The sequence below is a fragment of the Bacillus sp. N12A5 genome (assembly GCF_026790125.1).
Lineage (GTDB): Bacteria > Bacillota > Bacilli > Bacillales > Bacillaceae > Bacillus.
The window spans coordinates 1-226,806 of the sequence record NZ_JALAMR010000016.1; the positions used below are offsets into that span (position 1 = coordinate 1).

The 226,806-nt window shown below is 42.5% G+C and carries 256 protein-coding genes, 1 tRNA gene, 6 pseudogenes and 1 riboswitch (1 of these 264 only partly in view); of the genes and pseudogenes, 52 read left to right on the forward strand and 211 right to left on the reverse strand.

The window, feature by feature from the left end:
- Positions 1 to 151: 151 nt before the first annotated feature.
- On the reverse strand, positions 152 to 301 hold the full coding sequence (rpmG, locus tag MOC09_RS15625) for a 50S ribosomal protein L33 (protein ID WP_003226511.1): 150 nt from the start codon (positions 299 to 301) through the stop codon (positions 152 to 154).
- Positions 302 to 368: 67 nt separating this feature from the next.
- Complete coding sequence (gene rnz, locus MOC09_RS15630) at positions 369 to 1,307, reverse strand: ribonuclease Z (protein WP_268371053.1); 939 nt, start codon at positions 1,305 to 1,307, stop codon at positions 369 to 371.
- Between the two features lie 225 nt (positions 1,308 to 1,532).
- On the opposite strand from rnz, the gene zwf reads away from it, so the two are divergent.
- A complete protein-coding gene (gene zwf / locus MOC09_RS15635) occupies positions 1,533 to 3,002 on the forward strand; it encodes a glucose-6-phosphate dehydrogenase (protein WP_268371054.1) in 1,470 nt (489 codons plus the stop codon).
- 135 nt (positions 3,003 to 3,137) lie between these two features.
- Here the strand turns inward: zwf and gndA are convergent, their stop codons facing one another.
- Both gndA and MOC09_RS15645 read right to left on the reverse strand, forming a co-directional pair.
- Positions 3,138 to 4,547 (reverse strand): NADP-dependent phosphogluconate dehydrogenase, encoded by a 1,410-nt coding sequence (gene gndA / locus MOC09_RS15640; protein ID WP_268367137.1) that lies wholly within the window; start codon positions 4,545 to 4,547, stop codon positions 3,138 to 3,140.
- 109 nt (positions 4,548 to 4,656) lie between these two features.
- Complete coding sequence (locus tag MOC09_RS15645) at positions 4,657 to 5,901, reverse strand: DNA polymerase IV (protein ID WP_268367138.1); 1,245 nt, start codon at positions 5,899 to 5,901, stop codon at positions 4,657 to 4,659.
- 72 nt (positions 5,902 to 5,973) lie between these two features.
- Between MOC09_RS15645 and mifM the strand changes: the two genes are divergently transcribed.
- The 3 genes from mifM (at position 5,974) to MOC09_RS15660 (ending at position 8,002) form a co-directional block, all read left to right on the forward strand.
- Positions 5,974 to 6,261 (forward strand): membrane protein insertion/folding monitor MifM, encoded by a 288-nt coding sequence (gene mifM, locus MOC09_RS15650; RefSeq protein WP_268367158.1) that lies wholly within the window; start codon positions 5,974 to 5,976, stop codon positions 6,259 to 6,261.
- A gap of 29 nt (positions 6,262 to 6,290) precedes the next feature.
- Positions 6,291 to 7,118: a membrane protein insertase YidC gene (locus MOC09_RS15655; RefSeq protein WP_268367139.1), complete on the forward strand. Its 828-nt coding sequence runs from the start codon at positions 6,291 to 6,293 to the stop codon at positions 7,116 to 7,118.
- 155 nt (positions 7,119 to 7,273) lie between these two features.
- Positions 7,274 to 8,002, forward strand: coding sequence for a DUF2071 domain-containing protein (locus tag MOC09_RS15660; RefSeq protein WP_268371057.1), 729 nt, complete (start codon positions 7,274 to 7,276; stop codon positions 8,000 to 8,002).
- A 50-nt stretch (positions 8,003 to 8,052) separates the two neighbouring features.
- Here the strand turns inward: MOC09_RS15660 and MOC09_RS15665 are convergent, their stop codons facing one another.
- Genes MOC09_RS15665 through mce form a run of 3 tightly spaced genes read right to left on the reverse strand, consistent with a single transcriptional unit; the run spans position 8,053 to position 11,124 of the window.
- On the reverse strand, positions 8,053 to 9,168 hold the full coding sequence (locus MOC09_RS15665) for a tripeptidase T (RefSeq protein ID WP_268371059.1): 1,116 nt from the start codon (positions 9,166 to 9,168) through the stop codon (positions 8,053 to 8,055).
- Positions 9,169 to 9,185: 17 nt separating this feature from the next.
- Positions 9,186 to 10,709, reverse strand: a complete 1,524-nt coding sequence (locus MOC09_RS15670; protein WP_268371236.1) for an acyl-CoA carboxylase subunit beta — start codon at positions 10,707 to 10,709, stop codon at positions 9,186 to 9,188.
- Positions 10,702 to 11,124, reverse strand: a complete 423-nt coding sequence (gene mce / locus MOC09_RS15675) for a methylmalonyl-CoA epimerase (protein WP_268367142.1) — start codon at positions 11,122 to 11,124, stop codon at positions 10,702 to 10,704. Before mce ends, MOC09_RS15670 begins: the two co-directional genes overlap by 8 nt.
- A gap of 89 nt (positions 11,125 to 11,213) precedes the next feature.
- On the opposite strand from mce, the gene prli42 reads away from it, so the two are divergent.
- Entirely contained in the window at positions 11,214 to 11,306 is a 93-nt protein-coding gene (prli42, locus tag MOC09_RS15680) for a stressosome-associated protein Prli42 (RefSeq protein ID WP_151458008.1), read from the forward strand.
- A 20-nt stretch (positions 11,307 to 11,326) separates the two neighbouring features.
- Here prli42 and MOC09_RS15685 read toward each other — a convergent pair whose 3' ends face one another.
- The 6 genes from MOC09_RS15685 to brxB form a co-directional block, all read right to left on the reverse strand.
- A complete protein-coding gene (locus MOC09_RS15685; protein ID WP_268367143.1) occupies positions 11,327 to 11,860 on the reverse strand; it encodes a L,D-transpeptidase in 534 nt (177 codons plus the stop codon).
- A 51-nt stretch (positions 11,861 to 11,911) separates the two neighbouring features.
- Positions 11,912 to 12,880, reverse strand: coding sequence for an FUSC family protein (locus MOC09_RS15690; RefSeq protein ID WP_268367144.1), 969 nt, complete (start codon positions 12,878 to 12,880; stop codon positions 11,912 to 11,914).
- 70 nt (positions 12,881 to 12,950) lie between these two features.
- Positions 12,951 to 13,673, reverse strand: coding sequence for an arginine ABC transporter ATP-binding protein ArtR (gene artR, locus MOC09_RS15695; RefSeq protein ID WP_268367145.1), 723 nt, complete (start codon positions 13,671 to 13,673; stop codon positions 12,951 to 12,953).
- Entirely contained in the window at positions 13,666 to 14,325 is a 660-nt protein-coding gene (gene artQ / locus MOC09_RS15700) for an arginine ABC transporter permease ArtQ (RefSeq protein WP_268362914.1), read from the reverse strand. Before artQ ends, artR begins: the two co-directional genes overlap by 8 nt.
- Before the next feature lie 80 nt (positions 14,326 to 14,405).
- A complete protein-coding gene (gene artP, locus MOC09_RS15705; protein WP_268367146.1) occupies positions 14,406 to 15,173 on the reverse strand; it encodes an arginine ABC transporter substrate-binding protein ArtP in 768 nt (255 codons plus the stop codon).
- Between the two features lie 255 nt (positions 15,174 to 15,428).
- Positions 15,429 to 15,866, reverse strand: coding sequence for a bacilliredoxin BrxB (gene brxB, locus MOC09_RS15710; protein WP_003226477.1), 438 nt, complete (start codon positions 15,864 to 15,866; stop codon positions 15,429 to 15,431).
- A 160-nt stretch (positions 15,867 to 16,026) separates the two neighbouring features.
- Here brxB and MOC09_RS15715 point away from each other — a divergent pair, with 160 nt between their 5' ends.
- The 3 genes from MOC09_RS15715 to bmrR all read left to right on the forward strand — a co-directional run bounded on the left by MOC09_RS15715 (position 16,027) and on the right by bmrR (position 19,105).
- Positions 16,027 to 16,920 carry a YegS/Rv2252/BmrU family lipid kinase gene (locus MOC09_RS15715; protein ID WP_268371061.1) on the forward strand — a complete coding sequence of 298 codons (894 nt, stop codon included), beginning with the start codon at positions 16,027 to 16,029 and terminating at the stop codon, positions 16,918 to 16,920.
- 106 nt (positions 16,921 to 17,026) lie between these two features.
- Positions 17,027 to 18,196 carry a multidrug efflux MFS transporter Bmr gene (bmr, locus tag MOC09_RS15720; RefSeq protein ID WP_268371062.1) on the forward strand — a complete coding sequence of 390 codons (1,170 nt, stop codon included), beginning with the start codon at positions 17,027 to 17,029 and terminating at the stop codon, positions 18,194 to 18,196.
- A gap of 72 nt (positions 18,197 to 18,268) precedes the next feature.
- The gene (bmrR, locus tag MOC09_RS15725) at positions 18,269 to 19,105 is read left to right on the forward strand and encodes a multidrug efflux transcriptional regulator BmrR (RefSeq protein ID WP_268362918.1); all 837 of its coding nucleotides are present in this window, start codon (positions 18,269 to 18,271) and stop codon (positions 19,103 to 19,105) included.
- Positions 19,106 to 19,168: 63 nt separating this feature from the next.
- Here bmrR and bfmBB read toward each other — a convergent pair whose 3' ends face one another.
- The 8 genes from bfmBB to MOC09_RS15765 all read right to left on the reverse strand — a co-directional run bounded on the left by bfmBB (position 19,169) and on the right by MOC09_RS15765 (position 29,233).
- Complete coding sequence (gene bfmBB, locus MOC09_RS15730; protein ID WP_268367147.1) at positions 19,169 to 20,440, reverse strand: branched-chain alpha-keto dehydrogenase complex dihydrolipoyllysine-residue (2-methylpropanoyl)transferase; 1,272 nt, start codon at positions 20,438 to 20,440, stop codon at positions 19,169 to 19,171.
- 21 nt (positions 20,441 to 20,461) lie between these two features.
- Positions 20,462 to 21,445 (reverse strand): 3-methyl-2-oxobutanoate dehydrogenase subunit beta, encoded by a 984-nt coding sequence (gene bfmBAB, locus MOC09_RS15735; protein WP_268371063.1) that lies wholly within the window; start codon positions 21,443 to 21,445, stop codon positions 20,462 to 20,464.
- A 13-nt stretch (positions 21,446 to 21,458) separates the two neighbouring features.
- A complete protein-coding gene (gene bfmBAA / locus MOC09_RS15740) occupies positions 21,459 to 22,451 on the reverse strand; it encodes a 3-methyl-2-oxobutanoate dehydrogenase subunit alpha (RefSeq protein WP_019714902.1) in 993 nt (330 codons plus the stop codon).
- A gap of 21 nt (positions 22,452 to 22,472) precedes the next feature.
- Entirely contained in the window at positions 22,473 to 23,897 is a 1,425-nt protein-coding gene (gene lpdA / locus MOC09_RS15745) for a dihydrolipoyl dehydrogenase (RefSeq protein WP_268371064.1), read from the reverse strand.
- A gap of 20 nt (positions 23,898 to 23,917) precedes the next feature.
- Entirely contained in the window at positions 23,918 to 25,009 is a 1,092-nt protein-coding gene (gene buk, locus MOC09_RS15750) for a butyrate kinase (protein WP_268360597.1), read from the reverse strand.
- Positions 25,010 to 25,027: 18 nt separating this feature from the next.
- Positions 25,028 to 26,122 carry a branched-chain amino acid dehydrogenase gene (bcd, locus tag MOC09_RS15755; RefSeq protein WP_268360596.1) on the reverse strand — a complete coding sequence of 365 codons (1,095 nt, stop codon included), beginning with the start codon at positions 26,120 to 26,122 and terminating at the stop codon, positions 25,028 to 25,030.
- Between the two features lie 11 nt (positions 26,123 to 26,133).
- Positions 26,134 to 27,033 carry a phosphate butyryltransferase gene (gene yqiS, locus MOC09_RS15760; RefSeq protein ID WP_268360594.1) on the reverse strand — a complete coding sequence of 300 codons (900 nt, stop codon included), beginning with the start codon at positions 27,031 to 27,033 and terminating at the stop codon, positions 26,134 to 26,136.
- Positions 27,034 to 27,157: 124 nt separating this feature from the next.
- A complete protein-coding gene (locus MOC09_RS15765; RefSeq protein WP_268371066.1) occupies positions 27,158 to 29,233 on the reverse strand; it encodes a sigma 54-interacting transcriptional regulator in 2,076 nt (691 codons plus the stop codon).
- Between the two features lie 152 nt (positions 29,234 to 29,385).
- Here MOC09_RS15765 and MOC09_RS15770 point away from each other — a divergent pair, with 152 nt between their 5' ends.
- Positions 29,386 to 29,619, forward strand: coding sequence for a DUF2627 domain-containing protein (locus MOC09_RS15770; RefSeq protein WP_268360592.1), 234 nt, complete (start codon positions 29,386 to 29,388; stop codon positions 29,617 to 29,619).
- Positions 29,620 to 29,664: 45 nt separating this feature from the next.
- On the opposite strand, the gene prpB is transcribed toward MOC09_RS15770, so the two are convergent.
- The 9 genes from prpB to MOC09_RS15815 form a co-directional block, all read right to left on the reverse strand.
- On the reverse strand, positions 29,665 to 30,570 hold the full coding sequence (gene prpB / locus MOC09_RS15775) for a methylisocitrate lyase (protein ID WP_268360591.1): 906 nt from the start codon (positions 30,568 to 30,570) through the stop codon (positions 29,665 to 29,667).
- 16 nt (positions 30,571 to 30,586) lie between these two features.
- A complete protein-coding gene (locus MOC09_RS15780) occupies positions 30,587 to 32,005 on the reverse strand; it encodes a bifunctional 2-methylcitrate dehydratase/aconitate hydratase (RefSeq protein WP_268360589.1) in 1,419 nt (472 codons plus the stop codon).
- A 21-nt stretch (positions 32,006 to 32,026) separates the two neighbouring features.
- The gene (gene mmgD, locus MOC09_RS15785; RefSeq protein WP_268371068.1) at positions 32,027 to 33,145 is read right to left on the reverse strand and encodes a citrate synthase; all 1,119 of its coding nucleotides are present in this window, start codon (positions 33,143 to 33,145) and stop codon (positions 32,027 to 32,029) included.
- Positions 33,146 to 33,177: 32 nt separating this feature from the next.
- Positions 33,178 to 34,317 carry an acyl-CoA dehydrogenase gene (locus MOC09_RS15790; RefSeq protein ID WP_268371070.1) on the reverse strand — a complete coding sequence of 380 codons (1,140 nt, stop codon included), beginning with the start codon at positions 34,315 to 34,317 and terminating at the stop codon, positions 33,178 to 33,180.
- Between the two features lie 27 nt (positions 34,318 to 34,344).
- Positions 34,345 to 35,208, reverse strand: a complete 864-nt coding sequence (locus MOC09_RS15795; RefSeq protein WP_268360586.1) for a 3-hydroxybutyryl-CoA dehydrogenase — start codon at positions 35,206 to 35,208, stop codon at positions 34,345 to 34,347.
- A gap of 23 nt (positions 35,209 to 35,231) precedes the next feature.
- The gene (locus tag MOC09_RS15800; RefSeq protein ID WP_268371072.1) at positions 35,232 to 36,413 is read right to left on the reverse strand and encodes an acetyl-CoA C-acetyltransferase; all 1,182 of its coding nucleotides are present in this window, start codon (positions 36,411 to 36,413) and stop codon (positions 35,232 to 35,234) included.
- Between the two features lie 133 nt (positions 36,414 to 36,546).
- Entirely contained in the window at positions 36,547 to 37,275 is a 729-nt protein-coding gene (locus MOC09_RS15805) for a glycerophosphodiester phosphodiesterase (protein WP_268371074.1), read from the reverse strand.
- A gap of 77 nt (positions 37,276 to 37,352) precedes the next feature.
- Positions 37,353 to 37,973, reverse strand: a complete 621-nt coding sequence (locus MOC09_RS15810) for an N-acetylmuramoyl-L-alanine amidase (protein WP_268371076.1) — start codon at positions 37,971 to 37,973, stop codon at positions 37,353 to 37,355.
- A gap of 21 nt (positions 37,974 to 37,994) precedes the next feature.
- Positions 37,995 to 38,288, reverse strand: coding sequence for a hypothetical protein (locus MOC09_RS15815; protein WP_268371077.1), 294 nt, complete (start codon positions 38,286 to 38,288; stop codon positions 37,995 to 37,997).
- 326 nt (positions 38,289 to 38,614) lie between these two features.
- Here MOC09_RS15815 and MOC09_RS15820 point away from each other — a divergent pair, with 326 nt between their 5' ends.
- Together MOC09_RS15820 and MOC09_RS15825 are read left to right on the forward strand one after the other, a co-directional pair.
- Positions 38,615 to 38,749: a hypothetical protein gene (locus MOC09_RS15820; RefSeq protein WP_268360579.1), complete on the forward strand. Its 135-nt coding sequence runs from the start codon at positions 38,615 to 38,617 to the stop codon at positions 38,747 to 38,749.
- A gap of 72 nt (positions 38,750 to 38,821) precedes the next feature.
- Entirely contained in the window at positions 38,822 to 39,940 is a 1,119-nt protein-coding gene (locus MOC09_RS15825) for an NADH-dependent flavin oxidoreductase (RefSeq protein ID WP_268371078.1), read from the forward strand.
- A 232-nt stretch (positions 39,941 to 40,172) separates the two neighbouring features.
- Here the strand turns inward: MOC09_RS15825 and MOC09_RS15830 are convergent, their stop codons facing one another.
- The 28 genes from MOC09_RS15830 to MOC09_RS15965 all read right to left on the reverse strand — a co-directional run bounded on the left by MOC09_RS15830 (position 40,173) and on the right by MOC09_RS15965 (position 63,292).
- Positions 40,173 to 40,352, reverse strand: coding sequence for a hypothetical protein (locus tag MOC09_RS15830; protein ID WP_268360576.1), 180 nt, complete (start codon positions 40,350 to 40,352; stop codon positions 40,173 to 40,175).
- A gap of 141 nt (positions 40,353 to 40,493) precedes the next feature.
- Positions 40,494 to 41,297, reverse strand: coding sequence for a sporulation transcription factor Spo0A (gene spo0A, locus MOC09_RS15835; RefSeq protein ID WP_268371079.1), 804 nt, complete (start codon positions 41,295 to 41,297; stop codon positions 40,494 to 40,496).
- A 275-nt stretch (positions 41,298 to 41,572) separates the two neighbouring features.
- A complete protein-coding gene (gene spoIVB / locus MOC09_RS15840; RefSeq protein ID WP_268360575.1) occupies positions 41,573 to 42,853 on the reverse strand; it encodes a SpoIVB peptidase in 1,281 nt (426 codons plus the stop codon).
- A 173-nt stretch (positions 42,854 to 43,026) separates the two neighbouring features.
- Positions 43,027 to 44,757, reverse strand: a complete 1,731-nt coding sequence (recN, locus tag MOC09_RS15845; RefSeq protein WP_268360573.1) for a DNA repair protein RecN — start codon at positions 44,755 to 44,757, stop codon at positions 43,027 to 43,029.
- 36 nt (positions 44,758 to 44,793) lie between these two features.
- Positions 44,794 to 45,243 (reverse strand): arginine repressor ArgR, encoded by a 450-nt coding sequence (gene argR / locus MOC09_RS15850; RefSeq protein WP_003236889.1) that lies wholly within the window; start codon positions 45,241 to 45,243, stop codon positions 44,794 to 44,796.
- A gap of 96 nt (positions 45,244 to 45,339) precedes the next feature.
- Positions 45,340 to 46,185 (reverse strand): TlyA family RNA methyltransferase, encoded by an 846-nt coding sequence (locus MOC09_RS15855; RefSeq protein ID WP_268360572.1) that lies wholly within the window; start codon positions 46,183 to 46,185, stop codon positions 45,340 to 45,342.
- Positions 46,182 to 48,083 carry a 1-deoxy-D-xylulose-5-phosphate synthase gene (dxs, locus tag MOC09_RS15860; RefSeq protein ID WP_268360570.1) on the reverse strand — a complete coding sequence of 634 codons (1,902 nt, stop codon included), beginning with the start codon at positions 48,081 to 48,083 and terminating at the stop codon, positions 46,182 to 46,184. The genes MOC09_RS15855 and dxs overlap by 4 nt, the downstream gene beginning before the upstream one ends.
- A 180-nt stretch (positions 48,084 to 48,263) precedes the next feature.
- Entirely contained in the window at positions 48,264 to 49,154 is an 891-nt protein-coding gene (locus tag MOC09_RS15865) for a polyprenyl synthetase family protein (RefSeq protein WP_268360568.1), read from the reverse strand.
- On the reverse strand, positions 49,144 to 49,398 hold the full coding sequence (locus MOC09_RS15870) for an exodeoxyribonuclease VII small subunit (protein ID WP_003226409.1): 255 nt from the start codon (positions 49,396 to 49,398) through the stop codon (positions 49,144 to 49,146). The genes MOC09_RS15865 and MOC09_RS15870 overlap by 11 nt, the downstream gene beginning before the upstream one ends.
- Complete coding sequence (gene xseA / locus MOC09_RS15875) at positions 49,395 to 50,741, reverse strand: exodeoxyribonuclease VII large subunit (RefSeq protein WP_268371080.1); 1,347 nt, start codon at positions 50,739 to 50,741, stop codon at positions 49,395 to 49,397. Before xseA ends, MOC09_RS15870 begins: the two co-directional genes overlap by 4 nt.
- Positions 50,742 to 50,877: 136 nt before the next feature.
- Positions 50,878 to 51,729: a bifunctional methylenetetrahydrofolate dehydrogenase/methenyltetrahydrofolate cyclohydrolase FolD gene (gene folD / locus MOC09_RS15880; protein WP_222143138.1), complete on the reverse strand. Its 852-nt coding sequence runs from the start codon at positions 51,727 to 51,729 to the stop codon at positions 50,878 to 50,880.
- Positions 51,730 to 51,740: 11 nt separating this feature from the next.
- Positions 51,741 to 52,136 carry a transcription antitermination factor NusB gene (gene nusB / locus MOC09_RS15885; protein ID WP_003226401.1) on the reverse strand — a complete coding sequence of 132 codons (396 nt, stop codon included), beginning with the start codon at positions 52,134 to 52,136 and terminating at the stop codon, positions 51,741 to 51,743.
- A gap of 263 nt (positions 52,137 to 52,399) precedes the next feature.
- Positions 52,400 to 52,807: a fatty acid biosynthesis protein YqhY gene (gene yqhY, locus MOC09_RS15890; protein ID WP_003236896.1), complete on the reverse strand. Its 408-nt coding sequence runs from the start codon at positions 52,805 to 52,807 to the stop codon at positions 52,400 to 52,402.
- A 20-nt stretch (positions 52,808 to 52,827) separates the two neighbouring features.
- The gene (accC, locus tag MOC09_RS15895; protein WP_268360564.1) at positions 52,828 to 54,180 is read right to left on the reverse strand and encodes an acetyl-CoA carboxylase biotin carboxylase subunit; all 1,353 of its coding nucleotides are present in this window, start codon (positions 54,178 to 54,180) and stop codon (positions 52,828 to 52,830) included.
- A gap of 11 nt (positions 54,181 to 54,191) precedes the next feature.
- A complete protein-coding gene (accB, locus tag MOC09_RS15900; protein ID WP_268360562.1) occupies positions 54,192 to 54,674 on the reverse strand; it encodes an acetyl-CoA carboxylase biotin carboxyl carrier protein in 483 nt (160 codons plus the stop codon).
- Positions 54,675 to 54,828: 154 nt separating this feature from the next.
- A complete protein-coding gene (gene spoIIIAH, locus MOC09_RS15905; protein WP_268360560.1) occupies positions 54,829 to 55,479 on the reverse strand; it encodes a stage III sporulation ratchet engulfment protein SpoIIIAH in 651 nt (216 codons plus the stop codon).
- A complete protein-coding gene (spoIIIAG, locus tag MOC09_RS15910) occupies positions 55,480 to 56,166 on the reverse strand; it encodes a stage III sporulation protein AG (RefSeq protein WP_268371081.1) in 687 nt (228 codons plus the stop codon). It lies immediately after the preceding gene.
- Entirely contained in the window at positions 56,159 to 56,779 is a 621-nt protein-coding gene (gene spoIIIAF, locus MOC09_RS15915; protein ID WP_268367149.1) for a stage III sporulation protein AF, read from the reverse strand. The genes spoIIIAG and spoIIIAF overlap by 8 nt, the downstream gene beginning before the upstream one ends.
- 13 nt (positions 56,780 to 56,792) lie before the next feature.
- Positions 56,793 to 57,992 carry a stage III sporulation protein AE gene (gene spoIIIAE / locus MOC09_RS15920; protein ID WP_268367150.1) on the reverse strand — a complete coding sequence of 400 codons (1,200 nt, stop codon included), beginning with the start codon at positions 57,990 to 57,992 and terminating at the stop codon, positions 56,793 to 56,795.
- 18 nt (positions 57,993 to 58,010) lie between these two features.
- A complete protein-coding gene (gene spoIIIAD, locus MOC09_RS15925) occupies positions 58,011 to 58,412 on the reverse strand; it encodes a stage III sporulation protein AD (protein ID WP_003230228.1) in 402 nt (133 codons plus the stop codon).
- Between the two features lie 6 nt (positions 58,413 to 58,418).
- Positions 58,419 to 58,625 carry a stage III sporulation protein AC gene (spoIIIAC, locus tag MOC09_RS15930; protein ID WP_003153142.1) on the reverse strand — a complete coding sequence of 69 codons (207 nt, stop codon included), beginning with the start codon at positions 58,623 to 58,625 and terminating at the stop codon, positions 58,419 to 58,421.
- A gap of 22 nt (positions 58,626 to 58,647) precedes the next feature.
- Positions 58,648 to 59,163: a stage III sporulation protein SpoIIIAB gene (gene spoIIIAB / locus MOC09_RS15935; RefSeq protein WP_268367151.1), complete on the reverse strand. Its 516-nt coding sequence runs from the start codon at positions 59,161 to 59,163 to the stop codon at positions 58,648 to 58,650.
- Positions 59,157 to 60,080 carry a stage III sporulation protein AA gene (spoIIIAA, locus tag MOC09_RS15940; RefSeq protein WP_268367152.1) on the reverse strand — a complete coding sequence of 308 codons (924 nt, stop codon included), beginning with the start codon at positions 60,078 to 60,080 and terminating at the stop codon, positions 59,157 to 59,159. Before spoIIIAA ends, spoIIIAB begins: the two co-directional genes overlap by 7 nt.
- A 75-nt stretch (positions 60,081 to 60,155) precedes the next feature.
- The gene (locus MOC09_RS15945) at positions 60,156 to 60,437 is read right to left on the reverse strand and encodes a YqhV family protein (protein WP_003226379.1); all 282 of its coding nucleotides are present in this window, start codon (positions 60,435 to 60,437) and stop codon (positions 60,156 to 60,158) included.
- A gap of 144 nt (positions 60,438 to 60,581) precedes the next feature.
- Complete coding sequence (gene efp, locus MOC09_RS15950) at positions 60,582 to 61,139, reverse strand: elongation factor P (RefSeq protein WP_268367153.1); 558 nt, start codon at positions 61,137 to 61,139, stop codon at positions 60,582 to 60,584.
- Between the two features lie 24 nt (positions 61,140 to 61,163).
- A complete protein-coding gene (gene papA / locus MOC09_RS15955) occupies positions 61,164 to 62,225 on the reverse strand; it encodes an aminopeptidase PapA (RefSeq protein ID WP_268371082.1) in 1,062 nt (353 codons plus the stop codon).
- A gap of 2 nt (positions 62,226 to 62,227) precedes the next feature.
- Positions 62,228 to 62,668, reverse strand: coding sequence for a type II 3-dehydroquinate dehydratase (aroQ, locus tag MOC09_RS15960; protein WP_268371083.1), 441 nt, complete (start codon positions 62,666 to 62,668; stop codon positions 62,228 to 62,230).
- Positions 62,669 to 62,755: 87 nt separating this feature from the next.
- Positions 62,756 to 63,292 carry a YqhR family membrane protein gene (locus MOC09_RS15965; RefSeq protein ID WP_268360679.1) on the reverse strand — a complete coding sequence of 179 codons (537 nt, stop codon included), beginning with the start codon at positions 63,290 to 63,292 and terminating at the stop codon, positions 62,756 to 62,758.
- Between the two features lie 226 nt (positions 63,293 to 63,518).
- On the opposite strand from MOC09_RS15965, the gene MOC09_RS15970 reads away from it, so the two are divergent.
- Together MOC09_RS15970 and MOC09_RS15975 are read left to right on the forward strand one after the other, a co-directional pair.
- Positions 63,519 to 64,475, forward strand: coding sequence for a DUF1385 domain-containing protein (locus MOC09_RS15970; protein ID WP_268360680.1), 957 nt, complete (start codon positions 63,519 to 63,521; stop codon positions 64,473 to 64,475).
- A gap of 40 nt (positions 64,476 to 64,515) precedes the next feature.
- Positions 64,516 to 64,911 carry an SA1362 family protein gene (locus tag MOC09_RS15975; protein WP_268360682.1) on the forward strand — a complete coding sequence of 132 codons (396 nt, stop codon included), beginning with the start codon at positions 64,516 to 64,518 and terminating at the stop codon, positions 64,909 to 64,911.
- On the opposite strand, the gene MOC09_RS15980 is transcribed toward MOC09_RS15975, so the two are convergent.
- The 3 genes from MOC09_RS15980 to lipM all read right to left on the reverse strand — a co-directional run bounded on the left by MOC09_RS15980 (position 64,908) and on the right by lipM (position 67,274).
- The gene (locus MOC09_RS15980) at positions 64,908 to 65,783 is read right to left on the reverse strand and encodes a patatin-like phospholipase family protein (RefSeq protein WP_268360684.1); all 876 of its coding nucleotides are present in this window, start codon (positions 65,781 to 65,783) and stop codon (positions 64,908 to 64,910) included. The two genes, MOC09_RS15975 and MOC09_RS15980, sit on opposite strands and share 4 nt — an antisense overlap.
- Before the next feature lie 126 nt (positions 65,784 to 65,909).
- Positions 65,910 to 66,338 carry a transcriptional regulator MntR gene (gene mntR, locus MOC09_RS15985; protein WP_003236923.1) on the reverse strand — a complete coding sequence of 143 codons (429 nt, stop codon included), beginning with the start codon at positions 66,336 to 66,338 and terminating at the stop codon, positions 65,910 to 65,912.
- 99 nt (positions 66,339 to 66,437) lie between these two features.
- Positions 66,438 to 67,274 carry an octanoyltransferase LipM gene (gene lipM / locus MOC09_RS15990; protein ID WP_268360686.1) on the reverse strand — a complete coding sequence of 279 codons (837 nt, stop codon included), beginning with the start codon at positions 67,272 to 67,274 and terminating at the stop codon, positions 66,438 to 66,440.
- Positions 67,275 to 67,464: 190 nt separating this feature from the next.
- Between lipM and MOC09_RS15995 the strand changes: the two genes are divergently transcribed.
- Entirely contained in the window at positions 67,465 to 67,845 is a 381-nt protein-coding gene (locus tag MOC09_RS15995; RefSeq protein WP_268367154.1) for a rhodanese-like domain-containing protein, read from the forward strand.
- A 33-nt stretch (positions 67,846 to 67,878) separates the two neighbouring features.
- On the opposite strand, the gene gcvPB is transcribed toward MOC09_RS15995, so the two are convergent.
- The 3 genes from gcvPB to gcvT are packed head-to-tail and all read right to left on the reverse strand — an operon-like array spanning position 67,879 to position 71,802.
- Positions 67,879 to 69,345 carry an aminomethyl-transferring glycine dehydrogenase subunit GcvPB gene (gene gcvPB / locus MOC09_RS16000; RefSeq protein WP_268360688.1) on the reverse strand — a complete coding sequence of 489 codons (1,467 nt, stop codon included), beginning with the start codon at positions 69,343 to 69,345 and terminating at the stop codon, positions 67,879 to 67,881.
- Positions 69,338 to 70,684: an aminomethyl-transferring glycine dehydrogenase subunit GcvPA gene (gene gcvPA / locus MOC09_RS16005; RefSeq protein WP_268371084.1), complete on the reverse strand. Its 1,347-nt coding sequence runs from the start codon at positions 70,682 to 70,684 to the stop codon at positions 69,338 to 69,340. Before gcvPA ends, gcvPB begins: the two co-directional genes overlap by 8 nt.
- Before the next feature lie 29 nt (positions 70,685 to 70,713).
- The gene (gene gcvT / locus MOC09_RS16010) at positions 70,714 to 71,802 is read right to left on the reverse strand and encodes a glycine cleavage system aminomethyltransferase GcvT (RefSeq protein ID WP_268360692.1); all 1,089 of its coding nucleotides are present in this window, start codon (positions 71,800 to 71,802) and stop codon (positions 70,714 to 70,716) included.
- A gap of 172 nt (positions 71,803 to 71,974) precedes the next feature.
- Positions 71,975 to 72,076: riboswitch (glycine riboswitch) on the reverse strand.
- A 168-nt stretch (positions 72,077 to 72,244) separates the two neighbouring features.
- On the opposite strand from gcvT, the gene MOC09_RS16015 reads away from it, so the two are divergent.
- The 4 genes from MOC09_RS16015 to sinR all read left to right on the forward strand — a co-directional run bounded on the left by MOC09_RS16015 (position 72,245) and on the right by sinR (position 75,460).
- On the forward strand, positions 72,245 to 73,918 hold the full coding sequence (locus MOC09_RS16015) for a DEAD/DEAH box helicase (RefSeq protein ID WP_268360694.1): 1,674 nt from the start codon (positions 72,245 to 72,247) through the stop codon (positions 73,916 to 73,918).
- Positions 73,919 to 73,938: 20 nt separating this feature from the next.
- Complete coding sequence (locus MOC09_RS16020; protein ID WP_268360695.1) at positions 73,939 to 74,733, forward strand: YqhG family protein; 795 nt, start codon at positions 73,939 to 73,941, stop codon at positions 74,731 to 74,733.
- A gap of 184 nt (positions 74,734 to 74,917) precedes the next feature.
- Positions 74,918 to 75,091: an anti-repressor SinI gene (gene sinI, locus MOC09_RS16025; RefSeq protein ID WP_003226347.1), complete on the forward strand. Its 174-nt coding sequence runs from the start codon at positions 74,918 to 74,920 to the stop codon at positions 75,089 to 75,091.
- A gap of 33 nt (positions 75,092 to 75,124) precedes the next feature.
- Positions 75,125 to 75,460: a transcriptional regulator SinR gene (gene sinR, locus MOC09_RS16030; protein WP_003226345.1), complete on the forward strand. Its 336-nt coding sequence runs from the start codon at positions 75,125 to 75,127 to the stop codon at positions 75,458 to 75,460.
- Between the two features lie 90 nt (positions 75,461 to 75,550).
- On the opposite strand, the gene tasA is transcribed toward sinR, so the two are convergent.
- From tasA to tapA, 3 genes are all read right to left on the reverse strand, one after another.
- On the reverse strand, positions 75,551 to 76,336 hold the full coding sequence (gene tasA, locus MOC09_RS16035) for a biofilm matrix protein TasA (RefSeq protein ID WP_268360696.1): 786 nt from the start codon (positions 76,334 to 76,336) through the stop codon (positions 75,551 to 75,553).
- Positions 76,337 to 76,399: 63 nt separating this feature from the next.
- Positions 76,400 to 76,972 (reverse strand): signal peptidase I SipW, encoded by a 573-nt coding sequence (sipW, locus tag MOC09_RS16040; RefSeq protein WP_268360697.1) that lies wholly within the window; start codon positions 76,970 to 76,972, stop codon positions 76,400 to 76,402.
- Complete coding sequence (tapA, locus tag MOC09_RS16045; RefSeq protein WP_268371085.1) at positions 76,956 to 77,717, reverse strand: amyloid fiber anchoring/assembly protein TapA; 762 nt, start codon at positions 77,715 to 77,717, stop codon at positions 76,956 to 76,958. The genes sipW and tapA overlap by 17 nt, the downstream gene beginning before the upstream one ends.
- A 260-nt stretch (positions 77,718 to 77,977) precedes the next feature.
- Here tapA and MOC09_RS16050 point away from each other — a divergent pair, with 260 nt between their 5' ends.
- Positions 77,978 to 78,304: a YqzG/YhdC family protein gene (locus tag MOC09_RS16050; RefSeq protein ID WP_268361120.1), complete on the forward strand. Its 327-nt coding sequence runs from the start codon at positions 77,978 to 77,980 to the stop codon at positions 78,302 to 78,304.
- A 42-nt stretch (positions 78,305 to 78,346) separates the two neighbouring features.
- On the opposite strand, the gene MOC09_RS16055 is transcribed toward MOC09_RS16050, so the two are convergent.
- From MOC09_RS16055 to corA, 10 genes and pseudogenes are all read right to left on the reverse strand, one after another.
- Entirely contained in the window at positions 78,347 to 78,526 is a 180-nt protein-coding gene (locus tag MOC09_RS16055; protein ID WP_268361122.1) for a YqzE family protein, read from the reverse strand.
- A 70-nt stretch (positions 78,527 to 78,596) separates the two neighbouring features.
- Positions 78,597 to 78,974 carry a competence type IV pilus minor pilin ComGG gene (comGG, locus tag MOC09_RS16060; RefSeq protein WP_268361123.1) on the reverse strand — a complete coding sequence of 126 codons (378 nt, stop codon included), beginning with the start codon at positions 78,972 to 78,974 and terminating at the stop codon, positions 78,597 to 78,599.
- A complete protein-coding gene (locus tag MOC09_RS16065; RefSeq protein WP_268371086.1) occupies positions 78,975 to 79,358 on the reverse strand; it encodes a competence type IV pilus minor pilin ComGF in 384 nt (127 codons plus the stop codon). It lies immediately after the preceding gene.
- Positions 79,359 to 79,383: 25 nt separating this feature from the next.
- Complete coding sequence (gene comGE, locus MOC09_RS16070) at positions 79,384 to 79,725, reverse strand: competence type IV pilus minor pilin ComGE (protein WP_268361127.1); 342 nt, start codon at positions 79,723 to 79,725, stop codon at positions 79,384 to 79,386.
- Complete coding sequence (comGD, locus tag MOC09_RS16075) at positions 79,709 to 80,140, reverse strand: competence type IV pilus minor pilin ComGD (protein ID WP_268361129.1); 432 nt, start codon at positions 80,138 to 80,140, stop codon at positions 79,709 to 79,711. The genes comGE and comGD overlap by 17 nt, the downstream gene beginning before the upstream one ends.
- Complete coding sequence (gene comGC, locus MOC09_RS16080) at positions 80,130 to 80,426, reverse strand: comG operon protein ComGC (protein WP_268371087.1); 297 nt, start codon at positions 80,424 to 80,426, stop codon at positions 80,130 to 80,132. Before comGC ends, comGD begins: the two co-directional genes overlap by 11 nt.
- 13 nt (positions 80,427 to 80,439) lie before the next feature.
- Complete coding sequence (comGB, locus tag MOC09_RS16085; RefSeq protein WP_268371088.1) at positions 80,440 to 81,477, reverse strand: competence type IV pilus assembly protein ComGB; 1,038 nt, start codon at positions 81,475 to 81,477, stop codon at positions 80,440 to 80,442.
- Complete coding sequence (gene comGA, locus MOC09_RS16090) at positions 81,464 to 82,534, reverse strand: competence protein ComGA (RefSeq protein ID WP_268362680.1); 1,071 nt, start codon at positions 82,532 to 82,534, stop codon at positions 81,464 to 81,466. The genes comGB and comGA overlap by 14 nt, the downstream gene beginning before the upstream one ends.
- Before the next feature lie 214 nt (positions 82,535 to 82,748).
- Positions 82,749 to 83,158 (reverse strand): annotated as a pseudogene (locus tag MOC09_RS20185) (CBS domain-containing protein).
- A 54-nt stretch (positions 83,159 to 83,212) separates the two neighbouring features.
- Positions 83,213 to 84,166, reverse strand: a complete 954-nt coding sequence (corA, locus tag MOC09_RS16100; RefSeq protein ID WP_268362671.1) for a magnesium transporter CorA — start codon at positions 84,164 to 84,166, stop codon at positions 83,213 to 83,215.
- Positions 84,167 to 84,309: 143 nt separating this feature from the next.
- On the opposite strand from corA, the gene MOC09_RS16105 reads away from it, so the two are divergent.
- The gene (locus tag MOC09_RS16105; protein ID WP_268362668.1) at positions 84,310 to 85,638 is read left to right on the forward strand and encodes a hemolysin family protein; all 1,329 of its coding nucleotides are present in this window, start codon (positions 84,310 to 84,312) and stop codon (positions 85,636 to 85,638) included.
- 58 nt (positions 85,639 to 85,696) lie between these two features.
- Here MOC09_RS16105 and MOC09_RS16110 read toward each other — a convergent pair whose 3' ends face one another.
- Positions 85,697 to 86,533 (reverse strand): STAS domain-containing protein, encoded by an 837-nt coding sequence (locus tag MOC09_RS16110; RefSeq protein WP_268371090.1) that lies wholly within the window; start codon positions 86,531 to 86,533, stop codon positions 85,697 to 85,699.
- A gap of 85 nt (positions 86,534 to 86,618) precedes the next feature.
- On the opposite strand from MOC09_RS16110, the gene MOC09_RS16115 reads away from it, so the two are divergent.
- Positions 86,619 to 86,689: transfer RNA gene (locus tag MOC09_RS16115), tRNA-Gln, on the forward strand.
- Positions 86,690 to 86,755: 66 nt separating this feature from the next.
- On the opposite strand, the gene mgsR is transcribed toward MOC09_RS16115, so the two are convergent.
- Entirely contained in the window at positions 86,756 to 87,136 is a 381-nt protein-coding gene (gene mgsR, locus MOC09_RS16120) for a transcriptional regulator MgsR (protein WP_268362663.1), read from the reverse strand.
- A 230-nt stretch (positions 87,137 to 87,366) separates the two neighbouring features.
- On the opposite strand from mgsR, the gene MOC09_RS16125 reads away from it, so the two are divergent.
- Positions 87,367 to 87,612, forward strand: a complete 246-nt coding sequence (locus MOC09_RS16125) for a DUF2626 domain-containing protein (RefSeq protein ID WP_268371092.1) — start codon at positions 87,367 to 87,369, stop codon at positions 87,610 to 87,612.
- A gap of 39 nt (positions 87,613 to 87,651) precedes the next feature.
- Here MOC09_RS16125 and MOC09_RS16130 read toward each other — a convergent pair whose 3' ends face one another.
- Complete coding sequence (locus MOC09_RS16130) at positions 87,652 to 88,287, reverse strand: MBL fold metallo-hydrolase (protein ID WP_268362661.1); 636 nt, start codon at positions 88,285 to 88,287, stop codon at positions 87,652 to 87,654.
- A gap of 156 nt (positions 88,288 to 88,443) precedes the next feature.
- Between MOC09_RS16130 and MOC09_RS16135 the strand changes: the two genes are divergently transcribed.
- Entirely contained in the window at positions 88,444 to 88,617 is a 174-nt protein-coding gene (locus MOC09_RS16135; RefSeq protein ID WP_014114408.1) for a DUF2759 domain-containing protein, read from the forward strand.
- Between the two features lie 31 nt (positions 88,618 to 88,648).
- Here MOC09_RS16135 and MOC09_RS16140 read toward each other — a convergent pair whose 3' ends face one another.
- From MOC09_RS16140 to MOC09_RS16195, 12 genes are all read right to left on the reverse strand, one after another.
- On the reverse strand, positions 88,649 to 88,963 hold the full coding sequence (locus MOC09_RS16140) for an MTH1187 family thiamine-binding protein (RefSeq protein ID WP_268362660.1): 315 nt from the start codon (positions 88,961 to 88,963) through the stop codon (positions 88,649 to 88,651).
- 2 nt (positions 88,964 to 88,965) lie between these two features.
- A complete protein-coding gene (locus MOC09_RS16145) occupies positions 88,966 to 90,021 on the reverse strand; it encodes a hypothetical protein (RefSeq protein ID WP_268371094.1) in 1,056 nt (351 codons plus the stop codon).
- Positions 90,022 to 90,088: 67 nt separating this feature from the next.
- Complete coding sequence (locus tag MOC09_RS16150) at positions 90,089 to 91,219, reverse strand: M14 family metallopeptidase (RefSeq protein ID WP_268371238.1); 1,131 nt, start codon at positions 91,217 to 91,219, stop codon at positions 90,089 to 90,091.
- 81 nt (positions 91,220 to 91,300) lie between these two features.
- On the reverse strand, positions 91,301 to 93,217 hold the full coding sequence (locus MOC09_RS16155; protein ID WP_268371097.1) for an LTA synthase family protein: 1,917 nt from the start codon (positions 93,215 to 93,217) through the stop codon (positions 91,301 to 91,303).
- A gap of 114 nt (positions 93,218 to 93,331) precedes the next feature.
- Entirely contained in the window at positions 93,332 to 94,297 is a 966-nt protein-coding gene (gene glcK, locus MOC09_RS16160; RefSeq protein WP_268362432.1) for a glucose kinase GlcK, read from the reverse strand.
- 17 nt (positions 94,298 to 94,314) lie between these two features.
- Positions 94,315 to 94,524, reverse strand: a complete 210-nt coding sequence (locus tag MOC09_RS16165) for a YqgQ family protein (protein WP_268362434.1) — start codon at positions 94,522 to 94,524, stop codon at positions 94,315 to 94,317.
- Between the two features lie 114 nt (positions 94,525 to 94,638).
- Positions 94,639 to 96,162, reverse strand: a complete 1,524-nt coding sequence (gene yqgP, locus MOC09_RS16170; protein WP_268371099.1) for a rhomboid protease YqgP — start codon at positions 96,160 to 96,162, stop codon at positions 94,639 to 94,641.
- An 89-nt stretch (positions 96,163 to 96,251) separates the two neighbouring features.
- On the reverse strand, positions 96,252 to 96,425 hold the full coding sequence (locus MOC09_RS16175) for a hypothetical protein (RefSeq protein WP_087990719.1): 174 nt from the start codon (positions 96,423 to 96,425) through the stop codon (positions 96,252 to 96,254).
- A gap of 66 nt (positions 96,426 to 96,491) precedes the next feature.
- A complete protein-coding gene (locus tag MOC09_RS16180) occupies positions 96,492 to 97,055 on the reverse strand; it encodes a 5-formyltetrahydrofolate cyclo-ligase (RefSeq protein WP_268371101.1) in 564 nt (187 codons plus the stop codon).
- 84 nt (positions 97,056 to 97,139) lie between these two features.
- Entirely contained in the window at positions 97,140 to 97,289 is a 150-nt protein-coding gene (rpmG, locus tag MOC09_RS16185) for a 50S ribosomal protein L33 (protein WP_003153056.1), read from the reverse strand.
- Between the two features lie 83 nt (positions 97,290 to 97,372).
- Entirely contained in the window at positions 97,373 to 98,452 is a 1,080-nt protein-coding gene (locus tag MOC09_RS16190; RefSeq protein ID WP_268371103.1) for a glycosyltransferase family 4 protein, read from the reverse strand.
- Positions 98,449 to 98,919 (reverse strand): hypothetical protein, encoded by a 471-nt coding sequence (locus tag MOC09_RS16195; protein WP_268371105.1) that lies wholly within the window; start codon positions 98,917 to 98,919, stop codon positions 98,449 to 98,451. Before MOC09_RS16195 ends, MOC09_RS16190 begins: the two co-directional genes overlap by 4 nt.
- Before the next feature lie 179 nt (positions 98,920 to 99,098).
- Between MOC09_RS16195 and MOC09_RS16200 the strand changes: the two genes are divergently transcribed.
- The gene (locus MOC09_RS16200; protein WP_003226272.1) at positions 99,099 to 99,452 is read left to right on the forward strand and encodes a hypothetical protein; all 354 of its coding nucleotides are present in this window, start codon (positions 99,099 to 99,101) and stop codon (positions 99,450 to 99,452) included.
- Positions 99,449 to 99,913: an endolytic transglycosylase MltG gene (locus tag MOC09_RS16205; protein WP_014477349.1), complete on the forward strand. Its 465-nt coding sequence runs from the start codon at positions 99,449 to 99,451 to the stop codon at positions 99,911 to 99,913. Before MOC09_RS16200 ends, MOC09_RS16205 begins: the two co-directional genes overlap by 4 nt.
- A gap of 29 nt (positions 99,914 to 99,942) precedes the next feature.
- Here MOC09_RS16205 and pstB (MOC09_RS16210) read toward each other — a convergent pair whose 3' ends face one another.
- The 9 genes from pstB (MOC09_RS16210) to MOC09_RS16250 form a co-directional block, all read right to left on the reverse strand.
- Entirely contained in the window at positions 99,943 to 100,725 is a 783-nt protein-coding gene (gene pstB / locus MOC09_RS16210) for a phosphate ABC transporter ATP-binding protein PstB (RefSeq protein ID WP_268362449.1), read from the reverse strand.
- Positions 100,726 to 100,735: 10 nt separating this feature from the next.
- Positions 100,736 to 101,545: a phosphate ABC transporter ATP-binding protein PstB gene (gene pstB / locus MOC09_RS16215; protein ID WP_268362451.1), complete on the reverse strand. Its 810-nt coding sequence runs from the start codon at positions 101,543 to 101,545 to the stop codon at positions 100,736 to 100,738.
- 20 nt (positions 101,546 to 101,565) lie between these two features.
- A complete protein-coding gene (gene pstA, locus MOC09_RS16220; protein ID WP_268362454.1) occupies positions 101,566 to 102,450 on the reverse strand; it encodes a phosphate ABC transporter permease PstA in 885 nt (294 codons plus the stop codon).
- Entirely contained in the window at positions 102,450 to 103,379 is a 930-nt protein-coding gene (gene pstC / locus MOC09_RS16225; RefSeq protein WP_013308020.1) for a phosphate ABC transporter permease subunit PstC, read from the reverse strand. Before pstC ends, pstA begins: the two co-directional genes overlap by 1 nt.
- A gap of 68 nt (positions 103,380 to 103,447) precedes the next feature.
- Positions 103,448 to 104,350 carry a phosphate ABC transporter substrate-binding protein gene (locus tag MOC09_RS16230; RefSeq protein WP_268362457.1) on the reverse strand — a complete coding sequence of 301 codons (903 nt, stop codon included), beginning with the start codon at positions 104,348 to 104,350 and terminating at the stop codon, positions 103,448 to 103,450.
- Between the two features lie 154 nt (positions 104,351 to 104,504).
- A complete protein-coding gene (gene pbpA / locus MOC09_RS16235; RefSeq protein WP_268362460.1) occupies positions 104,505 to 106,655 on the reverse strand; it encodes a penicillin-binding protein 2A in 2,151 nt (716 codons plus the stop codon).
- 113 nt (positions 106,656 to 106,768) lie between these two features.
- Positions 106,769 to 108,061: an MFS transporter gene (locus MOC09_RS16240; RefSeq protein ID WP_268362462.1), complete on the reverse strand. Its 1,293-nt coding sequence runs from the start codon at positions 108,059 to 108,061 to the stop codon at positions 106,769 to 106,771.
- A 105-nt stretch (positions 108,062 to 108,166) separates the two neighbouring features.
- Positions 108,167 to 108,775, reverse strand: a complete 609-nt coding sequence (gene sodA, locus MOC09_RS16245; protein ID WP_064814232.1) for a superoxide dismutase SodA — start codon at positions 108,773 to 108,775, stop codon at positions 108,167 to 108,169.
- Positions 108,776 to 108,953: 178 nt separating this feature from the next.
- Positions 108,954 to 109,436, reverse strand: coding sequence for a DUF456 domain-containing protein (locus MOC09_RS16250; RefSeq protein WP_268371109.1), 483 nt, complete (start codon positions 109,434 to 109,436; stop codon positions 108,954 to 108,956).
- A gap of 110 nt (positions 109,437 to 109,546) precedes the next feature.
- On the opposite strand from MOC09_RS16250, the gene MOC09_RS16255 reads away from it, so the two are divergent.
- The 3 genes from MOC09_RS16255 to ispG all read left to right on the forward strand — a co-directional run bounded on the left by MOC09_RS16255 (position 109,547) and on the right by ispG (position 111,957).
- On the forward strand, positions 109,547 to 110,308 hold the full coding sequence (locus MOC09_RS16255) for a DUF1189 domain-containing protein (RefSeq protein WP_268362466.1): 762 nt from the start codon (positions 109,547 to 109,549) through the stop codon (positions 110,306 to 110,308).
- 94 nt (positions 110,309 to 110,402) lie between these two features.
- A complete protein-coding gene (locus MOC09_RS16260) occupies positions 110,403 to 110,702 on the forward strand; it encodes a LysM peptidoglycan-binding domain-containing protein (RefSeq protein ID WP_268362468.1) in 300 nt (99 codons plus the stop codon).
- A gap of 121 nt (positions 110,703 to 110,823) precedes the next feature.
- Positions 110,824 to 111,957 carry a flavodoxin-dependent (E)-4-hydroxy-3-methylbut-2-enyl-diphosphate synthase gene (gene ispG, locus MOC09_RS16265; RefSeq protein WP_081719859.1) on the forward strand — a complete coding sequence of 378 codons (1,134 nt, stop codon included), beginning with the start codon at positions 110,824 to 110,826 and terminating at the stop codon, positions 111,955 to 111,957.
- 25 nt (positions 111,958 to 111,982) lie between these two features.
- On the opposite strand, the gene MOC09_RS16270 is transcribed toward ispG, so the two are convergent.
- The gene (locus MOC09_RS16270; RefSeq protein WP_268362470.1) at positions 111,983 to 112,372 is read right to left on the reverse strand and encodes a DUF308 domain-containing protein; all 390 of its coding nucleotides are present in this window, start codon (positions 112,370 to 112,372) and stop codon (positions 111,983 to 111,985) included.
- 133 nt (positions 112,373 to 112,505) lie between these two features.
- Between MOC09_RS16270 and MOC09_RS16275 the strand changes: the two genes are divergently transcribed.
- Positions 112,506 to 113,087 carry a hypothetical protein gene (locus MOC09_RS16275; RefSeq protein WP_268367269.1) on the forward strand — a complete coding sequence of 194 codons (582 nt, stop codon included), beginning with the start codon at positions 112,506 to 112,508 and terminating at the stop codon, positions 113,085 to 113,087.
- Positions 113,088 to 113,131: 44 nt separating this feature from the next.
- On the opposite strand, the gene zur is transcribed toward MOC09_RS16275, so the two are convergent.
- Complete coding sequence (gene zur, locus MOC09_RS16280; RefSeq protein ID WP_003237031.1) at positions 113,132 to 113,569, reverse strand: zinc uptake transcriptional repressor Zur; 438 nt, start codon at positions 113,567 to 113,569, stop codon at positions 113,132 to 113,134.
- A 134-nt stretch (positions 113,570 to 113,703) separates the two neighbouring features.
- Entirely contained in the window at positions 113,704 to 114,585 is an 882-nt protein-coding gene (locus MOC09_RS16285) for a YitT family protein (RefSeq protein WP_268360270.1), read from the reverse strand.
- 115 nt (positions 114,586 to 114,700) lie between these two features.
- Between MOC09_RS16285 and MOC09_RS16290 the strand changes: the two genes are divergently transcribed.
- Entirely contained in the window at positions 114,701 to 114,955 is a 255-nt protein-coding gene (locus MOC09_RS16290; RefSeq protein ID WP_268360269.1) for a DUF2624 domain-containing protein, read from the forward strand.
- 26 nt (positions 114,956 to 114,981) lie between these two features.
- Here MOC09_RS16290 and MOC09_RS16295 read toward each other — a convergent pair whose 3' ends face one another.
- Positions 114,982 to 115,875 (reverse strand): deoxyribonuclease IV, encoded by an 894-nt coding sequence (locus tag MOC09_RS16295; RefSeq protein ID WP_268371110.1) that lies wholly within the window; start codon positions 115,873 to 115,875, stop codon positions 114,982 to 114,984.
- 9 nt (positions 115,876 to 115,884) lie between these two features.
- Entirely contained in the window at positions 115,885 to 117,201 is a 1,317-nt protein-coding gene (gene cshB / locus MOC09_RS16300) for a DEAD-box ATP-dependent RNA helicase CshB (RefSeq protein ID WP_268371112.1), read from the reverse strand.
- Positions 117,202 to 117,369: 168 nt separating this feature from the next.
- Between cshB and vrrA the strand changes: the two genes are divergently transcribed.
- Together vrrA and MOC09_RS16310 are read left to right on the forward strand one after the other, a co-directional pair.
- A complete protein-coding gene (gene vrrA / locus MOC09_RS16305; RefSeq protein ID WP_268360266.1) occupies positions 117,370 to 118,101 on the forward strand; it encodes a VrrA/YqfQ family protein in 732 nt (243 codons plus the stop codon).
- Positions 118,102 to 118,223: 122 nt separating this feature from the next.
- Positions 118,224 to 119,168: a 4-hydroxy-3-methylbut-2-enyl diphosphate reductase gene (locus tag MOC09_RS16310; RefSeq protein ID WP_268360265.1), complete on the forward strand. Its 945-nt coding sequence runs from the start codon at positions 118,224 to 118,226 to the stop codon at positions 119,166 to 119,168.
- Between the two features lie 21 nt (positions 119,169 to 119,189).
- Here the strand turns inward: MOC09_RS16310 and MOC09_RS16315 are convergent, their stop codons facing one another.
- The 25 genes from MOC09_RS16315 to rpsU form a co-directional block, all read right to left on the reverse strand.
- The gene (locus MOC09_RS16315; RefSeq protein ID WP_268360264.1) at positions 119,190 to 120,311 is read right to left on the reverse strand and encodes a Nif3-like dinuclear metal center hexameric protein; all 1,122 of its coding nucleotides are present in this window, start codon (positions 120,309 to 120,311) and stop codon (positions 119,190 to 119,192) included.
- Positions 120,304 to 120,954 (reverse strand): tRNA (adenine(22)-N(1))-methyltransferase TrmK, encoded by a 651-nt coding sequence (gene trmK / locus MOC09_RS16320; protein WP_268371240.1) that lies wholly within the window; start codon positions 120,952 to 120,954, stop codon positions 120,304 to 120,306. The genes MOC09_RS16315 and trmK overlap by 8 nt, the downstream gene beginning before the upstream one ends.
- A gap of 254 nt (positions 120,955 to 121,208) precedes the next feature.
- A complete protein-coding gene (gene cccA / locus MOC09_RS16325) occupies positions 121,209 to 121,571 on the reverse strand; it encodes a cytochrome c550 (protein ID WP_268360263.1) in 363 nt (120 codons plus the stop codon).
- A gap of 329 nt (positions 121,572 to 121,900) precedes the next feature.
- Positions 121,901 to 123,016: an RNA polymerase sigma factor RpoD gene (rpoD, locus tag MOC09_RS16330; protein ID WP_003226225.1), complete on the reverse strand. Its 1,116-nt coding sequence runs from the start codon at positions 123,014 to 123,016 to the stop codon at positions 121,901 to 121,903.
- Between the two features lie 198 nt (positions 123,017 to 123,214).
- Positions 123,215 to 125,026, reverse strand: a complete 1,812-nt coding sequence (gene dnaG / locus MOC09_RS16335) for a DNA primase (protein WP_268367181.1) — start codon at positions 125,024 to 125,026, stop codon at positions 123,215 to 123,217.
- Between the two features lie 33 nt (positions 125,027 to 125,059).
- Positions 125,060 to 125,554 (reverse strand): YaiI/YqxD family protein, encoded by a 495-nt coding sequence (locus tag MOC09_RS16340; RefSeq protein ID WP_253136821.1) that lies wholly within the window; start codon positions 125,552 to 125,554, stop codon positions 125,060 to 125,062.
- Positions 125,555 to 125,807: 253 nt separating this feature from the next.
- Positions 125,808 to 126,620 (reverse strand): pyruvate, water dikinase regulatory protein, encoded by an 813-nt coding sequence (locus MOC09_RS16345; protein WP_253136820.1) that lies wholly within the window; start codon positions 126,618 to 126,620, stop codon positions 125,808 to 125,810.
- Between the two features lie 25 nt (positions 126,621 to 126,645).
- The gene (gene ccpN, locus MOC09_RS16350; RefSeq protein WP_003237058.1) at positions 126,646 to 127,284 is read right to left on the reverse strand and encodes a transcriptional regulator CcpN; all 639 of its coding nucleotides are present in this window, start codon (positions 127,282 to 127,284) and stop codon (positions 126,646 to 126,648) included.
- Between the two features lie 132 nt (positions 127,285 to 127,416).
- Positions 127,417 to 129,456 carry a glycine--tRNA ligase subunit beta gene (glyS, locus tag MOC09_RS16355; protein ID WP_268359831.1) on the reverse strand — a complete coding sequence of 680 codons (2,040 nt, stop codon included), beginning with the start codon at positions 129,454 to 129,456 and terminating at the stop codon, positions 127,417 to 127,419.
- Positions 129,449 to 130,336 carry a glycine--tRNA ligase subunit alpha gene (gene glyQ / locus MOC09_RS16360; protein ID WP_268359829.1) on the reverse strand — a complete coding sequence of 296 codons (888 nt, stop codon included), beginning with the start codon at positions 130,334 to 130,336 and terminating at the stop codon, positions 129,449 to 129,451. Before glyQ ends, glyS begins: the two co-directional genes overlap by 8 nt.
- Positions 130,337 to 130,633: 297 nt before the next feature.
- Positions 130,634 to 131,401 carry a DNA repair protein RecO gene (gene recO / locus MOC09_RS16365; protein ID WP_268359827.1) on the reverse strand — a complete coding sequence of 256 codons (768 nt, stop codon included), beginning with the start codon at positions 131,399 to 131,401 and terminating at the stop codon, positions 130,634 to 130,636.
- Between the two features lie 36 nt (positions 131,402 to 131,437).
- A complete protein-coding gene (locus MOC09_RS16370; protein ID WP_003230053.1) occupies positions 131,438 to 131,581 on the reverse strand; it encodes a YqzL family protein in 144 nt (47 codons plus the stop codon).
- Between the two features lie 143 nt (positions 131,582 to 131,724).
- Complete coding sequence (era, locus tag MOC09_RS16375; RefSeq protein WP_268359826.1) at positions 131,725 to 132,630, reverse strand: GTPase Era; 906 nt, start codon at positions 132,628 to 132,630, stop codon at positions 131,725 to 131,727.
- A complete protein-coding gene (locus MOC09_RS16380) occupies positions 132,611 to 133,021 on the reverse strand; it encodes a cytidine deaminase (protein ID WP_003230049.1) in 411 nt (136 codons plus the stop codon). The genes era and MOC09_RS16380 overlap by 20 nt, the downstream gene beginning before the upstream one ends.
- Before the next feature lie 118 nt (positions 133,022 to 133,139).
- Complete coding sequence (locus MOC09_RS16385) at positions 133,140 to 133,511, reverse strand: diacylglycerol kinase family protein (protein ID WP_268359825.1); 372 nt, start codon at positions 133,509 to 133,511, stop codon at positions 133,140 to 133,142.
- Positions 133,492 to 133,965 carry an rRNA maturation RNase YbeY gene (gene ybeY, locus MOC09_RS16390; RefSeq protein ID WP_166850678.1) on the reverse strand — a complete coding sequence of 158 codons (474 nt, stop codon included), beginning with the start codon at positions 133,963 to 133,965 and terminating at the stop codon, positions 133,492 to 133,494. Before ybeY ends, MOC09_RS16385 begins: the two co-directional genes overlap by 20 nt.
- Positions 133,966 to 136,101, reverse strand: a complete 2,136-nt coding sequence (gene pgpH / locus MOC09_RS16395; RefSeq protein WP_268371114.1) for a cyclic-di-AMP phosphodiesterase PgpH — start codon at positions 136,099 to 136,101, stop codon at positions 133,966 to 133,968.
- A gap of 78 nt (positions 136,102 to 136,179) precedes the next feature.
- Entirely contained in the window at positions 136,180 to 137,139 is a 960-nt protein-coding gene (locus MOC09_RS16400) for a PhoH family protein (protein ID WP_268359823.1), read from the reverse strand.
- Positions 137,136 to 138,332, reverse strand: a complete 1,197-nt coding sequence (yqfD, locus tag MOC09_RS16405) for a sporulation protein YqfD (protein ID WP_268371116.1) — start codon at positions 138,330 to 138,332, stop codon at positions 137,136 to 137,138. The genes MOC09_RS16400 and yqfD overlap by 4 nt, the downstream gene beginning before the upstream one ends.
- Before the next feature lie 18 nt (positions 138,333 to 138,350).
- The gene (gene yqfC / locus MOC09_RS16410; protein ID WP_003237082.1) at positions 138,351 to 138,632 is read right to left on the reverse strand and encodes a sporulation protein YqfC; all 282 of its coding nucleotides are present in this window, start codon (positions 138,630 to 138,632) and stop codon (positions 138,351 to 138,353) included.
- Positions 138,633 to 138,688: 56 nt separating this feature from the next.
- On the reverse strand, positions 138,689 to 139,105 hold the full coding sequence (locus tag MOC09_RS16415; RefSeq protein WP_268359821.1) for a hypothetical protein: 417 nt from the start codon (positions 139,103 to 139,105) through the stop codon (positions 138,689 to 138,691).
- A 24-nt stretch (positions 139,106 to 139,129) separates the two neighbouring features.
- Entirely contained in the window at positions 139,130 to 140,125 is a 996-nt protein-coding gene (gene floA, locus MOC09_RS16420) for a flotillin-like protein FloA (RefSeq protein ID WP_003230026.1), read from the reverse strand.
- Between the two features lie 21 nt (positions 140,126 to 140,146).
- Positions 140,147 to 141,460 carry an NfeD family protein gene (locus MOC09_RS16425; protein WP_268371118.1) on the reverse strand — a complete coding sequence of 438 codons (1,314 nt, stop codon included), beginning with the start codon at positions 141,458 to 141,460 and terminating at the stop codon, positions 140,147 to 140,149.
- 131 nt (positions 141,461 to 141,591) lie between these two features.
- On the reverse strand, positions 141,592 to 142,038 hold the full coding sequence (locus MOC09_RS16430; protein WP_003226182.1) for a GatB/YqeY domain-containing protein: 447 nt from the start codon (positions 142,036 to 142,038) through the stop codon (positions 141,592 to 141,594).
- A 14-nt stretch (positions 142,039 to 142,052) separates the two neighbouring features.
- Positions 142,053 to 142,226, reverse strand: a complete 174-nt coding sequence (rpsU, locus tag MOC09_RS16435; protein ID WP_003152957.1) for a 30S ribosomal protein S21 — start codon at positions 142,224 to 142,226, stop codon at positions 142,053 to 142,055.
- A gap of 172 nt (positions 142,227 to 142,398) precedes the next feature.
- On the opposite strand from rpsU, the gene MOC09_RS16440 reads away from it, so the two are divergent.
- A complete protein-coding gene (locus MOC09_RS16440; protein ID WP_268359817.1) occupies positions 142,399 to 143,322 on the forward strand; it encodes a Na/Pi symporter in 924 nt (307 codons plus the stop codon).
- Positions 143,323 to 143,357: 35 nt separating this feature from the next.
- On the opposite strand, the gene mtaB is transcribed toward MOC09_RS16440, so the two are convergent.
- The 12 genes from mtaB to gpr all read right to left on the reverse strand — a co-directional run bounded on the left by mtaB (position 143,358) and on the right by gpr (position 157,293).
- Positions 143,358 to 144,713, reverse strand: coding sequence for a tRNA (N(6)-L-threonylcarbamoyladenosine(37)-C(2))-methylthiotransferase MtaB (gene mtaB, locus MOC09_RS16445; protein WP_268359816.1), 1,356 nt, complete (start codon positions 144,711 to 144,713; stop codon positions 143,358 to 143,360).
- Entirely contained in the window at positions 144,713 to 145,483 is a 771-nt protein-coding gene (locus MOC09_RS16450) for a 16S rRNA (uracil(1498)-N(3))-methyltransferase (RefSeq protein ID WP_268359815.1), read from the reverse strand. Before MOC09_RS16450 ends, mtaB begins: the two co-directional genes overlap by 1 nt.
- 22 nt (positions 145,484 to 145,505) lie before the next feature.
- Positions 145,506 to 146,441, reverse strand: coding sequence for a 50S ribosomal protein L11 methyltransferase (gene prmA, locus MOC09_RS16455; RefSeq protein WP_268359814.1), 936 nt, complete (start codon positions 146,439 to 146,441; stop codon positions 145,506 to 145,508).
- A gap of 24 nt (positions 146,442 to 146,465) precedes the next feature.
- Positions 146,466 to 147,593, reverse strand: coding sequence for a molecular chaperone DnaJ (dnaJ, locus tag MOC09_RS16460; RefSeq protein ID WP_268359812.1), 1,128 nt, complete (start codon positions 147,591 to 147,593; stop codon positions 146,466 to 146,468).
- A 199-nt stretch (positions 147,594 to 147,792) separates the two neighbouring features.
- Positions 147,793 to 149,628 carry a molecular chaperone DnaK gene (gene dnaK, locus MOC09_RS16465; RefSeq protein WP_004398786.1) on the reverse strand — a complete coding sequence of 612 codons (1,836 nt, stop codon included), beginning with the start codon at positions 149,626 to 149,628 and terminating at the stop codon, positions 147,793 to 147,795.
- 23 nt (positions 149,629 to 149,651) lie between these two features.
- A complete protein-coding gene (gene grpE, locus MOC09_RS16470; RefSeq protein ID WP_268359810.1) occupies positions 149,652 to 150,215 on the reverse strand; it encodes a nucleotide exchange factor GrpE in 564 nt (187 codons plus the stop codon).
- 72 nt (positions 150,216 to 150,287) lie between these two features.
- A complete protein-coding gene (gene hrcA / locus MOC09_RS16475) occupies positions 150,288 to 151,319 on the reverse strand; it encodes a heat-inducible transcriptional repressor HrcA (RefSeq protein WP_268367180.1) in 1,032 nt (343 codons plus the stop codon).
- An 80-nt stretch (positions 151,320 to 151,399) separates the two neighbouring features.
- The gene (gene hemW / locus MOC09_RS16480) at positions 151,400 to 152,539 is read right to left on the reverse strand and encodes a radical SAM family heme chaperone HemW (protein WP_268367179.1); all 1,140 of its coding nucleotides are present in this window, start codon (positions 152,537 to 152,539) and stop codon (positions 151,400 to 151,402) included.
- 52 nt (positions 152,540 to 152,591) lie between these two features.
- Entirely contained in the window at positions 152,592 to 154,430 is a 1,839-nt protein-coding gene (gene lepA, locus MOC09_RS16485) for a translation elongation factor 4 (protein ID WP_003237100.1), read from the reverse strand.
- A gap of 133 nt (positions 154,431 to 154,563) precedes the next feature.
- Positions 154,564 to 154,902 (reverse strand): YqxA family protein, encoded by a 339-nt coding sequence (locus MOC09_RS16490; protein ID WP_268273889.1) that lies wholly within the window; start codon positions 154,900 to 154,902, stop codon positions 154,564 to 154,566.
- A gap of 16 nt (positions 154,903 to 154,918) precedes the next feature.
- Positions 154,919 to 156,124 carry a spore autolysin SpoIIP gene (spoIIP, locus tag MOC09_RS16495; protein WP_268361212.1) on the reverse strand — a complete coding sequence of 402 codons (1,206 nt, stop codon included), beginning with the start codon at positions 156,122 to 156,124 and terminating at the stop codon, positions 154,919 to 154,921.
- A gap of 62 nt (positions 156,125 to 156,186) precedes the next feature.
- The gene (gene gpr / locus MOC09_RS16500) at positions 156,187 to 157,293 is read right to left on the reverse strand and encodes a GPR endopeptidase (RefSeq protein ID WP_268361213.1); all 1,107 of its coding nucleotides are present in this window, start codon (positions 157,291 to 157,293) and stop codon (positions 156,187 to 156,189) included.
- Positions 157,294 to 157,496: 203 nt separating this feature from the next.
- On the opposite strand from gpr, the gene rpsT reads away from it, so the two are divergent.
- Positions 157,497 to 157,763 (forward strand): 30S ribosomal protein S20, encoded by a 267-nt coding sequence (rpsT, locus tag MOC09_RS16505; protein ID WP_010330723.1) that lies wholly within the window; start codon positions 157,497 to 157,499, stop codon positions 157,761 to 157,763.
- Between the two features lie 14 nt (positions 157,764 to 157,777).
- Here rpsT and holA read toward each other — a convergent pair whose 3' ends face one another.
- Together holA and MOC09_RS16515 are read right to left on the reverse strand one after the other, a co-directional pair.
- Positions 157,778 to 158,821 (reverse strand): DNA polymerase III subunit delta, encoded by a 1,044-nt coding sequence (gene holA, locus MOC09_RS16510; protein WP_268361214.1) that lies wholly within the window; start codon positions 158,819 to 158,821, stop codon positions 157,778 to 157,780.
- A gap of 39 nt (positions 158,822 to 158,860) precedes the next feature.
- The gene (locus tag MOC09_RS16515; protein ID WP_003229985.1) at positions 158,861 to 159,010 is read right to left on the reverse strand and encodes a hypothetical protein; all 150 of its coding nucleotides are present in this window, start codon (positions 159,008 to 159,010) and stop codon (positions 158,861 to 158,863) included.
- A gap of 40 nt (positions 159,011 to 159,050) precedes the next feature.
- Here MOC09_RS16515 and MOC09_RS16520 point away from each other — a divergent pair, with 40 nt between their 5' ends.
- Positions 159,051 to 159,185: a YqzM family protein gene (locus MOC09_RS16520; RefSeq protein WP_003229983.1), complete on the forward strand. Its 135-nt coding sequence runs from the start codon at positions 159,051 to 159,053 to the stop codon at positions 159,183 to 159,185.
- Between the two features lie 39 nt (positions 159,186 to 159,224).
- Here the strand turns inward: MOC09_RS16520 and MOC09_RS16525 are convergent, their stop codons facing one another.
- The 3 genes from MOC09_RS16525 to MOC09_RS16535 all read right to left on the reverse strand — a co-directional run bounded on the left by MOC09_RS16525 (position 159,225) and on the right by MOC09_RS16535 (position 162,812).
- Entirely contained in the window at positions 159,225 to 161,555 is a 2,331-nt protein-coding gene (locus tag MOC09_RS16525; RefSeq protein WP_268371120.1) for a DNA internalization-related competence protein ComEC/Rec2, read from the reverse strand.
- A 3-nt stretch (positions 161,556 to 161,558) separates the two neighbouring features.
- Entirely contained in the window at positions 161,559 to 162,128 is a 570-nt protein-coding gene (locus MOC09_RS16530) for a ComE operon protein 2 (protein ID WP_268361217.1), read from the reverse strand.
- Positions 162,129 to 162,194: 66 nt separating this feature from the next.
- On the reverse strand, positions 162,195 to 162,812 hold the full coding sequence (locus MOC09_RS16535) for a helix-hairpin-helix domain-containing protein (RefSeq protein WP_268361218.1): 618 nt from the start codon (positions 162,810 to 162,812) through the stop codon (positions 162,195 to 162,197).
- Positions 162,813 to 162,894: 82 nt separating this feature from the next.
- On the opposite strand from MOC09_RS16535, the gene comER reads away from it, so the two are divergent.
- Positions 162,895 to 163,716, forward strand: coding sequence for a late competence protein ComER (comER, locus tag MOC09_RS16540; RefSeq protein WP_268361220.1), 822 nt, complete (start codon positions 162,895 to 162,897; stop codon positions 163,714 to 163,716).
- 65 nt (positions 163,717 to 163,781) lie between these two features.
- Here the strand turns inward: comER and MOC09_RS16545 are convergent, their stop codons facing one another.
- The 8 genes from MOC09_RS16545 to MOC09_RS16580 are packed head-to-tail and all read right to left on the reverse strand — an operon-like array spanning position 163,782 to position 168,794.
- Positions 163,782 to 164,525 carry a class I SAM-dependent methyltransferase gene (locus MOC09_RS16545; protein WP_268361221.1) on the reverse strand — a complete coding sequence of 248 codons (744 nt, stop codon included), beginning with the start codon at positions 164,523 to 164,525 and terminating at the stop codon, positions 163,782 to 163,784.
- Positions 164,522 to 164,878 (reverse strand): ribosome silencing factor, encoded by a 357-nt coding sequence (gene rsfS / locus MOC09_RS16550; protein WP_003237112.1) that lies wholly within the window; start codon positions 164,876 to 164,878, stop codon positions 164,522 to 164,524. Before rsfS ends, MOC09_RS16545 begins: the two co-directional genes overlap by 4 nt.
- A 17-nt stretch (positions 164,879 to 164,895) precedes the next feature.
- Entirely contained in the window at positions 164,896 to 165,456 is a 561-nt protein-coding gene (yqeK, locus tag MOC09_RS16555; protein WP_268371123.1) for a bis(5'-nucleosyl)-tetraphosphatase (symmetrical) YqeK, read from the reverse strand.
- Positions 165,446 to 166,015 carry a nicotinate-nucleotide adenylyltransferase gene (locus tag MOC09_RS16560; protein WP_003226135.1) on the reverse strand — a complete coding sequence of 190 codons (570 nt, stop codon included), beginning with the start codon at positions 166,013 to 166,015 and terminating at the stop codon, positions 165,446 to 165,448. Before MOC09_RS16560 ends, yqeK begins: the two co-directional genes overlap by 11 nt.
- 11 nt (positions 166,016 to 166,026) lie before the next feature.
- Positions 166,027 to 166,317, reverse strand: coding sequence for a ribosome assembly RNA-binding protein YhbY (yhbY, locus tag MOC09_RS16565; RefSeq protein WP_268361223.1), 291 nt, complete (start codon positions 166,315 to 166,317; stop codon positions 166,027 to 166,029).
- Positions 166,311 to 167,153 carry a shikimate dehydrogenase gene (aroE, locus tag MOC09_RS16570; protein WP_268371124.1) on the reverse strand — a complete coding sequence of 281 codons (843 nt, stop codon included), beginning with the start codon at positions 167,151 to 167,153 and terminating at the stop codon, positions 166,311 to 166,313. Before aroE ends, yhbY begins: the two co-directional genes overlap by 7 nt.
- Before the next feature lie 18 nt (positions 167,154 to 167,171).
- Positions 167,172 to 168,272, reverse strand: a complete 1,101-nt coding sequence (gene yqeH / locus MOC09_RS16575) for a ribosome biogenesis GTPase YqeH (RefSeq protein ID WP_268361227.1) — start codon at positions 168,270 to 168,272, stop codon at positions 167,172 to 167,174.
- 3 nt (positions 168,273 to 168,275) lie between these two features.
- Positions 168,276 to 168,794, reverse strand: a complete 519-nt coding sequence (locus MOC09_RS16580; protein WP_003226126.1) for a YqeG family HAD IIIA-type phosphatase — start codon at positions 168,792 to 168,794, stop codon at positions 168,276 to 168,278.
- Positions 168,795 to 169,154: 360 nt separating this feature from the next.
- Here MOC09_RS16580 and MOC09_RS16585 point away from each other — a divergent pair, with 360 nt between their 5' ends.
- Entirely contained in the window at positions 169,155 to 169,295 is a 141-nt protein-coding gene (locus MOC09_RS16585; RefSeq protein WP_268361229.1) for a sporulation histidine kinase inhibitor Sda, read from the forward strand.
- Positions 169,296 to 169,432: 137 nt separating this feature from the next.
- Here MOC09_RS16585 and MOC09_RS16590 read toward each other — a convergent pair whose 3' ends face one another.
- The 3 genes from MOC09_RS16590 to MOC09_RS16600 form a co-directional block, all read right to left on the reverse strand.
- A complete protein-coding gene (locus MOC09_RS16590; protein WP_268361231.1) occupies positions 169,433 to 169,567 on the reverse strand; it encodes a hypothetical protein in 135 nt (44 codons plus the stop codon).
- Positions 169,568 to 169,642: 75 nt separating this feature from the next.
- Entirely contained in the window at positions 169,643 to 170,374 is a 732-nt protein-coding gene (locus tag MOC09_RS16595; protein WP_268361233.1) for an SGNH/GDSL hydrolase family protein, read from the reverse strand.
- Positions 170,375 to 170,623: 249 nt separating this feature from the next.
- Positions 170,624 to 171,376: an N-acetylmuramoyl-L-alanine amidase gene (locus tag MOC09_RS16600; RefSeq protein ID WP_268371126.1), complete on the reverse strand. Its 753-nt coding sequence runs from the start codon at positions 171,374 to 171,376 to the stop codon at positions 170,624 to 170,626.
- Between the two features lie 194 nt (positions 171,377 to 171,570).
- On the opposite strand from MOC09_RS16600, the gene MOC09_RS16605 reads away from it, so the two are divergent.
- Complete coding sequence (locus MOC09_RS16605; RefSeq protein ID WP_268361239.1) at positions 171,571 to 172,197, forward strand: TVP38/TMEM64 family protein; 627 nt, start codon at positions 171,571 to 171,573, stop codon at positions 172,195 to 172,197.
- 16 nt (positions 172,198 to 172,213) lie between these two features.
- Here MOC09_RS16605 and gnd read toward each other — a convergent pair whose 3' ends face one another.
- The gene (gene gnd, locus MOC09_RS16610) at positions 172,214 to 173,107 is read right to left on the reverse strand and encodes a phosphogluconate dehydrogenase (NAD(+)-dependent, decarboxylating) (protein WP_268371128.1); all 894 of its coding nucleotides are present in this window, start codon (positions 173,105 to 173,107) and stop codon (positions 172,214 to 172,216) included.
- 275 nt (positions 173,108 to 173,382) lie between these two features.
- Here gnd and MOC09_RS16615 point away from each other — a divergent pair, with 275 nt between their 5' ends.
- Positions 173,383 to 174,105, forward strand: coding sequence for a DUF308 domain-containing protein (locus MOC09_RS16615; protein ID WP_268371130.1), 723 nt, complete (start codon positions 173,383 to 173,385; stop codon positions 174,103 to 174,105).
- Between the two features lie 31 nt (positions 174,106 to 174,136).
- Here the strand turns inward: MOC09_RS16615 and MOC09_RS16620 are convergent, their stop codons facing one another.
- Positions 174,137 to 174,547, reverse strand: coding sequence for a NucA/NucB deoxyribonuclease domain-containing protein (locus MOC09_RS16620; RefSeq protein ID WP_268371132.1), 411 nt, complete (start codon positions 174,545 to 174,547; stop codon positions 174,137 to 174,139).
- Positions 174,548 to 174,730: 183 nt separating this feature from the next.
- Between MOC09_RS16620 and MOC09_RS16625 the strand changes: the two are divergent.
- A pseudogene (locus MOC09_RS16625) lies at positions 174,731 to 175,081 on the forward strand (sigma-70 family RNA polymerase sigma factor); the annotation flags it as partial.
- Positions 175,082 to 175,108: 27 nt separating this feature from the next.
- Here the strand turns inward: MOC09_RS16625 and spoIVCA are convergent.
- Entirely contained in the window at positions 175,109 to 176,569 is a 1,461-nt protein-coding gene (gene spoIVCA / locus MOC09_RS16630; RefSeq protein WP_268371242.1) for a site-specific DNA recombinase SpoIVCA, read from the reverse strand.
- Positions 176,527 to 176,705: pseudogene (locus tag MOC09_RS20190) on the reverse strand (hypothetical protein). Before MOC09_RS20190 ends, spoIVCA begins: the two are co-directional and overlap by 43 nt.
- Positions 176,706 to 177,044: 339 nt before the next feature.
- Here MOC09_RS20190 and MOC09_RS16640 point away from each other — a divergent pair.
- The gene (locus MOC09_RS16640; RefSeq protein ID WP_105953561.1) at positions 177,045 to 177,494 is read left to right on the forward strand and encodes a DUF1569 domain-containing protein; all 450 of its coding nucleotides are present in this window, start codon (positions 177,045 to 177,047) and stop codon (positions 177,492 to 177,494) included.
- Between the two features lie 530 nt (positions 177,495 to 178,024).
- On the opposite strand, the gene MOC09_RS16645 is transcribed toward MOC09_RS16640, so the two are convergent.
- The 3 genes from MOC09_RS16645 to MOC09_RS16655 all read right to left on the reverse strand — a co-directional run bounded on the left by MOC09_RS16645 (position 178,025) and on the right by MOC09_RS16655 (position 180,933).
- Positions 178,025 to 178,984 (reverse strand): nitronate monooxygenase, encoded by a 960-nt coding sequence (locus MOC09_RS16645; RefSeq protein WP_268371136.1) that lies wholly within the window; start codon positions 178,982 to 178,984, stop codon positions 178,025 to 178,027.
- Positions 178,985 to 179,156: 172 nt separating this feature from the next.
- Complete coding sequence (locus tag MOC09_RS16650) at positions 179,157 to 179,582, reverse strand: MarR family winged helix-turn-helix transcriptional regulator (protein ID WP_032732229.1); 426 nt, start codon at positions 179,580 to 179,582, stop codon at positions 179,157 to 179,159.
- A 616-nt stretch (positions 179,583 to 180,198) separates the two neighbouring features.
- On the reverse strand, positions 180,199 to 180,933 hold the full coding sequence (locus MOC09_RS16655; RefSeq protein ID WP_268371137.1) for an NADPH-dependent F420 reductase: 735 nt from the start codon (positions 180,931 to 180,933) through the stop codon (positions 180,199 to 180,201).
- A 227-nt stretch (positions 180,934 to 181,160) separates the two neighbouring features.
- On the opposite strand from MOC09_RS16655, the gene MOC09_RS16660 reads away from it, so the two are divergent.
- The 5 genes from MOC09_RS16660 to nfsA all read left to right on the forward strand — a co-directional run bounded on the left by MOC09_RS16660 (position 181,161) and on the right by nfsA (position 186,992).
- Positions 181,161 to 181,520: a winged helix-turn-helix transcriptional regulator gene (locus tag MOC09_RS16660; RefSeq protein WP_268371138.1), complete on the forward strand. Its 360-nt coding sequence runs from the start codon at positions 181,161 to 181,163 to the stop codon at positions 181,518 to 181,520.
- Between the two features lie 1,020 nt (positions 181,521 to 182,540).
- Complete coding sequence (locus MOC09_RS16665) at positions 182,541 to 183,572, forward strand: LLM class flavin-dependent oxidoreductase (RefSeq protein WP_268371140.1); 1,032 nt, start codon at positions 182,541 to 182,543, stop codon at positions 183,570 to 183,572.
- 86 nt (positions 183,573 to 183,658) lie between these two features.
- Positions 183,659 to 184,801: an NtaA/DmoA family FMN-dependent monooxygenase gene (locus MOC09_RS16670; protein ID WP_268371142.1), complete on the forward strand. Its 1,143-nt coding sequence runs from the start codon at positions 183,659 to 183,661 to the stop codon at positions 184,799 to 184,801.
- A 106-nt stretch (positions 184,802 to 184,907) separates the two neighbouring features.
- Complete coding sequence (locus tag MOC09_RS16675) at positions 184,908 to 185,876, forward strand: nitronate monooxygenase (protein ID WP_326225196.1); 969 nt, start codon at positions 184,908 to 184,910, stop codon at positions 185,874 to 185,876.
- A gap of 375 nt (positions 185,877 to 186,251) precedes the next feature.
- Entirely contained in the window at positions 186,252 to 186,992 is a 741-nt protein-coding gene (gene nfsA / locus MOC09_RS16680) for an oxygen-insensitive NADPH nitroreductase (protein WP_268371146.1), read from the forward strand.
- Between the two features lie 804 nt (positions 186,993 to 187,796).
- Here nfsA and MOC09_RS20270 read toward each other — a convergent pair.
- The 4 genes and pseudogenes from MOC09_RS20270 to MOC09_RS16695 all read right to left on the reverse strand — a co-directional run.
- Positions 187,797 to 187,866, reverse strand: a pseudogene (locus MOC09_RS20270) (hypothetical protein); the annotation flags it as partial.
- 97 nt (positions 187,867 to 187,963) lie between these two features.
- Positions 187,964 to 188,428 (reverse strand): DUF441 domain-containing protein, encoded by a 465-nt coding sequence (locus MOC09_RS16685; protein ID WP_106020939.1) that lies wholly within the window; start codon positions 188,426 to 188,428, stop codon positions 187,964 to 187,966.
- 662 nt (positions 188,429 to 189,090) lie between these two features.
- Entirely contained in the window at positions 189,091 to 189,216 is a 126-nt protein-coding gene (locus MOC09_RS16690) for a hypothetical protein (RefSeq protein ID WP_268371147.1), read from the reverse strand.
- The gene (locus tag MOC09_RS16695) at positions 189,206 to 190,336 is read right to left on the reverse strand and encodes an aspartate phosphatase (protein ID WP_268371149.1); all 1,131 of its coding nucleotides are present in this window, start codon (positions 190,334 to 190,336) and stop codon (positions 189,206 to 189,208) included. The genes MOC09_RS16690 and MOC09_RS16695 overlap by 11 nt, the downstream gene beginning before the upstream one ends.
- 185 nt (positions 190,337 to 190,521) lie before the next feature.
- On the opposite strand from MOC09_RS16695, the gene MOC09_RS16700 reads away from it, so the two are divergent.
- Positions 190,522 to 192,288: a T7SS effector LXG polymorphic toxin gene (locus MOC09_RS16700; RefSeq protein WP_268371151.1), complete on the forward strand. Its 1,767-nt coding sequence runs from the start codon at positions 190,522 to 190,524 to the stop codon at positions 192,286 to 192,288.
- A gap of 13 nt (positions 192,289 to 192,301) precedes the next feature.
- Positions 192,302 to 192,766: an SMI1/KNR4 family protein gene (locus MOC09_RS16705; protein ID WP_268371152.1), complete on the forward strand. Its 465-nt coding sequence runs from the start codon at positions 192,302 to 192,304 to the stop codon at positions 192,764 to 192,766.
- A gap of 661 nt (positions 192,767 to 193,427) precedes the next feature.
- Here MOC09_RS16705 and MOC09_RS16710 read toward each other — a convergent pair.
- The 17 genes and pseudogenes from MOC09_RS16710 to MOC09_RS16790 all read right to left on the reverse strand — a co-directional run bounded on the left by MOC09_RS16710 (position 193,428) and on the right by MOC09_RS16790 (position 207,801).
- Positions 193,428 to 194,150 carry an NPP1 family protein gene (locus MOC09_RS16710; protein ID WP_268371154.1) on the reverse strand — a complete coding sequence of 241 codons (723 nt, stop codon included), beginning with the start codon at positions 194,148 to 194,150 and terminating at the stop codon, positions 193,428 to 193,430.
- A 192-nt stretch (positions 194,151 to 194,342) separates the two neighbouring features.
- Positions 194,343 to 195,158 carry an N-acetylmuramoyl-L-alanine amidase gene (locus MOC09_RS16715; RefSeq protein ID WP_268371156.1) on the reverse strand — a complete coding sequence of 272 codons (816 nt, stop codon included), beginning with the start codon at positions 195,156 to 195,158 and terminating at the stop codon, positions 194,343 to 194,345.
- Positions 195,159 to 195,235: 77 nt separating this feature from the next.
- Positions 195,236 to 195,625 carry a phage holin family protein gene (locus MOC09_RS16720; protein WP_268371158.1) on the reverse strand — a complete coding sequence of 130 codons (390 nt, stop codon included), beginning with the start codon at positions 195,623 to 195,625 and terminating at the stop codon, positions 195,236 to 195,238.
- A 45-nt stretch (positions 195,626 to 195,670) separates the two neighbouring features.
- Positions 195,671 to 196,564, reverse strand: a complete 894-nt coding sequence (xepA, locus tag MOC09_RS16725) for a phage-like element PBSX protein XepA (RefSeq protein WP_268371160.1) — start codon at positions 196,562 to 196,564, stop codon at positions 195,671 to 195,673.
- A gap of 87 nt (positions 196,565 to 196,651) precedes the next feature.
- A pseudogene (locus MOC09_RS16730) lies at positions 196,652 to 196,815 on the reverse strand (XkdX family protein).
- The gene (locus tag MOC09_RS16735; protein ID WP_268371161.1) at positions 196,812 to 197,141 is read right to left on the reverse strand and encodes an XkdW family protein; all 330 of its coding nucleotides are present in this window, start codon (positions 197,139 to 197,141) and stop codon (positions 196,812 to 196,814) included. Before MOC09_RS16735 ends, MOC09_RS16730 begins: the two are co-directional and overlap by 4 nt.
- Before the next feature lie 11 nt (positions 197,142 to 197,152).
- Positions 197,153 to 198,253: a hypothetical protein gene (locus MOC09_RS16740; protein ID WP_268371162.1), complete on the reverse strand. Its 1,101-nt coding sequence runs from the start codon at positions 198,251 to 198,253 to the stop codon at positions 197,153 to 197,155.
- Between the two features lie 2 nt (positions 198,254 to 198,255).
- Entirely contained in the window at positions 198,256 to 198,528 is a 273-nt protein-coding gene (locus MOC09_RS16745) for a hypothetical protein (protein WP_268371164.1), read from the reverse strand.
- A complete protein-coding gene (locus tag MOC09_RS16750; protein ID WP_268371167.1) occupies positions 198,525 to 199,103 on the reverse strand; it encodes a YmfQ family protein in 579 nt (192 codons plus the stop codon). The genes MOC09_RS16745 and MOC09_RS16750 overlap by 4 nt, the downstream gene beginning before the upstream one ends.
- The gene (locus MOC09_RS16755) at positions 199,087 to 200,133 is read right to left on the reverse strand and encodes a baseplate J/gp47 family protein (RefSeq protein ID WP_268371244.1); all 1,047 of its coding nucleotides are present in this window, start codon (positions 200,131 to 200,133) and stop codon (positions 199,087 to 199,089) included. The genes MOC09_RS16750 and MOC09_RS16755 overlap by 17 nt, the downstream gene beginning before the upstream one ends.
- Positions 200,126 to 200,551: a DUF2634 domain-containing protein gene (locus MOC09_RS16760; protein WP_268371168.1), complete on the reverse strand. Its 426-nt coding sequence runs from the start codon at positions 200,549 to 200,551 to the stop codon at positions 200,126 to 200,128. Before MOC09_RS16760 ends, MOC09_RS16755 begins: the two co-directional genes overlap by 8 nt.
- A 12-nt stretch (positions 200,552 to 200,563) precedes the next feature.
- Complete coding sequence (locus tag MOC09_RS16765) at positions 200,564 to 200,830, reverse strand: DUF2577 family protein (RefSeq protein WP_268371170.1); 267 nt, start codon at positions 200,828 to 200,830, stop codon at positions 200,564 to 200,566.
- Positions 200,827 to 201,807, reverse strand: coding sequence for an XkdQ/YqbQ family protein (locus MOC09_RS16770; RefSeq protein ID WP_120028387.1), 981 nt, complete (start codon positions 201,805 to 201,807; stop codon positions 200,827 to 200,829). The genes MOC09_RS16765 and MOC09_RS16770 overlap by 4 nt, the downstream gene beginning before the upstream one ends.
- Before the next feature lie 13 nt (positions 201,808 to 201,820).
- On the reverse strand, positions 201,821 to 202,480 hold the full coding sequence (locus MOC09_RS16775) for a LysM peptidoglycan-binding domain-containing protein (RefSeq protein WP_268371171.1): 660 nt from the start codon (positions 202,478 to 202,480) through the stop codon (positions 201,821 to 201,823).
- Complete coding sequence (locus MOC09_RS16780; protein ID WP_268371173.1) at positions 202,473 to 207,170, reverse strand: phage tail tape measure protein; 4,698 nt, start codon at positions 207,168 to 207,170, stop codon at positions 202,473 to 202,475. Before MOC09_RS16780 ends, MOC09_RS16775 begins: the two co-directional genes overlap by 8 nt.
- A 2-nt stretch (positions 207,171 to 207,172) precedes the next feature.
- Complete coding sequence (locus MOC09_RS16785) at positions 207,173 to 207,310, reverse strand: hypothetical protein (RefSeq protein ID WP_128753615.1); 138 nt, start codon at positions 207,308 to 207,310, stop codon at positions 207,173 to 207,175.
- Positions 207,311 to 207,351: 41 nt separating this feature from the next.
- Positions 207,352 to 207,801 (reverse strand): phage tail assembly chaperone, encoded by a 450-nt coding sequence (locus MOC09_RS16790; protein ID WP_032722171.1) that lies wholly within the window; start codon positions 207,799 to 207,801, stop codon positions 207,352 to 207,354.
- Between the two features lie 145 nt (positions 207,802 to 207,946).
- Here MOC09_RS16790 and txpA point away from each other — a divergent pair, with 145 nt between their 5' ends.
- Together txpA and bsrH are read left to right on the forward strand one after the other, a co-directional pair.
- Positions 207,947 to 208,126, forward strand: a complete 180-nt coding sequence (gene txpA / locus MOC09_RS16795; protein WP_268371176.1) for a type I toxin-antitoxin system toxin TxpA — start codon at positions 207,947 to 207,949, stop codon at positions 208,124 to 208,126.
- A gap of 380 nt (positions 208,127 to 208,506) precedes the next feature.
- Positions 208,507 to 208,596, forward strand: coding sequence for a type I toxin-antitoxin system toxin BsrH (gene bsrH / locus MOC09_RS16800; protein WP_075058862.1), 90 nt, complete (start codon positions 208,507 to 208,509; stop codon positions 208,594 to 208,596).
- 253 nt (positions 208,597 to 208,849) lie between these two features.
- On the opposite strand, the gene MOC09_RS16805 is transcribed toward bsrH, so the two are convergent.
- The 15 genes and pseudogenes from MOC09_RS16805 to terS form a co-directional block, all read right to left on the reverse strand.
- On the reverse strand, positions 208,850 to 209,293 hold the full coding sequence (locus tag MOC09_RS16805) for a phage tail tube protein (RefSeq protein ID WP_003229930.1): 444 nt from the start codon (positions 209,291 to 209,293) through the stop codon (positions 208,850 to 208,852).
- A gap of 2 nt (positions 209,294 to 209,295) precedes the next feature.
- Positions 209,296 to 210,696: a phage tail sheath family protein gene (locus MOC09_RS16810; RefSeq protein ID WP_268371179.1), complete on the reverse strand. Its 1,401-nt coding sequence runs from the start codon at positions 210,694 to 210,696 to the stop codon at positions 209,296 to 209,298.
- Complete coding sequence (locus MOC09_RS16815; protein ID WP_033880532.1) at positions 210,697 to 210,888, reverse strand: hypothetical protein; 192 nt, start codon at positions 210,886 to 210,888, stop codon at positions 210,697 to 210,699. It abuts the gene before it with no gap.
- Positions 210,885 to 211,322, reverse strand: coding sequence for a phage tail terminator family protein (locus tag MOC09_RS16820; RefSeq protein WP_144460488.1), 438 nt, complete (start codon positions 211,320 to 211,322; stop codon positions 210,885 to 210,887). Before MOC09_RS16820 ends, MOC09_RS16815 begins: the two co-directional genes overlap by 4 nt.
- A gap of 12 nt (positions 211,323 to 211,334) precedes the next feature.
- Positions 211,335 to 211,838 (reverse strand): HK97 gp10 family phage protein, encoded by a 504-nt coding sequence (locus MOC09_RS16825; RefSeq protein ID WP_003246050.1) that lies wholly within the window; start codon positions 211,836 to 211,838, stop codon positions 211,335 to 211,337.
- The gene (locus MOC09_RS16830) at positions 211,835 to 212,197 is read right to left on the reverse strand and encodes a YqbH/XkdH family protein (RefSeq protein WP_268371182.1); all 363 of its coding nucleotides are present in this window, start codon (positions 212,195 to 212,197) and stop codon (positions 211,835 to 211,837) included. The genes MOC09_RS16825 and MOC09_RS16830 overlap by 4 nt, the downstream gene beginning before the upstream one ends.
- Positions 212,194 to 212,589 carry a DUF3199 family protein gene (locus MOC09_RS16835; protein ID WP_004398566.1) on the reverse strand — a complete coding sequence of 132 codons (396 nt, stop codon included), beginning with the start codon at positions 212,587 to 212,589 and terminating at the stop codon, positions 212,194 to 212,196. The genes MOC09_RS16830 and MOC09_RS16835 overlap by 4 nt, the downstream gene beginning before the upstream one ends.
- Positions 212,590 to 212,592: 3 nt before the next feature.
- Entirely contained in the window at positions 212,593 to 212,904 is a 312-nt protein-coding gene (locus MOC09_RS16840; protein ID WP_268371184.1) for a YqbF domain-containing protein, read from the reverse strand.
- A 10-nt stretch (positions 212,905 to 212,914) separates the two neighbouring features.
- Positions 212,915 to 213,850 (reverse strand): phage major capsid protein, encoded by a 936-nt coding sequence (locus MOC09_RS16845; RefSeq protein ID WP_003229922.1) that lies wholly within the window; start codon positions 213,848 to 213,850, stop codon positions 212,915 to 212,917.
- Positions 213,851 to 213,868: 18 nt separating this feature from the next.
- A complete protein-coding gene (locus tag MOC09_RS16850) occupies positions 213,869 to 214,840 on the reverse strand; it encodes an XkdF-like putative serine protease domain-containing protein (RefSeq protein ID WP_268371187.1) in 972 nt (323 codons plus the stop codon).
- A gap of 5 nt (positions 214,841 to 214,845) precedes the next feature.
- The gene (locus tag MOC09_RS16855) at positions 214,846 to 215,724 is read right to left on the reverse strand and encodes a hypothetical protein (protein WP_152425540.1); all 879 of its coding nucleotides are present in this window, start codon (positions 215,722 to 215,724) and stop codon (positions 214,846 to 214,848) included.
- Between the two features lie 44 nt (positions 215,725 to 215,768).
- Positions 215,769 to 216,686, reverse strand: coding sequence for a phage head morphogenesis protein (locus tag MOC09_RS16860; RefSeq protein WP_268371192.1), 918 nt, complete (start codon positions 216,684 to 216,686; stop codon positions 215,769 to 215,771).
- Positions 216,683 to 218,215 (reverse strand): phage portal protein, encoded by a 1,533-nt coding sequence (locus MOC09_RS16865; protein WP_268371194.1) that lies wholly within the window; start codon positions 218,213 to 218,215, stop codon positions 216,683 to 216,685. Before MOC09_RS16865 ends, MOC09_RS16860 begins: the two co-directional genes overlap by 4 nt.
- 3 nt (positions 218,216 to 218,218) lie before the next feature.
- A pseudogene (locus tag MOC09_RS16870) lies at positions 218,219 to 219,513 on the reverse strand (PBSX family phage terminase large subunit).
- Positions 219,506 to 220,300 carry a phage terminase small subunit gene (gene terS, locus MOC09_RS16875; protein ID WP_268371196.1) on the reverse strand — a complete coding sequence of 265 codons (795 nt, stop codon included), beginning with the start codon at positions 220,298 to 220,300 and terminating at the stop codon, positions 219,506 to 219,508. Before terS ends, MOC09_RS16870 begins: the two are co-directional and overlap by 8 nt.
- A 179-nt stretch (positions 220,301 to 220,479) precedes the next feature.
- Between terS and MOC09_RS16880 the strand changes: the two genes are divergently transcribed.
- Positions 220,480 to 220,605, forward strand: a complete 126-nt coding sequence (locus MOC09_RS16880; RefSeq protein WP_061669944.1) for a YjcZ family sporulation protein — start codon at positions 220,480 to 220,482, stop codon at positions 220,603 to 220,605.
- A 245-nt stretch (positions 220,606 to 220,850) separates the two neighbouring features.
- On the opposite strand, the gene MOC09_RS16885 is transcribed toward MOC09_RS16880, so the two are convergent.
- The 5 genes from MOC09_RS16885 to MOC09_RS16905 all read right to left on the reverse strand — a co-directional run bounded on the left by MOC09_RS16885 (position 220,851) and on the right by MOC09_RS16905 (position 224,257).
- Entirely contained in the window at positions 220,851 to 221,084 is a 234-nt protein-coding gene (locus MOC09_RS16885; RefSeq protein WP_268371198.1) for a hypothetical protein, read from the reverse strand.
- A 96-nt stretch (positions 221,085 to 221,180) separates the two neighbouring features.
- Positions 221,181 to 221,477, reverse strand: coding sequence for a YjcQ family protein (locus MOC09_RS16890; protein ID WP_268371200.1), 297 nt, complete (start codon positions 221,475 to 221,477; stop codon positions 221,181 to 221,183).
- Positions 221,478 to 221,617: 140 nt separating this feature from the next.
- Complete coding sequence (locus MOC09_RS16895) at positions 221,618 to 222,073, reverse strand: sigma-70 family RNA polymerase sigma factor (RefSeq protein ID WP_268371202.1); 456 nt, start codon at positions 222,071 to 222,073, stop codon at positions 221,618 to 221,620.
- Between the two features lie 115 nt (positions 222,074 to 222,188).
- Positions 222,189 to 222,815: a hypothetical protein gene (locus MOC09_RS16900; protein ID WP_268371204.1), complete on the reverse strand. Its 627-nt coding sequence runs from the start codon at positions 222,813 to 222,815 to the stop codon at positions 222,189 to 222,191.
- A gap of 11 nt (positions 222,816 to 222,826) precedes the next feature.
- Positions 222,827 to 224,257, reverse strand: coding sequence for an AAA family ATPase (locus MOC09_RS16905; RefSeq protein ID WP_268371206.1), 1,431 nt, complete (start codon positions 224,255 to 224,257; stop codon positions 222,827 to 222,829).
- Positions 224,258 to 224,657: 400 nt separating this feature from the next.
- On the opposite strand from MOC09_RS16905, the gene MOC09_RS16910 reads away from it, so the two are divergent.
- Complete coding sequence (locus tag MOC09_RS16910; protein ID WP_105953550.1) at positions 224,658 to 224,924, forward strand: transcriptional regulator; 267 nt, start codon at positions 224,658 to 224,660, stop codon at positions 224,922 to 224,924.
- Positions 224,925 to 225,048: 124 nt separating this feature from the next.
- On the opposite strand, the gene MOC09_RS16915 is transcribed toward MOC09_RS16910, so the two are convergent.
- The 4 genes from MOC09_RS16915 to MOC09_RS16930 all read right to left on the reverse strand — a co-directional run.
- Positions 225,049 to 225,255: an XtrA/YqaO family protein gene (locus MOC09_RS16915; protein ID WP_268371210.1), complete on the reverse strand. Its 207-nt coding sequence runs from the start codon at positions 225,253 to 225,255 to the stop codon at positions 225,049 to 225,051.
- 81 nt (positions 225,256 to 225,336) lie between these two features.
- Positions 225,337 to 225,765: a RusA family crossover junction endodeoxyribonuclease gene (locus tag MOC09_RS16920; RefSeq protein WP_268296641.1), complete on the reverse strand. Its 429-nt coding sequence runs from the start codon at positions 225,763 to 225,765 to the stop codon at positions 225,337 to 225,339.
- A gap of 95 nt (positions 225,766 to 225,860) precedes the next feature.
- Positions 225,861 to 226,010, reverse strand: a complete 150-nt coding sequence (locus tag MOC09_RS16925) for a hypothetical protein (RefSeq protein WP_080332533.1) — start codon at positions 226,008 to 226,010, stop codon at positions 225,861 to 225,863.
- Positions 226,001 to 226,806 carry the 3' portion of an ATP-binding protein gene (locus MOC09_RS16930; RefSeq protein WP_268371213.1) on the reverse strand. It continues 136 nt past the right edge of the window, so the window shows 806 of its 942 coding nt (coding positions 137-942); its start codon lies beyond the right edge, outside the window; its stop codon occupies positions 226,001 to 226,003. Before MOC09_RS16930 ends, MOC09_RS16925 begins: the two co-directional genes overlap by 10 nt.

The window sequence follows — 226,806 nt, forward strand, 5'->3', positions numbered from 1 at the left end:
ATCTTGAATTCTTTGGTATAGTGCTGAAAGTGTTGTCCTTTTCGCGCCATAAAAAATCCCCTCCAAGTATAGTGTAACAGCCACTTTTGAAAAGTGGGCTTTTTACACTGTCTACTTAGAGGGGATAATATCAGACGCCCGGTCTTTTTTGTTATTTCGTTTCTCGATGCAGGGTATATTTCTTTAAACGCGGTGAATATTTTTTCAGTTCTAAACGGTCTGGATTGGTGCGTTTATTTTTTGTTGTGATGTAGTTTCGGTCTCCCGTTTCAGTGCAGGCTAAAGTAACATTGACTCTCATTATAAACATCTCCTTATAAAGCGTAATGATTACGTTTTATTATACAACGTAATCACAGATTGTCAAATCAGAGCTCTTGGCCTCTGATCCGCGGAACATTTATCTCTAAAAAATCATACGCCGCCACGCTGTTTGGGAAAACGTCTGCCGCTTCCTTTTGCAGCTCCAAAGAGGCATCTCCCTGATATCTGGCGCTGATATGGGTTAAAATCAGCTGCTTCGCCCCGGCTTCTTTCGCTGTAACGGCCGCTTGTTCCGTGGTACTGTGAAAATAATCATAAGCAAGTTTCCTGTCTTCCTTTGCAAAGGTTGCTTCATGAACAAGCACATCACAATCCCGTGCAAGCTCTTTTAACTTATCACTTACTCTCGTATCTCCAGAAAACACCACAGCCCTTCCCTTTTTAGGAGCCTCTAAAAAATCAATTCCATTGATGATGCGCCCGTCTTCAAGCGTTACCGTTTCACCTTTTTTGATTTTTTGGTACACAGGCCCAGGCGGGATGTTCATGTCCTTTAGTAAATCCGCCTTTAAGGAACCAGGCACGTCTTTTTCCTGCACGCGGTATCCGAAGGCTTCCACTCCATGAATAACGGATACTGCTGTGACAATAAACTGCTCGTCTTCAAACACGATTCCTTCTTCGATTTCCTGGATCACAAGCGGATATGTCAAATGGGTTTTCGTAACGGCTAGGCTTGTTTCAATAAACGCCTTAATCCCTTTAGGCCCGTACACTGTCAGCTCGTCCTCTCCGCCTTGAAAGGAACGGCTCCCCAGAAGCCCCGGAAGCCCGTATACATGATCGCCGTGCATATGGGTAATGAAGATTTTTTCTATTTTACGAGGTTTAATCGTTGTATGTAAAATTTGATGCTGTGTGGCTTCCCCGCAGTCAAACAGCCATATCGAACGCCTTTCTTCAAGCAATTTTAATGCGACCGACGTTACGTTTCTCGCCTTGGCGGGAATGCCGGCTCCCGTCCCTAAAAAAAGTAATTCCACATTTCCTTCCTCCTACTAGAACCAGATACCTACAAGAATACAGGATCAAGCGCAAAATGTGAATCTTGCCTCTATAAGGAACAATCCTTTCGTTCTAAAAACATTTTTACGGCATTCTGCAAAAAAAGGGCTTAAATGTTTGCTTTCGTTGAATTTTAGATTTAAAATGAAGGAAATATACGGGGTGTACTAAAATAAAGCTTCGAATAAAGTGAGGTACTTTTAGTGAAAACAAACCAACAACCAAAAGCAGTAATTGTCATATTCGGTGCAACGGGAGATTTAGCAAAACGAAAACTGTATCCGTCTATTCACCGTTTATATCAAAACGGACAAATCGGAGAAGAGTTTGCAGTTGTAGGAGTTGGAAGAAGACCTTGGTCTAATGAGGATCTTCGCCAAACCGTTAAAACATCTGTTTCCTCATCTGCAGATAAACATATAGATGATTTCACGTCTCATTTTTACTATCACCCGTTCGACGTGACAAATCCTGGCTCTTATCAAGAGCTAAACGTATTGCTTAACCAGCTGGAAGATACATATCAAATTCCGAACAACAGAATGTTCTACCTGGCAATGGCTCCTGAATTCTTCGGGACAATTGCAAAAACATTAAAATCAGAAGGTGTTACAGCAACAACAGGCTGGTCCCGCCTTGTCATTGAAAAGCCGTTTGGCCATGATCTGCCAAGCGCACAGGCACTGAACAAAGAAATTCGCGAAGCATTTACGGAAGATCAAATTTACCGAATCGACCATTATTTAGGAAAACAAATGGTTCAGAACATTGAAGTCATTCGATTTGCCAATGCGATTTTTGAACCGCTTTGGACAAACCGCTACATTTCAAATATTCAAATCACATCTAGCGAGTCACTAGGCGTTGAAGACCGCGCAAGATATTACGAAAAATCAGGCGCTCTTCGCGACATGGTGCAAAACCATATTATGCAGATGGTTGCCCTTCTTGCAATGGAGCCGCCGATCAAATTGAACACAGAAGAAATCCGAAGCGAAAAAGTGAAGGTGCTGAGAGCGCTTCGTCCTATTGCAAAAGAAGAAGTCGATGAGTACTTTGTTCGCGGACAATATCAAGCCGGTGAAATTGACGGTGTACCGGTTCCTGCTTATACAGATGAAGATAATGTCGCTCCTGATTCCAATACAGAAACCTTTGTTGCAGGCAAGCTCTTGATCGACAACTTCAGATGGGCTGGTGTGCCATTCTATATCCGCACCGGAAAAAGAATGAAAGAAAAGTCCACCAAAATCGTCGTTCAATTTAAAGACATTCCGATGAATCTGTACTACGGCAATGAAAACAACATGAATCCGAACTTACTCGTCATCCATATTCAGCCTGACGAAGGCATTACGCTTTACTTAAACGCTAAAAAGCTTGGCGGAGCGGCACACGCACAGCCTATCAAACTCGATTACTGCAGCAACTGCAATGACGAGTTGAATACCCCTGAAGCGTATGAAAAATTAATTCATGACTGTCTTCTTGGCGATGCAACAAACTTTGCACATTGGGATGAAGTTGCCCTTTCCTGGAGCTTTGTCGATTCCATTTCTGAAACATGGGCAGCTAACAAAACCTTATCTCCTAACTACGAATCAGGCTCAATGGGACCGAAAGAATCAGATGATCTTTTGGCGAAAGACGGCTTGCATTGGTGGAATATCTAATAAGAAAAAAGCCGAAAATGCTTGTAAGCATTTTCGGCTTTTTTCAGCTGTCAACGACATTTGACTGCCAAATCACTCAGGCCTTCTATAATAATAAAACCCCCGAAGCTCTAGAGCTTCGGGGGTTTTTACTGATTACTTCATCCATTCAGTATGGAAAATACCTTCTTTATCAGTACGCTCATAAGTATGGGCGCCAAAGTAGTCACGCTGTGCTTGGATAAGGTTTGCAGGCAGTACAGCTGTACGGTAGCTATCATAGTATGCTAATGCACTAGAGAATGATGGCACCGGCACACCTTGGGCAACTGCAAGTGAAATCACTTGGCGAAGCGCTCCTTGGTAGCTTTCTACAATATTCTTGAAGTAGCTGTCAAGAAGCAGGTTATCAAGCTCAGGTTCACGATCGTAAGCTTCTTTGATCTTCTGAAGGAATGCCGCGCGAATGATGCAGCCGCCGCGGAAGATCATAGCGATTTCGCCATATTTCAGATCCCAGTTATATTCTTCAGAAGCAGCTTTCATTTGGGCAAATCCTTGCGCGTAAGAACAGATTTTACTCATGAACAGCGCTTTTCTGACTGCTTCAATCAGCTCTTCTTTATTTTCCGTAACAGGCTTCACTTCTGGTCCTGATAGAAGGCCGCTTGCTTTCACACGCTCTTCCTTCATAGCTGAAATAAAGCGCGCGAATACAGACTCAGTAATAATCGGAAGCGGAACACCTAAGTCTAGTGCGCTTTGGCTTGTCCATTTTCCTGTTCCTTTTTGGCCTGCTTTATCAAGAATCACATCAACAAGCGGTTTGCCTGTCTCTTCGTCTTTTTTCGTAAAGATGTCAGCTGTAATCTCAATCAGGTAGCTGTCAAGCTCGCCTTTATTCCATTCAGCGAAAACTTCGTGAAGCTCATCAGCTGAAAGGCCCAGCACCTGTTTCAGAATGAAGTAAGATTCAGAGATCAGCTGCATATCTCCGTATTCAATACCATTGTGCACCATTTTTACGTAATGGCCGGCACCGTCTGGACCGATATATGTCGTACAAGGCTCTCCGTCAACTTTTGCAGAAATCGCTTCAAGAATCGGCTTTACTAGCTCATGTGCTTCTTTTTGTCCGCCAGGCATAATTGAAGGCCCTTTAAGCGCTCCTTCTTCTCCGCCGGAAACGCCTGTTCCGATAAAATGAATGCCGCTTTCAGCAAGCTCTTTGTTACGGCGCTGTGTGTCTTTATAGTATGTATTACCGCCGTCAATTAAAATATCATCCTTTTCTAGATGAGGAAGAAGAGATTGAATTGTCGCATCTGTTGCAGTTCCCGCTTTAACCATTAATAAGATTTTGCGCGGTTTTTCCAAGGATTGGACAAACTCTTCAATGCTGTATGTACCAACAACATTTTTGCCTTTTGCCTCCTGCAAAAACTCCTCAGTTTTACTGCTTGATCTGTTGTAAACAGAAACTGAAAATCCACGGCTTTCGATATTTAAAGCCAGATTTTTACCCATGACCGCAAGACCGATAACTCCGATTTGTTGTTTTGACATATTCTAACGTCCCTTCTGCAAACGTTTAATCATTTTAAAATTTAAATTAAAATAAAATGATATTTATAATAAAGAAATTACCATACTTCTCCCCCTTTTTTCAAGTTATTCAGCTTTTCTTTTCATCCTGAAAAAAATCTTTGTTAAAGCTTGTTCCCTTCGTTTTGCTCTCTTCTTTTTTTATCCTTGCCCCTTTTCTGATCAGCTTGGTGCCGTACTTTTCATTCAGCTTTTCCATCATCTGCTGAATGGGCTCCTCCTTTGCATCTTCATTAAAACTGAACAAATCGAGCTGCTTATAGGCCTGCTCTTTCTCTACTAAATCCGTTCCGGTAATGCCAAGCAGCCTGACAGGATTTTTATTCCAATGTTTAAAAAAGAGGTGCTCTGCTTCTTTCATAATTTCATTTTTTTGATCGATCGGATTTTTCAGCGTGATGCTTCTCGTGATGGTTTTCCAATCTGCATATCTAATCATAATAAAAAGCTTCGAAGCCATGACTTCCTTGCGCTGTAAGCGGTCGCTCACGGAAGCGGCAAGCTTTCTGAAAACGCCTAACAGCTCTTCTTCATCACTGGAATCATGTGAAAGTGTCGATGAGTTGCCGACACTTTTAAATTCGTAAATGCGTTCCGGATCAACTGGCGCATGGTGAATGCCATTTGCTTTATTTTTAAGGCGCGGCCCGTTGATGCCAAGTAAACGTTTCAGTGAGTGCTCATCAGCTGCAGCTAACTCTCCAATCGTATGAATGCCGAGTCCCTTTAGCTTTTCCGCTGTCTTTTTGCCTACCCCGTGCATCTCTCCAACAGGAAGCGGCCAAAGGATGTCAGGCACCTGTCTCTTTCTTAAAATCGTGATGCCGAGCGGTTTTTTCATATCAGACGCCATCTTAGCGAGAAATTTATTCGGCGCGATCCCTATGCTTGACGGAAGCAGCAGCTCTTTTTGCAGCCTGCTTTGGATTTCCTTTGCCGTCTCCAGAGCGCGGCTGCTGTATGGTGTATCGGTCATGTCCATATAGCCTTCGTCGATGGAGACAGGCTCCACCAGGTCAGTATATTCACGGAGGATGTTAAACATCGCTCTTGAAGAGCTTCTATAGCGGTCAAAATTCGGCGGAAGAACGATGAGCTCAGGACAATTGCGCTTCGCTTCCCAAACCGGCATCGTTGTTTTGACGCCGCGCGCTCTAGCCTCGTAGCTGCATGTCACCACGATGCCCTTTCGCTCCTTTACGTTTCCGGCAACTGCGACCGGCTTCCCCCGAAGGGCCGGATCATATGCCATTTCCACCGATGCGTAAAAGCTATTCATATCAATATGGAAAATAATTCGGCCCTTTCCCGACATACATAAATCTCCTTTTCGTTCATTAGACAACGGCTTGTACATATAGTAAAATGAAAGTATTGAATGGATGTGATTACAATGTTTGTGGAATCGATAAATGACGTTTTATTCTTAGTCGATTTTTTCACAATTATTCTTCCAGCCCTGACGGCAATCGGGATTGCATTTCTCTTGCGAGAGTGCCGTGCGGGGGAGCAATGGAAATCAAAACGAACAGATGAACATCAAACGGTCTTTCACATTAACCGAACAGACTTTCTTATTATTATATATCATCGCATTACAACTTGGATACGTAAAGTCTTCCGAATGAATTCGCCTGTGAATGATGATGAAGACGCCCGTTCCCTTCTTTTATAAACCCTATTTATAAAAAGGAGGAGAACAAATTGTTAAAAACTTATCAAAAACTATTGGCTTTAGGGATCTTTTTGGTCATATTATGCACGGGCAATGCAGCATTTGCGGCGACTAATCAGGTGGGAGGCCTCAGCAACGTCGGCTTTTTCCACGATTATTTAATCGAACCGTTTTCCGCCCTGCTTAAGGGTGTTGCCGGACTGTTTCACGGAGAATACGGACTATCTATTATTCTCGTCACCCTTATTGTACGTGTGGTTGTACTGCCTTTGTTTGTCAATCAATTCAAAAAACAGCGTATGTTCCAAGAGAAAATGGCCGTTATTAAACCTCAGGTTGACAGCATTCAGGCCAAATTGAAAAAGACGAAGGACCCGGAAAAGCAAAAAGAACTGCAAATGGAAATGATGAAGCTGTATCAGGAGCATAATATCAATCCGCTTGCCATGGGATGTCTCCCCATGCTGATTCAGTTTCCGATTTTGATCGGGTTTTATTACGCGATTCGCTCTACACCTGAAATTGCGTCACACTCGTTTTTATGGTTCAGTTTAGGACAATCTGACATTCTCGTGTCTCTTAGTGCGGGAGTTATGTACTTTGTACAAGCCTATGTCGCTCAAAAACTGAGCGCCAAATATTCCGCTGTCCCGCAAAATCCGGCGGCGCAGCAATCCGCAAAATTGATGGTGTTCATCTTCCCTGTGATGATGACGATTTTCTCGCTTAATGTCCCCGCAGCCCTTCCGCTGTACTGGTTCACAAGCGGACTGTTCCTGACAGTGCAAAACATTGTCCTTCAGATGACGCATCATAAAAGTAAAAAGACAGCCGGTCTTACTGAGCCGGTCAAATAATGAAACAACCCCGAGCAAAAAGCCGGGGTTGTTTTTTGTATCTTACCACTGTCATGGCTGACGCGAAAATGGTCATCCTAAAAAACAGCCGTATCGTTTAAAAAGTAACAAATCGGGAATACCTTTACTCACATCTAAATGAAAGGAGCATAAACGTGACAGATCGGGCTGAGCAAAAAATTATTTCTGTGCCAGAAGGAATTTGGATCATGAGACAAACCTGGAATGATGTCTTATTTGCCCACTGGCCTGTTGATGTTTCTATCCTTCGCGCCTTGGTACCGTCCGTTTTAGAATTAGATACATATAACGGGCAAGCTTGGATCAGCATGCTTCCCTTTATGCTCACGAACCTGAGGGCGCGTTATCTTCCTGCCATTCCCGGTGCGCGTGCATTTCCTGAGCTTAACCTCCGCACTTATGTCACGTATAAAGGCAAGCCCGGCATTTATTTTTTTAGCTTAGATGCCGATCATCGGCTGGCGGTCCTTGGCGCTCGCACATTCTTTCATCTGCCTTATTTTTACGCGGATATGAAAGCCGAAAAAAACGATGATGGCATTAACTATGCCAGCAAGCGGAAAGATGACAAAGAAGCAGCATTCCACGCCGCATACCGGCCCATTTCAGCTCCTTTTACAGCAGAAAAGGAGTCGCTCGATTACTGGCTGACGGAACGATACAGGCTCTACACCACTTATCGCAATAAGCTCTATTACGAAGACATTCATCATCATCCGTGGCTGCTGCAACATGCAGAAGCCGAGTTTTCCGTCAATACGGTGGCTGATGCTCACGGCATTACACTGCCAGAGTCAGACCCCTTGCTTCATTACGCTAAAAAGCAGGACGTGTTATTTTGGCCGCTCAGGCAATGGCGCTGAATGCAAGAAAAAAACCCGAGTCGGGGCTGGCCCGCTCGGGTTTTCTTTTTTTATTTTGCCGCCTCTTCAATAATGGCAACAACCATTTCTGCCGTTTTGACGAGTTCTTCAACCGGCATTTTTTCATTTTTTGTATGAATTTGCTCATAACCGACAGCAAGGTTAACCGTCGGGATGCCATGACCTGCAATAACGTTCGCATCGCTTCCGCCGCCGCTCGTTTGCAGCTCGCTCGGGCGTCCGATTTTAGCTGCGGCTTTTTTCGCGATTTCAACAACTTGGTCGCCGTCTTGATATTTGAATCCAGGATACATGACTTCAATTTCGACTTCTGCGCGTCCGCCCATATCAGCTGCGGCCTCTTCAAAAGCAGCTTTCATTTTTTGAACCTGAGCTTCCATTTTCTCAGGAACTAATGAGCGTGCTTCAGCAAGAATATGGACTTCGTCGCACACAATGTTTGTCTGTGTGCCGCCTTCAAACCGGCCGATGTTTGCTGTTGTTTCTTCATCGATACGGCCCAATGGCATTTTTGAAATGGCTTTGCTTGCGATTGTAATCGCTGAAATGCCTTTTTCAGGTTCAACGCCGGCATGTGCGGTTTTCCCGTAAATTGCCGCTCTTACCTTTGCTTGTGTCGGCGCGGCCACAATGATATTTCCGACTTTTCCATCTGAGTCAAGGGCATAGCCGTAGGATGCCGTGATCATAGAACGGTCAAGCGCCTTTGCTCCGATCAGGCCTGATTCCTCGCCTACTGTAATGATGAATTCAATCGTGCCGTGCTCAATGTTTTCTTCTTTCAGCACTTTAATCGCTTCAAACATTGCAGCCAGTCCCGCTTTATCATCAGCGCCTAAAATCGTCGTGCCGTCTGTTTTGACATAACCATTCTCTACAACCGGTTTTACGCCGTTTCCGGGTACGACTGTATCCATATGGGATGTAAAATAGATCGTATCCGCTTGTTTTGTCCCTTTTAATGTGCAGATCAGGTTTCCGGCACCGTGGCCGGTGATATCCATTGTATCGTCTTCTTTAACGTCTACACCTAAATCAGAAAATTTTTGTTTCAGCACTTTGCAGATTTCTGCTTCGTGTTTTGTTTCTGAGTCAATTTGAACAAGCTCTAAAAATTCTTCCAGCAGGCGTTTTTCATTCACCATGTGTAAGTCCCTCCATGTTAAAGCGGTATGTTACCGTGCTTTTTTTTCGGTCTCTCTTCTGTCTTATGCGCAAGCATGTAAAAAGCTTGGATCAGCCTTTTCCTTGATTCTTCCGGCAAAATGATGTCATCAACCATTCCGCAGGCCGCCGCTTTGTATGGGCCGGCGTTTTGCTTTTTGTATTCAGCTGTTTTTTCGCGTTTTGTCTTTTGCGGGTCGGCTGAAGCTTTTATTTCTTTTTCATACAAAATCGATGCCGCGCCTTCTGAACCCATCACTGCGATTTCAGCATTTGGCCATGCAAACACAAGGTCCGCTCCGATCGCTTTGCTGTTCATAGCGACATAGGCACCGCCGTAGGCTTTTCTGATAATGAGCGTGACTTTTGGGACGGTCGCTTCCGCATAGGCAAACAATAGCTTTGCTCCGTGCCTGATAATTCCGTTATGCTCCTGCTGAACTCCGGGCAGAAATCCCGGAACATCCTCGACAGTTAACAGCGGTATATCAAAAGCATCGCAAAAACGAATGAACCTTGCTGCTTTATCAGCGGCGTCAATCGTCAGGCTTCCCGCCAGATGCTTTGGCTGGCTCGCAACGATGCCGATCGTTTTTTGACCCAGCCTTGCAAACCCAATGACAATGTTTCTCGCAAAATACGGCTGAACCTCAAAAAAAGACTGCGGATCAGCAAGCTCCTTAATCACCGTCCGAACATCATACGGCTTTGTCGTGTCAGCAGGCACGAGACGGTTTAATAACGGTTGGGAGCCCTCTTTCCCTGGCTGCGGCGCTATTGTCTGGCCATTTTGCGGCAAATAAGACAGCAGTTTTTTCACTCCTGTCAGAACCTCCTTCTCCGTATGTCCGGAAAAGTGGGCATTTCCGCTGACGGCATTATGTATCCCCGCTCCACCTAAGCTCTCCGCATCAACCTGTTCGCCTGTCACTTTTTCAATCACCTTCGGACCGGTAATGAACATCCGGCCGGTCTGTTCAGCCATAAATATAAAATCTGTGAGTGCCGGAGAATATACAGCGCCTCCAGCACACGGCCCTAAAATAACCGATATTTGCGGAATGACTCCGGAATATAAGACGTTTCGGTAAAATATGTGACCGTATCCATCTAATGATACCACACCCTCTTGAATTCTCGCACCACCTGAGTCATTCAGCCCGATAATCGGCGCCTTGTTTTTTGCTGCCAGATCCATCAGAACGCAGATTTTTTTGGCATGGGTTTCGCCTAGCGCCCCGCCGAATACTGTGAAGTCTTGGGCAAACACATATACAGAGCGGCCTTGTATTGTGCCATACCCTGTCACGACCCCATCCCCTAACATACGCTGTTCTCTTGTTAACACTTGACTTTCCATGAAGGGATGCAGCTCGATAAAGCTGTCCTGATCAAGAAGAAACTTGATTCTTTCCCGAGCGGTCAGTTTTCCCTTTTGCCGCTGCTGGGCCAGCTTTTCATGTCCTCCGCCTTGTTCCGCCTGCCTGCGTCTCATGTATAAATGATCAATATGCTCATTCATGTTCATCGGTTTGGCCTCCTTTCGGCTCGCACAGCTCTACAAGAACGCCGTTTGTTTCCCGCGGCGAAAGAAAGGCGATCTTTTTCCCGTTTGCTCCCTGTCTCGGATACCTGTCAATCAATTGAACTTGCCGGTCAGACAATGCTTGCAGCTGTTCAGATAAGCCGGTGCACAAAAACGCAACATGATGCAGTCCCTGCCCTTTCTTCTCTAAAAATAAACGGACGGGGCTGTCAGTTGTCAACGGCTCTATCAGCTCCAGCTTGACGCTTCCCGTTTGAAAAAAAGCAACATTCACCTTTTGCTCTTCAACTGTTTCTTGATAGAGAAACGTAAGCCCTAATATATCCTCGTAAAAGCTCCTCGCTTCTTCTATCGAAAAAACAGCTATCCCAATATGGTCAAGCCTGTTCATTTTCATCCCTGCCTTCCGCCAATAGATATCACTTGTCCGCCCATTCAAAACACGCTAAAATATAGACAGATTGCCTAAGGAGTGAAATCATGTCTCAAAAACTGATGAAAAGCGTTTTAATCCTGATTTTGGGAGTTTTTATTCTTTCAACTGTACTTTCAGGAATCGTCATGTTTTTCTAACGATAAAAAAGCAGGCAGCCTTATGGATTGGGAACATCCTGCTTTTTTATCAGAGCTTTATGCTCGATAGCAATCTCTTCAAAAGAGCGGGAGTCGCGTGTAATCAGCACTCTCGTACCCACCGGAATCGTTTGAAACAGATGAACAACCTCATCGTTATGCATACGTATACAGCCGTTAGACACAAATTTCCCTATTGATTCTTCCCGGTTTGTCCCATGGATTCCATAAATCCGTCCGTCTGTTCCTTTTGCATCAAACCCGATCCATCTTGCCCCAAGCGGGTTGTCAGGAGATCCCCCTTCAATATTTTTCTTTCTATAGTACGGATTCGCCGCTTTTACCATTACCGTAAATTCCCCTTCAGGCGTCAGATCACCGGTTTTTCCGGTCGCCACGCTGTAAACGCCTTCTACTTTGTTGTCGAGGATGACAGCCAGTTCGTTTGTTTTCTTGTTGACAATGACATACGGGTCGCCAGGCAGCGGGTTTTCGCCAAGCGGCCAAATCGGTGAAATCATCATCATAAAAATCGAACATAAGAAAAAACGCATAAGCTCCTCCTTTTTCATTAGGTTGACCAATGAAGGAAGGGCTCATGCGAATCAGCCGAGTGATTTTTGCGATTTTATCCCTTTAAAATAACTTTTAATCACTAAATATTGTTCCATTTCGCCGAGAAGATGGAAGAGAGCGGCTCTCGCTTCAAATTCCTCTCTTGTCGCCGGAAGCGGCATCTCCTCAAATTCTTTTCTCATATCAGCAAGTCTTTTCAGAAATTTGTGCGCCGTATTTCCCGGGTGTATCGCTTCCCGCAAATCGTGAATAAATTCAGCGATCATTTTTCCCTGATCTACTGTAATGGAGATAGAAGTCACTTTAGGGAGAAGGCGTTCGATAATTTCAAATTGCTTTTCTCTCATTTTAAAATAATGATAATGCAGATTTTCATAGCGCAGAATATGGTTTTGGACATCTCGGTATGCCAGGTTTTTAGCCTCCGTGATGAGCCGGTGCGTTTCCGGGATTTCTTTTCCAGTCCAATCTTGCTCACCAGTTAACAAATACCGCTCTATTTCTGCAAAAATGACAGCAAAGTTATCCTCTATCTTTTTGCGATAGGCAATCAGTTTCCGGTCAAGGCTCGGCATATACAAGTTCATCAAAAGAGCGACACCGATACCAACCGTGATCAGCTGAACTTCATTCCAAATGAAAGCAAGCGTAATGCCGCCGGACATGTACAAATGAAGGATAATAACGGAACTGGTGACAATGCCCTCGTTAATTTTTAACAGGACTGTTAACGGGATGAATATCAAGAGAAGTGCTCCGATAACAAATGGGTGATATCCAATGAGCTCGAAAAAAAGATAAGAAAAAACAATTGCCAGGCAGCATGCCGCAAAGCGGGCCCACGATGCCTGAAGCGACCGTTTTTGTGTGATTTGAATGCACAAAATGGTGATGATTCCTGCTGATGCGAAGTTTTGCAAATGCAAAAGCTGGCTTATATAAATAGCCAAAGCTGTTCCAAGCGCGGTCTTTATTGTGCGGTAACCAATTTTAAACATGTCGGACTCCATTTCTATTTGTTTCTTCAATAAAAAAGAAGAAGCTTTAGCCTTCTTCTTTTTTTATATTCTATAATATTTTCTCTAAAAAGTCCTGTGCTCTTTTGGATTTCGGCGAAAGAAAAAATTCTTTCGGATTGCCGTCCTCGACAATCATTCCTTGGTCCATAAACAGCACGCGGTCTGCCACTTCTTTGGCAAAGCCCATTTCATGCGTAACGATCACCATGGTCATACCGGTTTCGACCAGTTCTTTCATCACCTGGAGCACTTCTTTCACCATCTCTGGATCAAGTGCAGAGGTCGGTTCGTCAAACAGCATGATTTCCGGATTCATCGCAAGAGCCCGCGCGATGGCGACACGCTGTTTTTGTCCGCCTGATAAGCGGTTTGGATAGTCATTACTCTTTTCAAACAAGCCGACTTTACGCAGGAGCTCTTCCGCTTTTTCCTGTGCAGCCTGTTTTGATTCTTTTTTGACATTGACAGGCGCATACATGATATTTTCGAGAACCGTTTTGTGCGGAAAGAGATGAAAATGCTGAAAAACCATCCCGATGTTTTCCCGGACCTTTAATGTGTTGGTTTTCGGCTTCGTAATCTCTGTGTCTTTTATTGTAATGGTTCCGCCGTTAGGCTTTTCCAACAGGTTTAAACAGCGTAGGAACGTTGATTTGCCTGAGCCTGAAGGACCGATCACGGCAACAACCTCACCTTCGGCGATCGTTGTTGAAATGTTTTTTAATACTTCGTGTTTCCCAAATGATTTTGACAGCTTTTCAACCTTAATCATTGGATTTCAGCTTCCTTTCTACAGCCTTGCCGATAAACGTTAAAATCAGGACAAGCACATAATAAATCAATCCGGCGATAATGAGCGGTTCAAGGTAATTGTAAGTGGCAGCGCCAGCTTGATATGCGCGTCTCATGACATCACCAAGCCCGATGACAGTGACGATCGCCGATTCTTTTGTCAGCGTAATTAACTCATTCACAATTGCAGGTGATATATTTTTGAAGGCCTGCGGCAAAAGCAGATCCTTCATCATTTTACCGTACGGGACACCCAGTGCGACAGCAGCCTCTTTTTGCCCTTTATCAATGGCGTTGATTCCAGCTCTGATAATTTCCGATACATAAGCTGCGGAGTTCAATGACAAGGCAACAACCGCCGCCCAAAACTGGTCAATTTGAAACCCGAGCAGCTGAGGCAGCCCGAAATAGACAATCATAAGCTGCAGCACTAAAGGCGTACCGCGGAACACTGATGTATAAAAATCAGCAATCCAGATCAGCGGGCGGAACGTGCTGATCTTGCATAAGCTTAGCACAATACCGAATATAAGTCCGATAATGGCTGATACGATGACAATTTTCAAAGTAATTGCCAAGCCTTCTAATATAAAAGGAATTTGGGGGATCGTTGCTGAAAAGTCCAAATTCATCGTCTTTGTCTCCTTTTCTTACAGGAAAAAAGATTTCCTATTCAATAAAAGGCTCAACGAAAAAGTTGAGCCGCTTTTTTTTACTTCTCGCCAGTGAACCATTTCTTCTTCAATTTCTCGAGCTCTCCGTTATCTTCCATTTCCTTGAGGGCTTTATTGAATTTGTCTGTCAGTTCACTGTCCTTTCTGAAAGCAATCGCTGAACCGGCTTCCTCTGCTTTCGCATCAGGAATGACAAAGCCTTGCAGGTCGTCATTCGATTTGAAATACCCCTCTGCTACCATGTCTTCGATAATCGCGGCATCAAAGCGGTCAGATTTGATTTCCTGAACCAAATCAGAAATTCTGTTGCGGTCTTCTGTTTTAAAACCATATTCCGGAGAAAGCTCTTTCCCCTTCTCTTCCTGAATAGAACCAAGCTGAACGCCGACTGTTTTCCCTTTCAGGTCTTTCAGAGATGTAATGCCGCTGTCTTTTTTGCTGACTATCATATGGTTCGCTGTGTAGTACACATCGGAAAAATCAACTTGTTTTTTACGCTCAGGCGTCGGTGTCATTCCTGACAGAACCATATCCACCTGTTTTGATTTCAGTGCTGTAATTAAGCTGTTGAAGTCCATATCCTGCACTTCAATGTCGTAGCCAGTCTTCTTCGCAAGCGCTTTTGCCAAATCTACATCAAAGCCGACAATATTATCGCCTTCTTTATATTCAAACGGTTTGTAATCCGCCGAAGTACCCATAATTAATTTTTTCTTTCCGCTTTCTGAACCTGAATTGCTTGAGCCGCACGCAGTCAATGCAAAGGTGATGCAGGCAGCTACAAGTAATAAGAGCCATTTTTTCATGATCCATTTCCCCCGTATTCATTACTTTAGGTTTATTTGAATATTTATTCGTTAATTTGTATTTTAAACAGTTTCTTATTTTTATGCAATACTATTTTTAAAAATTATCTTTAAGCTTATTTTCCCAGCAATCTCTTTTTGATATTACTAGATGAAAATAGATTCATTGTTCAACTGCATTGAATATTTTTTAATATTTATTCGATTTTTATGCACAAAAAAACCGGGGCCGTCTAGGCACCCGGGGTGTTTGTCTTATACTTCTTCACAATATTCTTCAAAGGCTTCCTGCAGCTTTGCCACAACTGCCATCGGCTCATGGCCTTCAATTTCATGGCGTTCCACCATTTTCATAATTTTTCCGTCTTTCAAAATCGCAAAGGACGGAGAAGATGGCGGATATCCTTCAAAATAATCACGTGCTCGCGCTGTCGCTTCTTTATCCTGTCCGGCAAAGACGGTAACGAGCTGATCAGGCCTTTTATCATAGTGAACGGAATGGTATGCGGCCGGTCTTGCAATTCCCCCGGCGCATCCGCAAACAGAGTTTACCATGACAAGCGTCGTTCCTTTTTTCGTGAGTGCCTCATCCACCTCTTCAGCTGTTTTCAGCTCAGTGTATCCGGCAGCTGTAATTTCCTGTCTCGCTTGGCGGACAATATCATTCATAAATAAATTAAAGTCCATATTCAATGAAGACCTCTCCTTTTTCATCATCTGTTCTTATGATAGCAAGGAAACGTCCATATCGGCAAATGACATTGCTTGGCTGTACACTTTTTTTGCTCTCTGTTTACTGCTTACAGAAAAAGGGGATTATATAACCAGATGTAAAATAAAGGAGCAGTTTTGTATGAGCCAACGGAAAGCGTTACTGATTCATAACGGAAATGCCGGCAGCAAAAATATAGAAAAAGCTTTAGGGGCTGTTGTGCCGGTTTTATCACAATCCTTAGATGAGGTGATCATTAAACAGACAAAGAAAAAGGATGATGCGTATCACTTTTGCCAATCCATTGATGATTCTGTCGACACCGTGTTTATTCTCGGCGGCGACGGCACAGTCCATCAATGCATTAACGGCATCAGCGCTTTAGAAAGAAAGCCCGCTGTCGGAATTTTGCCCGGCGGCACGTGCAATGACTTTTCAAGGGTGCTGGGCATTCCCCAAAATCTCGCAAAAGCGGCGGAAGCCCTTGTGTCAGGAAAAAAAACAAGCGTAGATGTATGTCAGATGAATAAGCGTTATTTTTTAAATTTCTGGGGGATTGGCCTGATTACAGAAACGTCAAATCAAATCAATGAAACATCAAAAGCATTATTGGGAAAAGTCAGCTATTTTACAAGTGCATTGCGAACCGTGTCATCTGCTGAAACGTTTCCAATGAGATTAAAAATTGATGGAAAAGAAATTAATGAAGAAGCGGTTATGCTGCTTGTCATGAACGGACAATACATTGGAACGAACCGAATTCCCCTGCCGGATGCCAGTATAGAAGACGGCTTACTCGATATCCTCATTTGCCGCAACACCAACCTCACCGCATTGCGGGAGCTGATGAGCATGGAACAGGGCACAATTGATCGGTTTTCCGGAGAGCTGTCCTATATTCAGGCCTCCCGTATCGAAATCGAAACTGACACGGTTAAAAAGGCTGATACAGATGGAGAAGTCTATACCCATACACCCACGGTCATTCAAGTGCTGCCCCAGCACATTGATATGCTTGTCCCGTGTCATGAATAACAATAAGGATCGAACAGTGTCTGAAAGATGTTGTAAATCCGTTGACTCTCCCCTAAGAGGAGACCTTACAGTATAAGAGATACACTTCAAAAAAGGGGCAGTCATGATGGAGAAACAAAATATCACCTTAACAATATTATTAACCAATTTATTTATTGCTTTTTTGGGGATCGGGCTTGTGATTCCGGTTACGCCTACCATTATGAATGAACTGCATTTATCTGGTACTGCGGTTGGCTATATGGTTGCCTGCTTCGCTGTTACTCAGCTTATTGTCTCACCAATCGGCGGGCGGTGGGTTGACCGCTTCGGACGTAAAATCATGATCGTGATCGGTCTGTTGTTTTTCAGTGTTTCGGAGTTTTTATTCGGCATTGGAAAAACAGTGGAGATGTTATTTATATCCCGTATGCTTGGCGGTATCAGCGCTGCCTTCATTATGCCCGGGGTGACGGCTTTTATCGCAGATATCACAACCATTAAAACTAGGCCAAAAGCGCTCGGTTATATGTCAGCTGCTATTTCAACAGGCTTTATTATCGGTCCCGGCATCGGGGGATTTTTAGCAGAAATCCATTCCCGTCTGCCTTTTTTCTTTGCGGCAGCCTTTGCGTTGTTAGCAGCCATTTTATCAATGCTCACGCTGCGCGAGCCGGAACGGAATCCTGAGAATCAGGACATAAAAGGGCAGAAGTCAGGCTTCAAACGGATTTTTACGCCTATGTATTTCATTGCTTTTCTGATTATCCTGATTTCATCTTTTGGTTTGGCGTCATTTGAATCTTTATTTGCGTTATTCGTTGACCATAAATACGGATTTACGGCCAGCGACATTGCCATTATGATTACAGGAGGAGCGATTGTTGGCGCTATTACACAAGTCGTCTTATTCGACCGTTTTACAAGATGGTTTGGCGAGATTCATCTAATTCGGTATAGTTTAATTCTCTCGACGATTCTTGTATTCTTGATGACAGTCGTAAATTCTTATTTTACGATTTTGCTGGTTACAGTCACCGTATTTGTCGGTTTTGATCTCATGCGGCCGGCGGTAACAACTTACCTTTCAAAAATTGCAGGAAATGAACAAGGGTTTGCTGGCGGTATGAATTCAATGTTTACAAGTATCGGCAATGTATTTGGGCCTATTATCGGCGGAATGCTGTTCGATATCGATGTAAACTACCCTTTCTACTTTGCAACGGCGGCTTTAGCCGTAGGCATTGCACTGACCATAGCTTGGAAAGCGCCGGGACACCTTAATGCCAGCACGTGATCAAAAGCGTATTCTTTGTATACTGCAAAGAATGCGCTTCTTCTTTATACTGGTGGTAGAAGGAGTGATGGCATGAAAGAATCGTATTACTCAATTGGAGAAGTTTCAAAGCTTGCAAACGTGTCAATTAAAGCGCTCCGTTATTATGATAAAATTGATTTATTTAAACCCGCCTACGTTGACTCGGATACCAGCTACCGCTATTATACAGATTCTCAGCTCATTCATCTGGATTTGATCAAATCATTGAAATATATCGGCACACCTTTAGTAGAGATGAAAAAGGCACAGGACTTAGAGATGGAAGAACTGTTTGCTTTTTATACAGAACAGGAGAGGCAAATCAGGGAGAAATTAGACTTTTTATCAGCATTGGAGCAAACCATTTCGTTGGTGAAAAAGCGGATGAAACGGCAGATGGAATATCCTGCGCTCGGCGAGGTGTTTATTTTAGATGAAGAAGAAACGCGAATCATTCAGACAGAGGCAGAGGGAATCGGGCCTGAAAACGTGCTCAACGCCTCCTACAGCAAATTAAAAAAATTTATCGAATCAGCAGATGGATTTACGAACAATAGCTACGGCGCTGCTTTCTCGTTTCAGCCATACACCAGCATTGATGAAATGGTATACCGTCATATCTTTACCCCTGTATTGACGAATAAACAAATATCCGCCATTACGCCGGATATGGAAATCACCACGATCCCCAAAGGCAGATATGTATGTATCGCGTATAATTTTTCACCTGAGCATTATTTTCTCAACTTACAGAAGCTTATGAAGTATATCGAAGACCGCCAATTAACAGTTGCCAGTGATGTTTACGAGTTAATCATACCGATTCATTACTCACCGAAAAAACAAGAAGAATACCGGGTTGAAATGAAAATCCGAATCGCTGAATAATAGTGCTGCATAAAAAAGAGCATTTTTTGAAGTTATGTTTCAAAAAATGCTCTTTTTGCTTATTTAGTAAACAGATGTTTTCTCATCAATCGACTCTAAAATTTGTTTCACTCGTCCCAAGAAACGTCCGCACACAAGGCCGTCAAGCACTCTGTGATCCAAGGACAGGCACAGATTGACCATGTCTCTGACAGCAATCATGCCATTATCCATGACAACCGGGCGTTTGACGATGGATTCTACTTGAAGAATCGCAGCCTGAGGGTAGTTGATGATCCCCATCGACTGAACGGATCCGAACGAACCTGTGTTGTTGACGGTAAACGTGCCTCCCTGCATGTCATCTGCTGAGAGTTTTCCGTCTCTTACTTTTTTGGCAAGGCCGGTAATTTCTTTCGCAATGCCTTTAATTGTTTTTTCATCAGCGTTTTTAATCACTGGAACAAACAAAGAATCCTCTGTGGCAACCGCGATTGAAATATTGATATCCTTTTTCTGAATAATTTTGTCGCCCGCCCACATGCTATTCATTTGCGGGAATTCTTTTAACGCCTGAGCGACCGCTTTTACGAAAAAGGCGAAGAACGTTAAATTAAATCCTTCTGTCTTCTTGAAGGAATCTTTTATACTGTTGCGATATGCCACCATATTTGTGACGTCGACTTCCATCATCGTCCAAGCATGCGGAATTTCTGTTTTGCTGCGTTTCATATTGGAAGCAATTGCTTTTCTTACACCTGTAACAGGAATTTCTTTGTCTCCGGTTGCAGATGCAGGATATGAGATGTCTTCTTTAGGCTCCGGTTTTGGTGCAGACTCAGGTGCAGGAGCTGCTGTTTTCGGCTTCTCATCCCGTTCTTGCACGCCGCCTGTCTCAATGATGCGCTGAATATCTTTTCGCGTAATGCGGCCGCCGGCACCAGTTCCTGTCACTTGATCGAGGTCAATGCCGTGCTCTCCGGCCAAACGGAGAACAGCTGGCGAGTAGCGCTTTTTATTGGGCTGATCGGCTGCTCCGGCACTTTTTGCAGCAGGGTTCTCAGCGGCTTCTGATGCTGCTGGCTGTTCTTGTTTTTGTTCCGCCGGATTGGCGCCTTCTGTTTCAATTTTGCAAATTACTTCTCCGACTTGCAGGGTCTGGCCTTCTTCACCTACAAGCTCTGTTATCGTACCGGTAAAAGAAGATGGAACCTCTGCATTCACCTTATCTGTCATGACTTCAGCTATCGGATCGTATTTGTTCACTTTATCACCGGGGGCGACAAGCCATTTGCTGATCGTCCCCTCCGTCACGCTTTCTCCAAGCTGCGGCATCGTCATTTGTTCAATTGCCATGATTGTATCCTCCTTACGTCTTTAAAACTCCGCTAATTCTCTCATCGCCGCTTCCACTTTATCAGGGTTGACCATAAAGTATTTTTCCATTGTCGGCGCGTAAGGCATAGCCGGAATATCAGGACCTGCAAGCCGTTTGATCGGCGCGTCTAAGTCGAAGAGACAATGTTCGGATATAATCGCGGCCACCTCACTCATGATACTGCCTTCTTTTGTATCTTCAGTGACCAAAAGAACCTTCCCGGTTTTGGAAGCGGCTTCGATGATCGCTTCTTGATCTAGCGGGTAAACCGTTCTTAAATCCACCACATGTACTGAGATGCCATCTTTTTCAAGACGTTCTGCAGCCTGTAACGCGAAGTGGACACACAGGCCATATGTGATCACTGTGATATCGTCGCCTTCCCGTTTGACCTCAGCCTTGCCGATTGGCAGGACATAATCATCTGCAGGAACCTCTCCTTTTATCAGGCGGTACGCGCGCTTGTGCTCCAAAAACAGCACCGGATCTTCATCACGAACTGCAGCTTTTAAGAGACCTTTCGCGTCATATGGCGTTGAAGGCATGACAATTTTCAGTCCGGGCTGGTTGGCGAAAATCGCTTCGACTGATTGAGAATGATAAAGGGCTCCGTGCACGCCTCCGCCGTATGGCGCTCTGACGACAATCGGGCAGCTCCAGTCATTGTTGCTGCGGTAGCGGATTTTAGCTGCTTCAGAAATGATTTGGTTAACCGCCGGCATAATGAAATCAGCAAACTGCATTTCAGCAATTGGTCTCATCCCGTACATAGCTGCTCCGATACCGACTCCGGCGATTGCTGATTCAGCAAGCGGCGTATCCATAACACGTTCTTCTCCAAATTGCTCGTAGAGGCCGGCTGTCGCTTTAAACACACCGCCTTTTCTTCCTACATCTTCCCCGAGGACAAAGACGCGGGAATCTCGTTCCATTTCTTCTTTCATCGCCAAATTGATTGCATCAATATATGACATTACTGACATTTGTTCTTCCTCCCTACTTCGCATACACATAATCAAGCGCTGACTCAGGAGCTGCATAAGGGGCGTTCTCCGCTTCATCTGTCGCTTCATTTACAATTGCCATTATTTCATCCAGCATGGTTTGTTCTGTCTCATCGGACAGCAGGCCTGTTTCCTTTAAGTAAGCTTGATAAGTAAGCAGAGGATCACTTTTTTTCGCTTCCTCTACTTCTTCACGGCCCCTGTAGCTGCTGTCGTCGTCATCACTGGAATGCGGTGTAAGGCGGTAAGAAATTGTTTCAATTAATGTCGGGCCTTCTCCTCTGCGCGCCCGTTCGCGTGCTTCTTTAACCGCTTGATAAACTTCCAGCGGATCATTTCCATTCACAGTTACGCCAGGCATCCCATAGCCTACGGCACGGTCGGAAATGTTCTCACATGCGACTTGCTTATCGTAAGGCACTGAGATTGCGTATTTGTTGTTTTCACACATGAAAATCACAGGCAGCTTATGGACAGCGGCAAAGTTTGCCCCTTCATGGAAATCGCCTTGGTTTGAAGAGCCTTCACCAAATGTAACAAAGGCTGCGATATCCTTTTTCTCCATACGTCCTGCCAGCGCAATGCCGACTGCGTGCGGCACCTGTGTTGTAACCGGAGATGATCCCGTTACAATGCGGTTTTTCTTTTGTCCGAAATGCCCCGGCATCTGGCGGCCTCCTGAGTTCGGATCTGCCGCTTTGGCAAACCCGGACATCATTAAGTCCTTTGCTGTCATGCCAAACGCGAGCACGACACCCATATCTCTGTAGTACGGCAATACATAATCCATTTCACGGTCAAGGGCAAAAGCCGCTCCTACCTGTGCTGCTTCCTGTCCTTGACAAGAGATTACAAATGGAATTTTGCCAGAGCGGTTTAACAGCCACATTCTTTCATCGATTTTTCTTGCTAACAGCATGGTTCTATACATATCAACGGCTTCCTGATCAGTCAGCCCTAGTGCTTGATGTCGGTTTGTACTCATTCAAGCCCCTCCTTTATGCTTTTAAAAATGAATGGCTTTGCCATCTGCGGCAAGCGCTGCTTCTCCAATTGCTTCAGAAAGCGTCGGATGCGGGTGAATCGTTTGCCCGACCTCCCACGGCGTTGCGTCCAGCACTTTGGCAAGACCCGCTTCAGAAATCATGTCGGTGACATGCGGGCCGATCATATGAACACCGAGAATATCATCCGTATCTCGATCCGCCACGATTTTGACAAAACCGTCGCTTTCACCGTAAACAAGCGCTTTTCCGATCGCCATAAATGGAAACTTGCCGATTTTGACATTGTGCCCCTTCGCCTTTGCCTCTTCTTCTGTTAAGCCGACACTGGCAGCTTCCGGGCTGGAGTAGATGCACTTTGGTACAAGCGTTGGCTCAAGCGGATGCGGATTGAGACCTGCAATATGCTCAACGGCAATGATTCCTTCATGTGATGCAACATGAGCTAACTGAAGGCCCCCGATCACGTCTCCGATTGCATAAATATGAGATTCCTTCGTTTGGCAGTTTTCATTGACTGAAATGACGCCTTTTTCGGAAACAATATCGGTGTTTTCTAAGCCGATGCCTTCAATATTTGCCTGTCTGCCGATGGAAACAAGCATTTTTTCGGCAGAGTAGGTGGCGGTTTCTCCGTCTTTTTCTGCTTGTATGCTGACTTCGTCTGACGTCTTTGTCATTGTGTCAGGCAGCACTTTTGCCCCTGTGACGAACTGAATGCCTTTTTTCTTAAGAAGACTTTCCATTTCTTTTGAAATGTCTTGATCTTCGGTCGGCAATATACGTTCGGCATATTCGATAACTGTTACCTTCACGCCAAAATCATGAAGCATAGACGCCCATTCAATACCGATCACGCCTCCGCCCACGATGATGATCGATTTTGGCAGCTCCTCCATTTGGAGAGCCTCATCCGAAGTCAATACAGACTTGCCGTCAGCTTCCAATCCCGGAAGCATTCTCGGTCTTGACCCTGTTGCAATGATGACTTGTTTCGGGATCAGCATGTCATTTTCTTCACCATTTCCCCGCTCAACAGAAATCGTTCCCGGCAGCGGAGAGAAGATTGACGGTCCAAGGATACGGCCATATCCGTTATACACGTCAATTTTTCCTTTTTTCATTAAATGATTCACACCAGCTGCAAGCTTATCAACAACGGCTTGCTTACGCTGCTGCACTTTTTCAAAGTTGAGGGACACGCCTTCCGTTTCCACTCCGAATTGATCGGCTTCACAAGCTGTCCGATATACCTCGGCACTTCTAAGCAGCGCCTTACTCGGGATACAGCCTTTATGAAGACATGTTCCCCCGAGTCTTTCCTTTTCCACAACGGCTGTTTTTAATCCAAGCTGAGCGGCTCTGATCGCCGCAACATAACCGCCGGTACCGCCGCCCAGAATGACTATGTCATACTCAGTTGCCATGGTGACTCACTCCTGTCTGTCTATTCAATACGATATTGTTTGGATGGTTCTTCGCCCAGCAATACCCTCAGCGCCCCTTGGGCCAGAGACTGCAGTTCATTTTCTCCCGGATAGACTAAAACGTCAGAAATCCAATCTATGTATGATCTGATACTGGAAACAAAGCTTTTGCCGTAAGCGAGGCCTCCTGTCAGTACAATCGCTTCCACTTCACCTTTTAATACCGCGCTGGCTGCCCCGATTTCCTTTGCTACCTGATACGCCATGGCATCGTAAATCAAGCGGGCTTTTTCGTCGCCCCCCTGGATCATTTGTTCCACTTTGACTGCGTCATTCGTACCGAGATATCCGGAAAGCCCGCCTGTTCCCACAAGTTTTTTCATGATTTCTTCTTTCGTATACTCACCTGAAAAGCATAAATCGACAAGATCTCCCGCAGGAACTGTTCCTGCGCGTTCAGGGCTGAATGGCCCCTCTCCGTGAAGGCCGTTGTTAACATCCACCACTCGCCCGCGGTCATGGACGCCTATAGTAATACCGCCGCCCATATGGGTAATAATCATTTTCATGTTCTCATATCGTTTGCCGAGAGAGGCTGCCGCCTTACGGGCGACAGCTTTTTGGTTTAACGCATGGAAAATGCTTTTCCGTTCAATCTCTGGCATGCCTGAAATTTTTGCGAGCACTGACATTTCATCTACGACAACAGGATCGACGATATACGACGGGATATTAAGGCCGTCAGCGATTTCTCGTGCGATAATGCCGCCAAGATTGGAAGCATGCTGGCCGGCATATCCGCTTTTCAAGTCTTCAATCATGTCATCATTCACTTCATAAGTTCCGCCTTCAATCGGTCTGAGAAGACCGCCTCTGGCGCAGACTGCATCAAACTTTGAGATATTGATGCCCTGTTCATGAAGCGTCTCGAGAATATGGTTTTTTCGAAATTCATACTGATCAATAATATGGTCAAATCGCTGCAGCTCTTCTATGTTGTGTCTCAATGTTTTTTCAAAAATGCTTCGTTCGTTATGAAAAACACCGATTTTCGTTGAAGTTGAGCCTGGGTTAATTGTGAGAATGCGTTTTTCATCATGTAGCACTTTCATAACCTCCAGATCAATTTCTTAACGTCTGCTTAATACACTGTGCCCGTTTTGCAAAAACTGGCTTCTTGAACGACGCATGCGTTCAATCCGTTCCTCTGCTAAGCGGTCAGCCGCTAAATACGTCGGAATGCCGTCACGTTGAGAAATCTCAAGCACACGCTCAATATTGCCATAAATGCCTTCAACTTTCTTTAACGCGCGTTCTGCGTTATAGCCATATAGCTCATCTGCCACATTGATGACGCCGCCCGCGTTAATGACATAATCCGGTGCATAAACAATGCCCATTTCGTGAATTTGGTCACCATGGCGTGTTTCTTTTAACTGGTTGTTAGCCGCACCCGCAATGACTTTTGCCTTTAGCTGTTTAATGGTGTCATCGTTAATTGTTGCCCCAAGAGCACACGGCGCATAAATATCGCAGTCTTGAGAATAAATCTCTTCCGGATCAACCGCACGGGCGCCGAAATCTTCAACTGCGCGCGCTACTGATTGTTTGTTGATATCCGTTACGATTAAATTTGCTCCTTCTTCATGAAGGTGGCGGCATAGGTTATAGGCTACGTTCCCTACCCCCTGCACAGCGATGGTTTTCCCTTCAAGAGAGTCAGTTCCGAAAGCTGCTTTAGCGGCTGCCTTCATTCCTCTGTACACCCCGTATGCTGTGACTGGAGATGGATTTCCGGAAGATCCGAAAGCAGGGGAAATCCCTGTGACGAAGTCTGTTTCATCATGAATGATATCCATATCTTCAACCGTTGTGCCCACATCTTCAGCTGTGATGTATCTGCCGTTCAGCCCTTGAATATAGCGGCCGAATGCTCGGAACATTTCCTCATTTTTGTCCTTGCGCGGATCGCCGATAATCACTGTTTTTCCGCCGCCCAGGTTTAAGCCTGCCGCCGCGTTTTTATAGGTCATGCCTCTTGCCAGTCTGAGCGCGTCTTCTATCGCCGCTTCTTCATTCTCATATGTCCACATTCTCGTTCCGCCAAGCGCCGGACCGAGTGTTGTATCATGAATCGCGATGATCGCTTTTAAGCCAGATTGTTCATCTTGGCAGAATACCAATTGTTCGTAATCGTATTTCTCCATATATTTAAAAAGTTCCATGTTCGTTCCTCCTAGTGTGTGTATTCTTCAGATGCGCATATTGCCAGCGCAATGGAATACAGTTTATTTTCAGCGGAATCCGCTCTGCTTGTTAAGGCAATCGGCGCTTTGGCTCCCGTAATCACAGCCGCCACACTGGCTTTCGCAAAATAAATCAGTGATTTATATAAAATATTGCCGGCTTCAATTGTTGGGACGAGAAGGATATCAGCGCTGCCCGCTACGTCTCCCGAAATCTTTTTCTGAGCCGCGGCAATTTGCGATACAGCGTTATCCAAAGCAAGCGGTCCATCAACAATGCAGCCTTTGATTTGGCCTCTTTTATACATTTGAGCAAGAGCAGCTGCGTTCACTGTTGCTTCCATTTTCGGGTTTACCGTTTCAACTGCTGCCAGAGCAGCTGCTTTTGGCATATTGTTCCCTACTGCACGAGCCACATGAACGGCATTTTGCAAGATCTGCCGAAGCTCTTCCAGCGAAGGGGCAATATTCATTGCCGAATCTGTCACAAACATCAACCTGTCAAAATCAGGTATATCAAACACAGCTACGTGGGAAAGGACACTGGAAGACCGAAGCCCCTCCTGCCTGTTCAATACCGCTTTAAGCAAAACAGAAGTCGGCACATTGCCTTTCATTAAAACATCCGCTGTTTTGTGATGGACAGCACGAACTGCTAATTTTGCCGATTCCTCAGGCGTATCGGCATGAACGATTTCCACTTGATGCCCTAGCGTAGATGATGTCAGATCGTTCAGTTTTTTGCTGTCGCCCGTTAACAAAAATCGGGCGGATAGGTGCTCGGCTGCCAGCTTTACTGCCCGGATCACTTCCTCATCCTCAGCATGGGCAACTGCAATGGTCTTGTTTTTGTACATCGATGCTTTGCCGATCAAATCTTTCAGCTTCATCTGCTACCACCTTTCTTGTTTCGACTCCGCCTTTTATTATGCAAGTTCCGTGCCAGCTCCTTATCGTGCTGTTATACCGGATATATTGAAAAATTCGTGCAGATGTTTGCGTTTATTCTGCAAATTATTGCATGCCTTCATTTGCAAGGCCGTATTTATCCATTTTGTAATATAAATTCCGTATGCTGACACCGAGGGCTTTCGCTGTTTTTGTCCGGTTATAATGATGCTTTTCGAGCGTTTGCTGGATCAAATGCGCTTCAAATTTTTCTACTGCGACTGATAGCTTTTCGCCTTCAATATCAGGAAAATCAAAACCTGTCCCTTGGTCTGTGTCATTTTCTTTTTGTTCTAGTTCGAATACAGGCAGGTGATCTTTTTCAATCCATTCCATATGCGGATTCAAAAAGATCATGGCTCGTCCAAGAACATTTTCCAGCTCGCGGACATTCCCAGGCCAATGGTAAGCAGATAAGGCACGCAAGGCTTGCTGTGTAAGCCCTTTTACATTCCTGCCGTAATCCCGGTTGATCTTTTGGATAAGCCGGACGCTGAGTGCCTCAATGTCCTCCAGCCGCTGCCGCAAAGGCGGGATGGAGATGGGGTAGCGGTTAATCCGGTAATACAGATCTTCGCGGAACGTTCCATCCGCCATTGCTTTTTCGATATTTACATTTGTTGCAGCAATCACTCTGACGTTGACAGGGATTGCTTTTGTGCCCCCCACTCTGACGATTTCCTTCTCTTGAAGAACGCGGAGCAATTTCGCCTGCATGTTTTGTGTCAGCTCACCGATTTCATCTAAGAAAATACTGCCGTTATTGGCTTCTTCGAACAGGCCCTTTTTACCGCCGCGCTTCGCTCCTGAAAACGCACCATCCTCATAGCCGAACAATTCCGATTCGAGCAGGTTTTCAGAAAGGGCTGCGCAATTCACGCGAATAAATTTATTGTACTTCCGGTCGCTTTCATTATGGATGGCGTGGGCGAACAGTTCTTTTCCTGTTCCTGATTCCCCGCGCAGCAAAATGGTTGCCGGCGTTTTTGCCCCGAGCTTCGCCTGCTCAAGCGCAACCAGCATTTGCTCGCTTTTGCCGATAATGTCGTCGAAGGTGTATTTCGCTTCAAGCGTACGAATGATTTGTCTGGCCCGATTAAGCTCCGCTGTCAGCATTTTAATTTCGGACACGTCGTGAATCACACCGACGCTGCCTTTCAAAATCCCGTCTACAATGACCGGCGCTACATTGACGATGACCTCTTTTTCATTCGGGCCGACCTTCATTCTGACACCGCGGACAGGGCGCCTTGTTTCAAGCACTTTTAAGTGCATGCTTTCGCCTTCAGAAATATCGGTGTTTGCAGGCTTTCCGATGACTTCTTTTTCAGAAAGCCCCGTCATTTTTGTATATGCTTTATTAATCAAAAGGCCTATCCCGTTTTCATCAACGACAGAAATCGCCTCATCTGAGGATTGAATAATCGCCTCCAGCATCGTACGCACCTGTTTGAGATTCGTCACTTCCTCCGCAAGCTCGACCGCATCAGTGATATCTTTAAACACACAAAGCGCCCCGAGCAAACGTCCGCCTTCATCAATAATCGGCAGTCTGGTAGTCACGATTTGAGTCTCGCCCAAAAGCTGCTTTTGGTTGTATTCAGGCTCCCTCGTTTTTAAAATCCGCGGCATCTTTGTGCTCGGAATAACTTCTTTTATCGGCCGCCCGATGACTTCCTCACGTTTTTTCCCGACCATTTTTTCGGCCATATGGTTAAAGAGAATGATTTCTTCATTGATATCAATGAAAATCATTCCGTCATGGGTGGAATTAAAAATTCTGTCGTGTTTGTATGTTTGCTCTTTCAGCATTTGAATCAGCTGCTGCTTTTCTTCCATCAGCTGAAAAACGATGTACGCCATTTTTCCCGGCATGACAATGGTCTTTTCATGCTTTTCCCGAAGGAGCTCGTCAAATACGGCTTGATTGCCCGTAGTATGAATGACAATATCCGGTTTTTGTTGTATGTAAGGTTTCCAATCAGATGAAACGGCAATTCCATACTGTTCTGCTTCTCTCAATCCCGGCGCCTCGGGGTCTTTGTCAACAACGGCAATAATCTCTATGACGGCTGTTTTGATCAGAATATGTAATAACGCCGTTCCCCTTTTGCCGGCACCTACAATCAGTACCTTTTGCATCCCGATACCCCTTTGTATGAAAAAATTTGCACACCTATTTATTCCGTTGCAATAATTTGCACAACCCTATGTTACCACGTTTTCTTCTCTTGACAAAATATTTTTTCCGCTGGACAATAAAGGAAATGAAAAGATAAAGGGGTTTTCTGAGGATGAGCCGACTTCTTGCGCTTTTGATATTAGTCATCCCCGGCGCCATTTCCGCTTTAGGCATAAAACTGATGAGGGATACGCTTTTCGGCCATACGATTAAGCCATTTTCAGCTCTTTGGCTCCAAGGTTTGTCAGGATTCATTTTTTTTGCGTTCGGCCTTTATGTGCTGGCCGGGTTCATTTTTTACAGAGACAGAAAACGCAATCAAGTCAGCCCGCGATTCAGAAAATGACAGCTGCAAAAAAGCCGGAGATCACTCCGGCTTTTTTGATCGAAACTATTCGTCAGGCAAAACGGTTTTGGCAATCGTTTGGTCTAGCGCTTCATAGTCATAATAAGAAATCGTTTCGTACAGTTCTTTCCGTGTCTGCATATGATGAAGCCCTTCTTTTTGTGAGCCGCGCTCCCTTATCAAACCAAACATCCGCTCATAAGCTTTTGCCGCCGCTCGAAGCGATGTAACAGGATATATCACCATGTGAAACCCCATATTTTTGAATTCATCAGCACGATAATACGGCGTTTTCCCAAATTCAGTCATATTCGCAAGGAGCGGAACGGAAATACGCTCAGCAAACTGGCGGAATTCGTCCTCCTCCTGAAGCGCTTCCGGGAATATTGCGTCCGCTCCAGCCTCAATGTAAGCCGCTGCCCGTTTGATTGCGGCATCAAGCCCTTCCTGCGCTCTGGCATCAGTGCGGGCAACAACGATAAGGGTGGGCGCCGCTTGTTTGATTGCTTTTATTTTTTGCGCCATTTCCTTGATCGGTACAAGCTGTTTGCCATTTAAATGCCCGCATTTTTTCGGAAGCTCCTGGTCTTCTATTTGAACGGCAGCTACCCTGGCTTCAAGCATCTCACGAGCGGTTCGGGCGGCATTTAACACACCGCCAAATCCCGTATCGATATCCACAAGCAGAGGCAGATCAGCTGCACGCACAAGATCTTTGGCCCGTTCAGCCATCTCTGCCGATGTAACAATCCCTAAATCAGGCAGCCCCCTGCTGGCTGTGTATGCAGCACCCGACAAATAAATAGCAGAAAAACCAGCTTCTTTCGCAAGCAGGGCGGCCATCCCGTCATGGGCGCCGGGAATTTGCAGGATGTCCGGCGCTGACATCAGCTCGCGAAAACGCCCGGCAAGCTCTTCTTGCGGCGATTGCTTATTAACGATCCACGACATGACCAAGTCCTCCTTTTTACAAACAGAACATATCTACGAATTCATTTACGCGCATCGTTTGTAATGTCTCATAGCTGGTACAGCGCTCATAAATATGTTTGTGCTGTTTATCACCATAATGGGTTTTAAGATTGGCAGAAAACTTCTCAAGCAGTTTCGGCACTGCCTCGTCTCTTCGAAAACGATGGCCGAGCGGAAATTCACATTCCACCATTTCCGTGCTCGTTCCGTCTTTAAAATAAACCTGAACAGCATTTGAAATGGAACGCTTGTCGGGTTTCAAATAATCCTCGGTATACGTTTTATTTTCAGTCACTTCCATTTTATCACGAAGTTTATCTATTCTCGGATCACTCGCTGTTTCAGCCTCATAATGCTGTGCAGTGATATCACCAAACAGCAAACCGATGGCTGTAATGTATTGGAGGCAGTGATCGCGGTCTGCCGGATTGTGGAGCGGGCCTGTTTTATCAATGATTCGGATAGCGGACTCATGCGTTCTGATGACAACACGGTCAATCTCATCAATCCGGCCCTTTACCTGCGGGTGAAGAATGACAGCGCACTCCGCTGCTGTCTGGGCGTGAAATTCCGCAGGGTAAGACACTTTAAATAACACATTTTCCATGACATAAGCATCAAGCGGACGCGCAAGTTTGATCTCTTTCTTATTGAATAGAACGTCTTGGAAGCCCCATCCCGGAGCGCTCAACGCTGTCGGATAACCCATTTCCCCTTTTAACGCCATCAGCGCCAAATGAACACCTCTGCTCGTTGCATCTCCTGCCGCCCATGATTTGCGAGAGCCTGTATTCGGTGAATGCCGGTATGTCCTCAAGGCTGCATTGTCAATCCATGCATTCGTAAGCGCATTTTTGATTTCTTCTCTCCCGCCGCCCAAAAGTTTGGCTGCAACAGCGGTTGTCGCAACTTTTACAAACAGCACATGATCAAGGCCCACTCGGTTTAAGCTGTTTTCTAACGCCAGCACACCTTGAATCTCGTGTGCTTTGATCATCATTTCAAGTACGTCACGTACCGTTAAAGGCTCTTTTCCTTCAGACAGCCTCACTCTCGATACATAATCAGCAGTAGCAAGGATTCCTCCCAGATTATCAGACGGATGCCCCCACTCTGCAGCCAGCCACGTGTCGTTGTAATCGAGCCAGCGGATCATGCACCCGATATTAAACGCCGCTCTCACCGGATCGAGAACATATGACGTTCCCGGTACTTTACTTCCATTCGGCACAATCGTTCCGGGCACAATCGGGCCAAGCAGCTTTGTGCATTCGGGATACCGGAGCGCCAAAATCCCGCAGCCCAGCGTATCCAGCAACACATGCCCCGCTGTTGTATAGGCCTCTGAGCTTGTAATCTCTTTCTCAAGCACATAGTCTGTGATCTCTTCAATGACATGATCCATTTTCAGCATGCTACCAGTTCCTTTCATGGTTTATGATTCGGCCCTGTGACGCGGGCCCATATAGCTGACACGAGGGCGGAAGAGACGGTTATTGGCATGCTGTTCAATGACATGGGCGCATAAACCGGCCGTTCTCGCGCTGAAAAAGACGGGCGTATACAATGGAATCGGTATGCCAAGCATCCAATACACCGGGGCAGCATAGTAATCTAAATTCGGATAAAGGCCTTTTTCCTTCTCCATCAGCCGCTCGCCTGCTTCACACATCTCGTATAAACGATGGTCACCTGCTTTATCGCATAATTGCTGCAGCGCCTCTTTCATCATAAGCGCTCTGGGGTCCATTTTTTTCATATAGACACGGTGGCCGAATCCCATAATTTTTTCTTTTCTATTCAGTTTTGTTTGCAGAAGCTGCTCAAAATCGGATGTTGTTTTCGCCTCCAAAAGCATATACATCACAGCTTCGTTTGCTCCTCCATGAAGATTCCCTTTCAGGGAGGCGACAGCTCCTGTCAGAGCGCCATAAAGATCTGAATGTGTAGAAGCGATGACCCTGGCCGCAAAGGTTGAATTCGGCATCTCATGCTCACTGTACAGGACGAGGGACCGGTCAAAAATCCGTGCTTCCAGTGAGGACGGGATTTTTCCTGTCATCATGTAGAGAAAATTCGCACTGTACGATAGGGTTTGAAGCGGAAGAATCGGCTCTTTCTTATTGATGATCCTGTAGCTGGCAGCAGTAAGCGCAGGCATTTTTCCCAGAAGCTCATAGGCGCGCTCCTTGTTTGCAGAAGGAGACCGATCATCAATTTGCGGATCATAACCGGCAAGTGCAGACAGTCCGGTCCGCAGGCCATCCATCGGATGTGTATGCTTAGGGAGCAGTTCTAGCAGACGGAGAATATCAGTTGGCAGATTTGATGCGCTGTTTATGTTTCTTTCCAGCGTTTTCGTTTCACTTTCTACCGGCAGCCGGCCCTCCAGCAATAAATGGACAAGCTCCAAGTAGCTTTTTGTTTTAGAAAGATCAATTAAGTCATAGCCTCTTATTAAAATCTGGCTGTACTGCGTGTCAAGATAAGAAATACGGGTTTCTGCCGCGATGACACCGTCCAAACCCGGAGAATAATGCTGTTTCTCCTCCATATCCTCAACCTCCGTTTTTGCGTTTTTGTCTATCAAATTGCGCCAAGCAAATGCTTGGAAATAATCAATCTTTGAATCTCGTTCGTCCCTTCATAGATTTGCGTCACCTTTGCATCACGAAGCAGCCGCTCGACCGGATAATCCTTCATATAGCCGTATCCCCCATAAATCTGGACGGCGTCTAATGCCGCCCTTACCGCAGAATCAGAAGCAAATTGTTTAGCCATAGACGCTTCTTTTCCACAAGCTAAGCCGCGGTTATGAAGATCTGCTGCGTGATACACAAGATGCCTTGCTGCTTCTGCCCTAGTCGCCATGTCAGCCAGCTTAAACGATATGCCTTGATTCGCTGCGATAGGCCTTCCAAATTGCATCCGCTGCTTCGCATAAGCAACGGCATGCTCAAGAGCCGCCTCTGCAATACCGAGCGCCTGTGCCGCAATGCCGATGCGGCCGACATTTAAATTCGCCATGGCAATGTTGAAGCCATCACCCTCTTTGCCAAGCATATTTTCTTCAGGCACTTCTGCATTGTCAAAAATCAGCTCCGTTGTATTGGAGCCATAGAGCCCCAGCTTTTTTTCTTTTTTTCCAACAGCAAAACCGGGTGTGTTTTTTTCAACGATAAAAGCTGAAATCCCGTGCCTGCCTTGATCTGGAGCTGTTAAAGCAAACGTGATATAGATATCGGCGGCTCCGCCATTTGTAATGAATATCTTCGACCCGTTTAATACGTATTTGCCGTTCTTTTTGATTGCTGTTGTACGGAGACTTCCGGCATCCGACCCTGAATGAGGCTCAGTCAGCGCAAATGCACCCAAATGGTCTCCTGAAGCGAGCTTCGGTATATATTTCATTTTCTGTTCTTCGTTGCCGAAGTACAGAATCGGATTTGTGCCGACTGAGGTATGAACGGAAAGAATGACACCGACAGCCGCACTGATTTTTGAAATCTCATGAATCGCCAAAATATAAGAAACTGCATCCGCACCAGCACCGCCGTATCGTTCCGGCACCGGTATTCCCATTAAGCCGTGCTTACCCATTTTTTTGATCAGCTGAAGAGGAAATTCGTCCGTTTCCTCCATGATTTTTGCAGCGGGAGCAATTTCTTTTCTGGCAAAATCACGCACCATTTTTCGCATCATGACTTGCTCTTGGGTTACATGCAACTAGGCCACCCCCGGATGGAATTGACTTCAGGAAGTCTTCCCTTCATATTGATAAAAGCCGCGTCCGGTCTTTTTGCCAAGCCAGCCCGCTTTGACGTATTTGCGAAGCAGCGGGCACGGACGATATTTGGAATCGCCAAGGCCGGAATGAAGAACTTCCATAATCGATAAACATGTATCCAGTCCAATAAAATCTGCCAATGTTAGCGGGCCCATCGGATGGTTCATGCCCAGCTTCATCACCTCGTCTATCGCTTCCGGCTTCGCCACCCCCTCATACACGCAATAGATGGCTTCATTAATCATCGGAAGAAGCACACGGTTGGAAACAAACCCCGGAAAATCATTGACTTCGACTGGCGTTTTTCCCATCTTTTCCGCTAATCCCTTAACCTCTAAGGCCGTTTCTTCTGACGTAGCCAAGCCGCGAATCACTTCAACCAGCTTCATCACAGGAACAGGATTCATAAAGTGCATGCCAATGACTCGGTCAGGCCGGTTTGTCACCGCAGCGATTTCTGTAATAGGCAAAGACGACGTATTGCTGGCCAAAATCGTATGAGACGGGCAAATGTGATCAAGTTTGTTAAACATCTCGGTTTTCGCCGTCATGTTTTCTGCGATAGCCTCAATCACAATGTCCGCATGCTTTGCCTCCTCCAGCGTTTGAGAAATCGAAATGCGGCTGATCACACTCTTCACTTCCGCCTCGGTCTTGCTTCCTTTCTCAGCATCACGGGTCAGCCGTTTCTTCAACCGCCTCAATCCCGCCTCCGCAGCCTCCGGGTTCACATCATACATCCTCACATAAAAGCCTGCGCCAGCAGCTGTTTGAGCAATTCCGCTGCCCATCTGTCCTGCGCCAGCTACCATGATTTGTTTCATTTCCATTCAAATCCCCTTTTTCGTCTGTTTTAATGAACCTCCACTAAGACGGCGTCACCCTGAGCTGCACCGCTGCAAATGGCGGCAACACCCAGTCCCCCTCCCCGTCGCTTTAATTCGTAAACAAGTGTCATGAGAATTCTCGCCCCGCTTGCTCCGATCGGGTGGCCGAGTGCAATCGCACCGCCGTTTACATTTACTTTTTCAAGATCGAAACCGACAATTTTTTCGCATGTCAAAACAACAGAAGCAAACGCTTCATTTATTTCAAACAAGTCAATATCCTGGACGGTTAAAGCGTTCTTTTTCAACAGTTTGTTGATTGCAAACCCCGGTGCTGCCGCTAGCTCGTGCGCTTTCATTCCCATCGTTGAAAAACCAAGAATTGTAGCCAAAGGCTGTTTGCCAAGCGCAGCAGCTTTGTCCTCAGACATCAGCACGAACGCACCGGCTCCGTCATTGACCCCAGGCGCATTGCCGGCTGTGATGGAACCGTCACTTGTATAAATCGGTGAAAGTTTTGCAAGCTGATCCAGACTTGTGTCACGGCGAATCGCTTCATCTTTGTCAACAATGTTTGTTTTTCCTTTTCGTCCTATCCAGCTGACGGGAACTATTTCATCCTGAAACTTTCCTTCATCTTCTGCCTGAGCTGCCCGCGCATGGCTTCTTAGCGCCCATTCATCCTGCTCCCCGCGAGAGATTCCATATTCTTTGGCTGCTGTATTTCCGTGAACAGCCATATGCACCGCGTCAAACGCGCACGTTAACCCGTCATAAACCATTAAATCCCTAAGCTCCCCGTCTCCCATTCGTGCTCCCCAGCGCCCGGCGGGAATGGCATACGGAATATTGCTCATGCTTTCCATTCCCCCGGCAACAAGGATGTCTGCATCTTGCGCCCGGATCATTTGATCACATAAGGTGACAGCTCGAAGTCCGGATGCACAGACTTTATTCAGTGTTTCAGATGGCACACTCCAAGGCATTCCAGCGAGCCGGGCAGCTTGTCGGGAAGGGATCTGCCCTGAGCCGGCTTGGACAACCATGCCCATGACAGTTCCTTCCGCCTCGTCTCCAGAGACTCCAGCCCGACGTAACGCCTCTTTCATCGCAATGCCCCCAAGCTCAGCAGCCTTAACCTCTTTCAATGCCCCGCCGAATTTGCCAAATGGAGTTCTTGCGGCACTTACAATGACTGTTTTCCTCATGGTTTCACCTCATTCAGAAGATAGACAGCGCTTACAATTTCTAGTTGTCTTCTATGAATGTATGCTCTGAAACGGGCATGAATGAATGAAAAAAGAAGGCTGCTTTCAACAGCCTCCTTCTAAAAACAACTATTCATTTTTTTAACGTGGCCATAGCCTCTGCAGGAAAATCGGTAAACATTCCGTCTGCCCCCGCTTCAATGAGGCGCTTCATATCCTCCGGCCGATTGACCGTATAAGACCTTACCTTAATCGAATTATTCCTCATTCTCTTCAGTACTTCATCCGTGGTCCCCGGGCTGTTTAGCTTCGGGTGATAGCCAGAAGCCGGAATTGATGCGATATACCGATCAGCCTGATATAGCACATCTGAAGTCAATGCCGCCCGTTCGATATGGGGAGCAAGCCGGGCGCATAGCGCCAGGCTTTCATGATTAAACGTGGACAGGATGACTCTTTCCTCTATATTGAATCGTTTCACTGCCTCCAGCACTTTTTCTTCCATTCCTTCATAACGGATCACGCTGTTTTTTAATTCAATGTTGATGAGAAAATTCTTTTTTACTGCCCACGAGAGCACGTCTTCAAGCAGCGGCACTTTGATATCGCTGTACGTTTGATCGTGGCCAGCAGCAGCATTCGCAGTCATGATCACATCGTACGCTGTATCCTTCACGAATCCTTTGAGCGATGTCGTCCGGTCAAGTCTTTCATCATGGATCACAACAATGCGTCCGTCTTTTGTCAGCTGTACATCAAGCTCTATTCCGTCCGCTCCGGCTTCAATTCCTTTTTCAAATGCAAGCATGGTATTTTCGGGATATTGACCCGATGCCCCCCGATGGGCAAAAATCTTTGTCATCGTTCCACCTCAAGCCCTAATGTTTTCTCCATTATACTGATTTTGGCGTTTTCACTCTAGGATTAAGGCTGAAGCAATCACTGATCATAATAAAAATCAATGCCGTCGACAATCGCATCCGCGGCCTTTTGCTGGTATTGTTCGCTTCCAAGCTTGTCCGCATCAGAGCTGTTTGTAATAAATCCAACCTCCGCCAGCACACTCGGCATTTGTGAATATGTAATGACGTAAAAGTCTGATTCTTTCACGCCTCTGTCTCTCGTCTGTAAGGATGAGACGAGCTTTGACTGAATATCAGCTGCCAGACGCCGGCTGTTTTCCCCTTCATAATCAGACTGAAAATACGTTTCTGTTCCTGAAGCTGAAGCAACCCCGGAATTTACATGAATGCTGACAAAAAGATCGGCGTGATTGGCACTTGCCTTTGCGACTCTGTCCTCCAAGGTCAGAAAATGATCGTCTGATCTGGATGCAACAGGATGGGCCCCCTCCGCTTTGAGCTTGTCCGTTACTTGCTTGGAAACTGCCAAATTAATATCCTTTTCAAAGAGCCCATTCCCGACTGCTCCGCTGTCTTCACCGCCGTGTCCGGCATCAATGTATACTGTTTTCCCTTCTATCGGCTCTGCCGCCTGAGCGCAAGGCGCGAGCGTCAAAGCCAATCCGCATAGCGCCAAGCTCCTCCATAACTTTCTCAACTTTCTCCCTCCGGTCTTTTATCACGAATTCTTCTGCAGCTGAATGTCTTCCAGCTGTAAGGTTCCATTATCCTTTTTTATATATTTCACCTGGACATCTGTGTGATCTGGCAGCGATTCACATTCATCACGTTTATCCTCCGGAACTTGTATCATGGCTTCTTCTCCATTTAGAGAAACCGCGATTGTATGCGGATCAGCCGAGCCAATGTATTTTCCCTCTTCGGTAAACCTTGGAGCTGAGTCATCCGCACTCGCAATACTGCACCCTGAGAGAAGGAGCACAGTACACAGCAAAAGAACCGTTTGTTTCACATGATCACCTCTTCCTGATGTTTGGCTTTTATCTTTGACCAGAATAGCGGATTTGTAAAGACGCTGTGTATACAGGCGATGAAGTTCCATGATTTTCAAAAGGGCTATCCGACCTGATCATTTCCTGTTGTTAGTAAGAAAACAATCATATTTGTCTATGAGGATGGCTCTAAATGAGACGCATATTAGAAAAAATTAACGGAAAGAAGCAACTTTTTATTCATTTTGAAAAATATGAGGAACGAGGTGAGCAAATGGTTTGACGGCTGGATCAGACAGGCGTAACCTTTTAAAGAATATTTCCTTTACAGAAAGAAGTTACAGCCATGAAAAAGTTCGTCCTGCTGCTCGCTGCAACGGTCATCACTTGCTCTATCGGCCATCAAATCAGCGGCGGCTACAAAGCTCCCGAAAAAGAGCGGAGAAAACATCACTCTGTACTCAAGATATTCAGCCGGTAAAGCAGATCAATTGCATTAATTTTTACATATAGGCTAGAATATGTCCGAATCCAAACGAAAGAAGATGATCAAATGAACCCAAAGTATAAACCGCTGTTTGAACCATTTACGTTTAAAAGCGGCGTTACAATTGACAACCGGATCGCAGTAGCACCAATGACTCATTACGCTTCTAACGATGACGGCACGATATCTGATGCAGAGCTTGATTACATCATCCCCCGTTCAAAAGAAATGGGAATGGTGATTACAGCCTGCGCAAATGTCACTCCGGACGGAAAGGCATTTCCCGGGCAGCCGGCCATCCATGAAGACTCCAACATTCCAGGTTTGAAAAAATTAGCACAAGCCATTCAGGCACAAGGCGCTAAAGCCGTTGTGCAAATTCATCACGGCGGCATTGAATGCCCGTCTGAGCTCGTTCCTCAACAAGATGTTGTAGGACCAAGTGACGTGTTTGATAACGGCAAACAAATTGCCCGCGCATTAACAAATGAAGAAGTGGAAAACATCGTGAAGGCATTTGGAGAAGCGACAAGACGCGCCATTGAAGCCGGCTTTGACGGTGTCGAAATTCACGGTGCAAACGGCTACTTGATACAGCAGTTTTATTCTCCGAAAACCAATCAGCGCACAGACCGCTGGGGAGGAAGCGATGAAAAACGATTAGCCTTCCCGCTCGCTATTGTCGATGAAGTGAAAAAAGCCGCTTCAGAACATGCGAAGGGTGCGTTCTTAGTCGGCTACCGTCTGTCTCCGGAAGAACCTGAGACACCAGGATTGACCATGACTGAAACCTTTACGCTCGTTGATGCTTTAGGGGATAAAGAATTGGACTATCTTCATATCTCACTGATGGATGTGAATTCAAAAGCGCGCCGCGGTGCAGATCCGACTCGCACACGTATGGACTTGTTGAATGAACGAGTCGGAAAAAAAGTGCCGCTGATCGCCGTCGGTTCCATTCATTCTGCAGATGACGCGCTGGCCGTCATCGAAAACGGTATTCCGCTAGTCGCTATGGGACGCGAAATTTTAGTTGACCCTGACTGGACGGTAAAAGTAAAAGAAGGCCGTGAAAAGCAAATCGAAACAGTGATCAAAGGCACAGATAAAGAAAAATATCATTTGCCTGAACCGCTATGGCAAGCCATTGTGAACACGCCTGGCTGGGTGCCTTATAAAGATTAATGTGCAAAGACTGCCGAAGTTTATTATAAAAAAAGATCCCTTATATAAGGGATCTTTTTCTCTAGTCAATCAGTTTGTGCAAAACCCTAAACGGCAGGAACAGCAAATGGCCTGCCACTTCAGAAAGCAAATCTAACAAAAGTCCGTCACGCTTTCTTGCTTTTTTCTTGCTCATTCGTACGTCTCCTTTGAATAAAATACACCTTACTTACGATTTTGCAGGGGAAAGGTTTCAATTTGATTCTGATTGTTTGGTTTTGATTCTCCAAGCAGCGAGAACACATGAAACCATGACCATAAATGAGATAAAGTCAATCAGGGTGCCTAGTAAGCGTGAATCTGTGATGATGTTCGAATTGACGCAAAGCGCAAGAATAAATAAGGCAATCAGCAGACCATATTTTTCAAACACATACCTCACTCCTTGCGGAAAATAAATTTTCATATCCATCACCTATGATAACAAATGTCGCCAAAAAAACGCCTCCTATTTATCAGTGTGAACCAATAAATAAAAGACGTTTGATTTAATCATCACATAATATGCACATGTTTAAGAAGCCTTATGTTCTAATCTAAGCTTATCCGCAACCATTGCAATGAATTCGCTGTTGGTAGGTTTAGCTTTTGTCATGCTGACGGTATAGCCGAACAACGAGGAAATGGAATCAATGTTTCCTCTGCTCCATGCCACTTCAATTGCATGGCGGATCGCTCTTTCTACACGGCTTGCGGTTGTGTTGAATTTTTTGGCGATGTCCGGATAGAGGACTTTTGTAATGCTGCCTAGCAATTCGATGTCATTGTATACCATTGAGATTGCTTCGCGCAAATAGAGATAGCCTTTTATATGTGCCGGGACGCCGATTTCATGGATAATGCTTGTGATGCTCGCGTCGAGATTTTTCTTTTTTGGTTCAGGCTGGCTGCTGCGTATAATGCTGCTTTGCGATGATGGTGCACGATGCGTCACGCTGCTGGCATTTCCGCTGACCTGGCGGATATGGCCGACAAGGTTTTCCATATCAAACGGTTTGAGAATAAAGTAGGACGCGCCTAAATCGACGGCCTTTTTCGTGACATCTTCCTGTCCAAAGGCTGTCAGCATAATCACATTCGGTTGTTTTTTCAGATCTGATTCCCTCAGCCGCTCTAAAACCGCAAGTCCGTCTAAATGCGGCATAATAATATCCAATACGAGGACATCGGGATCTTTTTCATTAAACAACGACAGGCACTCCTGTCCGTTATAAGCAACACCGATCACTTCCATGTCTTCCTGTCCTTCTATATATTCACTCAACAGGCTTACCAGCTCTCGATTATCGTCAGCAACACAAACTTTAATTTTCTCCACGTTTCTTCCTCCCCAAATGTAGTTAACAGGATTCACCCTTGCTACATGTTTACATTCGACAAAACCGCTATATACCCTCTAAAAAAATCATAATCACCAATATTAGTGGCATATCTTTGTTATTCTATGTTTTTCTCCGTTTTTCGACTAAAAATGAAATTTGACAAATAAGGAAACGTGAATTTGTCGAAAAATCTTCTTTTGTATATTTTACCGTATGTATTCTGAGAAGTGAAGAGGGATCAAAATAAAAAAACTGCCGGAAACTCCGGCAGTCAGCTTGCTTTTTCTTTTCCGTAAATATCAATTCCCGCTTCGGACAGCATCCATTCAATATGAACACCGTAGCCGCTTGTCGGGTCATTTACAAACACATGAGTGACAGCGCCGATCACTTTTCCATTTTGAATGATCGGGCTTCCGCTCATCCCCTGTACGATGCCTCCTGTTTCTTTCAACAGCCTCGGATCAGTTATTTTTAAGACCATTCCTTTTGTCGCCGGAAATTTTTGCGGCGTCGTGCTGACGATTTCAATATCAAATTTTTCTACCTTGTCATCATCAATAACCGTTAAAATTTCAGCCGGCCCTTTTTTGACTTCATCAGAAAATGCAACCGGCAGCGCTTCATCTGAAATATTGTTTTGAATGGGCTGATGCAATGTTCCGAATATCCCAAATGGGCTGTTTCTGTTAATATCCCCGATCGTTTTGCGTTCTGAGGAAAATCGCGCCAGTTTTTCTCCCGGATTTCCGCCTGTCCCTTTTTCAATTGATGTTACAGTGGATTTAACGATTTCTCCGTTCTCCACTACAATTGGTTTCTTTGTGTCCATATCGGAAATCACGTGGCCAAGTGCTCCGTATTTTTTTGTTTTCGGGTCAAAAAAAGTCATGGTGCCGATGCCGGCAGCCGAATCTCTGATATATAATCCGATTCTGTACTTGCCTTCTGCTTCATCCTTTTCGGGAATAAGCTTTGTTTTGATTTTTTGCTTATCACGTTTAATCAGCAAATCCAAAGATTCTCCGGTTTTACCGGCCTTCTGGATAAATGGGGCTACATCATTCATTTTTTCAATTTTCTGTCCATTCATCTCAATAATGATGTCACCCGCTTCAATGCCAGCCGTTTCTCCCGGAGATTTTTTGCCTTCACTTGTGTTGATTTGATGAAATCCGACGACAAGAACACCTACGGAATGAAGTTTAACACCGATTGATTGTCCGCCGGGTATGACTTTTAAATCAGGAAGAACTTGCACTTTTGTTTTTTTGATTGGAAATCCGGCAAGATCGTATACTAACTCTGACTCGCCCGATTTTTTGCCTGTCACCTTGATTTCATGCGGGTCTTTCTTTACTGTAAACGCTTCCGATGATTCTTGTGCATGAGCGTTTACCGATAAACTCGTTTCAATCGCTTGTGTTTGGGTTTCAAATACTCTCATTTGCGTTGGAATCAGTAAATACTCTTTTAGCGGTTTGCATAAACCTACACTTAATAACGAAACAAGGAGAATTAAACCTACTGCTTTTCTGATGTTATCGGGCATTCACTACTTCACTCTCCTCGCTCCTATCCCACACCTTCTTTATGTCTTGCTGCTACATCATTAATTTTGCCTTCTGTCGCCTTATTTATAACTGTCATATAAAGAAAAACATTGGATATACTGATGAACGAATGGATGTGTGCGAAAAAAATAAGCTGCGCTTCTCACGCAGCTTACCCAGTTGTTTTGACTTGATCCGCTTGTTTTAAAAGTTCCTTCGCATGGCGTTTCGTTAAGTCCGTTACCTCGACTCCAGCAATCATGCGCCCGATTTCCACTACCTTTTCCTGCTTGGACAGCGGCTTGACACGTGTCGTCGTTCTGCCGTCTTTTAATTCCTTCGCAATATAAAGATGCGTATCGGCCATAGCAGCCACCTGAGGCAGGTGTGTAATACACAGCACTTGTGATCCTATTGAGACTTTATGAATTTTCTCAGCAATTGCCTGCGCAACTCTGCCGCTTACACCCGTATCAACCTCATCGAAAATAATCGATGTTACATCCTGCTGAGAGGAGAAAATGCTTTTTATTGCAAGCATCACCCGGGACAGCTCTCCTCCGGAAGCGACTTTTGACAGGGATTTAAGCGGCTCGCCAGTGTTGGTTGAAATTAAAAACTTCACCAGATCAATCCCTTGTTCAGACAGCTGAACAGGCTGACCGTTTACAATTGGCGCCTCCTCATTGCGTGACGCTGTTCTGACCTTAAATTCCGTATCAAAAGTTGATTTTTCCATGTATAGGCTTTTTAATTCCCGATGAATTTCATCGGCCAGCTTTTTCGCCCATGCTTTCCGGATTTGTGAAACATTTGCCGCTTCCACTGCAACATCCTTGCCGACAGAGTCAAGTTCCTTCTTCAAGCTTTGAAGATGGCTGTCCCTGTTTTCAATTTGGTCTATCTCTTCTTCAATTTTAGAAGCGTATTCCAAAATGTCTTCAACAGTTGCACCATATTTTCGTTTCAGCTGTTTGATTTCATTAAGGCGCGTCTCAATATAGTTCAGGCGTTCTGGATCATATTCTAGCTCATCCAGCATATTTCTCATCTGAAATGTAGCGTCCTCCAGCAGATAGTAGGAGTTCGAAACACTTTCAGACAGTTTTTTCAACGGTTCGTTAATGTCAGATATATCTTCAAGCTGCGCTGATGCCATTCCGACCCAGTCCAGTCCGCCCTGCTCACTGCGAAGTGCGTTATATGCATTTTGCAACGATTCATATATCTTCTCAAAATTTGAAATTTGCTGGCGTTCTTCTTGGAGCTGTTCATCTTCATTAAGCTCAAGCTTTGCCGATTCGATTTCTTCGAGCTGAAATTGAATGAGATCAAGGCGGTGGGCCATTTCCTGCTCGCTTTCGGAAAGCTGTTTTAGTTTTTTAAGCAGCTTCATATATCGCTGGTACCCTTCCTGATACGCCTGGAGCGCGCTTTCCACTTCTGCTCCGGCAAACTTGTCCAAAAGCTGGAGATGATTTTCGTCCTCCATTAACAGCTGGTTATCGTGCTGCCCGTGAATATCTAATAAAAGCCTGCCGATCTCTCTTAGCGAGGCAATCGTGACAAGCTTGCCATTAACCCGGCAAACGCTTTTCCCGCTCGTGCTGATATCCCTTCTCATCACGATCATTTCGTCTGAAACGTCGATTCCCTGTTCAGCGCACACGTCAAAAACGGGATGCCCGCTCTCTAACAGAAACAGCCCCTCAAGTTCGGCTTTGGCCTCTCCATACCTGACAAATTCAGATGAGCCGCGGCCCCCGACTAAAAGAGAAATGGCATCTATGATGATGGATTTGCCGGCTCCGGTTTCTCCTGTTAAAACCGTGAGCCCGCGTTCAAAAGAAACCGTCAGTTCCTCAATAATGGCAAAGTTTTTAATCGATAGTTCAGCTAACAAACAGCATTACACCTCTTATCTTTGTTAGATTTCTATTTACAGCAGCTCAAGCAGCCTGTTTTTTACGCCGTCTGTATCTTCAGGAGTCCGGCAAATAATTAAGATCGTGTCATCTCCGCAAATGGTCCCCATAATTTCATCCCAGTCCAAATTGTCCATCAGCGCCCCGATTGCCTGAGCGTTGCCCGGCATCGTTTTCAGCACAATCATATGGCTTGCTGAGTCTACTTTTACAAAAGCGTCCATCAGCGCCCGCTTCAGCTTGGATAGCGGATTGAAACGCTGGTCTGCCGGAAGGCTGTATTTGTAAGAACCGTTATTCGTAGGCACTTTTACAAGGTGAAGTTCTTTAATATCCCGTGAAACCGTGGCTTGAGTCACTTTGTATCCATCCTGCTTCAGCATGTCGACCAATTCATCTTGCGTTTCGATTTCATTGCTTGTAATGATCTCTCTGATTTTAATATGCCTCTGGCCTTTGTTCATGTAAGCACCTCTATTTCCAGCTTATCTGTTCTTTTATGTTATATGATTCTCTGCAAATTGTACATGAATGCAGAAAAAAGGAATAATAGCGCCCTATTATTCCGGTACATCTGCTTTTTTTTCTTTTAACGTCTTATGCGCCTCTTCCACAATACGATTGATCTCTTCTTCCGGCAGCTCCTGCCCTACCTGCCCCTCTCCAGCCCAATGCAAATGAAGGAGAAATTCAATATTTCCGTCCCCTCCCGTGATTGGAGAAAATGACAGGCCTTTGCAGATATAGCCTTCAGCTGCAGAAAAGCTGATCATTCGCTTGAGCACATCAGCATGCACTTTAGGATCTCTGACAATCCCTTTTTTGCCGACGGATTCCCGTCCCGCTTCAAACTGCGGCTTAACAAGAGCTATGCAGTCACTGCCAGGTACAAGCAATGTTTTGAGGACAGGCAGGATGAGCCGAAGTGAAATAAAGGACACATCAATTGTGGCAAACTCCGGCATGCCCTTTGTAAAGTCCGCCGGTGTTGCGTAACGAAAGTTCGTCCGTTCCATCACAACGACCCGCTCATCCTGCCTAAGCTTCCAAGCAAGCTGATTGTAGCCTACATCCACCGCGTATGACTGTTTAGCTCCGTTTTGCAGAGCGCAGTCCGTGAAACCTCCGGTGGAGGAGCCAATATCAATCATAATTTTATCCTGAACAGAGACGGGAAACTCTTTCAGCGCTTTTTCAAGCTTTAAGCCGCCCCTGCTCACATATTTCAGCGGGTTTCCTTTGACGGTTAACGGAAGATCGCGGTCAATTTTTTCTCCAGGCTTGTCCATTCGGTTTTCGTTTGAATAGACAATCCCCGCCATAATGGCTCTCTTGGCTTTTTCCCGCGTTTCCGCCAGCCCTCTTTCCACTAGTAATACATCTAATCGTTCTTTCTTTGAGGTCATGATCCAATTCCTTTATGTGTCTTCGGCGGCATCAGTAATCGAATACGGTTTGCCACCTGCTGTTTAGTTAGTCCAATTTCTTCAAGAAGCGCAGTTACGCTTCCGTGTTCAATAAACCGATCCGGGATTCCCATTCTGTCAATTGGTGTAAGATATTCACCTTGATCATGAGCGAACTCTAAAATCGAACTTCCGAATCCGCCTTCTAAGACCGCTTCTTCAATCGTTAAAATCGGCAAGCCTTCTTTTAGGATATCCTTCATCATCTTTTCATCGATCGGCTTGATATAGCGCGCATTCACAACACGCACGGAAAGGCCTTCTTTTTGCAGCTCTTCAGCTGCTTCAAGCGCCATTTCGATAGTTGTTCCAAATGTTAAGATGACAGCGTCATTTCCCGGACGCAGCACCTCCCACGTGCCGATCGGAATCGTTTTCAACTGTTCATCCATTTTTACGCCGAGTCCGTTTCCGCGCGGAAAACGCATCGCAATCGGGCCTTCGTCATAGCTGAGTGCTGTATGAACCATATGCTGTCCTTCATTTTCATCTTTCGGCATCATTAAGACGATGTTTGGGATATGGCGCATAAACGCAATATCAAACACGCCTTGATGTGTCTCTCCGTCAGCGCCGACAAGCCCTGCACGGTCAATGCCAATAAATACATTGGCGTTTTGGCGGCAAATGTCATGAACAACTTGGTCATATGCCCTTTGCAGGAAGGTTGAATAAATCGCCAAAAACGGCTTCATCCCCTGCATTGCCATAGCTGCCGCCATTGTTGCGGCATGCTGTTCTGCGATTCCTACATCGAACATGCGGTCAGGGAATTCCTTCGCAAAGCCTTCAAGCTTGGATCCAACAGGCATAGCCGGTGTAATGGCTACAATGCGTCCGTCCTCGCGCGCCATGCGCTGCACAGTTCCGCTGACTAGGCCGCTCCATGAAGGAGCTGCTGCTTTTGGTTTTACAAAGTCACCGGTATTAATTTTATATGGTCCGGTACCGTGCCATGTTCCGACCGTATCGGTCTCAGCCGGTTTGTATCCCTTCCCTTTTTTCGTGATGACATGCAGGAGAACCGGGCCTTTCGTTTTTTTGGCGTATTGAAGATTCTCAATCAGCTCATGATAAGAATGTCCGTCCACCGGGCCTAAATACGTAAAACCAAGCTCTTCAAAAAACATTCCCGAAACAAGCATGTATTTCAGGCTGTCTTTGACTCGTTCCGCTGTGGCAGCAAGTTTGCCACCGACTGCCGGAATCTTTTTAAACAAGTATTCGAGCTCATCTTTTACCCACTGGTATTTCCCGGCAGTGCGCAGCCGTCCGAGCATAGAATGAATGGCGCCGACATTTGGTGCAATACTCATCTCATTATCATTGAGGATGACAATCATGTCTTTTTTCTCGTCGCCAATGTGGTTCAGCGCTTCAAGCGCCATTCCGCCGGTCAACGCTCCGTCACCAATGATCGGAATAATAAATTCATCCGTTCCTTTAATATCACGCGCAGCTGCCATCCCCATCGCGCCTGACAGAGAAGTTGAGCTGTGCCCGGTTTCCCACACATCATGCTCGCTTTCACTCCGCTTTGGGAATCCGCAAAGCCCTTTATACTGGCGAAGCGTCGCAAATTCTTTTCCGCGCCCTGTCAACAGCTTGTGGACATACGACTGGTGGCCTACATCCCACAAAAACTTGTCCTTCGGGCTGTTAAATTCCTTATGCAGCGCAACAGTAAGCTCTACGACACCTAAGTTTGGGCCGATGTGGCCGCCGGAAGCGGATAAGGTTGTAATTAAAAATTGACGGATTTCATCACTTAATTTCTCTAATTCATCAATGGACATGTTTTTTAAAAACGACGGGTCCTGTATTGATAAAAGATCCAAAGCGGATCAACTCACTTTCAGCATGAATTTCTGCAATGATACATGTCTTCCGAATGCCGAGCTGGACAATGGCCGGTTCTCAGGCATAAAAAAAGACAAACGCGCTTTTCCTTTTCATTTTTCATATAAACTGCTTACATTTTACCATATCTCGTGCAGCCGCTTCAAATTAGGATCGTTTTAGTGATCTCTTGCCGCAATTAAATCACAAAGTTCATATAAAAGGTCTTTTTGAAGAGACAGTCCGCTGATTAAACGCTTCGCTTCATTGATATGAACATCCAATTTATGTTTAGCCCCATCCAGTGAAAGAAGTGACGGGTAAGTCGATTTGTCGTTTGTTGTATCTGAGCCGACCCGTTTGCCGATTTTCTCTTCACTGCCTTCTAAATCTAAAATATCGTCTCTGATTTGAAAGCCGATTCCAATGTGGCTGCTGAAGGAACGCAGCGTTTCAATATCTTCCTCAGGCGCATCCGCCAAAATGGCACCGGCGATTACGCAAAAGCCGAGAAGCTTTGCAGTTTTCCGTTCATGAATGGATTCGAGCTCCTCCAGCGTGACTTGGCGGTTTTCCGCTTCCATGTCAGCTACTTGTCCCCCGACCATGCCTTCAGTGCCTGCCGCTGAAATCAGTTCATTCACAAGACGAAGGCGCTTTTCTGCTGACACCTCGTCCGATACGTGGGATGTAATCAGCTTAAAGCTTTCCGTAAGTAGCCCGTCACCTGCTAATACCGCTGTTGCTTCACCGAATACTTTATGGTTTGTCGGCTTCCCGCGGCGCAAATCGTCATCATCCATACAAGGAAGGTCATCATGAATTAACGAATACGTGTGAATCATTTCGACAGCACAGCCGACTGGAATGCCGTCCTTTTCATTTTTCCCATATGCGTTTAAAACTGCCAGTACAATGAGGGGCCGCAGTCGCTTTCCGCCAGCCTCAAGGGAATACAGCATAGATTTCTTTAATGAGTCAGGCATATCTAGCATTTCTGTATAGACAGAAAGCTGTTTTTCAATCGTTTTTTTCCGCTCCGCCAGAAAGCTCGTTAATTTATTTGTCACCTTCGTCTTCCTCCTGAACACTGAAAGGTGCCAGTTCGCCGTCTTCTTTTAAAATGAAGTCCATTTGTTTTTCAACTTTTTGCAGCTTTTCGTGACACATTTTTGAAAGAGCCATGCCTTCTTGGAAATAGTTAATCGCTTGCTCTAAAGGCACATCGCCCTCTTCAAGCTTTGATACAATGCTCTCTAGCCCTTTCATCGCTTCTTCAAATGTCATGTTTTCATTTTTTTTCACGTCTGTCATTTTTCTTCCCCTCTCTTTTCTAATACTTCACAGGTCAGCACGCCATCCTTCAGCTTGACCTCAACCTGGTCCTTCTCTTCTATCTGACTGACACTTTTAATGAGTTCGTCCTCTTTATATGCCAAGCTGTATCCTCTTTCCATCACTTGAAGAGGACTTAACGCATTCAGCTTGCCAAGAACAGTTTGAAATTGGGAATGCAGATGCTTCATTTGGATATTCATATTTTTTGTCAGCTGATTTGTTTGTTCCTCGTATCGTTTTCTTGCTTGCTTCAGCTGTTCATGAGGATGCAGCGCCTCTAATCTGTATGTTTCACGCTCAAGCTGCCTGCTTTTTCGATCTAAAAGAGCGGTAAGCTGCGCTTGAAACTGCTGATAGGCAAGGTCAAACTGCTGCTCTTTTTGCGCATACAAACGCTTTGGAAAACGAAAGGCATACGAGGATTGCAGTGTTTGAATCCGTTCTTTTTTCTGGCTTAGATGCTGCTGCATCGCTCTTGTCATTCTGACTTCCGCTGTTTTTGTCCGTTCAATTAAATCAGTGGTATGCGGTACGGCAATCTCAGCTGCTCCTGTCGGCGTCGCGGCTCTGACATCAGCGACAAAATCACTGATCGTAAAGTCCGTTTCGTGCCCGACTGCCGATATAATCGGTATGTGAGAAGCAAAGATGGCGCGTGCTACAATTTCTTCATTAAATGCCCATAGTTCTTCAATCGAGCCGCCGCCTCTTCCGACAATTAATACGTCGCAAATCTCTTTTTCATTTGCCTCTTCAATGCGCGTAACGATGGATCTGCTCGCATTTTCGCCCTGTACGAGCGCTGGAAGAACAATGACTTTTACAAGGGGATATCTTCTTTTTAGAGTTGTAATGACGTCTCTGACAGCAGCACCCGTTGGAGATGTCACAACCCCGATTGTGGCTGGAAATGCGGGGATTTGTTTTTTGTAGCGATCGTCAAATAAACCTTCTCCGGCAAGCTTCTTTTTTAGCTCTTCGTACGCTAAATAAAGCGCTCCGACCCCGTCAGGCTGCATTTCTTTGGCATATAATTGGTAGTTTCCGCTCGGTTCGTATACGGAAATTCCGCCTCTGATGAGCACCTTCATCCCGTTTTCAGGTTTAAAAGGCAGACGCTCGCTCTGTCTCGCGAACATCACCGACTGCATTCTGGCGTTTTCGTCCTTTAATGTGAAATAAATGTGGCCTCTTGTGTGTATTTTTACATTCGATAATTCGCCTTTAATCCAAATATTTTCAAGGTGAGGATCTACATCGAATTTTCGTTTTATATACTTTGTTAGCGCTGAGACGGTAACATACGCTGTTTCACCCATGTCTCAAACTCCTCTCATAAGCATTCCTGCACCATAACTAAAGAAAACCCGCCCTGGCTTTAGGAGCCTGAAGAAGCGGGTATCGTGCTCATATTCACAGCAGGCCAACGTCCCGCCTGTGAATATCTCCAATTATCTATGATAACGTACGTTTCGCAGATTTAACAGTATTATGCGCAAGCATCGTGATGGTCATTGGACCTACTCCGCCCGGAACCGGCGTGATGAAGGATGCCTTTTCCTTTGCCCCTTCAAATTCAACATCTCCGCAAAGCTTTCCGCTTTCCAGACGGTTAACGCCGACGTCAATGACAACAGCACCCTCTTTGATCTGGTCTGCATTGATGAAATTGGCTCTGCCGACTGCCACCACCAGGATGTCCGCTTTTTTCGTATGTTCTGTAATGTTTTCTGTTCTTGAATGACAGTAGGTAACCGTCGCGTTTTCATTTAATAAAAGCTGGCCGACAGGTTTGCCGACAATATTGCTTCGGCCGACTACAACAACTTCTTTACCGGAAAGGTCAATATTCGTTTTCTTCAAAAGCTCAACAATTCCGTGAGGCGTACAAGGAAGAAACGTATCTTCGCCAAGAAGCATTTTCCCTACGTTTAACGGGTGAAAACCGTCTACATCTTTATCAGGAGAGATACGTTCGATTACCGCTTTTTCAGAAATATGGTCTGGAAGCGGAAGCTGAACGAGAATGCCGTGAAACTCAGGATCTTGATTGTATTGATCGATAATGGAAAGCAGTTCAGCTTCGGTAAGGCTGCTGTCAAATTGATCGAGCTTGAAATTCATTCCCATTGTTTCAGCCGCTTTTTTCTTTCCTCGCACGTAAGAGTGAGAAGCAGGATCATCTCCAATCAAAATAACCGCCAGTCCAGGAGTGACGCCTTGCTTTTTAAGCTCTTCTACCTCTTTTGCCAATTGTTCGCGTTTTTCTCTAGCCGTTTCTTTTCCGTCGATGATTGTTGCAGTCATTTTCTTTCCTCCTATGATTGTTCAATATCAGATTTAATGTTAGAAAGAACCCCGTTTACAAACTTTGTCGCTTTGTCATCACCAAACCGTTTTGCCAGCTCAATCGCTTCGTTCATAGAGACATTCACCGGAATGTCTTCGGCATATGCCATTTCGTATGCTGCCAGACGCAAAATCGCGCGGTCAACATTGGCAATCCGATCGAGCTTCCAATTCACCAGATGCTTGGAGATCATTTCATCCAGCTGAACTTGGTGTTCCAATACCCCGTGCACAAGCTGTTCAAAGAAAGGATCTGTTTTTTCTTCATCCAATGCATGTTCTATGGCTTCATTCACTGCAATATCGCTGACATCAATTTGAAATAGTGCCTGCAAAGCTTTTTCTCTTGCTGTTCTTCTTTTCATTTTCTTTCTCCTTTGATCCTCTTTATCCGCTTGTCGTTAAGCCACAAAGAGATCATAACATATTTTTTTCGTATCCGCATATTGAAATCAAGGTTTTTTACCCTATTGCCGAATATTTTCACACACCTTAATATGATTATTCGGATTTCACGTTCATGAAGAAACTCGGCTGCCTTGAGCCGGTTTTCTTCATGCTTTGAAATAAAGGGTAACGTGTAAAAAAACCAAAGGGCCGCCCTCCCCTTGGTTTTTTGTTAAGCCATTTACATTTCTTCGTCGATTTGGACTTCCTGGGCTTTTGTGTCAAATTGAATGCCGACGATGTGAATATTGATCTCATTAATCGAAAGAGACGTCATATTTAATAAGGTTTGACGAATGTTTTCCTGAACAGACGCTGCAACTTTCGGAATTGAAACACCGAATGTAACGACACAGTATACATCGATTGTAATTCCGTCATCCGCCAGATCTACTTTGACACCTTTGCCATGATTCACTTTACCGAAGCGCTCAACGACACCTGTCGCAAAGTTTCCGCGCATTTCGGCAACCCCGTCAACTTCTGAAGCTGCTATGCCGGCAATGACCTCAATGACTTCCGGTGCAATCTCAACCTTACCTAAATGCGTATCTTCTTGATCCATTTTAAGCAAGCTGTTGTCTTTCATTCAATTCACCTCCGTAAAAATTATGAGCCCATTACATCATATGTTTCTAAAAATTTTGTATTAAACTCTCCGCTTACAAATGTTTCGTGTTCAAGCAGTTTTAAGTGGAACGGGATTGTTGTCTCAATGCCTTCGATCACGAATTCGCTCAATGCGCGCTTCATGCGGGCAATGGCTTCATCTCTCGTTTTTCCGTATGTGATTACTTTTGCAATCATACTGTCATAGTACGGAGGGATGGCATAGCCCGGGTACGCAGCAGAATCGACACGGACACCAAGGCCGCCGGGAGGCAGGTACATTTTAATTTCACCAGGTGACGGCATAAAATTTTTACTTGGATTTTCTGCGTTGATTCGGCATTCGATAGCCCAGCCTTGGAATTCGACATCCTCTTGTTTGAGGCTGAGTTCCATTCCTGATGCAACTTTGATCTGTTCCTTAATCAGGTCAGTTCCTGTTACCATTTCTGTTACTGGATGTTCTACCTGGATTCTCGTGTTCATTTCCATGAAGTAGTAGCGCTGTTCTTTGTAGTCGTAAATAAATTCAACAGTTCCCGCGCCTGTATAGCCGACTGCTTTTGCAGCCTTAACCGCTGCATCTCCCATCTGCTCCCTGATTTCTGAATCAAGCGCCGGAGACGGCGTTTCTTCCAAAAGCTTTTGCAGGCGTCTTTGAATCGAGCAGTCGCGTTCACCCAAATGGATCGTATTTCCGTAGTTATCGGCAAGCACTTGGATCTCAACATGACGAAAATCTTCTATGTATTTTTCGATGTAAACACCTGGATTTCCAAATGCTGTTGCAGCTTCCTGCTGTGTAATCTTAATGCCTTTGATCAGTTCCTCTTCGGTGCGGGCAACCCTGATCCCTTTTCCGCCTCCGCCTGCGGTGGCTTTTATAATTACAGGATACCCAATTTCATTAGCAAGCGAAACCGCTTCTTCCACATTTTCTATAATTCCTTGTGATCCCGGTACGATCGGGACGCCTGCCTGTTTCATCGTTTCCCGCGCAACGTCTTTTGTTCCCATTTTTGAAATGGCGTCAGCACTCGGGCCGACAAAAGTGACGTTGACTTCTTCACATAATTCCGCGAAATCAGCATTTTCAGCTAAGAACCCATATCCCGGATGAATAGCGTCCGTGCCTGTCAGCTTCGCAACACTCACAATATTTGTAACATTTAAGTAGCTGTCTTTTGATGCTTTCGGTCCGATACAAAAAGCTTCATCGGCCATTTGAACATGAAGGGCATCTTTATCGGCTTCTGAATAAACAGCGACAGTCTCAATTCCGAGCTCCTTACAGGCTCTGATGATTCTGACAGCAATTTCTCCTCTGTTGGCGATCAATAGCTTTTTAATCATGTTAAGTCTCCTTACTCTGCTTTCACAAGAAATAGAGGTTGTCCGTATTCGACCAGCTGGCCGTTTTCTACTAATACTTCAACGATTTCGCCTTTTACTTCTGCTTCGATCTCGTTGAATAGCTTCATCGCTTCTACAATGCAGACAACTGTATTTTCATTTACTTTTGAACCAGCCGTTACATAAGGGCCAGCTTCCGGTGATGAAGATGCATAAAACGTTCCTACCATTGGTGAAGTAATTTTATGCAGATTTTCATCTTGCTTCGGTGCTTCTTGGGCAGGTGCGGGAGCTGCTTGCTGCGCTTGCGGCTGAACTGCCTGCGGAGCCTGAGCCTGTACAGATGCTGCCGGCGCCTGCTGCATGACTTGAACAGTGCCTGCTTCATGTTTTTTCAGTTTTAAGGATACACCTTCATTTTCATATACGAATTCGTCAATTGTAGACTCGTCAATTGCTTTAATCAGCTCGTGGATTTCTTTCATATTTAACATTCAATCGCACTCCTATGTATGAAATTTCTTTTTTATAGGTTACTACTAAAAGTACATACTATGTTTATCTTACAGGAGCGGACTTTTGAATTCAACTCTAATATGATTGCAACGCAAAAAGCCCGCTGTTTAAGCGGGCGTGTTTTCTCTTTCTTTATTTGGATGGTTCAAATGTGACAGCGACGTCTTTCATTGTTTTGATTTCTTTTGCCACAAGGTCTATGATCGCTGTGGCCTTCGATTTGGAGTGTTTGTCTGATTTGACTGTAATATTGATTTTATCTCCTTCAGCATTAACGAGCGCATCTTCGTAACCTTGTGTTTTAATAAGCGTTTCCAGCTGTTTTTCTGTCCCTTCCACTTCACTGAGAGCCGTCATTTTATCGTATGCTTCGCTTTTCTCTTTTGCTGTTGCATCATCGCTTGACACAATGGCATTCAGCTCTTCTCTTTCTTTGCTTCTGGCATCTTCTAAATCAAGACGGTACGTCGTGAACAGATCATCATCGGCTGTTTCTGTGACAACAGTTCCTTTTTCACTGGCTTCAGCAGATGTTTCCTTGTCTGCTGATGAATCTTTCGTGCCCTTTGTTCCATCTTCTTTTTCAGTTTCTGTACCGTTTTTTTCCTTCGTGTCTTCCTTGGCAGGCGCTTTTTCAGTTGCTACCTCTCCGCTGTCAGACGCGCTTTTTTCACTTTGCATTTGCACGGCATTTTTGCTTTCCGGAGACATGATATAGTAGACGCTTAACACCACGACAAGACTGAGCATTGTTAATAGCCAAACAGTTTGTTTTTTGAGCATTTATGAATCCTCCTTTATTTTTTTAGGGGCAACCGCAACCCGGTGGCTTGGAACATCCAGGACCCGTGTCACCGCTTCAATAATGGTTTGTTTTATTTGAACGTTGTCCACTCCTTGAGCAACAACGAGTACACCGCGTATATCAGGCTTTTTCGTTTGGACGACGACCGGTGTTTCTTTATCGCCGTTTTTGATCATGACGATTTCTTCTTCGGATGTCTGATCTGTAACGCTTCTAGTTCCGCCTTCTTTATCTGTTTCTTCAGTGGTTGTATTTTTGTTTGATTTGTTTTTTTCGTATACTTTCAGCGACGTCGCATCAACATTTACGACAACAGAGACATCGTCCACACCTATGATTGTTTCAAGAATTTCTTTCAGCTGGTTCTCGTATTCTTTTTCATAATCATCGATCGAGTTCTTAGGTTCAGATTTTGAGGCTTTAAACACTTCAGCTGTTTTCTCTTTGCTGTCTTTGGTATCTTGTGAGGATACCGCCGTTATCGGTTTGGCGTTTTCTGTTTTCTCAGGAGAAGAAAACAGCTGGCTGACAAGCATAAAGGAAACTCCGAGAACAAAAACGAACAGAAAGTAATGATATTTGGTCAGCTTCGGCTTTTCACCGTCCTTCGTTTGCCCCGGAAGAAACTGCTTTTTCAATACATTCCATAATCCGTTTTTATTCATTGCCGACACTCTCCCCGCCTTCCATATGAACCGTAATTTTCTCACTTCCGATTTCCCAAATGTCCGCAAGCTGCGTTTGGATCTGTTTGGCTTCTTTTTGTTCGGCTGCTTCTTTCGTTACGTATGCATGATCTGTATCAATGTGGACCGGCGCGACCGTTTGGACCGTTTTTTCAGAAGACGGGGCCATATACACGCTGATTGTTTTAATATCCTCTTCTGAATCTACCTTTTCTCCTGCCGTGAGTTTGATGCGCCCTACTTTGTATTCATCATGACTGAATCTCTCCTCCGCTTTCTTTTTTAGTTGGACAGCCATTTCTTCTAAAATATATGCGCGCTGGGAAGCTTGTATTTCTATTTTTTTTGAATTGATTTGATTTTTTATGTCGGCAGACTCTGACTGCCCGTTTTTTGTGAGGTATTCAAAGATGACTGCAGGGTCTGTGTTAAAAAGCTTAAAAATCGGCGTGAGCATGACGACAATTAAGAGCAGGCTGACTACCATTTTTGCGTACTTTTGCATGCTGGAGCTTGGCAGCAGCATATCAATGACAATTGCAAATAGGATAAACAACACGATGGTGGTAAGCCATTCAGTTAGAAAACTCATCCGTCAGCCTCCTTTATTTCATCATCATCGTGAGGTTTCCGGCTGTGATAATGACAGTAAGGCTTAAAAAAAACATGAGAGACACAATGGCGAGAGCTGCAAATATATAAATGACGCTTTTGCTGATGACGTCGAGGCAGGTAATGACAGGGCCGCCTCCAAGCGGCTGAAGAATAGCGGCTGCCAGCTTGTAAATAAAAGCGAGGGAAAGCACCTTGATTGCCGGAAATGCCGCAATACAGATTAAAATAGCAACACCGAGAATCCCTACGGTATTTTTCAGCAATAAGGAAGCGCTGATCACTGTGTCTGTCGCATCAGTAAACATTCGGCCAAGCACAGGAATAAAGTTACCGGTTATAAATTTAGCCGTCCTGAGCGTAATGCCGTCTGTCACTGCAGCTGAGGCTCCCTGAACAGAAATAACGCCGAGAAAGATGGTAAGAAAGACGGCCAGTGCCCCGATGGCGATATTTCTGAGCAGGTTGGCCAGCTGCGTTACTTTGTATTGTTCGGTCATCGTGCTGACAATGCTCAGAATTGCTGATAAGAAAATCAGCGGCATGACGATATTCTGAATTAAAAGACCGCTCGTGTTCATCAGAAAGAGGATAACAGGATGAAAGAAGGCTGCAGATACAGCTCCGCCTGAGGAAGCCAAAAGCGCCAAGAGGAGCGGAATGAGCGCCAGTATAAAGCTGGTCATCGTCTGAATGGCCTCTGTCGCATAATTGATTGCCACATGAAAACTGTTCAGCGCGAGGATAATCAGCACCATGTACACAATTGAGTAGGCGACCTTGCTGACGGTGCTTTGCTGAAACGCATTTTGCAAAAGCTGCAGGATAACACAGAAAATCGTGAGTAAAATCAATGTGCCCAGCAGCTTTCCATTAGCAAGCACTTCATGAAACAAATAAGAAAAGAGCGCCTTCAGCCATTCTTGCGGCGAAAAGGATTTATCGCCATTGATAAACTCCATTAAGCTGCCTTTTTGGCTTTCCGGCAGCAGTCCGCCGTACTCTGACATAATGTCATTCCAAAATTCACCGATCTTGTCTGTTTCAAGCGAGGACGCTGTCCTTTCCGCTAATTGCTCAGCCGTTTCAGCATGGTGATCCGTTTGTTCGGCGTCCCCTGCTGCTTGTACAATTTCTGCCCGGCCTGTTATGATCAGCACGGCCAGAAGCAAAGCCCATTGAAAACGCTTCAATCTACCGCCTCCTTTCGGTTATGACATAGAAGGTATAAGTCCGAGAATCGTTTCGATAATGACTGTTAAAATAGGCACAGCCATAACGAGAATTAAAATTTTCCCTGCCAATTCTATTTTCGAGGCGATGGCTCCTTGGCCGGCATCTTTTGTGAGCTGCGCCCCGAATTCAGCAATATAGGCGATTCCGATAATCTTTAAAATGGTTTCAACATAAACCATGTTGACGTTTGCATTAATTGCGATTTTTTCTATCATTCGAATAATGTCGTAGATTTGGTCTACTAAATAAAGAAAAATGGCACAGCCGGCAAACACGACGATTAAAAACGCAAAAGTCGGCTTTTGTTCTTTTACAATTAAAGAAAGGAAGGTGGCAATCAGCCCTAAACCTACAATTTGAACAATGTCAATCTGCAAGCCCCCCTATCCTTGGAATAAAAACACAGCTTTTATCTTTTTAAAAAGGTCATCTACGATCGTGGCGACCATAAATAAAATATAGATAAAACCTAGCAGCGTCACCCATTGGGCATACTCTTTTTTGCCCATCTGATCCAAAATCGTGTGTAAAAATGCGACCACGATTCCGACTCCGGCGATTTGAAAAATGACATTCACGTCTACTCCCATTTTATTTTTGCTCCCCTCACGTTTACATCAATAGAAGAATGAGTAACAAACCCGCTAAAAAGCCCAAACTTTTTATCATCTTTTCATTTTTGGCTTGTGCCTGCTCTGCATCCGCTTCAGAGGCTTCCAAGTGTGTCAGCGCCAGCTTGATGTGCTTTTGCTGTGAGATTCGGTCATGAATACCGAGCGTCTCGCCAAATTGCTTCAGCACGTCATATTCGCTTTTTTTCAGAGACATGGTGTTCCACACTTTCTTTAAGCTTTGCTCCCACGCCGTTTTTGCGGAATCACTGCCCTTGTCAAGCTGATCACTGAACGTGATAAAAAGCGCCGAAACAGGCTGTGCCAGCTGTTTGGCTATCTGCTGGGAAGCGGTATGAAGCGGTGTATGGCCGTACATGATTTCAGCCTCGAGAGATTGGAGTGCTGCGCGCAGCTGGCGAATTTGCCGCGGCCGTTCCGTATAAATCTTCGCCATTTCAAAACCTGTCCATGTTGTCGCTACCACAATGAATACAGCGCCCAGCAGCTTCAGCATGACTTCACGCCCATCGTTCCAGACAGCACATTTCCGTCTTTGTCATAAATGCGGCTTACAGTGCCCGGCCCCTTCGCTCTCGATAATTCCAAATAGCGGTCAAAGGCCTTTTCTTCCCATAATCGCTTCAATGAAGGCCGCTTCATCAGATCGGATATGCTCCAGCCATGCGCCGAGACGATTACCGAAACACCGGCATGCAAGGCCTCAAGAAGTGCATCTGTATCTTCCACGCGTCCGATTTCATCAACAATGATCACCTCAGGGCTCATGGATCGAATCATCATCATCAGCCCCTCAGCCTTCGGACAAGCGTCTAATACGTCAATCCTCTGCCCAAATTGATGCTGGGGAATGCCGCGCAGGCATCCGGCAATTTCTGACCGTTCATCGACGATTCCTGTCTTTACGGGCAATATGCGATTTTTGCCGGTGCTCGAGAGTCTGGCAAGATCCCGGAGAAGTGTTGTTTTGCCGGTTTGCGGCGGACCGATAACCAGCGTATTCAGCCAGCTGTTTTGATATAAGTATGGAAGCAGCGGCTCCGCAATCCCCAGCTTTTGCCGGGCAATTCGTATATTAAAAGATGTGATGTCACGGAGGCCTTTCACACCTCCGTTTTCCGTAATGACTCTGCCTGCCAGCCCGACCCTGTGGCCGCCTCTGATCGTGACATACCCTTTCTTCAATTCTTCTTCGAGCGTATACATACTATAGTTGCTGAGCCGGCTGAGGATCAGATGGGCATCCTCAGCAGTGCCCGCATAGGACAAAAAAACAGGTTGTCCTTTTCGAATCAATTCAACAGGGCGGTTGACCCGAATTCGGACTTCTTCGATTTCCAGCCATTGATGTTCCGGTATTTCAGAAAGGGCATTTTTCATGGATTCTGGGAGAACCTCAGCAATTTCATTCAACAGAGCCTCCTCCTTTCTACCGATTGGCTTCTTTAAAATGTATGATGTGAGGCAGACTTTATGACAAGCCTCTCTTTATTTATGAACACCAGCCAAAATCAAAACAACACCCGTAAAAATCAGAATCAGCTTTGCATACGACAGCTGCCCGGCAATTTGGTAGATTCCGACAGTCATGGTGATGATAAAAATCAGCGGACCGACAATAGCGAGAATGCTGTTAACCACAACCGCCTTCCGGACATCATTTGTCACAAGCATGATAATCGCTGCCGTCAGCTCAATCATTGAAGATAAAACTCGCAATCCAGCCATTGTTAAAACAGTAGAATTGATATTTCCAAGTAAAAATTTCATAGCACTCTCCCAACCTCCCATTTTTTTATATGATATGCTCTAGCTTGCAGAAGTAGTCTTGTCATTTTCGTATAAAAGAAAGATTCTGTTTTTGGGCACAAAAAAAGCCTGCTCCCTTTTGGGAACAGACTTCTTTATTTCTGTTTATGCTCTTGAAACGTAAGAACCGTCTGTTGTATTGACAACAAGTGTGTCGCCTTCATTCACAAAGAACGGCACGTTAACAACAAGGCCGGTTTCAGTTTTCGCAGGTTTTGTGCCGCCTGATGCTGTATCGCCTTTAATACCAGGTTCAGTCTCAACAACTTTCAGCTCAACTGTGTTTGGCAGTTCGATACCGAGCGTTTCATCTTGGTACATCATGATATGCACAGACATGTTTTCAAGCAGGTATTTTAATTCCTCTTCGATTTGAGCCGCACTCAGTTCCAGCTGCTCATAAGAAGAAGTATCCATAAATACGTGCTGGTCTCCGTTTGCATATAGGTATTGCATTGTTTTTGTTTCGATTTGCGCTTTCGCTACTTTTTCACCAGCACGGAAGGTTTTTTCCTGAATGGCGCCGGTACGAAGGTTGCGAAGTTTAGAGCGGACAAATGCCGCGCCTTTACCAGGTTTTACGTGCTGGAAATCAACGACGCGCCAAATGCCGCCGTCTACTTCGATTGTTAATCCTGTACGGAAATCGTTAACTGAAATCATGTTTAATGTCCTCCTATATTCCAATCACAAAATAATTAGTTCTTTTGGGGAATGGGTGATTGTCCGGTTGCCGTTTTCTGTAATCACGATGTCATCTTCTATACGGACACCGCCTGTTTCTGGTATGTAAATGCCCGGCTCCACTGTGACCACCATGCCCGGTTCAAGGATAGCTGAAGATCTGACGGACAATCCCGGCGATTCATGAACTTCCATGCCGAGCCCGTGCCCGGTTGAATGGCCGAAATACTCACCGTAGCCTTTTGCAGCAATGTGATCCCTTGTAAGGGCGTCAGCCTCTTTTCCTGTCATTCCCGGCTTAATATGTGCGACGCCGAGTGCCTGAGCATCAAATACGACCTGATAAATCTCCTTCAATTGATCGCTGGGCTGGCCTACAGCGACCGTACGGGTAATATCAGAACAATACCCTTTATAATAAGCGCCAAAATCAAGCGTAACAAGGTCTCCGCTTTCAATCAGTTTGCCACTCGCCACACCGTGCGGAAGGCTTGACCGAAGGCCAGAGGCGACAATCATATCAAAAGAAGAGCTGTCAGCTCCTTGGCTTCTCATATAAAACTCCAGCTCATTGGCAACAGCGATTTCAGAAATGCCGGGTTTCATAAACGTCAAGATATGTTTGAAGGCATCATCTGCAATCTTCGCAGCTTCCTCTAATATCTTAATCTCTTCACTAGACTTAATCAAGCGCAACTTTTCTACAGAATCAGCGACAGGCACTAATTCAGCCTCGCTGATAATCGCGCTGTATGATGCGTATGTACCGTATGTCATGCTATTTTGCTCAAAGCCAAGGCGTTTGATGCCGAACGCTTCAACCGTGTCGGACACAGTCTGAATTAAGCTTCCGCCGTGTTCAATGATCTCAAAGCCCTTTACCTGAACCTTCGCCTGCTCTGTATAGCGAAAATCCGTAATAAACGCGGCCCTGTCACCTGATATGACAGCCAGGCCCGCAGAACCCGTAAACCCAGTCATATAGCGTACATTTGTGCTGCTTGTAATCAGCATTCCGTCAATCCCCAGCTGACCAAACAGGTTTCGTAATTTCTCTAGCTTCATCTTTATTCTCCCCCTTGCTGGCTAATTAAGTAACGGAGCGCAAGCTTGTAGCCTTCAGATCCAAGACCGACAATCTGCCCTTTCGCAACCGGAGCGATGACCGACTGATGCCTGAATTCTTCTCTGGCATATAAGTTTGATAAATGCACCTCAACCACTGGAAGGCTGATGCTAGAAACAGCATCCCTGACCGCATAGCTGTAATGGCTCAGGGCGCCAGGGTTCAGAACAATCCCATCGTATTGCTCCTCAGCCTCATGTATCGCATCTATCAAATCACCTTCGTGGTTAGACTGGAAGAAAGTGAGCTGGATATGTAAGGCTTCAGCAAAATGAAACAGATCTGTTTCGATATCAGTCAGTGTCCGGCGGCCGAATACCTCCGGCTCACGCTTCCCCAGCCGATTGACATTTGGGCCGTTCAAAATTAAAAAATGAGGCACATGAATCTCTCCTTTTCACGAGGGTTTCTCATGTAAAAAATGTTCACTTCTCGTGAACATTTTATCATACTGGAAAAGGATAATACACTATTCTCTATGCGTTCCAAGCGCACGTGCCAGCTTTTCCGAATTCAGCTCATTGTATTCAAATGAAATGGAATAACCGACAAACAGCCCGTAAAGCAAATAGATGCATATGGTCGTAATAATTGTATCTGCTTTCAGCTCGGTCACCGCGCGCACATCAGGAAAGATCGGATTAAAAACAAAAAACACGAGCAGCCAAAGCAGCAAGCCGTATAAAATACCCGGCCACATTGTTTTTAAACGTTTCAATAGAAGAAAATAAAGAAATGCTGCGCCAATTGAAATAATCCCGATCAAAATGATGCTGATTACGGTTCCAAGTCCATGTTTTTTCCACTCACCGAGCACAAACGGCTGCAAAATCATATTCGGGCTGACTTCGGAAAAATGAAACAAATACGCAATATAAGCGATAAAACTCCATAATACGCCGCCGCAAAAACCTGTTGCCGCCACCCTGCCGGCCATCGGAACAGGCGGCCCTTGCTTCTCATTCGATTCTTTATTTTGTTCTGTGTTTTTTTCGCTTGTCATCATGGCACCTCCTGTTAAAAGTGTGCCCAAAAAATAAAATGTCAATTAAAAAGCTCACACTTTTTGGAAGCTGCGAGTAAAATTTGAAAATAACGGGTATAATGCATGTAGAAAAAGCAAGGCTATGGCAATTTTTCAGCCTGTCAATCTAGAGGTTTAGCGCTGTTTCCTGTACAATAGAGTGAAAGGAAATGGTTAGCAATCCTAAAGAAATAGGCAGGTTGATAATATGTCAAAACATAAAATTCCGCCCGCTTACGGCGGGCAGGCAGTTGTGGAAGGCGTTATGTTTGGCGGAAAGCATCATTACGTTACGGCCATCAGAAGGACGGATGGAAGCATTAACTTCTTTAAGCTTCCCCGCAAACACAATCCGAAACTGAACATCGTGAAAAAGATACCGTTTTTACGGGGGATCGCGGCCATTATTGAAGCGAGCGCAAACGGCACCAAGCATTTGAATTTTTCAAGCGAACGTTACGGGCTTGATCCGTCTGAAGACGAGACACTTGAGCAGGAAGAGAAAAAATCCTCCGGGCTGTCTATGTATCTCAGCCTCGCTGTAATCGGCGTCTTATCATTTTTGTTCAGTAAATTCGTATTTACATTGGTTCCTGTTTTCTTAGCTGAACTGACAAGGCCGATTTTCTCATCAGACATAGCGCAAATCGCGGTTGAAAGCCTGTTTAAGTTGATTTTGCTGCTCGGTTATATTTACTTTTTGTCCATGACGCCGCTCATTAAAAGAGTGTTTCAATATCATGGAGCCGAACATAAAGTCATAAACTGTTATGAACAGAATTTGCCAATTACAGTGGAGAATGTTCAAAACCAATCTCGGCTTCATTATCGCTGCGGATCAAGTTTTATTTTATTTACGATCATTGTCGGCATGTTTGTCTATATGCTTGTTCCGACAGATCCGCTATGGCTGCGTGTTATAGATCGTGTTGCACTGATACCGGTCGTACTCGGCATATCCTTTGAAGTTCTGCAGCTGACGAACAAAGTGCGTGATATTCCCGGGCTGAAATTTCTTGGGTATCCGGGCCTCTGGCTTCAGCTGTTAACAACAAAGGAGCCTAAGGATGACCAGGTTCAAGTTGCCATCGAAAGCTTTAACGAGCTTCTCAGACTCGAAGAAATGTCTGGACAAAAGCAGAAGCCTTCTCACAACGTCATCTAAAAATCCGTTGCCCTGCTATTACTTTCGGAGGTGGACAGTTATGAATCATCGTGTACAACCTATTATTGCTGTATTAATTGCGCTGGGAGCGTTCGGTTTCCTCTATGTGCTGGTAACCAATCCCGGACAAATGGCAAAAATGGCGGTTACCGTCATCGTGGCAGGTATCATTATTTATTTTATTGTAAAATATGTAATGAATCGAAATGCGGGCAGCGAAGGAGCGGCCTTCCGAAAAGCGGCGAAACAGTCGCGGCGCCGGATGAAAGAACAAAAAGCAAAACACCGCGCAGGGCATAAGGGACGTGTCAGCCACCTGCGAAGCGTTCCAAGCGCCAGCAAGCCTAAGCCGATGATTCTCAAGAAAAAAAGCCAGACTCAGCTGACTGTTATAGAAGGGAAAAAAAATAAAAAGAAAAACAGAGCGCTTTTTTAATAGGTCCACTGTGTTAAAAATTGCTCTGTCCGTTTTTTACCTAGCTCAATCAGGGCTAGTTTTTTTTGTTGTGTTAAATGAAAGTCTGTCGTCATTACGCCGTCAACCGGCAGAAAAATGATATTTTGTTCATAGCGTGACGCAATATGCCTTGCGTCATGCGCATCCTTCATCGTTTCAAACAGGGCGCCAAACAGTTCGAAAGCGTTGCGGATATTTTTTTTCGGCCGCTCCCTTTCCCGCGGCGCAAGCGTTACACCGATTACAGGGCGTTTTCTTTCCTTTGAAAACAGCCAGATGGGAAAATTGCTTAACACTCCTCCGTCAACAACCGTGGCGGTGCCTATGTCCGTTTTTAATTTTATCGGTTCAAAGAAATACGGAATGCTGCAGCTCATTCTTACTGCTCTGGCAACCGGAAACATATCAGGATTTAATCCATAACGGACCAGATCGTCCGGCAAAACAATCATGGTGCCGTTTGTCAGATCAGAAGCGATAAGGCGCAGAGACCCTTTCTGCAAGTCCCCGAAAACCCTTATGCCTTTCGCTCTTAACAGGTCAGCAATCCATTTTTCTATCGTGTCGCCTTTATATAAGCCGAGACGCCAGTAGATAGACACCCACTGGAGCATTTTTAAGGGGAGAAATGAGTAGCGTTGGTCCAGCAATTTCTCTCCGTCCACTTCTTTAATTAACGCGTGGATTTCCTTACTGGTGTAACCTGAGGCAATGAAAGCGGCAATAATGGCGCCCGCGCTTGTACCCGCAAGCCGTTTAAAGCGGAAGCCTTTCTCCTCAAGCGCTTCATAAGCGCCTGCCAAAGCAATGCCTTTTACTCCGCCGCCGGAAAATACACCGTCAATATACATCTCAATTCCCCTCCCCCTCCAACCGATCGTTTATTATCATTTTAAGAAAACACACGAAAAAATAGACCAACGAATGAGGTATAGCACAGCGAATCAAAAAAGACGGCCTCCTTTGAGACCGCCTTTTTACTGATTATGATGTTCTGTTTTCTTTTGGATTGATTTCAGATCTTTTTTACGAGCATCATCTTCTTCAAAATATTGAACAAGATCTCCGATGCGATCAATGCTGTTCCAGCTTAAATGATGTTCAATTCCTTCGACATCATTATATATTTTCTCTTCATCAACACCAATGATTCTTAAAAACTGCTCAAGCAATTCATGTCTGTATACCAGCCGTTTGCCTATTTTTTTCCCTTTAGACGTTAACACGAGACCGCGATATTTTTCATAAATTAAATATTCGTCTTTATCTAGTTTTTGAACCATTTTCGTTACAGAGGAGGGATGGACTGCCAATGCTTCCGCGATATCGGAAACCCGTGCATATCCTTTTTCTTCAATCAGCATATAAATCTGTTCAATATAATCTTCCATACTTGGTGTTGTCATCGAAACCCTCCCAAAAAGCACCTTAACTTTATAAACCATTACAAGTTTACACTAATGAACTTGAAAAAACAAGGATGCTCCGCGGGCCAAAAGCCCTTTTTACCGCTTATAATTCCATTCATCTGAAGCGTATTTTGTTTCCGCCAAATGATGAACAAAATCAAGCTCTTCTTGAGATAGTTCGTACGGCTCCAAATGAATGTTAAGGCCTGTTTCAAATCCTTCTTTAAAGGCTTTACGGGCCTCATCCATCGTCACCCGCTTTTCTGTGAGTTCATTAATGGCAACCGCTTTATTTTTGAAATTGCGCTGCATCCGCTCTCTCACTCTTTCACTCGGATACAAAAACAGATCGAATAGCTTGTCCTCATCCAAATCAAGCAGTATAGAGCCGTGCTGAAGAATCACGCCTTTTTGCCGTGTTTGTGCGCTTCCCGCCACCTTGCGTCCCTCGACCACCAGCTCATACCAGGACGGCGCGTCAAAACAAACCGATGACCGCGGATTTTTCAAGCTTTCTTTTTCTTTTTCGGTTCTCGGGATGGCAAAGTAAGCGTCCAGACCGAGATTTCTGAAGCCTTGGAGTATGCCTTCTGAAATGACCCGGTATGCCTCAGTAACAGTCGCCGGCATTTCGGGATGCTCTTCCGAAACAATTACGCTGTATGTCAATTCCTGATCGTGCAGAACGCCTCTCCCGCCGGTCGGGCGTCTTACAAATCCGAGATTATACTTATGTACTGCTTCAAAATTGATTTCCTTTTTAATATTTTGAAAATACCCTACAGAAAGAGTCGCCGGATTCCAGCCGTAAAAACGGATAACCGGGGGAATCTTCTTTTCGCTGTGCCAATATAAAAGCGCTTCATCAAGCGCCATATTAAATGCAGGGCTTGCATTGCCTGAGTCTATAAACCGCCAAGTTTCTTTTTCCATTTTAAGACCTTCCTTACCGTTTTAATAGAATTAGTTTATCAAACTGCCGGGAAAATGAAAAATATTTTCGTTTCATTATGGATGACAATCACGCCCGGCTTTACTATAATAGTACTTGTCGAAAACGGCTCTATGGCCTTGTTTTATGAGGCAAGGCCTTGATTTTATACGCTAAAGGAGTAGAATTGCATTGTCTAATATGATCGTTTTGATTATTTTTGCTGCGTTTATCGTTTATATGATTGCTTCATATATCTATCAGCAGCGAATTATGAAAACACTTACGGAAGAAGAATTCCGCGCGGGTTACCGAAAAGCGCAGCTTATTGACGTTCGTGAACCGAATGAGTTTGAGGGCGGACATATTTTAGGCGCCCGCAATATCCCGCTTTCTCAGCTGAAACAGAGAAAAAATGAAATTCGCCCGGACAAGCCTGTCTATCTGTACTGCCAAAACAGTGTGCGCAGCGGACGCGCGGCACAAACCCTGCGCAAAAACGGCTGCACTGAGATTTACAACCTAAAAGGCGGCTTTAAAAAGTGGGGCGGAAAAATTAAAGCAAAGAAATAAAGAAACAGCTGTCTGATAGACAGCTGTTTTTATTTATTTCTCTTCCGCCTCGTATCTGAGCACCGGGTGTCTCGCCGCTTTTGTTTCATCCATTCTTTTTACAATGGTCGTATGCGGCGCCTCCTGGACGAGCTCCGGAGTCTCCTCCGCTTCTCTCGCAATTTGAATCATAGCGTCGATAAACGCGTCAAGTGTTTCTTTTGATTCTGTCTCTGTCGGTTCGATCATGATGCATTCTTCAACATTAAGCGGGAAATAAATTGTAGGCGGATGATAGCCGAAATCGAGCAGCCGTTTTGCAATATCAAGCGTACGCACTCCCAGCTTTTTCTGCCGCTTCCCTGACAATACAAACTCATGCTTGCAATGACGGTCAAACGGAAGATCGTAATAAGGCGCGAGCTTTCTCATCATATAGTTGGCATTTAACACTGCGTTCTCAGTAACAGCCTTTAACCCGTCAGGCCCCATGGAGCGGATATACGTATACGCTCTGACATTGATGCCGAAATTGCCGTAATACGGCTTCACGCGGCCGATTGCATGAGGACGGTCATAATCAAACGTAAAGCGCCCTTCTTTTTTGATTAAAACAGGTTTTGGCAAATAAGGAATCAGCTCTTTTTTTACACCCACAGGTCCTGAGCCGGGGCCTCCGCCGCCATGTGGCCCTGTGAATGTTTTATGCAGGTTGAGGTGCACTACGTCAAAACCCATATCTCCCGGTCTCGCCTTGCTCAAAACCGCATTTAAATTAGCGCCGTCATAGTACAGTTTTCCTCCCGCTTGGTGAACAATTTCCGCCATCTCAGTGATCTGTTCCTCAAACAAGCCAAGCGTGTTTGGATTCGTCAGCATAAGAGCCGCAGTTTCTTCATCCACTGCTCTTTTTAAATCCTCCAGATCAACAAGCCCGTTTTCATTCGATTTGACCGTTACTGTTTCAAAGCCTGCTACGGTCGCTGAAGCAGGGTTCGTCCCGTGCGCGGAATCAGGTACGATGACCTTCGTCCGTTTGACATCCCCGCGCGCTTCATGATACGCGCGGATCATCATCAGCCCCGTCCACTCGCCATGCGCCCCGGCAGCGGGCTGAAGCGTGACTTCATCCATTCCCGTAATTTCCTCAAGGTGCTCGCTTAAATCATATAAAAGCTCTAAAGCGCCCTGCACCGTGTCCTCATCCTGAAGAGGATGAATCGCAGCAAAACCGGGAATTCGCGCGATTTTTTCATTTATTTTCGGATTGTATTTCATTGTGCAGGAACCGAGCGGGTAAAAACCGGAATCCACCCCGTGGTTACGTTTGGACAGCGCTGTATAATGGCGCATGATATCCAGCTCTGACACCTCCGGCAGCTCTGCGTCCTCATCACGAATATAGGTGTCTGGCAATAGCTCCTCCAATTCGATTTCCGGTACATCGAGCTCCGGCAGACTATAGCCGATACGGCCTTCTCTGGAAAGCTCAAAAATAAGTGCCTGATCCTGATTACTCATGGCGATCCCCCAATTCCTGAATGAGTGCGTCAATTTCTTCTTTTGTTCTCAGCTCCGTTACCGCAATCAGCATATGACAGTCCAGCTCCGAATACGTCAGCCCAAGATCATATCCGCCGATGATGCCTTTTGCCAGCAGACGCTGGTTCACTGCTTTCACCGGCTCATCCAGTTTGATGACAAATTCATTAAACATCGGCCCGTCAAACATGACGGTGAGCCCGGCTTTTTTTGCTTCTTGCTTGGCATAGCTGGCTTTTAGGAGATTTTGGCGGGCGATTGCTTTTACGCCGTTTTTTCCGAGCGCTGTCATGGCGACAGAAGCTGCCAATGCATTTAAAGCCTGGTTCGAGCATATATTTGATGTCGCTTTATCTCTCCGGATATGCTGTTCCCTGGCTTGCAAAGTAAGCACAAAGCCTCTTTTGCCGTTTTCGTCTTCCGTTTGCCCGACGAGACGGCCCGGCACTTTTCTCATTAATTTTTTGTTGACTGCAAAAAAGCCGCAGTGCGGGCCGCCGTATGCGGAAGGAATGCCGAAAGGCTGCGCATCACCGACGACGATATCAGCATGAAACTTGCCCGGCGGAGTGAGAAGGCCTAGTGCAAGAGGGTTAGCTGACACAATAAACATGGATTTTCCTTGATGAGCGATAGGCTCAAGCTCCTTTAACGGCTCAACCCGGCCAAAAAAATTAGGGTACTGAACGATCACTGCAGCCGTGTCCTCGCAAACGGTTTGGCGCAAAGCATCAATATCAGTAACGCCATCTTTAGCGGGGACTTCAACGACCTCAATATACTGACCTTTTGCGTACGTTTTCAGCACTTCTCTCGATTCAGGATGCACGGTTTTTGACACAACGATTTTTTTATTTTTCGTGTGTCCGGAAGCAAGCATGGCCGCTTCCGCCAAGGCTGTTCCGCCATCATACATAGAGGAGTTGGCGATATCCATTCCTGTCAGCTCACAGATCATCGTTTGGAATTCGAAAATGGCCTGAAGCTCCCCTTGTGAAATTTCCGGCTGATACGGTGTATAAGCCGTATAAAACTCAGAGCGTGAAATGACATGATCCACAATGACAGGCTGATAGTGGTCATATACACCCGCTCCTAGGAAAGACGCATGTTGTACAGTATCACAATTTTTAGAAGCCAGCTTCGTCAATTCTCTTGTTAATTCGGTTTCTGATTTCGCTTTTTTGATTTGATACTCTTTTTGATATCTGACATTTTCCGGTATATCAGCAAATAATTCCTCAATGCTGTTTACGCCGATAGCAGCAAGCATCTCCTGTTTATCATTTTCTGTTGCGGGCAAATAACGGTGCTTCATGTGTTGACTCCTCTCCCCAAGAAAAAATATTAGCGTTTATAAAACGGTGTTTTGACTACCTTTGCTTTCACTAATTTTTTGCGAATCTCCACGTCTACTACAGTCCCGATTTCACTCGCTTCCGCAGCAACAAGAGCAAGGCCGACATTTTTCCCTAAAGTCGGTGACTGCGTGCCGGTTGTCACCTTTCCGACAGACTTGCCATTATGGAACACTTCATATCCGTGCCGCGGTATCCCTTTTTCGATCATTTCGAGACCGATAAGCTTTCGCTTCGCTCCATTTTCTTTCTGTTCACTCAATACAGACTTCCCGAAAAAGTCAGACTCCTTTTTGTGCTTTACGGCAAAGCCTATACCTGCTTCTATCGGCGTGATTTCACGAGTCAGCTCCTGGCCATAAAGCGGGAGCTTCGCTTCAAACCGGAGTGTATCACGGGCGCCGAGACCGCATGGAACCAGTCCGTGTTCCTCACCCACATCAATCACTTGTTTCCACAAATACACGGCATCATGAGCACGGCAGTAAATTTCAAACCCATCCTCTCCCGTATAGCCGGTGCGCGAAATAAGTGATTTGCAGCCGCTGATATCTGCTTCATCGATAAATGTAAACGGCTTTAATGAAGATAAATCTGCAGACGTCAGCATTTTTAAAATCGTTTCTGCTCTCGGCCCCTGTACAGCCAAGAGGGCAATTTGATCTGACTGATTGTCAATCTGTACGTCACCTGTTACATGCTCTTTCATCCACTCCAGGTCTTTGTCTATATTAGAAGCATTTATGACAAGCAGATAGCGATTCTCTCCTTTTTGATAGACAAGCAAATCATCGACGGTTCCGCCATCCGGATAGCACATCGCCGTATACAGCGCACGGCCTGGCGTTAACGCGGAAATATCATTTGTCATCAGCCTTTGCAAAAAAGGCAGGCTGTCGTTCCCTGACACTTCGATCTCTCCCATATGAGATACATCAAACAGTCCAGCTGCAGTTCGGACAGCCTCGTGTTCCTTTTTTATAGAAGAGAATTGGACAGGAAGCTCCCAGCCTCCAAAATCAATGGTTTTTCCTCCATATTTCTTATACAGTTCAAATAACGGCGTTCTTTTCAGCATCAAATTCCTCCCTTTTTTCAACGGCGCGGCTAAAAAAACATACAAAAAAGGACAGAGAAACGCCTCATGTAAAATGAAGGTTCTCTGTCCTGGCACCTGAAAGTTTACTTTGCATACGCAAAGACGTCCCCTTTGGTGGCTTGCGCAACCGCGCAAACACTCTCCAGAGTTGCGTCGAGCAAGAGTTCTTTTGCCTGAGAGATTCACTCCGCAGTTTGCTCCTTCGGCGCCTGTATCCCGAGGTTCTCGGTCAGGTCTCTCCCCTTGCTGTCATTCGCTCATATTTTCATGCTGTTATGGACATACTATAGCAATATCTTACATCAAATACATATTCATATCCTACCATCATCACTATATGCTGGGCAACAGCAATTTGGGCAGATTTTTCTTATATTGTTCATTTTAAGAATCGAAGAATAAGAAAGGCGGTTTCAAAGCTATGAACGCAGAAATGATCTACGATGCAAAATGGCCTCAAGAATTCGCTGAAAGGCTGAAAAATGATGGCCCGTGGGCGAACTGGGAGCTGTTCAAGCTATCTGCAGAAATCCAGAACACATTAGCAATTCCTGAATTCGAAGGCTTACGGGCCCCTTTATACCTGCCTTCCTTTACGCCGCTTCCTCACCAGCTTGAGGTGGCGCAAAAAGTGGTTGAAAAAATGAACGGAAAAGCAATTTTAGCAGATGAGGTGGGCCTCGGGAAAACAGTTGAAGCCGGACTGATTCTAAAAGAATATATGATTCGCGGTTTAGCCAAAAAAATTTTAATCCTTGTGCCCGCTTCCCTTGTGTCACAGTGGGTCAAAGAGCTTCAGGAAAAATTTTTGATCCCTGCTGTTGAACAAAAGAAAAGCTACGTGTGGGAGCAATGCGATATTGTCGTCTCATCAATTGACACCGCAAAGCGCTCGCCCCACCGTGAAATTGTGCTGTCCATCCCCTATGATCTCGTTATTATTGATGAGGCACACAAACTGAAAAATAGCAAAACGAAGAACTATGAATTTGTCCGGAATCTCGTAAAAAAATATTGCCTGCTCCTAACCGCGACGCCAATTCAAAACCGGATCGAAGAAATTTTCAATTTGGTGTCGTTATTAAAGCCTGGCCATTTAGGCAGTCAGAATCACTTTCAGGAGGAGTTCGCTAAGAAAAAATCAAGTTTAGAAGCGCATGAGCATTTAAAAGATCTTGTGAATAAAGTCATGATCCGCAACAGGCGGCATGACACCGGGCTGACCTGGAAGCAGCGCCATGTTGAAACAGTGCCCATTGAATTTTCTCCATCTGAGCAGGCGCTGTATGATGAAATCTCCCGCCTGAAGGAAGGCATCAATAAGCCGGCCAGCATGTTCTCTATTATGACCCTGCAAAGAGAATGCTGTTCGAGCAGAGAAGCGGTATATATGACGCTGAAAAAAATGCTTGATCAAAAGGAGAAACAAGCACCAGCCATCGATGAGCACACCATTTCAGTTTTAATTGACCGGATCAATCAAGTGACACAAAACTCTAAGGCGCTTCAAGTCGTTGACCTGATCAAAAAGATAGACGATAAGGTCATCATTTTTACAGAATACCGGGCAACCCAGATTTATCTGCAATGGTTTCTTCAGCAGAACGGCATCAGTTCGGTTCCCTTCAGAGGCGGATTCAAACGCGGGAAAAAAGACTGGATGAAGGATCTTTTCCGCGGAAAGGTCCAAGTGCTGATTGCAACTGAAGCAGGCGGTGAAGGAATCAACCTGCAATTTTGCAATCATATGATTAACTATGACCTGCCATGGAATCCGATGCGCCTTGAGCAAAGAATCGGAAGAATTCACAGGCTCGGCCAGGAGCGTGACGTGCACATTTACAACATGGCGACAAAACATACGGTGGAAGAGCATATTTTAAAGCTGCTATACGAAAAAATTCATTTATTTGAAAAAGTGGTCGGCGAACTTGATGATATTTTAACGAAAATTCAAGTTAACAATTTTGAAGAGCACTTGCATGATATTCTGTACCATTCAGCTACAGAAGAAGAAATGAAGATTAAAATGGATAACTTAACCTCATTTTTGTCTTATAAAAAACAGCAGCCAGCTGAAAAAAGAGGGTCTTAGCCTGTAAGGAGGTTTTATAAGTGAGACAGCAAGAGGTTCACGATTTTCTGCTACGCTTTTTCCAGGCACACAGCTGCCAGATTGTTGAGCAAGGTTCCGGTTATATGACGGTGCAGCTTACAGTTGAAATGGACAAACAGATCATGAACCGACCTTTCTACTGGCATTGGCGCGAGAAGACAGGCGGTGATCCGAATCCAATGAAAATCACTTTTATTACAGATAAGGAAACCGCTCCAAAAGACCTAGACGGCGAATTTATTTATTTTGGGGCGCCACGTTTATTTCAAATATTTAAAGCTGTAAAACAAAATGGGAGATTTACCAGAATGTATGAGAAAATTGAATCAGCTGGAGCTAAAGTCCCGCTTCAGCCTTGGCTTGGTATAAATGTCACGATTTCATACCAGTCCGACATGAAAAAGGACAAGCTATTGTCGCTAGGTCTTCACCTAGTCTCTGGAACCATGATTGAAGATTTTCAAAGCAAGCTGACACAGCTTTCGCTGACGTCTCAAATAAGTGACTATTGCTTCACCATATCGCCTATGATCAAACCAGAAAGCGGCCTTAAGCGCATGGAAAACTATATTGCTACATCTGCCATGCAGGAGCCGTCAGACTGGGCAGAACAGGCTGTAAACAGGTGGAGAAATGATATGGAATTGCTTGACAAGTTTTATGAGCATATAGAAGAAAAACCAGAAGAGTACTATCTAGAAAAACAGGCGCTGAAAGCCTTGTATCAACCAAAGATATCAGTTGAAGTTGAAAATGGCGGATTATTTTATCTGCAAAATAACATTTCAAGCTAACTTTTTTACCATTCGACATCGTTCTCGTTTTTTTTAAAAAAATGCAACTATAATAAAGATATATTGGAAAAAAATTCTGGCAATTTCAATGACAAATGACTTCCAGAGACCAAAGAAGGCATACAATGAGTCATGGCCGGACTGGCTGAAATACATAAACAAGTATTTTAGGAGGAGAAACTGCATGAAAAATGCGAAACAAGAGCACTTCGAATTAGATCAAGAATGGGTTGAATTAATGATGAAAGCCAAAGAAGCAAATATCAGCCCGGAAGAAATACGAAAATATTTACTTTTAAACAAAAAGTCTGCTCATCCTGGTCCGGCAGCCAGAAGTCATACCGTAAATCCTTTCTGAATGTGCTATAATATCACAAGGAAGGTGATGACATTGATTGGCCAGCGTATTAAACAATACCGTAAAGAAAAAGGCTACTCACTATCAGAACTAGCTGAAAAAGCTGGGGTAGCGAAGTCTTATTTAAGCTCAATAGAACGAAATCTACAAACGAACCCCTCCATTCAATTTCTCGAAAAAGTCTCCGCTGTTCTGGACGTCTCGGTTCATACTTTGCTCGATGAAAAACATGAAACCGAATACGATGGTCAATTAGATAGTGAATGGGAGAAATTGGTTCGCGATGCAATGACATCCGGGGTATCGAAAAAACAATTTCGTGAATTTTTAGATTATCAAAAATGGAGAAAGTCCCAAAAAGAGGAGTAGTGCCTGAGCAGAGGCACTTACTCCTCTTTTGTCAATACACATAGAGACGGCCCAGTAATATACTGGGCCGTCTCTTCATTATTGCTGCTATTAATTTTTATCCTCACTGTGCGCTTTTTCATTTTCTTTCACATAACCGTCTTTATCTGTATGTTCCTTTTTGATCGTCAAACCATTCCATTGTGTCGCTTCAAATGTGAATTGAAGCTGAATAGAATTGCCTTGGTATTTATTTTGAACCATTTGGCCGTTTTCATCTTTTGTTTTGTCGTCTTTGAATTGGATCTCCATTTGAACTTTGTCAAAATCAGTCGGCGTTTTTGGAATGCCATCATATTCAGGAGCGGTTTTACCGTCAATTGTTGCTACATTGACTTTACCACTTGCATTTAAGAATTTAGGGTCAATTTGTTTTTTGATTTTCTCAGCAGCCGCTGTATCATTCTTAGCGGACATCAAATACAGGTCTTTGAGGTTCGCATCATCTAAAATAATGTTTTTCGGGTAACCATTGCCGCCCTCTTTTCCAACTGTCAATAATGTCACTTCAAACTGGCTGAGAAAATCTTCCGGAGATGTATTGCTGCCGCCGTTCGCTTTAAATTCACCGTAATTCAGCGCCATTAATACCTCTTTGATTGCAAGTGAGCCGTTATTTTCAAAATGGAAATCTTTCGTTAATTTGTCACCCGGCTTTAGATTTGATAAGTTGACATTCGCTGAATTTTCTTTAGCTGATAAATCCAGTGTACCTGATGCAAAAGTAGCATCCGTTGATTTAATGTCGTTAAATGCTGCCCATGTTCCTCCTCCAACTAAGGCTAATCCTAGTGCCGCAGAAGCAACTCCTAAACTCAATTTCTTTTTCATACCCATGGCAAACTCCCCTTTTACTGAATGATTTTATATCGAAACCTGTTGCCAGGTTTACAACTGATGTTAAGTGGACATGGTATTGTCCTTTGTATTTGTTTCCAAAGCTTTTGTCTTTCTTTCAATTTCTCTAATGGCGCTTGTGATCGTCACAAAAGCGTACACCAGCAGCATCACGCCGGGAACAATCAGTAAAACAGCAGTTCCGATCGGCTGACTGGCAAAATGAAGCATATAGCCGGCATATGGAAGCTGAAAACCTGTGTATTGCGCGCGGACATTTTCGTCTGAAACAAGCGCTGAATCAGCTGCGGCGTTATTGTCCCCTTTTGTTTTAAATAACAAATGGCTTCCTTGCTTTGTTACATCAACAATCCTGTGGGTGACCGCCGTATTTGCATCCTGCATAAATGTAATGACATCACCCTTTTGGAGCTCTTTCACATCAGTGATTTCTTTGACCAATATTAAAGAGCCTGTATTGAACTCCGGCTCCATTGAACCTGACAAAACTGATTTCAGCGTGTATCCAAACACTGCCGGCTCTCCCCCGGATGAACGTGTTGATATCACGATAAGTGTCAGCATAATAATGAGAGTAAAGATGATCACGTAGAGAATATTACTGATCAGCTTCATTGCTTTTTTCATCCTCTTCCCCGCTTTCCTTCTGAACTGATTGAGTTTCTTTTTCTTCTTTTACAGCTTCTTGAGATGCAGCTTCTTTAGTTGATTTTTCCAGTAAATCCTTTTGAAATGTTTCTTTCTCATTTTTGACTGCAGGCTTGGTTTCTTTTTTTGGAACTGTCGGTTTCTCATCGCACTTTGCAAGCGTCATAGGCTTCGACCACTCAAATGTACTGCCGTCTGCCGGATAGCCGGCCGGTTTATATACTTTAAATGCATAAATGCCGGGTTTCATTTTTTTCTTCGTTTCGATTTTATAAACTGAATCGCGGATTTGATTGGAAACGAATCCTTTTTCGATCACATTTCCATCCTTTAACGGTTTGCGGGCATTTTCCAGCTTATGAAGCTCCCACTTCCATTTGGATTTCTTTAGTTTCTCGCCTGTATTTTCGAGCTCAGCAAATAATGTAACAGGTGAGCATACCGTGCCTTTTGTATCCGTTTGATCTGATAGGTGCAAATCGCTTTGATCCCAGCGTTTATCGTAATGGCAGTTTTTATCTGTATGCTGAAAGTCATTACACGTTTGAAGCGAAACATCAAACGTTTTAATATCATGAAAAGCAGCGCTTGTATCACCGGAAAATTGTAAGCATATCGCGGCAGTCAGACTAAAAATGACTGAAAGCTGAAAAATAAGCAGAACTCTCAGCTTCGTTTTCGCCTTTTGCTGATTGCGGAACAATCGAAACATACTCTACCTCCTGTAAAACCTGTCACTCGATATGACAAACGTTCTTTTTAAAGAACTATACAAATAGAGTATAATCAACGTTTTAGGGATTTAAAAACACCAAAATCGACCGTTTTGTTCGCTTAAAAGAATGTTTTCATCAAATTACAAAGTCTTGCTCATTATTGCTCATCTTTTGAAATTTTTGGGATTATTATGTGAGAAATTAAATGCATAGCCACATATGATTTGGTAATAATAAACAAAGAAAGGGTGACAGCATGATGATCAAACAATGTGTGATTTGTCTTTCTCTTCTCGTTTTCAGCACAACTGCCGCTTACGCAGAAGAAACACCGCTTGTGACCGCCCGCCACACATCAAAATGGGAAGAGCTTGCTGTAAAAGAAGCCAAAAAAAGGTACCCGCTTGCACAGGTACTATTTAAACAAAAAGTATGGGACCGCAAAAGAAAAGATGAAGCAGTAAAGCAATACCACTTAACCTTGAGGGAAGGATCAAAGGAATTCGGCGTATTTGTGACAATTTCATTTGATCCTCACAGCCAAAAGGTCAATAAAATTGCCATATTAGAAGAATATCAATAAGGTCCTCCATATTTGAAGGACCTTATTCGTTTATATTTGTAATTATCTTTTCCGCTTGAGCCATAGCCTGAAACCATAGGGTAAAATACCGAACCAATGCTGTGAAGCGGGTGTTTTTGTTTCTTTCCGCACCTCTTTTCGTTCTTTTCGCTCATCTTTCGGAGTATCTATATATTTGACAAATTGCTGAGTCATATATTTGACATAATCATTCGTTTTCACGTGATCACCTCATCTTTCAATTATTATGAGTGTTGGCTTACATGACTTTTTTTATACTCTTTTCTCTGCTTTATTCTGTCCAGCTCAGTAGCTTTTTCCGTTTTTGATCGAACACTAGCTGTGCAGTTCTTTCTGTTCCCGACTCCGTACTGGCTTTTAAGCTGATTTCTTTTTGCTCTTTTATCGATGTATCATAAATGTGATAAGAAACCTTCCCATATGCAAACTGCTGTGAACCGTGTTGGCCGCCTTTCCGTTTCTCAAGAACATGGCGAATTGACAGAAGTGCGCCATTCTGAAGCAAATTCTCTCCTGTGTATAACTCTTTTGTTTCCTTTTCAAACATGCAGCGTGACATATATTGGGCAGCAGTAAAGTTCACAATCAACAGCATAAGCGCAGACACAAAAAGAACCGCTGGATAAATAAACCCTTTCGAGCTGTACATTCATCCTCCTCCTAAAGATGTATAAACCGGAAAAGCAGTTTGATACACTTTTTCGTCCCTGCTCTTAATATTCAGAATCACAATCCCATTTTTAATATCAGCTTTCATTGCAGTCATATGATCGAGAATCGGCACATGCCCTTTGCCATCCACTCTTTTTCTTATCATTGATTGATAGGTTTCAAACCTGGTGTTTTGCCCGGAAAAGTTGGTGCAGATCAATACACTCCCATGCTCGGCTGTCTTTACCGTGCGAGACTGCTTGCACTCGTTCATCATCTGCTCCATTGAAATTATATATTCTTCCTGTGTAAAACCATTATGTTCCTGCTGCCGTGACAAAAACAAATGAAAGATCGTTGCTAACGATCCTGATATGAGCAAAAAGACGGAGAGAGAAAATAATACGTTAAGAAGCGTATAGCCAGTCTGTCCGCAGAATGCTGAGACAAAATGCTTTTTCTTTATAAGCTGCTGCTGAGATGCATACGTTTTGATACTCCCCCTCCTCCTCCCACTTCAGCGTATAGAAAGTATTGTTCTTTGTAACAGACGCAGTTCCTTCACCAGTCATCATATATTTGCTAATGCTTTCGTTCATCACCTGGTAGCCAATCTCTCGTGATTCCGCCATATTTTCATCAGCTATCAGCTTGTCCCACAAAGGAACGACTGTCAGCAGCAGAAACAGCCACAGGCTTAGCGCAGACATTGTTTCGATTGTAGAAAAACCTTTATTTTCTCTCCACATTGACTGTCCCGCTCCCTAAAAAAATCGTTATGTCATAAACAGCATGTCCTTTTATTCGAATTTTTCCGCCTGCATTCGGATGCCCTTTCTCATTGAATTCCAAACGGTTTTTTAATGTTAGCGGTTCTATAGAAAGTCCCGTTGTATACGGACGTTCAATCACCTTATCCCCCATGACTACTTGATATTCGTTTCTATGAAAGAGAATGTTTGTCCTTTGATGAGTGGAAATAGAAGTCTGCTGTGCAAGCATAATGTCGTTTTTCAGCTGCCATGCCGCCTGGCGAACAGAAGTATTGGCATAAACAGGGGGAAGTGTAGTAAACACGGCAATCAAGAGGATAGAGGCGAGGCTTAACACAAGCAAGCTCTCTAGAAGGGTAAACCCCTTCTCCTCGTTTAATTTAATGTTCAACCTTAACTTCTCCGTCACTGATGATAATGCGCTTCCCATTTGGGCAAACTGCATCCTTTTTCACATAGCCCTCTGACTGTAAATCTGAAAGGCTCGGTGTCTGTCCTTCATGATCAAGCTCAAATGCAGTCATTTGTGCCTTAATCATGTTTTGCAGGCCTTCACAGCCCTTTTTTTGAATGGTTTGATTATGTTTCGTGACGTTCGGTATCGTAATTAAAAGCAAGATTGAAATAATAAAGAGCACAATTAACATTTCAACAAGTGTGAATCCTTTCTCATTCATCAGCCTCTTCCTTTCACATTTGATTCATCATCTGATACATAGGCAAGAGCATAGATAAATACACAATTAAGATCACTGCAGCAACAAATCCATAAATCATCGGCTGAAGGATTCCTGTCCATTTTTGCGCCTTGTGTTCCAGCCTCTGCAATATGAATTGGCTATATGTGAAAAGCTCCCGATCCAGTCGGCCGCTCAGCTGGCCGTGAGATATGACTTTTGAAAAATCAGCTTCATAAAAAGGGCTTTCACAAATAGCAGCTTCTATTGATTCACCAGCTTTTAGCCGTTCAATCACTTGTTCAGCTTCGCAGCGGTAGAAAGGGAGAAACGTTTGATGTTTAAATGCGTTAAGGCTGTCATAAATTGAGAGACCTGATTTTAAAAGGCTGCTTAGCTGCAAAGAAAAAAAGTAGCTGTTAAACAGCCTGACAAGATTTCCAATCAAAGGGACCCTGACACAAATAAGCATTTGCCGGGCAGGTGATTTTTTCTTAAACACAAGCCAATAATAAAGGCCGATACCTGCTGCAAAAAGAGCTGCCAAAATAATCACAAGATCAATATGCTGAAAAAAAGAAAAAAGTATGTCAGTTGAACGTGAGGTTTCCATATTCATCGATTGATAAATACCGGAAAACTGAGGAATAATGATGGACTGTAACATATAAAACATGACAGCGACCGTAAAGATGAGGAAAAGCGGATATCGCAGCACCCTTTTCACCTGGTCTGCCTGTGCAATTTTTCGTTTCAGCAGCTCTCCGCTCTGGATCATGGAGGCAGGCAGTTCCCCATGCGTTTCAGCAAAGTAACAAATACCTACGGCTTCCTTATGAAATGACAAACTCTTTAGTACTTGATAAAACGGCGCCCCTTCCCTCAAACGAGTGACTGCATCAATCAAATCAGCCACTTGCCTCTTATTCAGCTGGAGTTCCATCAGGCGCAAGCCATCCAGAAGCGTATACCCGCCCGCCGTCATTTCACCGAGCCGCTTCAATAACTGGGCTTGATCCTTTAACGGCCATGTTTTTCTAATCTGTTTCATGATAAACCCACCGGTCATAGTTGTTTGTCGTCAAGTAGCCAAGCGCAATTCCCTTTCTGATAATTTGCCGAAGTGTTTGATATTGATAATTTGCATGATTTCCTTTTGCCTCCTGGATACATTGCTGAAGATTTTTTCCGTACAGGAGCTCATAAACGCTTGCTCTCCTGGCGTTTCGTGACTGGCGGCAATACACCGATGAACATCTGTTTTCACAAAACGGGCAAGCCAAATCAACTAAGCGCTGAGCCGCTATTGCAATGACAGTCTGTTCGATTTCATTCATATTGATGCCGAATTCAAGCAGCCTGTAAATTGCCCCCTTCGCATCTCTCGTATGAAGGCTCGTCAGCACCAGATGTCCAGTCAGCGCTGCCCGTACCGCAATTTTGGCTGTTTCCGCGTCTCTGATCTCACCTAAAATAATCATATCCGGGTCATGGCGCAAAATAGCCTTCAGCCCTGCGGAATATGTCACACCTGCTTTTTCATTCACCTGCACCTGAAGAACATCCTCGTCCCTTGTTTCAACAGGGTCCTCCAGTGTAACAATATTTCGATTAAAGTGTTTTTTTGCATATTGAACAAGAGAGTATAGTGTGGTCGTCTTCCCTGACCCAGTCGGCCCGGTAAAAATGAGCATGCCGTGGGAATGTTTTAAAAATGAGAGTAAGGTGGCTCCTGTCTTCGGAAATAATGACAGCTTATCAATCGAAGGGATATTGTATTGAGGCATCACTCTAATCACGAGGCTTTCTTCATTAATTGTGGGAAGCGTCGACATTCTTAAATGAACATTCCCCTCCTCAAGCTTTAACGTAAGCGAACCATTTTGCGGCTTTCGTCTTTCCCCTATGTCCATCGCTGAGAGGAATTTAAAATGTGAAATGAGCCTTACACACTCTTCTTTTTTCATATTCCTTTTTTTCAGCAAGGCATGGTCAACCCGAAAATGAATGGTGGCGTCCCGCTCCCTCGGCACAATGTGAATATCAGAAGCCTTTGTTATATATGCCTCTTCTATCAAGGTTCTGCTGATTTTTTCTATTGAATCCAATTTGATTCCCTCTCCTTTCAATGCGTATTGTAGAAAAAGAACGACAGGTAATCAAACGGAGAAAAATTGATTTCCTAAAAGTGTTATGTACCGAAAAATCAATTTCTGCTGGCAAGAAAGACCGTTTCAGCTAAATGTACCTGCTTGATTTCATTCTTTTTCTCAATAAAAAAGCAGGCATGATGATCACATGCCTGCTTCACTCCATCTTGCATTATGCTGATTTAGAAATTTCACTTAATGCTTCTCCGGCTTTTTGGTCAGTATTTTTCTCAATGGAAAGATCACCCAACGCAATAATACCGGCAATTCGTTCATTTTCAAGAATCGGTAAACGGCGGATTTAGTGCTCTGCCATAATCTGACCCGCTTCTTCAGCAGACATATCAGGATGGCCTGATACGATGTCAGCGCTCATGATGTCACTTGCTTTTGCATTCATCTGATTTTCAGCTAAGCATCTCGTCACAATATCCGATCAGAAACAATCCCCTGAAGTCTGCCATTTTCACAGATTGGAATAGAACCGACATTGGAGCCTCTCATCTTTTTCGCTAGTGCCGTGATTGAAGCGCTTGGTTCACAGCATTCTACATTCTTTGTCATGATGTCTCTTATTTTCATTCCCATTCCTCCTTTACCGTATTCTTTATCCGTTGCTCAAAAAATCAAACAGCCCTACAGTATCTGCCTTTTTCGAGATTTCTTTTTCTCCTTCCGTTCCTGCAGCATATCTCCCGTCCAGCCTTTTTTCTTCAAATATAGGTAGATCAGGACCGTAGAAGTAATAATCAATAAGAGAGAAAAGAGATACCCGTATTTCCAATTCAGCTCAGGCATTACCGAAAAGTTCATGCCCCAAAGGGCCCCCAGAGCTGTAATCGGCGTAAATAGCGTCGTAAAAATAGTCAGCGCTTTTACAATTTCGTTTCCCCTATGCGAGGTAATGACTTCCTCTGAATGCAGCAGATTGTTAAGCTCCCCTTCAAATTCGCTGATGTATGTAAACCCCCTGTCAATTTTCAGGTCTGTCCGCTGATAATCCTTTTTTCCTTCATTTTGAGGCAAAAAGGTTTCTTTCAACGCCATTTCAATTTTTTTGGCGCTTAGGATTAAGTTTTTCCAGATCATCAGTTCATGGCGCAGGAGATGGACGCGGTTTAAAATGCTTTTGCTATTGTCGTCTTTGATTTGCCATCGGAGCGTTCTCAGCTTTACTTCAAATTCATCAACACCGATTAAATATGCATTCATTAGTTCACCGAGAAGAATCAAAAACCCCTCAATGGCATTGTCCGCTCTTTCCATTTGCCGGACAACCTCTTTTCCCTTAATCCCCTTCAAAATCGAGAAGTCAAAGTTAATCGTAAAAAAATATTGCCTGGTAATATAAAAGTGAAAAACGGTATGGTCTTTTTCCTCATCAATTCCCTGATCATATATGATCGAGCCAAATACCGCTTCATTTTCCGTTTCAGTCGTATCTACGCGCAAAAAATTAATATGATGGTTATTTTCAAACCACTTTTCACATTGAGGCCAGTGAGAAAAATGGATCAGATCTCTTGCCTTATCTCTTTCCTGAGGCCCCATTTGGTACCAAAACCAATCCTTTCCCGTATGTGCCTTCATGTCAAGCTCCTCCAAACTTTAGTTCTTTCATTATTTAATTGCCCAAGAAAGGCATCGCTAAACCAGTCAGCCGCTTCAACACATGTTTTGTGACCATTTTCCGGTGGTATGGAATGTAGAAAGACATCGGAAAAGGGAGGTGCATGCCTTCCTTGGAGAAGGCAGTTGTTGTGGAATTTGTCAACTTACTAGCAGTCGCTATTCTTATTTTGTTAACAGGATTTTTTGTCGCCGTAGAATTTTCAATTGTAAAAGTGCGGCGTTCCAGAATTGATCAGCTTGTCGCAAAGGGAAAGAAAGGTGCAAAAGCGGCAAAGCATGTCATTACTCACCTTGATGAATATTTGTCAGCCTGCCAGCTGGGCATCACAGTCGCAGCTTTAGGACTGGGCTGGCTTGGGGAACCGACTGTGCAAACCCTGCTTCGGCCGCTTTTCCATAAAGCAGGCTTAAACGAATCGCTTACCCACCTTCTTTCACTTGTCATCGCCTTTTTGGCTGTGACATATTTAAATGTTGTCATCGGGGAGCTGGCGCCAAAGAGCTTCGCTATTCAAAAAGCAGAGAGCATTACCTTGATGTTCGCCAAGCCGCTTATTTGGTTTTATAGGCTCATGTTTCCATTCATTTGGCTGCTGAACCACTCTGCCCGGTTAATTACAGGGGCCTTCGGACTAAAGCCGGCATCAGAGCATGAGCTGGCATATACGGAGGAAGAACTGCGGGTTCTTTTGGCTGAAAGCTATAAAAGCGGTGAAATCAGAAAAAGCGAATTAAAATACATGAATAATATCTTCACCTTTGATAAACGAATGGCAAAGGAAATCATGGTGCCTCGAAATGAGATGGTCAGCCTGTCACTTGAGGATGACTCAATTCCAAACCTGCAGGAAACAGTCAAGCAAACAAAATATACACGGTACCCGGTTGTAAGAGAAGATAAAGATAACGTCATTGGCGTCATCAATATGAAAGAAGTGCTGTTTTCAATGCTGTCGAAAAACTTTTCACTCAACAAGCAGCAAATTGAACCTTTCATTCAGCCTGTTATTCATGTCATTGAGACGATTCCTGTTTATAAATTACTGCTGAAAATGCAAAAGGAACGCACCCATATGGCGATTCTCATTGATGAATATGGCGGGACTTCCGGTTTGGTTACTGTCGAGGATATTATCGAAGAAATTGTAGGAGAAATCCGTGATGAATTTGACGCGGATGAAGTGCCTCATATTCGCGAGCTCGGAAAGGATCACTTCTTGCTAAATGCAAAATTATTAATCAGTGATGTAAACAACCTGCTTGGAACAGATTTAGCTGACGCAGAAGTGGACACCTTGGGCGGCTGGTTTCTGACACAAAACATAGACGCAGAGCCTGAAAGTGTCATTGAATATGACGGCTACTCTTTTAAGGTAAAAGACATTGACAGCCACCACATTTTATTTATAGAAGTTAAAAAAGCTGAATAGCCCAGGGGAGGCTGTTCAGCTTTTTTACAGATGATCATGACTGATTAAACAACGCACATTATGACTCTTCTATCTTAAATCCTTTATTGGCCAGGGCTTTCGCAAGGCTTTGCTCGGTTTTCACATTCGAAAAATCCAGACCCAGCTTCACCACAGTTTGGGCAATTTCTGGCCTGATTCCTGAAATAATCGTCTCGATCCCGAGCAGCTTCGTGCTGTCAATCACTTTAAAAATTTGATAGGCCACCATTGTATCAACGATGGGAACGCCCGAAATATCTAAAAATAAATACGAGAGCTTTAGCTCTGAGCACTGCTGCAGCACCGACTCCAAAATCGTCCTCGCTCTGTACGTGTCAATTTCACCGACAAGCGGAAGAATCCCTATCCCCTCAGTAATCGGCATAATGGGCGCACTCAATTCATTAATCATTTCTTTTTGAGCGTTTAATTGTATCATGGTCACCTGGTGATATTCTTCCGTAAAGACTTCAATGATCTTATCAATGTTTTGATTCAAGATCCGGCTCCACTCATAAAAGTCCTGAATGCTGATTTCTTGAGAAGAGGCTTCGCTGAATTTCTGAATCCATTCAAACATGATGTGCCTGAAGGCGTTAAACTGGCCGACACTTTCTGTTACCGTCACTTCATGAACGGCACGGTCTCTGGCGCACTGAAGAGACCATCGATTAAGCTCGTCCTTTACGTATTCTTTTCTAAGGGATTTTGCTACGATGGTCACCAATAATTCATGCTGGTCTTTTAACTTTTGTTCTAGTTTTGGCTGATCTTTCGCTGAATACAGCCATCTGCCTTTTGACGTACAAACTTCCAGCCATTGCTGCGTGATATCTTCTTTGTGCTCTGTTAAGTGCTGATCAAGAGCTATCATCTTAATGAGTTACCTCCTGTTTTGAAAATGTTTCGCTACATATGTATAACGCGCCTGCCTTTACACATACTATGTTTACATTCAATGGGCTATAGCCAAGCGGTAAGGCAATGGACTTTGACTCCGTGATCGTTGGTTCGAATCCAGCTAGCCCAGTTTCTGAACAGGTGAAAAACCGAAGATAAGCTGATTCATATAAATCAGCGGATCTTCGGTTTTTCATCATGCAGATTGATGAACCGTTTTCTTCTTCGATAACTTCAACAGTTCTCCCGGATTATAACCGATCACCAGCTTTTTGTTGTCCACAAGAATCGGACGACGCAAAAGCTTCGGCTTCTCAATTAACAGTTCAAGCACTTCATTTACCGTCATCTCTTCGATGTTTAAATTTAAATTTTTGAAGGTCTGGCTTCTTGTCGCTAAAATTTCATCAATTCCTTCTGTCGTTAAGGATAAAATATACTTTAATTCTTCTACTGTCGGGGTTTCTCTGAATAAGTGCCGTTCGTTAAAGTCAATTTGATGCGCTTTGAGCCAATGTTTAGTTTTTCGGCATGACGTGCAGCTAGGGTATGAGTAAAAAGTTAATTGTTGTTCCATTCGTTTTTCCTCCTCAGTTAACCATCTCTTTGTAGAATAACTACCCCGATCATTTTTTCTTTAAACCATTTACAGAACTTTTTTTCGGATTATTTTCAAAAAGTTATTCATATAATAGAAAGCACGACCAAAGGAAAAATTCCATATGTATAACAATAATGAAAATGTTTACATTTCTAGGTGGGATCTATTATAATAACAGTCAGAGGGACTCTCGGGAGGGGATAAAAATGAATCGCATGTTCCGGGTGTTAGGATTTTGGACAGGAATTTTTGCAGTCATGTTTTATTTGGGTGATATGAAAGATGCTTCCCTTTTATTTTTTGGACAGACGATCTTATTTGTATTCCTATCGTATTTGAATTTAACTGAACGCATGTATATTTATATTTTTGCCGCTTATTTAACGATTTTCTTTGCCGGCTTTACATATTACTCGATTTTTATTATGGTGCCCGGCGGCGGAGGTCATTAAATGCAAAAAGAGACAAACCTTATCGGTTTGTCTCTTTTTTTACAATGAAAACCCATTTAAAAATGGATTTTGGTCCTGCTCAGTCCGCACATCTGTTTCAGGGCCATGGCCGCTTAACACCAGCGTGTGCTCCGGCAGCGTAAGCAGCTTTTCATGGATGGACGTCAGCAGCGTTTCTTGATTGCCGCCTATTAAATCCGTACGCCCTATGCCGCCTTGAAACAGGACATCTCCGGAAATCACCAGGTCAGCATCCTTCACATAGTAAGAAACACTGCCTGGCGAATGTCCCGGCGTAAATAATGTTTCCAAATGAAACGGGCCTATATTCAGTTCGCCGTCTCCTTCAATCAGATGATCTGCAGGCTTAGCTGTAACTTCTATCCCTCTCAGCATGCCTGATCCGTTTAAAGAGGCATCCGTAAGCCAATTCTTTTCATTCTGATGCAGATAAACAGGGATATCCCATTTTTCTCTCACTTCATCCAGTGCCCCAATATGGTCAAAATGGGCATGTGTAAGCAAAATGGCTAAAGGGGTCAGCCCTTTTTCTTTTATGTATTGATTGATTTTATTTCCTTCGCCGCCCGGATCAAAAATCAGGCATTGATCATCATTAATCAAAAAATATGCGTTCGCTTGAATCGGCCCTACTGGCATTCGTCTCCATTTCACTTGTATCACCTCTTTCTGTTTTATGCTCCTATTATGAGGGTTTTTGAAAAAAGATTCAAACAATCGCAATGAAAACGCTATCGACAAACATTTAAAAAACAGGTAGAATAAAAATGGAAAGAATTGCAGGTTTTTCAATGTAAAGGGGGCTGCGTAATGTTACTTGTCGTGATTTTCGGCCTTGTCGCTCTTTTCGCTTTATGGGGAGTCTTGCGTTCTGTTAAAAATAGAAACATACTTGGATTTTTGTTAGCCGGAGCCACCTTATTTGTCTTTGGCTGGTTTACAGTGATGACCGTGATAAACAGCGGATATCCAACCGCACATTAAAACCTGTATCCAATTGGATACAGGTTTGTTTTTATTGCTGTAAATGTTTATTGACACTTTCTATTTTGCTTTCAAGTGTCGTTTTTTTGTCACGCCTGTCATCGATGCGGATGTTTGTTGCCACTCTATGCAGCCCTTTTTGAAACGGTGCTTCGTGAATGGCCTGGATGACTGTGAAAAGGTCACTGAGTTCTCCCTCGATCAGCGTATTCATCGGTGTCAGCTGATATTTGATTTTTCCTTCAGCTTGATATCCTTCTAAAATCTTTTGCACATCGGCCACGTAAGCACTGACACTAGGTGTTTCCGTTCCGATTGGGATAATGGTTACATCTGCAATAGCCATCGTTATTCCATCTCCTTTTGATCAATGATAAGTTGCTTCATTCCATGTGATTTCAATAAAATGATCTGCTCAAAATGAAAGCCGTATAACGCATATTTCCCGTTTGGAGATATTTGAATCGGCTCCATTTCCGGCAGGGAGAAAAGATCTTTTGTCTTTCCCGACGCCACATTGACAGCTGCAAGCTTATATGCATCGCCGCTTTCTTTAAACGTATAAAACAGGCCTTCTGCTTCATCATAATCATACTCCATCGGAGCCAAACTTGTATATTTCGTTTGGAGCGGCCATTCAACTGTAACTGGAGATTTTGTTTGCGGCGTTTTAAACTGGTACGTCCCTTTTTCTCCGGAAGCTGATTTAACAGCAAAACTCATTTGATGAAAAGAATCAAAGAAGAGAACATCATCCTCGAGCTTCTTTTCCGCTTTGGAGACTGTATCAAACGTATATAAAGGCCCTGACTTATCGTCTCTTCCCTCTTTGACATAATCAAATGTGTTTTTTGAGGTCCAATGAATAAACGGAACCTGTATCGGACTTAAGGAAGACTCGTCTTTTTTGGCATCCACCTGATATGTATGGAAATCCCAGTTTTCAGAGAATACCGTCACCATCATTTGATAAGGGTCATACGGATTCCAAGCAGCCTCGAGCTCATACGTTTCATATTCTTTTTGGTAAAGCGTTTCTCCTTTTGCATTAAGCAAAACCAATGCTGTCTTTTGGCTGTTAGTGATTTGCAGCAGGATCATCTGCTTTTTCTGATTGATTTGAACATCAACGATTTGGCCATCCGTTTGATAAAGCTTTTTCGATTTGCCGGTAAAGATGCGGTACGCAAAAAGCTCCGTTTTCGTCGGATCGGATGCAGAAAATAAAATTGTGCTGTTATTAAGCCAGCCTTCCGCTCCGTCCGCTTTTTCCGCAGAAAGCGGAATGATCTCTTTTTCCTCATCTTTTGCCGCTGATGCCTGTTTTTGCTGCTGATGAGATGATTCGCATGCTGATAAACCAAACAGCAATGCCGACAGCAGAATGAAACAAACTGATCTCATCAGCCTTCCCCTCCAATCATCTATATTGTCGCACATTCTCTGCGGCAGAAAAAAGAAAAAGTTTCAGTTACTCATGAAAAAATAACGCCCTCCACAAAATGCCCTTTGTCGCGTTATAAATATGTGAAAACTGCTGAAACGGCAAAGGATTTTGCCCTCTTCCAAGTTCCACCGTATAGCCTTCTTTAAAATAATGATGGATAAACCAATCGCGGAATCCCGCATAGCTGTCTATATCCCTTACTCCTTTATAAATGTTCCCGCTGACCTCCTCAAAATCCTTTATAACAGCAGCAGATTCTTCAGGCTCAAGACCTTTATAGCCCCAATAAATTTCTTCTCCCTGGGTATGAAGGGCTAGCAATCTGTCAGGCGGATCTTCCGTAATCAACCGGTACATGGTGATGGATTCCGGCTCCGTAAGCGGGGAGAACCCCGGAAAATCTCGGTGGCTGGGTGCTGGCGGCTTGCGGTATTTTTCAATTTCCCATAATGACGGAAATTGTTTATTTAAATCGACTCCGTTTATGTTCGCCTTCCACTCATTAAAATTCGGCCGATGACCATTTAGCCTTTCGAGCTCTTCTTTTCTGGCACCCATGCCTTCTGAACCGTTCAAGACAAGATCAACGCCATCCGGGTTGACAAGCGGAACGAGTGATAAGGCTGTGCTCCTGAACAGCTTCATGGGAGAAAAACCGGAGAAAGGCGAGTTGCAGCATAATGACATACAATATTCCTTAAACCATTTTAGCAGGACAGACGTTGTAATCCACTCATTTGCATGAAATGAGGCGTTCATATGGACCTTTTTTCCGGTATGCTCTCCACCAACCTTCAGCTCCAAAATTGGCCTGCCGAGTACAGAACAACCGATTTCCCGGCATGAGACGAACGGAAACACATCAATGATTTTCTTTATTTCCTTTTCAACAGCTGAATCATCATAAATTTTTTCTTGCCCCACCCAGTTATCTGAAAGGCTTAGCCGCCGAGGCTGTAAAAAGCTCTTTATGTCCTGAATGGTGTGAAGCTCCTTATCGTTTTGCTCTTCAATCATATAACCAGGACAATACAACTGATGCTTCTGTGCCGAGCGATTTGCACTTCTGAGGAGTTCCTCCTCTATTTCCAGCTCTCTTGCCACTCTTGCCAAATTGTGCTTAACCTCAGGTTTCACCGTAATAAACGCCATCATCATCCCCCTTTTTGTTACTATATGACAGCGTGTTTAAAAAAAGAAAGCCTCCCGCTCACTTTGATGCGGAAGGCTTTATGATTACGATGCCTGATCAAGCACTGGCGGTTCTTTTCGTTTTGACGAATTGTCCGGCCTTTTCTGCTCATAAAATCGCAATAAATCTCCATAAATGATTTCATCAGAAAGTGATAGCTCCTGTTTCGCTTTATCAGCAAATGCTTGACATTGTTTTGCCTCTTTTAGCGGCTTGCCGGTCTCTTTGTCATAACAAACACCGTCAGTATATACAACCTCATCCGTGATAAAGCTCCCGTCCCGGAGCACCGTAAAGTCCAGTTTTTCATCTGAAAGCAGATCGTTGCCAAATTGAATGTGATCTTTCGTATCAATCCCTAAAAGATTCATCAGCGTCGGCCTGATATCAATCTGTCCGCCTACTTTTTCAATCGTTTGCGGCTTTTTATCGGTAATACCGGGAATATGGATGACAAGCGGCACTTTTTGGAGCTGCACTTCTTCAAATGGTGTAATCTCTTTCCCTAAAAATTGTCCCATCGCATCATTATGGTTTTCCGATATGCCATAATGATCACCGTATAATACGATAATAGAGTTATCATATAATCCGTCTTCTTTCAGCTTTTCGATAAACCGTTTCAGCGCCTCATCCTGATAGCGCACTGTCGGGAAATATTTGTTTAGCGTTTGGCTGCTTGAATCATATTCATCAATCAATTGATCCTCTTCATCAAGATCAAACGGGAAGTGGTTCGTGAGTGTGATCAGCCTGGAATAAAACGGCTGAGGCAGATTTTTCAACAGCCCTGAAGACTGCTCAAAAAACTCTTTATCCTTCAGCCCCCAGCCAACTGAATTTTTGTCAGTTACATCATACGAGTTTATATCAAAAAATGAATCATACCCAAATGAGTCGTACATTAAATCCCGATTCCAAAAGCTTTTATTGTTAGCGTGAAGCACAGCTGAATAATAACCGTTGTTTTTCAGAATTTCAGGTGCGGCAACGTATTCGTTGACCGCATTTGTAAAAAACACGGCGCCTCGTCCAAGCGGATACAGTGAATTGTCCACGATAAATTCAGAATCCGATGTTTTCCCCTGGCCGGTTTGGTGGTAAACATTATTGAAATTGTAGCTCTTTTTGATAAAGTCATTTAGAAAAGGCGTGATTTCTTCACCATTTACCTTTTCATTGATTACAAAGCTTTGCGTCGACTCCAAGGATACGAGGATGACGTTCCTTCCTTTTGCTGCGCCGAATAAGCTTTTGTTGCCATCTTTCGCATTTGCGGTTACGTAGTTCTCAATTTCCGTCAGGCTGTTGCTGTCAGCCAATGCCCTTTGTGCGGACTGCTTTGACTGAAGAACTCCGTCGTAAATATGAAAATTAAACAGGCTGATGTTTTTCACCAGCATTTCCCTGTCAAATGAGCGTGTCAACAGCTGAGGTCTTTCCGCCTCAGACAAGCCCAGATTGAAGAAATAAACAGAAGCAACGAACAGAAAATAAGCCGCCCGTTCATTTTTCGTAGAGGGACTGTCTGATTGAAAAGCTTTTTGCCGGATGTGAAGCCATATTAAAACCGCAATATCTACTGCCAATAGGAGGTCTGTCGGCTCAAGAAGTGTTCCAATGCTGCTTCCGAGATCACCCATATTGCTCGTTTGAAAAAGAACAGGGATTGTTAAGAAATCATTGTAAAAGCGGTAAAAAACCATATTAGCCAGCAATACAAACGTGATAAGACAGCTCATCGCGATAATGTAGCGATTTCTGTTTTTGCCTTTCAAAAACAGGCTAAAGCCAAAAATAAGCAGCAAAAAGCTCAATGGGTTAATAAACAGAATAAATTCCTGCGTCAGATTGTCGATTTTAATATGAAAACTGGTTTTGTATACAGCATACGTTTTCAGCCACATCAATAAAATGGCAATCAGCATAAACGAAATCTTCGAAAAAAACGTTTTTCGCATTACAACCTCCTATGCAGCACGCTAAAAAATCAGTCTATTCCCAACATTCTCATTAACATATCAAATTAAATCTTAACCTGAACATAACGAAAAATCAATTTCATTTACACAAATTTAACAATTTTGGTGTTTCAGCCATTCATTTTTAGCGATCCAAGCGCCACCGATAACACCGGCATCATTTCCAAGTGCTGCGATTGAGATATCAGCCGCTGCGGCTGCACGCGGAAACGCGCAATTGCGGAATGTTTTTTCGACTTTAGATCTCAGCAGTTCTCCGGCTCTCGATACGCCGCCGCCTAGAACGATTTTTGACGGATTTAGCGAGCTTGCCAAATTTCCTAGCACCAAACCAAGGTGCTTGGCTACATAATCAACGACTTCAAGGGCAATTTCGTCACTTTCCCCTGCCGCTTCAAATACATCCCGCGCTGTCAAATCTTCAATTGCTTTTAAACGTGTCGTCTGCTTAGCATTTGCTATTTTCTCTTTTGCAATTCTTACAATTCCTGTAGCAGACGCAATCGTTTCAATACAGCCCGTTTTGCCGCAGTTGCACGGCGCTCCGCCTTCAGGAATGCTGCAAATGTGGCCGATTTCCCCGCCGGCGCCGTTTATGCCATGTACAATTTCACCATTTACAATGATGCCGCCGCCAACTCCTGTGCCAAGCGTCACAAGAATGACGTCCTTCGCGCCGTCACCCGCTCCCTTCCACATTTCCCCGAGCGCAGCAATGTTCGCGTCGTTTTCTATAACAGCCGGAATGCCGGTTTCTGTCTCCAGATGGTTCTTTAACGCATAGTTTTTCCACCCCAGATTTACCGTTTCATAAACGACTCCTGCCGCCATATCCACAGGGCCTGGTGCGCCCATTCCGATGTATTTGAGAATATGCTTCGGTTTTTGCAGTTCATCCAGCTTGCTGTCGATTGTTTTTGCGATTGTCACAGTTATGGTGTCGCCGGTTTTATCAGTCGGGACTTCCCACTTATGCTGAATTTCACCATATTGGTTAATAAAAGCGAGTTTAATCGTCGTTCCTCCCAGATCAATGCCCGCAAACCATATCTCGTCCATTATTATCACCTTAGCCTTTACATAAATCTTTTTCGTTTTTTTGTTTGCTCCAATTCTTTTCGAAGGACAGCTGCCGCTTTGGCCCACTGCTCCTTTTCAATCATATGATTCATGTATAATTCCTTTAATTCTTCCAGCATAAACTCAATTTCAAGCTCTCTATCTCCAAAGTAAACAATGTGGCCAAACGTTTTTAACAGCTGCTGCACATCATAAAATGTATTCATTTCCCTCACCATTCTTGATCTTAACTATTTAAGCGTATTCACCTGGAAGCAGCCAGTCAAGAAGAAAACGCTGACAAAAAAGCCAGCCTCCTCCCTCTTGGCATATTCCATTCCTTATGATTCTTTATTATTTTCAATTTGCTGCTGAAGCTCTTTGTAGCGCTGCTCGTTCGGCTCCAGTTTTACAGCCGACTTGATGGCCTTCTCTGCCTGAGCAAGCTCATTTTTTTCCGCATACAGCAAGGCTAAATAGTAATATGAGGAGTGGTCTTTAGGTTCTTTTTCCACTGCTCTTTCCAAAAGGGGAATCGCCTGATCATATTCACCGATTTGAATATCAGAAACTGCCAGGATTTTCAAAAGATCGACCGAGGCATCTTTTTGCTCTGCTTCCGCGTTCAGCAATTCCGTTACTTCTTCATACTTTCCTTCCTGATACAGCTCGCTTGCCTGCTGAATCAGCGCTGACTCCTGGTGGGAGGGCGAATGCAATCCGTCATATAAAAAACCGGCCGCCAAAGCAATCAGCACAACTGCTGACAATAACCTTTTCCCCAAGGCTCCGGCTTTTGGCAATCCTACTGCTGCAGCGGCGAAAAAGCCGCCAATCAAGCCGCCAATATGTCCCGAATTATCAATATTCGAAACCGCAAAACCAAAGCCCAGATTGATAATAATAATGACAATAATATTGGTTCCAATGGTTCTTAAAAACATTTTCCGATTTGACAAAGCTACATACAACAATGCGCCTAAGCATCCAAATATGGCTCCTGAAGCGCCAGCAGAAGGATACGGGCTGAACACAAAGCTCGCGATCGAACCTGTAATGCCAGCCGCCAGATAAATCAGCAGAAACCTGCCTGATCCGTACATCCGCTCAACGGCTGTACCAACCGACCATAAAGCAAGCGTATTAAAAGCTAAATGCGCTATGCCGATGTGAAGCACAATCGGAGTCAGAAGCCGCCACCATTCTCCGGCTGCAATCAGACTGTTTTCCTTTGCCCCAAAAGCGACCAGGGTCTCTGTATTTGTGCTGCCCCCGTTTATTTCAAGCAAGAAAAACATCAAAATCTGAAGCGCAATGAATAAATATGTAAAGATTGGTTTTCCGTATTGAAAAACCGCCGCTTCATTTTTTCTTCGTTCTTCTTGTTTCCGCACGAGCGAAAGGAAGCGTTCTCTCGCCATTTGTGCGTCTTCGAACGAATTATGGGCTTCAGTGCATTCTTCTCCACGAAATGATGGAAAAACCGCTTGAAGATCACCGCGGAGCATCGTTCCCCTCACGATCGCCGGCTCAACTGATACAGGTCCCTTCTCAAAAGTCTTTTCGGCGATCCCTTCCCAGGCATCAACAGGAGCATCTGCTGAAAAAAACACATTCAGCAGCCTCAGTTGGCGTTTGCCAAGCGACGCCCGAATTCGTTCTACTCGATCAGCCTGCTCTTCGATATCTCTTACCATTTCTTGCCGAAAATCAAGATCATGTCTATAAAGGCGAACCAGATCGTAAGAAGACTTTCCGGGTGCTTCCAGCCATATTTCATCTGACTCACCGGATTGTATGACACCATACCCGCTATTCACTAGGTGCGCCGCAATGTTCCAATATGTATACTCCAACAAATACATGTTTACCGCTCCAATGGTTTTTTTTCATTATAACAGCTGGGCGCTCCGAACGCCTACTGAAAGCAAAAAATCCCGTTTTTCACGGGATTTTAGAAGGCTTGCTGTATAAACTTATTGCGGATAAACGGAATTCTTAAAAAGAGATGGATAAAAGACCGCCTGATTCCCGGCTGGCTGAGCACGGTATTCATGAGACGGTAGCGGTTTTGATAAAACATAACGGCAGAAACAGCAAAAATGGCATAGATCATAAGTTTTTTCATCATATCCCTCCTGCCCATAGGGTTTGTTATTCTTTCTTATTTATTCTTGAATAAGGTGTAGGAAAGTTATGAAAAACAAGAAATGATCCGATCCTCTGTTATCAGCTTATGTACCGGAATGTCATGCGGCAGGCGGGGAACGTGCGCAAACAGCTGGCACTCCAAAAGTAAAGAAGCTGTCTTCCCTTTATAACTGCTTAAATAACGGTCATAATATCCGCCGCCAAAACCGATCCTAAACCCGTCAGTATCAAAACAAACACCAGGAACAAGCATCAAGTCAATTTGTGATGGTTTGACTTCTTTTGTTTTTTCAATCACCGGCTCAAGCAGTCCGGCGTAGACGGTTTCGAGCTGATCATCGGTCTGATATGTGCGAAATTGCATGTTCTTCGTGCCCGGATCACATTTTGGTATACAAACTCGTTTCCCTTTATCCCAAGCCTGCTCAATAATGGGACGAGTCGGTATTTCCAGCCCTTTGGAGATCGTAACGGCAATGGTGCTTGCCTTTTCCCACTCCGGCTGTAAAAACAATTGCTTGTACACCCGCGAAGTTTTTTGAAGAAAATCATCATTTGATAAAGCAGATAGGGCTTCCATCGTCTTTTTTCTTAATTGTGATTTCATCTCTCATCCCCCTCGGAATAGAAAAAAAGCCAGAACCTTTTTCAAAGCTCTGGCTTTTTTCTTACACCTCAAACAGCTGGGCTGTTATTTTGTTTCACGGTGTAACGTAGATTTTTTATCACGTGGGCAATATTTTTTAAATTCAACGCGGTCTGGATTGTTGCGTTTGTTCTTTTTAGAAATATAGTTACGCTCACCACATTCAGTGCAAGCCAAAGTAATATTAACGCGCATTATTTTCCCTCCAAACTAAAATCATTTACTTATTCAGACTTATATATAATACCACTATAATGGACGGAATGCTAGGCTGTTTTTCAATGAATTACTGAATTATTAATGATACGCTGATAAAGCTGTAAATATGATTTCGTAATGAGCCGGGGATGATGAAGTTTAATCACCTGTTCTCTGCCTGCTTCTTTTATCCGGCGGGCTTTTTTCTGATCCTTTAATAGCTTGTCCAGCAGATCAGCGGCTTCCTGTGTGCGCGTAAAATCGAGGGTGATTGCCGTTTTGTCATGAACCGCATAGTCACAAAAGCCGCCTGACGGAGACACGGCAGTCAGAGCACCTTGTTCCATGCTTTCTTGTACAGCAAGTCCAAACGGCTCATAAAAACTAGGGAAAACAGCCAGTTCACAGTGAGACAAAAACGATCCGATATCTCTTCTAGCCAAAAACGGCAGGAACATGACATGTTTCTTGAGGTTCAATGACGCAGCCAATTTCTCATAGGAGGCCAGAAACGGCCCTTCCCCAGCCAGTACCAAATATAGGTCAGGCTGATGCTGCCTCAGGATTGCAAACACCTTTAACAGCTGTGAAAACCCTTTTTCAGGAACAAATCTTCCAAAAGAAAATAGGAACCTTCTATTCATGCTCCTTAGAATTTGCCCCTTCTCTTCCTCCATAGATGCAGGGCTCGGGATAACGGATATGTTTTTACATGCAGTCTTATCAAGAGACCGTTTCATAAAAGTGCTTAATACAATCAGTTCATCAGCGGATTCTATAAGGAGACGTTCGGTCTGCAGCCGGTATGGATGCGGTGCTTCTTGGCACGCCTTCTTCCTCTCGCTTTCAAGACCGTGGATTGTCGCAACAAATGGAAGAGCAAGTCGCTTTTTCAATTCATGAGCGGCAGGGGCTGTCGTGTCGTCATGGGCATGAATCAGATCAAAACGATCATTGCAGGATAACACATGCTGAACCATTGTAAAGTTGGCATCAGCTATGAAATCTTCAAACTGCTCATATGAAAACATCTTCCTGCTTGGAGTGCAAACCGTTATGTTGATATGCGGTTCTAGATAGGAAATAAGACGATTTAAATGGACACCGAGCCCGCTTTTTGGCTCTTGAGGATGTTCAAGAGTCAGCATGAGAACGTTCACCGTTCGTTTTCTCCTCTCCCGTAACAGGTATAGGCAGAAAATTGCTTCTCCCAGCTGCTGCGCGCGTCCCCAGGCTGAAAGCTGTTTATCTCGCAAACCCCATTTTCTTCAAGATAAATGTCCCCTGTATTGGCGAGCCTGAGGGAGACATTCATTGAGTTAATGATTTTGTATTCAGCCCGATATACAGCATTACCCGCCGCATGGCCAATCGTCCATTTCCCTTTATGATACGTTGTGCGTTTTGTCCTGACAGCTTCGATGCCTTTTCTTTTGATGACAATGCGCAATTCTTTTATCATATCCTGAGGTTTTTCAAAAAGCACCGCTTCAGCCAGCCGCATTGTTTCTTCTGAGATCTCCCAGCGTACGGTCAAGGTATGAGCGTTTTGAATCGCTATGTCGAATGTATCCCTAAAAAAGGACAGTTCATGTCGTATATTATAGGGTAGTGGGTATTTATCCATGGACTCCTAACACTCTCCTTTCCTATCATTCACTCGGTGTTCCTATTAAACCATTACATATAGAGGAAGCAAAGAAAGATTTCTCGACAAAATCTCGTTTTTTTCGCGAATTCCTTTAGAATCCATTGGTTTTATGGTATAAAAAAGAAGGATAAAAAAAGAATAGAAGGTGATGAAACGTGGAAATTGCTATTATTGCGTTGTTTATCGTCAGTATAGCGCTAATTGCATTCTCATATTCTCAAAGAGATCCGATGAAAGATGTAGAACAGGAACTCGAAACCCTGCAGCTTTCTGCAATGCAGGAAATTTACAAGCTCAAAAAGAAAATGACAGTGCTTGAGGAAGAATTACTGGAAACAAACCTTGTCATCCGCAAATCAAAGCATAGCGATATCAATCAAAAGATCGCCAAACAGATACTTTCTAAATATAATAACGGCATGTCTGCTGAAGCAATTGCTAAAGCTGAGCATGTATCAGTGGAAGACGTAAATACGATTATTAAAGATAACGAGAAGGTGCTCGTATGACAAAACGGGGCATTCAGGCATTTGCTGGCGGCATCATTTTAGCGACAGCCGTTCTTGCAGCTGTTTTTTATCTGACTGATGAAGATCAGGCCGCTGCTGTAAAAGAAAGTAAAACAGTAACAGAGCAAGACGTGAACAATTACCTTGATTCTAAAAAAATGGTTTCTGTGAACCGTGATGAATATCAAAAACTTCTTGATTCAAAAGAGAAATCGTTGACCGATGACAGCAGCTCAGACACAAAAACAGACAAAGTCAAAACGTACAAGCTCAAAATTAAAGATGGCATGAGCACTGCAGATGTCTCGGCTATCCTTGAAAAAGAAGGCATCATCTCCTCGGCTCAAGACTTTAATGACTATGTCATTGATGCCGGCTATCACAAAGAAATCCGCGCCGGCGAGTTTAAAGTGAAATCAGACATGAGTTTCAAAAAGATCGTAAAAACGTTAACACGATAAAAAACAGGCTGACTGTCAGCCTGTTTTTTTCATCCAAACTTTCCTGTAATGTAATCGAGGGTTCTTTGATCCTGCGGGTTAGAGAACATTTTATTCGTATTGTCGCATTCAACAAGCTCGCCCATGTAGAAAAAGGCGGTTTGATCAGAAACCCTTGCTGCCTGCTGCATGTTATGTGTAACGATGACAATCGTATATTTATTTTTCAGCTCGAGAATGAGCTCTTCAATTTTTCTCGTTGAGATGGGGTCCAGTGCAGATGTCGGCTCATCCATCAGCAAAATATCAGGATTTGTCGCAAGCGCTCTGGCGATACAAAGACGCTGCTGCTGGCCGCCTGATAGCGAAAGGGCGGATGAATGCAAACGATCCTTCACCTCATCCCATAACGCCACGTCCTTTAATGACTTTTCCACTATGTCCTGCAGCTTCTTTTTATTTTTGGTGCCGTGGACTCTCGGTCCGTAAGCCACATTATCAAAGATAGATTGCGGAAACGGGTTCCCTTTTTGGAAGACCATGCCGATATTTTTTCGCAAATCCACGATATCCACTTTATCCTTTAAAATATTGCTGCCATTATAGTTCAGCTCTCCTGCAAGCTTTACATTCGGCGTCATTTGAATCATTAAATTCAATGTTTTGATGAAAGTTGATTTCCCGCATCCTGATGGCCCGATGATCGCCGTGACCTCGTTTTCATGAATGCTCAAATTGATATTTTTTAAAGCATGGTGCTGTCCATACCATAAGTTCATTCCATTGACTTGATAGACTTCGTGTTTCATTACAGCTTCGGTAGCAATACTCATTGCCGCCCTCCTATCCGAATTTCCCGTTAATATAGTCCTCTGTCTTTTGCTGCTTCGGACTTGTAAAAATCTGTTCTGTCTGTCCGTACTCTACAAGCTCGCCGTTTAAAAAGAATGCCGTCCGGTCAGAAACCCGCAGAGCCTGCTGCATATTGTGCGTAACAATGATAATCGAGTATTCGCTTTTCAGTTCTGTAATTAATTCTTCTATTTTTGCATTTGATATCGGATCAAGCGCTGAAGCTGGTTCATCGAGCAAAAGTACAGCTGGCTTCATCGCAAGCGTTCTCGCGATGCATAAACGCTGCTGCTGGCCGCCTGACAACGAGAGTGCAGATGAATGCAAACGGTCCTTCACCTCATCCCAGAGCGCTGCTTTTGTTAAGCTTTCTTCCACAATCTCATCTAAAACGGCTTTATTCCGCTCTCCTGCATATTTCAATGCATGTGTGATATTCGCATAGATCGATTTTGGAAATGGATTCGGTTTTTGAAAAACCATTCCGATTTCTCTTCTTAAGCTGACAACGTTAATGTTGCCACCCAGTATATTTAATCCTTCATAAAGGATTTCACCTTCAGCTCTTGCAGAAGGAATTAAGTCATTCATTCGGTTAATGTTTCTCAAAAAAGTAGACTTTCCGCATCCGGATGGTCCAATCAAAGCGGTCACCGCATTCTTTTCTATATCCATGTTCACGTGATGAACTGCTTGCTTATTTCCATAAAAAATAGACAGATCTTTCACTTCGAGCACGTGGCGCTGCTTCGGAACGATGACAGCACGCTCAGGTTTTTCTTTTACCATTTGTTCAGACATGTTTTTCGCCTCTTCCCGTTCTAATTTGCCGTAAGCTTTTTATAGATCATCGTGCCAAGCCATCTCGCTGCGAGATTAAACACAAGAACAGAAATCACCAGAACTGCAGAACCTCCGTTGGCGATCGCTTCAGCATCCGGAATCATTCCTTGCGTATTTACGTTCCAAATGTGGACCGCCAGTGTTTCAGCGGGCCTGAAAATATTAAGCGGCGATGTTTCCGAAAACGGGTTCCACTCTGTAAAATTAAGACGTGGCGTTGTCAGACCGGCAGTAAACAATAAGGCCGCCGCTTCCCCGAACACCCTTCCTGATGCTAAAATTGCCCCTGTGATGATAGAAGGGATCGCACTTGGAATTAAAACGGTTTTTACAGTATGCCAGCGTGAAACTCCTAAAGCGAGTGAGGCTTCCTTCAGATCTTTAGGAACTGAACGGATCGCGTCTTCTGTCACACGCACCATAACAGGCAGGTTAAAAACAGTTAACGCAAGCGCCCCGCCTATGATCGTATATCCCCAGCCTGTTAAGTTAACAAACATCAGTAATCCAAACATTCCAATGACAATAGACGGAAGAGATGAAAGCACCTCTATACATGTTCTGATGAAATCAGTCACTTTGTTATTCGGCGCGTACTCAGCCATGAAGACTCCGCCGCCCACACCGAGCGGGATTGTAATGAGCATTGTAATAAACAAAATATAAAAGGAGTTAAACAGCTGGTCGCGTATACCTCCTCCAGCTGCAATCGCACTCGATTTTGTTGTAATAAAATCGAAGCTGAGCTGAGAAACACCGTTGATAAGAATATAGGAAAACAAGCCTACTAGAATTGCAGCGATAACGGCTGCACACAAACCAAACATTCCAGTCGCCAGTTTATCTGTTATTTTGCGGTTCATTACACTTTCCTCCTAGATGACAAGTAGCGAATAAGCAGGATGAACAAGAATGACATCACCAGAAGCACAAGCCCCATTGACCAAAGTGTATTATTTTCAACACTGCCGTATGTGGTGTGGCCCATATTCAGCGTGATGATCGTGGTAAGTGTTCCCGCAGTGTCAAACAGGCTTTCCGGCAATACTCTTGTATTTCCAATGACCATCTGAACAGCCAAAGCTTCACCAAATGCCCGTGCCATACCAAGCACAACAGCTGTCATTAATGTTGGAAAAGCTGCAGGCACAAGCACTTTTCTGATCGTCTGCCATCTTGTCGCGCCAAGCGCGTAAGAACCTTCTCTTAAACTCTTCGGTAGAGAAGCCATTGCATCTGCAGAGATCGATGTGATAGTCGGCAGAATCATGATAGAAAGGACAATCGTTCCCGCCAATAAACTGTGCCCTGTTCCGCTCGATTTGAACTGGGCGATAAACGGCACCAATACTGTAAGACCTATGAATCCATAAACAACAGATGGAATGCCGACTAAAAGCTCAATCACCGGCTGCAGCACTTTCTTTCCCCAATTCGGCGCAATTTCTGTCATAAAAATCGCACCTGCAATACCTAGCGGCGCAGCAATGAGGGCAGAAAGAATCGTTACTGCAAATGATCCAAAAATAAAGGGCAGCACTCCATATTTCGGATCAGTATCTGTAGGGTTCCAATTTAGGCTCGTTAAGAATTCAATTGGGCTTACACCATTTACAAGAAAAGATTGCAGCCCCTTAACGCCGAGGAAAATAGTAATCGCAACAGATGCCGCAATCATAATAAGCGCACAAGCTGTCACTATCATTCTTCCTCGAACTTCATCCAATTGCCGATTTTGCCTAGAGCTGATTAAGCGCTCGCTCACAGACATATTTTCTCTATTGTTTATCATTGTTTTACACTCCTATGAATGTGTTAAGAGGAGAAACGGTTGTCCCCGCACTCCTCTTTTTATTAAGATCAGCTTTGCTTCCCGTTGGCATCGCGTGTCACTTTCATATCAGTAACCGGAATGTAGCCTTGGTCAGTAACAATGCTTTTTTGAATGTCTTCACTCTTTAGATAATCAAGAAATTCTTTAGCTAAATCTTTCGCTTCACCTTTTGTATAAGAATGCTGATAAGCCCAGATCGGATACTCGCCAGTTGTGACATTTTTCGCTTCAGGTTTTACACCGTCAATTGATAGAGCAGTTACTTTGTCATCTGTTAAATATGAGAATGCAAGATATCCAATCGCTCCAGGAGTATCAGCAATGATTTTTTTCACCGTGTTGGAGGAATCTTCAGTAATGCCTTCTGCAGGTTCTTCTCCGTCTAGCGCATATTTCACAAATGTAGCACGTGTGCCAGAAGAATCAGGACGGTTTACAAGTGTAATCTTTTGGTCTTTGCCGCCGAGCTCTTTCCAGTTTTTAATTTTACCAGTGAAGATTTTTTTCAATTCATCTTTTGAAATATCCTTCACACCAGCATCAGGGTTTACAGCTGCTGCCATACCAACGACTGCGACTTGATGATCGACAAGCGCTTTTGCATCGATGCCTTCTTTTTCTTCAGCAAAAACGTCCGAATTCCCGATCTGAACAGCTCCTTCAGAGACTTGAGAAAGCCCTGTTCCAGAACCGCCAGCTTGTACCTGTATATCGGCATCAGGGTTTTCTTCCATAAATTTTTCTGCGGCTGCAAGTACTAGTGGCTGCATAGCCGATGAACCAGAAATGGTTAAAGAACCTGATGCTTTTCCTTCTCCTTTTGCAGAATCGCTATTCGATTTTTCACTTTCTCCCGCATTTCCGCATGCCGCTGCAATGATCATAAAAGCAGCCATCAGAAGCATAAGCACCAATTTGTTTTTTTTCATTTCCTGAATTCCCCCTGCGTATAATGTGTAATTTGTCCTACACGTATAGAGTAAAGGTTCTATGTAAAAAGGGTTTGAACCGAATGTTAAGGTTTTGTAAATCAGTGCGTTTTTTTGTATAAAAAAAACGCCCACATCATGTGAGCGTTTCTTTTTAGTTATCAGAAGACGTTGTGTTTTCTGCGTTTTCTTCGATTTTATCTTTATTCTTTTGCTGTGTATCTTCTTTGTCCTGCTTCGATTTCAGCTCAAAATATTTATCCATTACCTCTCTGCCGATTTCGTTTGTAATGGTATATTTAGCGCTGTAATCAATATAAGCCCAAGGTACTACAACAGAGATCGCAATTTCAGGATTATCAGCCGGCGCATAAGCGACAAGTGTCGTATTATAAGTCGCTGTTCCTGTTTTTGATTTATCAGGCCCGTCATAGAACGATTGTGCTGTTCCTGTTTTCCCGGCAGGCTGATATGATGCTGACGCAAATTGGCTGGCAGCTGTCCCTTTTGTCATCACTCGTCTGAATCCGGCCTGTACTTCTTTAATGTATTCACTCTTCATGTCGATTTTGTTCAGCACTTCCGGCTGAACGGACTGCACGACAGCACCAATTCCTTTTTCAGCATTAGGTTCTCTGACTTCTTTTACTAGCTGAGGCTTCAACCGGTAGCCGCCGTTTGCAATCGTTGATACATATTGTGCCAGTTCCAGCGGTGTATACGTATCATACTGGCCGATTGCATAGTCAAGCAAGAATCCCGTTAATCTGTCTGTACCTTTATAGCCTGTCATTTCATTCGGAAGATCGATTCCAGTTTTAACTCCCAATCCAAATTGGCTGAAGTAATTCCGGAATGTATCAAAGGCCGTTGTATCAATCGGTAAAGCTTGATGCGGTTTATATTCACCTTTTCCGAGTGCAATCGCCGTTTTAAACATAAATACGTTGGAAGACTGCTCTAAGGCTCTTTGAATATTGACCGGTCCTAAGTTCGTCCATGATTTTTTACCATTTTTATCCTGTCCGATATACAATGGTTCATCCTGAAACACTGTATTCAGGTTGATGGCACCGGTTTGCAGGCCCGTCAGCACGGTTGCACCTTTGACAGCCGAACCCATGGCATAAGATGACGTCATATTTCCTAGCGCGTAATCATCAATTTTATATTTCCCATTTTCTTGTTTAATCTGCTTACCCGCCATTGTCAGCACTTCACCGTTTCTCGGGTCCATCATTACAACGAATGCCCGGTCTAATAATTCAGTGCTTGGTCTTGCTTTAGCTGATTTGAGATTCTTCTCAATGATTTTTTCCACTTCTTTTTGCAAATCAATGTCAATCGTAAGTACGAGATCTTTACCGGCTTTGCCCTCAGAAACGGTTTTCGTTCCCGTGACATTGCCGTTTGAATCCGTGATGTTTTCCACCTTTGCTTTTTGTCCCTGCAGAAGGCTTTCGTATTGGTATTCAATATAACTTTTTCCGACCCTGTCATTTCGGCTGTAGCCAAGTGATAGATAATGATCAAGCAAGTTGGACGGAAGCCCTTCATCAGAGCTGGAAACACTTCCGAGCACTGAGCGAAGAAGGTTTTTATACGGATATTCACGTTCCCAATCGGACGTGACATCAACACCAGGCAGTTCGTCTAAATGTTCACTTACAACTGCCATTTCTTTCGCTGATACATCTTCGTTTTTGATATATTGGGGGGTCAATGCATATCCTGAATCCATCTGTCTTTTGATGGCGAGGATTTGCATGTCTTTATCCGTCAGTTCATTCAGCTGCTTATCAGTAATCCGTTTTAGCTGGAGCTGATATAAATCGTCATCGGATAAAGTTTTGTCTTCAACCTGCTGTCTTTCTTTAGCGGTAATCAACTTTTTGGCTTCTTTCGGCCTAGTTAAAATCCAATAATCCTTTTTATCCCGTTCTGTTACTTTTTTTGTGTCAACCTTAATCATATCAGACAGCTTTTTTGCAATTTTTAGACGCTGCTCTTGCGTGGTCGATTTAGATCTGGTGTATGTGATTGCATTTAAAGCCTTATTTGTCACGATGGCATTAAAGTTTCGATCATAAATTTTCCCGCGCGGCACCGCTGAGCTGACTTCACTTTGCTCCTGTTGATTGGCTTGATTTTTGTAATCATCGCCTTGCACGATCTGCTTAATGCCTAATTCCACAATGATCCAGGTAAATATAACAAAGGCAGCTAAAAATAAAATATTTAACCGGATCGGAAGCGACTTCTTTTTCTCTTTATGATTTTGCTTTTTTGGTTTATTTCTCCTCATAACATCACCTTTTTCTATTTACAGAAAGAAAAGACACTCAAGTAAGAGTGCCAGTTTTCATTTTAAAGGTTTTTTCGACTTTTTTCTACAGATAACCCCTTTTTGACAAAAAATTATCTTTCGCCTTTTAAAAGAGTCGGTTCGGTTACCCTTTTTTGGCCGTCTTCTTCCATGGTTTCATTTTCCCCTTCTTTCTCCTTAAAACGGATATCCTTGACAAAGTAATAAATGAGCGGATGTCCTAAGCCCAATATAGCAAGTGACAAAGGAATGCCCATATCCTCCTTCAGGAGGGCCACAATGAGGAGAAAGCATAAAATGGAGACAATTCTGCCGGCGTTTAAAAACATTTCCCTCAGCACGATATATTCAATTCTTGCTTTTCTCGCATGTCTCGCCCGGCCGATCACATCATATGTCAGTGAAACATATGGAACAAGCAACAAAGGATAGCCGATCGCAATAAAAACACCATACGTCAATAATGTGGTAAAGCTCATATGAAACAGAAGCAAAAACAGCGCTCCATATAGAATAAGGCCGCCCAGTAAAATTGATTTTTTTCTGGCCTTTTTCTTAATCAGCCTTGATGCAAAGTAGTAGGCAAAGAAGGAAACAGCTGAATTGACCAGACCGAATGTGCCGAGCGCCAGTTCGCTGTTTGTCTCAATAAATACAAATACACTGATTAAAAAGACAAAAATCCCTTCTCTCAAGCCCTGAAAAAAATGCGCATTCGTAATTCTCCGCCAATCCATATTGCTATGTCGCTCTCCAAATACTTTGCTCAGCATAAAACGGCCCTTTGATTCTCTCCGTTTTAAAAAAAAGCTCATCACGACAGCCAATGCAAATAAACTGAGGGAGAGACTGAAAATCACAGTGTAACCCGTATTATTTTCAAGCCTTGAGATCACAAATCCAGCTACTATCGGGCCGATCATTCCTGCGGAGGAAGACAGAATGCCCATAAATCCGTTGAAAAAATCACGCGTATCAGGCTCTGTTATTTCAAAGGTCAGCACGTTAAACGCAAGCCAATAAAAGCCATAGCCCACTCCGAGCACAGCGCCGATCAGCACGAGACGGCTGGCCGCCGTTTCTCCGGCTAAGAGCACACTTAAATAAAAAGCTGCTAAAAAAATCACGCCAAATCTTAATATGAACACCCGGTCTATTTTTTTGGCTAACCGCCCAGCCAAATAAAAGGTTATCGGCTGCATTGTCACAATGGATAAATTATATATCGCCAAATCAATAAATTTCCCTGACTGCTTCCAAAGATACACATTAACAAATGTATTGGATAGTGCAATTCCCAGCGAGTAAAGCCCTCCAATGGTCAGCAGAAAGAGTAACCCTTTGTTTACGTCTACATCACCAATCACTTTTTTTAGTTTGCTCATGACTGACTCCCCTTTACTATCCCTTAGTCTGTCTCACTCAAACCGAGATATGTAAAAAGAAGACATAAAAAAACAAGGCCCCATATGAGGACCTTGCTTGTGTCATTATTTTGCTTCACTGTATAGACGAGCCACTTCGTCCCAGTTGACAACATTCCAGAAAGCTGAAATGTAATCAGGACGGCGGTTTTGATAGTTAAGGTAGTAAGCATGCTCCCAAACGTCAAGACCTAGGATAGGTGTTTTGCCTTCAGAAAGCGGAGAATCTTGGTTTGGCGTGCTTGTGATTTCAAGTTTGCCGTTGTTCACAACAAGCCATGCCCAGCCAGAACCGAAGCGTCCAGCCGCTGCTGCTGCGAATTGCTCTTTGAATTTGTCAAAGCTTCCAAATACACTGTTGATCTCTTCAGCAAGCGCGCCAGTCGGCTCGCCTCCGCCGTTTGGAGATAAAAGTGTCCAGAATAATTTGTGGTTCGCATGTCCGCCGCCGTTGTTGCGGACTGCAGTGCGGATGTTTTCAGGAACAGAATTAAGATCTGCAACAAGCTCTTCAACTGATTTGTTTGCAAGAGCAGTGTTTCCTTCAACCGCTTTGTTTAAATTTGTAACGTATGTGTTGTGGTGTTTCGTATGGTGAATAGTCATAGTTTCCTTGTCGATATGCGGTTCTAAAGCATCGTATGCATAAGGTAATTCTGGAAGTTCGTAAGCCATGATAATTCCTCCTTAATATATATGTACTGAAATGCCGCTTCACAGCGAGCCTTTCTTCATTCAATGTAACAAAAGAACGCTTTGTAATCAATGAAAAAGCTCACGTTTTGGCTCATTTCAGCGAACATATTTCACTTTAACCGATAATTAGCTCAATTAAACCTGCCGCCCGTAATTCTTATAGCACCGTCCATAAAAAATATCCGATCATCAAAAGCTGTATGATGCCCTTTGCAATAACACCTGTTAAAAAGCCGATAAGAGAACCTAAACCGCTTTTAAACGCAGATTTTACGTCCTTTTGATGGACGATAAGCTCTGCACAAACAGCCCCAATAAACGGCCCTAAAATGATCCCCGCAACCGGAATAACGAATGGCCCGGCTAATAAGCCGATCGTGCTTCCCCATATGGCAGCTTTGCTTCCGCCGAACCTTTTTACTCCAAGCAGATTAGACACGTAATCCGCGGCGAATAATACTGCGGCAAAAACAGCTTCAACGAGCCAGAACATATAAGAATACGGACTGAATGAAAACAAAAATCCATACAATACAAAGCCCGCAACGATAAATACTACGCTCGGAATAACGGGATACACCAGCCCGATAAAGGCGATGATAAATACCGCCGCAATCAACAGCCAATACAATATGTCCATAAAATCCATCCTCCCTTTACATATCCGCCTTCTTCATGTCTTCCTTGTATTCACACGCAGGCAACGATACAATAAGCAACATATATTAGTTTAGCTAGGAAGTGAAGATAGTGAATGTATTTCAGCTTTTTATCAAAAGTACATACTCTCCCCGTGATATTGCAAAAACAAGATTTCTAGGAATCGGAAAAGCGATTCTTTATGTATTTTTGCTCTCTGTTCTTTTTGCAATTCCAACCGCTTATTATCTAAGCACAGGGACCGTCAAATCAATGAACGGCTTTAAAACCGTTTTACACAAAGATTTCCCTGATTTTAAAATTTCAAACGGCAAACTTCAAACGAATGAAAAAAAAGCCATGGAATCTCAGGCAAATGGTTTCGTTATCGTGTTTGATCCGACAGACGCCTATGGCACCGAACAAATCGAAGCAAAACAAAACGCGATCGGCATCCTTCAGGACAAATTTGTTTTGGCCATTGACGGACAAGCCCAAGAAATGCCTTACTCCATGATGCCGTCAGATTTGACAAAAAAAGATGTGATTGCAGGTTTAAACCAAAATAAAACGATGATCATAACTGTTCTTTCAGTTCTCATTTTTCTCGTAACAGCGGCAGGGAAATTTATTGAAGTCTCATTCTTAGCGCTTATCGGGGTAATCTTGAAGAATGCACAGAAAAAACATCTTTCCTACCATCAGCTCTGGAAGCTTTCTGCTTATTCTATCACCCTTTCGACCGTCTTCTTTACGATCATGCGTGCATTAGAAGCGACCGTTCCAAGTGAATTTTTGCTGAACTGGTTTGTCAACTTTGTCATCCTGTTTCTTGTTTTAAAAGAGATTCCTTCTAAAAAAGCCGCTGTATAATCTGAGACTGCATTCGCAGTCTCTTTTCTTTTGTCATGAATCTGAATGGACAAGCATACTATGGTATAAAATTTCGTATGCGGGAGGAAAAGCGATGAAGCGTCTCACCTTTGTGTGCAGCATTGTTTTTATTCTTTTTATTCTTTTTTATGATCTCAAAATTGGCACGATACCCATTCAGGACCTCCCTGTTTATGAAGCATCAGCAAAAACGGCCGCGCAAAAACCAGCATATCAAACAGTGAAGGTAAAGCCCGGTGACACCGTTATGTCGATTGTCGGATCAGCAGGCTCTCCGGACGACATTGTAAAGGATTTTGAAGCGCTGAATCCAAATGTGAAAGCCAACACCATTCAAGCGGGAACAGTGTACAAATTTCCGGTCTACCCTTAATTAACGTTAATTTCTTGTCAGTTCGGCGAAGACACTGTTACAATGTAATTTGTAAAATAAATTCACATAAACCATACTAGAATTGTTATATCTAGCAGCGGCAACTACAATTAAGGAGCGATTGCAAGTGAGTGAAATCACACATCGTACAAAAACGCGTCCCGTCAAAGTGGGACCTTTAACAATAGGCGGCAACAATGAAGTTGTCATCCAAAGCATGACGACAACAAAAACACATGATGTAGAAGCAACGGTTGCGGAAATTAACCGTTTGGCTGAAGCCGGATGCCAAATCGTCCGGGTAGCATGTCCGGATGAACGGGCGGCAAACGCCATTGCGGATATTAAAAAGCGGATTTCCATCCCGCTCGTTGTTGACATACATTTCGATTATAAGCTTGCGTTAAAAGCCATTGAAGGCGGAGCAGATAAAATCCGAATCAACCCCGGCAACATCGGCCGCCGTGAAAAAGTGGAAGCGGTCGTTAAAGCGGCAAAGGAAAAAGGAATTCCGATCAGAATCGGGGTAAACGCTGGTTCGCTTGAAAAACGGATATTAGAAAAATACGGTTATCCGACAGCCGATGGAATGGTAGAAAGCGCACTTCATCATATTAAAATCCTTGAAGATCTTGATTTTCACGATATTATTGTCAGCATGAAGGCATCTGACGTCAACCTTGCGATCGAGGCTTATGAAAAAGCAGCGAAAGCTTTTGACTACCCGCTGCACCTCGGAATCACCGAGTCAGGAACGCTGTTTGCCGGCACAGTAAAGAGCGCAGCTGGACTCGGTGCAATTTTAAGCAAGGGAATCGGAAACACTATGCGTATTTCATTGAGCGCAGATCCAGTGGAAGAGGTAAAAGTAGCAAGGGAGCTTCTGAAATCGTTCGGCTTAGCCTCCAATGCTGCCACACTTATCTCCTGTCCGACTTGCGGCCGAATAGAGATTGATTTGATCAGCATCGCCAATGAAGTGGAAGAATATATTTCTAAGATAAAGGCACCGATTAAAGTTGCTGTTCTCGGCTGTGCCGTAAATGGACCTGGTGAAGCAAGAGAAGCTGATATCGGCATCGCCGGAGCTCGCGGCGAAGGGCTCCTGTTCCGGAAAGGGAAAATTGTCCGTAAGGTTCCTGAGGAAACAATGGTAGAGGAACTCAAGAAAGAAATCGACATTCTTGCTGAGGAACATTATGCAAAGCTTGAAGCTGAAAAAGCAAAATTAAAAGAAGAGACACAAAAAGCTTGACGGGAACCCGTCAAGCTTTTTTGTGTTAGAAAAATGGAATAATAAATATTCCAAGCACTAATGAGACGACACCGATACCCATCGCCCAAGCTCCAAGCCCCTGGGCGCCTCTTCTTCTTGCGATATAGCCGACAATAATACCGGCAGCTCCCAATAAAACAGGCAGTACAAACAATGAGATAATGGACAAGGCTAAAGCAATGTAGCCTATTCCCCGTCCTTCATTGACATTGCCGCCACTGCGATCATTATCTCGGTCATTGGTGCGGTCAGCAGCACGGTAAGGTTCCGCGATTTCAGCAGCCGTTTCCTCAAAAAAACCATCATTGTCACGGGTAATATTTGTTCCTTCAGAACCATGATCTACATAGTAACTGTTGTTGTCACGTTTTTCGTAATCGTTTGCCACCTTCAATTCCCCCTTCTGTTTTTATTAAAGGAGCTTTTATAGTTTGATCTATTTTGGCTGATTCATGTTTGCTAAACTTTTCTGTTAATGTTAATTGTTTATGTTACACTTGAAGGGATGAAACTGAAGGAGTGTGGGCATGTTACGCTTAGGAATAGATATTGACGGCACAATCACGGCTCAGGATACATTCGTCCCTTATTTGAACCGCTCGTTTAATCTATCCATTTCATTAAACGATATGACGGATTATGATTTGACAAAGCTGTTACACATTACACAGGAAGAATTTTGGGATTGGATGAATCAAAATGAAGCAATCATATATAAGGAAGCATTGCTTGCGCAGCACGCAAAACAGTCACTTGACCTCCTCAAAGAGGAGCACAAGCTTATTTATATTACAGCGAGACGGACTCATTTAACTGATATTACCTATGAATGGTTTGACAAACAAAACATTCATTACGACCACATCGAACTTGTTGGCGGTCATCATAAAGTTGATGCAGTCAAAAATCATAACATTGATTTGTTTTTTGAGGATCATCATGGGAACGCAATGATGATTGCCAAAGAAGCAGGTATACCAGTAATTTTATTCAATTCCCCTTATAACCAGCTTCCGATTGATTCAAATATCATTAGAGTCAATAACTGGCTTGAAGCCGTTCAATGGATTAATCAAAACAAACATCAATTCATGCGTGTCAATAACTAAAAAAAGGAGCCTAAATCGAGCTCCTTTTTTTTTCATATGCGCAATTATGCAGTAGTGTTTTCCTGGTTTTCCGCCGTACAATCAGGGCATGTCCCGTAAATCTCGAATTTATGCCCGCTGATTTGATAGCCATCCAAATCATCACAAAGTTTGTCCATCGGACATGATTCAATCTCTTTTGTTTTGCCGCAGGCAAGACAAATAAAGTGATGGTGATGATGAGTAAAGGAACACTTAAACCGGAAGAGCTTTTCACCGGACAGCTCAGTTGTTTCCAAAATACCAAGTTCTTCATATAAAGAAAGGTTTCTGTAGATTGTGTCAAAGCTTAAACCGGGATAATCATCATTTAATGCAGACAGTACGTTTTTAGCAGTAAGATACCTGTCTGAATCAGCAAATAACTGCAGCATATCTTCCCGTTTATTTGTATATTTATATCCGTTTTCTTTCAGTAGGTTCAACGCTTCTTGTACGTTCATGAAGGGTCCCCCTTTTCGCTTTGCTTAAGAACGTATCACATGTATGAAAAAGAAAATGGCAGCTGTTGACCAGCAAGCCATTCTCTTTACCAGATAAAATTATACCCATAAAATGAATAAAAGTAAATGAAAGCCTAGTGGATTGCGTTTTTGAATTTCCCGCCTCTTGTTTCATGAGTATTCATAATTGTTATGAATGCATTTTGATCGACTTCAAACACGATCGATTTTAGCTTAGTCACTTCCAGCCTTGTGACCACCGCGTAAATCACGTCCTTTTCTTCGTCCGTATATCCGCCTTTCCCCTTCAGCTTGGTTGTTCCGCGACCGAGGCGGTGCAAAATCGCGTCGGAAATCTCATCATACTGGTCAGACACAATAATGACAGCTTTTGTTTCATCAAGCCCCTGGATCACAGCATCAATGGTTTTCATCGCAATATAATAAGTCATGAAAGAGTACATCGCTTGCTCAGGACCGAACACAAAAACAGCCCAAATGAAAATGAATACATTGATGAGCATAACAAACTCACCTACTGAAAACGGAAGCTTTTTCGTCAACAGAATACCGAGAATTTCGGTGCCATCCATTGAACCTCCGTTTCGAATAACGAGTCCGACGCCAAAGCCGAGTAAAAGACCTCCGAATACAGTGGCCAAGATAGGCTGAGTGGTAATGGCTTCTACATGGTGAAGCGAGGATTCAATAACGGCAAGCCCGACAATTCCAATCATAGTAGAGATAAGGAAGGTCTTACCGATATATTTATATCCGAAGATCATAAAAGGGATATTTAAGATAACAACGAATAAAGCGAAATTCAGAAAGGGGTTTGACATAAAGAGGTGGTCTAAAATCAGTGATACACCAATAATCCCGCCATCAATAAAATCATTGGGGATTAAAAATAATTCAATACTTACAGCCGCAGATGCAGCGCCTACCAGAATCATCAGGACCCTGAAAATAAAATGGGAAAATGTTTCTTTCTTATGTTGTTTTGTTGGGGTCATAAAATCTCCTTTCCTGCAATAACTATTTTAAATACATTATAAATCTATTTTACCATTAAACGCTGACACATTTTACTGATTTGCCCATACATTAAGTCTGGAGGTGGAATGGTCGATGATTTTATTTCAAAGAATTATATTGCAGCGCCTTAATCAGGCTACCGCTGACGATTTGCTGAAGTACTCAAAACAATATGGAATCAGCCTAACAAGACAGCAGGCCGTTGAAGTGGCAAACCTGTTATATGGAAAAAATGTGAACATCTTTAATGAGAGTGAACGAATGCGGCTGCTGAAACAAGTAGAGGCAATTACATCGAAAGAAACAGCTCAAACTGTTAATGAACTATTCAAACAATTCACAAGCTAAAAAATGGGGGATGGCTCCCCCATTTTTTATTGCTGTAAAATCTTTTCGAGCAATGTGTCATCAAATTGTTTTTCTTTCAGCATTTCAATCTCAAAACGGTATGGCGGTTTTTTATTCTTTTTATCTTCACCGACATACGGCGTTTCGAGGATTTTTGGAATGTCTTTTAACTGCTCATGGTGAACAACATATTGCAAAGCATCAAATCCGATTTCACCAAAGCCGATGTTTTCATGGCGGTCTTTTCTCGCGCCTTTGACATTTTTGCTGTCGTTAATATGAAGCACTTTAATACGATCAATGCCGATGATTTTATCAAACTCATTCAGCACTCCGTCAAAGTCTTCTGCAATCTGATATCCTGCATCATGTGTATGGCAAGTGTCAAAGCATACTGACAGATGCTCATTGTGGGTAACGCCATCGATAATCTGCGCGAGCTCCTCAAAGCTTCTGCCGCATTCAGATCCTTTTCCTGCCATTGTTTCTAATGCAATTTGGACATTTTGATTCGGATCGATTACTTCATTTAAGCCCTCAATAATTTTTTTGATGCCTGCTTCAGCTCCCGCTCCTACATGAGCACCCGGGTGAAGGACAATTTGCTTTGCTCCGATAGCAGCTGTCCGTTCAATTTCAGAACGAAGGAAATCGACACCAAGCTCAAAAGTGGACGGATTGGTCGTGTTGCCAATATTAATTATATAAGGGGCGTGTACGATAATCTCGTCAATGCCGTTTTCCTGCATGTGTGCCCGGCCAGCTTCTATATTCAAGTCTTCAATTTTCTTTCGGCGCGTATTTTGCGGTGCGCCTGTATAGATCATAAACGTGTTCGCCCCATAAGAAACTGCTTCCTGGCTTGCGGCCAAAAGCAAATGTTTGCCGCTCATAGAGACGTGTGAACCTATTCTCAACAACAAATTCCCCTACTTTCTTTTTTTAGACTGGTTTCTTCTCTGTTTTTTCTTGATTTTCTCCATCTCGTAGCTCATTTTCTTTTTATATCCAGGCTTAACCTTCTTCGGCTTTTTCACTAGACGATGCGCAATTTCATCCGCTTCGTTCGGCGTTTTTTTACGCTTTTTGCGGCGCTGGCGGTCATCGCCTTTTTTCCATTCGCCCTTTTCAAGCTCTAAGTAATCAAATTCGATGCCCATTTTCTCAAGTCTGGCTAATGCATCCTCATCAGAAAGCTCATAAATGGTCATCGCTTGTCCTGATGAACCGGCGCGAGCCGTTCTGCCCACACGGTGAACATAGAAATCAAGGTCATCTGGCAGCTCATAGTTGATAACATGGCTGACACCTTTGATATCAATGCCTCTTGCAGCAAGGTCAGTTGCAATGACATAAGTAAATTCCAAATCATTGATTTGCTTCATGACTTTCTTCCGCTCACGAGGCGTTAATCCGCCGTGCAGCAGCCCGATTTTCAGACCTTTTCCAGTTAAATATTGAGCGATATGGTCAGCAGTGTTTTTCGTATTGGCAAACACAATGCCCAAGTATGGATTCAGATGAGACATGATGTCAAAAAGGAGCTTGTCCTTGTCACGATGTTTCGAAGGAATAAGGATATGCTCGATTTTCGCAGCAGTCACCTGTTTTGGCTCCACATGGGCGTATTTCGGGTTTTCCATGTATTTTTTCAAAAATGGTTTCAGCTTTTCCGGAATCGTCGCTGAGAACACAAGCATTTGCAGATCCTCAGGCATGCGGGAACCAATGTAATCTACATCAGCCAAGAATCCCATATCCAGCATTAAATCCGCTTCATCAATGACGAGAGATTCTGCTTTATGAACACTTAACGCCTGTTCTTTGATTAAATCAGCAATACGTCCGGGTGTACCGACAACAAGATGCGGCTGTGTTTTCAGTTTATCAATCGATTTTTGTTTATCCGTGCCTCCGATAAAACATTTCGAGCGAATCTGGCCGCCTTCTTCACCCTGTGTGATTTTAAGCGCTTCCTGGTGAATCTGGTTGGCAAGCTCTCTCGTCGGGGCCGTAATCACAACCTGTACGACATCCTTAGCAGGATCGATTTTGTTTATCAAAGGCAGTAAATAAGCGTGAGTCTTTCCGGTTCCCGTCTGAGACTGGCCGATGACGCTTTCTTTTTTTAATACTGCAGGAATCAGCCTTTTCTGGATATCAGTCGGTTCGTAAAAACCAAGGCGGTGTACTGCATCTATAATAAACGGTTTCAATTCATAAAGTTCAAATTTTGTTTCTTTCATTTTTCCCAGCTCCTTAAAGCGGCACATTATGTGTCCATCATCACATTATACCCGATTTTGCTTAAAAACACCACGTTTGGAAGGCGTTTGTTTTATTCAGTTATGTAAAGCAAATACCGCAGCCCATGCATATTCTAATAGCAGAGAGAGCTGAAAGGAGGTACAAGTATGTTTTCACCGCAGCAGCCGATGAGAAATTATCCGCAGCCCGGACCGCCCCGTCCCATGCCAAACCAGCAAATGATGGGCAGAAGACCGCCTGCTATGCAAAGACCTGCATTTGGGCCGCAGCAGCAAGGCTTTCAGCAATCCGGACAGTTTCTTCCTCAAGCAGCAAATGCCGGAGCAAGAAATGGTGCGGGCGGAGGCTTAAAAGGAATGCTGTCAAAATTCTTACCGGGCGGAGGAGGCGCTGGAAGCGCCGGCGTTCCAGGAGCAGGTGCAGCAGCGAGCGGAGGGTCAGGTCTGCAAGGTATTCAAAGTATCGCGAATCCTGCCTCTTTATCCAGTATGCTTGGGAATGTGCAAAAAGTTCTCGGCATGGCGCAGCAAGTCACCCCAATGATCCAGCAGTACGGTCCGTTAGTCCGCAATCTGCCGGCAATGATGAAGCTGTACAGCCAATTAAGTAAAAGTGATGATACAGAGAGCAATGATGAAAATGAAAACGAAAAACAAACAGATTTAAAAGAAACCTCTGAAACAGAGACCGAGACTGAAGCAAAAACCTCAGATCCAAACAAAAATTCAAAATCAAAAAGTTCTTCTCCAGCCAAGAAATCAAAAACATCTGACAGTAAAAAACAAAAATCAAAACCATCTGCCCCAAAGAAAAATGAAGCTGTCTCTCCTGCTTCGAAAAGAACATCAGGCAGATCAAAACCAAGATTATATATTTAACATTCTTTGATATCTGAAGTGAGATTGGCTATAATGAGATCAGAAGAATGCAAGAATAGAGCCGTTTGATTACGGCTTTTTATATTGCCTTTACTCACTTCAGTATTGGAGGACAAGCAAAAATGAACGTAATTAAAATTTCACCGCGCGGCTATTGCTATGGCGTTGTAGATGCTATGGTTATTGCCAAGAACGCGTCACTGGATAAAAGCTTACCAAGACCTATCTATATACTCGGGATGATTGTTCATAATAAACACGTCACTGATGCATTTGAGGAGGAAGGAATCTTTACCTTGGACGGCGCTAACCGTCTGGACATCTTGAAGCAGGTTGAAAAAGGTACTGTCATTTTCACTGCGCACGGTGTTTCTCCCGAAGTCAGAAGAATCGCTGAAGAAAAAGGATTAGTCGCAATTGATGCTACATGTCCGGATGTAACAAAAACTCATAATTTAATTCTTGAGATGAAAGAAAAAGGATATCACGTGATCTATATCGGCAAAAAAGGGCATCCGGAGCCAGAAGGAGCCGTTGGCGTAGCCCCTGAGATCGTTCACTTAGTTGAAACAGAAGAAGATGTGAAAAACCTTGATATCCAAGCAGAGAAATTGATTGTGACGAATCAAACAACGATGTCTCAATGGGATGTTCACGACATCATGGAGCTTGTAAAAGAGAAATATCCTCATGTCGAATATCACCAGGAGATTTGCCTCGCTACTCAAGTGCGGCAGGAAGCTGTATCAGAACAGGCGAAAAAAGCAGACTTAACGATCGTTGTCGGTGACCCGAAAAGCAACAATTCCAATCGGCTCGCGCAAGTGTCTGAGGAAATAGCTGGCACAAAAGCATATCGAATCGGCGACCTAAGCGAATTAAAACTCGAGTGGCTGAAAGGTGTTCATACCGTTGCCGTTACTGCCGGGGCTTCAACACCAACGCCGATCACAAAAGAAGTCATTCGCTTTTTGGAGCAATATGATCATGAAGATCCATCAACTTGGACAACTGAACACAATGTTCCGCTCAAAAAAATACTACCGAAAGTAAAAGCAAAAAACTGAGGCTTTAAAGCCTCAGTTTTTTTATAGAAATGTAAATGGATTTGTATCTGTCTCAGAAATAAAGATATTCACGTCCAGCTTTTTCTCTTTGCACAATGCCGTCAGTTTTCCCGTGACGCCTTTTTTCATGATTTTTTCCGCATAATGGCCCGGGTCGACAACATTCAGGCCAAGCATCATTGCATCATGGGCCACATGGAAGTATAAATCTCCTGTAACATAAACATCAGCACCCTTTCGTTTCGCATGATGAATATACTTGTTTCCGTCTCCGCCAAGAACAGCTACTTTCTTCACTATGCTGTCAGCCTCACCTACCATTCTGACGCCATTTACTTCAAGCTTGTCTTTCACAAACAAAGCAAATTCCTTAAGCGTCATCTCCGTTTGAAGTGTTCCGACACGGCCAAGCCCTTTTTCCGCAGGAGCCTGCTCGACAGGATAGATGTCGTAAGCGACTTCTTCATAGGGGTGGCTTTTTATCATCGCATTGATAACAGCTTTTTCGATGCTTTTAGGAAACACAGTCTCAAGCCGTACTTCATGAACAAGCTCAAGCTCCCCTACTTCACCGATAAAAGGCTTTGCGCCGTCCAATGGCTTAAAGCTGCCGATTCCTTCAGATGAAAACGCACAATGGCTGTATTCGCCAATATGGCCGGCTCCCGCATTTCCGAGTGCCGCTCTGACCTGTTCTTCATATTCCTTCGGCACGTATACGGCCAGTTTTTTCAGAGGATCAGTATAAGTAGGCGCCAGCACTTCCGTCTCACTCAGCTCTAATGCTTCAGCGAGCAAATCATTCACGCCGCCGTCCGCAACGTCTAAGTTTGTATGAGCTGCATAAACAGCGATATCGTGCTTCAAACACTTTTCAATTAACCTTCCGGCAGGCTGATCCGTTGAGATATGCTTTAACGGCCTGAAAATAGGAGGATGGTGTGCAATAATCAAATCTACCTCTTTTTCAATTGCTTCATCGATAACACTCTCCAACACATCAAGTGTTACCATCACATTTTTAATCGGTTTATTTAAGGTGCCGATTTGCAGGCCTATTTTATCGCCTTCGACGGCATAGGCTTTCGGGGAAAATTGTTCAAACAGCTGGATGATCTGCTGCCCATTTACGGTTTTAGCCATGATCGATAACCTCCTTCAGCAGCTCCATTCGGTCGGCGAGCTCCTTTAATTTTTGTTGATTTTGTTCTGTACTTGCCGCACGGCTGATCTGTTTATAAATGCTTTGTGTGTGCCGAAGCTCTTGTGTCCACTTTTTCAAGAATACAGCGTTCTTTTCTTTTGCCAGGAAAGGGCCGACAAGCATTCCGGCTGATAAAGAAATGCCGGAATACGCTGCATCTCTGTCTCCCTCTTCGGCGACAAGCACCTCATAGCACTTTCCGTCCTCTTCAAGGATCACCTCATCTATCAGCGCATACCCTTCTTTATAAAGCCACTCTCTAATATGAATAGCATGAATATTAGGCTGTAAAATAAGCCGTTCCTTCCCTGTTAATTTGTCTTTACCCGCTTCTAAAATCTGAGCGATCAAGGATCCGCCCATTCCCGCAATCGTAATTGCATCGGCTTCACCTTTTTTAATGACTTCCAGGCCATCTCCCTGCCTTACAGATATGCGCGAGTTTAAGGCTAATTTTTCAACCTGCCGCTTGGCAGACAAAAACGGGCCGTCTGTTATTTCTCCGGCAATGGCTCCGCTGGCTTTATGATTCAGTACCGCATAACAAGGAAGGTAAGCGTGGTCGGACCCGATATCTGCCATCACCGCTCCATTCGGTATGTACTCCGCTACTGTTTGCAATCGTTTTGATAATTTTAATTCGTTCACTTGTCATCACAACTTTTCTCAATCATTTTTTCCCTATCTATCATATAAAAAAACAGCCCGGAATCCAAGCTGAGTGAATGAATTTCAGTTTATTTCTTATAAAGCGGCTCTACACGAGGCAGACAAAAATAAAGGCTGTCGAGAACATCTCGGCCGCCTGAGAACGCATAAGGAGAAAGATAGATCTTTTATTTAATTTTGGACACCCACTCTGCCATATCATCCAGCTTATCAGCCGGAACAAGACCGGAAGGCATTCCATTACCGCCTTTTTCAATCTTTGTTTTAATTTCAGCGACATCCTTCTTATCCCCTACACCTTTTAAGCTCGGACCCGAAACACCTTCATAATTTTCACCGTGGCACGCGATGCAGTTTGCCTTGTAAATCTCCTCCGGTGAAGCGTTTGCATCATCTTTTTCGGCAGATTTGCTTTCTCCGCCGCTTGCAATCTCTTGAGAGTCGTCAAGCCCCTTTACTGATAAAAAGAAAGTCAGACCAATACCTAAAACAGCGATCAGTAAAAATGGAATAAGCGGATTCCATTTCATTTCCCTTCCCCCTTTTTGATCCTTCCCCTATGTAAACACTTCTAATTCTAACTTATTTTTACAAAAAGTAAATGGATTGCTATGCAAAAGTTTTTTATTCACACATTATACAAAATTGAATAGAATCCTGCCTATTTCTCTAATATCCTTTTTGTTCTATTGTATAATGTATTGTATACGCTTACAATAGTAAATATGGAATCCATTTTTGAAATTTTTCTCTGCAATGTTCATTTGCAAATGACATCATTTTTCAGTAAAATAAAGGCATATTATCCATATATCTTTTTAATAAAAAAGAAGAACGGATCTGCAAGACCCGTTCCATCTTATTCGAGGAAATCTTTCAAACGTTTACTTCTGCTAGGATGTCTTAGTTTCCGCAACGCTTTAGCTTCGATTTGTCGAATACGCTCTCTCGTTACTCCAAATACCTTGCCGACCTCTTCTAATGTTCTTGTACGGCCGTCATCAAGACCGAATCGAAGACGCAATACATTTTCTTCACGATCAGTTAACGTATCAAGCACATCTTCCAGCTGCTCTTTCAATAGCTCATATGCGGCGTGGTCTGATGGTGAAGTTGCTTCTTGGTCTTCAATGAAATCACCAAGGTGTGAGTCATCCTCTTCACCAATTGGTGTTTCCAGCGATACCGGCTCTTGTGCGATCTTTAAAATTTCGCGTACTTTTTCAGGTGTTAAATCCATATCTTCCGCAATTTCTTCAGGTGTAGGCTCTCTGCCTAAATCTTGCAGTAATTGACGCTGCACACGGATTAATTTATTAATGGTTTCAACCATATGAACGGGAATCCGGATCGTTCTTGCCTGATCGGCAATGGCGCGAGTAATCGCCTGTCTGATCCACCACGTTGCATACGTACTGAATTTATAACCTTTGCGGTAGTCAAATTTTTCAACGGCTTTCATCAGGCCCATGTTGCCTTCCTGAATCAGGTCAAGGAACAGCATTCCGCGTCCGACATACCGTTTTGCGATACTGACAACAAGCCGCAGGTTCGCTTCAGCCAATCTGCGTTTAGATTCTTCGTCACCTTCTTCAATCTTTTGAGCATAGGCGATTTCTTCTTTTGCAGAAAGAAGGTTAACCCGTCCGATTTCCTTTAGATACATACGAACTGGGTCATTAATTTTGACACCAGGCGGTACACTTAGGTCATTAAGGTCAAATTCTTCTTCGGCTTTGGCAAGCTGCTGAATATTAGGATCTTCTGTTTCTTCATTCTCACTAATTAATTCAACACCTTGTTCACCTAAAAATTCATAATACTCATCCATTTGGTCTGATTCAATTTCAAAGCTGGACATACGCTCAGCAATTTCTTCATATGTCAAAACGCCACGTTTTTTACCTGACTCTGTTAATTGCTCTTTTACTTGGTCGAATGTTAATTCTGTTTCGTGGGTTTGTTTATCAGCCATTATGGATCCCTCCTTCCAAAGCTTGCAACGAATTCTATAAGCGGTATGATTCTTATTCGGTCCATTCAGGCGTTTTCTATGTGAACTGCCTTTAACAATGTGCGAATAATGAAATGACAATTCATGATGAGGTCAAGCGATCTATTTGCTCCTCCGCAAGGAATCATTGCCAATAAATGCTTCTCACCATGTTCCCAGTTATTTTAAAGATCGGTTCAATGTAACGATTTCTTGAGCCAAAGAAGCAGCTCTTAAAAAATCTTTTTGCCTTTCGGCTTCGGCTCTTTCCGCCTCTTTTTCTTTTATCATTGACCAATTTCTTTGATTCAACACTTTTTTTACATAATCTGATAACTCAGCTTCACTTAACTCCTGATTGATCTGCAGCATTAAAATATCTGACAAGAGCTGGCTTATATGATCATCCGTCACCCTGGCCATCAGATGCTGAGGCGTCAGCTCAGCTCCCTCTTCGTAAAAAGCATAAAGATACGCAGCCAATGCGCGGTGCTCATCAATATTAAATTGAAAGCCTACCCGGTCAATTACTTTTTTGATGACGCCACGATCTCGAAGCATGTGGGCAAGCAACAGCCTTTCTGCATTTTCATACGCCGGACGCAGACGTTTTTGCCTTGCTTTTGTCGTCAGATGCGCTCGCCTTGTTTTCGTTTCACCGCCGTTGTCAGCAGGTTTGTTTTGCTTGCTGAAAACAGTCAGCTGTTCGGCTAAAGATTCCTGTGAAAGTGAAAACTCTGAAGCAAGCTGTTTTACATAGACTTCCTGCTCAAGAGACCCTGAAAGCGTGCTGATTTCTTTCAGTACGTCTTTAATGTAAGCTAAGCGATCGCCTTCATCGGACAGGTTCTTTCCTTTTCGGAAATATTGCATTTTGAACGCCATCACGGTGACACTGGCGTCAATAATATCGTTTTTGAATTTTTCCCCGCCGAACTTTTTGATGTAGTCGTCAGGGTCTAACCCGTCAGGAATCATTGCAACTCTGACTTTGCAGCCTTTATTTTGCAGAAGCTCAGAAGCTTTTAAAGTGGCTTCATAACCGGCTTTATCAGAGTCATAACAAAGAATGATCTCCTCGACATTTCTTCTCAGGATCTTGACATGGTCATCTGTCAGAGACGTTCCCATCGTGGCTATGCTCTCTTTAACACCCGAGTTTACGGCCGATATGACATCGGCAAAGCCTTCAAATAAGACTGCTCTTTCCTGCTTTCTGATATGAAGGCGAGCCTTATAAAAGTTGTAAAGCAGTTTGCTTTTATGAAAGAGCGGTGTTTCAGGACTGTTCATATACTTAGGCTGCTGGCTGCCCAGAGCCCTGCCTGAGAAAGCAACGACGGCCCCGTGATGATCATGGATCGGAAACATGACGCGGTTTCTGAAACGGTCAAAATACCCGCTTCCGTCTTCACGCCTGATCAGGAGACCCGCTTTTTCCATTTGCGCCTCACTAAAGCCCCTCTTGACGAGAAATTTCGTAATGAAGTCCCAAGAATCAAGAGCATAGCCGATCTGAAATTCATCAATCAGCTCTTTCGTAAAACCCCTGGAAAGCAGGTAATCCAATGCCTCTTGACCTTCTTTTGTATTTATTAACAAATGATGGTAAAATTTCTTCAGGAGCTCATGAGCCTCAGCCATTTTTTGTTCTCCAGAAGATTCTGGCCGGGCTCCGGAATGGACTGCTATATCATCTGGAAAATCAATTTGGTATTTGTCAGCAAGGTGAGAAACCGACTCGGCAAACGAATAGCCTTCCATTTGCCTTAAAAAAGAGAAAACATTGCCGCCCGCTCCGCAGCCAAAGCAATGAAAAATCTGTTTATCGGGCGATACGGAAAACGAAGGTGTGCTTTCTCCATGAAAAGGACAGAGTCCAAAGTAGTTTCGGCCTTGCTTCTTTAATTGAACATAATCACCTATGACTTCTACAATATCTGCCGACTTTTGCACCTGATCCACAATTTCATCTGGTATCCGATTTCCCATCTTATAACACTCCGTCGTACATTATTCGATGCTTTAGTGCAAAATCCCTTCATCATTCGACAGGATTTTTTGCAGCAGGGTAATAAATCGTTCTCGATCTTCTTTATTCAATTTTTTAGGCCCTTTGGCGTATATGCCTTTTCTCCTTTGTTTGCCGGAAAAATGACGGCTCTCAAGAGCAAAATCAATGGTGCCTTCTTTGTAAAGACGCCCTCTTTCCGACATGACGGAGACATTTCTGTTCAGCAGCAGGGATGCTAATCCGATGTCCTGCGTCACTACAATATCTCCCGGTTTTACATGATTTGCGATATATAAATCAGCAGCTTCTTTATGAGGATCAACATACTTCCATTTTTCTTCTTTGCTTCTGGAAAGCTGATAATGTTCAAATGAAGCGACAAAAAGAACTTGAACTTCATAATCGGATGCTGTCTGTAAAATTTCATCTTTTACCGGACAAGCATCAGCATCGACAAAAATCGTCTTTTCTTGTTCATTAAGAAGAGTAATTCTCCATCCCTCCATTAAACTCCTGCATAAAAGCAAGCAAAATCGCACATCCTTTATCATTGCGGATGTATATGAATTTGTCGAAAAATTTACGGGAGAAATTCTTGACATCTTACCCATAATAGTTTATTCGTATCACACGAACCTTAAACCTAAAATTAATCATTTTATCACAATTTTTTATTATAATACAAACTTCACAAAGATGCTATTGTTTTTCATTATTCCCTTTTGGCATAGCCAAAAACCCAGGATAGAGCGTCCTGAGTTACTTGTTTTTTGTTTTGAGATGATGGATAATATTCGCTGTTTCTTCAACCGCTTTATTTGAAACATCAACAACCTGGCACCCAATCCGATCAACAATCTTTTCGAAGTATTCCAGTTCCTCTTTGATTCTGTTGATATTTGCATAGATCGCTTTGTCATTAAGCCCGAGCGATTTTAACCGTTCTTTTCTGATATGATTCAGTTTATCCGGGCTAATCTTTAAGCCGATGCATTTTTTCGGATCAACGTTAAAGAGTTCTTCCGGCGGGTCAACCTCCGGAACAATCGGAACATTGGCAACCTTCAGGCGCTTGTGGGCGAGATATTGAGACAGCGGTGTTTTGGACGTTCTTGATACGCCAATCAAAACAATATCAGCTTTTAAAATCCCTCTTGGATCACGTCCATCATCGTATTTAACTGCAAACTCGATGGCCTCCACTTTTTTGAAATAGTCTTCATCAAGCTGGCGCACCCGCCCCGGTTCGTATTTTGCCGTTAAACCGTATGCTGTCTCCATTTTATCAATTAACGGGCCGATAATATCATAATATAGAACATTTGCTTTTTCCGCTTCGGCAATCAAATATTCTCTGATTTCGGGCACCACGAGTGTAAAACAGATAATGCCTCCGTCTGCCTTTGCAAGTGAAATCACTTCATTGATAGTGCCTATATCTTCAACATAAGGAATTCTTCTTACATGTGTATCGTCCGCTGAACCGTTGAATTGGCTGAGCGCTGCTTTCACAACCAATTCAGCCGTTTCACCGACGGAATCCGATACGACATAGATGATGCGGTTATTCATATTATCCCCCCGTTAGTTTACGATCTTATAGGATTTCATTTTCGGATAAACTGACAAGTATTTTTGTCATGTTCGTTTTTGTCACTCTGCCGATCACTTCAAAGCCTTTATCGGTATCTTTGATGACAGGCAGTGCATCAATTTGTTTTTCTATCAAGTGCTTTGCAATGTCCATCACATAATCCTCGCGTCTGCACACCGTAATGTTCGGCATCCTTGTCATAATGATGTGAACAGGGACCGATGTAAGCTCCTGCTGGCCAATACTCGCTCTCAGCAAGTCTTTTCGTGAAAGCACCCCGACTAAGACAGCATCGCGGTCCACCACAAACAGAGTACCTACATCTTCTAAAAACATGGTGCAAATCGCATCGTACACAGAAACGTTTTCGTGAATCACGACGGGGATAGATTGAAAGTCTTTCACCTGAAGCTTCTTGAGTTTGTCTGCCAAAAGCTGTGTTCCGGTTTTTCCAGTATAGAAATAACCGACTCTCGGGCGCGCCTCGAGGAATCCTGACATGGTGAGTATGGCTAAATCCGGACGCAATGTTGCCCTGGTTAGGTTCAGCTTTTCTGCAATGTGCTCCCCTGTAATCGGCCCGTTTTCTTTTACAATCTGCAAAATATGCTCTTGCCGTTTATTTAGTTCGATTGTACTCACCACCTTTTCACTTCATAACTATGTAAAGAAATAATAATCCATATTATATCGTAAATATCTTTAATCAAACAAAAAAACTTACAAATGGGGAAAAGACGATTACCGATTACACAGCAACCGCCTTTTCTTTCTTTATTTTACAATAAGGGCATTCATATTCGCAAAGGACTTGATTTCATCCGCCAAGCTTACCATTTGCGCTAATCGGTTTGCCTTTAAAGTCTCGTTATCCGCTATTACCATTGTATGATCGAAGTACGTATCGATCGGTTCTTTTAAGGCAGCAAGTGAAGCAAGCGCCGCCTCGTAATCTTTTTTGCTGAAGCTTTCCTGCAAGTTTTGCTTTACTTTTTTGTAAGCCTCAAACAGGTTTGCTTCGTATTCATTTTCAAACAGCTCAGGCTGAATGTCTCCGCGGACTCCTTTTTTGCTGATAGAGATCACTCGGCCTAACGCTTCGGCTGTTTCCTTAAAGCCTGGTGCACCAAGCTTTTGTTCCAGCACTTGCGCTTTATGCAGCGCCGAATATGGCTCAAGCTCAGAGCTTTCCAGCACGGCGTCAATAACATCATGCCTGATCTGTTCAGCATTCAATACATATTTCAGGCGCTGAGTGAAGAAATCTAAGAGTTCATTTTCTTTATCCGTTTGTACGAAAGTAAGCAGTTCTTCAAACGAGATCCCCCAGTTGCGGTCAAGCAGAATCGCAACTATACCGCTTGCTTGGCGGCGCAGCCCGTAAGGATCCTGAGAACCGGTTGGAATAACACCGATAGAGAAGAATGAAGCAATGGTATCAAGCTTATCCGCCATTGCTACAACAGCTCCGGTGAAAGTAGATGGCGTTTTTCCGCCTGCTGATCTAGGCATATAGTGTTCGTTGACTGCTGCAGCCACAGCTTCGTCTTCACCAAGCATTCTCGCATACTTTTCACCCATAATTCCTTGAAGCTCAGGGAATTCATAAATCATATGCGTAACAAGGTCGAATTTAGAAATTTCAGCAGCCCGCTTCACATGTTTTAATGTATCTTCATCAGCTTGAAGACGAACCGCAAGCTTCTCTGCGATTGAAGTGACTCTTCGAACCTTATCAGCAAGAGAGCCAAGCTCTTCATGGAAAACGATGTTTTCCAGCTTCTTCACGTTTGCATCAATGTTTAGTTTCTGATCTTCCTTATAGAAGAATGAAGCATCAGACAAACGCGCGCGCAGCACTTTTTCATTGCCTCGGGCCACATTTTCGATCGCGTGGCTGTTGCCGTTTCGGACTGTGATAAAGTGCGGCAGCAAATCACCGTTCTTGTCTTTGACAGGGAAGTAGCGCTGGTGCTCTTTCATTGTCGTGACAAGCACTTCCTCAGGAATGGACAGAAACTCAGATTCAAATGAACCGTAAAGAGCTGTCGGGTATTCTACTAAATGGTTTACCTCTTCAAGAAGGTCTTCGTCCACTGGAATGCTCCAATTGTTTTCTGCAGCCATCGTTTCCAGCTGAGTTTGAATCATTTGTTTTCGGACGTTAGGATCAGCAATGACATGCTGTTCTTTCAGCTGCTCTTCATAAGCTGAAGGTGATTCAATTGACACTTCATGTCCGAGGAAACGGTGTCCCTGTGTTGTCCGTCCAGACTCAACGTTTGTGATTGAAAATGGTATGACATCCTGTCCAAATAAAGCGACAATCCATTTGATTGGACGGATATAACGCAAATCTTCATTTCCCCAGCGCATGTTTTTCGGAAAATGCAGGCTCGTAACTAAGCCGCTCAGTTCCGGCAGAAGCGATTTCGTTTCTTGGCCGGCTTGAAATTTTTGTACGAATACATATTCTGTGCCTTTTACTTCTTTGATGTACAGGTCATTTACGTCTGCACCCTGGCCTTTTGAGAAGCCGATTGCCGCTTTTGTCCAATTGCCGTCTGCATCAAGGGCAATTTTTTTCGCTGGCCCTTTCGCCTCTTCTTTTATATCATCCTGCTTTTCTGCTACATCTTTCACGAGGACAGCAAGACGTCTCGGTGTATTGAAAAGCTTCACTTCACCGTGAGTGATATTTTTTTCTTTAAGCCAGCCTGTCAGCTTCTCGCCAAGCTGAACCATGCTTTCATTCAAAAAGCGCGCCGGCATTTCCTCTAATCCGATCTCTAAAAGTAAATCCTGTTTACTCATGAGAAGAACCCTCCCCTTTAAGCATTGGGAACCCTAGTTTTTCTCGTTCCTCATAATAGGTTTTTGCTACTTTTCTCGCTAAATTCCGCACTCTTGCGATATAGCCTGTCCGCTCGGTAACAGAGATCGCACCTTTGGCGTCAAGAAGGTTAAAGGTGTGCGAGCATTTCAGCACATAGTCATATGCAGGATGAACAAGTCCGTTGTCCATTTGCTTGATCGCTTCTTTTTCATACGTGCTGAACAATTGGAACAGCATATCGACATCTGACGTTTCAAACGTATAGACGGAATGCTCGTACTCTGCCATCATAAATAAATCCTTCACTGTAAACCCTGAGGTCCATTCCAAGTCGAAAACATTTTCTTTATCCTGGATATAAGACGCCAGGCGCTCGATTCCGTACGTAATTTCTACTGAAACCGGTTTACATTCAAGTCCTCCGACCTGCTGGAAATACGTAAATTGTGTAATCTCCATTCCGTCAAGCCATACTTCCCAGCCAAGGCCTGCACAGCCTAAAGATGGATTCTCCCAGTTGTCTTCAACAAAGCGGATATCATGCTCAAGCGGATCAATTCCCAGCGCGCGCAACGAATCTAAATACAGCTCTTGAATGTTATCCGGAGATGGTTTGATAATGACCTGAAACTGATGATGCTGATACAGTCTGTTCGGGTTCTCCCCGTATCGTCCGTCGGCAGGACGTCTGGAAGGCTCAACGTAAGCCACTTTCCATGGCTCAGGCCCGATACTGCGCAAAAATGTATACGGGCTCATCGTGCCGGCTCCTTTTTCTACATCGTAAGCCTGCATAAGCACACAGCCCTGGCCGGACCAATGCTTTTGCAATGTTAGAATCATGTCTTGAATGTTCATTTCAAGCACCTCCACTTTTCTTTCATAAGATGACTGCGGCAGCAACCAAAAAACTCCCGTCTCTATGCTTGCCTGCCGCAAACATAGGGACGAGAGTTCTCCCGCGGTTCCACCCTAGTTGCTGAGATCAAAATCCCAGCCTCTTTTTTTACAATTGCTCAAGAATGCCTTTCGTTGCGTGCTCATCCTTAGCTTACACCGCCCTAAGGTCGCTTTCATGAGGTAAACGCAAGTACTTCTTTCTCTCACTGCAACATATTTTATAATAAATGATCATATAAAAAGATGGACCAGATGTCAACTTTTGTTTTCACCCATAAGATGTTTCATGCTTTCCATTTGGTCTAAAAAACGCTTTGATTTTAAATATAAGCCTGAATATTCTTCATAATATAAATCAATCACTTGCTTCAATTCAGCCTTTGTTTCCTGTTTCAAGGAAACATTTCCCAGCCTCGACAGATCGAAGTAATAAAACAGTCTTAACAGTCTTGCCGTTTGCGGTTTGATTGGAATCCTGTATGGATCTTTTTCAAAACAGCGATGGCAAATAAAACCGTTATCGCGAACAGAAAAATGAAAGGTCCCATCCTGGCTTTTACAATGCACACAGTGATTCAGCTCAGGATACAGCCCCATAACACCGAGCATCTTCAGTTGAACGATGAAGGTGATAACGTCCGGGTCTGTTCCTTCATTCAACTGTTTAAATGATTCTAAAATAAATTCAAACAAATATGGATTTGGCTTTTTTTCTTCTGTGCCTCTGTCGACTAGCTCAGCAATATAAGCAGCATATGCTGTTAAAAACAAATCTTCTCTGATGCCTCTCATGCTGAGGATCATTTCACCCTGCTGAAGCGTTCCGAGGCCCGTTGTTTTTTGCATTAAGAATGAACCATACAAAAAAGGCTGGCTGACTGCTGATAAACGGCTGTTCGGTTTTTTGGCGCCTCTTGCCATAACACCTATTTTTCCGTGTTCTCTTGTCAGTAATGTAACGATTTTATTCGTCTCTCCGTAATCATTTGTGCGAAGAACGATTCCTTCACATTTTGTCAGCATTTCCGCACCTTCCTAAAGCAGGAGCGGCCAAGAGGTTTATAAAATTGGATAATCAAATCGGGCTAGCTCGTCTTCTAGTTCTTCGGGTCTTTCCATGTTCTCTTTTTCCAGTTCTTTAAAAAGAAGATACGTATCAACATTTCCTGTTTGTGAAAATACGTTCCAGGTAAAATTCAACACAAGAAACCCACCTTTCTGTAGTTAAACTAGCTTACCTAAACTCCAAATTCTTACCTTTATCTTGACCAGATGTCCTCCATTTCATGTTAAACAAAATTTGCTAATGTATCCCTGTTCCTGTGAGATCATCACACAGAAAGAGATCAATATTCATCCTCTTTAAAGCCAAAATCGCGAAGCTGGGACATTTTATTACGCCAGTCTTTCTGCACTTTCACCCACAATTCAAGGTAGACACGGGAGCCTAACAGTGCTTCAATATCCGCTCTTGCTCTTTTTCCAACCTCTTTCAGCAGGCTTCCTTTTTTTCCGATCACAATGCCTTTTTGGGAATCCCGTTCGACCACAATTGTTGCCGCTACGTGCACAGAACCGTTGTCCTGCCCTTTAATGGATTCGATGGCTACCGCAATGCTGTGCGGGATTTCTTCTCTCGTGAGATGCAGCACCTTTTCCCTGATTAGTTCAGAAATGATAAAGCGCTCCGGGTGGTCGGTTACCTGATCACTCGGATAGAATTGAGGCCCTTCCGGCAAATACGCTTCAATCTGAGTGAGCAATGTGTCGATATTATTTCCTTCCAGAGCAGAAATCGGAACAATTTCCTTAAAGGGATAACGTCCGCGGTATTCGTCAATTAAGAGAAGCAATTGATCGGGATGAATTTTGTCAATTTTGTTTACGATTAAAAATACAGGCGTAGACAACTTCTGCAATTTTTCAATGATAAATTCGTCGCCCTTCCCATAGCCTTCCTCGGCGTTGATCATAAACAAGATCAAATCGACTTCTTTTAATGTATTTTGCGCCACTTTCATCATAAAGTCCCCAAGCTTATGCTTAGGTTTATGAATTCCTGGTGTGTCAATAAAAATCGTTTGTGATGTGCCTGTCGTCAGAACTCCTTGCACCTTGTTTCTCGTCGTTTGGGGCTTATCGCTCATGATCGCGATTTTTTGTCCGATGACTCTGTTCAAAAAGGTAGACTTTCCTACGTTTGGTCTTCCAATAATAGATACAAATCCTGATTTAAAGCTTTCGTTCGTCATGTAAATCCTCCGATGAAAATGCGCCTGGCAATAATTCTTCCACAGTCATTTCTTTTATTTGTCCTTGTAAATTAGTCAGTACAACTATAACATCCTTAGTGCAGAGCTCAGAAATCACCTGGCGGCAGGCTCCGCACGGAGATACCGGTCCAGGGGTGTCAGCCGCAACGGCTAGCATCTGAAACTCTGTATCCCCTTCAGATACAGCTTTAAATAATGCGGTACGCTCAGCGCAATTGCACATGCTGTATGCTGCGTTCTCGATGTTGCAGCCTCTGTACACTTTTCCATCCTTGGTAAGAAGAGCGGCTCCTACTTGGAACTTGGAATACGGGGCATATGCCATATCGCGCGCTTTTAAAGCTTCTGTTATTAATTCTTGTCTGTTCATGTGTACATTCCTCTCTTACCTATTATGGTACCGCTATCACTTTATATTTTACATAATCGCGCGCTTTTTTTCACGCCCATTTCTAAAAATGTAAAATAAATGTAAGAATTTTCAGCCATTACAGCTTTGGCAAAAAAATGAGTAAACCAATGATACACGAAATCACCGCAAAAACGCAAACAGCCCCGGCGGCAGCGTCCTTAGCCGCTTTAGCGAGAGGGTGATGTTTGTCTGTTATTAAATCAACCGTATGTTCAATGGCTGTATTGATAAGCTCAAGCGAAAACATTCCGCCGATTAAAAGAAGTATAATCACCCACTCCATCGGACTGAGCTCTACAAGGAAGCCGCAAATAAGAACAGCGCAGGCGGCTGCGACATGAAATTGAAAATTCCGCTCCGTCCGCGCTGTTTCCCAGATGCCCCGGCCCGCATGCACGAAGCTTTTAAAGAATCGCTGCAGCTCATTTCTATGATCTCTTGAGTCCATAGGCGTCCAGCAAGTCCTTTTGCTTAGTAAACATCTCCTCTTCTTCCTCTTTCGTCATATGGTCATATCCTAAAAGATGCAGAAATCCGTGCACAGCAAGAAACCCGAGCTCTCTCTTAAAAGAATGATTATATTCTTCAGCCTGCTCCCTTGTGCGATCCGCACTGATAATAATATCGCCTAATACCGGCGGCATTTCCGCACCTACAATTTCGACTTCGCCTTCTCCCTCTTCTTCAAGAGCAAATGAGATCACATCTGTCGGCGTATCCTTTCCGCGGTACTCTTTATTAATTTGCTGTATGTCTTCATTGGTAACAATCGTGACAGAAACTTCAGCCTGGTCTTGAACGCCTTCACGCTCAGCAGCAAATTGAAGCAGATTTTCTACTTCTTTGAGCATCTCTTCTGAGACGCTTCCCGTTTCATCAACGATATCAATCAGTAAACTCATCTATTTCACCTTCTTAGTAGCCTCCGGATATTCGATCCGGGAGTGGAAAATTCCTTTTAATGTTGCACAGAGCGTTTTTGCGATTGTATCCAGCTCTTTAAAAGTCAAATCGCATTCGCTGAACTGTCCGTCCTGCAGCTTATCGGATATAATACCCCGGACAAGCTTTTCGATTCGTTCAGGGTTCGGATTATGCATGGATCTGACGGCCGCTTCAACACTGTCTGCCACTGATATAATTGCGGCTTCCTTTGACTGCGGCTTCGGTCCCGGATAACGGAACTCTTCTTCTGTAATCTGGTCGCCTTTTTCCTTGGCTTTATAATAAAAGAACTTTAAAAGCGAGGTTCCATGATGCTGCTCAGCAATGTCGACAAGCTCTTTCGGAAATTTATAGCTTCTCAGCATATTCGCACCGTCAGTGGTATGCGAGATGATGATATTTTTACTCAGCTGGGGAGACAGCTTGTCATGCGGATTGTCAATATTCATTTGGTTTTCAATAAAATATTGCGGCCGCTTTGTTTTTCCGAGATCATGGTAATATGCGCCGACTCTTGCAAGCAAGCCATTAGCCCCAACGGCCTCACAGGCAGCCTCTGACAAATTGGCGACCATTACACTGTGGTGATATGTACCTGGTGTTTCTGTTAATATTTTGCGCAGCAGCGGATGGTTGGGATTAGACAGCTCAAGCAGCCTCATTGTGGATAAAATGCCGAAGCCTGTCTCAAAAAACGGCATCAAGCCGATGATCAGTACAGACGAAGCAAATCCTGACACAACCCCCATCAGCATTAATGTTCCGATTTCAAGACCCGACAGTGCAGTGTTTTGGATCAATAATAAAGAAAGAACGACAACCATATTGATAAACGCTACGAAAAGCCCGGTCTGCAAAATCTTTGATCTGGCATTGTGTTTTCCTAAAAATAATACACCTGAAATCCCGCTGATCAAATAATAAATACCGATGACATAATTGAATGTTCCTGTTACACCCTGATTAAACATCATACTTCCACAAATCGCAAGAATGATACTTCCCAAAATGGCGATACGTTCATTCATCAGCAGTTTGATTAAGATCGCGCCGGCCGCTATAGGAACAAGATAGCCGATATTATGATATTCCATCTTCTGAAATAAACTGACAACCTCCATGATAACAAGCAAAAGCGTTGTGATAATGGAGAATAGCAGGATGGATTGGTTTTTAAACTTCAGGTTTTGTTTCTGTTTTTCAAAATAATATACAAGTGTTGCAATGAAAAGTCCGATCATTATCAATAGGCCGCTGATCGGTTTAAAGAGATTTGAGTTATTTAATAACCCTGTCAGCTCAAGTTTTCTGTACACTTCCCGATCAATGAGATCATTTTCCTCCACAAGCACCTGTCCCTGTTTGATCTGAACCTGCTGGACATTGTCTGACGCTTCCTGCCGTTTTGCCTCTGTCGCTTTTGGATCGAAGACGTAATTCGGAATAATAGCGAACCGCCCGATTTCTGTTGCAGCGCCCAGGTATTTAGACGGGATAGAGTTGCTCTTTAGCTCTTTTTCTACGTTATCCTTTGCTTCAGATAGTTTATCCGATGGAATTTCACTGCTCATGACCGTATTCACTGCCGTAATGACTGTATCTCTGACAAAAGAAAAATCTTCACTGTCTGCTTTCAGCAATGTCTTGATGGAATCCTCTGAAATGGAATCATTCACATCTGACGTCAGTTTGTTCTTCACAGACTTCACCATTGATTTTTCCGAGGGTGATTTGCTGTCTTCTTCTGCTGATTTTTTCACTTCACTGATACTGTCGAATATAGATGACACAAGGTCAATCCGATTGTCTGTATATTCTTTTTTCAACGTATATTGATCTTCAACCGCGTCCTCAGCGGCTTGCTTTTTTTCCTCTGTGGCTTTTTGATCTTCCACGGTTGCCGGAGCATAAATGGTCTTGTCGCTGACTGAAAACAGGTCTAAATCAAGTGTTTCCGGCTTAACATGTACAAAGAGCAAAGCAAACATAATGACAGCCAGCAGAAGATACAGCAGTACATGCATGGAGCGGGCATTTTTAAAACTGCTCCATTTTTTTGAGCTGCTTTTGGCCTTCCCCTTCTTTTTCAACACAAGAACCTCCTCTTGAAACATCAAGCCTATAAGCAATCATAAAAATGACCCGATAACGCGCGATCGGGTCATTCAGCATTAATTTTGCTTATCGTATGCTTCAATAATTTTCGCAACAAGCGGATGTCTGACCACGTCTGTCTGGTCTAGCTCAATCATAGAAATGCCGTCAATTCCTTTTAGCATCTCCTTCGCTACTGCAAGTCCCGATTTGACGCCTTTCGGCAGATCAATTTGACTAACGTCACCTGTAATGATCATTTTAGAGCCAAAACCCAGTCTCGTCAAAAACATTTTCATTTGAGCAGGCGTGGTATTCTGTGCTTCATCAAGTATAACATAAGCATCATCAAGCGTTCGTCCCCTCATATATGCAAGCGGAGCAATTTCAATGATGCCTCTTTCCATCAGACGTTCTGTATGATCTGCTCCGAGCACATCATGAAGAGCGTCATACAGCGGGCGCAAATAAGGATCTACTTTCTCTTTGAGGTCACCTGGCAGAAAGCCGAGACTTTCACCGGCTTCCACGGCAGGTCTAGTTAAAATGATTTTTTTGATATGTCCGTTTTTTAAAGCATGAACTGCTTTTACGACAGCCAGGTACGTTTTCCCGGTACCCGCCGGGCCGATGCCGAATACAAGGTCATTCCGCTTCATGGCGGCCACGTATTCCCGCTGTCCCATCGTTTTTACACGAATTGATTTGCCTTTTGCGTTTTTTGTGATTTCTTCTTCATACATGCTTTCAAAGTATTCAAGTTCATTCTTCTTTGCCATTTTGACGGCGTAAATCACATCACGTTCAGAGATCTCAATCCCCTTGCGAATCAGAGCGAGGAGCGATCCCAGCAGCCTGTCTGCAATCTGAAACGATTCTTCATCGCCTGAAATATAAATCGTTTCGCCGCGCGTAATGATATTTACATTCAGATCTTTCTCCATCAATTTCAAAAAAGAATCTTGGTTCCCGAACAGAGAAAGCGCCTCGTCCGGGCTTTTCAGTTTTTGATCCATCGCAAGTAAATGTTCTGTCATTCTTCAGTCTCCCTGACAATAGGTGTGGTTTGAACAATATCTTCTATAACTTGGTAGAGAATAATCAACTTTACTTTACCATTCTCAACAGTCTGGTGCAAAACTTTTTCACTTTTCACCTCGCCGTTTTCGCCTATTTTATCCTCTACATCCTGTTTACCCATTTTAATGCCTTCTTGAACTGCTTCTTCTTGTGTATATTTTCGCAAAGCTTCTTCACTTTCTCTCGTTTGCTCTTTGATATAGGATACAGGCAGCTTAAATCCGAGAAAATTCAGCGAATGCTTTTCTTGTTCTATTTTTGGGTGCTTTAATTCCTCATCTTTAAACGTCATGCCCCAGATCGGGATGGCCAAAGAGCCAAAAGAAAGCTTGTGCTTTGTCCTTACTTTGCCCGTATAGACGTTAAATAATGTTTCAAGCGGAACCGTCACTTCAGATCTATACCAGGTTTCTCCGTAAATTTCTGCTTTTGAGGCGACTTCCTGCTGATGATCTTCGCTCCCGATCAGTCCCGAAACAAGCAGCTGCCCCTTTTCCACATGATCATGAATAGCAGCCATGGGCTGTCCTTTTTGAACAAACATTCTTGTAATGGTTGCTTTCTTTTTAGCGACGATATCGCGCGGGCTAGCATACTTTTCTTTTTCGGGCTCATTTTTCTCCACGACTTTCATGTGAATGGTCGTTCCCTTCAGATCAACTCCGACCCAAGTGATATTGTCTATTCCGTTAGTTAGCGATTTTTGGATTTTTTCGGGAGACATCATTAAAAATTGCAGACGCCCTTTTTTGACGCCGATTTCGTTTAGATGCTGCATCATTTGATGTTCCGTTTCCGGCTTAGCGCCAGTCACATCAATTTTCCACACCATATTGGAAAGCAAAAACAAAAGGATGAAAAAAATCGCAAAACCGATCGTAAACCCTGCATTCAGCTTTGATTTCAGCAACAGGAAAGGGAATCCTTTCCGATTGATAAATCGGGCTTTACAGGTGAATTTTCTTCTAACCCGCCGAAAGGCATGTACATCCTGAAGCTGTATATATAACGATACGGCTTCTTTCTTTTTTTTGACGTGAAAGACCGGAATGCCCTGTCTTGTACATTCATTAAGGAGTCGTTCAACCCCTCTTCCCGTCAATTCAAGCTGAACCTTACCCGAAAAAAAAGACAGCCATTTATTTTTCACAACATTTCCCCCTCGGCTTTATGACTCAACATATCGAACGACATCAATCGTACCCTCCAAAAGAATTTCTTCCGGAAGAATCGCCTTGATGACAAAATTTTTTCCTGATATGATGCACTGGCCCTGCTTCAGCATCAGCCTCACTTCATTCTCACTGAAAAGCAAAAGGCCTCTGTGGTTTTCTATGTAGATATGAAGTCTGCCAACCATTGTAATCCGCGGCAGATCCATCATAACGTCCGGGGGAATTTCCAATGCTCTTGTCAGCCAAGCTTTCACACGATTCTTTCTTTGCCCCATACAAAAAGAACCCCCTTTCATCTCATATGTATGATTTGAAAGGAGGTTCTAACACTTTAATTTTTACGGGCCGAGCGCATCGTATGGTGAGGTTTCCTCGCCCTTGGGGGCCCGAATACCTCTCCTAAGACGATCCCCTGCACCACGGTGTCTTTATTCACCTGGAGCATTTTTTGTTTTGTGTATACTGCTTTTTGTTTAACGGCAGTAAGATCACGTTCCAGCCCTTTCAGGTTTCTTTCTGTTTCTCTGCGTCTTTCTTCCGCTTCCCGCCTTACCTGCTCCATGCGGTTAGGAATAGGTACAGGAGCTTCTTCTGTCGGTTTTTTTTGGAGAGAAGCGGTTTGAGCCTGCTGAGGTTTTTTTCTTTTTTGGCTATTTTGCTTTTCTTCTTTGCTCTTTTTGCCGAAAATCGCAGAAATAATTCCGATAATCGCTGCAATAATAAGCGGATTCGTCAGTAAATCTTCCATCAGTGTTCTCCCTTCTTAGAGAGATTATGATTTACGATCTTCATCCGACGGATCTTTCGTCAGCTTGCCGAATGAATCACGCATTTCTGTATCAGCATCGATGTTTTTGATATTCATGTAATCCATGACACCAATATTCCCTTCACGCAAAGCTTCTGCCATCGCTAGCGGCACTTCCGCTTCGGCTTCTACCACTTTCGCGCGCATTTCTTCTACGCGGGCGCGCATTTCCTGTTCTTGAGCGACAGCCATCGCACGCCGTTCTTCCGCTTTTGCCTGCGCGATGTTTTTATCAGCCTCGGCCTGATCGGTTTGTAAAATCGCGCCGATGTTTTTGCCGATGTCAACATCAGCAATATCAATCGAGAGAATTTCAAACGCCGTTCCTGAGTCCAATCCTTTTCCAAGAACTGTCTGAGAAATCATATCAGGGTTTTCAAGCACTTTTTTATGATTATCTGATGAACCGATTGTAGAGACAATCCCTTCGCCGACACGGGCTACAATGGTTTCTTCCCCTGCTCCCCCGACGAGGCGTTCGATATTCGCTCTTACTGTAATTCTCGCTTTTGCTTTCACTTCAATCCCGTCCATGGCTACACCGGCAATGAACGGCGTTTCAATTACCTTAGGGTTAACGCTCATTTGAACAGCTTCTAATACGTCCCGGCCGGCAAGATCAATCGCAGCACAGCGTTCGAACGTGAGTTCAATGTTAGCACGCTGAGCGGCGATAAGCGCGTTGACGACTCTGTCAACATTACCCCCAGCCAGGTAGTGGCTTTCAAGCTGGTTTGTTCCAACATTAAGTCCCGCTTTATGCGCTTTAATCAGCGGGTTAACAACCCGATTCGGTATGACTCGGCGAAGCCTCATCCCTACTAATGTGAAAATGCTGATTTTGACTCCGGCTGCTAAAGCTGAAATCCAAAGCATCACAGGCACAAACGTAAAAAATACAGCCAAAACAATAATCGCGACTGCGACAATTGCCAGAATCATAAGTGTTGACGGATCCATATAACTTCTCCTCGTTTCTATTTAAATTTCTCTCACGACAATGCGTGAGCCTTCTACTTTAATCACTTTTACTTTCTTATCTTTTTCTGTAAACGATCCTTCCGAAACGACGTCAAGGCGCTCATCATCAATAATGACGGTACCGGCAGGGCGCAGCGGTGTAAAGGTTACACCCACTTTGCCCATTAGGTCCGTGCGCGTTTGATTTGATACGTAGCCGCTTTCCGTATTTGTAGAATCATTTAAAATCAATTTCTTAAAGAATTTCATACGCTTTCCCAACACCCTTGTCAGTAAAATAAAAGCTGTAATAGAAACAGCTGAGGCGATCAAGAGAGAAACCGCCATGACAGTGAAGCTCCCCGCGGCTAAAAACAGGCTCGCAACAATCGCTCCTAAGCCCAGCAATCCAATGATTCCTCCTGGAAGGAAAATCTCAAGCAGAATGAGAATCACCCCTGCAATAAAGAGGAGAACCGTCTCATACCCGGCAAGGCCCGCTGCAAGATGCCCGTAAAAGAACAGCAGCAAAGCGATGAATCCCACCGTCCCAGGGATGCCGACACCCGGAGAAAAAAGCTCCACCGTCAGACCTAAAAAAGCGATTGTCAGCAGAATAGGAACAATGACCGGATTCGTCAGCCATCTTGCCGTCTTTTCCACAAAGCTTTCCTTTGCATAGCTGATATGCGCTTTATCGAAGCCAAGCTTCTTTACGAGCGCGGATATATTGTCAGCAGTGCCTTCTGAATAGCCTACATCAATCGCCTTATCAGCGTTAAGTGTCAGCAGATCTCCCTTCGGCGCGCCGACTTCCTTGGCATCTATATCCGGGTCAGCCATCGCGAGCGCATATTTTGGATCGCGATTATTTTTCACTGCGGCATCTTCCAGCTCTGCCAGCCAAAGTGATTCAGCCTTTTGGTCAGCGGCATTGCCTTTACCGTCAATAATCGCGGCCGCTCCCATTTTTCCGCCGGGCGCCATATATATGTTATCAGCTTGCAGGGCAATATATGCACCAGCTGACAACGCGCGTTTGTTTACGTATGCAGTGACCGGGATCTCACTTTCGGTTATTAAATCCGCGATATCAATTGCTGATTTGACCAATCCACCCGGCGTATTGATATTAAGAATAATATGATCTGCATGCGCTTCTTTTGCATCCTGTAACGAACGGGACAAAAACGAGGCGAGGCCCTGTTCGACATTTTTTTCAACCGGGATCACATAAACCGTTTGTTTTTCTGCTTTCGCGTTCAGCTGTACGCCTATTAATGAAAGTAAAAATATGACCAACAGAGCAATACGGAATCCTTTGATTTGAAGCAAGGGCGGTGTATCCCTCCTTCCTCTTATAATAAGTACCTTCTCTTCATACGTAACAAATGTATCTAAGGTTTCATTTTTTTATATATAAAAAAAAGACATCTCTCTTAGAAAGATGTCCTTTTTCACGCCATTTAAGACAATTGGCTGCTGACCAGCTTATTAATTAAGCTTCCGTCAGCTTTACCTTTTACTTTAGGCATAATTGCACCCATTACTTTGCCCATGTCCGCTTTTGAGCTCGCACCGACCTCAGCAATGGTTTCATTTACGATTGTAAGCAGTTCTTCTTCCGACAGCTGCTCGGGTAAATAAACTTCTAAAATGTCCAGCTCTTTTTGAACTTTATCTACTAAATCTAAACGATTAGCGTTTGAAAATTCCTGGAGGGAGTCTTTACGTTGCTTAAGTTCACGAGAAAGGACAGTGAGTTCCTCATCCTCGGTCAAACTGTCTTTCTTAAGCTTAATTGCTTCATTTTGAAGTGAAGCCTTAACCATTCGAACGACAGTTAGTTTGTCTTTCTCACGGTTTTTCATATATAGCTTCATATCCTGGTTAAGACGCTCAAGAAGACTCATAAATCCACCCTCTTTTAGAATTTGCGTTTTCTAGCAGCTTCAGATTTTTTCTTGCGCTTTACGCTAGGTTTTTCATAAAATTCACGCTTTCTTGCTTCTTGCAAAGTACCTGTCTTTGATACACTGCGTTTGAAGCGACGAAGAGCATCTTCAAGCGATTCGTTTTTTCTAACGACCGTTTTTGACATTCTCTTTCCCTCCCTCCGAATACACCAATCGACTACCTTTAAGTTACACATATAAACATGTACTTTGACATTATAATATAAGCCATCAGTCAGGTCAACTAAGTGAGTTCACTTTTCCGTCATGAGCGCGACTGCCTGTCTATATAATGATGGAAAGGGGTTGGTGAATAAGATGTTGATTCTGATTAGTTTTACTGCTCTTATATTATTCTTTCTCGCAGGCATGAACATGCTTCGAAAAGGCTTAATTTCATTGGCGTACACAAAAATTGAAGAACGTTTGCTTTTATTTACGGATCACCCGTTAAAAGCTTTTCTTGTCAGTATAGTGTTTACTGGGATTCTTCAGAGCAGTTCAGCCTTTATGGTTATTGTCATCGGCTTTGTTAGTGCGGGTGTGCTTTCTTTTAAGCGGACGATACCGATGATTCTCGGAACAAACGTTGGGTCTACCTTTACAACTGAATTTATCGCTATCAAAATGGATGTTTTGATTTGGATTCTTTTGATAGGAGGTTTATTGTTTTTTCTGACCGGCAGGTATCCTTTAAAACAGCTGGGAACAAGCTTTCTCGGTCTGGGCATCATCTTTTTTTGCATCAGCGGATTCAGCCACCTTGCAGGACCGCTGACAAAGCTGAAAATGGGAGCCGACGTTCTATACCATGTTAACGATTCAAACTGGTCCGCTTTGCTCATCGGGATGGTGTTGACCGCCATCATCCACTCTAGCTCCGTCTGTATCGGCATTTTAATGAGCTTTATGAACGAAGGCATTATCGGGCTGACACAGGCGATGAGCGTTGTACTCGGATCAAATATCGGGACATGCATTACAGCCGTTATGGCTGCTGTATCCGGCGGATATGCAGCAAAACAGACTGCGTATGCCCATGTAGTGTTTAATGTGCTAGGCGTGGCTCTCGTATTTCCTTTTCTGGCAGCAACAACAGGATTTGTGGAACAGTTATCACCTGATCCCGCACAAAAGATCGCGCATTTCAGCCTTTTATTTAATGTGGTGACAGCTCTTTTGTTTCTTCCGCTTACAAACTTGTTTTACCGCTTGATTCACTTTCTTATTCCAGCTAAATAAAAAAACCGGCACAATTAAATGCACCGGTTTAAAAATTAAGAAGATAAACGCATATGTTCAGTTATTCCATCCTCAACAACACGGACAAATTGCCCTTCGTTGTAAGGATAGCCTGCTTTTAGGATTTTGACTTTTACGATTTTGCCGATCATATCTTCCGTGCCTTTGAAAACAACCTTCATATAGTTGTCTGTGTAACCGACAAACATGTTCTCTTCTTCTGTTTCTTTATAGGCTTCCTCAGGAATAATCTCAAGCACTTCATTTTCATACTGAGAAGCGTATTCCTTCGCAAGCTGGTCAGAAAGAGCAATCAGGCGGTGTACACGCTCATTTTTCACGTTTTCATCCACTTGGTCTTCCATTCGCGCTGCTGGTGTTCCTGTGCGTTTACTGTAAGGGAAAACATGCAGTTCGGAGAATTTATGTTCTTTAATAAAGTTATAGGTTTCCATAAATTCTTCTTCTGTTTCGCCAGGGAACCCTACAATGACATCAGATGTAACAGCTAAGCCTGGCAGTGCTTTTTTCAATTTGTTTAAACGGTCTGCAAAAAATTCCATCGTATATTTACGTCTCATCCGTTTAAGCACTGTGTTTGATCCCGATTGGATAGGTATATGCAAATGATTCACAATCTTATCTGAGCGGTCTAAGACCTCGATCACTTCGTCTGTGATCTGGCTGGCCTCGATTGAGGAAATTCTGATCCGTTTCACGCCTTCAACACGTGTGTCTAATTCTCTCAAAAGTGTAGCGAAGTTGTAATCTTTCATATCTTCGCCGTATCCGCCAGTATGAATGCCAGTCAGAACAATTTCTTTATATCCGGCATCGACAAGCTGCTGTGCCTGTTTAATGACCTCTTCAGGGTCACGGGAACGGAGCAGGCCGCGCGCCCACGGAATGATACAGAATGTGCAGAAATTATTGCAGCCTTCCTGTATTTTCAATGACGCTCTTGTACGGTCCGTGAAAGCAGGTACATCAAGCTCCTCATACACTCTTGCTTTCATGATGTTGCTGACACCGTTAATCGGCTGGCGTTCTTCCCGATATTGGTCGATATAGCCAAGCATTTTTTCCCGGTCCTGCGTTCCGACTACAATATCAACACCAGGGATCGCCATAATCTCAGCAGGCGAGGTTTGCGCATAGCAGCCTGTGACACAGATGACACCGTCAGGATTTTGACGAATGGCGCGTCTGATCACTTGGCGGCTTTTTTTATCTCCCGTATTTGTTACCGTACATGTATTAATGACATATACATCAGCTGTTTGTTCAAAGTCTCTTCTTTCATAGCCCGCTTCTTTGAAAAGCTGCCAGATTGCTTCTGTTTCATAATGGTTGACTTTACAGCCAAGCGTATGGAAAGCAACAGTTGCCATTATTGATCACCTCTTAATAACTCTGTTTGATAAGAAATCGCACTCAACGCGTAAAGCGGAGCGGTTTCTGTCCTTAAAATTCTCGGTCCAAGGCCGCACGGCACACCGTCTTTCTCTGTGAGCCGTTCAACCTCCGCTTCTGTTAAACCGCCTTCGGGACCAAATACGATCAAAAGGGATGATCCTTTCGGAAGGCTGCTTACAAGCGCGCTGAATGCGCTTATTTCTCCTTGCTTTGATGACTCTTCGTATGCAACGACACATTTATCGAAATCCTGCATCATTTGCAGAAGCTGCTGAAAAGAATGGACATCCATGACTTGCGGCACTTCGTTACGATACGACTGTTCAGCCGCTTCTTTCGCAATTTTCGTCCATCTTTCCCGCTTTTTCTTTGCCTTTTTGTCATCCAGCTTGACAACTGACCGAGCGGCTTGGAAAGGAATAAAGGCGTGAGCTCCGAGCTCAGTCCCCTTTTGGATAATCCATTCAAGCTTATCTCCTTTCGGGAGGCCGCTCGCAATATAGACCTTTATCGGAAGCTCTCTGTTTTCATTCGTCCATTCTACCACAAGACAGGACACATTATCTTTGGAAACAGATTGAAGCTCACATTTTGCCTCGTAGCCGTCCTGAGAGCAGCAGATAATCTGGTCTCCCTCATTCATTCTCATCACGTTCACAATATGATGAACATCTTCGCCTGTAATCGAAAAAGCCGGCGCTTCCTTCATTTGCTGCTTCGTGAGCTCGATAAAATATCGTTGCATACGCTGTGACACCTACTAACTGTTATTTTTTCGCAATAATGCTGACCCAATCTTCCATTGAAAGGATTTCTACAATGGTAAAGCCAGCTTGTTCCAGTGCTTCTCTAACTTCTTGCTTTTTATGGCCGATGATCCCTGACGTAATAAAGTGACCGCCTTCTTTTAACAGGCTGTACGCTTGTGAAGTAAAGCGAAGAATGACTTCAGCCAAAATGTTGGCAACAATTACATCATGTTCCCCTTCAATCCCGTCTAACAAATTGTTTTGCTTCACTTGTGCAATATCGCTCACTTTGTTCAGCTTGAGATTGAGGCGTGCACTCTCTACAGCTACGGGATCAAGATCGTAGGCATGAACCGATTCTGCCTCTAGCATCGCAGCCGCAATACTTAAAATTCCGGAACCTGTACCAACATCAATTACCTTATCACCCTTTTGCACAAAGCGTTCAAGCGCCTGAATGCAGAGTACGGTTGTCGGGTGTGTGCCTGTTCCAAATGCCATTCCCGGATCCATTTCAATAATCAGTTCATCTGTATGAACCGGCGTATATTCCTCCCACGTCGGCACAATCGTAAACTTTTCAGAAATTTTCACAGGGTGATAATACTTCTTCCAGGCAGTCGCCCACTCTTCTTCATTCACTTCAGAAATCGTGATGTGATTTCTGCCCAAATCAATATCGTAAAGAAGCAGATTATTAATCGTTTCTTTAATGCCTTCTACCGTTTCGCCTAGAAAACTGTTAACCGGCAGGTATGCTTTGACAATGACACCCTCATCTGGATAATCATTGGGGTCGAGCTGGTAGATTTCCCCGTACACATTCTCACGTTCTTTAATTAAATCAAGCGGGTCCTCTATCACAACCCCACTTGCACCAGCTTCATGCAAAATATTTGAGATAGGTTCGACCGCTTCATGTGTTGTGTGAATGCTTAATTCGGACCATTTCAAAACTACCAACTCCTCATCCAATAATTAATCGCCTTTAAACGCGCGTTTTACCTTGTCAAAGAAACTCATTTCCTGTTCGTCAGGAAGGTTTCCGCTGACCTCGGCAAATTCGCGGATAATTTCTTTTTGTTTATCTGTCAGATTTGTCGGCGTAACGACGCGGACGACGATATGCTGGTCACCCTGTCCATAGCCTCTGACATTTTGAACGCCTTTGCCTCTTAATCTGAATTTAGTTCCTGTTTGTGTACCGGCCGGAATTTTCAATTTCACTTTTCCGTGCAGGGTCGGAACTTCCACTTCATCACCAAGAGCAGCCTGAGCAAACGTTAAAGGCATTTCACAGTAAATATCATCGCCGTCACGCTCGAAGAACTCGTGGGCACGCACGTGGAACACGACAAATAAATCCCCGGCAGGGCCGCCGTTTATTCCTGGTTCACCCTGTCCTGAGAGACGAAGCTGCTGCCCGTCATCCACACCGGCAGGAATTGTCACGTTGATTTTTTTGCGCTTTTTGATTTTTCCTTTGCCGCCGCAATCCGCACATTTGTCTTTAATGATTTTGCCCGTACCTTCACAATGGTGGCAGACCCGTCTGTTAACAACCTTTCCAAACGGCGTATTTTGCTCCACGTTTAACTGGCCGGAGCCTCCGCAGTGGGAGCATGTTTCAGGGGTTGTTCCAGGTTTCGCACCTGAGCCTTTACATGTATCGCACGTTTCCTCACGCGGAATTTCGATAGTCGTCTCTTTACCGAAAGCGGCATCCTCAAATGACAAGGTCATCGTATACTGCAAATCGGCACCTTGGCGCGGGGCGTTTGGATCTCTTCGTCTTGTGCCTCCGCCGAAAATACTTGAGAAAATATCGTCGAAACCAAAACCGCCGAAATCGCCGCCGCCAAAACCTCCGCCGCCGAAGCCCTGATTAGGATCAGTATGCCCAAATTGGTCGTAATGGGCACGCTTTTGGTCATCTGACAGCGTTTCATACGCTTCTTTTACCTCTTTAAATTTTTCATCTGATCCGGCTTCTTTGTTAATATCAGGATGATACTTTTTTGACAGCTTCCGATAAGCTTTTTTAATTTCATCCTTTGAAGCGCTCTTACTTACTCCCAGCACTTCATAGTAATCACGCTTACTCATCTCGCTTCACTCTCCCGAATTTCTCACATAAATTAGATTGTATCATTTTGAATTATGATTTTTCAATTCCTTTTATCCCGGGCAAGAAAAAAAGTCAAAGCCAAGAGATGCCTGACTTTGACTTTCTAATCATTGAATCAGATTATGAAATGTGTTCTTTTCGGTCAGCCCCAGAAGCAGGACTGACTCGGAGAAGAACTTATTTTTTGTTTTGGTCGTCGTTTACTTCTTCGTATTCAGCGTCGACAACGTTGTCATCCGCTTTGCCTTCAGCGTTTGCTCCGCCTTGAGCTTGCTGTGCTTTAGCAGCTTCTTCATAAAGCTTCATAGAAAGCTCTTGGACGATTGTTTGAAGTTCATCTTTTTTCGCTTTGATCTCTTCAAATTCGTTTTTCTCAATCGCTGCTTTTAAAGCGTCTTTGGCATCGTTGGCTTTTTTCACTTGTTCTTCGTCCACTTTGCCTTCAAGATCTTTTAATGTTTTCTCAGTTTGGAAAACAAGCTGATCTGCTTCGTTGCGGACTTCGATTTCTTCTTTTTTCTTCGCATCAGCGTCAGCATTTTCTTCTGCTTCTTTTACCATGCGTTCGATCTCTTCGTCTGAAAGACCTGAAGAAGATTTGATTGTAATGTTTTGTTCTTTTCCTGTGCCTAAGTCTTTTGCTCTTACGTTTACGATACCGTTTTTGTCAATATCGAAAGAAACTTCGATTTGAGGCACGCCGCGCGGTGCTGGCGGGATATCAGTAAGCTGGAAGCGGCCAAGTGTTTTGTTGTCGGCAGACATTGGGCGCTCACCTTGAAGAACATGGATATCAACAGCTGTTTGGTTATCAGCAGCAGTTGAGAACACTTGAGATTTGCTTGTCGGGATCGTCGTGTTGCGGTCGATCAGTTTAGTGAACACGCCGCCCATTGTTTCGATACCGAGAGAAAGCGGTGTAACGTCAAGAAGAACAACGTCTTTTACGTCACCAGTGATAACACCGCCCTGAATTGCGGCACCAAGCGCTACAACTTCATCTGGGTTTACGCCTTTATGCGCTTCTTTTCCAGTTTCTTTTTTGATAGCTTCTTGTACGGCTGGGATACGAGTTGATCCACCGACAAGGATGACTTTGTCGATTTCGCTTGCAGAAAGCCCTGCATCCTGAAGCGCTTGACGGACAGGACCCATTGTGCGCTCTACTAAATGAGAAGAAAGCTCTTCGAATTTAGCACGAGTTAATGTAAGTTCAAGGTGAAGCGGTCCTGCTTCTCCAGCTGTGATAAACGGTAAAGAAATTTGCGTAGAAGATACGCCGGAAAGATCTTTTTTCGCTTTTTCAGCTGCGTCTTTCAAACGCTGAAGCGCCATTTTGTCTTTTGACAGATCAATGCCGTTTTCTTTTTTGAATTCAGACACAAGGTGGTCAATGATGACTTGGTCAAAATCGTCCCCGCCCAGACGGTTGTCGCCGGCAGTTGAACGGACTTCGAATACACCGTCACCAAGCTCAAGGATAGAGACGTCGAATGTACCGCCGCCAAGGTCATACACTAGGATCGTTTGATCTTCATCTGTTTTATCAAGTCCGTATGCAAGCGCTGCTGCAGTCGGCTCGTTGATAATACGTTCTACTTCAAGCCCTGCAATTTTACCAGCGTCTTTTGTTGCTTGACGCTCAGCATCGTTAAAGTATGCAGGAACTGTGATAACAGCTTTTGATACTGTTTCGCCAAGATAGCTTTCTGCGTATGATTTAAGATGTTGAAGGATGATAGCAGACACTTCTTGAGGAGTGTAATCTTTTCCTTCAATTTCAACCTTATAATCAGTACCCATATGGCGTTTGATAGACATAATTGTGTTAGGGTTTGTGATCGATTGGCGTTTAGCCACTTCCCCTACTTGGCGTTCGCCGTTTTTGAACGCAACAACTGATGGTGTTGTGCGGTTTCCTTCAGCGTTAGCAATAACTTTAGGCTCGCCGCCTTCAAGCACTGCCACACATGAGTTTGTTGTTCCTAAGTCGATTCCGATAACTTTACTCACTTGAATAACCTCCTGCTATGTAATTATTGATTCACTTTAACCATGGAAGGGCGAATGACGCGATCCTTCAGCTTATAGCCTTTTTGCATTTCCTCAACAACAATGTTGGAGCCGTAGTTTTCATCTTCAGCCTGCATAACGGCTTGGTGCAGATTAGGATCAAATTCCTGTCCTACAGCTTCGATGGCTTCCACGCCTTCTTTTTTCAAGGCTTCTACAAGCTGACGGTGGACCATTTCCATTCCCTGGAGCAAACTTTTCGTCTGTTCATTGTCGGCTTCAACCTGAAGCGCTCTTTCAAAGCTGTCAAGAGCCGGCAGCAAATCAGTTACAATGTTTTGAGAACGGTATTTTTGGGACGCTTCCATCTCTAAACGGCTGCGTCGTTTATAGTTTTCAAAGTCTGCTTGAACACGCAAAAGTTTGTTTTCTTTTTCCTCAAGCAAACCTTGCAATTCGTTAATTTGATTTTGAAGAAGTTCACTTTCATTTGTTTCTTCCTGCTGTTCTTCAGCGGCAGCTTGTTCTTCAATGACTTCTTGCTCTTCTGTTTCGTTTTGTTCGACGGTTTGTTTTTCTTCTGACACTGTGTTCACCTCCCTCAAAGTGTAAGGAGAAGGGCGGGTGGCCGCCCTTCGATAAAATTTGCCAAAATTCCCTTATTCATCATACAAACTTGTTAATGCTTTTGACAAGTCTGAAGTCACATGCTGAAGCAGGCTGACAACCCTGGAATAATTCATGCGGGTCGGACCGATGATGGCGATTGAGCCGATCTGCTTCTGATCAACAGAATAAGAAGCAGTGATCAGACTGCAGTTTTCCATTTCTTCATAGTCATTTTCTTTCCCGATTTTAATCGAAATTCCCGTGTGCGGGGATTGAACGAGCTTTAACACATCCTGTTCTTTCTCGATTAATGAGAGCAGCGACCGGACTCTAGTAATATCATGGAACTCCGGCTGGTTCAGCATGTTGATTTTTCCGCCGAAAAACAATTTTTCAACGTGGCTTGTGGAATGAAAGGTTGAACGAAGCGCGTCAAGAATATTGTCATAGTTCTTAATGTGCTGTCTTAGATACATGACGACTTCTTTAAATATGCGCTCATTCAGTTCATCCATTGGAACGCCGCTTAAACGGTCGTTCAGTATATTTACCAGCTTTTCAATATCAGACAGATCCATTTTGGTTGGAAAGTTAATCGTTTTGTTTTCCACATGCCCCGTATTGGTAACGAGAATCGCTACCGCCTTGTCAGGCTGAATCGGTATGATTTGAATCTGTTTAAGGTAATTCTCACTCAGCTTCGGCCCGAGTACGATAGATGTGTAATTCGTCAGATCGGACAAAATTTGCGCTGATTTTTGAACTGTCTTCTCCAGCTCGAAAATTTTCTCTTTGAAGATCGAGTGGATTTGGTCCAGGTCGCTTTTTGTCAGTTTGACGGGTGACAGCAAATGGTCAACATAGTACCGATACCCTTTTTCTGACGGAACACGTCCTGAGGATGAATGGGTTTTTTCAATGAAGCCCAATTCTTCCAAGTCAGCCATCTCGTTTCTTATTGTTGCAGAGCTAAATGTGATTTCATCTTTTTTCGAAAGAGTTCTTGATCCTACCGGCTGCGCCGATTTAATAAAATCGTTGATTATGACCTGAAGGATCAGCAGCTGACGATTTGTTAACATCATCATCACCTCTGTTAGCACTCTCAATAAGCGAGTGCTAATTCTATAACAAAAGTATCAAACCACAAGAAAAATGTCAATTATAACTCACCCAAAAAAGCGCCAAAAACTTCATTGCCTAATAATTTCCCCTGATGAGTCAAACAAACGGCTTGCTCTGCATTGTGAATCAGCCCTTTTTCAGAGAGGTCAGTTAATACGCTTGGAAAAAGTTCATCCAAGGAACGACCGTATTTTTCTGCAAATCGTTTTTTGCTGACACCGGCTGTTTTTCTCAAGCCTAAAAACATTTCTTCCTCAATTTGTTCTTCTATTGTCACCTCATGTGTATCTCTGTACGGAAAGCCTTTCTCAGCTACCAGATCAATGTAATGTTTGACAGGTCCGGCATTTACTGTCCGTGTGCCGCTGATATATCCGTGTGCCCCTGCTCCAAAGCCGAAATATTCCTCGTTGCTCCAATACGTCAGATTGTGCTTTGATTCCATACCTGCCTTGGCAAAGTTGCTGATTTCATATTGATGAATGCCGTGAGCTTCCATGCGGCTCATCACCATTTCATACATTTCGGCTTCCTGCTCCTGCGCCGGCAGATGGAGACGGCCTTTTTGCATCAGATTATAAAATACCGTTTTCGGTTCTACAATGAGTGAGTACACGGAATAATGCTCGGCACCCAGCGATAAAGCGGTATTTAAAGAATGATCGAGATGCTTGAGGGTTTGGCCCGGAAGCCCGAACATTAAATCAAGACTGATATTGTCAAATCCGATTTCCCGCGCCCTTTCAAAAGAGGCAAATACATCTTTTTGTTTATGCACTCGGCCGATTTTTTCCAACAGATCGTCTTCGAACGTTTGGACACCGAAGCTGAGGCGATTTACGCCTGCTTCTTTTAATATCTTTAGTTTATTTGCGGACAAGTCGTCCGGATTCGCCTCAACAGCAAATTCCGCTAAGGCGCTAGAGGGCTTCAGCACTCGAATGATCATGTCCATCAGCTTTTTAAGCTGTTCCTCAGACAGGGAAGTCGGCGTGCCTCCTCCGATAAAGATCGTTTTGAGGTCAGGCTGTCCTGTTTTTGCAATTGTATTTATCATTTCCTGTTCAAGCCCGTTTAAATACTCGTCTACAGGCTGGCTTTGAATAAAATATTTATTGAAATCGCAGTAGTGGCAAATGTGCTCACAAAATGGGATATGGATATAAGCTGATTTCAATGAATTCACCTTCTTTACAGAAAGAAGCCGCAGTACGGGACTGCGGCGGCTTCTATTGTTTTTTCGGACTGTCGTCCATTTTCAGAACTGCCATGAATGCTTCTTGCGGCACTTCAACTGAGCCGACCTGCTTCATTCGGCGTTTACCTTCTTTTTGTTTTTCAAGAAGTTTCCGTTTACGTGAGATGTCCCCTCCGTAACATTTAGCCAATACGTTTTTACGCATTGCTTTTATGGTGGAGCGGGCCACGATTTTCTGGCCGATTGCGGCTTGTACCGGAACTTCGAACTGCTGGCGCGGAATAAGCTCTTTCAGTTTTTCAACGATCACTTTTCCGCGTTCATATGCGTAATCACGGTGCACGATAAAGGACAGCGCATCGATTTTTTCACCGTTCAGCATAATGTCCATTTTCACAAGCTTAGACGGTTTGTAGCCAATTAGTTCATAATCAAATGACGCATAGCCTTTTGTGCTTGATTTCAGCTGATCAAAAAACTCATATACGATTTCCGCTAACGGCATGTCATAAATAATGCTGACACGGTTCGCGTCTAAATACTGCATATCAATGAAATTGCCGCGCTTGCCTTGGCAAAGCTCCATAACAGCGCCTACGTAGTCATTCGGCACCATCATCGTCGCTTTTACGTACGGCTCCTCAATCCGTTCGATCTTTTGAGGGTCCGGCATGTTGGACGGGTTGTCGACAACGACCTTTTCGCCGTCTGTCATATACACGTCATAGATAACGCTTGGCGCTGTCGTAATCAGGTCGATGTTGAACTCACGCTCAATGCGCTCCTGAATGATTTCCATGTGGAGCATGCCTAAAAATCCGCAGCGGAACCCAAATCCAAGCGCTTGTGAAGTTTCTGCTTCATATTGAAGCGCGGAATCATTCAGCTCTAGTTTTTCTAGAGCTTCCCTTAAATCATTATATTTTGCTGTATCAATTGGATACAATCCGCAGTACACCATCGGGTTGAGCTTGCGGTATCCCGGCAGTGCTTCGTCTGCAGGATTGGCAGCGCTGGTAATTGTATCACCGACACGAGTGTCACCGACATTTTTGATAGAGGCAGTCAGGAAGCCTACATCACCGACCGTCAGTTCATTTGTCGGAGTCGCTTTCGGAGTGAACACGCCGACTTCTGTTACTTCGAATTCTTTGCCGGTTGCCATCATTTTGATTTTTTGTCCCGGCTTTACCGTTCCCTCAACAACTCTGATATACGCTACGACACCGCGATAGGCGTCATAAAGCGAGTCGAAGATCAGCGCTTTGAGAGGCGCCTCCGGATCCCCGGTCGGAGCCGGCACCTTTTCTACGATCTGTTCTAAAATTTCTTCAATCCCGATACCGGCTTTCGCTGAAGCAAGCACGGCTTCTGATGCATCAAGGCCGATGACATCCTCTACCTCTTGGCGCACGCGTTCAGGCTCGGCGCTTGGGAGATCAATTTTATTGATAACCGGAAGTATTTCAAGATCGTTGTCAAGCGCTAAGTAGACATTGGCGAGCGTCTGCGCTTCAATTCCCTGTGCTGCATCCACGACAAGAATCGCCCCTTCACAGGCAGCTAGGCTTCGGGATACTTCGTACGTAAAGTCGACGTGTCCCGGCGTATCAATCAGATGGAAAATATATTCTTCTCCGTCTTTTGCTTTGTATTTAAGCTGAACAGAGTTTAACTTAATGGTTATGCCCCGTTCACGTTCAAGATCCATAGAATCGAGCAATTGTTCTTTCATTTCTCGTTGAGTGATTGCCGACGTTTTTTCTAAAATACGATCCGCTAAGGTCGATTTTCCGTGGTCAATATGGGCAATGATAGAGAAATTCCGTATTCTCGACTGCCTCTCTAAACGCTTTTCTTTATCTGTCACAATCTATCACTCCTACTATTAAACGCAAAATACACTAGCTTAGATTATAACAATAGGAATGTAAAGATTCAATGTAAAACAAGAAAGAGAAAAGTCCCCTGTCATACCTGGGCTGCTTTTCTCTTTCACGCACCTATTGATTCAGATTCCGTATCCATTCATACATCGACTGTGCCGTATTGGTTACGGTGTCCGAAAGCGCTTTTCCGGCTTTTGAGAACATATTGAACGTTTCCACCTGTTCCAGCTCTTTCTGTTTTTCTTCTAAATCTTTCGCCGTAACTGTTTCTCCTAAGATCGAGGCTTCTTTTTCATTATTTTTTCCATCGGTGAGCGTAAACGCCCCCTTAAGTGAAGGGTCATGATAGCCTTTCATACTTAGCATTCCGTTATTCGCCTGCTGCATGCCAAACAGCACGCCTAAAAACATGATCGTGACCAGCAGCAAGCATTTGCCAAAGTAAGCAATCAAATCAACCACCTATTTCTTATTGTTTTTTCGTCTCGCCGCTTTCCGCGTTGACCTTTTCAGCATCCCAGTACATTTCGCTGAAGATGTCCGCGGCTGCGTCAGCCGCACGCTGCAGCTCTTCAAGATTATTATCCACTCCGCCAAATTCGAGCAAAAGCGCTCTGTCGGTTAAATCCTGATTGTAAACACCATTATCGCCCGGCGAGCCTTTTGAAAAGACACCTGTGCTGAGTCCAGGATATTTTTTCTCCATCAGCTTATGAAGCTCGCTTGCAATTTTATAGTTTTCTTCGAAGTTTTTGCTTTTTTTGCCGACGACAAAGGCTACCCTGGCATAAGTTTTCCCTTTAATGGTTGCGGTCGTGTCTTTTTTACGCCGCGAGTCTCTGTGGATGTCAATGATATATTGCAGATTTTTGTTTGAGGCGAGCGCGTCTTTGACGACCGGCCTTGATTCATCATAGGATCTGGCATAGTTTAAGCCTTTTTTGTTCAGTTTTGCCTGTATATCGGTTTTGTTCACTGTGGCTCCGATGCCTTGTGATTCAAGTGCTTTTCCAAACATATCTCCTACCAGCGTGACATTGGCTTTAGAATGGCGCGCCATATCAGGATCGGTCTCGCCTTTTAATAGAGGGAGATATGATTCCGTGTTGTGCGTGTGATAGATAAAGACAACCTTTTTATCTCCTGTTGTTTGTTTCGGCGGATCTTTTTGCGCACTGTCTGATTGTGTTTGCTGTTTTTCAATCTCTGCCAAATTCGCTTCTCTTTCTTCCTCCATCACCTTAGATGGGGGCGGTGATTCCGCCGGCATATTCGTATAATCCGTGCCTTGTCCAGCTAGCAGTATCTCAGTATCAAATTGTGCAAACCCCGGCAGCTCCCGGCCGAGAAAACTTCGCGGATCTTCTAGGTTAATGCTCGTCGCCAGCTTTAAAGAAAGACGCGATAGATGAAATGAGCTGTCGGTTTGGGAAAGGTCAGAGGCGAAATAATGGTTTTCCATCCGCAGCAAGTGTGCAAACACGTCACCCGGCAATTCTTCAGCAATCCCGTAAAAAGAGTCAGACGACGGTCTCAGTTCCGGCCGGAGAGACGTCAGCACACCGGATAGAACAAAAATCACGATAAGGCTTGCGATAAATAGAAAGATGGCTTTTACCGCTTTCCCGCCATTTACCGCAACAACAATTTGTCTGTTTCTGCGTTTATTTCTCATTGAATCCCTCCAGCGCTTGTCTAGTAATTACTCTATGAACAAGCTAGAGGAAGTAGAACAGTTTAGTGATTGTAGGAGCCTTTGTTTTCTTGTGACACTTTTTCATGAAGCGCTGTGTTTAACCCGTTCGCCAGCACATTGGCCATATCGTCGATAAATGAATCAACTTCCTTCGGCGTGACCATTAAATTGTGGCCTAAAGGTGCCAGCACCTCGTGAATGAGCTGCCGTTTTTCATCCTCTTCAAGGGTTCCGACAATGCCGAGGAACGATTGGCGCTCCTTTTGGTCTGGAAGATCTTCTTCAGTGAGCACTTTCTTTTTCCCAAACGTCATACCCGCCGGAACAAGCGATCTTGACGGCCTGTTATCTTTCATTTCCCTGCCAAAATGTTTTAATATGTAGTCTACCGTGTCGCTGGCAATCGTCACCGCGTCAACGACCGTCGGAACACCGATGGCGATCACCGGTACGCCAAGTGTGTCTTCGCTTAAATCTTTCCGTTTATTTCCAACACCAGACCCCGGGTGAATGCCTGTGTCCGATATTTGAATGGTTGTGTTGACCCTTTCTACTGCCCGCGCCGCCAATGCATCAATGGCAATGACAAAATCGGGCTGCGATTGCTCAATCACACCTTTAATAATGTCGCTAGTTTCGATTCCCGTAATCCCCATCACCCCCGGTGCAAATGCACTGACAGGCCTGTAGCCCTCCTGCACGTTTTCCGGCTGCAGCTGAAACAAGTGTCTTGTGACCAAAAGATTTTCTACAGCCATCGGTCCCAGCGCGTCAGGTGTCACGTTCCAGTTGCCGAGCCCGACGATCAAACAGCTCGCATCTTTTGAGATCTTAAGGTTTTCAAGAAAAGCCGAGAATTCCTCCGCAAAAACAGCAGAGACCTTTTCCTGCATTTCCGAATCATTCTCTCTGATTCCTTGCGCCTCAAGCGTTAAATAGCGCCCTTCTTTTTTTCCGGAAAGCTCCGCACCTTCCTTTGTAATATCAACAGTACGGATTTTAATGCCGCCTCGATCCCGTTCTTTTTCAATAAAGCCTTTAATTTCTTTTGCCGGCACAGCCTGCTGATTGGCCATCGCTTCCTTCGTTTCCACTGCCAAATCGGTACGTATCAAATACTGATTAACATCCAGTTCACTCTTTTTCATCAGGGAGCCTCCTTCACATTCAGTACCTCTATTGTTGCCATTTGCTGAATGAATCATGCTAAAAAGAGATCCTTCAATGAAAAATACTTTACATTTATATTGCAATCTAAAGTTGTGTTTGATAGAATACAATTTGTTCTATTGTGAAGAAGATTTAACCTTAAGACACTGTGCTACAGGTTGTATCTTAGGAGGTGAAACACATGCCAAACATTAAATCAGCGATTAAACGTACAAAAACAAACAACGAACGCCGCGCTCATAACGCGACAATCAAATCTGCTATGCGTACTGCAATCAAACAAGTTGAAGCTTCTGTTGCAAACAACGAAGCTGACAAAGCGAAAACTGCTCTTACTGAAGCAGCTAAACGTATTGATAAAGCAGTGAAAACAGGTCTTGTACACAAAAATACCGGTGCTCGATACAAATCAAGACTGGCTAAAAAAGTGAACGGACTTTCTGCATAATATAAAAACGATCCTCAATATTGGGGATCGTTTTTTTCATTTCTCTTTAACAGCTGTAAAAGAAACAGTTCGAGCAGGAGCTGCTTGTCCTTTTTCCCGGTTTTCATCTCATAGTCCATCACGGCAAGCTGTTCAACAATTGACCGAAGCTCCGCCTCTGAAAAAAGCCTTGCTTGATCCATCGCCAGTTTGACCCGAAACGGGTGAACTTTTAAGTTAGAAGCGATTTGCTTCTGTCCGTATCCTTGTTCCGCGAAGTATTTTGTCTGCAGAATCAGCCGGAACTGGTTCGAAATAAGCGCCATGATTTTGATCGGTTCTTCATTTTGTTTGAGCAAATCATAAAAAATTTGAAGGCTTTCCGTTCGTTTGCGGTTGACGATTTTATTGATCAGCTCAAAAATATTTTGTTCCAGGCTTCTCGCGACAAGCATTTTCACATCATCAAGCGTAATTTCTTCACGGTCTCCAATAAACGTGCAGAGCTTTTGAATCTCTTGAAAAATCGATGACAGATGTCCATTCACAAGCAGAACCAAATGCTCCGCCGCTTCAGTGCCGATTGTTTTCTGCTCGGTTTTTGCAAGGTTCATAGTAAAATCTGTTGTCTCTTTTGCGTTTAATTCCTTTGCCTCCATCATAAACGCATGTTTCTTTAGCGCTTTCGTCAGTTTTTTCCGCTCATCCAGCTTTTCATACGGGGCAAGCAGGACAAAGACCGTGTAAGGCGCAGGCGATTGTATATATGACTCAAGTGCACTGACATTATGCTCAATTTTTTCTTTTTTCTTTTCACCTGTTAAAAAATATGGGTTTTTCACAATAACAAGACGCCGCTCCCCCATAAACGGAAACGTTTCAGCATCAGCAATCGCTTGGTCCAGCGGGTCCTCTTCCAAATCAAAAACGGATAGATTGAAATCCTTTGCCTCCTGATCAATGACCGTCTGTCTGATCCTGCTGACGGTTTCTTGCAGCAGATACGTCTCTTTTCCGAATAAGCAATAAACCGGATGGACATCTCCTTTTTTCAGGCTTTTCCACACATCAAATACCATTGTTGTACGACTTCCTCTCTTTCATCATCCCCTTCTATCCTAAATTGAGTTTGCAAAATAGTAAAGAGGAAGCCTGACTGCTGCTTCCCCATTTATATTAAACGCCTGTTCGCAAGCCCCCGGGACAGCTTGTAAAAAGGCGATAATCACCAGAACAGAAAACGTTACCTTCGCTTCTAGATTTTTCAAAACAATTCCATTATACTTAAATCAGTCAGGAGGGATAAAGTTGAATGATTTTGAAAAAAACGTTCAAAGCAAACGAAATGATGCTGTAGATTCAGCTGTTGGTTTTGTTGTGTCCTTCGGATTTTTCGCCTTCTTGTTTGTCATGGCAACGGTTATTCACCTGGTTGGTTCATAACAGCGACTGCCCGGGCTGCTGATTTCTCGGCAGTCTTTTTTAGTTCGTCTCCGTTATATCTGATGTATCATATGGAGGATAGACAGAAAAGGTTCCATCTCTGTTTTTATATCTATACTGAATCGTTCCGTTTTGATCAGTGCGCAGCACGCGGATGGAATGTTTCTGTAATATTTGCAAAACTTCTTGATGAGGGTGATGGTACCGATTGTTTTCCCCTGCTGAGATAATTGCCGTTTTCGGCTGAAGCTGTTTGATGAATTCCTCACCTGTAGAGCCTTTGCTCCCATGGTGCCCCACCTTTAACACGTCTGCTTTTATATTCGGAAACATGTTCATCACCTCTTGTTCTCCTTCTTTCTCGAGATCACCTGTTAAGATCCAGCTCATCCCGCCCGTTTTCATCCACAGAACGAGAGAAGAATTATTTTTGCTAGCCGGATCAGGCGTTTCCGGCGACAGTACATGAAACTGCAAATCCTTGATTTGCAGTACATCGCCTCGCTCCACCTCTTCAATTTCCACTCCTTCTCTTCTGGCAGTCTGCAGCACTTTCTCGTCTTTAGGTTCAGAAACGAACCCTTTCGGAATGACAAGGCGCTTCACTTTTTGATGCTTCAGCAGAGTCTCTGCCTCTCCGATATGATCTTGGTCAGCGTGCGTCAAAATTAATGCATCAAGCTGTTTGATCCCCTTGGCGGTTAAAAACGGAATCAGCACTTTTTCCCCGAGAGAAAACGGATGCTGCTTTTCCCGCCAAGACTCAGACGAGTAAGACAAGGTGCCGCCAGTATCAATTAAGACATGGCCCTGCTGATGCGGCGCGCCAACATACATGCTGTCACCCTGGCCGATGTCAATCATATCGACTTCTCCTTCGGAACTAAGACGCGGATACATCAAGAGAAGGCAGAGCACAGCACAGTACATACCCCCAGTTACCGCCAGCTGCCAAAAGGAACGCTTTTCAATCGACATAAGCAATAGAATGATCGTGGCCGTGAATAGAAAAAGCAGAGCAGGTGCAGGATGTGCAATGAGAACCGTGAATACATCAATATCTGCAATTGTTGTGATCAGCCTGTTGGTCCAGCTCATCAAGAAATCAAACCAACTGAAGAAAAATCGACCTGCCGAAGCGGAAAGGCTTAATAGAAGAACACCCGCTACAGCCCCCGGCAAAATACAGAACGTATAAAAAGGAACCATCAGCATATTCATCGGTATGCTGATGATAGAAAACTGATGAAAATGATACAGGAGAATCGGAAGCGAGCCCAGCTGAGCGATGAGTGATACCATTGTCAGCTGACCCAGAGAGGTTTTAACCTGCTGAAAAATAGAAGAAGAAAGAATTAAAGAATAACTGACGGCGAACGACAGCTGAAAACCGGCTTCAAAGAGATGGTAAGGATTGAAGAGCAAGAGTACGATGTATGAAAGACAGATTGCACCGGCAGAGTGTATCCGCCATTTGACGAGACTTCCAGCTAAGTATATCCCAGACATCAGAGCGGCGCGAAGCACTGAAGGAGCAGCGCCTGTCAACATCACATAGAGCGGCAGAAAAAAGAGCAAGAGGATTGACGCCTTCTCTCTAGTTATACCAAGACGGATTATGATATAAAACAATGCGGCTGTCAAAATGCCGACGTGGAGTCCTGAAATCGCCAAGAGATGGACGACACCAAGCTTTTGATACGCATTAAGCACTTCGTCTTCCACATAAAATCTGTCACCGACTGTAAGTGCCTGTACAATTCCTGCCGAATCAGGAGGCAGCAGGCCGTTTGTGAATGATACGATATATTTTCTCAAACTGAGCAGCTTATACTTGAAATGTGAAGGTTTGCTGCAGTTTTGGATTGATGTGACAGAGTAGTTCCAGTGAATATGCTGCCTGTACAGATACTCTTTATAATCAAATGTGCCGGGCACGGTAGCATGTTTAGGTTCTTCCAATGCGCCAGTCAATTCACATGCCATTCCGGGTTCTATATTTGACAGCTGATCTTTTTCATCAGGAGACTGAATGCGATACGAAGCAGCCCATTTTTCGCCATCAGGCGTCTTAGTAATCATAGATATACGATCACCGTCAATTTTAGGAATACTGTCAATCACCGCCTTTAATTGATAGGTGCCCTTCTGATATAAAGAGACATTCTGGGAATCTGTGACTGCATACAGTGCAAAAAACAATATAAAAGAGAAGAAACAAACATAAATGAGAAAAACGTGTCTCGTTTTAATGGATATGATGAGGAGAAAGAGGAAGAAGAGAAAAACAACGGGGAAATAAGCGGCGGCAGTAATTCCAGCAGTTGCAGAAGCTGCCGCCAAAGGCAATATCAAACGCGAATGACGCATGAATCACACATAGCTCGTGAAAAGTTTATTCGCCTGCTCATGTATCTTTTTCAAATCTTCCTCTGCAAGACCTGCATCTGCTAGCTTCTCTAAAAGCCCAGCTACAAATGAAAGCTTTTCCCTGTTTTTCAGATCAACGATCATTTCATCGAGTTCAACCTGTTCAACAGTTACACCCGCCTGTTCAAATAATTCCTGCGCATACGGATGTGTTTTGTAATCCTCCGCATAGTAAACTGTTTTGATACCAGCTTGAATGATAGATTTACAGCATTGAATGCAAGGGTAATGCGTCACATAAATCTCCGCTCCATCAGTCGGCACTCCGAACTTAGAGCATTGGAGAAGGGCATTCATTTCAGCGTGAATTGTTCTTGCACAATGATCATCTATCATCAGGCATCCTTCGTCTGCGCAATGCACGCCGCCCGCGATTGACCCGTTATAGCCTCCCGCTATCATGCGTTTGTCTCTGACTATAGTAGCGCCGACAGACAATCTCGGGCAGGTGCTGCGCAGCGCCAGTAAATGGCTTTGAGCCATAAAGTATTGATTCCATGAAATTCGTTCCACTTTGTTCCCTCCAAATGTTGTGTTGCCTGACCTTTAGTTTACCTATCATTACACATGACCGTCAAATCACTTTACTGTAATGGAAGACTTTATTTTTTCAAATGACTTTTCACCTATTCCTGAAACCTTAGTGATATCTTCAATTGTCTGGAAACGCCCGTTTTCTTCCCGGTATGCAATAATGGCTTCAGCTTTTGATGGCCCGACCCCTGAGATGCCTTGTAATTCCTCTAAGGTTGCTGTATTGATATTTACCAGAGATCCCTTCCCCCCATCACTTTTGACTGCGCCTCCGGTTCCTTGGGACACCGCTGACTCCTCTCCCTTTTTCGGGATATACACCACTGTCCCGTCCTGCAGCAGCTCCGCCAAATTCACTTGCATGTCGTCTGCTTGTTCACTGGTCCCGCCCGCTTTCTCAATTGCCTGAGATACTCTGTCTCCTGTTCGCATTTCATAAACGCCTGGATGCTTGACTGCACCTTTGATGTCAATCACAATTGTTTCGTTTGACTCATCTTTTACTGCTTCCTGCTTTACCTCCGGTTTTTTTGTCTCAGTTGAAACAGCCTGCTTCACCGGCTCTTTGTTTTTTTCGCTGGCAAGGATGAAAATAAACGCTGCGAAAACAGCTGCAGTAGCTGCTAAAATAATCGCTTTTTTATGCTGATTCAACCAAATCATCGTGCATGTTCCCCGCTTTCGTCATATTTTATTGTCATCACACATATGGTTTAGAGGATATAGCTCAAAGGAGGGGAAACCAGTGAAGATAGGCTTTATCGGCACAGGAAATATGGGTACGATCCTTATAGAATCATTTATCGAGTCAAAAGCAGCCGATCCCTCAAATATAACAATCACAAACCGCACAATTGATAAAGCATTGCGCATAAAAAAACGCTACAACAGCATAAACGTAACAGAAAGTCTGGAAAAGCTTGTTTCTGAAAACGAAATGATTTTTATTTGTGTTAAGCCGCTGGATATATATCCTTTATTAGCAAGAGCGGTGCCTTATTTAAGAAAGGATCATATCCTCATTTCCATTACAAGCCCAGTACAAACTGAACAGCTTGAACAGTATGTGCCGTGCCAAGTGGCGCGAGTGATTCCAAGTATAACGAACAGGGCGCTTGCAGGTGTTTCTCTTGTCACTTTCGGCACAAGCTGCGGAGAAACGGCAAAAACGAAAATCAATGAGCTGATGGAGCACATCTCTCATCCGCTGCAAATTGAAAGTGATATCACGCGGGTGGCATCAGATATCGTAAGCTGCGGTCCCGCTTTTATGAGCTATCTGATTCAGCGGTTTATTGATGCGGCCGTGTCAGAAACGTCAGTGTCTAAACAGGACGCTATTCTGATGTGTAAGGAAATGCTGGTCGGAATGGGAAAACTGTTAGAAACCGAATTGTATACCCTGCCTGCATTACAGGAAAAGGTTTGCGTTAAAGGCGGTGTGACAGGAGAAGGCATTAAAGCGCTTGAAAGCGGTGTACAGGATATGTTTCACCGGGTATTTCAAAATACCCATTTGAAGTACGAGGAGGATATTTCAGCAGTGAAAAAGCAATTTCATGTGTAGGCGAGTATGTCATACTTTTTTCTGTCCTGCAAAAGCACAAAAAAGCATTTTAAAAAACCATCGTCTTAGGAAACGATGGTTTTTGATTTCTGCGCCTTGAAAAACAGGCGTTCTGATTGTGCTGATGGCTCTGAATCCGTAAAATCAGCTGTCACGCGATGAAGCTGAAAGCCGCAGCTCTTCAGCATTTCTTCGTATTCCCCCACTGAGAACGTTCTTTGCTCGTGCGTCTCATCAAAACGGTCATACGCTTCTCCGTTCCACACAAAAAACGACATGTCATGAATGACAGATAGCCCTTCACTTCCCGCAAAGCTCTGCCAAATATAGCTGATATCTTCGTCCTGGTCAGCAAATGTGCTATCTGGAAAAACCTCAGCAATTTTATATGATGAATGAACATCAAACAGCAAAATGCCTTCAGGCTTCAATACCCTAAATACACTTTTAAAGGTTTCGATGACATCATTTTTCGTTTTTAAATAATTTAATGAGTCGCAGCATATTGCAACAGCATCAAACTGGCCCTCAAAGCCGCTAATCTCACGCATATCCTGCTGAAGAAAAAGAATCGGCTGGTTACTAGAGACCTTTTGCTGGGCATAAGAAAGCATTTCCTCACTGAGATCGATGCCGGTGACCTCGAAGCCTTTCTCGGCAAGCCGGATTGAGATTTCTCCCGTGCCGCATGCCAAATCAAGGATACTGCCTTTTTCCGGGAGAGATGCTTCAATCCACTTTGTCCATTGATCGTAAGGTGCGTGTGACATTAACTCGTCATACACGCTTGCAAAACCTTGATAAATCATTGATTCATTCCAAGCTCAAGATCTGCGAGCGGAGCGTCTCCCCACAGCTTTTCGAGGTTGTAATAGCTTCTTTCATCCTTGTGGAAGACATGGACAATCACATCACCAAGGTCAACGAGCACCCATCTTGCTTCATCGAAGCCCTCCATCTTTTTGACTTGAATGCCGTTTTCTTCAGCCTGATCCTTTATTTCACGAGCAATCGCCTGCACCTGTTTATCTGAATTCCCGTGGCAGATCAGAAAATAATCAGCAACTAGAGAAATGCCTTCCATATCCAGTGCTAAGATATCCTCTGCCCGTTTATCATCGCAAGCCGCAGCTGCAATCTTTAAAATGGACTTTTGGTTCATTCACAAACTCCTCCTGTTCAGTTGCCAGACACAAGCCAGTTATACGTTAAAAACGTGTCTGGAAAAACCGGTTGATTTTTTTTCATAAGAAATATCATTGTATTTTTGATGGATTGAATCAGCGCTTGATTCAAATCTGTCTCAGCAAGCTTACGTACCTCATCGACACCGGGAAAGGCCCGGTTAGGCTCAATATAATCAGCAACGTAAATGACTTTTTCTAAGAGTGTCATGCCGGGGCGCCCAGAGGTATGATACCTGATGGCGTCAAGAATGTCTTCATCTTGGATCCCCGCTTCTCTTTGGACTAAATATGCGCCGACCGGAGCGTGCCACAGCTCCGGATTATGATCCAATAGATGCGAAGGCATTTTTTCGCGCGCAATAATTTGTTTCATTTCTTCTTTCGGGCGGAATTTAGCGTAATCATGAAAGATAGCCGCTGTTTCTGCTTTTTTGGAGTCGGCTCCAAAACGCTCCGCTAGTTCGATCGCCGTGTTCATCACGCCAACTGTGTGGATATATCGGTGTTCGGTCAATTGCTGCTTAACGCAGGCAAGTGCCTCCTCACGATTCATATAAACCATTCTCCTCTACATACTTCTTCACTTTATCAGGGATTAAGTAGTCAGTGGGCTTCTTGCTTTTAAACCGTTCCCTTATCATAGTAGATGATACCTCAAACTCCGGAACGTCTGCAAAGAGAAGCGGATAAGGGGTTTCAATATGAAAACCGGGGCGCTTTACTCCAATAAATTGAATGAGGTTCAGCAGCTCGTCCAGCTTATACCATTTCGGCAAATATTCAATCATATCAGCACCAATAATAAAGAACAGCTGATCATTAGGATAACGCTGCTTCAGTAAAGAAACAGTATCAAAGGTATATGAAGGCCCTTCTCTTTCCATTTCAGCCAGCTCCAGCTTAAAGGACGGATTAGACTGTATCGCAAGCTTCAGCATTTCCACACGATGAAAGCTGTCCGTATAGTCTTCGTCCTGTTTATGCGGCGGAATTTGATTGGGCATAAACCAAATTTCATCAAGCCCCGCCTGATACAGCACCTCATTGGCCATTAAGAGGTGACCGTTATGCGGAGGATCAAACGTGCCTCCGAAAATTCCGATTTTCTTCATTTCAACCACCTTTAAGGAAGCTCGATTTGTTTATTTTCCCTTGATTCCTTATATAACACAATCGTATTGCCGATTGTCTGCACCAATTGAGAGCGGCTTCCTTTTACAAGAGCCTCCGCAACATCATTTTTATCATCTTCGCAATTCTGAAGAACACTGACTTTAATCAGCTCTCTCGCTTCAAGCGCCTCAGCAATTTGTTTAATCATGTTGTCGTTTACTCCGCCCTTGCCTACTTGAAAAATCGGCGTTAGATGATGCGCTTTTGAACGTAAAAAACGTTTTTGTTTACCTGTTAACATTCTGTTCCTCCTAATTTTCCTATTACAATGGATCTCATTTTTTCAATATCAGGCTCTTGTCCAGTCCACAATTGGAAAGACAATGCTGCCTGTTCAACAAACATGCCCACTCCGTCTAGTGTTTTCAGGCCTTTTTGTTTTGCTTCTTTTAAAAGAGCCGTCTGAATTGGATTATACACGATATCACATACGACAGCACTGCTTGCTGCATGCTTTAATGAAAGCGGCACTTCGTCCACGTTCGGGTACATGCCTACAGACGTTGTATGGATGATAACATCATACTGCTCAAGCCGCTCTTCTGCTTCTTTTATGCTCAACACTTCTTTATTGTGAAACGAGGGAGTGGATTCTGTAAGCTGCTTTGCTTTTTCCAACGTCCGGTTACAGATGTCAAACCTTTTTGGAACCTCTCGGGCAATTGTTGTAAAAATGGCTCTTGCCGCACCGCCCGCGCCGATCATTAAGAATGACAGTTCTGAGATAGGCTTGTCCAATACCTTCAATAATGACTTCACAAAGCCTTCCCCGTCGGTATTGAATCCGACAAGCTTGTCTCCCTCTCTTCTGACGGTGTTTACGGCACCGAGCACTTTTGCACTTTCATCAATATGATCCAGATAATCCATAATGGAAACCTTATGAGGGACAGTCACATTAATTCCTTGTACGCCAAGTGCTCTTATTCCTTTTACCGCATCTTCCAGATCATCTTCTTCTACTTTGAAGGCATGGTAATGTCCGTCTAATCCGAGATCTATCAATGATGCGTTATGAATATCAGGTGACATGGAATGGGCAATCGGATTACCGATAACTCCGTACAGCTTCTTCATACTCCTCTCCCCTTTTTACTAAATTAATGAGCGCCGAACAAATACGTGAACGCCTTTTGGCGCGTAAGCCGTTATTTTTTTATCGGCATCATGCACTGTTACCCAGCCTAACCCGGAGAATACGATATCTGTCTTTTTGTCTTTTATCGTAAACGTATGGGCAACCAATTCCGGAAACTCATCTATTTCATCTTTTCCCGGAGGTGTGAGCAATTCCCCTGCATGCTTTTCATAAAGCGCGTCTGCATTCTCCAGCTTTGTTCTGTGAATCATCAGCTCATTCGGCATATAGCAAACAAAAGGAGATCTATCTCCGGACACATAATCGAACCTTGCAAGTCCGCCGAAATACAATGTTTGCTGATCATTAAGCTGAAATGTGCGAGGCTTCAGCTCCTTTTTAGGAGATAGTATTTTCAGATCCTTTTTATTGACATAATGCGCCATTTGATGGTGGTTGATAATTCCCGGCGTGTCATAAAGCGCTGAGCCATCATCCAGCGGGATTTCAATTGCATCAAGGGTTGTGCCCGGAAATTGAGATGTCGTAATAATATCTTCTTCCCCTGACACTTCTTTAATAATCCGGTTAATAAAAGTTGACTTCCCTACATTGGTACACCCGACAACATAGACGTCTTTGCCATTGCGATAATGCTCAATCGCATCAATCACTTCTCTGATCCCCTGGCCGCGTCCCGCACTGACCAAAAATACGTCAACCGGCTTTAAGCCAAGCTCCTTCGCTTCACGCTTCATCCACTGGATCAGACGCTCTCTTTTCAATGACTTAGGCAAAATATCTGCTTTATTGCCAACCAATAAAATAGGGTTTCCTCCCACCAAGCGCTGCAGCCCATTGATCCAGCTGCCGTTAAAATCAAAAATATCAACAATTTTAACAACGAGTGAATCCGTTTCCCCAATTCCGTGAAGAATGTTTAAAAAATCATCATCCGTTAAGGAAACATCTTGTATTTCATTATAGTTTTTCAGTCTGAAGCAGCGCTGGCAAATCACATTTTCTTTCGTAAGCGATGCTGGCGGCGCGTAACCCAGACCTGTTTTGTCTTCGGTTTGGATTGCAACTCCGCAGCCGATACAAACAACCTTTTCCATTTCTTACTCCTCCCACTGAATGTGCCCTTTTCGTTTGAGAGCACTCAGTATTCTGCGTTCGACCTGGCGGTTAAAGCGCGTAATGAATCCGTCAGAGGAAGCAACAGGCACGACCAAAATTGTATGGTAGCCGTTTCGGTTTCCCCCGAGCACATCGGTCAGCAGCTGGTCTCCGATGACAACGCAGTCCTCTTTTTTCAGCTCCATATTGCGCACCGCCCTGTTAAAAGCTTTGCCCATCGGTTTTCTTGCTTTATAGATGAATGGGATTCCAAGCGGTTCAGAGAAAAGTTTTACTCTTCTTTCATTATTATTAGAGACAATCGTCACTTTAATGCCGTGCTCCTTCATTTCTTCAAACCACTCGATCAAACGCGGCGTCGCGTTCGGTCTGTCCCACTCAACAAGCGTATTATCCAGGTCAGTAATAATCCCTTTTACATTTCGTTCCTTTAATTTCTCAGGTGTAATATGAAAAATATTTTTTACAAACTCGTCAGGTAAAAAAAACTTTTTTAACAAAACCCGCACCCTTCCCTTTTCTTTCTCTTTAAAATGATTGTCGAAAAAAATCGAACTTGCGCCTAAAGAAAAACTGAGCAAAAAAATTTCGACAAAAATTGGGTTTCTTCACCAGGTGTGGATAAAATTACACACACTATCCACTCTTATTACATCACTCTTTAGACAAATTATAAACACGATACTCACAAGTTATCCACTTTTTGGTGTGGATAACAGAACGATTGTTCTTATATGCATTTCATGGTAGATTAAAGATAACTTCAGCTCAGATGTACGCAACTTACCAATGTATGCGTCAAAATCATGAATGATTCCAACTTTTAAGGAGGTGTCTCTCCCATTAATTGGGTTCCTAGCATGAGAAAACTGTCTGATGAATTACTAATAGAATCTTATTTCAAAGCCACCGAAATGAAGTTAAACCGTGACTTTATCGAGTTAATTGAAAACGAAATAAAAAGAAGATCGCTCGGACATATTATTTCCGTATCTTCTTAATAGGAATTTGTCAATTTTTCCGGGCGTATTTCCTTTTTTTACTCAGATGACTGATATTATATCACTTCGGTTACGCGCTTTACTACTGTTTTCAGCAAAAAACACCCCTAAAAAGAGGTGTTTTAAAGGGCTGGTTATCATGCAAACCAATATATGCCGCCCACAACCAGGAGAACAACAACTAAAACAACGATAAAAGCGTATCCATACGCTCTGCTGGCGCCATATGGCCAGCTTCCGAAAGGATACGAATAAGAATAACCGCTGCACATGTGAAGCGCCTCCTTTAATAAGGTTTTACAACAGCCTATGTAGGAGAAGTAAAATGGCTTAGGCCGTTGTCCGGCTCAGCGCTTCAAAACCTGCCCATCTTGTATTCCTTCAAATACAATCCTTGCCCCTTTAGGTGTCATATGATTGCCTGAAGGATCTATCAGACCGGATTGGATAAGCGCTTCATCAGTTGCTTTTCCGCCGTCTGCTTCTATAAAATGCTTCCAGTTGTCTACAAGAGGGACATCCAGGCGCTTCGACACATCTCTTGTAATATCGTTGTATGAGTTGTGCCATTTCCTCGCCCCGCCTTTCGGTTCAAAAGCAGCTGCTTTATATCTGGAATAGTAAAAGAGATGGTTCTTCCCGTTTCCTTCAATAATTGGGATACATGTCATTAAGATCGGCTTGATTCCGTGTTTTCTGCTTTCTTTAATAAAATAAACCAGATTTTCTCTAAAACGCTGTTTCGACACTCTCGGTTTTCCCTCAGTTAGGATCGCGGCGTCATTGGTTCCAAACATAATAAACAAATGCTTCGGTTTTTGTTCCAGCACATCTGTCTGAAACCGCAGACGGGCATCCTCTGTTGTCTGTCCGCCAATTCCCGCATTGAGTATATCTAGCTTTCCTCGTTCAGCTGTTTTTAATATATTGACCCACTGCTGTGCTTTGGGATAGTCGCGATAGTCCCAATTAGAGCCTCGCGTATTGCTGTCACCAAATGCCACAACGTCTTCGTATCCCTTTCCATCGCATCCCGCTGCAATGAACAGCAGAAGGAAAAGGATAAAAAAATGTTTCATCTTTACACCTCCAAAAGCCTCACCTTAATGTTATACCTCTGTTCTCTTTCGTTCAACGAAGAGTTTTTTGTTATAATTGTTTTTTCCTATTGTTTAACGTGTCCCCCTCAGTGAAAATCATGCTGCTTTCCTTTTTGCATATCTGGTGATTCTGTTAAAATTCCCTTCTTCTCAATTGAAAAAACACGCAGGCTAAAGGAAAGACAACCTGAATCCGTACTGGAAACAGGTTATCCCTTAACTCTGCATTTATCTTAACTTCGATTTGAGCTTGGCCTTTGTTTTTGGGCCATAGATCCCGTCTGCAGTTAATCCGTTCATAAGCTGAAAACGTTTGACGGCATTTGCAGTTTTTGGTCCATAAACCCCGTCTATCCCATTATTTTTGGCACCCTTATCAGGATAAAAATAAAGCACGGCTAACGCCTTTTGCAACTGCAGGACTTTCGTGCCCTTTCGATAAGGCGATGTGAGTTTTATAATACCTGATGGCAGCAAATATGTTGGAGATGGCTCTTTTGGAGGTGTATCGGAGGAAGAAATTCCGTTGATAAAAGAATTCCAGTGATCCAAGAGTTTGCGCGGACAATTTTTACTGGACCATTTTTTGTGGGGAACGACATGATTCAACGGGATATTGTTTTCCTCCATTAGTTTTCGGATCAGCCACTGGGCATTTGCTGTTGCTTGATCAAAATTCCCGTCTGCATTTTCACAGATTTCAATCCCGATCGATTTGCGGTTGCCTGTCCCATTTGTACCGTCTCCCGCATGCCAGCCGTTTTCATTTAAAGGAAGATGCTGATAGATGACTGAATCGTCAACTGTAAAATGCCAACTGACAGTTGTGCTTGGATTTTTCACATAATTGGCGTGCATTTTCGCATCCGCGCCTTTTGCGGTATTCGCGGTATTATGCACCGTAATGTAAGCAGGCGTCATCGCATAGCCGGGGCGATTATCATTTGATGCCGGTATAAAATCCTTTTTTATCGTTACCATTTCTATCCCTCCCTACTATTAAAGAATGCAGAAAACAGAGAAATGGACAGCCTATTTTACAAGATAAAAAAGAATTGTGTTCCCAGTCTAAACATCGTTTTCAGTTGAACCGCTGAAATGACACCAGTTATACTAACCCTAGATGACGGAGGTTTTGGCTCCTGACATCATCTTAGTTGGGAGTGACCATAGACATGTTAAAAAAGATACTAGGTATTATCATAATGATTACTATCATTGCAGTCGGCTTTTTCCAGAAAGAAGCCTGGCTTGATGCAATCAAAGCAGGTGGGATGTTATCTTTTTTATTCAGTATGCTGCTGATTGCTGCCGATGTTTTTTTCCCAATTGTGCCGTTTGCTTTGGTAGCCGCTTTAAATGGCGCAGTGTTTGGAATGGCAAACGGGATTTGGATCACGCTGACCGGTTCAATGCTTGGTACAATGCTGCTGTTTTTTCTCGCAAGGTACAGCTTTAGAGACTGGGCCAGAAAAAAAGTACAGTCCTACCCTGCCATCCAAAGCTACGAGGCCTCCTTCCACAAAAATGCCTTTACAGCTGTTTTATTAGGAAGGCTCATTCCTGTCATTCCTTCTCTTGTTATGAATGTGATATGCGGGCTGAGTCAGGTGCGCTGGCATGTTTTTTTCGTTGCGTCTTTCATAGGAAAAATCCCGAATATTGTCGTTGTTACCATCGCGGGTGCCAATTTTGCCAGCAATAAATTACTGTCTCTCAGCATTTATGGAGCCTACATTCTGATCATTATGCTGATGATTTATAAAAAGTTCCCTCATCTGCTGAAAGTGCAAAAAAAATAAGGAGGCCTGTTCCCCCTTATTTTTTTTCTGTCGCATGGCCTCCGAATTCATTTCGAAGCGCAGCAACAACCTTTCCTGTAAACGAATCGTCAGTTAAAGAGCGGTATCTCATCAGAAGCGACATGGCGATCACCGGGGTTGCTGTCTGCAGATCAAGCGCTGTTTCCACCGTCCATTTCCCTTCTCCCGAAGAATGCATAATGCCTTTGATCTGATCCAGCTTCGCATCTTTAGAGAAAGCACGCTCGGTCAGCCCCATTAGCAAAGAACGAATGACAGAGCCATGATTCCACACTCTTGCAACCTTTTCGTAGTCAAAATCAAATTGGCTGTTTTCAAGCACTTCGAATCCCTCACCGATTGCTGCCATCATTCCGTACTCAATGCCATTATGAATCATTTTCAAGAAATGTCCGCTTCCCGCTTCACCAGCGTAAAGATATCCGTTTTCGACGGCAGCATCCCGAAACAGCGGCTCCGCAATGTCCCAGGCTTCAGGGTCTCCTCCCACCATAAAACAGGCTCCATGGCGCGCTCCCTCCATTCCGCCCGACGTTCCGGCATCAAGATAATAGATACCCGCCTCTTTCATATGATTGTAGCGGCGAATCGATTCTTTATAATGAGAGTTTCCGGCCTCGATGATCATATCGCCGTTACTTAATAAAGGTGTCACATCGCGCAATACAGTGTCCACAACACCGTGCGGCACCATGACCCATAGAATACGCGGCGTATCTAATGAAGATACCAATTCGTTTAGATTCGTTGTACCTTCAGCGCCATATGCTTTCAGTTCATCAACAGCCGCTTGATTTACATCATACCCGACCGCTTGATGATTACGGTCCAAGAATTGCTTTCCTATGTTTATGCCCATTTTCCCTAAGCCGATTAATCCAATTTTCATGTCAGTTCCTCCTGGTTGTCTAAAAAGCCTTTACTCTTTATGTTCCCAGTGAACTGTATTGTGATACGCAAAAACCATATGAGCTTATAGGATTTCACTGCAAAAGGTGTGTTTCTTATGCAGCCTGTGTTTTTGATTTCCCGATACCGTCTGCGCCCCCCCATCTCCGTTTCTGAGCTCTCCTTTTATAAAACCATTAACTTATCCTTGATTTCCCAACCCATTAAGTTAAAATATGGGAAGAGAATTAGAGTTTTTCAGTAAAAGAAGGTGACATGTTGAAGGATCAATCTCACACTCTCATTGGAGTTACGAAAACCGCAGCATACTTTTTATATGCTGCACTTGGAATCATCGGCCTTACAATCGGGTATTTTATTCCGCAGATTGCAAAATGGGCTTTATCCCTTCAGTGGATTCCTTTTGAAGGACCGCTCCGTCTCATCACCTCTTTTCAGGGCTCATCAGCTGCATTTATCACTGCACTGCTCGTGATGTCCGCGGGGATTTGGTTCGCTCATTCGGTTATTGCAATGCTGCTGTCTGTAAAGATTACAGATGACACAGTGGAATTAATCAAAGGAAAGAAAGTGCAAACGATTCGTTCCGACGACATCGCTCTTGTGTTTATCGATCACAAACGGCTTGTCCTCCTTGGAACAGCCGGATATGAATTGGTACGCGAAGAAATTGATGAAAAACCAGTAAAGGTCGAGAAGGCCTTTAGAAAGCATAAATATAAATGGGCAGCAGATGGTGATCCATTTAAAGGTCAATTTCGCCGGTGGATCCCTGATGCACCAGACCTCTCCCCAGGCGCCCATGCTTTATTGAAAGCTCGTCACAATGCACTGAAAGACGAGGAAACAGACGATGTTGAAGAATTCCGTCTCGAACTGGCACAGCTGGGCATCGTTGTTCGAGACGAAGGAACACGCCAGTATTGGCGAAAAGCAGAGACCTATCCTCCGAACCTTCAGCATCATGAAGGTTCGTAACAACAGAGGCTCAAGATTGAGCCTCTTCTATTTACTGCACAATAAACAGTACTCTCGTGCCGTCAGGATAACCGCTCATTTGATTCCCTACCCACGAGCCGGCCCCGCGATTATCTGAAGGTGTCACGTATCGGACGTCAGCTCCTGCACCGCCTTCCTCACAAACGGCCATCGGCCACTCATCCCGGTCATACCCCGGCTTCGTCGGAATTCCTTTTAACGATTCCGCCCGCCTTTTATCCGCTCCATCCCTGTCAATGGTGCAAATCTCAGAATGTCCCTCTGCAATCGCATCTCTAATATGATCTCCTGTTTCCGGATAACGAGAGAGCGGAAAATACAACACTTTGTCATACAAAGAAGCTCCCTTGATCGGCTGCGGAACCATGGAAGAAAGAAAAACCGCTGCTGCAAGAAGTAGGCCTGCCATCCATTTTTTCATTTCCATCCCCCTATACATTTGTTCCATTTCAATGTATGGGCGCATGTGAAAGATTATTTATAAAATTTGAAGCTAGCCAGCAGCGGCTCCCTGCGATAAATTTCCCGGTACAGACACAGACAGCCTCCCGCTCACATACATTTACATATAGGCTTTTGCCTACATACTTTTGTGGAGGTGACGATGGTGACAGGTGTTTTCGCAGCGCTCGGCTTTGTTGTTAAAGAGCTTGTCTTTTTAGTATCTTACGTGAAAAACAATGCCTTTCCACAACCGCTCTCAAGCAGCGAGGAAAAAAAATACTTAGAGCTCATGGCTAAAGGGGATGAACATGCCAGAAACATGCTGATTGAGCATAATCTTCGCTTGGTCGCCCATATTGTGAAAAAATTTGAAAATACAGGTGAGGATGCAGAGGACTTAATCTCCATCGGAACAATCGGGCTGATCAAAGGAATTGAAAGCTATTCCGCCGGAAAAGGGACAAAGCTGGCGACGTATGCCGCGCGGTGTATTGAAAATGAGATTGTAATTACAAAAGGGGGGTGCATACACCCCTCTTTAATAAGTTTCAATATATACGGTGTCAGAATCCACCACGGTAACTTCTTTCACGATAAAGTTAACAATTGTTTTTTTATCTTCAAGAGTTAAGTTATCTGCACCGATTGATTGAAAATAGTCGATGGCTCTCTTTAGAGCATTTTCACTTGAGCTTGTGTCATCCAGAACTTTCATTTTTGATTGAATTTCGCTACACTTTTCAGTAAGCTGGTTTTGCTTTTTTTGCAGTTCAATAATTTGTGCTTTGATTTCATCTATGTCTAAATCATCGTCATCGCTTAGGCTGATTAGCGTTAAAAGACGCTTGCGGCCTTTTTTTGTTTTCTCTATCTCTTTTTGAATGAGTTCTAATTCATCAGACAGGTGATTTGATTGTTCAATCTCTTTAAAAGAAGCATACTTTTGGGGATTTGTGATGAATTTAAAAATCTCACCCCATACATGACGGTTTAGCTTATTCTCAGACATTTCTTTTCCGCATCCGCGGTCCTTTGCGCCAGAATAATTTTTCCGACAAGTATACACATAGTAGTCTTTACCATGTGATTTTCTTTTCTTTCCTGTCATGGTATTTCCGCATTTCCCGCACCTAACCAAACCTGATAACAAATAATTGTGAGGACTGATACTCAAGTGCTTTCGTTTACTTTGGCCTAAAAGCTCTTGAGCATAATCCCATTGTTCGGCTGGGATTATTGCTGGAATTGAAACAGTGATTTGCTCTTCTTCAGGTCTTATTTTAATTATAGATTTGTTTCCTGCCTGTTTTGAAACATAGGAACCCTCAGTGTCATATTTATACTGCTTATGTTCCCCCTTATAAGAAGAGTTCATTAATATCTGTCGAACAACCTGCCTGTGCCATACTTTAGCGCCTTTTTTTGTTTTAATCCCCATCTGAGTTAAATGTAGAGCAATCCCATTCACTCTGCCGAAATAAGGGCTTTTATGATCGGTGAAATAGTTGAAAATCATCCGAATGATTTTTGCTTCCTCTTCAAATATCTCAAGAGTTCTTTTCTCTTTAACAAATTTATAGCCATATAGTTTAGAATCTTTAATGATCATGCCTTTTTTCATTTTTTGAAGTCGACCGCTTGATGTCCGTTCTTTGATTTTGGCTTTTTCAAATTCTGAGATTGCTCCGCGCATTGCGAAAAATAATTGGCCTTCTGGAGAATTGGCGTACTCACCATTTACAAAAATCAAGGGTATATTTCGCTTTCGCAGTTCATCATCAATGATAAGCTGATTCATTAATTTACGAGAAAGACGGTCAGGATCGTAACAAATGACTTGACTTATAAGCCCTTTGCTTGCGTCCTCCCTCAAGCGATTCAAAGCCGGACGTTCCAAAAGTTCTCCTGAAAATCCTTCATCGGCATACTTTAGCACATCCTTGGTCCCTGCTTTCTTTATGCAGGCCTCGATCTGGCTGTCGATGCTCGATCCCTTGATCGCTTGTTCCTCGGTCGATACCCTTACATATATTGCTATCACCCTGGATCTCCTTCCTATAAAGTTTTATTAAATAATGATAGCAATCGTTAATGCATTTGTCAGCTTGCGGTCCCTCGATGATTATTACCTTCATAAAATGCATCACCCCTTGGATAATGCTATGTAATAACTGTTTGTCCTAATGAAGTGATTTTCAATGAGTGTAAAAAGCAGTAAAAAAACTACCGGTTTTTCACTACACTCATTAGGTCCTCACATGGTAAATCCTCATAGCATTTCCATTTCCCTCTCTTATGTCTAATTTTCACAGACAGATAAAAGGTTCAAAAATTTAACTTTACAAGGTGATTACATCGGCCGAAATTTTAGGATATATTATACATATGAGAATGAAACTTTAATAAGAGGAAAAGCTTTTCCAGTACGAATTTTCATTTTTATTAGCAGGTGTAGAATAGGGGGAGATGCATAAATGAAAAATATTTTTAATCAATTGCATTTAGAGGAAATTTTAAATCGTATTGACAAATTAAGCCCAATTTCCAAGCCCCAATGGGGTAAAATGGATGTTGCCCAAATGTTAGCACATTGCTCATCCTTTCAAGACATTGCAATGGGACTTTCTTTTCCAGCGAGAGGTTGGTTAGGAATATTAATAGGAAACTTTGTGAAACCAATTTTTTATAATGACAAGCCATTAGCCCAAAATATGTCCACGATTCCTGACATTTTGATTGTAGATGAAAAAGATTTTGAAACAGAGAAGAAAATACTGAAACAAAAAATCATAACTTTCCAAAATAATGGTCCAGAGAAGTGTACGACTCATCCACATCCTTTTTTCGGTAAACTTACTTCTGAGCAATGGGGAAAAGGGATATACAAGCATCTTGACCATCATTTAAAACAATTTGGAGTTTAGTAAGATTTTAGAAATATAAATAAATGATGACTAAATACTTTAACTGCTTAGAAATAAATAATCATTCTATTGTTAAAAATAAAATTCTTTCTTCAACTAAAGAGTGATCCCTGCTTTCTTTATACAGATCTCGTTCTAGCTAACGTTGCTTTATCACTTGTTCCTTGGTCGATTCTCTGCCATCCCCTTTGGGTAATGCTATGTAATAAATGTTTGTCCTAATGAGGTGATTTTCAATGAGTATGAAAACAGATAAAAAACCGATGGTTTGAAACCATCGGTTTTCTACAATACTAGGCCCTCAACATAGTAAATCCATATCATTGGTTATGAAAGCTTGTTTTCATTACACTTTTATACTCATTTGCCATTAATTCTATACGTTTATGTCAATTATGGTTAAAAAATGGTGAGCAAAAAAACACCCTCTAGTGTTTAAACTAACATACCGCCAAATAGTCCGAGTTATAAGTAAATGTTTTTAACTATTGAAAAGGGAATTCCACTAAATATTCCGAAGACCCTAATATTTAATTAAAGTCTTGCATTAACGTATCAACCACTTCTTTTACAGTTCTGATTTCTTTAATTGGCGTAATTCCAGTACCTATAGAAATATAGCCATCGTCTGTATTGCCTTCTAGCATGCCGATACGCATTCCAATTGATCCACGCATCATTTTTGCTATTTCTTCACGACTAACACCTTGTTTATCCATTTCTACTAGTTCATTCGCAAATTTAGTAGGTAAAGAACGATAGTATGCTGGTAAAGTACGGAACATTAGTAAATTTTCTGCTGTAGCATCTACAATCATTTGTTTCACGTTTTCTGCTGCTGGATTTTCTTTTGTTGGAATAAAGACACTACCAGCAAACACACCTTCAGCGCCTAAAGCAAATGCGGCACGCACTCCTCTAACATCTCCAATACCACCAGCTGCCATTACAGGGGTATTTATAGCATCTACAATCATTGGAACAATCGAAAATGTCCCAATAACTCGTTCTGGAACCGTACCACCTTCATCAAATCCAGTCGCTACATAAACATCTATTCCAAATTCTTCTGCAGCTTTTGCATTTTCAATAGTAGGAGTAAGTGGTCTATAAACAATTTTAATATCGTTTTCTTTTAATGGTTTAAAGATTCTTTCATCCAGTATATCGTTCACAAGAACAACAGGAACTTTCTCGTCAATAACTGTTTCTAAAATTGGCCATGTGTAAGCTAAATCACGATTTACGATTACAGGTACTCCAAATGGTTTATTCGTTAATGATTTTGTTTTTTGTATTTCAGTTCTCATTCTTTCCGCACTTATTTCGGGTGAACGAGTTATATCAACCTGACCGGCATTTGGACCTAGAAATCCTAATCCACCAGCATTGCTTACCGCCGCAACAAATTCGGCATTAGTAACCCAAGACATCGGGCCCTGTATAATCGGCTTTTCTATATTTAATATTTTGCATATTCTATTATTCATTATTGAATCCTCCTGCTTAGATTATTTTCAACCTTCAGTTGGTTTAAAGAAATACTTAGTTTACTAAATAATTTTCAGTTTGGCTTACTTATTAGTACAATATTTTGGGCAGAGTATCTTCCAGGTTACTAAATATTTATTTAGGGTACTAAATATACATTTGAGAGAAAACTTAAGATAAGTTTTTCTCCATACGCTTTATTAAATCCCTTAATATTAAGCGTTCTTCAGCTGAAATTGACTGTAGTAATTTTTCTTGGTGTTCATTCCATTTAATTCTAACGGGTTCTTCTAATTCTTTGCCTTTGTCCGTTAGATAAATTCGCATAACCCTTGCATCTTCTTCATCACGTTTACGGTATATGAAACCATTCTGCTCTAGCGATTTAACCATATTTGTTACCGTAGGCGGTTCGCATTTTAAATGTTCACATAGCTGCATTTGTGTTATTCCATCACCTAACCACAAACGCGAGAGTAAATTATCTTGGCCGACATAAAGATTGAGTTCTCTAAGGCTCTCACTATAATTCCGACGCATTTGGGAAGAAACTTTATCCAAGGACATACGAATATCACAGTCCACACTAATCTTCAAAGATAAACCTCCTCTAGCCAAAAAATATTTAGCGGGCTAAATATATCATGGTTGTGTTTTAGTTGTCAACGTTTCTACATTGATTGCTCTTCTTCAGCTAACCTGCTCCGTTTGTGACATAAGAATGGTATATCTTTCTTTTAGAAACCGATGCGATTGTTGAACAAAAAGTATAAGGAGTGAAACATATTATTCATGTATAACATGTTTCACTCCTTATTTTATATGACTTTTTACAATTTAGGTCTTGATAAACAATGAGACGAATAACGATAAGGCAAAAATTAAAAGATACCAATATGTTTTTTGTACTTCATTAAATCGAGTCCCTCAACATAGTAAATCCATGTCATTGGTTATGAAAGCTTATTTTCATTACACTCCTTATATTCACTTGTTATTAATTCTATACGTTTATATCAATTATGGTTAAAAAATGGTGAGCCAAATCAATAAACATTTGTCAGAGAAGAATTTAATTTAAAAGCGAAATAAAAAGCTGCATACTCAGGAAAAAGAACCTTTGGCGAAAAAAGAAAGAAGCAAACATATTTATGTGAATTTGTGGCATACATGATATACAAAAGGTGCGCTCTAACTGAGTGCACCTTTTGTTTTATGAATTGTATATTTCTCTGTTTAGATTCACAACATCCTCGTGTGAAAATTCAACATCCTTTTTCTCTGCAAATATTTCCATCACTTTGTCGCGTAGTAATGGTGCTTTTTCTTTATTCGCCCTTTTCAACGCTTTCGTGAGTTCATCTTTTGTTAGCTCTGTGCAGTAAGCAGGAGTTCCTGGCTGCTGTCTCCAAGAGTCACTTAAAGAACCACTGTCTATTGCATCGAAGCCTAACTCGGACACTACGTCCATGACTGCTTGTTTTTGTGATGCGTCATCACCAGCAACTGCCATCGCGATTCGTTCACTAGAATCTGCGGATGTTCCTTCATTTTCTAAAGTATAGGCTAATAAGTTGTTGAACGCTTTAATGACAGGTCTGCCTAATTGATTTGAAACCCAAACACTTTCAACCATCCCGTTCTCGATTTCTTCAATTTTGTCGTCTCTAAAAGGATAATAATTTGAAGTATCTACAATGATTACTTTCTCTCCGACTTGATCGATAATGTTCCGAATGTTTGACATTGCTTTTGTAGGAAGAGATATTATAAGAACATCAATATTTTTAATTGCATCCTCTACGCGCACCGGTGTTCCAGAAAGCTCTTTTCCTTCTAAATATTCAATTCCCCTTGCATCTGCAATTTTGACATCATGCCCATTCTTAACTAATTCTTTAGAAATAATTGAGCCAATTGATCCTGCACCTATAATTCCGAATTTCACTATTTTCCCCTCCTAAAGGATTTAAAAAGAATAATTCTGCTTAAAGTTACACAATTATTTGTTTACCAAATCGCAACATATAATCATTAGATATGAAAAACGAATTGAGTATTGAATATTTCTTTTACATATACTAGAATAAAACCATTTCTCATCTTTTTAAAGTGGGCAATAAAAAATGCCGTAGTACATTTTTTTGTACTTAACAGTAGAAAGCAGGTGAAAAGGTGTCTAGAATATGCAAGGATGGATTTGACAAAGAGTGTATAAAGGAACAAAGAGAAGTATATGGTATTGCATATACCCAAAATATGCTTTCAGGACGCTGGAAGTATATTATTCTTTGGTTTTTAAAAACAAAAGAACGTCGTTATAGCGAAATTAAAGCTTTTTTATGGGACATTTCACAAGGTTCTCTTACAAAGCAGTTGAGAGAACTAGAAACAGATGGATTAATTAAACGAGAGGTTTTTCCGGAAGTTCCTCCACGTGTTGAATATTCATTAACAACTAAAGGGCGTGAATTTATCCCAATAATTGATATGATGGAGAACTTCGGCAAAAAATTCGGAGAGAAACCTGAGTGAAATAATAAGTAGAAGGTAAAATAACCTATTAATTCATAAAAAGGAATTATCCCTAAGCTAAACATAGGGATAATTTCTTTTTTATTAGAAGATCTCCTATGATTACAGGCAGTAAACCCTAAAGCAGGAGCCAACGTTAACTTATAGCTTGTTTATTTTTAAATGCTATTTTATCTTTCGTTTTTGTTAGATGTTTGACTGTAGTGATATTTTTAAAATAATTTGGTAATTCAAAATAATTCATATAGTATACATAATGAAATTATAAAAGTCACATAAAGTTTAGAAAAGAATTTGACAAAAAGGGTGATACGAACAAACCATGTACGGGATAAGAAGGGTGAATTTCAGACGTCCTAGCCCTTGCAGAAGGGGGAATTTTATATGAAAAGTCTAAGTCATTCATTTGTAAACGTAATTATTTTCTTTATTACGATTTTAGGGGTAGTTGCACTTATAAGCGAAATAACCAGATTAAACCGATCTTTCTTGCGATGATTGGCTCCTGCCTTTTAACCATCCTTCATATTCTATACACCTTTTCACCTACTTTCTACTGTTAAGTACAAAAAAATGTACTACGGCAATTTAAATTGCCCTCTTCCAAAAGATAATTAATGATTTTATTCTAGTGAATGTAACAAAAATACTCAACACGACTTTATCATATCTAAATGAGTATTTATCAATCATTATTGGAGAAATACAAGAGTTGGTCATTTACTAATTCCTGTGCAAAATCTTTTCAAGAAATTTATGTTCTCGACAATCTGTGCGCCAAGGCTACGTTAAATAATTTTCGGATGGGAGCGATCCAATTGAAAGGAGCGTGACCTTTCACTGCTAAACAGTATCTGTTGATTTGTTATAAATTGAATAGATTTCTTCTTCAATGTTATGATATTGAATCTCTTATGATGAAAAATTGGATATGAAAAAAGCCCATAAGTATTCTTTATATATTTTTGGTAATATATTTAGCCGGCTAAATATTAACGAAATTGAAAGGAGTTTTATAAAATGGCAAATAATCATCAGATACAGTTATCCATCTTAGATTTCGTCCATATTTTCAAGGACAGTAAGCCTACTGAAAGTTTAATGAATTCAACAGAGATGGCGCAACTAGCCGATAAGTTAGGGTATACCCGATACTGGTTTACTGAGCACCACAACACCACTAGCCAAATCAGCACATCTCCTGATTTGTTGAGTATGCATGCAGCAGCACATACGAAAAATATCCGTGTAGGTTCTGGGGGAATAATGTTACCTAATCATAGTCCCTTTAAAGTCGTAGAAAACTTTACTTTACTTGAAGCTCTACATCCTGGCCGGATAGATCTTGGAATAGGACGAGCGTCAGGAACCGACGGATGGACAGCTTGGGCCTTACAACGTTCACGGGAAGCTCTTGCCGCCAATGATTTTCCAGAACAGTTAGATCACTTAATTTCATTTTTTTCGCGAAACTTTCCAAGGACTCATCCTTTTAGCAATATTACACCTCCAGGTGATCCATCGTTAGTGCCTGATATATATATGTTGGGATCTAGTGAAGGCGGCTTACAATTCGCCATAGAAAAAGGACTTGGTTTTGCATTTGCAGCCCATTTAGCACCTCAATTAGCAATTCCAATCCTTCGCTCATACCGTAAAGAATTTAAGCCATCTTTGTATATGAAGGAGCCAAAAAGTATATTAGCTATTGGTGTTATTGCAGCAGAAACAGAGCAAGAGGCAAAGTATTTGGCAGGTCCAGTGGAGTTAATGTGGGCAAGAATGAGAACTGGTTCATCTAATTTATCATTTCCAACGTTAGAAGAAGCACAGGCTCATATCTATACACCTGATGAAGAGGCAGCTCGAAATGCTAATAAAGATCGGTTCGTGATTGGGAACGTTAATGACGTAGCCAATCACTTAAGACAGATGGCAAAGGCATCCTTAGTAGATGAAATCATGATAGCTGATTTTTATCCTAGTCAAAGCAGCCGACTAAAAGGATACCAACTACTAGCAGAAGAATTTAATCTACCTCTAAATAGGTAAAAAGAAGAAATAAAGTGGTCCAACTCTTACTTCCAATCATAAAAACGTATCATTCATTTTTGGTATATAGAAAGGAGAGGGAATAAATGACAAATAAAAAGCAGCTCAAAATTGGCGCTATTATTGATGGTGTTGGATGGAATTATATGGGCTGGCGCCATCAGGATATGCCTGCCAATGCTAGTGAAAATGTAGACTATTATGTACAAAAAGCTCAAAGAGCTGAAGAAGGTAAGTTTGATATGGTCTTTTTGGCTGATGTCAGCCATATTGGGCCTGGTATGATTCCACATTATTTGAGTATGTTTGAAGGCGTAAGTATTTTGTCTGCACTTAGCATGACTACCAGTCATATTGGCCTTACCGCAACCATTGCGACCTCATATGCAGATCCATTTACTGTGGCTCGACAGATGGCTTCTCTTGACAAGATTAGTAACGGTCGGGCAGGCTGGAATGCCATAACTTCTAATCCAGGAGGGTTAGCGAATTATAGCCGAACACATCTTTCTAAATCAGACTTATATCCAATGCAAAAGGAATTTTTAGAGATTGTGGAAGGTCTGTGGGACTCATATGAGGATGACGCTTTTATTCGTGATAAAGAAAGTGGAATATTCTATGATCCTAAAAAGATGCACGCTATAAACTATAGAGGAAGCTACTTTTCCGTGGATGGTCCATTAAATATTAGCCGTTCTAAACAAGGAAGACCTGTCATTTTCCAAGCTGGTACTTCATCAGAATTTATGGACATTGCATCGAAACATGCTGAAGGCGTATTGGTGAATGGCGACAATTTTGAATACGCTAAGAGCTTTAGCATGGAGCTAAAAAGAAGGGTAGCCCTAGAAGGTCGTTCACCATATGATTTTTTAATTATGCCGACGCAAAATCCAATTATCGGAAGAACAGAAAGAGAAGCTGAAGAAAAATTTCAGGAGTTAGAAAGCTTAATGCCATATGGATACAGAATACCAAAACCGAAGTTTTTTGGTTCGGCCGAGAAGGTAGCTAATCAAATTCAACTTTGGTATGAGGAAGGTGCTATGGACTTGCTCCTACTAAGACAGGAGCATCCTTCCGGATTTGATGACTTTGTTGATTTAGTTGTCCCTATCTTACAAGAAAAGGGGATTTTTCGTAAGGAATATGAATCACACACTTTACGGGGGAATTTGGGTTTACCCTATCCAGAAAACAGATATGAAAAATCAACTAAGAAATAATTTAGTATATACACGTTTGACTTGTCACTAAATACGAGAGAATCATAAACCATCATAAGATATAAATGAAGAAAAACTATCGTTAATTAAAAGGAGATTGTTTAATATGAAAAATCGAATTACAGAATTACTTGATATAGAGTATCCAATTATTTCAGCAGCAATGACATGGGTTACTTCTGCAGAATTTGTAGCTGCAGTTTCTAACGCAGGAGGGATGGGAGTATTGGGACCAAATGCTGGACAAACAGAAAAATCTTCAAGTCCAGAAGATACTGCTGATAGACTTAGAAAAGAAATACAAAAAGTCAAACAACTGACTGACAAACCTTTTGCAGTTAATTATATATTTCCCATGGATGAAACCAAGGAAGATCCCTTTACTAATGCTATTTTTGACATCTTAGTAGAGGAAAAAGTAAGAAATGTGATTGCTATCGGTCAAAAGGTAATTCAAAAGGAAGTTAATAGACTAAAGGCGCTTAATATTAATATTATTTATAGAGATCTCAGCCCTACTGCACAAAAATTAGTTGAGGCTGAAAAATCAGGAGTGGATGCTCTTATTGCAACAGGTTATGAAGCTGGGGGCCATATGAGTGACTACAAAATTAGTACACTTTCAATCGTACCTCAAGTAACTTCTTTGGTAAAAATCCCTGTCATTGCAGCAGGTGGTATCATTGATGGAAAAGGAGCTCAAGCTGCTTTTGCGATGGGTGCAGAAGGTGTATATATGGGGACACGCTTTATAGCCACAAAAGAGAACCCAGCTAGTGAGGCTACAAAACAAGCAATACTAAATGTGAAAAGTGAGGAATTTATTGAATTCAAATCCGGTATCGGACATTTAAGAACAATTCCTACAGAAGCTGGTAAAAAAGCGTTCGAACTTATCAATCAAGGAAAACCAGAAGAAGCCTATAAATATTATGGAAATGGTTTTAAAATTGGTATGTTAGATGGGGATTTAGTTAACGGCACTATAAGCTTATCCGAAGCTGCAGGTGGAATAAAAGAAATTAAGACTTGCGCCGAAGTTATTAATGAAATAATGAGTACCCTTGAAAAATAATAGTTTAAGTCCCTTTTTTCAATAAAAAGAACTTTAATGGAGTAACGAAAAAAGCCCAATTTCTCTATTTTAATACGGAGGAATCGGGCTTTTTTTTGGAGATTTCTCAATGTTATAAATCTGCATTTTTCCGAGGCTCCCCCACCTACTTCGTGTTTTTGTTTATGTTATTTTCTTTTAAAATATCTTTACATAATTTAGACCTCTTTCCTATTGTTAAGTACAAAAAAATGTACTACGGCAATTTAAATTGCCCTCTTCATAAATTAGAGTGTTGATTTTATCATATTGTATACAAGTTACATTATTTTTTAAAAATAACTCTAATCCAACTTAATCAGTTAAATCTAATATTTAAGAAAGGAAGAATGTCAAATGAATAATACAATTGAATTACTTCGTAATCATACTTCCATTCGGTCTTTTACAGATCAACCTCTCACAAAGGAGCAACGAGAAGCAATCTTTAAGGCAGCTAATCAAACTTCATCTTTCAGCCTTCTCCAGGCCGTTTCTATCATTAGAATTACAGATCCAGATCTTCGAAAAAAAGTGATGGAGCTTTCTGCGAACCAGCCTTATATTGAAGAGGCAGCAGAATTTTGGATTTTTTGTGCAGATTTTAACCGAAATCATCAAATTGCTCCCGATGTAGATCTTGAGTATATTGAATACCTTTTAATAGGTACATTTGATGCTGGGCTAATGGCTCAAAATGCTTTGACTGCAGCCGAATCAATGGGACTCGGTGGTGTATATATCGGTGGAGTAAGACTTCATATTACCGAACTAACTGAGGTATTACACTTACCGAAGCATGTGGTTCCTTTAGTGGGGCTATGCATAGGCCATCCTGCTGAAGAGAAACCTGGACTAAAACCACGTTTGCCTCAATCAATGGTCATGTTTGATAATCAGTATCAATCGCTAGATGAAGAAAAATTAGCAACCTATGATCAACAGATGCGTGAGTATTACCAGAATCGTCCTGTTAAAGCGCCTTTCACAGTGAGAAAAGTAAAGGGGTGGAAAGATCATATTGAGGATCATCTTGAAAGAAGCAAACTCCCCTTCATGCTTGAGTATTTAAATAAACAGGGATTTGCTAAAAAATAAATTGAATATTTCTGCAATCCATCCAAATAAAAGAGGAAGAGTTTTGACGCTCTTCCTCTTTATGCATCAACTCGATCTGTGGCAATTTTAAAATCCCACCCATAAGAAGCACTGTCAGTAATTCGTTTTTTCTCTGCAAGTCAGTAAAAGATAACCTAGCTTGAAATAAAAAACTAGTTACTGACTGATTAGTAACTAGTTTGATGAAATAACTGGGGGTAAAACTTTTGGAAAGTGCTTGGTTATAGTTACTCATCGCTAATTTTCTGTTAGATAAAATAATTAAAAGAACACAGCAATAGATCACTGTTACTAATTATTTTTTATTAACACAAATAAAAAAGGAAAGGGTTCATCCCCTTTTTCCTTTAATCATCAACTAGACTGCGGTTTTAAACTAATCATATTTTTCGCTTCGCCTCATACGATAATACTTTTTTGAAGGTTTAAATTTCCTCGATAAACCTTATTAATAATTGAGTCCGTGATTAAAGAAACAGGGATTGCAGCTGCTCATGATGATGATATAGAATTTAACAGTACTATGGTTGAGCCTTTATTTATTACAAATAAGATACTTAAATATGTTTACATTCTTCCTACTGAAATGGCAGAGCTAGACGTCAAATGGAGACGTTAACTGGAAAAAAAATCACCGAAAAAAGAACACCCCATCGAAAAATACCCAGAATGAGAGAAGTAAACCCAAGAATAAAAAAAGAGGAGTAAACACACGGTCAACTCCTCTAATTTTGTTTATTTACCTTTTGCTTCTTCATAGTCTGGTGTTCTCTTGATAGCCCCAGCCTTGTTCTCCGAAAGCGCTGCTTGTTGATTCTTTATGGTTCAATTCCTTAATTTTTTCTGTCAAAACTGCTGCTTATACGTTTTGTCCATTCGCGAAAAATGAAATGGAATAAATTAGACTTTCACATTCAACTTAATTTAAATTTTTTATAAATAGGTGATACTCATTTGGTAAATAGACCGATAATCTGAAATACCATATAAGCAATACCAGCTCCAATCAATGGCCCTACTGCTACACCATTTAACAGTACAACAGCAAGGATTGTACCAACGACAAGCGCTACTGTCACCTGCGGGTCTGATGACATTAAATTAACACCATATTTACCCATCACCGCTACCAGGATACCTGCAACTAACGCTACCCATGCATAATAAGATTTCACGCTTGCATATAGTTCATTGAAACCGATCTCCCCACTTGCAATAGGGACAAGTACTGCAATGGTGAGGACGGTAATCCCAATACTCAATCCTTTGGAAGCTAGAAAAGGAAATACTTTATCATCCAACTGCAGAACCTTAATGCCAAGCAGCACGTATGCAGCAATTGTAATGGATTGGTTCTTACCTATGATTCCTAAGATAAAAATAATTACTAAGAACAATGATGAAGTATTTAACAAGATTCTCCCTCCAAAAAACTAACAAAAAAGATATAAGTGCAGAAAAATACTAGATTCTAGTACAAAATCAATTAAATATAATAATGTAAAATGTAGTGTTTGTATTTTTAATTTCAATAAGTCTATGAGATGTTTTTCTGTTTTCAATACCATTTTGAACCCTTTATCATCTCCTTACTTTTTTAATGCAGAATAATATTACCATATATCAGGTCGACGGTCGACTTAGAAAGGCTACTATTTGTATTTCTCCTCCTTCACGTTTTTTTGAGATTACTGCGTTACTTTTGAGACTTAACTCAACCTCACGTCAGTCCTTTTTAAAGACAAAAAGAGGAGCAAACACATGTTTACTCTCCTCTAACTTAGTTTCTTTACTTTTTACTTCTTCATAGACTGTTTTTTCTTTGACAGCCCCAACCTGTAACTTTCTCCGTTACCTAGCATATATTCAAGTTCCTTAATACGCAAAAAAAGTTATTGCGTTCTCACCGAAAATTCAAATTGCGGTGCCTTATTTCCTTTTTTCTCTCATTAAAGCTACATATACGTGAAGGATTTAAAAGTGGATACAACCTTTATTCCTTTTGATTCAATTGTCAATGTTAAACCAAACCAATACATAAATAAAAAAACCCTCAATTGAGAGGGTTTAATCAGTTTCATGTTTGATTCCGGTCAGAAAGTTGATGATATGCTTCATTTTGCTCTACAGTAAAAGTAGTAACGAAACCTAAACTTAAAGTAACTGCAGTAAGAATAATGATTACGCCTTTTTTAAAATTCATACAGGCATTCTCCCCTCTGAATTTGTTTTTGCGTTTCAAGCATTTTTTGATGATAAACATATGATGTTTCAAATTCCTTTGATTTTGCAAAAACTTCAGCCGTATCAATCGCGATATCTTCCACATACGCATAATTCTTATTTCTTTCTAAGTAATCAATAGTTTTTTTGATTCCCGCTTGATCTACTGCATTAATATAAAGTGCTTCCAAGTACTTTTGCAGGGACACAAAAAGTTTATCACCTTGGGATATCGCAGCGGATAAACCCTTTTTACTCATTTTTATTGCTTCACTTGTTTTCCCCTGCTTAAAAAGAAATTTAGCGTATGTAAACAGGGAATGTGGTAAATTGCTCAACTTAGCACTTTCTGATACCTTGGCAGCCTCATTTAAGAAATGATCTGCTTTATCATTTATTCCTAAATCTGCGTAATTCTTTCCAAGATTGTAGTAAGCCGAGCTAAGTAGCCTTTCATTGCGATCTAATTGTTTGGACAACTCTAAGGCTTTTTCAAGGTGCGGCAGGCTTTTCTCGAAATGTTTAAAATCAACGTAATTTCCAGATATCACGAAATGACATTGTATTTTTCGCACTTTATAAAGTTCATATTGATTATAAATGTCCATCGCTTGTTTAACATGGTGCATAGAGATATGATTTTGCTTCATAATATAGTAAGCTTCAGCCAACTTAAAATGAAATTCCGCCTTCTCAATATCATCATTTACATGAGTAAGGTGTTTTTCTGCTTCTCGATAAAAACCAATTGCTTTGACATATTCCCTCTTATCAAACTCATACATCCCTCTGAAAAACAGAGAATAATACGACAACAGGCCAGATATGCCTTTATTTGAAGTCTCAATTTTTTCAAGAAGTTCGTCAATAGTTGGTCTTATACGTGTTGTTACGGGTTCCAAATAATCTAACATGATCTGATGACGAAATTTCATTAGGGAGAAGTAAATGAGTAAATACTCATCTTCCTCCATCCGTTGGATCTCTTGCTCCACCTCTGCCTTTAAAATCTCTGCATCCGGGACACTAAATTGACGTATCATCTTATACCATTCATTGATTTTCACGCCAACTTCTGACGATGATAAAACCGGATTCACAGGACCCCTCCTTTTATGTCTTTTTATGTGATATTCTAACATTTCCAAAAAGTGTTTGTACCGCAAAAAAACCGCAAACTTTTTATTCGATATTCTTGATATGATCAATCAAGATAATTTTAAGTTCGTTTCTTCTTTCTTCCATGGTAATATTTTGTTATATGATTAAATGAGAGGGTATGATTATGAAAGTCTTTGAAGCTAAAACACTTATGTCTGAAGCTACAGACCGCGCCAAAGAATATAAAGAGCTAAGGACGCAAATGGTCAACTTGAGAAAAGCTTTACAAAGCGTCGCTGAACTGGACGACAGCGAATTCTCAGGTAAAGGTGCTAATAACATTAAAGCATTCTATCACGATCATGTTGGTGTCACTGATCAATGGATCGACTACATTGATATGAAAATCGCATTTTTTAATAGCATTGCCGGAGCTGTAGAGGACAAAGGTCTCTCTGATGCTTATATTGAAGAGTCTTTTTTAGAACATGAACTGGCTAACGCCCATAAAAAATCAAAGTCCATCATGTCTGAACAGAAAAAGGCCATGAAAGATATCCTAAACGATATTGACGACATCCTCCCGCTCGACCTGTTTTCAACAGAAACCTTCAAGGATGAGCTTGCAGATGCCAATGACAAACGAAAAAAAACAATTGAAAAACTAGGTGACATTGACGAAGATTTACTGACAGAATATGCCCTGTCAGAGCCAAATGAACAATTCATCAAGTCAGATTTCCAAAAGCTCCAAGAAGCAACTGGCAAAGGGAAAAACGCTACGCCCATTCACTACAACGCCAAGGCATATCGCGAAAGCGACATACATAAGAAAAAAGGCGATATTGAGAAGCGAACGGATGCTTATTTGACGATTAAGAAGAAAGAAGAAAAAGAACGGGAAACCGAAAAGCTGAAAGAAAGACTGAAAAATTACGACTATGCTGATGCAGATGAGTTTTATTCAATAGCCAAAACCATTGGTTATGATAATCTTACTAAAGATCAACAAAGGTATTTTACACAGATTGAAAACACACGCGAGTTAATGGCTGGTGCCAAAGGTACTGTTACAGCCCTTTATAATATGACAGCTGAAACATTAGACTATATGGCACACAATCATCCTGTCGACATGCTTATTAATTCTGCAGTCGCAGTTTATCACTATGATTCCACATTTAATTCAATTAAAGATGCAATAATAACCTCCTATGTAAGAGACGTAAAGAACGGTGACACAGAATCAAAGGCTCATTGGTTTACATATGCAGCAGTAAACATCTTTGGCTTAAAAGGTGCTGGTTCAGTTGCTAAAATAGGAGTGAAAACAGCCGGAAAAGCTGCAGTCAAAAAAGTGTCTAAAAAACTAGATGAAACTCCTGATCCACTAACAGCAATTAAACCGTTTGTCATGCGAGAAGATATTGTTGTAGCAGGTGGCATGCCTTATAATGTCATCAATGATGTGAGCACAAAAGACAGGCTGCTTCAGCTTGCTAAAAAACTAGATGATAGCAGAAAACCGTTTACAGGTAAGGAAATAAATCTTCCTTGGTTAAATAAAGAAAAGTATAGTGCTGTTGAAATAGACGGCAAAGTAAAGGTTAAAGGTGAAGTTAGAGATGTAAGCCGGAGAGTCTATACCTTAAAGGACATTGATATTAATCAAAAAACTCCAAAAGGAAAAACCAATCTTGAATTAATGAAAGATGGTAAATCTCCTTATGCTAAAGACGGAACACAGATTAACTTACATCACCTCATACAAGAAGAAAGTGGAACATTGCTTGAGATACCTAACAGTTTACATACAAAGTATAGTGACGTGATACATGGCCTAAAAGGTAATGGTGAAAGCTTTAGGAATGATGTTTACCTGGAGAAACAATACAATAACTTTAAGACAAGGTATTGGAAGTGGAGAGCAAAACAATATGAAAAAGAATAAGGAGTTATAAACCATGGATTTTTATTTGAAAGTAAAAGAATTCTTAGCTGATAATGCAAAGGAAAGAGATTTTACAGGTGGAGTCGGAGAAGATAAAATTTTAAAAATAGAACAAGATCTTCAAGTTACTCTTCCAGATAGCTACAAATGGTTTCTTAGAAACTATGGTTCTGGCGGAATTTATGGAATCGATTTATTAGGCTATGATTTTGGCGGTGCTTCAGTTATAGAAACAACCAGGGAATATCGTGAATATAGGGAATTGCCAAGTGGATTGGTAGTTATAGAGCATGTTGATTTTTTTGGTTATTGCTTAGATACCAATAAAATGAACAGTGAAGGAGAATGTCCAGTTGTTATTTGGAGTGAATTTGGTGGCTATAAAGAGCTTGATTCGGCGCATTTTATAAAGTTCTTTTATGCAAGACTTCTTGAGATGAAAGAAAACTGGGAAGAGGATGAAGACTGGGACGATTAAGCAAAAAAATGAATTTAAAGCCCCTTGCAAATGAGGGGCTTTTTTTCATTGAAACGAATATATTTCCATACTTTGAAAACAATATTAAAAAAAGAGTGTGGTCGTGTATGATTTTCAATTTATTTTGTTTATTATTACCTTGGGGTATTTTTCTTATTCACTTAAAAAATAGACCCTTTTTGACTTTGGAACACTTGTTGATTATCGGTTCATTTTCAGCATTGATCGCTTCACTAATCAACGAAGTTGGATACAGTTTAAAATTCTGGTCAATAAAACCTTTTGAATACCGCGTATTATCAATGCTCCCTTATGATTTAGGAATATATACAATTCTAGGCGTATATCTTGTCTATTTCATAAAGATTTTCCGCTCTCCGTCTTTTTTGATTGTTTCCATAACATTAATTACTACATTGTTTGAATTGGTTTTATATAAATTTGAATGGATCATTTATTCAAATGGATGGAATATATTTTTCACTTTTTTAAGTTATTTACTGGCCTATTCCTTGGTGTTTTTCTTTGCAAAGCTAACAAGATTCTTATAATAGCCCATCCATTTTCGCTTTCGTTTTTGGTCCGTAACTGCCTCTAATTTCAGTAGAAAAAAGAGCCCTTCTTTAAGTAAGGACTCTTCTCAATTTAGAATTATTAATTTTTATTTAAACCAAGCTTTCTTTAAATTGTTGGTGAAATTACTATCATTAAAAGGAACATTTGCTTTACCGAAATCTGCTGTATTTAATGCATTCCTTGCGGCAGGAGTTAAATCATCCCAATCGATTAACGGTTGAGTACCACCTACAACACGATCGCTCATCATCAATTCGTGGTTGAGTGGCCACGTGCTGTCATAGGCAATCAAAGGATGAGTGCCATCTTTCATGTTGGTTCCGCTTGGTGCTACATTTGTGAATTTTCCATGTCCAGAATATGCAATTGATAAAACCTTTGGATTTTGATTTGCTGGATTATCAACCCATACAACGATTCCTTCCCAGTCATGTCTGTGACCTAAGCTTGGTGAGGCTTCATCTTTAGGAAAATACCAAGAATACATAATTGCCCAAACCCCATTGTGCCATGCAGAACGTGAATATACTTGTCCAGTATTTTTGCTGCAATGTCCTTCAGATGCTCCAGTAGGCTCTAAACCGCCACTTGTATTACCTTGCGCATCTACTGCAGGAAAAGGCACACAGCCGCTATAAACCTTTAAATATGGTTGAAAACGTTTCGCTGCTTTTTGAGTAACAGTGGTAGGAACCACCTCTCTAAAACCCACAACTTTATCATGATCGATTACAGCTGCATTTGCTGTTGAAACCATGCTAACAGAAGTGATTACAGATAAAAAGAGAGCCAAGAAAATTTTGTTCATTATTTCAACTCCTTTTAAGAATATTGACAACAATTAAATACCACAGAGTTGGAATAAATATCAATATCTTTTTTATAGTTGACTGAATTTTCATACCATATCACTATTTTATTTTTCTTATGTCTTTGAATTCAGTAAATAATGAACTCTTCAAAAATAAATAAAATGTCCTCCCTTTAAAAAAGAGGGTTGTTATTTCAATAATGATTCAAGTTTAGCTTTCGTATCCGGTCCATAAATACCGTCTTGGGTAAGACCATACATCGACTGGAAGCGTTTGACCGCGTTCGCCGTTTTTGGTCCATAAATACCGTCTATACCGTTATTCTTTGCTCCTTTATCCGGGTAGAAATAAAGAGCCGCCAGCGCTTTTTGAATCTGCTTTACGTCATCACCTCTACGCATAGGGCTTGTCACTTTATAGATGCCAGATGGTAGCGCATATGACGTTTTTTTGCTACTTGAGTTTGTTTTCTTTTTAGTTGCACTTGTTTTGCTTGTGCTTGTTTTTCCACCTAGCGCCTTTAATTCTTTTTCAATGGCAGCCTTAACTTGATTCCATCTTCCCTCTGACAAAATACGGTGCGGGCAATACTTACCGTTCCAGTCTTGGTGCTTACGGACACGATCAACACCCCATCCGCGTTCTTTCAGTAGCTGCGCCACAAACTTAATAGCAAGCTTTTCCGCTGCCTTATATCGTGCCCCTCCTGACTTGCTATAACAAATTTCGACACCAATCGACTTACGATTCCCTGTACCATTTGTTCCATCTCCTGTGTGCCAAGCGTTACGATTCGTTGGAATCCCTTGAATAACTTGTTTATCGTCTACTGCAAAGTGAAAACTCGTTGAGCTAGAGTTATTCTTCATATATGAAATTTCATTGGCTGCTGAAGCATCATTTGCAGTGTTGTGAATAGTGATGTATTCAGCTTTCATAGGGTTAGGACATTTCAATCCATACTTTGATTTAGAGACTAGATTCTTTACAACTTTAATGGCCATATATCCTCTCTCCTTCTGTCTGTGTAATAAAAAAAGCCACTGGCTTAGCCAGCAGCTTTGTCTGCGTTATTCTTACTCTATTCTTTTTCGTTCTCAATTGTTTGTAATCGATCTGTTATCGTTGAAGGGATTTTAACACCGATCTGTGCTAAGTTTTCAGTTATTGACAAGCCTTCATTAGCAATATAAAAAAGAACGGTACCAAAAGTTAGGACACCGTTTAAATTGAGGACTGTATCAATAACGTTTGCTAAAATGACCGCAAAGAAATTGAGCAGCTTGCGGACATAGCCAAACCATGCGCTTCGGCTTCGCAGTTTCTTGAATTTCCATGCCTTAATTACTCCTGTTAAAACGTCAATTATGCTAAGTACTAGAAGTAAATCAAGGTACTTCACCCCTCCAAATAAATATACTCTTGCTAAATCTAATGTTTCAAAATTGATAAACAAACTTGTCTCCTCCATTTCTAATCACCTCCTCCGAGGCAAATAAAAAAGGACAGCCGGATCTTATGAGACGGCCGTCCCTCTAACTGAAAAGTTTCCATTTGTTAAAGCTGTAAGCTCCATAACGATTTCTTTAAAACCGGTAATGTCAAAAGACCAGGCTTCAGATTTCCCTTTTGTGCTAGTGGCAAACGTTCCGTCATCCACTTTTTGCCCTCTCAAGGCTCTTTTTGTTCCCGATAAGGATTTACCCCAGAACTTCAATTCACTTGTCTCAGCCGTCCCATAAACCTCAACGAGTAACGTTTTGAATGGTCCAACAGTTAATGGGTTACCCTCACCTATGGTTTCTGTTTTATCGTGAAAGACAATATCCATTGTTTTTGCTTGAGTATCTAATGAGTTAAGGTTCAAGCCTTCAGTTTGAACTTTTAAACGACCATCATTAGTTAACCCGCTTTTATCTAACTGGACTGAGAACGGAGTAACTGCTGTAATAGGAACAGTGTGGTTAATGTTTATATCCTCTTCACCTGCGCCCAGTGACTGGTATAGTAAAAATTCAGATTGCTGTAGGTTACCATTTACATATCTGAAACGGAAATAGCGTTTAGTTAAATGAATCCATTCAGTCTCACCAAGTGTATTTGCTTTAACAACCAACGAAGAGACTGTGGTCCATGAATTCATATCGTTACTTTCTTCAATGAATAAGGTACCTTCACGATCAGAATAAGCATGACCTTTTACTTTTGAAATTAAAACCTGACCTAATCGATCTTGTCCATATTGCGTGTATACTTCAGTGGCTTTTAAAACTACGTTCGTCAGCAGCTCTGAATTACCGGAGATTGAAGCTACCGGCACAACAAAATCTCTGTTTCCTTCTCTGTATGGCTTGGCTGCCCCCGGCTTACCGGTTGCATCTGTTGGAAATTGAAAACTATATGATGCCATTAAAAATCCTCCTTGCTATTGTAGATCATTAGTGGTGAGCATGGGTTTACAACGGAACCACCTCCTTTAAGGCAAAATAAAAAAGCCCTAAATGGCTTCTCCTGTGATCTCTTTATACTTTCAGCTGTAATGAGTTTTTTCTCTATTCCTTCCTGTAAATCTTCGGGCGAGCAATCTTTGAGATGAATTGCCTGTTTCACCATTTCAGAAGAAGCCCAGTTATAATGCAAAGCCAGCACCCAATAATTCATGAATCTCTCCCTCCTTGTAGAGTAAGTAACTGCAACTTTATTTTTGAGAGCTCGCTTCCCAAAGTTTGGTTTAATTCTTCAAGCTGTTTACGGGCTAGCTTCTCCTGAGATAACTCTTGAGCGAGTAGCTCAATCTGATTGGGAGATTCATAAGACGTTTTTTTCTGTGACTCCTCCCACCAGGCCTCTAATTCTTCTTGAGTCGGTAACGGCGCCCTGATATTCCATTTCTCAATGTATGAGCCATTCCCGTCATTCCGTAATTCAAAATCTTTTCTCGGTACTGCGTTAGGGTATTTGTACATAATCGCATCATACAAAATCATAGAAGCACCTCCTAAAATCTCGGGTAATTTCTGCCGCCGATTTCTGTGATATCAAAGTAGTTATACCATCCTGAGTTATCAGAAATATACCGTGAAGTATTACCGTCATAACCCACATAAAGATACATTTCTATATAGTCCCCCTTATCAGCTGGAACAGTGGCAGCTCCATATACTCCTACATTGAAATCTGTGGTATCAGACGGGCTAGCAGGACTATTTCTATAATGTGCTATGTTCTTATAAATCGTTCCGTTTAAGTAGATCTCTAATTCATAGTTGGCATATCTCTGAACGTTTTCAATATATACACCGGCATTGACTAGAAACATTCCACTGTTTGGACAGATAAACCGGCAATTATTAGTGTCAAAGGCATTATGACTGTCTTTTATCTTTCGATTAAAACGAATTTTTTGCTTTTCGCCTTTAATAAGAAGTTGCTTACCTGTTGTTCCAATATTCGCATGAGCAAAACCTGATATCTTTTGCCAAGAGGTCCAGCCTGAACCACTCCACCAGTGTCTAATCCAGACTCCTGTACTTTCGTAGTAAGTCCCAGACTCATTTCCTGTCCCATAAAAGAATTGGGTAAATCGGTAATTATTATATTTTTCATTTTTGACAATGCCATAACCCAAAGGATAGCCCGTATTATTGCCCTGACCAATGTCCATTAATGTCAGTCCTAACGGATATTCTTCCCCTCCTGTTCTTGCATCTTGAATAGCATTGTCTCCAGTAATTAATGTTAGATTGTTATTTTTGTAGTTGGTATCCACGTAATGTTTTGCATCCGATAAAGCCTTATCAGCTTTTTCCTGAGCTCCGGCAGTTGTTTCTTTTGCATTCCAATTCTCCCGCTCTACTGGTGTTATGTGCCGTTGTGAATCATTAAGATGCTCTTCAAATTCTTTTTTCGAAGCTTGCTGTACATTATCAACGTTCCCTAGCCCGATTTGCGCCTTTGTTGTATTGTGAGGGTTGTTCATGTCATTTTTATGTACAGCTAAATCTTTATGCGCGTCTTGAATACCTTTCTCCCAACGGTTCACATCATCTTCATTAATCGGATCGTCCGGGAGCCAATATGTTTTTGCATCATAAGCCATTGTTACACCACCTCAAAAGTAATCCTAAAATCTAGCGTTCTGTTATTACTGACGTCTAAATCTGTTGTTCTTTCCGTAATTACGTTGTTTTGTTCATCAAGGATCTGCACACTCTTAATATGCTTTATATCTTCCTCTCGTTGAGTAAGCACCTTGACAACGGCACCCTGAATGGTGAGTTCCACAATTTTTGTTTCATTTCCATTCAGCAGCACCTTCGATATCCTATTTTTCAAATCTGCTGCTGTACGCTCTCTATAAAATTGCGAAATCATGCTAGGACCACCTCGTTATTATTGAGCGTGACGGAATAACCTACCTTTAGCTCACTTGATTTTCGATAGCGTCTGTTATTCAAAATGACAGTATCTTTTATCTTGAGTGGCTCATTCAAAGCAGCTCGCAAGGTATATGCCAAATGAGCTGGCTTCATATTCTCCAATGTTTCTATGAGCTCGCTCATATGCTGCATATCATCTATATCAATATCAACATTGAAACGATACTCTCTAGGAAGTAGCCGGACCTGAGCTGACGGATTTTTCAGGAACCGATTCAACGCTTGTTCAATGGCCTTATATGTTGCGGGCGGTATATTGGACATTTTAGAGATTAGACGCAATCGGCGGATCTCATCGGTGTCACCTGATTCCCGCGGCACGTTCAAAATCTTTTCCCACCGATCAAGCCCCCAGGTTGCCGTAGTAACAAACAGCTGATCTGTCAGATCAAAGATGCTGTTATTTTGCTTCTCAAATTCCGGAGCTTCCGCTTTAAGAAGTTCAGCCATTTCCTTTAACTTGGTAAGGAACGGCGGCAGGTAAGCAGTCATTTCATCGAGTTTGCTCAATGATGTTCACCTGCTCCAATTTAGGGATTTCGACGTCACTCAGAACCAAATTTTCGGCCACGCCGTTGATTTTAATATCTGCGTAATCACTTACTGAAGGTGAATTGTAGACGATATTATTAATCTGCGATAGACGGATAACGTTATCTTCAAAAGCAATCTTTTTAAAAAGATTTAAAACACCTGATTCGATTTCTTGCTTTACCTGATCGATAGAGCTATTGACCTCGGGAAGTACCTCGGCTGAAATCTCAACCTCTTTCCATACCGCACTCTCCACTGTGACAAAGGCACCTATTGGCGCTTGCCCCTCACCTTGTCCAGGTTCAGGATCAATATAGTTTTTCACCTTTGATATTAAAATATCGGAAGCAGGTTCCAAGTTAGCATTGGTCACGACAATTTTGACTGTGCCGTCCCCGTTCCAAAGCGGAAAGACCTTTACCTTCCCTACTCCGTCTACTTCTTCAGCCCATTGTTTATAGTGAGCTTTATTGGCACTGACAGCTTCCCGACGCACGCGGGTAAAATACCTAGCTCTTAAACTGTCATCATCCTCCTCTTCTCGGCCAGGGATTAGAATCTCTTTCACGATTGCTTTTTGGAGTCCTGGTATGGTGTCTAATGACAATAGATTCTGGCCTGAAATATTTGCGTTCCCCGCTTCCCCCGCTTTTTCACATTCCAATGTTCCGTCAGCTGTGTATTGAAAATAAAGATTATCTACATAAAAGCGAGCCCCTACAGGAATGGTCACGCCCTCAGTAAACTCCGCTGCCCTGACTGCTTTTGTGGCAGCCGTTCGCTCGATGCCGGCTTCAGTAGCCCGACGATCTAAAAATTCCCCTTGTGCTGTGTCCGAGAAGACAAGTTCCAGCACCGTATCGAGCCAAATATAAGACTTGGCCAATTCTGCAGCTGCAGGAGCTAACGCGTTATAAATCACGCTGCCTTCCCTTGTATCAATGTCCGCTGAAATGCTGTTCAACATACGGTCCATAATCACTTCAAAGGTTTGATCCTCAAACATTTTCACCAAGCACCTCCTCGATCTCCAATGTTCCTTCATCAGTCTCGACTGTAAAGGAGACACGGAACGATTCACCTTGTTTTTCTATTTCAAAATCTGTAACAGCAGAAATCCGATCGTCATAGATCAGTGCTTCCTCTATCAGCCGCAGGATCTCCATTTTCTTATATGCGTCTGTTGTTTCGTTATCTGCCAACACTTCTTGAAGCTCATTTCCAATGTCATGACTGTAAACAGAATATGCATATCGCTCAGTATGGAGAGACAGATACACAAACTGCTTAATCGCTTCAAGGCCTGTGATAATTTCATTTGTGATACGGCCATTTACAAAATCTATTTTGTAGGTTATCGAAGTCTCTATGACTTCGCTATCATCTTCAATATCATCAAATTCAATTTCTGGCGAAAGGGCCAACTCAGGCACCCCCTATATTTTGTCGAGAATAAAAAATGATTGCCCGCCTTTTAAGGAGACAATCATCACACGCTCACCAGTATTCAACGCTTCTTCTTCACCGGGCCGCAGCCGCTTAGGAATAATAATCAAATCAGACGGAATAATTAGCTTTTCATTTTCATTAAGCTTAATTTCAACAGGAGAAACGGAAACCACTTCAGCCGGCATAATATCCACCGGTGACTCAGAATCAACTGCACCGACAGCCAAATGTTTGATTGCTTCACTTAATCTCATGAGGAAACACCATCAGGGATAGAATTTTTCTCAACCACATCAATGGTCATCGTGTGTGTCGATCCTTTAAATTCGTGTTTATCTGTATCGATCCAGTATGTCTTCTTAACCCCAACTTCCGGAATTGAAATATAGACCGGCAAACCGCTCTGAAGATCTGGAATCCCAATCGCTTGAATACTCTTGAGTTCTTTTTTGACGCCTTTTTTCTGTGCCTGTTTGACTTTCGCACGCTGCTGAAGCTGTGCCTGGTTAATGTTATCGGAGACCGTTTCGACATACTGAAGCACACCGTATTTACTGATGCCAGAGCTATCACTTGCGGTGGCCGTGTAAGTTTTTTTGTCTTTCTGACGCCGCAACTTTACTCTTGTGACTGTGTCATTAATGGAAGTGCTGTATTGATAACCAGTAATGTTCACACCCGATTCTAGCACCCATACTTCTGACGGATCAGGCCAAGCGCGAAGGCCGAGCTTCCCCTTAGCCGAATATAATTGATAATTTCTTCCGGTTTGGCTCTTCGTTTGTTTCAAGGCTTTCAGAATCATGTCATAAAGACTCGTATCATCTTTAAACACTAATGATTTAATGGTGTAACCCGTATTTGCAATGGATGTCGTTGGGATTTGAAAATCTCTTGTCAGGCGCTTGATAATCTCGTCTGCACGCTTATTGGAGAACACATAAACATCTTTGTTCTTAACCAGATATTGCAGCATGTCATAAGCCGTAAAGGTCAGCCCATGTTCTTCCGGATTGCGAGAAAACACAATACCTCGAAACAGCTCTTTCCCTTTCCACTTAAACAGAACCGTATCTCCTTCTGATACGCTGTAATATGAATGGGTTCCTTGTTTCGTTATGATCTTTGCCGTGATTGATCGCGGCGCCTGATACCGTTGTCCTTCGAGTGAAACACTTTCAGTTACCAGCTCAAGCCATTCCGTTTCTTTAATGACGAAAAGTTCTATCATTGTCATCACCTGCTTACTGCGGTATCTTTAATTTTTGCCCAGGAAAGATCCAGTGTCCTGGCTGTCTTATATTTCGTTTACTTCGTTTGATCATAGCCTTTTTATTGACGTTCCAAATCTTGCGCCATTTTGTACTGTCTCCATAAAATTTGCCGGCAAGGTCCCACAGTGTATCACCTTTTTTAACGGTGTATGTTTTAGGAGCTGATTTAGATGGCCGCTTCTTCTTCGTCTTTTTCTTCTGCTTGATCTTCCGCGGCGAAGCAGTTTTGTATTCCTTCAGTTTGATTTCATAATCACGATCACCTATATCTTTTTGGCCCTCGCTATAAGAAAAAACCTCAATACTGCAAGTTAAATTAATTTTCGTTCCAGTAATCAAGAATTGAACCGGCTTTTTAGATTTCACCCATTTCTCGATCTTTGCAATAGCATTTTCAGGAGAAGGAAATCCCTTATACTCAGCAAGCGGGCTGTGTTTCTTTGGAAAAAAAGAAGAGAACGAAATCTCTTTCGCTCCCGGTTTATCTATAAAAGTGATCTCCCCAAAACTGGCCACTTTTACTGATTCATTTTGAATTGTGTTGGATATATCAATTTGTTCAGGAAGGACAGGAAACCGCAGCTTGTCCTTCCCTTGGGAAATCCAGAATTCATATACGGATTTAGTCAAAAGCAACGACTCCCTTCGTTCCAATGTTGATATCCTGTTCAAGCTCATCAATAAGGGTCTGCTTAATCTTAGCTATAAGACCGTTCATGTCTTGGTCATTGTGAAAATGCTGATCGCCATTAAACTGAATAACAACCTCTTTACCTCCTGATGCTGTAACAGTTGTTTGCTGACTGCCTGTTGTGGCTGCTGTTACCTGACCGGAAGATAGTTCAGTTTGACCTTTTTGAGATGGGTCTGTGACTTCCATTCCGAGTGCCTTAGCTGCTTGGGCTAATAAATAACGTCCACGGATACCTCGCTCCTCTGGAATGATCCATTCACGTTTATTTCCTTCACCCACACGAGCAATTTGTTCTTTGGTAATAAGTCCGCCGTTAGCATAGCCAACATATGGACCTCCGTGCCTCATGCTTCTAATGCCTGGTACATTATTAATTGATCCATACCTGCTTTTGATATAGCCAATCGCCGCAGCAGCGTTGTGAATCGGGTTAAGAATGTTATTCATTCCCGGCAATTTGTGTGCGTTGAAGGTACTTGGGATTGTCTGCATGAGCCCCTGAGATGGATGTCCTGCTTTCGCATTACTATCCCATAAGTTAATTGCCTTCGGATTACCGCCTGACTCATGCTGAGCAATTGTCATCAGCCCTGGGAGCCAGCTCATCGGTGTCTTTGTAGCCATGATAGCAGCCATGAGCCATTGCTTTACATTTCCGCTTACTGCTCCCATTCCGGAATAAGCAGCAGCTAGTGAGCCTGCTTGTTTTTCAGCAAACTTTTTCACATCAACTGAATCCAGACCTTTTACAATACCTATAGAGGCAAAACGACCGAGACTCATCATGACACGGGAAGGTGAATGAATATCAAGCTCTTCACGAAATGCTTTCTCAACTTTTTTCGCCAGCTCCTTGGCAGCCTCATGGACTTCACTTGCCTTAGAAGTCATACCTGAAACAAAATTACCGATCATGCCGCTTCCCCATCCGTTTGATGATTCTTTAGAGCGGATAAACGGCTTGTTAATATGAGTGCTGACGTATTGATCAGTACCAGTTTGTGAACTATTTTGTCCGGAAGCAAAACCTTTGACCGCTCCACTTCCCCATGAAGAGGATTTATTTACGGTGTTCTGGAATGGTGTTTTAACCTTCGTCTGCAAGAAGCCATCTGTACCAGTTGAAGTGCTGTTTTGACCTTTAGCATAACCATTGACCATTTGCTTTCCGTAATTCGGAGAATAAGAGATTAAATTGTTCATTGGCTGTCCAACGTTTTTCTGTTTCCATGCTTCCATAGAAACAACATTATCTCTAATTCCTTGATCAAAGCTCTTCGTGAACTGTTGACCAAATGATGTTGCTTGTTCATCAAGACTGGATGTGTCAATAATAGGAGATACAGAAGCAATCACCGCCGCACTACGGACTAGCGGGGAAGTTGCCGGTTCACCTCCTGCAGATGAAGCAGACGCTATATCATCAACAACACTCATCCCTAATTTCGAAGCAGCTTGAGAAAGGAGCATTTTGCCGCGACCTTTATTATTCTCAACAGGAATAACAAACTCTTTACCTGCTTCACCAATCCAAGATATTGTTGGCTTCGTAATGTAACCACCAGTAGCATGTTTCTTTGGCTTTTCTTTTCCCGTACCAAATAAATAATTTACGCCACTCTTCACATATCCCCACGCTTTACCAGCAGTTTTTTTCGCACTTGAAGCTACTTTACCACCAACTTCTTTTACTCCGCCTAAAATACTGCTTCCCAATTCCTTTACACTCTGCCACTTTTCAGACCACCACTTCTTACTAAAAAGGGTTTCTGAGATGGAACTCTTAACACTTTTCCATATTGATTTAGCATTGTCCCATTTATTTTTTGACCAGCTCTTTACACTTTCCCATTTTCCTGACCACCATTTCTCGCTAAATAAAGTGGATTTCAGCTTTCCTTTAACAGATTGCCAAACAGAAGACGCGCTGTCCCATTTACTTTGAGCCCAACCTTTTACGTCTTCCCACTTTCCTGACCACCACTTCTCACTAAACAAAGTGGATTTTATTTTTCCCTTTACGGACTCCCAAACAGATGATGCACTATTCCATTTGTCTTGTGCCCAGCTTTTAACGCCAGACCACTTCTCAGACCACCATTCACTATTAAATAAAGTAGACTTCACCTTTTCTTTTACATTAGACCATGTATCACTTAACCCATTGAGAGAAGTCTTCGCATTACTCTTAATGCCGGACCATTTTTCAGACCACCATTTTTGATCAAATAATGTACTGTCTAGTTTCTTTTTTACTTCTGAACCATCAAACGCTTTACCTAAACTTGAACCACCCATGGTGCCTGCTATACCACCAACTATTCCACCAATGGCTGTTCCCACTCCTGGAATAACACTGCCAATAGCTGCTCCTGTAGCCGCTCCAGCAAGGCCACCGCCAGCTGATCCAATTTTTTCACCAACATTGTCTTTATTCATCCCAATTAAATCAGTTGCCGCTAATGCTGTTCCTAATAGAGGAACTCCCTTTGCAAACTTGCCAACACTTTTCAGAGGACTTAAGACTTTCGTTGTGGTTATTGCTGATCTTGATCCTCTGGTTGGATTAGTACCTACAGTTCTACTGGAACGCCTTCTCTCCAATCGTCCAGATGACACAGTAATTGATCTGTCAGAAGGGTTCATTCGGTTTGGATTACCACGTCGACCTAAAACTCTTTTCCCTCGTCTTCTACGAATGCGATCATTTTTACCTCCATCACTACAACAGCAACATGTTAAGCTGCCGCTTAGAGGTAAACTCGTTGGACCTGTGGCAGTTTTGGATTCTCTGCTCCTTGTGCTGGCATTACGATTACTGTTCCTCCTTTCACTTTGCGTATTAGTGCCAGCTTTAGGAGTACGTTTTGGAATTAACTTTCGGATTACGCCTGCTGCATCACTTCCGACAGTACCTATGCCTTTTAACAGCGGACGTAGTATTTTCAAATAACCAATCAACCCAATTAAAGAAGGGATCACAACTTTAATCGCTGCTTTCAAATCATCCCAATGGTTGACGCTCCACTCAATGGCTACGTTTAACTTATCACCTATCTCCTCACCAAGATCGGCAATATCTTTTTTGATCTCTTTAAGTTTTTCCTGACCTTCCTTACTGTTAATGAATGAGCTGATTTTATCAAAGGCCGGCCCTAATCCAGTTAGCAGAGATGTTCCCATATCCTTAGATATGCTTTCAAAATCTCTCATGGCATCATTAACCGGTGTCATTGGGTTATTATCCCGAAGTTTCGTAAAGCTGCGTTCCAATTCACCGCTTGTTTTCACACTTGTACCAATACCCTCAGCCATATCTAAAATCGGCTGCTTAAGGTCTTCATATTGTGTTCCAATAAGCTCAGTCGCAATAGCAGCCCGCTTTGTTTTATCTTTCACTTTAGAAAGGGCTTTTGCCACCCTAAATAAACTTTCCTCTCCGCTTATTGAACCATCTTTGAAGCCCTTGAACATTTTCTTAGTTTCCTTGGCTCCGAACAGCGTTTTAAATGCATCCACTTGGCTATCAGACATTTCGGTTCGGCGGATGTTAAACTCACGCATACTATCGGCTAGGTTATCGAAGTTTCTGGCGCCACCCTTTGTTCCTTTTATCATGGCGTTTGCAATTTGGCCGCCTGTGAGCTTCAAGTCTTTAAAGGTGGAACTGTATTCATTCATCGTGTCCAATAAATCGTCAGCTTGGTCACCGGCATTCCGATATACATAAGCAATTAAGTCTCCGCTTTGTTTCCCAGACAATTTCAAGTTGTTATACATTGAACTAAAAGCACGATCTACCTCTGCCTGATCAGCATTCATGAGCTGGGCAATCTTACTTGACGACTCAGTCAATTCAGCAAGAGCTTTTTTAGACGCCCCTGTCTGTTGTGATAAGTTTCTCAAAGATAAACTGACTTCTTCACGAGAACTGCCCGCTTTATTGTTGAAATAGATCTGATCCGTCATTCTTGCAATATCTTTCTTATTAACGTTTGAAGTTGCTGACACATAAGCATCCTGAGACATTGTACTTTTACCAGAACCCATAATTGAACCTGCAGAAAAACCGCCTGCAACTGCCAGAGTAATGGTAGCATCCTTCAAGCTGTCTATTTTCGCTTCAATTGCATCCAGAGCCGATGAAGCTCTATCCTTAATAGAAACTGTTGGCTCTGCATTTTCGCTATCTACATCGGACACATGACGACGAATCTCATCTAATTGGTTTGAAGCATGATCACGAACTGAAACAGTTGGCTCAGCGTGCGAGCGATTCAAATCAGAGAGACCCCCACGGATTAAGCGAAAACGTGGTGTAGCTTGATCATTTATGGAAACCGTCATCTCATGGCTGCCCTCGGTAAGATCCTCAGCTTGCTGACGTATAGAATGTAAGCCATTCGAAGCTCGATCATCTAAATCCACTTCAAGCGATCGAGCCCGTCCGGTCAAACGGTTGGCCGATCGGTCAATCCGCCGCATAACTCTCTCAGTCCGGTCTTCAGCCTCAAAAATAAGAGGGCCATTAGCGGCCCTCTTAAGTCTTTCAGCATTGCCTTGTATCATTCGAAGCTTGCGGGAAATCTTATCATGTAATTCAAACGTCGCTGTTAGTTTAGCCATAGTTAATTACCTCCCTTCTTCACTTCTTTTTCTAACAGCTCAAGCTTATAACCGATTAACCCATATAAGAGCGCCTTGAATTCTTTCGGAGCCTCATATAGTTCTCTTAATTCTGACGGGGCGTATTTGAGTTCATGCATCGCGTAATAAAGATATACAGCCTCTTTGTCCCCGTCCTTTACTAGTTTTTTGCCGCTTCTTCAAGGTCTTCGAGATCATCATCAAATCCATTGATTTCAATTGCTTTGTTTAGCCAGTTCGCATACTCACCGCCGACTGAAAGAACACGTTTGGCGACTTCCACTGGATCTTCTGTTTTGTAAGCCTCACGTAGTTCCTTAGCTTTAAAGTTCGGGTAAACAGTCGTTTCAACCGCAATACGAGCATAAAAGCGTTGGCTGTCCAATTCCTTCACACGGCCGCGGCCTTTTACATTCTTGTAAGTCGTATTCTCTTTCTCAAGTTCGTCAATTCGTTCAGTCGTGATCGCTTTGAAAATGAATGGAACAACATTGCCCTCTTTGTCTACAAATCGTTTAGAAATCGGTACTTTTACTTCTTCCGCTTCAATTGTTTGTCCTGGCATAAAGAATGAAAGATCGTATACTTTTTCATTTTGTTTTTCACTCATGTTTATTAGCTCCTTTTACTTTTTAGTTTTGGACAAGAAAAAAAGCACATTCATACTTTTTGAATGTGCTTTCCATATAATTCATGTATAATAGATTCTTGAAGCTACCTTAGCTTATCCTCCGAATATGAAAGGAGGTGAAATTATGTCGACCTATGAATCTTTAATGGTCATGATCGGCTTTGCCAATTTAATAGGCGGGATTATGACATGGGTAATATCTCTTTTAACATTATTATTCATGCTTAGAAAAAAAGACACTCATCCTATTTACATTACTGTAAAGGAAAAGTGTCTACACGAGGACCCTCTTATTAAAGGGTAGTTTCTTCTTTAAAAGCTAGAGTGCTGCCACACTCTGGCTTTTATATTTTATGCATTTCTCATGAAAGTAACACACATTAACAAGTTGTAATGTGGTAATGTGGTACCAACTATAAGCTTACGCCAGTAGTTGCAATACTTTTGCTTGGCACCATTATAGCATGAATATATATTGATTATATAATTATTTGTATCTTTTATTTGTTACTTTTTTTATCTATGAGTTCAAAATGACCTGATCATAGAAGCCTTAACCCTTTTTCTTTTATTAAAAACCCTCGGATTATGAAAGTGTTATGGTACAATATGGTTTAGTATAAATGAATATTGGCTTTCAACATCTCAAGGGCGGTCTGGCTCACTCCCTCATGAAAGGGGGTGATGCACGTGTCAACATTTCAAGCATTAATGCTTATGCTTGCTTTCGGGTCATTTATAATTGCCCTGTTGACTTATATAAAGAAGAAATAGACCCACCCCTTGAGCTCGGCAAAGTTAAAGGGTAAAGTCTATCCTAAATACTTTCATGAAGTTGTTAAGCCAGCCCTCTTGATGGGCCAACATTTATACTGACCCGGCGGCAACCGGGTCTCTTTTATTTTATGCATTTCTTTTGAAAGAAATACATGTTTCCATTTGGTACGGTTGAATTACTTCTAAAGTAATCTTACCACATTTTTTCGTAAATATCTTCGTTAAAGTCGGCGATTTTTCGTGAAAGTGATTAGAATGTGGATTTTAACTGTTCAGGCACATCAAAATCCTCAAAGGTAAACGGCACTTCTTCTTCCAATGCTTCAGAATCAACATCAAGCCCAGCGATTTTCGCAGAATCAAAGTTCACATCGTACAAGGTGACTCGTTCAGTCCCACGACCTGAAGAGGCGTCATCCAGAACAGCTTGTAAGGTGAAATAAGGATCACTTCCCTTTTTCACATAGTCCATCATAATAAGAACAAATTGAGAAGTCACTTTATAAAAAGTGGCTGTTCCCGTTCCATTTGCTCCGGTCGTTTTGTGCCCCGTCATCCGACGACCCATGATATTGACCTCGGATTTGTTTTTCTCTACATTGGCTTCAAACGTTTTGATATGGGCCATTTCTTCTCCATCAAGAAACAACCTGCCCTCTTTACCTGAAATGGTGTTTTGCGCTTTTAATGCCATTCCTATTTCACCTCAACATTAAAGTAGAATTTTTCAGCTGCATCCACCGGTTGAACTGCAAGATCAATCAGGAAGCCGTCACGATCATTATTCAGAGCAATTGTAATGTCATTCTCTGAATCAAAATCAGTAATGCCCCCGTTATCTTGAAGAACATTCAAGTATTGAGTAATCAGCGTTTTTACAAACTGCAGTCCGTCATTTGTAGCGGGAACATCACTGCCGCTCGCTTTTCGAGACTTGATCAATGCTTTCAATTGAGATGTCAGGTCATTATTGATTGCATCAAGTACACGGACAATTTTGTTTTTCTGGAACATCTTATTTTTCTCTGCTGTTAGGCTTGTGAGTGAATTAATGTCCTTTTCAACCGATACTGATTTATCACGAGAATCATAAGTAAACAAGAATTCCCCATTTGACAATCGTTCAACGATTTCGTCGTTGTCAATTCGGTTAAGGACATCTACAGCTCCCTCGTATTCTACAAATGTAAGTGATTGATTAAATGTAGCCCCCGCACTTGCACCGGCAACCCAAGCTGTAGCTTTTTCAGGAGTGATCTCCGTTCCATCCTCAAGTAGGACACCACCTGTTACATTGATAATACCCTCATGGTCTCCCTTGTAATTTGAAAGAACACCTTGAACCTTTTGCCCTTGGTTGTCTCTCAGCCGTTTGATAAACGCAACAAACGTTGCTTTTAATTGCTCGTTATCCTCTACAGGCAGTGCGATGGTATCAAAGTATTCTGTCTCAGCTGCTTCCAAGAAAGCTGTATAATCGGCATTTGTCGGTGTTTTGTCTGTTCCGCCTGACAAGCGGATTCCGGAAGTTGCAGGAAGAGCACCGCTGACGTCTTCGGGGGCCGTACCGGTTAACGGAATAGTGACTGTTAAATCTCCTTTCCCCGTAAACGTGACATAGTTATTTGGTTTAAGCTCTTCAGCTTTAGACACTGTTTGTTTATCCACTTCTGACTGATCAAGGTAGGTAGTGACATCAACTTTCGAAGAGTCAATAACGTTCTCCGTAATACTAATAATGATGTCATTACCTTTAGTGCCGCCATAAAGAGCAGTAGCCTTTACACCTTCGCTAATATCTGCTGAAGCACGAAGACCTTCCGTCAGACGATAAAGCAAGACTGTACTTGCCTTTTTCATCGCCTCACGTAAAAGCAACAGCGAAGGATCATCAATGTTCAACCCCACTTTTTTATTCAAGTCCTCGATTGAAGAGATTGAAATGAATTTCTTAACTTCACCCCAGCTGGATGCTATCGGCAGCGCAATTGTTCCACGTTCTCCGGCAGAAACACGATTCTCCGCGGTCGTTTTGAAGTTAAAGTAAATACCGGCACGCTCTTTTTCCTTGCCAGGTGTGAAAGTTCCGCCGTTCATCTATTTGACCTCCTTTTGAAGAAACTGAGTAATCAATTTCTTCGCTTCCGATTTTGTAATACTCGTTTTATGAACATGAAAAAGAGCACCGTCAAACACCTCGGGTTTTACCCCAAAGAGCTCTCGACTGTGCTCTCGCAAATCCTTAATATAAAAAGCATTTTCCGCTTTCTCTTTTTTAGTGGCCATCATTTCACCCCACTTTTAAATTTAAAACCATCCATTGAACGCTGTTCTTCCCGCTCATACCAATAGTGGCTCGTCCAGTTTAAGACAATGGTTGCGTAATCATCTGATACACGCGTTTCTATTCGAGATAGCCGAATAAAATCACCTGTATCCTCGCCAGATTCCTGTATGAGCGGAATTATGCCCCTTCTGCTTCTAAGTGTATCCGCAATTCGTTCCGCTTCGTTATGAGCCTTCTGTACGTTTTCGTGAAAGAGTTTTACGTTTAAAACATATGCTTTCTGAAACGTGGATACTGTGTCCACCCCATCGACCGTGGAAGCCGGTGGAAAGTAAAGAGACGGAACAGCAAAGTCCTGCGGTATTTCTTCTTCATACACTTGAACAGGATACAGTTTGTATAGATAGCCCATAATTGAACCTACTTCTTGATTCATGGCAGCACCGCCTTAAAATTCTTCATAAATCCATTGCTGCAGCTTCCGCTCAAGGCTTCTCTCAAACATCAACTGAAAAATGGCCATGGCGTTATCCCAAAACCCCGAACCGTCTACCCATCGGAACTTCAGCAGCATGCCGGAATTTTTTTCAGCAGGGTCATATTCGAAACGGTCGCCTTTCCACCGACCTGGAACCCATCGTCTATCCTGATTTTTAGACGGATCGATAGTAAAGTGCCCGTCATTGACGTATGAGGCGTAATCCAGATTTGTTCCAACATCCAACTTTAAGCTGCCTTCTGTCATTGAAAAGATATTATCCTGGTCACCTTTCTGAAAGGAATTGAGCAAGCGGCGAGTGTCCACGGTCTTCGTCCTAATGATCTCATCTTGGATGATATCTAAGAACTCAAAACCCATTGATTCAAGCCACTGCTCATATTTCCTCTTCAGTCCCCCACGAGAAGCCCGGTCTAATGATTGTATGAACTGATCGAGACCCCGAATTTTCATAAGTATTCAACCTCCCGTACTGCCGTCACTTCCCAATGATGATTCCTGATTTTGCGGGGCCTCTGTAATTTATAAGCAGTACCATCCCAAACCGCCCTGTCATTTACTCGAATATCAGCAGTAGCAGGGAAATGCACAAGGAAAGATTGATAAATAGATACATTTGGCTCCTGTTGGATAATGGACTGACTCTTCTCTGTAAAATAACACGGCTGATTTTCTATGTCCGGCTCATCAGGGTAAAAAAAAACCGGTTGAACATCTTCAACCGGCACCCCGAATTTTTGCTTTCTATTTTCTTTTTTCTCCTGCAGATGGTAAATGTCACATCTGTGAGTCAATAAGGATTGATAACTCATATTGATCTCATCCGCACTTTCGCTTCAATCCCTTCTAAATCAGGGTCAGCCGGTTTCACATAATCTTTTATTAATGCATACACATCAGGTTTTTGAAGAGAACTGCCATCCCCTAGAGTATAAGAATAGTCACCAATTTTTTCAGTTGTATATCCTTTAATAATTGACTCGTCGCCATTTATAAGAGCATAAAACTGAGACAACTTTAATAGAGCCAGTCGAACCGTTTCAGGCAAAGGAATATACTCTGCATCTGAAAAATCATGTCCAACTTTAAGAATGATATCGGCAGTTGCCTCAAGGATATCCTGTTTTAACAACTCGTCAGGTCTGGTCTTTACAGACTCAAAAACTGAATAACTCTTTAATTCATCGGGAGTGATTAACAGCATAGGTCACTCCCCTTTGTTATCTATTTGCTTAAGGATGTAGGCAATTCTTTCATCTGCGTTTTTGAAGTCAGACGGATTGCCACCAAGATTAGAAATAATGGATTCATGCTCTGCTTTATTCATACCTTTCAATTCCGATTCAGTATAATTTATCGGATCATCCTTTTGATTATTAAGCTCTTGGGTTAGTATAAAATATGGATTTTCATTTAAATACTCATAGAGCTTTTTCGGTACTGTTTGACTGACACCTGCTCGAAAGGTTATTCCCATCACATTGTATGTTTTGCCTTTAATAAGCTTTGCAGTAAACACACCAGACCACCTACTCCTTCACTTTCACGATCTTGGCTACGGCGTCCTCTTCTTCAAAAACACTATCCAATTTCGCTGTCAAAACAATGATAAACATACGGCGACGGATGTCCTTATCTACTTCAATCCGAATGTTACGAGAGAAACCGAGAATAATATTCTTCGGATGAGTTAGGATGATATCAGAAACATCGGCTGCAGTATCTCCCTCTCCAATCGTATAAGGCTGTAAATTTGCAATACCTTTGATCGGAACACCAAAAGCAGAAGAAAGGCCACCTTGAACAGCTGCATCCCCTAAATTTGTTTGACGATCAGCTACGCGATCTTTCCATTCGACCTCAATACCAGGCGATGTATAGAAACGGAACTCCTGCGGAATTCGCAAATATTTAGGAGGTACAGCTTTGTATCCCCGCTTGAACGTTTGCCGTGTCAGTTCTTCACCTGCAGCATCAACAATGTGAGATGTGGCTTGTTTTCTAATGCCATCTAATTGTGCAAGATATGAATCGGATGAAGATGTATCACCATTTACAAGCAACTCTTCAATATCAACCGCAGCACGCTCAGCTATCATTTGCATGATTGTATTCTGAAGGCCATCTTTTTCGATGTTGTTTTCAAGTGTGTCATAGGTAATGTTAACTTCAGCAATTACTTCTTTTGTGCTTAAGTTAACTGTGCTAGTTGATGGAACTGACTTTTGATCTTTAGTTAGCGCAACTCCCTCTTGGGCTGCCCTTAAAATACGCTGACCAAAACCGATCTTCTCGATTTTCTGTGTGTCATGGTCCATTTGAATAACTCGCGCATCTCTTAAAATGGTTGGCGTATCTTGTACCATTCGAATAAAAGTTGAAGCCTGAGTAGGATTCATAATCCCGCCGCTCTCTAAAGTAGAAAGCGTCATTTCTGCTTTATTAATAACCTCTTGATTTCTCATTCGTATCCTCCTTATCCATTAAAACAACCCTGACCAGATTGATTTTTGAACTTGTTCGGAACCCGATTCTTCAGTTTGCTTAGATGTTCCGCGACTTTTTTCGATTGCTTCAATACGATCAGCGAGCGGTTGAATAGCTTCTGAAATTGCCTTTTTCAACTTCTCGCCCTCTTTTTCAGTCTCTTCTTCTTTTTCTTTATCTTTCTTATTAAGCTCTTCCTCTTTTTCTAGAGTCTCGAGCCGCTTCTTAATTGGCTCTAATGCTTCTTGAATGGATTTAGTTACTTCCTCCGAAGTCATTTCTTCTTCCCCCTCTTTTGTTTCTACCTGACTCAGTAAATTACCAAGGGCAGCATGAGCATTCTTAATTTCTTGCAGGTTTGAAGCGGAAAACTTTCTACCCGCCTTTGTAACTGGCTCTTCATATGATTGCTGTTGTTTACCCATAAAAAAGTTTTTAAGCAAATTAAAAAGCCCTTTCTCATCTGTTTTCTCTTGAGAAATGGGCTTTTCTTCTTGTTTTTCAATTGTCTCGGCGGTACCAGCCATTGAATAACCGGTAATTTCACCTTTTTTGATTTGCTTCCATACTTCCTCCGAAGCCTTTGTGACAAGGACCCATGAACCCTTTTTGATGGTTTCCCCATTCATTTCAAAGTCAGCAGGTGCAACATAGGATTCAACCACCTCACCAACACCGCCCTGAAAATCATGCTGTTTGTCAATTTGACGAGCATCTTTCAGGAATCCATGTGCGGCCTTTTCTATTTCTGCCGCTGTCATGAAATCCCCGTGTGCGTCCACTGTATCTGGTTCATATACGATTCCATAAACAAGTTTTTGTTCAGCCGCTTCTTTCACGAGGACCTTGACTTCCTTGTAAAAGTCCGGCTGTTTTTCTGACTTCATAAAAAAGAACTGCTTTTGATTAGCAGCCTTGTCCACGTAGGAAACATGTGTGATTTTTGCGTTTACCAATTCTCTTGGCATGTTGTTCACCTCCTTTCAGTTTGTTCATCTGCTTGTCGGTTGTTAATCCGCTCTCTTTCTTCCTTACGATTAGCTCGTTCTTCTTTCCATTCTCGCCATTTTAAAGCACATTTCTTCCATACAAAAGTTAAACCCGCTGAAGCATAATCGATGAATTTCTTTTTCTGTTTTGTGTCATCTGCAAAAGCAAAGTTAATAAACATAGTAAGATAAAGAAATACAAGAGATACTGCAAATATCAAAACCGCAAATTGAATTTTGGGTTTGAAGTCGGCACCCCAAAGAGGAGTATCACCAAAGACAGATAATTCATCAAAAGTTACAAACAGTATAAAAAACAATGACAACCATGTAACTGCATAAAAGGTACTTTCAATAAAGAAAGAGATTCTTAGAAAAAAGCGGAACAGATAATTCATGTCTACAGTTTTCTTATACCAGTTGTAGTCCTTATATACAGTTTCAAAAAGTTTCCAATACTCTTTTTCGATATGATACCTTAAGCTCCCTATCTTAAAAAATAATAATTTCAAACTTTCTTCATCAAAGTTATTTAGATATTGATTAAAAGCTGTTTGAGCCTCAAAATACTTGTTAATTAGCTGTCTATTCCCAAGCTTTGAAACACTTATTTTTTTAGGAGCATAAGTGTTGAAAAAATCATTAATTAACTTAATTTTATACTGTTTATCCTCTACTGCTTCAATGTTTTTAACTGTAAAATACATAGGCTCTATTAACTTTTCTAAGTTACTTTCAGCATTCTTATAAAACCTTTCAAGGTCCTTGTGACGAATATTCGAAATAAAAGCAATAAATGCTGATACAAGAACGGCAATAACAGGTATATACCCCTTTAGTAATTCCAAAAATTCGAAGTTCATGTAATAACCCCATTCTTCAAAATATATGAGAAAATTATACTATATTATTCCATTCTTGCTAAGGCTTCTCTTCGAATTTCTTCTTTTTCTTCGGCTGACAACCCTAAAATCATGTTATCTACCACAGGAGAAAGAACACAATGACAATGAACCCGCTCACCTGCAGATAGTTTAGGATCTCGCGGAAACATGCAGCTCTCGCTACTCCCTGGTATTTGAAATTCTTTATCTACTCCAATGACTGTGCCGTCAAGATCGATGTGATTCTCACGCGGGTTGTTTTTCTTCCCTCCGCTGTGCCGCCACTTCTTTTTCTTTACTGCTGGCGATTGTGCATATGATTCATGCTGAGCAGCAGAGGAAGCAGCAAGCACTTCTGTGATGGCCGTTGTGCGAGCTCGCTCCCTATCAAATTGCGGCATTTCTTTGAGGGCCAACTCAATGTCCTCAATCGATGAACCGTTCTCAATGGCATCTGTCAGAGTGTTCTCCACAGCTTCATGAGTGTTTAACTTCATGATCTGAGCCAGTTTTTCAGACCAATCCTTAATCCAATTTATCGTTCGATTGGATAAGACTTTAAAAGGAACTTCTGGATCTATAGAGTCCATGATGACTACGGCCAGCTCTTCAATGGTTTGTTGTAGGAATCCCTCAGTCAGTTCCTGAAATTCCTCCTCGAAGTCATCCTCCGCAAAAAGGTTCTGAGTAAAAAACACCAGAAGGGCTTCTAACGTCTCTTTCGAATCTTTGCTTACAAGACCTTTAAGACTATCTAAAAACTTCTTACGCTGGCGTCTGAGTAATCTGGCAATGGCTTTTTCATATTCTTCGACAAAACCGGGTATCATAGAAAGGCCGGGGAAATCAGGTATAGACTCCTCCAAATTCTTGCCCTGATTTTTCTCGGCTTTTTGAATGAATGCGTTCAAACTGTCCAATAGCTTATCCGTTTTGTTCATCTCTTCAGATCCTCCAAAACATCCCGCATATCTTTTAATAACCCAATCATATCAGGAGTACCGGCCTTAGATTTAAACAACGTAGCCAAAGGATCAGAAGCAGACTCATTGCTATTCTTACCTAGCGGCCTATTGTATTCTTCTTCCGGCCATTCTTCAAGCGTCTTTCCGAGCACCCTTCCGGCCAGATCACGTAGATCATTCGGAGAAACTGCACCTGCTGTTATAAACGGTGTTAGAACCTTAGCAATCTCAAGCGGATCTCTAAAGTCTGGTCCTTTTAGCTGAAGACGAACCTTATGAATTTCAAGATCATTTAGAAATAAAGCATTCAGTTTACCTGTGATTAACTTTCGTTCAGGCTGAAAAACTTGTTCCTCGGTAATCTTTCTTGCTGTGTCAGCCGTTGCTCTGTTGTAATCTTGAGCTTCACCTGTATAAAGTGGAGGCAAACGAAAAGCCGATCTAATTTTGTCTCGGCTCTTTTGTTCATATTCTAGAAACAAGGCATCTTCTTGAAGGATCTCAGCAAGTGACTTAATATCAACTTTTACTGGAGCAATCTCTTCATCGCCATGAATGTTTTTGCCCTTCGCTATGCCTTCCGCTTCAAGTAATAGGAACTTATGAGCGTTCTCCACTCCTTCTAGTCCATTCATATAATCCTGCAATTGTGTGTAAGAATCCTCTGACAACATACCATTTTCAATTGTAATGGCAGCGGGAATATGTCTACCTTGCTTGAAGTACATGAAGTTCAGCTCTTCTGCTTTACGAGCTCCGTACAGATTAACAATATGGCCGATCCATCGAGGCTTCCCATAAGTACCGCTTCCTATCTTGAAATGAACCACTTCATTTGCTTGTTTTTCGAATGGAGTCTGTTCATCATATTGGCCAGTCTCTAAATTTAAAGTACGGGGATCACCATACTCCTTAAAGTAAACCATACGGCCGTCAATCATCTGAACATACTTACGAAATCGTTTTTCTCTTTTGATTGATTTCATTTGTCCTTGTTCGAAGTATGTAAAATCAACTTCGATTGGTTCAGACAGTTTGCAAACTCGTACATTTTGAACGTCCATGTATTCAATGCCGGCTGGCTTATTTTCACCGTTTCGGATAACCTCAATAAATCCATTACCGGTCTTTTCTCGGTCTTCAATAACAAAGCCGAGTAAAGTCTCAGCTGACTCATCAAATTGAAGATATTTAACGAACTCTTCAAGCTTTATCCATTCGCTTTCAGCTTCTGTTTTTTCTTCATTTGTCACATCTGGCGAATTTACATCAAACGAGTACTCAAAATCAAACCCAAAGCCCACAATATTTGTTCTGTAGGCATCAACACATTGCTGTAAGATTGTTGAATATTCAGCAATCATTTTTAACTCTCTAAGATTATACGGAGGCGGTAAAATATTGCTGTCATAACTGTCCGCAAATTCATCTTCATAAATTTGTTTAGTTGATTCAGTAGGTGGAGAAGCTTTAATCACTCGTGCTTTAACAGATTGTTTTGACATGCTTTACCTCCTTCCTGGTCTTATCTTTGCGGTCTTCCTCTTGATTCTTCTTTCAAATCGGTTACCTCATAATCATCAAGTGCGTACCAGATAGCTGATAGTGTATGCGGGTCTATGGTGAACTCATCTTCTATGATGTTCCCCAGCTTATCAGTAGCATAAGTGAGCGGCTTAAGCTCATAAATCGTGTTCTCGCAACAGTCAGAGCAAATAATCTTCCTGAACCGTTTGATCTTCTTTGTGTATTGGAGGCGTGATCCTTGGTACTTTCGGGCGCCCACCATATTAAAACCATGCTGTTGAAAATATCGGATTGTCTTTGGCTCTGCTGAATCCGCCTTGATTAATTCCTGTGTCTCGACAAATTCTTTGAGTTCTTCGGCAGTCTTATCGTCCGTTAGTCCATTTTTGTAATACTCCCAGTAGATATAGAGATATTTCTTCTCGTGATCTACAGCAACTCTAACAACGGCGTTATACGACTCCACAAAACCAAAGTCCATGCCAACTCGTTTAAGAGGGCGGTTAATATCAGCGATAGCCTTCAAAACCTCTTCATGCGGTAGCTCTTCGAATTGTGGCAGTACCCGAATTCCATTCACGCCAAAATGACCTTTCCGCGCAATCCGGTAAAGGTCTGGGTCATATTCCTTCAATTCTTCAAGTTGCTGGACATAGCTTTCTGGCAGAAAAAGATTATCATCCGCCGTTGAGTGATGATAATAGGTGTCATCGCTAACGATTATCCTCTTTTCATAAAGCTCCTTATCATCCAGGACAAAGCGCTTCTCCCTATCATCCTTGAAGAAATGCTTAAAAGTCCAATTGTCCTCTCCGACTGGATTTGTTGAAAGAATCATATGGAGCGGCAATGTCGGATGACGAAGACGTCCTAACAGCTCCTTGAATCCCTCATACTTCACTTCAGAACATTCCTCAATCCAAATGAGCGAAATATTATTGATTGATTTCAGTTTTGCTGGCTTATCCATCCCTTTAAAGATAATCCTGCTGCCATTTGAAAATCGAATCTGCATAGGAGAAGATACACACCTAACGATATGATCTAATTTCAGATCACTTACAATTTCATCAAAAAGAGAAAATGTTGAGTCCCTATGTGTGTCGTATACCTCTCTGATAACGAGTGCAGTACGCTTTTCTTTGAGCAATTTCAGAACAATCTTCAAAGCAACATGATAGCTTTTGGATGATCCATAACCACCCACGAGAAACTGAAACTTTTGATTCCAGTCAAAGAGAAATTCTTTAAAATGGGGATTTACTTGTTTAATCACTGTCATCACCTTTGTTTACAATGGTGATTTCAAAAGGTTTATCTTCTTCTGTAAGTTCTTCAATCTCTAATTTTTTCTTGTCTATACTTAAACGCATATGCTCCAATTTAAAGCGTCGTTCGTCTTCCGCATGGGCTAATTCATCAAACTGTTTAATTAGGTTCCTGAGCTCTGCCATTGCCCGAGATTGAGCGTTCAAGAACGTGGCATGACGGTCCCAAGAAAATTGGAATTCATACTCTTCCTCTTCGACTTCGTTTGTCTCAGATAGGACAGATTTTTTCTTTTTCTGTTCCTTAATCATTTCTTCCTTATCAGAAACGAACATGATTTTTTGTGCCCTTATAATTGCAGCATATTGAATCTGTATCTGATCCCATATCATATCGACAGGGGATCGCTCCTGTATCCCTTCCATGATGGATAGCGTTTCTTCTGGAATGAATTTAGAGAAGAATCCATGAGTTACAGCGTTTTGATTTCTCAGTGGAGCAGCACCACCTTTATTTCCTAGTGCATTTTTATTTCCAAGCGGTGCTCTTCCTCCCTTGTTTCCTTTTGCATTTTTGTTCCCTTTAGGTGCGCCTAGACGAAAAGGAGCGCTCCCTTTTGATTTAGGAGCGCTCCCATTCATTTTTTCTGCCCATTTATCGTTTGCTTTCCATTTGCGGACAGTGCTGCTTGCTACGTTTAACTGCTTGGCAATGTCTTTTAACTTCTTGCTTCCACTGCTCTCTTCCCACAAACGAAAAGCTTCGTCTCTACGTGGATCTCGTGGTCTTGGCATTACATCTCACCCACCTCCGGACCTCATGTTTGAGTTTGTGTTTGTTTTAATAGCTTTTGCTGATGTGTCGCTATGGCACCTTAGACAAAATATTCATTTCTTCTTTTTTAGACTTAAATCTATGTCGAAAATTATTGTGAGGCATACCTTATACTATCTCCCCTAAAGGAGGTGGAAATATGGGATTCTTCGGTGGATATTCTAACGGAAATACTGGTTACTCAAATGGATATGGTAGCTCCTTCGCTTTGATCGTGGTGCTATTCATTTTGTTAATCATTGTTGGAGCTACATTCCTTTATTAGTCTTGAGGCATTTTAATCCAAACGGCCTTTTGGGAATTCACCTCCTTGTACGACAGACGCCATAAGAAGTTTTTATGGCGTTTTGCTATGTTATTAACTTTACCGATCTGCCAAAGTTTCTTAAATCAGCGTTAAAATAAAAAGAGAGGATCATTCTAAAGCCTCTCTTTTTATTTTCTTTTATGGCTACTTTCACATTCCTGGTTCAGTGGTGAAATATTAAAAGCACCCCTAAGGATGCTTTTTTATTTTCTGCTCTTTATGTAATCTTCCTTACTGATACCTAAAAGCTCCGCAGAATGCTCATCAGCTGAATGTTCTAAATGATGCATTTGGTATTTAACGAATTCTTCTTCAGTAAATACCTTTTTATCGATGAGAATATCAATTAGAGCTTCTAAAGTGCATTGACGGTTTACCGATCCGCCTGCCAACTGTTCTAACAAATGTTGTTGATTAACATTAATTGATCTTGTCATGCTTTCACCTCCTACCTTAATATCGGCAAGATATTTTGACAAAGAACATTTTGCAGAATTTGTCGAACAAAAAAGCATCCCTTAGGATGCTCAATTTTATTTAATCCAATCTCTTAATTCTTTAACTGTTTTATACGTTTTAGCCCAAGCATTATTTTGTTCGAGATACTCCATACCATCAAAAGTAACTTTTGCATGATTTAGCAATGTCATTTTTACTGGGTTCCCCATTCCACCTCTGATGACAGTTGCATTTTCAATTAAATTTTTTCCTTTCATCATTTCTAGAACTTCACCGAAAAATTGAAGTTCTACATCATAATCAGTATATTTTGGCTCATTGCCATTATCAATTTCTTTTAAAATACTATAAACTAATTTCCTGCGATCCATTTCCTCACCCCCCACCTTATTATCGGTTAAGGAGGTTGACAAAGGAACCATTTGCAAAATTTGTCGAATGATTTATATCTTGTGTACTATATAGTTTAGGTGGCTCAATAAAATTCTGCCGCGCCGACCTTCCTCCCATTTTACACTACAGATTTTTTCGGATTCAACAAGCGCTCAAAGTGGCAATCTTGGCATAATTGGCTGATCAATTCATCCTTCATTTTTCGTACAGTTTCCCTTGAAATGCCAAGGTGAAGACCTATTGCGCGGTAGCTCATACCCTCCATCATGCAATCATAAATGACTTTATGCTGCTCCCCTTTGATTATTTCGGCACCTAACTCCGCTGCATATACTCGCTCTTCATAATACTTAAGCCGTTTGAGAAGACGTTCCTCTCTCATATCCATTTGCCGCAATTCAACCTGACTCTTCCCGGGACTTCCTTTTGGCATAGCAGCTTCTAATCCGTATTGAGCAACACCCCAATTTTTCATAGGAATTGCTGAACCATAGAGTACTCTCTGCAACCGTTGAACCTCTTTCACTATCCAGTGATAGCTATTGATTAGATTTTCAATTTCTTTTCGATGCATGATTGTGTCCTCCTTTTCCAAATAAAAAACGGACACCAAACAAACAGCGTGAATGCTGTAAGTTCAGTGTCCGCAGGCTTTCCATCTTGGACCGATTATTATTATTTTTTAAAAATTAAATCTCTAACTTATTATAATAAGTATAGTCATCGGTGGTTTTTAGGAATATTTTTTCTATATTCAAGACTTTTTTATATTCACCAGCTCTATAAATCAGTCTATTAGACAACCATTCATCAAAATCACTATTATTGTTTAATGGCTTTCCAACGATAAATTTCTTTGCTGGTTTTATCCTATTAAACTCGCTTTGTTTACTATTTTCTTGCACACATACAACATGAAATGAAATTTCGGTACTCCTATAATCAATATCTAAAACTGACAATAATGTTTTACAATGTATATAGCCGGAGAACAATTGCCTTGTAAGTTTTTTTAAATCATTAGACCCTGTAAATTTAAGTTCAAAAATATAGCAATGGTACGTACCATCATCTTTTTTTTCTAAAAATATCCCATCTGGAAACTCTTTCAAATGAAAAAAGTCTAATCTACTGCTCTCGGGACTTTGTTTTTTTTGAATACAGAAAAGTTTATAAAAAATCTTCTCCGGTTTAACCGATAGTTCTAATTTCATCTCAGCATTCTTTTGTGGATTTTGTATTTTCTCCGACAAATATATAGAACCATTTACTTTCAATATGTCGTCTTTTTTTATTAAGGTCATTGTTGGAATCATATATACTACCCTCAATATTCGTCAATATCATTTTGTATAGATAGTGTTTTTTCATATAATTCGTTTAGCTCTTCTGTGAATAAATCGATCTCATAACCATATTTTGTTTTTTCTTTCTCTTCTAAGAAAGATTCATCGCCAATTTTCTTCAATTCATAAACCTTGGATTGAACTTTATCATCCATTAAAATAAAATTATTAAGATGAGAATAGAATACGTCACTATGTGTCGTCAAAGTAATTTTAATCCCTTTTTCAATAAGGCTTTTTAGATATCCTAATAATTCTCTCATTCCTTTTAAAGACAAATGCGCCTCAGGTTCTTCAATAATTACTTCTTTGTATTGTCTACCAACTGGAGGCATAATTATAAGGTATGGAATTAATCTATTCTGTTTTGTAGAAAATAATTCTCTTTTGATTTCAGTACCCTCATGCGTGACTAAACTTTTTATATCTCCCTCTTCATCAAAAATAAGTTTCCCACCAAAAATTTTGGTTAGATCAGGGTCTACTTTATAAACGTTTTCGAAGTCTGGACGACGAAAGCGATTTAAATTATCTTTATAATTCAAATATGCAAGATTAAATAAGTGCTCACTATACCTTACTTTCGTGTTTTCTCTTGAAAATGAATAGCGACTTTCTAAATTTTCTTTTATAGTTTTTGCTAGAGCAACGTCCATATATAAATTTCTCTCAGAAGGCAAAAATAAGGTATTGATATTACGAGTTATTCCTGTGAAAAAACCTCCTATAAAGTAATTTCTTATTTGATCTTGCATCATAATTACCGGTTCATAAAGATGTTTTTTCACTTTTATGATATTTGGATCGGTCTCTTCATTCATAAGGTATTCGGAAGCGGAAGGGGTATCAAGCATAATAGGAACCCTCATAAAAAAAAGATCGGCTTTATCAAACATTTCAAGCATTAATATTTCAGGATCGAACATAATCAAATTACATTCAATATAAGTTATATCGGCTATACGTGGAGTATCAAATAATTCAAAATCCAAATCGGAATTTTCAACCATTAGTATTTCTTTATTCAAAGCTTCGATAGTTGTTTTCTTAAAGTGTTTAAATTGCTCAGCTATATCTTCATTCATTGACTTACGAATACTACTATCCAATTGGTTTTGCAAAGTAAATTCAAAAGAAGATCTAGGCTCTTCTTTTTTAAAATCTTTTGATGTTTCACTAATAAACTTATTAATTTCAGTCCAATCAGTATCAAACTTCAAATAATCAGAGTACTTTTCCCTTAAATTTTTTATAACGTTATGTAGATGTTTGCTGTATGAATTCAAAATAAATGTTTTAGCTTCTAATAGCAATGTCTTACCTGAACCGTTATCACCAACAATTACTGTCAAATCTTTATCGTCAATTAAAGCTTTTTTAACCTGACCAAGGTTTTTAAGTTCTATTTTCATATTTAACCCCGCTCTCAATACTCGTTATAAACATTATATACTAAATCGTTAGTTAAAAAACATTTTCAGATAAAACAAACATGATTTTCGTTCATCAATTTTTGACTAAATTCTTTCCGGTAACAAAAGAATATGTACTACTCAACCATAAGTATTCCGCTCTTTAAAGTGAGCCGAGCCGTGAATAAAATGATTGTCCCTATTCAAAGCAAGTTTGCTTTCATGTCCGGCCTTTAATACCACCGTACTACCCCGAGCGTCTGATTATCTCGGGCAGCAGGCATTCAGGAGGATTCTATATATAAACTAAGTTCACAAAAAATTAACAAAAAATACCTTGGATATTTTTGTATTCCATGTAATAATACAGTTGTATTAAAAAACTAAGGGAGTGTTAAAAATGAAATTGAAAAAAGTTTTAACTGGTACTGCATTGTCACTTGCTTTGCTTGTTTCTGCCGCTCCTGCCTTTGCCGCAAGCCCTACTGATACTCATTCTGAAGAAAGTCAAACAAAGGAAGTATCTGCATTAGGTACCCTAGTTGTTCGTGGACTTCCTTCTGATCCAGACCCTGGACAAACAATCACTATCAACGGAACAACATATTATTTAGACAGTGTTACTTTTTATCCTGATGGATCTTATATCGCCTACTATTCAAGTTAACTATGAGGAGGTTTATAGCCTCCTTTTTCTTATAGTTCTACTACCTGTTTGATAGTCATTGACTTGACGACACATTAGAAGTTCAACTTGTAATGGCACCCACCATAAAACTCCCTTTCATTGCTTACCTGACTTTGTAACCTATTTCATGATCAACCCGCGCAAAGCTACCCTTTACAGTTTGAATCACCGTTTTACCGTGCTCAGGAGCATCTAAGACATGTGCTGTACCTTGATTCCCATCTAAAACAATGATCTTAACTTTTCCTGAGTCAATTTTCTGCTGAATAGTGAAGTCTTTTTTGATGTTTATTTCTCTTGGATTGTACACTCAAAGCGCCCCCTATGTTATGATAGAAGTACCAGTTCATATCAAGAACACTGAGGCTAAGCGCTTCGGTGTTTTTTATTTTTAGGCAGAAACCTCTCTTATCATGACTTCCACCCTCGGCTCTTCGCTATAAAACTTACTGACTTTCAAATCCACAACCTGACTATCATCTTTGTATATCAGATGATTCAAAGCATCTTTCACACCCTTTACATAGTTATCAACGTCGGGCTTTGTGGTCGGCCTCAGAAGACCTTTTTCGGCTTTTTCTTTCTTCTTTGATGAGTTTGAAACCGATTTTGGCATTGGTCTGTACACTTTGACATCCATTGAGACAGGACCAGTAATAACTTTTTCTGGTCGATGCTGAGACGCAACCAAAGCTACATACTGCTTGAAATACTTTGATTTCGCTGGATCTCGCATATGCACCTTCCCATTTCGTATTGATCCACGCGGCCGTCCTTGTGCGACTGGCTCTCCATAAACAGTGAACTTAATGCAATCCAACTGTTCTTTACCTCCCGTCAAGCTGTTCCCATAGCTGAATTTCTTTTTCTATTCTCGGTGCGGAGAGTAAAATTGCCAGCAGAGACACGACTGCTTTAAGCACTCAGCATCCGCTCCATTTGCTTTATTTTTTCCTCAAGTAAACGGATAGTTGGTGTAAGATCTTTACCTTCTGTAGGACTTAAAGGTCCGAATATATAAAGTCCACCAGTTGCTTTTACATTCGTTTTCTCCTTCATTCCCAATCACCTAACCTATGATTTAATTGCATTCGATCGCCTTTAATAATCACTATGTAATCACGACACATCTGGTGAATTCGTGAACCAAGAGACTCGTCTATATCCAAAAACTCATCAATTGTTAACTCCGAAGAAATCAGCAAAGGCTTATGATTCAAATAACGATAATTTAGGACTGACTGAATTTGTTCAACCTGCCAGTCGGTTGCCCTTGGTTGACCGTTTATTGGTTTGAATAAGTCATCAATGAATAGAACTTCGACCTTTCTCATGGCATCGAGTTTTGCTTCTAAATTGTCAAAGTCAGCTTTCAAATCACCCATGCCCTCTACATAAGGGAAATACATGCAGTGTACTGATTTTTTCTTGATCAGATTATTCATAATCGCCGTGAGCAAATGAGTTTTACCGCTACCTGGCTGTCCAAGTAATGCGATACTGTTTTGCCGTTCTCCTTTGATTTTTTGAAAATCTTTATAGTATTCCACTGCACACTCATAAGCGTCCTTGATCATGTCAGGTTTACCATCCGTGATGAAGTTACCAAAGAGAAGCTTTTCAAATTCTTCTGTAATGCCACTAGCTGCCATGAGTCTGGCAATTTTCTTTCGTCTCACACATTCACACTGTTTTGAATAAGTATCTTTCCATTCACTAGCTTTATCCGGCGTACAAACCTTACCTAACAGAAAATCATCTTCCGACACCATATCGTCTGGAACCATAAGGTCTAACTGTTCATCTAAATGCCAAGAAGTGTCCTTATGGACCCGATAAAGGACAATTCCACGATCCTTAC

Bases quoted from the DNA above. Each gene is read 5' to 3' on its own strand.
- gnd (WP_268371128.1), bottom strand. From the start codon at position 173,107: ATGAAAATTGGATTAATCGGCTTAGGGAAAATGGGCATAAACATAGGA.
- xseA (WP_268371080.1), bottom strand. From the start codon at position 50,741: ATGGGTGAAACAGCGTATGTTACCGTCTCAGCGCTAACAAAGTATATA.
- pstA (WP_268362454.1), bottom strand. From the start codon at position 102,450: ATGAACCGCAAAATAACAGATAAACTGGCGACTGGAATGTTTGGTTTG.
- MOC09_RS16050 (WP_268361120.1), top strand. From the start codon at position 77,978: ATGATGATCAAACAATGTGTGATTTGTCTTTCTCTTCTCGTTTTCAGC.
- MOC09_RS16105 (WP_268362668.1), top strand. From the start codon at position 84,310: ATGCCTTCCTTGGAGAAGGCAGTTGTTGTGGAATTTGTCAACTTACTA.
- bsrH (WP_075058862.1), top strand. From the start codon at position 208,507: ATGCACGTGTCAACATTTCAAGCATTAATGCTTATGCTTGCTTTCGGG.
- MOC09_RS16150 (WP_268371238.1), bottom strand. From the start codon at position 91,219: ATGATGGCGTTTATTACGGTGAAACCTGAGGTTAAGCACAATTTGGCA.
- MOC09_RS16805 (WP_003229930.1), bottom strand. From the start codon at position 209,293: ATGGCATTAAAAGCGCAAAACACCATTTCAGGTAAAGAGGGCAGGTTG.
- MOC09_RS16110 (WP_268371090.1), bottom strand. From the start codon at position 86,533: ATGATAGCTCTTGATCAGCACTTAACAGAGCACAAAGAAGATATCACG.
- trmK (WP_268371240.1), bottom strand. From the start codon at position 120,954: ATGGCAGATATCGGGTCCGACCACGCTTACCTTCCTTGTTATGCGGTA.
- comGE (WP_268361127.1), bottom strand. From the start codon at position 79,725: ATGTGGAGAGAAAATAAAGGTTTTTCTACAATCGAAACAATGTCTGCG.
- lipM (WP_268360686.1), bottom strand. From the start codon at position 67,274: ATGGAAAAAGAAACTTGGCGGTTTATAGACTCAGGCAATGCAAGCCCT.
- MOC09_RS16770 (WP_120028387.1), bottom strand. From the start codon at position 201,807: ATGATAGAACTTTTCGTCATTAAAGAAACGGAATGGCTTGAGCTGGTA.
- MOC09_RS16780 (WP_268371173.1), bottom strand. From the start codon at position 207,170: ATGGCTAAACTAACAGCGACGTTTGAATTACATGATAAGATTTCCCGC.
- MOC09_RS16260 (WP_268362468.1), top strand. From the start codon at position 110,403: ATGAAGCGTCTCACCTTTGTGTGCAGCATTGTTTTTATTCTTTTTATT.
- efp (WP_268367153.1), bottom strand. From the start codon at position 61,139: ATGATTTCAGTTAACGATTTCCGTACAGGATTAACAATCGAAGTAGAC.
- yqiS (WP_268360594.1), bottom strand. From the start codon at position 27,033: ATGAAGCTGAAAGATTTGATCGGCAAAGCATCGATGTACAAAAACAAG.
- bmr (WP_268371062.1), top strand. From the start codon at position 17,027: ATGGAGAAACAAAATATCACCTTAACAATATTATTAACCAATTTATTT.
- MOC09_RS16180 (WP_268371101.1), bottom strand. From the start codon at position 97,055: ATGAAATCACAATTAAGAAAAAAGACGATGGAAGCCCTATCTGCTTTA.
- nfsA (WP_268371146.1), top strand. From the start codon at position 186,252: ATGAATAATACAATTGAATTACTTCGTAATCATACTTCCATTCGGTCT.
- MOC09_RS15945 (WP_003226379.1), bottom strand. From the start codon at position 60,437: ATGAAATTTTTACTTGGAAATATCAATTCTACTGTTTTAACAATGGCT.
- MOC09_RS16900 (WP_268371204.1), bottom strand. From the start codon at position 222,815: ATGATTCCAACAATGACCTTAATAAAAAAAGACGACATATTGAAAGTA.
- MOC09_RS16345 (WP_253136820.1), bottom strand. From the start codon at position 126,620: ATGAATAACCGCATCATCTATGTCGTATCGGATTCCGTCGGTGAAACG.
- yqhY (WP_003236896.1), bottom strand. From the start codon at position 52,807: ATGAAAGACAACAGCTTGCTTAAAATGGATCAAGAAGATACGCATTTA.
- MOC09_RS16615 (WP_268371130.1), top strand. From the start codon at position 173,383: ATGTTGAAGGATCAATCTCACACTCTCATTGGAGTTACGAAAACCGCA.
- MOC09_RS16905 (WP_268371206.1), bottom strand. From the start codon at position 224,257: ATGAAAATAGAACTTAAAAACCTTGGTCAGGTTAAAAAAGCTTTAATT.
- MOC09_RS16175 (WP_087990719.1), bottom strand. From the start codon at position 96,425: ATGAAAAAACTTATGATCTATGCCATTTTTGCTGTTTCTGCCGTTATG.
- MOC09_RS15820 (WP_268360579.1), top strand. From the start codon at position 38,615: ATGAAAAAGTTCGTCCTGCTGCTCGCTGCAACGGTCATCACTTGCTCT.
- MOC09_RS16560 (WP_003226135.1), bottom strand. From the start codon at position 166,015: ATGAAGAAAATCGGAATTTTCGGAGGCACGTTTGATCCTCCGCATAAC.
- mmgD (WP_268371068.1), bottom strand. From the start codon at position 33,145: ATGGAGGAGAAACAGCATTATTCTCCGGGTTTGGACGGTGTCATCGCG.
- gpr (WP_268361213.1), bottom strand. From the start codon at position 157,293: ATGAAAAAGAGTGAACTGGATGTTAATCAGTATTTGATACGTACCGAT.
- buk (WP_268360597.1), bottom strand. From the start codon at position 25,009: ATGAAAGTGCTACATGATGAAAAACGCATTCTCACAATTAACCCAGGC.
- MOC09_RS16430 (WP_003226182.1), bottom strand. From the start codon at position 142,038: ATGAGTCTTCTTGAGCGTCTTAACCAGGATATGAAGCTATATATGAAA.
- MOC09_RS16890 (WP_268371200.1), bottom strand. From the start codon at position 221,477: ATGGATCGCAGGAAATTAGTTTATAGTATTTTAAAAGAAATTGATAAT.
- MOC09_RS16600 (WP_268371126.1), bottom strand. From the start codon at position 171,376: ATGGTAACGATAAAAAAGGATTTTATACCGGCATCAAATGATAATCGC.
- MOC09_RS16765 (WP_268371170.1), bottom strand. From the start codon at position 200,830: ATGAGATTAAGTGAAGCAATCAAACATTTGGCTGTCGGTGCAGTTGAT.
- comGG (WP_268361123.1), bottom strand. From the start codon at position 78,974: ATGTACAGCTCGAAAGGGTTTATTTATCCAGCGGTTCTTTTTGTGTCT.
- nusB (WP_003226401.1), bottom strand. From the start codon at position 52,136: ATGAAAAGAAGAACAGCAAGAGAAAAAGCTTTGCAGGCACTATTTCAA.
- spoIIIAG (WP_268371081.1), bottom strand. From the start codon at position 56,166: ATGAATAAAAACGGATTATGGAATGTATTGAAAAAGCAGTTTCTTCCG.
- pbpA (WP_268362460.1), bottom strand. From the start codon at position 106,655: ATGAGGAGAAATAAACCAAAAAAGCAAAATCATAAAGAGAAAAAGAAG.
- MOC09_RS16140 (WP_268362660.1), bottom strand. From the start codon at position 88,963: ATGGCTATTGCAGATGTAACCATTATCCCAATCGGAACGGAAACACCT.
- recO (WP_268359827.1), bottom strand. From the start codon at position 131,401: ATGCTGACAAAATGTGAAGGAATCGTTCTTCGCACAAATGATTACGGA.
- bmrR (WP_268362918.1), top strand. From the start codon at position 18,269: ATGAAAGAATCGTATTACTCAATTGGAGAAGTTTCAAAGCTTGCAAAC.
- accC (WP_268360564.1), bottom strand. From the start codon at position 54,180: ATGATTAAAAAGCTATTGATCGCCAACAGAGGAGAAATTGCTGTCAGA.
- tasA (WP_268360696.1), bottom strand. From the start codon at position 76,336: ATGGGTATGAAAAAGAAATTGAGTTTAGGAGTTGCTTCTGCGGCACTA.
- MOC09_RS16735 (WP_268371161.1), bottom strand. From the start codon at position 197,141: ATGATTTTGTATGATGCGATTATGTACAAATACCCTAACGCAGTACCG.
- rpsT (WP_010330723.1), top strand. From the start codon at position 157,497: ATGCCAAACATTAAATCAGCGATTAAACGTACAAAAACAAACAACGAA.
- bfmBB (WP_268367147.1), bottom strand. From the start codon at position 20,440: ATGGCAATTGAACAAATGACGATGCCGCAGCTTGGAGAAAGCGTGACG.
- MOC09_RS16250 (WP_268371109.1), bottom strand. From the start codon at position 109,436: ATGGACATATTGTATTGGCTGTTGATTGCGGCGGTATTTATCATCGCC.
- MOC09_RS16880 (WP_061669944.1), top strand. From the start codon at position 220,480: ATGGGATTCTTCGGTGGATATTCTAACGGAAATACTGGTTACTCAAAT.
- prpB (WP_268360591.1), bottom strand. From the start codon at position 30,570: ATGTCGTGGATCGTTAATAAGCAATCGCCGCAAGAAGAGCTTGCCGGG.
- gcvPA (WP_268371084.1), bottom strand. From the start codon at position 70,684: ATGAAGCACCGTTATTTGCCCGCAACAGAAAATGATAAACAGGAGATG.
- MOC09_RS16135 (WP_014114408.1), top strand. From the start codon at position 88,444: ATGTTACTTGTCGTGATTTTCGGCCTTGTCGCTCTTTTCGCTTTATGG.
- MOC09_RS15795 (WP_268360586.1), bottom strand. From the start codon at position 35,208: ATGGAAATGAAACAAATCATGGTAGCTGGCGCAGGACAGATGGGCAGC.
- MOC09_RS16155 (WP_268371097.1), bottom strand. From the start codon at position 93,217: ATGCGAAAAACGTTTTTTTCGAAGATTTCGTTTATGCTGATTGCCATT.
- MOC09_RS15870 (WP_003226409.1), bottom strand. From the start codon at position 49,398: ATGACAGACGTGAAAAAAAATGAAAACATGACATTTGAAGAAGCGATG.
- floA (WP_003230026.1), bottom strand. From the start codon at position 140,125: ATGGATCCGTCAACACTTATGATTCTGGCAATTGTCGCAGTCGCGATT.
- MOC09_RS15780 (WP_268360589.1), bottom strand. From the start codon at position 32,005: ATGCTGAAAATGGATCATGTCATTGAAGAGATCACAGACTATGTGCTT.
- MOC09_RS16290 (WP_268360269.1), top strand. From the start codon at position 114,701: ATGATTTTATTTCAAAGAATTATATTGCAGCGCCTTAATCAGGCTACC.
- MOC09_RS16855 (WP_152425540.1), bottom strand. From the start codon at position 215,724: ATGAACTTCGAATTTTTGGAATTACTAAAGGGGTATATACCTGTTATT.
- MOC09_RS16755 (WP_268371244.1), bottom strand. From the start codon at position 200,133: ATGTTTGAGGATCAAACCTTTGAAGTGATTATGGACCGTATGTTGAAC.
- MOC09_RS16440 (WP_268359817.1), top strand. From the start codon at position 142,399: ATGTTGATTCTGATTAGTTTTACTGCTCTTATATTATTCTTTCTCGCA.
- MOC09_RS15685 (WP_268367143.1), bottom strand. From the start codon at position 11,860: ATGCGTTTTTTCTTATGTTCGATTTTTATGATGATGATTTCACCGATT.
- glcK (WP_268362432.1), bottom strand. From the start codon at position 94,297: ATGGACGAGATATGGTTTGCGGGCATTGATCTGGGAGGAACGACGATT.
- txpA (WP_268371176.1), top strand. From the start codon at position 207,947: ATGTCGACCTATGAATCTTTAATGGTCATGATCGGCTTTGCCAATTTA.
- MOC09_RS16195 (WP_268371105.1), bottom strand. From the start codon at position 98,919: ATGGATAAATACCCACTACCCTATAATATACGACATGAACTGTCCTTT.
- MOC09_RS16790 (WP_032722171.1), bottom strand. From the start codon at position 207,801: ATGAGTGAAAAACAAAATGAAAAAGTATACGATCTTTCATTCTTTATG.
- MOC09_RS16535 (WP_268361218.1), bottom strand. From the start codon at position 162,812: ATGATTTGGTTGAATCAGCATAAAAAAGCGATTATTTTAGCAGCTACT.
- gcvT (WP_268360692.1), bottom strand. From the start codon at position 71,802: ATGCTGAAAAGAACGCCGTTATTTGAACTGTATAAGAAATATGGAGGA.
- MOC09_RS16810 (WP_268371179.1), bottom strand. From the start codon at position 210,696: ATGAACGGCGGAACTTTCACACCTGGCAAGGAAAAAGAGCGTGCCGGT.
- MOC09_RS16165 (WP_268362434.1), bottom strand. From the start codon at position 94,524: ATGAATACATTTTATGATGTGCAGCAGCTGTTAAAAACGTTTGGCCAC.
- MOC09_RS16545 (WP_268361221.1), bottom strand. From the start codon at position 164,525: ATGATTTATCAAGGTTTTGCAAGCGTGTATGACGAGTTAATGTCACAC.
- MOC09_RS16400 (WP_268359823.1), bottom strand. From the start codon at position 137,139: ATGACAGAACATTTACTTGCGATGGATCAAAAACTGAAAAGCCCGGAC.
- cccA (WP_268360263.1), bottom strand. From the start codon at position 121,571: ATGAAATGGAATCCGCTTATTCCATTTTTACTGATCGCTGTTTTAGGT.
- MOC09_RS16590 (WP_268361231.1), bottom strand. From the start codon at position 169,567: ATGTGCAGCGGTTATTCTTATTCGTATCCTTTCGGAAGCTGGCCATAT.
- MOC09_RS16745 (WP_268371164.1), bottom strand. From the start codon at position 198,528: ATGATTTCGCAATTTTATAGAGAGCGTACAGCAGCAGATTTGAAAAAT.
- spoIVB (WP_268360575.1), bottom strand. From the start codon at position 42,853: ATGCCCGATAACATCAGAAAAGCAGTAGGTTTAATTCTCCTTGTTTCG.
- rpoD (WP_003226225.1), bottom strand. From the start codon at position 123,016: ATGGCTGATAAACAAACCCACGAAACAGAATTAACATTCGACCAAGTA.
- yqeH (WP_268361227.1), bottom strand. From the start codon at position 168,272: ATGGAAAAGGTTGTTTGTATCGGCTGCGGAGTTGCAATCCAAACCGAA.
- dnaJ (WP_268359812.1), bottom strand. From the start codon at position 147,593: ATGAGTAAGCGTGATTACTATGAAGTGCTGGGAGTAAGTAAGAGCGCT.
- MOC09_RS16275 (WP_268367269.1), top strand. From the start codon at position 112,506: ATGTTACGCTTAGGAATAGATATTGACGGCACAATCACGGCTCAGGAT.
- yqgP (WP_268371099.1), bottom strand. From the start codon at position 96,162: ATGTATTTGTTGGAGTATACATATTGGAACATTGCGGCGCACCTAGTG.
- MOC09_RS16850 (WP_268371187.1), bottom strand. From the start codon at position 214,840: ATGCCAAGAGAATTGGTAAACGCAAAAATCACACATGTTTCCTACGTG.
- lpdA (WP_268371064.1), bottom strand. From the start codon at position 23,897: ATGGCAACTGAGTATGACATAGTCATTCTGGGCGGCGGTACCGGCGGT.
- comGC (WP_268371087.1), bottom strand. From the start codon at position 80,426: ATGAATGAGAAAGGATTCACACTTGTTGAAATGTTAATTGTGCTCTTT.
- MOC09_RS16740 (WP_268371162.1), bottom strand. From the start codon at position 198,253: ATGGCTTATGATGCAAAAACATATTGGCTCCCGGACGATCCGATTAAT.
- MOC09_RS16895 (WP_268371202.1), bottom strand. From the start codon at position 222,073: ATGCATCGAAAAGAAATTGAAAATCTAATCAATAGCTATCACTGGATA.
- MOC09_RS16285 (WP_268360270.1), bottom strand. From the start codon at position 114,585: ATGACCCCAACAAAACAACATAAGAAAGAAACATTTTCCCATTTTATT.
- dnaG (WP_268367181.1), bottom strand. From the start codon at position 125,026: ATGGGAAATCGGATACCAGATGAAATTGTGGATCAGGTGCAAAAGTCG.
- MOC09_RS15825 (WP_268371078.1), top strand. From the start codon at position 38,822: ATGAACCCAAAGTATAAACCGCTGTTTGAACCATTTACGTTTAAAAGC.
- MOC09_RS16830 (WP_268371182.1), bottom strand. From the start codon at position 212,197: ATGAGTTATCAATCCTTATTGACTCACAGATGTGACATTTACCATCTG.
- zur (WP_003237031.1), bottom strand. From the start codon at position 113,569: ATGAACGTACAAGAAGCGTTGAACCTACTGAAAGAAAACGGATATAAA.
- artR (WP_268367145.1), bottom strand. From the start codon at position 13,673: ATGATTAAGGTTGAAAAGCTGTCAAAATCATTTGGGAAACACGAAGTA.
- sipW (WP_268360697.1), bottom strand. From the start codon at position 76,972: ATGAAGCTGATCAGTAATATTCTCTACGTGATCATCTTTACTCTCATT.
- hrcA (WP_268367180.1), bottom strand. From the start codon at position 151,319: ATGTTAACAAATCGTCAGCTGCTGATCCTTCAGGTCATAATCAACGAT.
- MOC09_RS16785 (WP_128753615.1), bottom strand. From the start codon at position 207,310: ATGCATGAACTCAAATACGCCCCGTCAGAATTAAGAGAACTATATGAG.
- rpmG (WP_003226511.1), bottom strand. From the start codon at position 301: ATGAGAGTCAATGTTACTTTAGCCTGCACTGAAACGGGAGACCGAAAC.
- corA (WP_268362671.1), bottom strand. From the start codon at position 84,166: ATGAAGGCACATACGGGAAAGGATTGGTTTTGGTACCAAATGGGGCCT.
- pstB (WP_268362449.1), bottom strand. From the start codon at position 100,725: ATGAGTATTGCTACCGAAGCTGTAATGAAACACGAAGTCTATCAAGTC.
- MOC09_RS15805 (WP_268371074.1), bottom strand. From the start codon at position 37,275: ATGACAAAGATTTTTGCCCATCGGGGGGCATCGGGTCAATATCCCGAA.
- rpmG (WP_003153056.1), bottom strand. From the start codon at position 97,289: ATGCGCGTTAATATTACTTTGGCTTGCACTGAATGTGGTGAGCGTAAC.
- mce (WP_268367142.1), bottom strand. From the start codon at position 11,124: ATGAACAGGCTTGACCATATTGGGATAGCTGTTTTTTCGATAGAAGAA.
- MOC09_RS16240 (WP_268362462.1), bottom strand. From the start codon at position 108,061: ATGAGCAAACTAAAAAAAGTGATTGGTGATGTAGACGTAAACAAAGGG.
- spoIIIAB (WP_268367151.1), bottom strand. From the start codon at position 59,163: ATGCTGAAGCTGCTGGGCGCTGTATTCATTGTGGTAGCGACAACATGG.
- MOC09_RS16595 (WP_268361233.1), bottom strand. From the start codon at position 170,374: ATGAAACATTTTTTTATCCTTTTCCTTCTGCTGTTCATTGCAGCGGGA.
- MOC09_RS16125 (WP_268371092.1), top strand. From the start codon at position 87,367: ATGAATCGCATGTTCCGGGTGTTAGGATTTTGGACAGGAATTTTTGCA.
- MOC09_RS15980 (WP_268360684.1), bottom strand. From the start codon at position 65,783: ATGTATATTGACGGTGTATTTTCCGGCGGCGGAGTAAAAGGCATTGCT.
- MOC09_RS16205 (WP_014477349.1), top strand. From the start codon at position 99,449: ATGACAAAACGGGGCATTCAGGCATTTGCTGGCGGCATCATTTTAGCG.
- MOC09_RS16715 (WP_268371156.1), bottom strand. From the start codon at position 195,158: ATGGCCATTAAAGTTGTAAAGAATCTAGTCTCTAAATCAAAGTATGGA.
- MOC09_RS16710 (WP_268371154.1), bottom strand. From the start codon at position 194,150: ATGAACAAAATTTTCTTGGCTCTCTTTTTATCTGTAATCACTTCTGTT.
- MOC09_RS16860 (WP_268371192.1), bottom strand. From the start codon at position 216,686: ATGAACAAAACGGATAAGCTATTGGACAGTTTGAACGCATTCATTCAA.
- spoIIIAC (WP_003153142.1), bottom strand. From the start codon at position 58,625: ATGGGAGTAGACGTGAATGTCATTTTTCAAATCGCCGGAGTCGGAATC.
- MOC09_RS16910 (WP_105953550.1), top strand. From the start codon at position 224,658: ATGAAATTGAAAAAAGTTTTAACTGGTACTGCATTGTCACTTGCTTTG.
- MOC09_RS16415 (WP_268359821.1), bottom strand. From the start codon at position 139,105: ATGGAAGATTTACTGACGAATCCGCTTATTATTGCAGCGATTATCGGA.
- comGB (WP_268371088.1), bottom strand. From the start codon at position 81,477: ATGAAACAGATTAGAAAAACATGGCCGTTAAAGGATCAAGCCCAGTTA.
- ybeY (WP_166850678.1), bottom strand. From the start codon at position 133,965: ATGAGTTTACTGATTGATATCGTTGATGAAACGGGAAGCGTCTCAGAA.
- MOC09_RS16525 (WP_268371120.1), bottom strand. From the start codon at position 161,555: ATGCGTCATTCGCGTTTGATATTGCCTTTGGCGGCAGCTTCTGCAACT.
- MOC09_RS16015 (WP_268360694.1), top strand. From the start codon at position 72,245: ATGAACGCAGAAATGATCTACGATGCAAAATGGCCTCAAGAATTCGCT.
- gcvPB (WP_268360688.1), bottom strand. From the start codon at position 69,345: ATGAGTAATCAGGATCAGGCACTTATTTTTGAGCTTTCCAGAGAAGGC.
- MOC09_RS15665 (WP_268371059.1), bottom strand. From the start codon at position 9,168: ATGGTGAATGAAAAACGCCTGCTGGAAGAATTTTTAGAGCTTGTTCAA.
- holA (WP_268361214.1), bottom strand. From the start codon at position 158,821: ATGGTATTTGATGTGTGGAAAAGCCTGAAAAAAGGAGATGTCCATCCG.
- vrrA (WP_268360266.1), top strand. From the start codon at position 117,370: ATGTTTTCACCGCAGCAGCCGATGAGAAATTATCCGCAGCCCGGACCG.
- aroE (WP_268371124.1), bottom strand. From the start codon at position 167,153: ATGAAGAAGCTGTACGGAGTTATCGGTAATCCGATTGCCCATTCCATG.
- MOC09_RS16385 (WP_268359825.1), bottom strand. From the start codon at position 133,511: ATGGACTCAAGAGATCATAGAAATGAGCTGCAGCGATTCTTTAAAAGC.
- MOC09_RS15800 (WP_268371072.1), bottom strand. From the start codon at position 36,413: ATGAGGAAAACAGTCATTGTAAGTGCCGCAAGAACTCCATTTGGCAAA.
- tapA (WP_268371085.1), bottom strand. From the start codon at position 77,717: ATGTTTCGATTGTTCCGCAATCAGCAAAAGGCGAAAACGAAGCTGAGA.
- glyS (WP_268359831.1), bottom strand. From the start codon at position 129,456: ATGAGTAAACAGGATTTACTTTTAGAGATCGGATTAGAGGAAATGCCG.
- MOC09_RS16670 (WP_268371142.1), top strand. From the start codon at position 183,659: ATGACAAATAAAAAGCAGCTCAAAATTGGCGCTATTATTGATGGTGTT.
- MOC09_RS16820 (WP_144460488.1), bottom strand. From the start codon at position 211,322: ATGAATCAAGAAGTAGGTTCAATTATGGGCTATCTATACAAACTGTAT.
- glyQ (WP_268359829.1), bottom strand. From the start codon at position 130,336: ATGAACATTCAAGACATGATTCTAACATTGCAAAAGCATTGGTCCGGC.
- MOC09_RS16835 (WP_004398566.1), bottom strand. From the start codon at position 212,589: ATGCTGTTAATCACTCCCGATGAATTAAAGAGTTATTCAGTTTTTGAG.
- argR (WP_003236889.1), bottom strand. From the start codon at position 45,243: ATGAACAAAGGCCAGAGGCATATTAAAATCAGAGAGATCATTACAAGC.
- yqeK (WP_268371123.1), bottom strand. From the start codon at position 165,456: ATGAATCGTGAGGAGGCACTTGCCTGCGTTAAGCAGCAATTGACCGAA.
- MOC09_RS16720 (WP_268371158.1), bottom strand. From the start codon at position 195,625: ATGGAGGAGACAAGTTTGTTTATCAATTTTGAAACATTAGATTTAGCA.
- cshB (WP_268371112.1), bottom strand. From the start codon at position 117,201: ATGAAAGAAACAAAATTTGAACTTTATGAATTGAAACCGTTTATTATA.
- MOC09_RS16885 (WP_268371198.1), bottom strand. From the start codon at position 221,084: ATGACAAGATCAATTAATGTTAATCAACAACATTTGTTAGAACAGTTG.
- mntR (WP_003236923.1), bottom strand. From the start codon at position 66,338: ATGACAACACCAAGTATGGAAGATTATATTGAACAGATTTATATGCTG.
- rsfS (WP_003237112.1), bottom strand. From the start codon at position 164,878: ATGAACCAAAAGTCCATTTTAAAGATTGCAGCTGCGGCTTGCGATGAT.
- yhbY (WP_268361223.1), bottom strand. From the start codon at position 166,317: ATGTTAACAGGTAAACAAAAACGTTTTTTACGTTCAAAAGCGCATCAT.
- MOC09_RS15670 (WP_268371236.1), bottom strand. From the start codon at position 10,709: ATGAATGAGCATATTGATCATTTATACATGAGACGCAGGCAGGCGGAA.
- yqfC (WP_003237082.1), bottom strand. From the start codon at position 138,632: ATGGGGCAAAGAAAGAATCGTGTGAAAGCTTGGCTGACAAGAGCATTG.
- MOC09_RS16605 (WP_268361239.1), top strand. From the start codon at position 171,571: ATGTTAAAAAAGATACTAGGTATTATCATAATGATTACTATCATTGCA.
- artP (WP_268367146.1), bottom strand. From the start codon at position 15,173: ATGAAAAAATGGCTCTTATTACTTGTAGCTGCCTGCATCACCTTTGCA.
- folD (WP_222143138.1), bottom strand. From the start codon at position 51,729: ATGACTGCAACAATCATCGACGGAAAAGAAACGGCTAGAGAAAAACGC.
- MOC09_RS15765 (WP_268371066.1), bottom strand. From the start codon at position 29,233: ATGCAAAAGGTACTGATTGTAGGTGCCGGCAAAAGGGGAACGGCGTTA.
- MOC09_RS16585 (WP_268361229.1), top strand. From the start codon at position 169,155: ATGAGAAAACTGTCTGATGAATTACTAATAGAATCTTATTTCAAAGCC.
- MOC09_RS16310 (WP_268360265.1), top strand. From the start codon at position 118,224: ATGAACGTAATTAAAATTTCACCGCGCGGCTATTGCTATGGCGTTGTA.
- MOC09_RS15970 (WP_268360680.1), top strand. From the start codon at position 63,519: ATGTCAAAACATAAAATTCCGCCCGCTTACGGCGGGCAGGCAGTTGTG.
- bfmBAB (WP_268371063.1), bottom strand. From the start codon at position 21,445: ATGTCAGTAATGTCATATATTGATGCAATCAATTTGGCGATGAAAGAA.
- MOC09_RS16450 (WP_268359815.1), bottom strand. From the start codon at position 145,483: ATGCAACGATATTTTATCGAGCTCACGAAGCAGCAAATGAAGGAAGCG.
- spoIIP (WP_268361212.1), bottom strand. From the start codon at position 156,124: ATGAGAAATAAACGCAGAAACAGACAAATTGTTGTTGCGGTAAATGGC.
- papA (WP_268371082.1), bottom strand. From the start codon at position 62,225: ATGAAGCTAGAGAAATTACGAAACCTGTTTGGTCAGCTGGGGATTGAC.
- terS (WP_268371196.1), bottom strand. From the start codon at position 220,300: ATGCCAAGACCACGAGATCCACGTAGAGACGAAGCTTTTCGTTTGTGG.
- rpsU (WP_003152957.1), bottom strand. From the start codon at position 142,226: ATGTCAAAAACGGTCGTTAGAAAAAACGAATCGCTTGAAGATGCTCTT.
- MOC09_RS15965 (WP_268360679.1), bottom strand. From the start codon at position 63,292: ATGATGACAAGCGAAAAAAACACAGAACAAAATAAAGAATCGAATGAG.
- prli42 (WP_151458008.1), top strand. From the start codon at position 11,214: ATGTCTCAAAAACTGATGAAAAGCGTTTTAATCCTGATTTTGGGAGTT.
- MOC09_RS15645 (WP_268367138.1), bottom strand. From the start codon at position 5,901: ATGTCGGGAAAGGGCCGAATTATTTTCCATATTGATATGAATAGCTTT.
- MOC09_RS15770 (WP_268360592.1), top strand. From the start codon at position 29,386: ATGAGCCGACTTCTTGCGCTTTTGATATTAGTCATCCCCGGCGCCATT.
- MOC09_RS16620 (WP_268371132.1), bottom strand. From the start codon at position 174,547: ATGAAAAAATGGATGGCAGGCCTACTTCTTGCAGCAGCGGTTTTTCTT.
- MOC09_RS16315 (WP_268360264.1), bottom strand. From the start codon at position 120,311: ATGGCTAAAACCGTAAATGGGCAGCAGATCATCCAGCTGTTTGAACAA.
- MOC09_RS16690 (WP_268371147.1), bottom strand. From the start codon at position 189,216: ATGAATTTTAAAAAAGGCGTAATCATTATTCTTACTGCAGTTACTTTA.
- MOC09_RS15855 (WP_268360572.1), bottom strand. From the start codon at position 46,185: ATGACCTCAAAGAAAGAACGATTAGATGTATTACTAGTGGAAAGAGGG.
- MOC09_RS16145 (WP_268371094.1), bottom strand. From the start codon at position 90,021: ATGAGATCAGTTTGTTTCATTCTGCTGTCGGCATTGCTGTTTGGTTTA.
- MOC09_RS16640 (WP_105953561.1), top strand. From the start codon at position 177,045: ATGAAAAATATTTTTAATCAATTGCATTTAGAGGAAATTTTAAATCGT.
- pstC (WP_013308020.1), bottom strand. From the start codon at position 103,379: ATGATAAACAATAGAGAAAATATGTCTGTGAGCGAGCGCTTAATCAGC.
- MOC09_RS16845 (WP_003229922.1), bottom strand. From the start codon at position 213,850: ATGAGAAATCAAGAGGTTATTAATAAAGCAGAAATGACGCTTTCTACT.
- xepA (WP_268371160.1), bottom strand. From the start codon at position 196,564: ATGGCATCATATAGTTTTCAATTTCCAACAGATGCAACCGGTAAGCCG.
- MOC09_RS16665 (WP_268371140.1), top strand. From the start codon at position 182,541: ATGGCAAATAATCATCAGATACAGTTATCCATCTTAGATTTCGTCCAT.
- era (WP_268359826.1), bottom strand. From the start codon at position 132,630: ATGACGAACGAAAGCTTTAAATCAGGATTTGTATCTATTATTGGAAGA.
- mgsR (WP_268362663.1), bottom strand. From the start codon at position 87,136: ATGGAACAACAATTAACTTTTTACTCATACCCTAGCTGCACGTCATGC.
- MOC09_RS15690 (WP_268367144.1), bottom strand. From the start codon at position 12,880: ATGTTTAAAATTGGTTACCGCACAATAAAGACCGCGCTTGGAACAGCT.
- sodA (WP_064814232.1), bottom strand. From the start codon at position 108,775: ATGGCTTACGAACTTCCAGAATTACCTTATGCATACGATGCTTTAGAA.
- artQ (WP_268362914.1), bottom strand. From the start codon at position 14,325: ATGAATTTGGACTTTTCAGCAACGATCCCCCAAATTCCTTTTATATTA.
- spoIIIAF (WP_268367149.1), bottom strand. From the start codon at position 56,779: ATGAGTTTTCTAACTGAATGGCTTACCACCATCGTGTTGTTTATCCTA.
- MOC09_RS16230 (WP_268362457.1), bottom strand. From the start codon at position 104,350: ATGAAAAAAAACAAATTGGTGCTTATGCTTCTGATGGCTGCTTTTATG.
- MOC09_RS16645 (WP_268371136.1), bottom strand. From the start codon at position 178,984: ATGAATAATAGAATATGCAAAATATTAAATATAGAAAAGCCGATTATA.
- pstB (WP_268362451.1), bottom strand. From the start codon at position 101,545: ATGTCTGAACAAATGGTAAAAGAAAAACCTGAGCGTGCTGTCATCGTT.
- bcd (WP_268360596.1), bottom strand. From the start codon at position 26,122: ATGGAACTTTTTAAATATATGGAGAAATACGATTACGAACAATTGGTA.
- sinI (WP_003226347.1), top strand. From the start codon at position 74,918: ATGAAAAATGCGAAACAAGAGCACTTCGAATTAGATCAAGAATGGGTT.
- MOC09_RS16865 (WP_268371194.1), bottom strand. From the start codon at position 218,215: ATGTCAAAACAATCTGTTAAAGCACGAGTGATTAAAGCTTCTCCACCT.
- spoIIIAH (WP_268360560.1), bottom strand. From the start codon at position 55,479: ATGCTCAAAAAACAAACTGTTTGGCTATTAACAATGCTCAGTCTTGTC.
- MOC09_RS16340 (WP_253136821.1), bottom strand. From the start codon at position 125,554: ATGGAGGGATGGAGAATTACTCTTCTTAATGAACAAGAAAAGACGATT.
- gndA (WP_268367137.1), bottom strand. From the start codon at position 4,547: ATGTCAAAACAACAAATCGGAGTTATCGGTCTTGCGGTCATGGGTAAA.
- accB (WP_268360562.1), bottom strand. From the start codon at position 54,674: ATGTTAAATATGAAAGAAATCCACGAGCTGATTAAAGCAATTGACGAG.
- mtaB (WP_268359816.1), bottom strand. From the start codon at position 144,713: ATGGCAACTGTTGCTTTCCATACGCTTGGCTGTAAAGTCAACCATTAT.
- MOC09_RS16705 (WP_268371152.1), top strand. From the start codon at position 192,302: ATGGATTTTTATTTGAAAGTAAAAGAATTCTTAGCTGATAATGCAAAG.
- MOC09_RS16675 (WP_326225196.1), top strand. From the start codon at position 184,908: ATGAAAAATCGAATTACAGAATTACTTGATATAGAGTATCCAATTATT.
- MOC09_RS16380 (WP_003230049.1), bottom strand. From the start codon at position 133,021: ATGAACAGACAAGAATTAATAACAGAAGCTTTAAAAGCGCGCGATATG.
- MOC09_RS16815 (WP_033880532.1), bottom strand. From the start codon at position 210,888: ATGATGGCCACTAAAAAAGAGAAAGCGGAAAATGCTTTTTATATTAAG.
- MOC09_RS16825 (WP_003246050.1), bottom strand. From the start codon at position 211,838: ATGAAAATTCGGGGTCTCGATCAGTTCATACAATCATTAGACCGGGCT.
- bfmBAA (WP_019714902.1), bottom strand. From the start codon at position 22,451: ATGAGTACAAACCGACATCAAGCACTAGGGCTGACTGATCAGGAAGCC.
- MOC09_RS15975 (WP_268360682.1), top strand. From the start codon at position 64,516: ATGAATCATCGTGTACAACCTATTATTGCTGTATTAATTGCGCTGGGA.
- MOC09_RS15715 (WP_268371061.1), top strand. From the start codon at position 16,027: ATGAGCCAACGGAAAGCGTTACTGATTCATAACGGAAATGCCGGCAGC.
- MOC09_RS16700 (WP_268371151.1), top strand. From the start codon at position 190,522: ATGAAAGTCTTTGAAGCTAAAACACTTATGTCTGAAGCTACAGACCGC.